General features: G+C 72.6%; 195 protein-coding genes and 1 pseudogene (1 of these 196 running past the window's edge). 71 read left to right on the top strand and 125 right to left on the bottom strand.

Translation table 11 applies throughout. The features are described from left to right. Positions 1 to 115: 115 nt before the first annotated feature. Positions 116 to 1,150, bottom strand: coding sequence for a LacI family DNA-binding transcriptional regulator (locus tag ETU37_RS10860; protein WP_129987317.1), 1,035 nt, complete (start codon positions 1,148 to 1,150; stop codon positions 116 to 118). Between the two features lie 136 nt (positions 1,151 to 1,286). Between ETU37_RS10860 and ETU37_RS10855 the strand changes: the two genes are divergently transcribed. The 10 genes from ETU37_RS10855 to ETU37_RS10810 all read left to right on the top strand — a co-directional run bounded on the left by ETU37_RS10855 (position 1,287) and on the right by ETU37_RS10810 (position 12,308). Further along, positions 1,287 to 2,519: an amino acid ABC transporter substrate-binding protein gene (locus ETU37_RS10855; RefSeq protein ID WP_129987316.1), complete on the top strand. Its 1,233-nt coding sequence runs from the start codon at positions 1,287 to 1,289 to the stop codon at positions 2,517 to 2,519. Between the two features lie 10 nt (positions 2,520 to 2,529). Further along, positions 2,530 to 3,408: a branched-chain amino acid ABC transporter permease gene (locus ETU37_RS10850; RefSeq protein ID WP_129987315.1), complete on the top strand. Its 879-nt coding sequence runs from the start codon at positions 2,530 to 2,532 to the stop codon at positions 3,406 to 3,408. Further along, a complete protein-coding gene (locus ETU37_RS10845; RefSeq protein WP_240755668.1) occupies positions 3,392 to 4,450 on the top strand; it encodes a branched-chain amino acid ABC transporter permease in 1,059 nt (352 codons plus the stop codon). Before ETU37_RS10850 ends, ETU37_RS10845 begins: the two co-directional genes overlap by 17 nt. Next, positions 4,447 to 5,202 carry an ABC transporter ATP-binding protein gene (locus ETU37_RS10840; RefSeq protein ID WP_129987314.1) on the top strand — a complete coding sequence of 252 codons (756 nt, stop codon included), beginning with the start codon at positions 4,447 to 4,449 and terminating at the stop codon, positions 5,200 to 5,202. Before ETU37_RS10845 ends, ETU37_RS10840 begins: the two co-directional genes overlap by 4 nt. Continuing rightward, positions 5,192 to 5,983 carry an ABC transporter ATP-binding protein gene (locus tag ETU37_RS10835; protein WP_129987313.1) on the top strand — a complete coding sequence of 264 codons (792 nt, stop codon included), beginning with the start codon at positions 5,192 to 5,194 and terminating at the stop codon, positions 5,981 to 5,983. The genes ETU37_RS10840 and ETU37_RS10835 overlap by 11 nt, the downstream gene beginning before the upstream one ends. Beyond that, a complete protein-coding gene (locus ETU37_RS10830) occupies positions 5,976 to 7,115 on the top strand; it encodes a Gfo/Idh/MocA family protein (protein WP_206053855.1) in 1,140 nt (379 codons plus the stop codon). Before ETU37_RS10835 ends, ETU37_RS10830 begins: the two co-directional genes overlap by 8 nt. Next, positions 7,112 to 8,287, top strand: a complete 1,176-nt coding sequence (locus ETU37_RS10825) for a dihydrodipicolinate synthase family protein (protein WP_129987312.1) — start codon at positions 7,112 to 7,114, stop codon at positions 8,285 to 8,287. The genes ETU37_RS10830 and ETU37_RS10825 overlap by 4 nt, the downstream gene beginning before the upstream one ends. Continuing rightward, on the top strand, positions 8,284 to 9,183 hold the full coding sequence (locus ETU37_RS10820; RefSeq protein WP_129987311.1) for a sugar phosphate isomerase/epimerase family protein: 900 nt from the start codon (positions 8,284 to 8,286) through the stop codon (positions 9,181 to 9,183). Before ETU37_RS10825 ends, ETU37_RS10820 begins: the two co-directional genes overlap by 4 nt. A 44-nt stretch (positions 9,184 to 9,227) precedes the next feature. Continuing rightward, positions 9,228 to 9,935 (top strand): hypothetical protein, encoded by a 708-nt coding sequence (locus tag ETU37_RS10815; RefSeq protein WP_129987310.1) that lies wholly within the window; start codon positions 9,228 to 9,230, stop codon positions 9,933 to 9,935. Between the two features lie 81 nt (positions 9,936 to 10,016). Next, positions 10,017 to 12,308 carry a PQQ-dependent sugar dehydrogenase gene (locus ETU37_RS10810; protein WP_129987309.1) on the top strand — a complete coding sequence of 764 codons (2,292 nt, stop codon included), beginning with the start codon at positions 10,017 to 10,019 and terminating at the stop codon, positions 12,306 to 12,308. 15 nt (positions 12,309 to 12,323) lie between these two features. On the opposite strand, the gene ETU37_RS23470 is transcribed toward ETU37_RS10810, so the two are convergent. After that, complete coding sequence (locus ETU37_RS23470) at positions 12,324 to 12,917, bottom strand: hypothetical protein (RefSeq protein WP_206053854.1); 594 nt, start codon at positions 12,915 to 12,917, stop codon at positions 12,324 to 12,326. A 158-nt stretch (positions 12,918 to 13,075) separates the two neighbouring features. Between ETU37_RS23470 and ETU37_RS10800 the strand changes: the two genes are divergently transcribed. From ETU37_RS10800 to ETU37_RS10785, 4 genes are all read left to right on the top strand, one after another. After that, positions 13,076 to 13,816: an amino acid ABC transporter ATP-binding protein gene (locus tag ETU37_RS10800; protein ID WP_420819105.1), complete on the top strand. Its 741-nt coding sequence runs from the start codon at positions 13,076 to 13,078 to the stop codon at positions 13,814 to 13,816. 91 nt (positions 13,817 to 13,907) lie between these two features. Beyond that, a complete protein-coding gene (locus ETU37_RS10795) occupies positions 13,908 to 14,795 on the top strand; it encodes a glutamate ABC transporter substrate-binding protein (RefSeq protein ID WP_165372488.1) in 888 nt (295 codons plus the stop codon). Between the two features lie 112 nt (positions 14,796 to 14,907). Beyond that, positions 14,908 to 15,561, top strand: a complete 654-nt coding sequence (locus ETU37_RS10790) for an amino acid ABC transporter permease (protein WP_129987306.1) — start codon at positions 14,908 to 14,910, stop codon at positions 15,559 to 15,561. Beyond that, the gene (locus tag ETU37_RS10785) at positions 15,558 to 16,409 is read left to right on the top strand and encodes an amino acid ABC transporter permease (RefSeq protein ID WP_129987305.1); all 852 of its coding nucleotides are present in this window, start codon (positions 15,558 to 15,560) and stop codon (positions 16,407 to 16,409) included. The genes ETU37_RS10790 and ETU37_RS10785 overlap by 4 nt, the downstream gene beginning before the upstream one ends. 7 nt (positions 16,410 to 16,416) lie before the next feature. Here the strand turns inward: ETU37_RS10785 and ETU37_RS10780 are convergent, their stop codons facing one another. The 8 genes from ETU37_RS10780 to ETU37_RS10745 all read right to left on the bottom strand — a co-directional run bounded on the left by ETU37_RS10780 (position 16,417) and on the right by ETU37_RS10745 (position 23,428). Further along, entirely contained in the window at positions 16,417 to 16,893 is a 477-nt protein-coding gene (locus ETU37_RS10780) for a hotdog fold domain-containing protein (protein WP_129987304.1), read from the bottom strand. Between the two features lie 63 nt (positions 16,894 to 16,956). Continuing rightward, positions 16,957 to 17,787, bottom strand: a complete 831-nt coding sequence (locus ETU37_RS10775; protein WP_129987303.1) for a GNAT family N-acetyltransferase — start codon at positions 17,785 to 17,787, stop codon at positions 16,957 to 16,959. Beyond that, on the bottom strand, positions 17,787 to 19,193 hold the full coding sequence (gene rny / locus ETU37_RS10770; protein ID WP_129987302.1) for a ribonuclease Y: 1,407 nt from the start codon (positions 19,191 to 19,193) through the stop codon (positions 17,787 to 17,789). The genes ETU37_RS10775 and rny overlap by 1 nt, the downstream gene beginning before the upstream one ends. Before the next feature lie 266 nt (positions 19,194 to 19,459). Further along, positions 19,460 to 20,017 carry a regulatory protein RecX gene (locus tag ETU37_RS10765; RefSeq protein ID WP_240755667.1) on the bottom strand — a complete coding sequence of 186 codons (558 nt, stop codon included), beginning with the start codon at positions 20,015 to 20,017 and terminating at the stop codon, positions 19,460 to 19,462. Between the two features lie 91 nt (positions 20,018 to 20,108). Further along, positions 20,109 to 21,155 (bottom strand): recombinase RecA, encoded by a 1,047-nt coding sequence (gene recA / locus ETU37_RS10760; protein WP_129987300.1) that lies wholly within the window; start codon positions 21,153 to 21,155, stop codon positions 20,109 to 20,111. 209 nt (positions 21,156 to 21,364) lie between these two features. Next, positions 21,365 to 22,684 (bottom strand): MFS transporter, encoded by a 1,320-nt coding sequence (locus ETU37_RS10755; RefSeq protein ID WP_129987299.1) that lies wholly within the window; start codon positions 22,682 to 22,684, stop codon positions 21,365 to 21,367. Then, a complete protein-coding gene (locus ETU37_RS10750) occupies positions 22,681 to 22,878 on the bottom strand; it encodes a DUF3046 domain-containing protein (protein WP_129987298.1) in 198 nt (65 codons plus the stop codon). The genes ETU37_RS10755 and ETU37_RS10750 overlap by 4 nt, the downstream gene beginning before the upstream one ends. A 25-nt stretch (positions 22,879 to 22,903) precedes the next feature. After that, complete coding sequence (locus ETU37_RS10745) at positions 22,904 to 23,428, bottom strand: DinB family protein (protein ID WP_129987297.1); 525 nt, start codon at positions 23,426 to 23,428, stop codon at positions 22,904 to 22,906. A gap of 35 nt (positions 23,429 to 23,463) precedes the next feature. On the opposite strand from ETU37_RS10745, the gene ETU37_RS10740 reads away from it, so the two are divergent. Together ETU37_RS10740 and ETU37_RS10735 are read left to right on the top strand one after the other, a co-directional pair. Further along, positions 23,464 to 23,973: a GNAT family N-acetyltransferase gene (locus ETU37_RS10740; protein WP_129987296.1), complete on the top strand. Its 510-nt coding sequence runs from the start codon at positions 23,464 to 23,466 to the stop codon at positions 23,971 to 23,973. Positions 23,974 to 24,009: 36 nt separating this feature from the next. Next, the gene (locus ETU37_RS10735) at positions 24,010 to 24,915 is read left to right on the top strand and encodes a hypothetical protein (protein WP_129987295.1); all 906 of its coding nucleotides are present in this window, start codon (positions 24,010 to 24,012) and stop codon (positions 24,913 to 24,915) included. Positions 24,916 to 25,050: 135 nt separating this feature from the next. Here the strand turns inward: ETU37_RS10735 and ETU37_RS10730 are convergent, their stop codons facing one another. Genes ETU37_RS10730 through ETU37_RS10710 form a run of 5 tightly spaced genes read right to left on the bottom strand, consistent with a single transcriptional unit; the run spans position 25,051 to position 28,887 of the window. Beyond that, positions 25,051 to 25,857 carry an ABC transporter permease gene (locus ETU37_RS10730; RefSeq protein WP_129987294.1) on the bottom strand — a complete coding sequence of 269 codons (807 nt, stop codon included), beginning with the start codon at positions 25,855 to 25,857 and terminating at the stop codon, positions 25,051 to 25,053. Beyond that, positions 25,857 to 26,666 (bottom strand): ABC transporter permease, encoded by an 810-nt coding sequence (locus ETU37_RS10725; protein ID WP_129987293.1) that lies wholly within the window; start codon positions 26,664 to 26,666, stop codon positions 25,857 to 25,859. The genes ETU37_RS10730 and ETU37_RS10725 overlap by 1 nt, the downstream gene beginning before the upstream one ends. Beyond that, positions 26,666 to 27,649: an ABC transporter ATP-binding protein gene (locus tag ETU37_RS10720; RefSeq protein WP_420819104.1), complete on the bottom strand. Its 984-nt coding sequence runs from the start codon at positions 27,647 to 27,649 to the stop codon at positions 26,666 to 26,668. The genes ETU37_RS10725 and ETU37_RS10720 overlap by 1 nt, the downstream gene beginning before the upstream one ends. 33 nt (positions 27,650 to 27,682) lie before the next feature. Next, positions 27,683 to 28,300, bottom strand: coding sequence for a phosphatase PAP2 family protein (locus ETU37_RS10715; RefSeq protein WP_165372487.1), 618 nt, complete (start codon positions 28,298 to 28,300; stop codon positions 27,683 to 27,685). Further along, the gene (locus ETU37_RS10710; RefSeq protein ID WP_129987291.1) at positions 28,297 to 28,887 is read right to left on the bottom strand and encodes a helix-turn-helix domain-containing protein; all 591 of its coding nucleotides are present in this window, start codon (positions 28,885 to 28,887) and stop codon (positions 28,297 to 28,299) included. Before ETU37_RS10710 ends, ETU37_RS10715 begins: the two co-directional genes overlap by 4 nt. Positions 28,888 to 28,968: 81 nt before the next feature. Here ETU37_RS10710 and ETU37_RS10705 point away from each other — a divergent pair, with 81 nt between their 5' ends. Genes ETU37_RS10705 through ETU37_RS10695 form a run of 3 tightly spaced genes read left to right on the top strand, consistent with a single transcriptional unit; the run spans position 28,969 to position 35,889 of the window. After that, entirely contained in the window at positions 28,969 to 29,943 is a 975-nt protein-coding gene (locus ETU37_RS10705; protein ID WP_129987290.1) for an NAD(P)/FAD-dependent oxidoreductase, read from the top strand. Between the two features lie 46 nt (positions 29,944 to 29,989). Continuing rightward, a complete protein-coding gene (locus ETU37_RS10700; RefSeq protein WP_129987289.1) occupies positions 29,990 to 34,678 on the top strand; it encodes an ATP-dependent helicase in 4,689 nt (1,562 codons plus the stop codon). After that, entirely contained in the window at positions 34,675 to 35,889 is a 1,215-nt protein-coding gene (locus tag ETU37_RS10695) for an RNA polymerase sigma factor (RefSeq protein WP_165372486.1), read from the top strand. The genes ETU37_RS10700 and ETU37_RS10695 overlap by 4 nt, the downstream gene beginning before the upstream one ends. Before the next feature lie 16 nt (positions 35,890 to 35,905). Here the strand turns inward: ETU37_RS10695 and ETU37_RS10690 are convergent, their stop codons facing one another. Next, positions 35,906 to 36,277 (bottom strand): YciI family protein, encoded by a 372-nt coding sequence (locus tag ETU37_RS10690; RefSeq protein ID WP_129987288.1) that lies wholly within the window; start codon positions 36,275 to 36,277, stop codon positions 35,906 to 35,908. A gap of 137 nt (positions 36,278 to 36,414) precedes the next feature. Here ETU37_RS10690 and ETU37_RS10685 point away from each other — a divergent pair, with 137 nt between their 5' ends. Together ETU37_RS10685 and ETU37_RS10680 are read left to right on the top strand one after the other, a co-directional pair. Then, positions 36,415 to 37,209 carry a DNA-formamidopyrimidine glycosylase family protein gene (locus ETU37_RS10685; RefSeq protein WP_129987287.1) on the top strand — a complete coding sequence of 265 codons (795 nt, stop codon included), beginning with the start codon at positions 36,415 to 36,417 and terminating at the stop codon, positions 37,207 to 37,209. Positions 37,210 to 37,218: 9 nt separating this feature from the next. Beyond that, positions 37,219 to 38,391, top strand: coding sequence for an MFS transporter (locus tag ETU37_RS10680; protein WP_129987286.1), 1,173 nt, complete (start codon positions 37,219 to 37,221; stop codon positions 38,389 to 38,391). Here the strand turns inward: ETU37_RS10680 and ETU37_RS10675 are convergent. The 3 genes from ETU37_RS10675 to ETU37_RS10665 form a co-directional block, all read right to left on the bottom strand. Beyond that, positions 38,375 to 39,157, bottom strand: coding sequence for a hypothetical protein (locus ETU37_RS10675; protein WP_129987285.1), 783 nt, complete (start codon positions 39,155 to 39,157; stop codon positions 38,375 to 38,377). The genes ETU37_RS10680 and ETU37_RS10675 overlap by 17 nt on opposite strands. An 11-nt stretch (positions 39,158 to 39,168) precedes the next feature. Continuing rightward, the gene (locus ETU37_RS10670; protein WP_129987284.1) at positions 39,169 to 39,513 is read right to left on the bottom strand and encodes a helix-turn-helix domain-containing protein; all 345 of its coding nucleotides are present in this window, start codon (positions 39,511 to 39,513) and stop codon (positions 39,169 to 39,171) included. 100 nt (positions 39,514 to 39,613) lie between these two features. After that, the gene (locus ETU37_RS10665; protein ID WP_240755666.1) at positions 39,614 to 40,120 is read right to left on the bottom strand and encodes a CinA family protein; all 507 of its coding nucleotides are present in this window, start codon (positions 40,118 to 40,120) and stop codon (positions 39,614 to 39,616) included. Between the two features lie 68 nt (positions 40,121 to 40,188). Here ETU37_RS10665 and ETU37_RS10660 point away from each other — a divergent pair, with 68 nt between their 5' ends. Then, positions 40,189 to 41,964 (top strand): glycoside hydrolase family 15 protein, encoded by a 1,776-nt coding sequence (locus ETU37_RS10660; protein ID WP_129987283.1) that lies wholly within the window; start codon positions 40,189 to 40,191, stop codon positions 41,962 to 41,964. Between the two features lie 35 nt (positions 41,965 to 41,999). On the opposite strand, the gene ETU37_RS10655 is transcribed toward ETU37_RS10660, so the two are convergent. The 5 genes from ETU37_RS10655 to ETU37_RS10635 all read right to left on the bottom strand — a co-directional run bounded on the left by ETU37_RS10655 (position 42,000) and on the right by ETU37_RS10635 (position 51,299). Further along, complete coding sequence (locus ETU37_RS10655; RefSeq protein ID WP_165372485.1) at positions 42,000 to 44,636, bottom strand: ExeM/NucH family extracellular endonuclease; 2,637 nt, start codon at positions 44,634 to 44,636, stop codon at positions 42,000 to 42,002. 152 nt (positions 44,637 to 44,788) lie between these two features. Then, entirely contained in the window at positions 44,789 to 45,409 is a 621-nt protein-coding gene (gene pgsA, locus ETU37_RS10650) for a CDP-diacylglycerol--glycerol-3-phosphate 3-phosphatidyltransferase (RefSeq protein WP_129987281.1), read from the bottom strand. Between the two features lie 6 nt (positions 45,410 to 45,415). Further along, positions 45,416 to 46,867 carry a 30S ribosomal protein S12 methylthiotransferase RimO gene (gene rimO / locus ETU37_RS10645; RefSeq protein ID WP_129987280.1) on the bottom strand — a complete coding sequence of 484 codons (1,452 nt, stop codon included), beginning with the start codon at positions 46,865 to 46,867 and terminating at the stop codon, positions 45,416 to 45,418. Positions 46,868 to 46,974: 107 nt separating this feature from the next. Continuing rightward, positions 46,975 to 48,939 carry a helix-turn-helix domain-containing protein gene (locus ETU37_RS10640; RefSeq protein WP_129987279.1) on the bottom strand — a complete coding sequence of 655 codons (1,965 nt, stop codon included), beginning with the start codon at positions 48,937 to 48,939 and terminating at the stop codon, positions 46,975 to 46,977. Positions 48,940 to 48,950: 11 nt separating this feature from the next. Further along, positions 48,951 to 51,299: an FtsK/SpoIIIE family DNA translocase gene (locus ETU37_RS10635; RefSeq protein ID WP_476703572.1), complete on the bottom strand. Its 2,349-nt coding sequence runs from the start codon at positions 51,297 to 51,299 to the stop codon at positions 48,951 to 48,953. A 315-nt stretch (positions 51,300 to 51,614) separates the two neighbouring features. Between ETU37_RS10635 and ETU37_RS10630 the strand changes: the two genes are divergently transcribed. Beyond that, on the top strand, positions 51,615 to 52,397 hold the full coding sequence (locus tag ETU37_RS10630) for a PASTA domain-containing protein (protein ID WP_165372484.1): 783 nt from the start codon (positions 51,615 to 51,617) through the stop codon (positions 52,395 to 52,397). On the opposite strand, the gene ETU37_RS10625 is transcribed toward ETU37_RS10630, so the two are convergent. Next, positions 52,384 to 53,238, bottom strand: coding sequence for a M56 family metallopeptidase (locus ETU37_RS10625; protein ID WP_129987276.1), 855 nt, complete (start codon positions 53,236 to 53,238; stop codon positions 52,384 to 52,386). The two genes, ETU37_RS10630 and ETU37_RS10625, sit on opposite strands and share 14 nt — an antisense overlap. A 4-nt stretch (positions 53,239 to 53,242) precedes the next feature. Then, positions 53,243 to 53,650: a BlaI/MecI/CopY family transcriptional regulator gene (locus tag ETU37_RS10620; protein ID WP_129987275.1), complete on the bottom strand. Its 408-nt coding sequence runs from the start codon at positions 53,648 to 53,650 to the stop codon at positions 53,243 to 53,245. Positions 53,651 to 53,754: 104 nt separating this feature from the next. Between ETU37_RS10620 and ETU37_RS10615 the strand changes: the two genes are divergently transcribed. The 5 genes from ETU37_RS10615 to ETU37_RS10595 all read left to right on the top strand — a co-directional run bounded on the left by ETU37_RS10615 (position 53,755) and on the right by ETU37_RS10595 (position 62,465). Next, entirely contained in the window at positions 53,755 to 55,203 is a 1,449-nt protein-coding gene (locus ETU37_RS10615) for a cytochrome ubiquinol oxidase subunit I (protein WP_129987274.1), read from the top strand. A 30-nt stretch (positions 55,204 to 55,233) separates the two neighbouring features. Next, positions 55,234 to 56,229, top strand: a complete 996-nt coding sequence (cydB, locus tag ETU37_RS10610) for a cytochrome d ubiquinol oxidase subunit II (protein WP_129987273.1) — start codon at positions 55,234 to 55,236, stop codon at positions 56,227 to 56,229. Continuing rightward, positions 56,229 to 59,588 (top strand): thiol reductant ABC exporter subunit CydD, encoded by a 3,360-nt coding sequence (gene cydD, locus ETU37_RS10605; protein ID WP_129987272.1) that lies wholly within the window; start codon positions 56,229 to 56,231, stop codon positions 59,586 to 59,588. The genes cydB and cydD overlap by 1 nt, the downstream gene beginning before the upstream one ends. Continuing rightward, the gene (locus tag ETU37_RS10600; RefSeq protein ID WP_129987271.1) at positions 59,561 to 61,105 is read left to right on the top strand and encodes a GGDEF domain-containing protein; all 1,545 of its coding nucleotides are present in this window, start codon (positions 59,561 to 59,563) and stop codon (positions 61,103 to 61,105) included. The genes cydD and ETU37_RS10600 overlap by 28 nt, the downstream gene beginning before the upstream one ends. Before the next feature lie 181 nt (positions 61,106 to 61,286). Beyond that, positions 61,287 to 62,465 (top strand): EAL domain-containing protein, encoded by a 1,179-nt coding sequence (locus ETU37_RS10595; RefSeq protein ID WP_165372483.1) that lies wholly within the window; start codon positions 61,287 to 61,289, stop codon positions 62,463 to 62,465. Between the two features lie 45 nt (positions 62,466 to 62,510). Here ETU37_RS10595 and ETU37_RS10590 read toward each other — a convergent pair whose 3' ends face one another. The 6 genes from ETU37_RS10590 to ETU37_RS10565 all read right to left on the bottom strand — a co-directional run bounded on the left by ETU37_RS10590 (position 62,511) and on the right by ETU37_RS10565 (position 68,013). After that, positions 62,511 to 64,205, bottom strand: coding sequence for a ribonuclease J (locus ETU37_RS10590; protein ID WP_129987269.1), 1,695 nt, complete (start codon positions 64,203 to 64,205; stop codon positions 62,511 to 62,513). A gap of 34 nt (positions 64,206 to 64,239) precedes the next feature. Then, the gene (gene dapA / locus ETU37_RS10585) at positions 64,240 to 65,136 is read right to left on the bottom strand and encodes a 4-hydroxy-tetrahydrodipicolinate synthase (protein WP_129987268.1); all 897 of its coding nucleotides are present in this window, start codon (positions 65,134 to 65,136) and stop codon (positions 64,240 to 64,242) included. Positions 65,137 to 65,141: 5 nt separating this feature from the next. Continuing rightward, positions 65,142 to 65,666, bottom strand: coding sequence for a dihydrofolate reductase (locus tag ETU37_RS10580; protein WP_129987267.1), 525 nt, complete (start codon positions 65,664 to 65,666; stop codon positions 65,142 to 65,144). Next, positions 65,663 to 66,472, bottom strand: coding sequence for a thymidylate synthase (locus tag ETU37_RS10575; protein WP_129987266.1), 810 nt, complete (start codon positions 66,470 to 66,472; stop codon positions 65,663 to 65,665). The genes ETU37_RS10580 and ETU37_RS10575 overlap by 4 nt, the downstream gene beginning before the upstream one ends. Before the next feature lie 74 nt (positions 66,473 to 66,546). Next, a complete protein-coding gene (locus ETU37_RS10570; RefSeq protein ID WP_129987265.1) occupies positions 66,547 to 66,969 on the bottom strand; it encodes a hypothetical protein in 423 nt (140 codons plus the stop codon). Positions 66,970 to 67,173: 204 nt separating this feature from the next. Further along, on the bottom strand, positions 67,174 to 68,013 hold the full coding sequence (locus ETU37_RS10565; protein WP_129987264.1) for a S1 family peptidase: 840 nt from the start codon (positions 68,011 to 68,013) through the stop codon (positions 67,174 to 67,176). A gap of 58 nt (positions 68,014 to 68,071) precedes the next feature. On the opposite strand from ETU37_RS10565, the gene ETU37_RS10560 reads away from it, so the two are divergent. The 4 genes from ETU37_RS10560 to ETU37_RS10545 all read left to right on the top strand — a co-directional run bounded on the left by ETU37_RS10560 (position 68,072) and on the right by ETU37_RS10545 (position 70,062). Beyond that, positions 68,072 to 68,635 (top strand): GNAT family N-acetyltransferase, encoded by a 564-nt coding sequence (locus tag ETU37_RS10560; protein ID WP_129987263.1) that lies wholly within the window; start codon positions 68,072 to 68,074, stop codon positions 68,633 to 68,635. A gap of 80 nt (positions 68,636 to 68,715) precedes the next feature. Then, positions 68,716 to 68,970, top strand: a complete 255-nt coding sequence (locus ETU37_RS10555) for a hypothetical protein (RefSeq protein WP_129987262.1) — start codon at positions 68,716 to 68,718, stop codon at positions 68,968 to 68,970. Positions 68,971 to 68,992: 22 nt separating this feature from the next. Beyond that, positions 68,993 to 69,760, top strand: a complete 768-nt coding sequence (locus ETU37_RS10550; RefSeq protein ID WP_129987261.1) for an AzlC family ABC transporter permease — start codon at positions 68,993 to 68,995, stop codon at positions 69,758 to 69,760. Then, on the top strand, positions 69,757 to 70,062 hold the full coding sequence (locus ETU37_RS10545; protein WP_129987260.1) for an AzlD domain-containing protein: 306 nt from the start codon (positions 69,757 to 69,759) through the stop codon (positions 70,060 to 70,062). Before ETU37_RS10550 ends, ETU37_RS10545 begins: the two co-directional genes overlap by 4 nt. A 29-nt stretch (positions 70,063 to 70,091) precedes the next feature. Here ETU37_RS10545 and ETU37_RS10540 read toward each other — a convergent pair whose 3' ends face one another. Then, entirely contained in the window at positions 70,092 to 71,867 is a 1,776-nt protein-coding gene (locus tag ETU37_RS10540; protein WP_129987259.1) for a PP2C family protein-serine/threonine phosphatase, read from the bottom strand. A 241-nt stretch (positions 71,868 to 72,108) separates the two neighbouring features. Then, positions 72,109 to 74,079, bottom strand: coding sequence for a PTS mannitol transporter subunit IICBA (locus ETU37_RS10535; RefSeq protein WP_129987258.1), 1,971 nt, complete (start codon positions 74,077 to 74,079; stop codon positions 72,109 to 72,111). Between the two features lie 184 nt (positions 74,080 to 74,263). Between ETU37_RS10535 and ETU37_RS10530 the strand changes: the two genes are divergently transcribed. Both ETU37_RS10530 and ETU37_RS10525 read left to right on the top strand, forming a co-directional pair. Further along, the gene (locus tag ETU37_RS10530; RefSeq protein ID WP_129987257.1) at positions 74,264 to 75,322 is read left to right on the top strand and encodes a zinc-dependent dehydrogenase; all 1,059 of its coding nucleotides are present in this window, start codon (positions 74,264 to 74,266) and stop codon (positions 75,320 to 75,322) included. A gap of 110 nt (positions 75,323 to 75,432) precedes the next feature. Beyond that, positions 75,433 to 76,389: a formylglycine-generating enzyme family protein gene (locus ETU37_RS10525; RefSeq protein ID WP_129987256.1), complete on the top strand. Its 957-nt coding sequence runs from the start codon at positions 75,433 to 75,435 to the stop codon at positions 76,387 to 76,389. 30 nt (positions 76,390 to 76,419) lie between these two features. Here ETU37_RS10525 and ETU37_RS10520 read toward each other — a convergent pair whose 3' ends face one another. After that, a complete protein-coding gene (locus ETU37_RS10520) occupies positions 76,420 to 77,169 on the bottom strand; it encodes an IclR family transcriptional regulator (RefSeq protein WP_129987255.1) in 750 nt (249 codons plus the stop codon). A gap of 141 nt (positions 77,170 to 77,310) precedes the next feature. Here ETU37_RS10520 and ETU37_RS10515 point away from each other — a divergent pair, with 141 nt between their 5' ends. Both ETU37_RS10515 and ETU37_RS10510 read left to right on the top strand, forming a co-directional pair. Further along, positions 77,311 to 78,672: an MFS transporter gene (locus tag ETU37_RS10515; RefSeq protein WP_129987254.1), complete on the top strand. Its 1,362-nt coding sequence runs from the start codon at positions 77,311 to 77,313 to the stop codon at positions 78,670 to 78,672. After that, entirely contained in the window at positions 78,669 to 80,300 is a 1,632-nt protein-coding gene (locus ETU37_RS10510) for an arylsulfatase (protein ID WP_129987253.1), read from the top strand. The genes ETU37_RS10515 and ETU37_RS10510 overlap by 4 nt, the downstream gene beginning before the upstream one ends. Before the next feature lie 24 nt (positions 80,301 to 80,324). Here ETU37_RS10510 and ETU37_RS10505 read toward each other — a convergent pair whose 3' ends face one another. The 4 genes from ETU37_RS10505 to dapB form a co-directional block, all read right to left on the bottom strand. Continuing rightward, a complete protein-coding gene (locus ETU37_RS10505; protein WP_165372482.1) occupies positions 80,325 to 81,434 on the bottom strand; it encodes a serine hydrolase domain-containing protein in 1,110 nt (369 codons plus the stop codon). Positions 81,435 to 81,574: 140 nt separating this feature from the next. Then, complete coding sequence (locus tag ETU37_RS10500; protein ID WP_206053853.1) at positions 81,575 to 82,024, bottom strand: VOC family protein; 450 nt, start codon at positions 82,022 to 82,024, stop codon at positions 81,575 to 81,577. Positions 82,025 to 82,287: 263 nt separating this feature from the next. Further along, entirely contained in the window at positions 82,288 to 82,746 is a 459-nt protein-coding gene (locus ETU37_RS10495) for a hypothetical protein (protein ID WP_240755665.1), read from the bottom strand. After that, positions 82,746 to 83,498, bottom strand: coding sequence for a 4-hydroxy-tetrahydrodipicolinate reductase (gene dapB / locus ETU37_RS10490; RefSeq protein ID WP_129987348.1), 753 nt, complete (start codon positions 83,496 to 83,498; stop codon positions 82,746 to 82,748). The genes ETU37_RS10495 and dapB overlap by 1 nt, the downstream gene beginning before the upstream one ends. A 163-nt stretch (positions 83,499 to 83,661) precedes the next feature. Here dapB and ETU37_RS10485 point away from each other — a divergent pair, with 163 nt between their 5' ends. Together ETU37_RS10485 and ETU37_RS10480 are read left to right on the top strand one after the other, a co-directional pair. Continuing rightward, complete coding sequence (locus ETU37_RS10485) at positions 83,662 to 84,270, top strand: transposase (RefSeq protein WP_129987251.1); 609 nt, start codon at positions 83,662 to 83,664, stop codon at positions 84,268 to 84,270. Further along, complete coding sequence (locus ETU37_RS10480) at positions 84,267 to 84,839, top strand: hypothetical protein (RefSeq protein WP_240755664.1); 573 nt, start codon at positions 84,267 to 84,269, stop codon at positions 84,837 to 84,839. The genes ETU37_RS10485 and ETU37_RS10480 overlap by 4 nt, the downstream gene beginning before the upstream one ends. Positions 84,840 to 84,876: 37 nt before the next feature. Here the strand turns inward: ETU37_RS10480 and ETU37_RS10475 are convergent, their stop codons facing one another. From ETU37_RS10475 to rpsO, 4 genes are all read right to left on the bottom strand, one after another. Next, positions 84,877 to 85,350 carry an allene oxide cyclase barrel-like domain-containing protein gene (locus tag ETU37_RS10475; RefSeq protein ID WP_129987250.1) on the bottom strand — a complete coding sequence of 158 codons (474 nt, stop codon included), beginning with the start codon at positions 85,348 to 85,350 and terminating at the stop codon, positions 84,877 to 84,879. A gap of 148 nt (positions 85,351 to 85,498) precedes the next feature. Continuing rightward, on the bottom strand, positions 85,499 to 86,824 hold the full coding sequence (locus ETU37_RS10470; RefSeq protein WP_129987249.1) for a M16 family metallopeptidase: 1,326 nt from the start codon (positions 86,822 to 86,824) through the stop codon (positions 85,499 to 85,501). 3 nt (positions 86,825 to 86,827) lie between these two features. Continuing rightward, the gene (locus ETU37_RS10465) at positions 86,828 to 89,071 is read right to left on the bottom strand and encodes a polyribonucleotide nucleotidyltransferase (protein ID WP_129987248.1); all 2,244 of its coding nucleotides are present in this window, start codon (positions 89,069 to 89,071) and stop codon (positions 86,828 to 86,830) included. A gap of 296 nt (positions 89,072 to 89,367) precedes the next feature. Further along, the gene (rpsO, locus tag ETU37_RS10460) at positions 89,368 to 89,643 is read right to left on the bottom strand and encodes a 30S ribosomal protein S15 (protein WP_240755663.1); all 276 of its coding nucleotides are present in this window, start codon (positions 89,641 to 89,643) and stop codon (positions 89,368 to 89,370) included. Positions 89,644 to 90,116: 473 nt separating this feature from the next. Between rpsO and ETU37_RS10455 the strand changes: the two genes are divergently transcribed. Continuing rightward, positions 90,117 to 92,213: a molybdopterin-dependent oxidoreductase gene (locus ETU37_RS10455; RefSeq protein ID WP_129987246.1), complete on the top strand. Its 2,097-nt coding sequence runs from the start codon at positions 90,117 to 90,119 to the stop codon at positions 92,211 to 92,213. Between the two features lie 34 nt (positions 92,214 to 92,247). Here ETU37_RS10455 and ptsP read toward each other — a convergent pair whose 3' ends face one another. Then, entirely contained in the window at positions 92,248 to 93,924 is a 1,677-nt protein-coding gene (gene ptsP, locus ETU37_RS10450) for a phosphoenolpyruvate--protein phosphotransferase (protein WP_129987245.1), read from the bottom strand. A 100-nt stretch (positions 93,925 to 94,024) separates the two neighbouring features. Here ptsP and ETU37_RS10445 point away from each other — a divergent pair, with 100 nt between their 5' ends. From ETU37_RS10445 to ETU37_RS10430, 4 genes are read left to right on the top strand one after another with little or no spacing between them, the layout of a single operon-like run. Then, on the top strand, positions 94,025 to 94,792 hold the full coding sequence (locus tag ETU37_RS10445; RefSeq protein WP_129987244.1) for a DeoR/GlpR family DNA-binding transcription regulator: 768 nt from the start codon (positions 94,025 to 94,027) through the stop codon (positions 94,790 to 94,792). Continuing rightward, on the top strand, positions 94,789 to 95,766 hold the full coding sequence (locus ETU37_RS10440; RefSeq protein ID WP_129987243.1) for a 1-phosphofructokinase family hexose kinase: 978 nt from the start codon (positions 94,789 to 94,791) through the stop codon (positions 95,764 to 95,766). The genes ETU37_RS10445 and ETU37_RS10440 overlap by 4 nt, the downstream gene beginning before the upstream one ends. After that, positions 95,766 to 97,811: a PTS fructose transporter subunit IIABC gene (locus ETU37_RS10435; protein ID WP_129987242.1), complete on the top strand. Its 2,046-nt coding sequence runs from the start codon at positions 95,766 to 95,768 to the stop codon at positions 97,809 to 97,811. The genes ETU37_RS10440 and ETU37_RS10435 overlap by 1 nt, the downstream gene beginning before the upstream one ends. 49 nt (positions 97,812 to 97,860) lie before the next feature. Further along, positions 97,861 to 98,118 carry an HPr family phosphocarrier protein gene (locus tag ETU37_RS10430; RefSeq protein ID WP_129987241.1) on the top strand — a complete coding sequence of 86 codons (258 nt, stop codon included), beginning with the start codon at positions 97,861 to 97,863 and terminating at the stop codon, positions 98,116 to 98,118. Positions 98,119 to 98,211: 93 nt separating this feature from the next. Here the strand turns inward: ETU37_RS10430 and ETU37_RS10425 are convergent, their stop codons facing one another. The 8 genes from ETU37_RS10425 to rimP form a co-directional block, all read right to left on the bottom strand. Next, on the bottom strand, positions 98,212 to 99,186 hold the full coding sequence (locus ETU37_RS10425; protein WP_129987240.1) for a hypothetical protein: 975 nt from the start codon (positions 99,184 to 99,186) through the stop codon (positions 98,212 to 98,214). Next, a complete protein-coding gene (locus tag ETU37_RS10420; protein WP_129987239.1) occupies positions 99,179 to 100,129 on the bottom strand; it encodes a bifunctional riboflavin kinase/FAD synthetase in 951 nt (316 codons plus the stop codon). Before ETU37_RS10420 ends, ETU37_RS10425 begins: the two co-directional genes overlap by 8 nt. A gap of 30 nt (positions 100,130 to 100,159) precedes the next feature. Next, positions 100,160 to 101,047, bottom strand: a complete 888-nt coding sequence (gene truB, locus ETU37_RS10415; protein WP_129987238.1) for a tRNA pseudouridine(55) synthase TruB — start codon at positions 101,045 to 101,047, stop codon at positions 100,160 to 100,162. Then, on the bottom strand, positions 101,044 to 101,499 hold the full coding sequence (gene rbfA / locus ETU37_RS10410) for a 30S ribosome-binding factor RbfA (RefSeq protein WP_129987237.1): 456 nt from the start codon (positions 101,497 to 101,499) through the stop codon (positions 101,044 to 101,046). The genes truB and rbfA overlap by 4 nt, the downstream gene beginning before the upstream one ends. Positions 101,500 to 101,629: 130 nt before the next feature. Continuing rightward, entirely contained in the window at positions 101,630 to 104,479 is a 2,850-nt protein-coding gene (infB, locus tag ETU37_RS10405; protein WP_129987236.1) for a translation initiation factor IF-2, read from the bottom strand. Between the two features lie 145 nt (positions 104,480 to 104,624). Further along, positions 104,625 to 104,882, bottom strand: a complete 258-nt coding sequence (locus ETU37_RS10400; RefSeq protein WP_240755662.1) for a YlxR family protein — start codon at positions 104,880 to 104,882, stop codon at positions 104,625 to 104,627. A 139-nt stretch (positions 104,883 to 105,021) separates the two neighbouring features. Continuing rightward, complete coding sequence (nusA, locus tag ETU37_RS10395) at positions 105,022 to 106,002, bottom strand: transcription termination factor NusA (protein ID WP_129987235.1); 981 nt, start codon at positions 106,000 to 106,002, stop codon at positions 105,022 to 105,024. A gap of 3 nt (positions 106,003 to 106,005) precedes the next feature. Further along, positions 106,006 to 106,476 carry a ribosome maturation factor RimP gene (gene rimP, locus ETU37_RS10390; RefSeq protein ID WP_129987234.1) on the bottom strand — a complete coding sequence of 157 codons (471 nt, stop codon included), beginning with the start codon at positions 106,474 to 106,476 and terminating at the stop codon, positions 106,006 to 106,008. A gap of 84 nt (positions 106,477 to 106,560) precedes the next feature. On the opposite strand from rimP, the gene ETU37_RS10385 reads away from it, so the two are divergent. Then, positions 106,561 to 107,127, top strand: coding sequence for a hypothetical protein (locus tag ETU37_RS10385; protein ID WP_129987233.1), 567 nt, complete (start codon positions 106,561 to 106,563; stop codon positions 107,125 to 107,127). After that, a complete protein-coding gene (locus tag ETU37_RS10380) occupies positions 107,124 to 107,549 on the top strand; it encodes a ferritin-like domain-containing protein (RefSeq protein ID WP_129987232.1) in 426 nt (141 codons plus the stop codon). The genes ETU37_RS10385 and ETU37_RS10380 overlap by 4 nt, the downstream gene beginning before the upstream one ends. Before the next feature lie 87 nt (positions 107,550 to 107,636). Here the strand turns inward: ETU37_RS10380 and ETU37_RS10375 are convergent, their stop codons facing one another. The 4 genes from ETU37_RS10375 to ETU37_RS10360 all read right to left on the bottom strand — a co-directional run bounded on the left by ETU37_RS10375 (position 107,637) and on the right by ETU37_RS10360 (position 112,439). Then, a complete protein-coding gene (locus ETU37_RS10375; protein WP_129987231.1) occupies positions 107,637 to 108,596 on the bottom strand; it encodes a zinc metalloprotease in 960 nt (319 codons plus the stop codon). Between the two features lie 232 nt (positions 108,597 to 108,828). Continuing rightward, a complete protein-coding gene (locus ETU37_RS10370) occupies positions 108,829 to 109,803 on the bottom strand; it encodes a zinc metalloprotease (protein WP_129987230.1) in 975 nt (324 codons plus the stop codon). 142 nt (positions 109,804 to 109,945) lie between these two features. After that, entirely contained in the window at positions 109,946 to 110,671 is a 726-nt protein-coding gene (locus ETU37_RS10365; protein ID WP_129987229.1) for an HAD family hydrolase, read from the bottom strand. After that, positions 110,664 to 112,439, bottom strand: coding sequence for a proline--tRNA ligase (locus ETU37_RS10360; RefSeq protein ID WP_129987228.1), 1,776 nt, complete (start codon positions 112,437 to 112,439; stop codon positions 110,664 to 110,666). The genes ETU37_RS10365 and ETU37_RS10360 overlap by 8 nt, the downstream gene beginning before the upstream one ends. A gap of 180 nt (positions 112,440 to 112,619) precedes the next feature. Here ETU37_RS10360 and ETU37_RS10355 point away from each other — a divergent pair, with 180 nt between their 5' ends. Further along, complete coding sequence (locus tag ETU37_RS10355) at positions 112,620 to 113,858, top strand: HNH endonuclease signature motif containing protein (protein ID WP_165372481.1); 1,239 nt, start codon at positions 112,620 to 112,622, stop codon at positions 113,856 to 113,858. Between the two features lie 232 nt (positions 113,859 to 114,090). On the opposite strand, the gene ETU37_RS10350 is transcribed toward ETU37_RS10355, so the two are convergent. Genes ETU37_RS10350 through ETU37_RS10340 form a run of 3 tightly spaced genes read right to left on the bottom strand, consistent with a single transcriptional unit; the run spans position 114,091 to position 116,025 of the window. Then, complete coding sequence (locus ETU37_RS10350) at positions 114,091 to 114,936, bottom strand: GNAT family N-acetyltransferase (protein WP_240755661.1); 846 nt, start codon at positions 114,934 to 114,936, stop codon at positions 114,091 to 114,093. Positions 114,937 to 114,946: 10 nt separating this feature from the next. After that, positions 114,947 to 115,471 carry a hypothetical protein gene (locus ETU37_RS10345; RefSeq protein WP_129987226.1) on the bottom strand — a complete coding sequence of 175 codons (525 nt, stop codon included), beginning with the start codon at positions 115,469 to 115,471 and terminating at the stop codon, positions 114,947 to 114,949. After that, positions 115,468 to 116,025: a hypothetical protein gene (locus ETU37_RS10340; protein ID WP_129987224.1), complete on the bottom strand. Its 558-nt coding sequence runs from the start codon at positions 116,023 to 116,025 to the stop codon at positions 115,468 to 115,470. Before ETU37_RS10340 ends, ETU37_RS10345 begins: the two co-directional genes overlap by 4 nt. Positions 116,026 to 116,167: 142 nt before the next feature. Between ETU37_RS10340 and ETU37_RS10335 the strand changes: the two genes are divergently transcribed. Together ETU37_RS10335 and ETU37_RS10330 are read left to right on the top strand one after the other, a co-directional pair. Next, the gene (locus ETU37_RS10335) at positions 116,168 to 116,728 is read left to right on the top strand and encodes an RNA polymerase sigma factor (protein WP_240755660.1); all 561 of its coding nucleotides are present in this window, start codon (positions 116,168 to 116,170) and stop codon (positions 116,726 to 116,728) included. After that, positions 116,725 to 117,327, top strand: a complete 603-nt coding sequence (locus ETU37_RS10330) for a hypothetical protein (RefSeq protein ID WP_129987222.1) — start codon at positions 116,725 to 116,727, stop codon at positions 117,325 to 117,327. The genes ETU37_RS10335 and ETU37_RS10330 overlap by 4 nt, the downstream gene beginning before the upstream one ends. Here ETU37_RS10330 and ETU37_RS10325 read toward each other — a convergent pair. The 4 genes from ETU37_RS10325 to dxr form a co-directional block, all read right to left on the bottom strand. Next, positions 117,289 to 118,554 carry an MFS transporter gene (locus tag ETU37_RS10325; RefSeq protein WP_165372480.1) on the bottom strand — a complete coding sequence of 422 codons (1,266 nt, stop codon included), beginning with the start codon at positions 118,552 to 118,554 and terminating at the stop codon, positions 117,289 to 117,291. The two genes, ETU37_RS10330 and ETU37_RS10325, sit on opposite strands and share 39 nt — an antisense overlap. Then, positions 118,532 to 119,671, bottom strand: coding sequence for a flavodoxin-dependent (E)-4-hydroxy-3-methylbut-2-enyl-diphosphate synthase (gene ispG / locus ETU37_RS10320; RefSeq protein ID WP_129987343.1), 1,140 nt, complete (start codon positions 119,669 to 119,671; stop codon positions 118,532 to 118,534). Before ispG ends, ETU37_RS10325 begins: the two co-directional genes overlap by 23 nt. 65 nt (positions 119,672 to 119,736) lie before the next feature. Then, positions 119,737 to 121,059, bottom strand: coding sequence for a site-2 protease family protein (locus tag ETU37_RS10315; RefSeq protein WP_206053851.1), 1,323 nt, complete (start codon positions 121,057 to 121,059; stop codon positions 119,737 to 119,739). A gap of 23 nt (positions 121,060 to 121,082) precedes the next feature. Continuing rightward, on the bottom strand, positions 121,083 to 122,183 hold the full coding sequence (gene dxr / locus ETU37_RS10310) for a 1-deoxy-D-xylulose-5-phosphate reductoisomerase (RefSeq protein WP_206053850.1): 1,101 nt from the start codon (positions 122,181 to 122,183) through the stop codon (positions 121,083 to 121,085). A 141-nt stretch (positions 122,184 to 122,324) separates the two neighbouring features. On the opposite strand from dxr, the gene gabT reads away from it, so the two are divergent. Together gabT and ETU37_RS10300 are read left to right on the top strand one after the other, a co-directional pair. Continuing rightward, positions 122,325 to 123,683, top strand: a complete 1,359-nt coding sequence (gene gabT, locus ETU37_RS10305) for a 4-aminobutyrate--2-oxoglutarate transaminase (protein ID WP_129987216.1) — start codon at positions 122,325 to 122,327, stop codon at positions 123,681 to 123,683. Between the two features lie 72 nt (positions 123,684 to 123,755). Further along, the gene (locus ETU37_RS10300) at positions 123,756 to 124,052 is read left to right on the top strand and encodes a hypothetical protein (protein WP_129987214.1); all 297 of its coding nucleotides are present in this window, start codon (positions 123,756 to 123,758) and stop codon (positions 124,050 to 124,052) included. Here ETU37_RS10300 and ETU37_RS10295 read toward each other — a convergent pair. The 4 genes from ETU37_RS10295 to ETU37_RS10280 all read right to left on the bottom strand — a co-directional run bounded on the left by ETU37_RS10295 (position 124,045) and on the right by ETU37_RS10280 (position 128,834). After that, complete coding sequence (locus ETU37_RS10295; RefSeq protein WP_206053849.1) at positions 124,045 to 124,416, bottom strand: bleomycin resistance protein; 372 nt, start codon at positions 124,414 to 124,416, stop codon at positions 124,045 to 124,047. The two genes, ETU37_RS10300 and ETU37_RS10295, sit on opposite strands and share 8 nt — an antisense overlap. After that, on the bottom strand, positions 124,413 to 125,624 hold the full coding sequence (locus ETU37_RS10290) for a saccharopine dehydrogenase family protein (RefSeq protein WP_129987212.1): 1,212 nt from the start codon (positions 125,622 to 125,624) through the stop codon (positions 124,413 to 124,415). Before ETU37_RS10290 ends, ETU37_RS10295 begins: the two co-directional genes overlap by 4 nt. 3 nt (positions 125,625 to 125,627) lie before the next feature. Beyond that, positions 125,628 to 127,061 (bottom strand): gamma-aminobutyraldehyde dehydrogenase, encoded by a 1,434-nt coding sequence (locus ETU37_RS10285; protein ID WP_129987210.1) that lies wholly within the window; start codon positions 127,059 to 127,061, stop codon positions 125,628 to 125,630. Between the two features lie 123 nt (positions 127,062 to 127,184). After that, a complete protein-coding gene (locus ETU37_RS10280) occupies positions 127,185 to 128,834 on the bottom strand; it encodes an amidohydrolase (RefSeq protein WP_129987208.1) in 1,650 nt (549 codons plus the stop codon). Between the two features lie 155 nt (positions 128,835 to 128,989). Between ETU37_RS10280 and ETU37_RS10275 the strand changes: the two genes are divergently transcribed. Both ETU37_RS10275 and ETU37_RS10270 read left to right on the top strand, forming a co-directional pair. Further along, positions 128,990 to 130,381 (top strand): aspartate aminotransferase family protein, encoded by a 1,392-nt coding sequence (locus ETU37_RS10275; protein ID WP_240755659.1) that lies wholly within the window; start codon positions 128,990 to 128,992, stop codon positions 130,379 to 130,381. Between the two features lie 29 nt (positions 130,382 to 130,410). Then, positions 130,411 to 131,370 (top strand): prenyltransferase/squalene oxidase repeat-containing protein, encoded by a 960-nt coding sequence (locus tag ETU37_RS10270; protein ID WP_206053848.1) that lies wholly within the window; start codon positions 130,411 to 130,413, stop codon positions 131,368 to 131,370. 209 nt (positions 131,371 to 131,579) lie between these two features. Here ETU37_RS10270 and ETU37_RS10265 read toward each other — a convergent pair whose 3' ends face one another. Beyond that, positions 131,580 to 132,860 carry an HNH endonuclease signature motif containing protein gene (locus tag ETU37_RS10265; RefSeq protein ID WP_129987205.1) on the bottom strand — a complete coding sequence of 427 codons (1,281 nt, stop codon included), beginning with the start codon at positions 132,858 to 132,860 and terminating at the stop codon, positions 131,580 to 131,582. A 51-nt stretch (positions 132,861 to 132,911) separates the two neighbouring features. Here ETU37_RS10265 and ETU37_RS10260 point away from each other — a divergent pair, with 51 nt between their 5' ends. Then, positions 132,912 to 133,754 (top strand): aldo/keto reductase, encoded by an 843-nt coding sequence (locus tag ETU37_RS10260; protein WP_129987203.1) that lies wholly within the window; start codon positions 132,912 to 132,914, stop codon positions 133,752 to 133,754. Between the two features lies 1 nt (position 133,755). Here ETU37_RS10260 and ETU37_RS10255 read toward each other — a convergent pair whose 3' ends face one another. From ETU37_RS10255 to ETU37_RS10235, 5 genes are read right to left on the bottom strand one after another with little or no spacing between them, the layout of a single operon-like run. Beyond that, on the bottom strand, positions 133,756 to 135,156 hold the full coding sequence (locus tag ETU37_RS10255; protein ID WP_129987201.1) for an NAD(P)/FAD-dependent oxidoreductase: 1,401 nt from the start codon (positions 135,154 to 135,156) through the stop codon (positions 133,756 to 133,758). Next, positions 135,153 to 135,953, bottom strand: a complete 801-nt coding sequence (locus tag ETU37_RS10250; protein ID WP_129987199.1) for an ABC transporter permease — start codon at positions 135,951 to 135,953, stop codon at positions 135,153 to 135,155. The genes ETU37_RS10255 and ETU37_RS10250 overlap by 4 nt, the downstream gene beginning before the upstream one ends. Further along, positions 135,953 to 136,873 (bottom strand): ABC transporter permease, encoded by a 921-nt coding sequence (locus ETU37_RS10245; protein ID WP_129987197.1) that lies wholly within the window; start codon positions 136,871 to 136,873, stop codon positions 135,953 to 135,955. Before ETU37_RS10245 ends, ETU37_RS10250 begins: the two co-directional genes overlap by 1 nt. Beyond that, entirely contained in the window at positions 136,870 to 138,030 is a 1,161-nt protein-coding gene (locus ETU37_RS10240; RefSeq protein WP_129987339.1) for an ABC transporter ATP-binding protein, read from the bottom strand. Before ETU37_RS10240 ends, ETU37_RS10245 begins: the two co-directional genes overlap by 4 nt. A 2-nt stretch (positions 138,031 to 138,032) precedes the next feature. Continuing rightward, positions 138,033 to 139,262 carry a polyamine ABC transporter substrate-binding protein gene (locus ETU37_RS10235; protein WP_129987195.1) on the bottom strand — a complete coding sequence of 410 codons (1,230 nt, stop codon included), beginning with the start codon at positions 139,260 to 139,262 and terminating at the stop codon, positions 138,033 to 138,035. Positions 139,263 to 139,468: 206 nt separating this feature from the next. Between ETU37_RS10235 and ETU37_RS10230 the strand changes: the two genes are divergently transcribed. The 7 genes from ETU37_RS10230 to ETU37_RS10200 all read left to right on the top strand — a co-directional run bounded on the left by ETU37_RS10230 (position 139,469) and on the right by ETU37_RS10200 (position 149,886). Further along, entirely contained in the window at positions 139,469 to 139,951 is a 483-nt protein-coding gene (locus ETU37_RS10230; protein WP_129987193.1) for an Lrp/AsnC family transcriptional regulator, read from the top strand. Further along, a complete protein-coding gene (locus ETU37_RS10225; RefSeq protein WP_129987191.1) occupies positions 139,936 to 141,357 on the top strand; it encodes an NAD(P)/FAD-dependent oxidoreductase in 1,422 nt (473 codons plus the stop codon). Before ETU37_RS10230 ends, ETU37_RS10225 begins: the two co-directional genes overlap by 16 nt. Positions 141,358 to 141,443: 86 nt before the next feature. Continuing rightward, complete coding sequence (locus ETU37_RS10220) at positions 141,444 to 142,808, top strand: MBL fold metallo-hydrolase (RefSeq protein WP_206053846.1); 1,365 nt, start codon at positions 141,444 to 141,446, stop codon at positions 142,806 to 142,808. 86 nt (positions 142,809 to 142,894) lie between these two features. Beyond that, positions 142,895 to 144,808, top strand: a complete 1,914-nt coding sequence (locus ETU37_RS10215) for a hypothetical protein (protein WP_206053845.1) — start codon at positions 142,895 to 142,897, stop codon at positions 144,806 to 144,808. A gap of 73 nt (positions 144,809 to 144,881) precedes the next feature. Beyond that, a complete protein-coding gene (locus ETU37_RS10210; RefSeq protein WP_129987189.1) occupies positions 144,882 to 146,189 on the top strand; it encodes a hypothetical protein in 1,308 nt (435 codons plus the stop codon). 14 nt (positions 146,190 to 146,203) lie between these two features. Beyond that, the gene (locus tag ETU37_RS10205) at positions 146,204 to 147,481 is read left to right on the top strand and encodes a YeeE/YedE family protein (RefSeq protein WP_129987187.1); all 1,278 of its coding nucleotides are present in this window, start codon (positions 146,204 to 146,206) and stop codon (positions 147,479 to 147,481) included. A 239-nt stretch (positions 147,482 to 147,720) separates the two neighbouring features. Continuing rightward, a complete protein-coding gene (locus ETU37_RS10200; protein WP_165372479.1) occupies positions 147,721 to 149,886 on the top strand; it encodes a putative bifunctional diguanylate cyclase/phosphodiesterase in 2,166 nt (721 codons plus the stop codon). On the opposite strand, the gene ETU37_RS10195 is transcribed toward ETU37_RS10200, so the two are convergent. Next, positions 149,887 to 151,773, bottom strand: coding sequence for a propionyl-CoA synthetase (locus ETU37_RS10195; RefSeq protein WP_129987184.1), 1,887 nt, complete (start codon positions 151,771 to 151,773; stop codon positions 149,887 to 149,889). A gap of 39 nt (positions 151,774 to 151,812) precedes the next feature. Further along, positions 151,813 to 153,240, bottom strand: coding sequence for a M1 family metallopeptidase (locus ETU37_RS10190; protein ID WP_129987182.1), 1,428 nt, complete (start codon positions 153,238 to 153,240; stop codon positions 151,813 to 151,815). 241 nt (positions 153,241 to 153,481) lie between these two features. Between ETU37_RS10190 and ETU37_RS10185 the strand changes: the two genes are divergently transcribed. Then, a complete protein-coding gene (locus tag ETU37_RS10185; RefSeq protein WP_129987180.1) occupies positions 153,482 to 154,429 on the top strand; it encodes a serine protein kinase RIO in 948 nt (315 codons plus the stop codon). Positions 154,430 to 154,451: 22 nt separating this feature from the next. Then, positions 154,452 to 154,865 carry a MaoC family dehydratase gene (locus tag ETU37_RS10180; RefSeq protein WP_129987178.1) on the top strand — a complete coding sequence of 138 codons (414 nt, stop codon included), beginning with the start codon at positions 154,452 to 154,454 and terminating at the stop codon, positions 154,863 to 154,865. A gap of 3 nt (positions 154,866 to 154,868) precedes the next feature. On the opposite strand, the gene ETU37_RS10175 is transcribed toward ETU37_RS10180, so the two are convergent. Next, positions 154,869 to 155,540, bottom strand: coding sequence for a class I SAM-dependent methyltransferase (locus ETU37_RS10175; RefSeq protein ID WP_129987176.1), 672 nt, complete (start codon positions 155,538 to 155,540; stop codon positions 154,869 to 154,871). An 86-nt stretch (positions 155,541 to 155,626) separates the two neighbouring features. On the opposite strand from ETU37_RS10175, the gene ETU37_RS10170 reads away from it, so the two are divergent. After that, on the top strand, positions 155,627 to 156,718 hold the full coding sequence (locus ETU37_RS10170; protein ID WP_240755658.1) for an LOG family protein: 1,092 nt from the start codon (positions 155,627 to 155,629) through the stop codon (positions 156,716 to 156,718). Between the two features lie 6 nt (positions 156,719 to 156,724). Here ETU37_RS10170 and ETU37_RS10165 read toward each other — a convergent pair whose 3' ends face one another. From ETU37_RS10165 to ETU37_RS23645, 3 genes are all read right to left on the bottom strand, one after another. Next, complete coding sequence (locus tag ETU37_RS10165) at positions 156,725 to 156,994, bottom strand: DUF1876 domain-containing protein (protein WP_129987174.1); 270 nt, start codon at positions 156,992 to 156,994, stop codon at positions 156,725 to 156,727. Positions 156,995 to 157,083: 89 nt separating this feature from the next. Beyond that, positions 157,084 to 158,217, bottom strand: a complete 1,134-nt coding sequence (gene rlmN, locus ETU37_RS10160; RefSeq protein ID WP_129987172.1) for a dual-specificity RNA methyltransferase RlmN — start codon at positions 158,215 to 158,217, stop codon at positions 157,084 to 157,086. Between the two features lie 108 nt (positions 158,218 to 158,325). Next, the gene (locus ETU37_RS23645; protein WP_129987170.1) at positions 158,326 to 159,054 is read right to left on the bottom strand and encodes a hypothetical protein; all 729 of its coding nucleotides are present in this window, start codon (positions 159,052 to 159,054) and stop codon (positions 158,326 to 158,328) included. Positions 159,055 to 159,125: 71 nt separating this feature from the next. Here ETU37_RS23645 and ETU37_RS10150 point away from each other — a divergent pair, with 71 nt between their 5' ends. Next, positions 159,126 to 159,674: an RNA polymerase sigma factor gene (locus tag ETU37_RS10150; RefSeq protein WP_165372478.1), complete on the top strand. Its 549-nt coding sequence runs from the start codon at positions 159,126 to 159,128 to the stop codon at positions 159,672 to 159,674. Positions 159,675 to 159,677: 3 nt separating this feature from the next. On the opposite strand, the gene ETU37_RS10145 is transcribed toward ETU37_RS10150, so the two are convergent. The 13 genes from ETU37_RS10145 to rpsB all read right to left on the bottom strand — a co-directional run bounded on the left by ETU37_RS10145 (position 159,678) and on the right by rpsB (position 173,131). Next, the gene (locus tag ETU37_RS10145) at positions 159,678 to 160,928 is read right to left on the bottom strand and encodes an AGE family epimerase/isomerase (protein ID WP_129987166.1); all 1,251 of its coding nucleotides are present in this window, start codon (positions 160,926 to 160,928) and stop codon (positions 159,678 to 159,680) included. Further along, positions 160,925 to 161,899, bottom strand: a complete 975-nt coding sequence (locus ETU37_RS10140) for a glycoside hydrolase family 130 protein (protein WP_129987164.1) — start codon at positions 161,897 to 161,899, stop codon at positions 160,925 to 160,927. The genes ETU37_RS10145 and ETU37_RS10140 overlap by 4 nt, the downstream gene beginning before the upstream one ends. A gap of 31 nt (positions 161,900 to 161,930) precedes the next feature. Further along, positions 161,931 to 163,961 (bottom strand): hypothetical protein, encoded by a 2,031-nt coding sequence (locus ETU37_RS10135; protein ID WP_129987162.1) that lies wholly within the window; start codon positions 163,959 to 163,961, stop codon positions 161,931 to 161,933. Positions 163,962 to 163,995: 34 nt separating this feature from the next. Beyond that, a complete protein-coding gene (locus tag ETU37_RS10130; RefSeq protein ID WP_129987160.1) occupies positions 163,996 to 164,820 on the bottom strand; it encodes a carbohydrate ABC transporter permease in 825 nt (274 codons plus the stop codon). A gap of 1 nt (position 164,821) precedes the next feature. Further along, positions 164,822 to 165,778 carry a carbohydrate ABC transporter permease gene (locus ETU37_RS10125; RefSeq protein ID WP_129987158.1) on the bottom strand — a complete coding sequence of 319 codons (957 nt, stop codon included), beginning with the start codon at positions 165,776 to 165,778 and terminating at the stop codon, positions 164,822 to 164,824. A 10-nt stretch (positions 165,779 to 165,788) separates the two neighbouring features. Next, positions 165,789 to 167,075 (bottom strand): extracellular solute-binding protein, encoded by a 1,287-nt coding sequence (locus ETU37_RS10120; RefSeq protein ID WP_129987156.1) that lies wholly within the window; start codon positions 167,073 to 167,075, stop codon positions 165,789 to 165,791. A gap of 83 nt (positions 167,076 to 167,158) precedes the next feature. Next, positions 167,159 to 168,175, bottom strand: coding sequence for a LacI family DNA-binding transcriptional regulator (locus tag ETU37_RS10115; protein ID WP_240755657.1), 1,017 nt, complete (start codon positions 168,173 to 168,175; stop codon positions 167,159 to 167,161). Positions 168,176 to 168,254: 79 nt separating this feature from the next. Continuing rightward, a complete protein-coding gene (locus ETU37_RS10110; RefSeq protein ID WP_165372477.1) occupies positions 168,255 to 168,782 on the bottom strand; it encodes a histidine phosphatase family protein in 528 nt (175 codons plus the stop codon). Positions 168,783 to 168,793: 11 nt separating this feature from the next. Next, positions 168,794 to 169,684 (bottom strand): phosphatidate cytidylyltransferase, encoded by an 891-nt coding sequence (locus ETU37_RS10105; RefSeq protein WP_129987152.1) that lies wholly within the window; start codon positions 169,682 to 169,684, stop codon positions 168,794 to 168,796. Positions 169,685 to 169,718: 34 nt separating this feature from the next. After that, on the bottom strand, positions 169,719 to 170,273 hold the full coding sequence (gene frr / locus ETU37_RS10100) for a ribosome recycling factor (protein WP_240755670.1): 555 nt from the start codon (positions 170,271 to 170,273) through the stop codon (positions 169,719 to 169,721). Between the two features lie 60 nt (positions 170,274 to 170,333). Beyond that, positions 170,334 to 171,056 (bottom strand): UMP kinase, encoded by a 723-nt coding sequence (gene pyrH / locus ETU37_RS10095; RefSeq protein ID WP_129987334.1) that lies wholly within the window; start codon positions 171,054 to 171,056, stop codon positions 170,334 to 170,336. 120 nt (positions 171,057 to 171,176) lie between these two features. Further along, the gene (gene tsf, locus ETU37_RS10090) at positions 171,177 to 171,989 is read right to left on the bottom strand and encodes a translation elongation factor Ts (RefSeq protein ID WP_129987148.1); all 813 of its coding nucleotides are present in this window, start codon (positions 171,987 to 171,989) and stop codon (positions 171,177 to 171,179) included. Between the two features lie 131 nt (positions 171,990 to 172,120). Beyond that, positions 172,121 to 173,131, bottom strand: a complete 1,011-nt coding sequence (gene rpsB, locus ETU37_RS10085) for a 30S ribosomal protein S2 (RefSeq protein ID WP_129987146.1) — start codon at positions 173,129 to 173,131, stop codon at positions 172,121 to 172,123. A 427-nt stretch (positions 173,132 to 173,558) separates the two neighbouring features. Here rpsB and ETU37_RS10080 point away from each other — a divergent pair, with 427 nt between their 5' ends. Continuing rightward, the gene (locus tag ETU37_RS10080) at positions 173,559 to 174,224 is read left to right on the top strand and encodes a murein hydrolase activator EnvC family protein (RefSeq protein WP_129987144.1); all 666 of its coding nucleotides are present in this window, start codon (positions 173,559 to 173,561) and stop codon (positions 174,222 to 174,224) included. Positions 174,225 to 174,233: 9 nt separating this feature from the next. Here ETU37_RS10080 and ETU37_RS10075 read toward each other — a convergent pair whose 3' ends face one another. From ETU37_RS10075 to rpsP, 14 genes are all read right to left on the bottom strand, one after another. After that, the gene (locus ETU37_RS10075; protein WP_129987142.1) at positions 174,234 to 175,160 is read right to left on the bottom strand and encodes a tyrosine recombinase XerC; all 927 of its coding nucleotides are present in this window, start codon (positions 175,158 to 175,160) and stop codon (positions 174,234 to 174,236) included. Between the two features lie 9 nt (positions 175,161 to 175,169). Next, the gene (gene dprA, locus ETU37_RS10070; RefSeq protein WP_129987140.1) at positions 175,170 to 176,402 is read right to left on the bottom strand and encodes a DNA-processing protein DprA; all 1,233 of its coding nucleotides are present in this window, start codon (positions 176,400 to 176,402) and stop codon (positions 175,170 to 175,172) included. Then, a complete protein-coding gene (locus ETU37_RS10065; protein WP_129987139.1) occupies positions 176,399 to 178,105 on the bottom strand; it encodes a YifB family Mg chelatase-like AAA ATPase in 1,707 nt (568 codons plus the stop codon). Before ETU37_RS10065 ends, dprA begins: the two co-directional genes overlap by 4 nt. Further along, entirely contained in the window at positions 178,105 to 178,473 is a 369-nt protein-coding gene (locus ETU37_RS10060) for a YraN family protein (protein WP_129987137.1), read from the bottom strand. Before ETU37_RS10060 ends, ETU37_RS10065 begins: the two co-directional genes overlap by 1 nt. Before the next feature lie 229 nt (positions 178,474 to 178,702). Next, entirely contained in the window at positions 178,703 to 180,553 is a 1,851-nt protein-coding gene (locus ETU37_RS10055) for a pilus assembly protein TadG-related protein (RefSeq protein WP_165372476.1), read from the bottom strand. A 38-nt stretch (positions 180,554 to 180,591) separates the two neighbouring features. Then, positions 180,592 to 181,080: a TadE/TadG family type IV pilus assembly protein gene (locus ETU37_RS10050; RefSeq protein WP_206053843.1), complete on the bottom strand. Its 489-nt coding sequence runs from the start codon at positions 181,078 to 181,080 to the stop codon at positions 180,592 to 180,594. A gap of 130 nt (positions 181,081 to 181,210) precedes the next feature. Continuing rightward, on the bottom strand, positions 181,211 to 181,519 hold the full coding sequence (locus tag ETU37_RS10045; RefSeq protein WP_129987132.1) for a DUF2469 domain-containing protein: 309 nt from the start codon (positions 181,517 to 181,519) through the stop codon (positions 181,211 to 181,213). Next, positions 181,516 to 182,265: a ribonuclease HII gene (locus ETU37_RS10040; protein WP_129987130.1), complete on the bottom strand. Its 750-nt coding sequence runs from the start codon at positions 182,263 to 182,265 to the stop codon at positions 181,516 to 181,518. Before ETU37_RS10040 ends, ETU37_RS10045 begins: the two co-directional genes overlap by 4 nt. Positions 182,266 to 182,301: 36 nt before the next feature. After that, a complete protein-coding gene (lepB, locus tag ETU37_RS10035; protein ID WP_129987128.1) occupies positions 182,302 to 183,078 on the bottom strand; it encodes a signal peptidase I in 777 nt (258 codons plus the stop codon). Positions 183,079 to 183,101: 23 nt separating this feature from the next. Next, entirely contained in the window at positions 183,102 to 183,464 is a 363-nt protein-coding gene (gene rplS / locus ETU37_RS10030; protein WP_129987127.1) for a 50S ribosomal protein L19, read from the bottom strand. Between the two features lie 175 nt (positions 183,465 to 183,639). Further along, positions 183,640 to 184,809, bottom strand: a complete 1,170-nt coding sequence (trmD, locus tag ETU37_RS10025; protein ID WP_129987125.1) for a tRNA (guanosine(37)-N1)-methyltransferase TrmD — start codon at positions 184,807 to 184,809, stop codon at positions 183,640 to 183,642. Between the two features lie 3 nt (positions 184,810 to 184,812). Then, entirely contained in the window at positions 184,813 to 185,370 is a 558-nt protein-coding gene (rimM, locus tag ETU37_RS10020; RefSeq protein WP_129987123.1) for a ribosome maturation factor RimM, read from the bottom strand. A gap of 119 nt (positions 185,371 to 185,489) precedes the next feature. After that, positions 185,490 to 185,735, bottom strand: a complete 246-nt coding sequence (locus ETU37_RS10015; protein ID WP_129987122.1) for an RNA-binding protein — start codon at positions 185,733 to 185,735, stop codon at positions 185,490 to 185,492. Between the two features lie 5 nt (positions 185,736 to 185,740). Continuing rightward, positions 185,741 to 186,280 carry a 30S ribosomal protein S16 gene (gene rpsP / locus ETU37_RS10010; RefSeq protein WP_129987121.1) on the bottom strand — a complete coding sequence of 180 codons (540 nt, stop codon included), beginning with the start codon at positions 186,278 to 186,280 and terminating at the stop codon, positions 185,741 to 185,743. A gap of 193 nt (positions 186,281 to 186,473) precedes the next feature. On the opposite strand from rpsP, the gene ETU37_RS10005 reads away from it, so the two are divergent. The 4 genes from ETU37_RS10005 to ETU37_RS09990 all read left to right on the top strand — a co-directional run bounded on the left by ETU37_RS10005 (position 186,474) and on the right by ETU37_RS09990 (position 188,944). Next, entirely contained in the window at positions 186,474 to 187,331 is an 858-nt protein-coding gene (locus ETU37_RS10005) for a VanW family protein (protein WP_129987119.1), read from the top strand. Positions 187,332 to 187,432: 101 nt separating this feature from the next. Next, positions 187,433 to 187,864, top strand: a complete 432-nt coding sequence (locus ETU37_RS10000) for a hypothetical protein (RefSeq protein ID WP_129987117.1) — start codon at positions 187,433 to 187,435, stop codon at positions 187,862 to 187,864. Beyond that, positions 187,861 to 188,304 carry a thiol-disulfide oxidoreductase DCC family protein gene (locus ETU37_RS09995; protein ID WP_129987115.1) on the top strand — a complete coding sequence of 148 codons (444 nt, stop codon included), beginning with the start codon at positions 187,861 to 187,863 and terminating at the stop codon, positions 188,302 to 188,304. Before ETU37_RS10000 ends, ETU37_RS09995 begins: the two co-directional genes overlap by 4 nt. Next, positions 188,270 to 188,944, top strand: coding sequence for a TetR/AcrR family transcriptional regulator (locus ETU37_RS09990; RefSeq protein WP_240755656.1), 675 nt, complete (start codon positions 188,270 to 188,272; stop codon positions 188,942 to 188,944). Before ETU37_RS09995 ends, ETU37_RS09990 begins: the two co-directional genes overlap by 35 nt. 4 nt (positions 188,945 to 188,948) lie before the next feature. Here ETU37_RS09990 and ETU37_RS09985 read toward each other — a convergent pair whose 3' ends face one another. Then, positions 188,949 to 190,022: an amidohydrolase family protein gene (locus ETU37_RS09985; protein ID WP_129987111.1), complete on the bottom strand. Its 1,074-nt coding sequence runs from the start codon at positions 190,020 to 190,022 to the stop codon at positions 188,949 to 188,951. A gap of 23 nt (positions 190,023 to 190,045) precedes the next feature. Here ETU37_RS09985 and ETU37_RS09980 point away from each other — a divergent pair, with 23 nt between their 5' ends. Beyond that, the gene (locus ETU37_RS09980) at positions 190,046 to 190,849 is read left to right on the top strand and encodes a class I SAM-dependent methyltransferase (RefSeq protein WP_129987110.1); all 804 of its coding nucleotides are present in this window, start codon (positions 190,046 to 190,048) and stop codon (positions 190,847 to 190,849) included. Between the two features lie 62 nt (positions 190,850 to 190,911). Here ETU37_RS09980 and ffh read toward each other — a convergent pair whose 3' ends face one another. The 4 genes and pseudogenes from ffh to ETU37_RS09960 form a co-directional block, all read right to left on the bottom strand. Continuing rightward, complete coding sequence (gene ffh, locus ETU37_RS09975) at positions 190,912 to 192,483, bottom strand: signal recognition particle protein (protein ID WP_129987108.1); 1,572 nt, start codon at positions 192,481 to 192,483, stop codon at positions 190,912 to 190,914. 58 nt (positions 192,484 to 192,541) lie between these two features. Then, positions 192,542 to 194,818, bottom strand: a pseudogene (locus tag ETU37_RS09970) ([protein-PII] uridylyltransferase); the annotation flags it as partial. An 87-nt stretch (positions 194,819 to 194,905) separates the two neighbouring features. After that, positions 194,906 to 195,244 carry a P-II family nitrogen regulator gene (locus ETU37_RS09965; protein ID WP_129987104.1) on the bottom strand — a complete coding sequence of 113 codons (339 nt, stop codon included), beginning with the start codon at positions 195,242 to 195,244 and terminating at the stop codon, positions 194,906 to 194,908. Further along, a complete protein-coding gene (locus tag ETU37_RS09960; RefSeq protein ID WP_129987333.1) occupies positions 195,241 to 196,551 on the bottom strand; it encodes an ammonium transporter in 1,311 nt (436 codons plus the stop codon). The genes ETU37_RS09965 and ETU37_RS09960 overlap by 4 nt, the downstream gene beginning before the upstream one ends. A 248-nt stretch (positions 196,552 to 196,799) precedes the next feature. Here ETU37_RS09960 and ETU37_RS09955 point away from each other — a divergent pair, with 248 nt between their 5' ends. Then, complete coding sequence (locus ETU37_RS09955; protein ID WP_129987103.1) at positions 196,800 to 197,396, top strand: TetR/AcrR family transcriptional regulator; 597 nt, start codon at positions 196,800 to 196,802, stop codon at positions 197,394 to 197,396. Positions 197,397 to 197,432: 36 nt separating this feature from the next. Here ETU37_RS09955 and ftsY read toward each other — a convergent pair whose 3' ends face one another. The 14 genes from ftsY to recG all read right to left on the bottom strand — a co-directional run. After that, positions 197,433 to 198,575, bottom strand: coding sequence for a signal recognition particle-docking protein FtsY (gene ftsY / locus ETU37_RS09950; protein ID WP_420819106.1), 1,143 nt, complete (start codon positions 198,573 to 198,575; stop codon positions 197,433 to 197,435). Between the two features lie 118 nt (positions 198,576 to 198,693). Continuing rightward, positions 198,694 to 198,963 carry a hypothetical protein gene (locus tag ETU37_RS09945; protein WP_129987100.1) on the bottom strand — a complete coding sequence of 90 codons (270 nt, stop codon included), beginning with the start codon at positions 198,961 to 198,963 and terminating at the stop codon, positions 198,694 to 198,696. Between the two features lie 96 nt (positions 198,964 to 199,059). Then, on the bottom strand, positions 199,060 to 199,524 hold the full coding sequence (locus tag ETU37_RS09940) for an acyl-CoA thioesterase (protein ID WP_129987099.1): 465 nt from the start codon (positions 199,522 to 199,524) through the stop codon (positions 199,060 to 199,062). Continuing rightward, a complete protein-coding gene (gene smc, locus ETU37_RS09935) occupies positions 199,524 to 203,099 on the bottom strand; it encodes a chromosome segregation protein SMC (protein ID WP_129987098.1) in 3,576 nt (1,191 codons plus the stop codon). Before smc ends, ETU37_RS09940 begins: the two co-directional genes overlap by 1 nt. A 128-nt stretch (positions 203,100 to 203,227) precedes the next feature. Further along, entirely contained in the window at positions 203,228 to 204,751 is a 1,524-nt protein-coding gene (locus ETU37_RS09930; protein WP_129987097.1) for an LVIVD repeat-containing protein, read from the bottom strand. A 112-nt stretch (positions 204,752 to 204,863) separates the two neighbouring features. Continuing rightward, positions 204,864 to 205,055: a hypothetical protein gene (locus tag ETU37_RS09925; RefSeq protein WP_129987096.1), complete on the bottom strand. Its 192-nt coding sequence runs from the start codon at positions 205,053 to 205,055 to the stop codon at positions 204,864 to 204,866. 356 nt (positions 205,056 to 205,411) lie between these two features. After that, a complete protein-coding gene (mutM, locus tag ETU37_RS09915) occupies positions 205,412 to 206,266 on the bottom strand; it encodes a bifunctional DNA-formamidopyrimidine glycosylase/DNA-(apurinic or apyrimidinic site) lyase (protein ID WP_129987095.1) in 855 nt (284 codons plus the stop codon). 23 nt (positions 206,267 to 206,289) lie between these two features. Continuing rightward, positions 206,290 to 207,030 carry a ribonuclease III gene (rnc, locus tag ETU37_RS09910; protein WP_165372475.1) on the bottom strand — a complete coding sequence of 247 codons (741 nt, stop codon included), beginning with the start codon at positions 207,028 to 207,030 and terminating at the stop codon, positions 206,290 to 206,292. Positions 207,031 to 207,043: 13 nt separating this feature from the next. Continuing rightward, complete coding sequence (gene rpmF / locus ETU37_RS09905) at positions 207,044 to 207,229, bottom strand: 50S ribosomal protein L32 (protein ID WP_129987093.1); 186 nt, start codon at positions 207,227 to 207,229, stop codon at positions 207,044 to 207,046. 1 nt (position 207,230) lies between these two features. Then, entirely contained in the window at positions 207,231 to 207,782 is a 552-nt protein-coding gene (locus ETU37_RS09900) for a YceD family protein (RefSeq protein WP_129987092.1), read from the bottom strand. 167 nt (positions 207,783 to 207,949) lie between these two features. Further along, positions 207,950 to 208,453 (bottom strand): ATPase, encoded by a 504-nt coding sequence (locus tag ETU37_RS09895; protein WP_206053840.1) that lies wholly within the window; start codon positions 208,451 to 208,453, stop codon positions 207,950 to 207,952. A 127-nt stretch (positions 208,454 to 208,580) separates the two neighbouring features. After that, positions 208,581 to 209,060: a pantetheine-phosphate adenylyltransferase gene (gene coaD, locus ETU37_RS09890; RefSeq protein WP_129987090.1), complete on the bottom strand. Its 480-nt coding sequence runs from the start codon at positions 209,058 to 209,060 to the stop codon at positions 208,581 to 208,583. 11 nt (positions 209,061 to 209,071) lie between these two features. Next, entirely contained in the window at positions 209,072 to 209,656 is a 585-nt protein-coding gene (gene rsmD, locus ETU37_RS09885; protein WP_129987089.1) for a 16S rRNA (guanine(966)-N(2))-methyltransferase RsmD, read from the bottom strand. 5 nt (positions 209,657 to 209,661) lie between these two features. After that, a protein-coding gene (recG, locus tag ETU37_RS09880; RefSeq protein ID WP_129987088.1) for an ATP-dependent DNA helicase RecG crosses the window boundary here: on the bottom strand, positions 209,662 to 211,069 show its 3' portion. Its footprint extends 812 nt past the window's final position; 1,408 of the gene's 2,220 nt are visible here — the last part of the coding sequence; its start codon lies off the right edge, out of view; its stop codon occupies positions 209,662 to 209,664.

Here is a 211,069-nt window from a genome sequence, read left to right as displayed (position 1 = left end):
GCGGCGTTGCCGTCACTCGACGGGCCGCCGGCCCGCCTTCGCTCCGGCGCCTTGCCATCGCACGCACCGGACGACGCTCGCGACGGCCAGAATTGAGAGCCACACCCTAGACCCGTCAGCGGCGCGGCGGCGCCGTCGAGTCGCGGGCGACGACCTCGTGGCCGGCGTGCCGGCGGCGGGGCCGGGACGACGGCTCCTTGAGCGCCAGCAGCAGCGCTTGCTCCCCCATCTCCGCCATCGGCAGCCGCACCGTCGTGAGGGACGGCGCCAGGTCCTGCGCGACGGCCACGTCGTCGAACCCGGCGACCGAGACGTCCTCCGGCACCGACACGCCCCGCGCCCGGAGCGCGGAGAGCACGCCGATCGCCATGTCGTCGTTGAGCGCGAGGATCGCGGTGGTCTCCGGGTGCTCGTCGAGGATCCGCTCGGCTGCCTGACGGCCGCCGGCCCGGGTGAACTCCGCCTCGACCACCGGCACCGACGCCGGGTCGATCCCCTCGGCGGTCAGCGCCTCCTCGACGCCCGTCATCCGGTCGGCGATCGTCGTCAGCTCGCGCGCCCCCGAGGCCACGGCGATCCGCCGGTGCCCGAGGCCGAGCAGGTGCTCGGTGATCGCGCGCCCGCCCTTCTGGTTGTCCGGCAGCACCGCGTCGGCGCCGAGGTGGTGCCGGCCGATCACCGCAACCCGCCCGCCGGCGCGCTGGAACGCCTGCAGGTCCGCCTTGGCCGCCGCCTGCTTCGAGGCGTCGACGAAGCCCGAGCCGGCGACGATGATCGCGCCTACCCGGTTGGCCACCAGCAGCCGGATCTGGTCGAGCTCGCGCTCCGGGTCGCGACCGGTGTGGCAGATCTGCACGGTGAGGCCCTCGCGGGCGCCGACGCGGAGCACGCCGCTGGCGATCTCGGCGAAGTACGGGTCGCCGATCTCGTGGACGACCAGGCCGACCGACCGCGACACGCCGCCGGCCAGGCTGCGCGCGTGCACGTTGGCGACGTACCCCAGGCGCCGCGCGACCTCGCGCACGCGCTCGGCCACCGCCTCGCTCACCCCGGGCGCGCCCGACAGGCTGCGCGACGCCGTGGCCAGCGAGACGCCGGCCTGCTCGGCCACGTCCTGCAGCCGCAGCGTCGCCGTCCGTTCCTTCGGCACGCGCCCTCCTCGATCCCCCGCGGTCTGGTCCGATCCGAATTCTTGCCCTTGTGACGCTTGCCACGCCGGACATCGTCAGACTAGATTACCGAAAGCGCTTACGAAAGCGCTTACGTAATCACTCTCGAGGAGCGACATGAAGGTCTCGACCAGTCTCCGGCTCAGCGCACTCGCGGCGACGTCCAGCCTCGCCCTCACCGGCTGCATCAGCTCGGGCTCGGCCGGCGGCGACGGTGGCGACGGCGAGGACGCCCCGATCAAGATCGGCATCTCGCTGCCGCTGACCGGCGACTTCTCCGAGCCCGGCAAGGGCGTCCAGCGCGGCTACGAGGCCTGGGCCGACCACGTCAACGAGAACGGCGGCCTCCTGGGCCGCCAGGTCGAGCTGACCATCCTCGACGACCAGTCCAACGCCGACCGGGTGGCCGCCGACTACGAGAAGCTGATCAACCAGGACGGCGTCGACCTCGTCTTCGGACCGTTCTCGACCCGCCTCGTGGTGCCGGCCGCCCAGGTCGCGCAGGACTACGGCTTCCTCTTCGTGGAGCCGGCCGGCGCCGCCGAGGAGGTGTTCACGCAGGGCTTCGACAACCTCTTCTACGCCGCCCCGGCCGTCGCCGACGACCACTACGACCACCTCGCCGACGCGATCGAGGCGCTGCCCGAGGACGAGCGGCCGAAGACCGCCGCGTACGCCGCGATGGACGACCCGTTCGCGATGGGCACCGCCTACGGACTGAAGACCCGGCTCGAGGAGATGGGCGTCAAGACCGTCGTCGACGAGGTCTACCCGCCCAACACCACCGACTTCGGGTCGATCGCGGCCAAGATCGCCGACAGCGACGCCGACGTCGTCGTCGGGGGCACGCAGTACCAGGACGCGGTGAACCTGATCGTGGCCCTGCGCCAGCTCGACTACCAGCCGGAGATGGCGGCGTTCTCCACCGCGCCCACCAACCCGGAGTTCCCCGAGGCGATCGGCACCGAGACCGAGGGCATCCTCTCCCCCACCGGCTACACGCCCGAGGCGCCGTACGAGTCCAACCAGGAGTTCGTCGACTACTACACCGAGACGCACGGCACGCCGCCCGCCGAGGACGAGGCCAACGCGTGGACCACCGGCCAGGTCGTCGCCGCGGCCGTCGAGGCCGTCGGCTGCGCCGACCCCGACGCCGAGTGCCAGCAGCAGCTCATCGACTGGCTCCGCGAGAACGAGGTCGAGACCGTCGTCGGACCGCTCACCTGGGACGAGGCCGGACGGCCGCAGGGCGCCCACCTCATCCAGCAGTACGTCGACGGCAAGATCCGCATCGTGCTGCCCGAGGACGCCGCCGAGGCCGACCTGATCCTCGACAAGCCGGAGTGGTGAGGAAGCCCCGATGTCACTCCTCCTCCAGAGCCTCGTGCTCGGCGTGCTGCTCGGCGGGCTCTACGCCCTCCTCGCCGCCGGCCTGACCCTCTACTTCGGCGTGATGCGCGTGGTGATGATCGCCCACTCGGCGTTCCTGATCCTCGCGGCCTACCTCGCCTGGTTCTTCACCCGGACCACCGGGCTGGACCCGATGATCAGCCTGCTGCTGACCGTCCCGCTGTTCTTCGGGATCGGCGTGGTCATGCAGCGGCTGCTCATCTCCCGGCTCCGCCCGGCCACGCTGACGATGATGTCGGTGCTGCTCACCTTCTCGATCGCCCTGACCATCGAGGGCCTGCTCGGCTTCGCCTTCACCGGCACGCAACGCCGGATCCGGCTGCCGTACGGCGGAGCGAACTTCGAGATCCTCGGCGCCAACGTCGCGGTCGTGAAGCTCATCGCCTTCCTGCTGGCCGCGGTGTCGCTCGGCGCGCTGTTCCTGCTGCTGAAGAAGACGCAGTTCGGCCAGGCGCTCCGGGCCACGATCCAGCACCCCGAGGCCGCCCGCCTCGTCGGCATCAACACCGACCGGGTGGCCGGCTACGGCTTCGGGCTCGGCCTGGCCACGGCGGCGATCGGCGGGACGGCGCTCGCGCTCGACTCGACGATCTACCCGTCCCTGCACTGGCACTGGATCGGCCCACTGATGGCGATCATCGTCGTCGGCGGACTCGGCAGCATCCCGGGCGCCGCGATCGCCGCGATGGTGCTCGGCCTGGGGCAGTCGCTGCTGCAGATCCCGCTGGGCACCACCTGGGCCCAGACGTTCTTCTACATCGCCCTCTTCGCGACGCTGATGCTGCGTCCGCAGGGATTCTTCGGAGGTCGTCTTGCGCAGCGCTTCTAAGGCCCTCGGCCTCCTCGCGGCCGTCGCGTTCGTCGTCGCCTTCCCGCGCATGGCGCCCGACGCGTTCATCCTCTCGGTCGGCGTCGTGATCATGAGCTACGCCGTGCTCGCCACGTCGTGGAACTTCGTCGGCGGCTTCACCGGCTACATCTCGCTGGGCCACGCGGCGTACTCCGGTCTCGGGGCGTACGCCACCGGCCTGCTCGTCATCGAGACGGGCATGAACCCGTGGCTGGCGATGCTCGCCGGCGGCCTCCTCGTCGCGGCGTTCGCCGTGCCGGTCGGCATCGCCAGCCTCCGGGTCCGCGGCGCGTCCTTCGTGATCGTCTCGATCGCGCTGGTGCTGATCCTGCTGCTGGTCTTCCAGTCCTGGGGCTCGTTCACCGGCGGCTCCAACGGACTGCGCGTCCCGCGGCCGTTCGGCACCGACGTCCTCCGCCCCGAGCAGCACGAGCGGTTCTTCTACCTGCACGCCGTCCTGCTCGCGGTCGCGCTGCTGACCTGGTGGCTGATCGATCGCTCGCGGTTCGGCACCGGCCTCAAGGCGATCCGCGAGGACGAGGACAAGGCGCAGTCGCTCGGCGTTCCGACGTTCCAGTACAAGCTCGTCGCGTTCGTCGTCTCGGCGTTCTTCACCGCCCTCGGCGGCGGGATGTACGCCCTCTGGTTCGGCTTCCTCGACCCGATCTTCCAGTTCTCGATCCTGGTCGGCTCCTACATGGTGCTGATGAGCCTGCTCGGCGGCATCCGCAGCCTGTTCGGCCCGGTGCTGGGCGCGGTGATCGTCGGCTACGCGGTGGAGTACTTCAAGGCGCAGTACGGCGACACGCAGTTCCACCTCGTCGCGATGGGCCTGCTGCTCGCGCTGGTCGTGCTGTTCATGCCCGACGGGATCATCCCGGCCGCCTCCTCGCTGCTCAACCGGTTCCGCCCCCAGGCGGCGTCGATCCGCGAGGTCACCGCCGCCGAGCTGGCCGAGCAGCGCAGGTCCGCGGCCGACGCCGAGGAACGCGAGCCCGTCACGGAAGGAGCCCGCCGATGACCGTCACCGCCGCCGCGGTCCAGCCCAACCTGGCCACCGTCGGCCTGACCAAGTCGTTCGGCGGCGTCACCGCCGTCGACGGCGCGACCGTCACCTTCCAGCACGGCAAGGTCAACGCGCTGATCGGGCCCAACGGCTCGGGCAAGACGACGTTCTTCAACTGCGTCACCGGGATGATCAAGCCCGACGCCGGCACGGCGACGTACCGCGGGCGGGACATCACCGGCAAGGCGTCCCACCGGGTGGCCCGCACCGGGATCGGCCGCAGCTTCCAGCTGTGCCGGGTCTTCCCGCGGATGACGGTCATGGAGAACATGCTCGTCGCCGTCCGCTCCACCAGCCTGCGCCGCCAGCTCGCCTCGGCGCGCGACCCGCAGGAGCTCGACCGGGCGCGTGGCCTGCTCGCGCGGGTCGGCATCGACCACCTCGAGCACAGCGAGGCGCGCGACCTCTCCTACGGGCAGCAGAAGCTGCTCGAGCTGGCCGGCGTCCTGATGGCCGACCCGGAGACGATCATGCTCGACGAGCCCGCCGGGGGCGTGAACCCGGCGCTCATCGACCGGATCGCCAACCTCGTCCGCGACCTCAACGCCGAGGGCAAGACGTTCATCGTCGTCGAGCACAACATGGACCTCGTCATGAGCCTGTCCGACCACGTCGTCGTCTTCGACCGCGGCCGGCAGATCTGCGAGGGGCCGCCGTCGGTCGTGCAGAACGACCCCCGAGTCCTGGAGGCCTACCTTGGCATCTGACAGCGCAGCTCCGAGCGAGTACCTGCTCGAGCTCGACGACATCGAGGCCGGCTACGGCCGCGCCGCCCTCGTCCTGCGCGGGCTCACCGTCAAGGTCCCGCCGGCGACGGTGGTCTGCCTGGTCGGCCCCAACGGCGCCGGCAAGTCGACGGTCCTCAAGGTCGCCAGCGGCATGCTCACCCCGCGCTCGGGCACGATCCGGGTCGCGGGCCACGACGTCACCCGCAACAACCCGCAGCAGATGCTCGCCGCCGGGCTGTCGCACGTGCTCCAGGGGCACAGCGTCTTCAAGGAGATGACCGTCTCCGAGAACGTCATGCTCGGCGCCTACTCCGTGAAGGACAAGGCCGAGGTCGCCGGGCGCGTCGACTTCGTCAAGACGCTGTTCCCGGTCGTCGCCGACCGCTGGTCCGCGCTCGCGGGCGCGCTGTCGGGAGGCCAGCAGAAGCAGGTCGAGTTCGCCCGCTCGCTCATGGTGAGCCCGCGGGTCGTGCTCCTCGACGAGCCCTCGATGGGCCTCGACCCCAAGGCCACCGCCACCGTCTTCGAGCAGGTCGTGCGCATGCGCGACGCCGGCACCGCCGTCCTGCTCGTCGAGCAGAACGCCCGGCGCGCCCTCGAGACCGCCGACCTCGGCTGCGTCCTCGACCTCGGCCGGGTGCACATCTCCGGCCCGGCGCAGGACCTCCTCGCCGACCCGCAGCTCGCCGAGCTCTACCTCGGCGGCCGACCGGCCGCCACGACCGCCTCCCGCAGCAGCAAGGACACCACTCATGTCTGAGACCACCTACCGGATCCTGATGAACGGCGTCACCGGCCGGATGGGCTACCGCCAGCACCTGCTGCGCTCGGTCCTCGCCATCCGCGACGACGGCGGCATCCCTCTCCCGGACGGGAGCCGGCTGCAGGTCGAGCCGGTCCTGGTCGGCCGCAACGCCGAGAAGCTCGGCCGGCTCGCCGACGAGCACGGCATCGCCGACTGGACGACCGACCTCGACACCGCGCTCGCCGAGGACCCGGCGACGATCTACTTCGACGCGCAGGTCACCACCGAGCGGAAGAAGGCGATCCTCAAGGCGGTCGCCGCGGGCAAGCACGTCTACACCGAGAAGCCGATCGCCGAGTCGGTCGCCGAGGGGCAGGAGCTCGTCGACGCCGCCGAGAAGGCCGGGATCATCAACGGCGTCGTGCACGACAAGCTCTACCTGCCCGGCCTGATGAAGCTGAAGCGGCTCATCGACGGCGGCTTCTTCGGCCGGATCCTGTCGGTGCGCGGCGAGTTCGGCTACTGGGTCTTCGAGGGCGACTACCTCCCGTCGCAGCGGCCGAGCTGGAACTACCGGTCCCAGGACGGCGGCGGCATGGTCCTCGACATGTTCTGCCACTGGAACTACGTGCTGGAGAACCTGTTCGGCGGCGTCGAGGCGGTCACCGCCAGGGCCGTCACGCACATCCCGGAGCGCTGGGACGAGCACGGCGAGCGGTACGACGCCACGGCCGACGACGCGGCGTACGCGATCTTCGAGCTCGAGGGCGGTGTCATCGCCCAGGTGAACTCCTCGTGGGCGGTCCGCGTGGACCGCAAGGAGCTCGTGGAGTTCCAGGTCGACGGCACCCACGGCTCGGCCGTCGCCGGCCTGTTCGGCTGCCGGGTGCAGTCGCGGGTGCGCACGCCGAAGCCGGTGTGGAACCCCGACCTGCCCACCACCGAGGACTTCCGCGCGCAGTGGGACGAGGTGCCCGACAACCAGGAGTTCCGCAACGGCTTCCGGGCGCAGTGGGAGCAGTACCTCCTCGACGTGCACCACGGCCGTCCGCACCCCTACGACTTCGCCGCGGGGGTGCGCGGCCTCCAGCTCGTCGACGCGGGCCTGCAGTCCTCGGCCGAGGGTCGCCGGGTGGCAATGCGATGAGCCCCTCCCCCGGGTTCGTCGAGATCCCGCTCGCCGACGGCGGGTGGGAGCGGGTCGACCTGCGCGAGACACGGCAGTGGAAGGACCACCCGCAGCCGTTCGCCTCGCGGGTCGCGTTCGCCGCCGCCCACGTCGTCGCCGACCCGCGCGGGGAGAACGTGCCCGGTGCGCCGGCGGTCGTCGACTGGGAGTCGACGCTGGCGTTCCGTCGCGAGCTGTTCCGGTTCGGCTTCGGCGTCGCCGAGGCGATGGACACCGCCCAGCGCAACATGGGCCTCGACTGGCCGGCGGTGCAGGAGCTGGTCCGGCGCAGCGCCGAGCAGGCGCGGGAGTACGACGCCCGCATCGCGTCCGGCGCCGGCACGGACCAGGCCGCGCCCGGCTCACTCGCGACCGTCGCCGCCGTGCGGGACGCCTACGCCGAGCAGGTGGCCTTCGTCGAGTCCACCGGGTCGCAGGTGATCCTGATGGCCTCGCGGCAGCTCGCCGCGATCGCGCAGGGACCCGACGACTACGTCACCGTCTACGCCGACCTGCTCCGGCAGGCGCGCGAGCCGGTGATCCTGCACTGGCTCGGCGAGGCGTTCGACCCGCAGCTCGCGGGCTACTGGGGCTCGCGCGACGTGGACGCCGCGACCGCGACCTTCCTCGACCTCGTGCGCGAGCACGCCGCGAAGGTCGACGGGGTCAAGGTCTCGCTGCTCTCGGCCGACCACGAGGTGGCCCTGCGCGCCGCGCTGCCCGACGGCGTGCGGCTCTACACCGGTGACGACTTCCACTACCCCGAGCTGATCCGCGGCGACGGCACGCACCACTCCGACGCGCTGCTGGGCGCGTTCGCCGCCGTGGCGCCCGCCGCGTCGGCGGCGCTGACCGCGCTCGACGACGGCGACCTCGCGCTCTACGACGACGAGATGGCGCCGACGCTCGCGCTGTCCCGGCACGTGTTCGAAGCCCCGACGTACCACTACAAGACCGGCATCGCCTTCCTGTCCTGGCTGTCCGGGCACCAGCCCGGCTTCACGATGGTCGCCGGGCTCCAGTCCGCGCGCAGCAGCGTGCACCTGGGCCGGCTGTTCGCGCTCGCCAACGACGCACAGCTGCTGCCCGACCCGGAGCTCGCGGCGCACCGGCTCCGGCTCTGGCTCGAGTCCGCGGGGGTGGCGCGGTGACCGGGCCGCAGCTCGACGTCCCGAGCGGGCTGGCCGCCCGGGTGCCGACCCCCGAGCCCGGCGACCCCCGGCTTGGCCGGCTGTCGCTCAACCAGAAGACCGTCAACGGCTGGGACCTCCGCGCGGCCGTCGACGGCTGCGTGCGACACGGGCTGCCCTCGATCGGGGTCTGGCGCGAGCCGGTCGCCGAGGTCGGCCTCGCCGCCGCCACCGCGACGGTCCGCGACGCCGGCCTGCGGGTGTCGTCGGTCTGCCGCGGCGGGTTCTTCACCACCGCCGACGACGTCGAGCGCAAGGAGCGGCACGAGGACAACCTGCGCGCGCTCGACGAGTGCGCCGCGCTCGGCGCGCCCGCCCTCGTGCTCGTGCCCGGCGGGCTGCCCGCGGGCGACCGCGACCTCGCCGCCGCCCGGGACCGCGCCGCCTCCGCGATCGAGGCCCTGGTGCCGCACGCCCTCGACGTCGGCGTCCGGCTGGCGATCGAGCCGATGCACCCGATCTTCGCCGCCGACCGCGGCGTCGTCTCCACGCTCGCTCAGGCGCTCGACATCGCCGAGCCGCTGCCCGTCGAGGCCGTCGGCGTCGTCGTCGACGCCTTCCACGTGTGGTGGGAGCCCGGCGTGCTCGACCAGGTCGCCCGCGCCGGCGACCGGATCGCGTCGTACCAGGTGTGCGAGTGGATCACGCCGCTCCCGCCGGACGCCCTGCTCTCGCGCGGGATGATGGGCGACGGGCACGTCGACTTCGCCGCCCTCACCGCCGCGGTCGCCGCGGCCGGCTACCGGGGCGACGTCGAGGTCGAGATCTTCAACGCCGACGTCTGGGCGGCCGACGGCGACGCGGTCGTCGCCACGCTCGCCCGCCGCTACGTCGAGCTCGTGGAGCCGCACCTCTAGCAGCTCCGGCAGTCACGCCACACCTCACTCGGAAAGGTTCGGCCATGCCCCACCGCAGCACCCCCCGCGCCAGACGCACCGCCCTCGCCACGACGGGGGCCGCCGCGGCCGCCCTGGTCGCCGCGCTCGCTCCCGCGCCGCCCGGCGCCGCCGCGCCCGCGCAGGTCCGGGTCGTCGCGCCGGCCGAGCCGGAGCACTGGGACCCGCTCACCGACAGCAAGTGGGCGTTCGCCGACGGCCAGGTCGTGATGACCGAGCGGGGCACCGCTCCCCCGGGCCCTCGCCGGCCGTTCGAGTACGCCGTGGTCACCAAGGGCCCCGAGCTCGGCTCGCTCAGCTACCGCGCCGAGGTCCGCATCGACGAACCGGTCACGCGCAACGACCGCGACGTGATCCTGGTCTGGAACTTCCAGTCGCCCACGCGCTTCTACTACGCGCACCTCTCGCAGGACAACACGATCTACCCGCACAACGGGATCTTCGTGGTCGACGACGCCGACCGGCGCCGCATCGACGACCAGTGGACCGGCACCGTCGGCGCCACCCCCGCGATCGACGACACCGACTGGCACGACGTCCGGCTCGACTACGACGCCTCGACCGGCGCTGTCGCGGTGTACGTCGACGCGGCTGACGAGCCGCTGATGACCGCCACCGACACGACGTACGCCGGCGGCCGCGTCGGCTTCGGCTCCTTCGACAACTACGGACGCGCCAGGCACGTCAAGGTCGTCGGCACCCCCGCCGGCTGACCCGCACCACCACCTCACCACCTCACCACCACCCACACCCATCCATCCCATCCACCCGTCCTCAGGGAGGGCTGCTCCGCCATGCGCAGAAACCGCTGGTGGGCCGTAGCGTCGACGCTCGCCGTCGCCGCCGCGACCCTGACCCCGCTCACCGCCACGACCACCGCCACCGCCGCCGGACCCGGCGCCCCGCCGATCCCACCCGCCCCGACGCCCTCCACGCTCGGGCTCGTCCTCGAGGAGTACGCCCAGCTCCCGAAGTCCGACCCGACACCGGCACCCACCGACGCCCGGCTGATGCGGCACAACCGGATCAACTACATCGGCGAGGTGCCCGACGGCTCCGGCCGCCTGTACGTCCCCGACCTGAACGGGCCGCTCTACCTGCTGCGGGACGGCGAGGAGACCCGCTACCTCGACGTCAAGGCGCAGTTCCCGGACTTCTTCTCCGGCCGCGGCATGGGATCGGGCTTCGGCTTCGTCACCTTCCACCCGGAGTTCGCGAAGAACGGCAAGTTCTACACCGTCCACACCGAGGACCGGGACGCGATCGCGACCAAGCCCCCGACGTACCCCAACCAGCCCAACGCCTTCGTGCAGAGCGTCGTGACCGAGTGGACGGCGACCGACCCGTCGGCCGAGACGTTCAGCGGCACCTCCCGGGAGCTGTTCCGGTTCGGCTTCACCGAGCAGATCCACGCGATCCAGCAGATCGACTTCAACCCGACCGCGAAGCCCGGTGACGACGACTACGGCCTGCTCTACCTCGCCGTCGGCGACGGCGGCAACGGCGTCCGCAGCGACGTCCCGCAGGACCTCTCCACGCCCGCCGGCAAGATCCTGCGGATCGACCCGCTCGGCACGAACGGTCCCAACGGCCAGTACGGCATCCCCGCGACCAACCCCTGGGCCGGTCAGGACGGCGCGATCGGCGAGATCTGGGCCATCGGGATGCGCGACCCGCACCGGTTCAGCTGGGACGCCGGCGGCAAGCACGAGATGTACCTCGGCCACATCGGCCAGCGCGCCATCGAGGCGGTCTACGAGGTCGACCGAGGTGACGACTTCGGCTGGCCCGACGTCGAGTCGCGGCTCGACTACCAGAACGAGACCCAGTGCCGGCTCGACCCGATGACCCCGGAGCAGGCCGCCAAGGGCTACGACTTCCCGGTCGCGTCGTACGCCCACGACACCCCGGCCAACTGGAGCTGCAACGCCGACTCGGGCCACGCGATCTCCGGCGGGCTCGTGCACCGCGGTGACCTGCCCGGCCTCTACGGCAAGTACGTCTTCGGCGACCTCGTCGAGGGCAAGGTGTTCTACACCGACGCCGCCCAGATGCGCGACGACCTCGACCGCGAGGCGACCGTGCGCGAGATGCAGCTGTTCACCACCGACGGGAAGCGCGTGCGGATGCCCGACCTCGTCGGCGACGGCCGCATCGACCTGCGCTTCGGCACCGACGCCCACCGGAACCTCTACCTGCTGGCCAAGGCCAACGGGACGATCTGGAAGGTCGTGGGCACCAGGAACGCGCCGGTCCCGCAGGAGGTCGAGCCGTCGATGCGCGGCGACGTGGTCGCGCAGTACGACTTCGAGCACCCGTTCGCGGCCGACGACAGCAACGAGGAGGACCGCGGCGCCTCGCGCACCCTGCTCAAGCTGGTCAACGGCGGTGACCAGATGCGTGTCGACGACGGCGCCTACCCCGGTTCCCGCAACGCCCTGCAGCTCCGCAGCGCGGACGCCGCGACCGGTGCCCTGCCGTGGAAGGCCGGCTTCTGGGACGCCGACGCGAACGGTGCCGAGTCCCTGTCGCGGTTCAACGGAGCCGACGGGATCACCGTCATGGGCTGGTTCAAGATGACCGGCAACAACCCGACACCCGGCTACAACGCCGTCGGGCTCGCCGGCGTGCTCAGCGGCAACTCCGACGGGCACGGCGTGCGGGCGCTGCTGGAGCTCATCCAGGTGAACGGCGAGCTCAAGCTGGTCGCGCTCGGCAGGCGGATCGACACGGGGTCGTCGCAGACGTTCGCCGCCTCGCAGCCCTGGCAGGACCTGCTGCCGAACGGTGAGTGGGTGCACCTCGCGGCGACGTTCGACTACACCACGGGAGAGATGGCGCTCTACCGCAACGGCCTGCCGCTCGACGGGTTCTACACCGCGAGCAACGACCCGTGGAAGATCGACGGCACCGGCACCTCGGCCACGAACCCGCGCGGGCTCAAGGTCGGCGGGTCGTTCCCGCAGAACGCGTCGGAGCGCAACCCGTGCAACTGCCGCATGGACACGCTGATGTTCCTCGACCGGGAGGTCACGGCCGACGAGGTCGCGGCGCAGTACGCCCGGTTCCTCCGGCAGAAGGACTGAGCGAGGGCGGCCTCGTCAGCCCTCGCCGCGCGGCGGGTCGGCCTCCGGGTTCGGCTCGACCTCGCGCGGCGGGGGCGGCGGGGTCGGCTCCGTGGTGGCGCGCGGCGGCAGCTTGTCGCCGGGCGCCGAGGCCGCCTTCGCAGCCGGAGCCGAGGTGTCCGCGGCCTTCTTCGCCGGCTTCTTCTTGGCGGCGGCCTTCGTGGCCGGCGTCTTCCTCGCCGGGGCCTTCTTCGCCACGTCGGCCGGGCTCGGGGTCTTCTTCGCCGCCTTCTTCGCCGCCGTCTTGGCCGGGGCCTTCTTCGCGGCCTTCTTCGCGGCCTTCTTCGCGGCCGGCTCCGGCTTCTCCGGCTCGGGGGCGCGCGGAGGGGTCTCCACACGCGGGGCCTCGGCGGCGGGGCGGCTCCCACCGCGCCGCCTGTCGACCTGCCCGCGGACCTGGCCGGCCACCCCCTCGACGAGGTGACGGCCGAGCGTGACCGCGCCGCGGGTCTGCTCGACCACCTTCTCCGTCGTCCCGCGCGGGTCCTTGGCGGACGCCAGCGCGAGGTCGCGGGCCTTCCTCAGCTCCAGGAAGGCTCGCTTCGGGTCGATCGGGAGCTTGGGGGCCACGGGTGCCTCCTCGTGCGTCGGGATCGGGTGCCGTGATTCAAGCACAGCGCCACCGCGGCGACGCTGGTCACACCGCTGGTCACGGTATGGCAACGCTGCGCCGCCCCGGCCCTGGCCGGATGGTCAGACGGGACCGAGCCAGGCTAGGTTCCTGTGGCATGACGGAGCCTCTGGTGGTGCTCGACCACGTCGACAAGTGGTTCGGCGAGCTGCACGTCCTGCAGGACATCAACATGTCGATCGCCCGGGGCGAGGTCGTCGTGGTGATCGGCCCCTCGGGCTCCGGCAAGTCGACGCTGTGCCGGACGATCAACCGGCTCGAGACGATCGACAAGGGCACCATCACCCTCGACGGCAAGCCCCTCCCGGCGGAGGGCAAGGCCCTGGCGGCGCACCGCGCCGAGGTCGGCATGGTGTTCCAGTCCTTCAACCTCTTCGCCCACAAGACGATCCTCGAGAACGTCACCCTCGGCCCGATCAAGGTGCGCGGCACCGACAAGGCCGCCGCCGAGAAGCAGGCACGGCAGCTGCTCGACCGGGTCGGCGTCGGCAACCAGGCCGACAAGTACCCCGCCCAGCTCTCCGGCGGCCAGCAGCAGCGCGTGGCGATCGCGCGGGCGCTGGCGATGGAGCCGAAGGTGATGCTCTTCGACGAGCCCACCTCCGCGCTCGACCCGGAGATGATCAAGGAGGTCCTCGACGTCATGGTCGACCTCGCCCAGGGCGGCATGACGATGGTCGTGGTCACCCACGAGATGGGGTTCGCGCGGACGGCCGCCGACCGGGTCGTGTTCATGGCCGATGGGCAGGTCGTCGAGGAGAACACCCCCGACGAGTTCTTCAGCAACGCTCAGTCCGGCCGCGCCCAGGACTTCCTCAGCAAGATCCTCAAGCACTGAGGGTCCCTCGACCTGTCCCCGCAGAGCGCACCACCACCTGGCCCCGGGGGACCTCGGGCCACAACCAAGGGAGAAACCAGAGATGCGAATCATGAGGACCCGTGCCGCTGCCGCGGCCGCGGGTGTCGGCCTCGCGCTGAGCCTGGCCGCGTGCGGTGAGGCCGGCACTGACACCGCCACCGAGGGTGGCGACTACGAGGTCGCCGAGAACGCCGCCGACAACTTCGACGACGGCACCAAGATGAAGGAGCTCGCCGAGAGCGGCGAGGTCACCATCGGCGTGAAGTACGACCAGCCCGGCATCGGCTTCAAGGGCGCGACCGACGACATCCCGGTCGGTTTCGACCCCGAGATCGGCAAGATCCTGGCCGCCTCGCTCGGCATCCCGGTGGACGACATCACCTGGAAGGAGACGATCTCCGACAACCGCGAGCCGTTCCTCCAGGAGGGCGAGGTCGACCTCGTCATCGCGTCGTACTCCATCACCGACGAGCGCCGCGCGATCGTCGGGCAGGCCGGTCCGTACTACGTCACCGGCCAGCAGCTGATGGTGCCCGCCGACAGCGACATCGACAGCCTCGACGACGTCAAGGGCACCGAGGTCTGCTCGGTCACCGGCTCCACCTCGCTGGACAACATCGAGGCGGAGGGCGCCACGCCGCGCGGGTTCGACACCTACTCCGAGTGCGTGGACCAGGTCCTCAACGGCACCGTCGACGCGATGACGACCGACGGCGCGATCCTGCTCGGCTACGTCGCCGAGCACCCCGACGACCTCAAGGTCGTGGTGGACCCGTTCTCCGAGGAGCGCTACGGCGTGGGCTACAGCAAGGACAGCCCGGAGATGTGCCAGTGGATCAGCGACACGATCAACGAGGCCTACGACAACGGCGACTGGGAGTCGGCGTTCAAGGCCACGCTCGGTGAGTCCGGTGTGGACACGCCGGAGCCGCCGGAGTTCGACGCCTGCGAGGCCTGAGCCCCGCTCGCACGACCTCGCGGTCCGTCGTACGGCGTCACGCCGGCGCCGTACGACGGGCCGCAGCACGACAGCACGACCTGACGACGAGTTGTAGAGGAGGTGGCACGGCGTGGACGACATCGCGAACGACCCGGGACTGGTCCTGAACGCCTTCTGGGTCACGATCCAGCTGGCGGTGCTCTCCGGCCTCGCCTCGCTGGTGCTCGGCACCCTGCTGGCCGCCATGCGGGTCGGCCCCGTGGCCGTGCTGGCGAGGTTCGGCACGGTCTACGTCTCGATCGTGCGCAACACGCCGTTGCTGGTGATCTTCGTGCTCGTCTTCATCGCCGCGCCGACGTTGGACCTGCTGGTCAAGACGCCGTTCCTGGTCAAGGGCGTGATCGCGCTGACGATCTACACCTCCGCCTTCGTCTGCGAGGCGATCCGCGCCGGGATCAACTCGGTGTCCCTCGGTCAGGCCGAGGCCGCGCGCGCGATCGGCCTCACCTTCGGCGCCACGATGACCCAGGTGGTTTTGCCGCAGGCGTTCCGCGCGACCGTCCCGCCGCTGGCCTCGGTGCTGATCGCGCTGGCGAAGAACACCTCGGTGGCCGCCGCCTTCGGCCTCGCCGAGGCGACCGCCCGGATGCGCGGTCTCACCAACAACAACGCCGACGACCGCTGGCTGATCTTCATCACCTTCGCCATCGGCTACATCATCATCGTCGAGATCATGTCGGCGGGAGCGATCAGTCTCGAGCGCCGCTGGAGGGTGACCCGATGAGCAGCAGCGTCCTGTTCGACACCCCGGGCCCGCGCACCCGCGCCCGGCACCGCCTGTACGGCGTCATCGGCGCGGTGGTGCTCCTCGCCCTCCTCGGGCTCATCGTCTGGCGGATGTGGGAGACCGGCCAGTTCGCCTACGAGCTGTGGGAGCCGTTCGTCACCCCGGCCTACATCCAGGTGCTGCTGGTCGACGGTCTGCTCAAGACGCTGCAGATGGCGTTCCTGTCGATCATCTTCGCCGTCGTGTTCGGCCTCGTCTTCGGTGCCGGCAAGCTCTCCGACCACAGCTTCGTGCGGTGGCCGTGCTGGCTGGTGGTGGAGTTCTTCCGCGCCGTCCCGCTGCTGCTGCTGATCATCTTCATCTTCTACGCGTTCGGCGTCGGCGACGGCTTCGGCGCCTACTGGTCCGTCGTCTTCGGGCTCACGCTCTACAACGGGTCGGTGCTTGCCGAGGTGTTCCGGGCGGGCATCCAGGCGGTGCCGCACGGCCAGGGCGAGGCGGCGTACGCCATCGGCATGCGCAAGACGCAGGTGATGACCATCGTGCTGCTCCCCCAGGGCGTGAAGATCATGCTCCCGGCGATCATCAGCCAGTGCGTGGTCGCGCTGAAGGACACCAGCCTCGGCTACTACATCACCGCGCCCGGCCTGACCTTCGTCGGCAAGCAGATCTACACCGAGTTCGGCAACCAGCTCCAGACCGTGCTGGTCGTCGCCTCGCTGTACATCGCCTCGAACCTGGTCCTCACCTGGGTGGCCACCTGGGTGCAGCACCGCCTCGTCGGCGAGAAGAAGCAGCTCGAGGTCTCCGTCGTCGGTGCGCCCAGCACCGGCGGGGAGGCGTGAGCGGGGCTCAGCGAGCCGGCTTCTCCGTCACCCACAACCGGATGACGCCCTCGACGACGACCGTCCCGTCGTCGCGCACGCCCCGGACGCGCACCGGGACGTCGGGATCGTCGCCGGTCCACTGCGCGCGGTCGGTCTCCGCGACGCAGGTGATGTCGCTGGTGGCCTTGGCGGTGTAGGACACCTCCATCCCCTTGGGGATCCAGCGCTTGTGCGGCGGGACGCTGACCTCGGCCAGCGCGCCCATCGCGGCCTCGAGGCCGTTGCAGATCGCGATCACGTGCACCGTGCCGATGTGGTTCTGCACGCCGCGGCGCTTGCGCACGACGAGCTCGGCGTAGTCGGGCCGCAGCTCGACGAACCGCGGCCGCACGCTCGCGAAGTACGGCGCCTTCAGGCTGAACAGCAGCGAGAACACCCGCCGGCCCTGCGGCAGCCGGGTCGTGCGTTGGTAGAGGCTCATCACCGGGGACGTCGTGGCCATGCCGGGAGCCTAGATTACCCACGGGTAACAAGTCGACCCGGGCCACGTCGCGGACAGCGGTCCCTAGCGACCCAGGTACCGCCGCACGTCGAGCTCGCAGCCCACCACCGTGTCGACACGGCCGCCCGGCTGCGGCTCGTCGAACCACAGTCCCCGCGTGAAGCCGAGCTTGTCGAGGACGCGGAGCGAGCGGGCGTTGCGGTGGTCGGGCGCCGCGAAGTACTGCGGCGCGTCGGGGTGGTGCGGGCGGACCACCTCGGTGAGGAACTGCCACAGCATCCGGGTGCCGGTGCCGCGACCGGCCCAGGCCGGCTCGCCGATCGCGTAGTCGAAGCCGACCGCGTCGGGCCGAGCGGTGAGCGCGGCGTACTCCGGGTGATCGCCGATCCGGTAGTCCTGCACGAACCCGACGGAGCGGCCGTTGACCTCGACCACCCAGAGCCGGGTCGGGTCCTCACCGTCGATGGCCGGGCCGTAGTGCTTCTCCGCCGCGTCGAGGTCGGCGGCCTCGTCGGTCCACCACTGCGCGACGTGCGGCTCCGCCGTCCAGCGGACCACGTCGGGCAGGTCGCCGCGGCCGAGCGGACGGAAGCCGATCCGCACGTCGGGCACCGCCACCGCCCGCGCGACCTGCTCGTCGCCCCGGTCGGTGCGCAGGTGGTCGGTGCGGGTTGCGTCGGGCACGTCGACGGCGAAGACCGCGACCTTGCCGGACAGGTCCACCGCCCAGGGATCGGGTCCGGACAGACCGGCCTCCCGCAGCGCCCGGCGGGCGGCGCCCTGGACGGACTCCCCCGCGTGCCGGACGCCGTCGACGACGTGCGTGACCGTCGGCGGCTGCGCCGAGTCGTGCGTGCGGCGGACGACGATTCGGCAGCCCCGGGGTGTGCCCATCAGCGAGCCGTTTCGGTCGCCCGCGACTCGCGGATCACGGTGACCTTGATCTGACCCGGGTAGGTCAGCTCCTCCTCGAACTGCTTGGCCAGGTCGCGCGCCAGCATCTGCGCGGCGATGTCGTCGACCTCGTCGGGCTTCACCATGACGCGCACGTCCCGGCCGGCCTGCATCGCGAACACCCGCTCGACCCCCGGCTTCGACGACGCGATCTCCTCGAGGTTGTGCAGCCGCTGGACGTACGCCTCCAGCGACTCGCGGCGCGCGCCCGGCCGGGCTCCGCTGATCGCGTCGGCGGCCTGGGTGATCACCGCCTCGACCGTGCGAGGCTCGATCTCGTTGTGGTGCGCCTCGATCGCGTGCACGACGTCCTCCGGCTCGCCGTACCGGCGGGCGAGCTCGGCACCCACCAGCGCGTGCGACCCCTCGGACTCGTGGGTGAGCGCCTTGCCGATGTCGTGCAGGAACGCGCCGCGCACGCACAACGCCCGGTCCAGCCCGATCTCATCGGCGAGCAGGCCCGCGGCGTGCCCGGACTCCACGAGGTGCTTGAGGACGTTCTGCCCGTACGACGTGCGGTAGCGCAGCCGGCCCATCGTCGCCACCAGCTCGGGGTGCAGGTCGCTGATCCCCACCTCGAGCGCGGCGTCCTCCCCCGCCCGGACGCACAGCTCCTCGACGGCTTCGGCCTGGCGTCCGTGCACCTCCTCGATGCGCGCGGGGTGGATCCGGCCGTCGGCGAGCAGCTCCTCCAGCGTCAGCCGTGCCACCTCGCGCCGCACCGGGTCGAAGCAGGACAGCAGCACCGTCTCCGGGGTGTCGTCGATGACCACGTTGACGCCGGTCACCTGCTCGAACGACCGGATGTTGCGGCCCTCCCGGCCGATCACCCGGCCCTTCATGTCGTCGGAGGGCAGGTGCACCGCCGCGACCACCGACTCGGTGGTCTGCTCCGACGCGAGCCGCTGGATCGTCGTCGCGAGCACCTTGCGGGCCTTCATCTCGGCCTCGGTGGTGGCGGCCTTCTCGATGTCCCGGGCGAGGATCGCCGCCGAACGCCGGGCCTCGGCCTCGACCCCGCTCATCAGCTCCGCCCGCGCGTCCTCGGTGGTCAGGCAGGCGACGTCCTCGAGCACGCGCCGCCGCTCGGCCTCGACGTCGAGCAGCTCGGCCTCGCGCTCCTCGAGCCGGCGCCACTCGCCGTCGAGGCGTTGCTCGCGCTCGGCGAGGCGCTGCTCGCGGCGCTCGAGGTCCTGGCGCTGCTCGTGGAGGTCCTGGTGGAGCTGGTGCTCGCGGGTCGCCGAGCGCTGCCGGTGCCAGACCAGGAACCCCACCGTGGCCAAGGCCAGCAGCACCACCACCCCGAGGACCCCCACGAGAAGCTCGGTCAGCGTCGTGGTGCCCATGACGGCGGCTCCTGTTCCACCTGCGGGGCGCCGGGCACGGGCTACGAGGTACGGCTGGCCGCCGCGCCGGGTCGGAGGACCAGGAACGACAACAGGCAGGGTGTGCTTCGGGTCGCGCAGGGCCGGCCTGGGGCCGGATCGTTGTGTCTGATGTGGGTGAAGCCTCGTCCGCCGTTCACCGGGCGTCGGACGCTCGCAGCCCGGCGGAGAGGTGGTGCGTCTTCGAGGCTAGGTCGCGCCCCAGGGCCGGTCAAGAAAGCGCCGGTTCAGCCCTCGTCGAGGCTGTCGGGCAGGTCGTCGACCTCCGCGCCGGCGGCCTCGAGCTCCTCGCGCACCACCCGGAACGCGACCCCGGCGGGGTACCCCTTGCGAGCCAGCATCCCCGACAGCCGGCGCACCTGGACCTGGTGGTCGAAGCGGGCGACCGAGCGGAGCTTGCGACGTACCAGGGTGCGCGCGGCCTCCACCTCGTCGTCGGGGTCGACCTCGTCGAGGACGTCGCGGGCGACCTCGTCGTCGACGCCCTTGCGGCGCAGCTCCTGCGCGAGCGCGCGCCGGGCCAGGCCCTTGCCGGCCTGCCGGGACTCCACCCAGGCACGGGCGAACGCCTCGTCGTCGACCAGCCCGACCTCCTCGAACCGGTGGAGCAGCCGGCCGGCGACGTCGTCGGGCACGCCCTTGGCGCGGAGCTTGTCGGCCAGCTCGGAGCGGCTGCGCGCACGCCCCGTGAGCTGGTCGAGCAGGATCGCCCGGGCCACCGACTCCGGATCCGCCTCGGGACCCTGCGAGACCGGGTCGTCCGGCCGCGCTGAGTCACCGGGCAATGCCGGATCGTCCGGTCGGGGTGCGCCGCCCAGCCAGGCGTCGACCCCGAGCCGAACGTCACCGGTCGTCGGTCGGGTCACGGGCGAGCCGTCAGAAGTCGATGCCGGTCGGCTCGACGTTCACCGGCGCCTCGGTGTCGACCTGCGGGCCGACACCGAGCTTCTCGAGGATGCGCTTCTCGATCTCGTTGGCGAGGTCGGGGTTGTCGCGCAGGAAGGTGCGGGCGTTCTCCTTGCCCTGGCCGAGCTGGTCGCCTTCGTAGGTGTACCAGGCACCGGCCTTGCGGATCAGGCCTGCCTCGACGCCGACGTCGATGAGGCCACCCTCGCGGCTGATGCCCTGGCCGTACATGATGTCGAACTCGGCCTGCTTGAACGGCGGGGCGACCTTGTTCTTGACGACCTTGATGCGGGTGCGGTTGCCGACCATCTCCTGGCCGTCCTTGAGCGTCTCGATGCGGCGCACGTCGAGGCGGACCGAGGAGTAGAACTTCAGCGCGCGGCCACCGGTGGTGGTCTCGGGCGAGCCGAACATGACGCCGATCTTCTCGCGGAGCTGGTTGATGAAGATCATCGTCGTGCCGGCGCCGTTGAGGGCACCGGTCATCTTGCGCAGCGCCTGGCTCATCAGCCGGGCCTGGAGACCGACGTGGCTGTCGCCCATCTCGCCCTCGATCTCGGCGCGGGGCACCAGCGCCGCGACAGAGTCGATGACGATCAGGTCGAGAGCGCCGGAGCGGATCAGCATGTCGGCGATCTCGAGCGCCTGCTCACCGGAGTCGGGCTGGGAGACCAGGAGCGCGTCGGTGTCGACACCGAGCGCCTTGGCGTAGTCGGGGTCGAGCGCGTGCTCCGCGTCGATGAAGGCGACGATGCCGCCGGCCGCCTGTGCGTTGGCCACCGCGTGGAGGGCGACCGTCGTCTTGCCGGAGGACTCCGGGCCGTAGATCTCCACCACGCGACCGCGCGGGAGCCCGCCGATCCCGAGGGCCACGTCGAGCGCGATCGCCCCGGTGGGGATCACCTCGAGCGGTGCACGCGTCTCGTCGCCGAGGCGCATCACCGAACCCTTGCCGAACTGTCGCTCGATGTTCGCGAGCGCCGCGTCGAGCGCCTTGTCGCGGTCTGCACCGGCCATGGCCGTCACCTGTCCCGTCTGTGCGGTCGTCCGCTTGGGCGCGGACCGTGTCGTCTTCTTCATCGTGTCGGGAACCTTAGGGAGGCCCGCCGACAGTTCTCGACCCCGGCCTGTGGACCTGGGGAAGACGATCCCGCGGCCCGGCGTCGTCCCCAGGCTAGCCGAACAGGTGTTCGATCACGGGAAGGCGTCGCGGGCGTGTCGCGGGGCTACAGGAGCGGGCCGCCGACGGAGCCCACGGACCGGCCGGCGGTACGGCGCGCGAGCTCGGCCGCCGTCGCCACACCGGTGACGAGCAGGGCCGCGAAGACGTTGAGCGCGACGTACCCGAGGCCGTCCATCACCAGCCCGGCGACGACGCCGGCGAGCGCCGCGGTGACGCCCATGACGAGGTCGGCGGCGCCCTGCACGTCGGTGCGCGCGTCGAGCGGAGAGGACTCGGTGACCAGCGTCGACGCCGCCACCGTGCAGAACGACCAACCCAGTCCGAGGAGGAAGAGCCCCACCCCGATCGTCCACGACGCGCCCGGCGGGGACATCCCCGAGAGCAGCAGCGCCAGGAACAGCACGCCCGCGCCCACGGTGAGCATCGGCGGCCGGCCGAAGCGGTCTGCGGCCCAGCCCACGAGCGGCGCGAGCGCGAACATCCCGAGCACGTGCACCGAGATCACCAGACCGATCAGCTGGAGGTGCGCTCCCCCGTGGTGCATGTGCAGCGGCGTCATCACCATCACGGCGATCATCACGCCGTGGGCGAGGGACAGCGCCGCCACACCCGCGCGTACGGCGGGTCGCTCCCGGAGCACCTGGCGGACCCGGCCCCACGACGTCCCGGCGAGCACGGGGGCGGCGCCGCGGGCCATCGCGGCCTGGCGGGCGACGAGCAGCGGGTCGGGGCGCAGGAACACCGCGACGACCACGCCGGCGGCGAGGATGCCGACGAAGCCGAACACGAACGGGCCGGTGAGCCCCGGGATGCCGAGCTGGCGCGCGGTCCGGCCGGCGACGCCGGTGAGGTTCGGCCCGGCGACCGCCCCGATCGTGGTCGCCCACACCACGAGGGACAGGGCGCGGGCGCGGCGCTCGGGCCGGGCCAGGTCGGTGGCGGTGTAGCGGGACTGGTTGTTGGCCGCCGTCGTCGCACCGAGCAGGGTGGCGCCCACGATCAGCAGCACGAACGACTCGACGACCCCGGCGACGACGGCCAGTGCCGCCCCGACGGCGCCGATGGCGTAGCCCAGGACCAGCCCGGGCCGCCGGCCCCGCCGCCCCATCAGGTGGGCGAGGAGGAAGGACGCGACCGCCGCGCCCAGCACCTGGCCGGTCTGCGCGAGCCCCGCGAGGCTCTCGGAGCCGGAGAGGTCCTCGGCGAGGATCGAGGCGACCGCGATCCCGATGGTGATGCCGACCCCACCGAGCGACTGCGCGACGACGAGCACCGAGAGCGTGCGGCGCTGGACGCGCGCGACCTCGTGGTCGGGCCAGCGCAGCCCACCCACGCCGCGGGTCACCCAACCGGGCAGCGTCATCGCTGGCTCGCAGGCAGCTCGAGGGTCTCCCAGACCGCGCGCCACACCGCCTTGGGCGGCATGCCGGCGTCGAGCGCCTCGGAGACGGTGCGCCCGCCGAGCGAGGCGATCACGTGCTGGTCGGACCAGTGCCGGGCGTAGCCGCCGGACCCGAGGGCCTGCTCCATCCGCTCCCAGAACTCCGTGTGCCGCACGGGTCGAGCGTACGACCCGCCGTCGTCAGCCGTCGGCCCCCACGTCGTACAGGTGGTGGACGACGTCGTGCAGGTGGTAGCGGCCGATCGAGTCGACCGTGAACACCGCCCCGTCGCTGCGCCGGCCGGTGCGCCGCCAGAGGTCGCCCTCGACGCCGGCGTACCGGACGGCCACGGCCTCGGCGGCGGCAACGAGCTCGCCGGCGACGGTCGCGGGGTCCTGCTCGTCGTAGCGCCCCTCGAGGGCGGTCGCGTCCTGGTCCCAGCTGTCGAAGGCGGGGTCGTCCTCGGTGAGCATCCGCTCGACCCGGCCGTCGAAGACGCGGTGCACGTCACGGACGTGGCAGGCGTACTCCAGCGGCGACCAGATGTTGTCCGCCGGCCGGACGGCGGCGTCCTCGCGGGCGAGCACGTCACGCCACGGCGCCGACGCCTCCCGCAGCCGCGCGGGCAGCTCGGCGGCCTCGACGGTGCGGGCGTCGTAGCCGCACTCGGGGCAGGGCCGCTCCAGCACCCACGTCCAGTCCTTGGTGTCCGGCTCGATGCTCATGCGCAGAGTCTGACGCAGCCTGGAAGGATGAGGCCATGGGATCCGAGGTCACCATCCGTCCCGCCGTCGAGTCCGACCTGGTCGGCATCGCGACGATCTACAACCACGAGGTCGCCAACAGCACCGCCACCTTCGACCTCGAGCCGCCGACCCTGGCCTACTGGCACGAGAAGCTCGAGGGCAACCACGAGGGTGACCACCTGCTCGTCGCTGTGGACGACGACCAGGACGTCGTCGGCTACGCCTACTCGTGGTCGTACCGGCCACGTCCCGCCTACGAGCTGACCCGCGAGACGTCGATCTACCTCGACCCGTCGGTCCGCGGCCGCGGCATCGGGCGGCTGCTGTACCCGGCCCTGCTCGACACGATGGCGCAGTCCGGCGTGCACACCGCCGTCGCCCTCGTCGCGCTGCCCAACCCCGGCAGCGTCGCGCTGCACAAGGCGGTCGGGTTCGAGCACGTCGGGACGATGCGCGAGGTCGGCTACAAGTTCGACCAGTGGATCGACGTCGAGTGGTACCAGAAGCTGCTCGGCCCGAGCTGACCGGAACCGACCCCGCCGCGGCGACGTCCAACCGCCGTGACCCGACGACCGCCCGCCCTCCGCCGGGCGATCCTGCCCCTGCTGCCCTTCCTGACCTTGGCCGCGCTCGCGGCCGGCTGCGGCTCCGCCACCGTGGTCCGCGGCACCGGCCCCGACGAGGCGGGCGGCCCCGACCGGTTCGACGCACCCCCGCCGGTCGAGATCGCGTACGACGGAGGCACGGCGTCGCTGGACCCCTGGACCTACTGCTACGTCAACGTCTGCGCCGACGGCGCACCGCCCGAGGAGCCGCACTTCGTGGGCAGCCCGGCCGAGGTGCGCGTCTCGTACCCGCTGGAGGGCTGGACGTTCTCGGCGGACTTCAGCCCGGCCGGGGACCGGTGCGGCCGGCACCAGCAGGTCGAGCTGCGGCCCGGCCCGGACGGCGTCACCGTGGTGCGGCCGGTCGGGCTCGCCGGCCGGTACGACGTCACCCTCGCGGGTGCGCAGGAGGGCGGCGGCGACCTGTACACGACGTTCCGGTGGGAGACACCGACCAGTGGCGAGCTGCCCGAGCCGACCGCGCGGGCGGCGGTGCTGGCCGATCACGACGGGACCCTCGACAGCTACGGGGTCGAGCTGGCCCTCACCAACCTCGCGGCGACGCCGGGCACGGCCGACGCGACGATCGAGGTGCGGGACGCGTCCGGCGGCACCGTCACGCTGGTGCCGCGCCGGCAGCCGGGGTGCCAGCCGGAGGGGTCGGTCTCCTGGCTGCTCGGCGACCGGGCCGCGCACGAGGCCACGACCCTGACCGGCGACACCTTCACCTACCGGGTCGTGGTGACCCTCGACGGCACCGAGCACGTCGCCACCGCCACCTGGCCGGACGACGTCATCCCGGACAACGAGCCGTCGGTCGCGCTGGAGTTCGCACCGCCCCTGCCCGCGCTGTCTCGCTAGGCCGGGCGACCGTCACGGGCAGCCGGGGCAGTCGGGCAGGAAACGGGTCACGAACGACACGACACGCCGGTCGCGGCTCGTCGTTCGTGACCCGTTGAACCTCGCCGAGGCACGGTTCTGGGCACTGCGTGCCGGTCAGCGCAGCAGCAGCGCGCCGAGCCGGCGGGACACGACGGCGAGCCCGATCAGGCCCATCGCGACGAGGTAGACGACCGAGACAGCGGAGGCCCAGGTGACCGCGCCGGTGGTGAGCTCGCGGCAGAGCACGACGCCGCGGTAGAGCGGGGTGAGCTCCACGACCCAGCGGAGCACGCCGGGGTACTGGGTGATCGGGAAGAACGTCGCCGAGAACAGGAACAGCGGCATCACGCCGAGCGTGACCAGGTCGAAGTCCTGCCAGGACCGCATGAACGTCGTCAGCGCCATGCACACCGCCGAGAACGCGAACCCGACCAGCAGCGTGGCCGGCACCGCCAGCACCGCCCACCACGAGTCGACCAGCCCCATCAGCAGCATGACGACGAGGAAGCCGACGGAGTAGACGCCGCCGCGCAGCAGAGCCCAAGTGATCTCGCCGCGGGCGACGTCGACGGTGCGCATCGGCGTGGCGAGGACGGCGTCGTAGAGCTTCTCGAACTTCAGCTTGAAGTAGATCGAGAACGTCGAGTCGAGCACGGCGCCGTTCATCGCCGACGCGGCCAGCATGCCGGGCGCGACGAACGCGGCGTACCCCACCAGCTGGCCGTTGAACTCGAAGGGCTCGACGAGCTGCCCGACCCCGATGCCGATCGAGAAGAGGTAGAGCACAGGCTCGAGGAACCCGGTGAGGAAGAAGACCTTGCTGCGCCGGTGCACCAGGTAGTTGCGCAGCACCATGCGCCACGAGGGCGACCAGCGCGAGCGGGCGGCGCTGGCGGCGAGGCCGGAGGTGACGACGGCCATCAGTGCATCAGCCTCCTCGTCAGCCGGCGGATCGACCACCAGTAACCGACACCGGCGAGGGTGCCGAGCACGACGACGTGGAGCAGCGCCAGCGGGCCGTCGACGGTGCCGAGGGTGAGCATGCGGGTCAGGTCGACGCCGTGCCACAGCGGCGACAGCCAGGCCAGCCACTCGATGGCGTCGGGCAGGTTGGACACCGGGAAGAACGCGCCGCTGAACAGGAACAGCGGCATGATCAGGACGCGGAAGATCACCGCGAACGGCGTCGGGTCCTTGAGCCCCGCGCTGTAGGCGTAGAGCGGCGTGCCGAACGCGAGGCCGATGAGGATCTGCACGAAGAACGCCAGCACCGTGCCGAGCACCGACGTGAACAGCCCGAACACGCCGAGCACCAGCAGGAAGGCGCCGCACGCGGTGGCCACGCGGAAGACCACGAAGCCCAGGTGGGCGGTGACGATGTCGGCCGGGGTCAGCGGCGTGGCGACCATGCCGAGGTAGGTCTTGTTCCACTTCACGGCGCCGAGCACCGGGTACATCGTCTCGCCGGCCGCGGTCTGCATCGCGTGGGCGGCGACCAGGCCGGGCGCGATGTAGGCGAGGTACGACGGGGCGCCGTCGAGCGACGCTCCCCCGCTGTCGACGAGGCCGCCGAGCAGCACGCCCATCGCGACGACGTACAGGAACGGCATCAGGAACGAGCTGATCACCGAGCCGCGCCAGGTGCGCTTGTAGACCGTGACCCAGTAGTCGACCTGCCGGTTGAGCCGCTCGATCCGCCCCGGGGCCGGGTCGACGTGGACGCTGGTCATCAGTCCACCAGGGTCCGGCCGGTCAGGTGCAGGAAGACGTCCTCGAGCGTGGAGCGGCGGACCAGCACCGCGGCGGGCTCGAGGCCGCGCTCGTGGACCCGGGCCAGCGTCTCCTCGCCGTCGTCGGTGTAGAGCAGCAGCCGGTCGGGCAGCACCTCGACGCGCTCGGCGAGGTCGTCGATGCGCTCGGCGAGCGACTCGTGCTGGCCGACCCCGAAACGGAGCTCGGTGACCTCGCGGGTGGAGTGCTCGCGGATCAGCGCGAGCGGCGAGCCCTCGGCGACGATCTCGCCCTTGTCCATCACGACCAGCCGGTCGCAGAGCTGCTCGGCCTCGTCCATGTAGTGGGTGGTGAGCACGAGCGTGACGCCCTGCTGCTTGAGCCGGAACAGCTTGTCCCACAGCACGTGGCGGGCCTGCGGGTCGAGGCCGGTGGTCGGCTCGTCGAGCAGCAGCAGGTCGGGCTGGTTGATCAGGGACCGGGCGATGGTGAGCCGCCGCTTCATGCCGCCGGAGAGGCTCTCGACCTTCTGGCGGGCCTTCTCCTGGAGCTGGAAGAACCGGAGCAGCTCGTCGGCGCGGCTGGCGCACTCGCTGCGCGGGAGGCCGAAGTAGCGGCCGTAGACGACGAGGTTGTCGCGGATGCTCAGCTCGGTGTCGAGGGTGTCCTCCTGGGGGCAGACGCCGAGCCGCGCGCGGATCTGCGGGCCGTGGGTGGCCGGGTCGAGCCCCAGGATGCGCAGCTCCCCCGCGGACGGCGGGGAGACGGCCGCGATCATCCGCATCGTCGAGGACTTGCCGGCGCCGTTGGGGCCGAGGAAGCCGAACGCCTCCCCCGCGGGCACGTCGAGGTCGATGCCGCGGACCGCCTCGAAGTCACCGAAGGACTTGCGCAGGCCGGTCGCGCGGATCAGCGACGGCGGCCCCTCCGAGGACGTGCGTGGGGCCGCGGTCGGGTCGGGGTGCGACACGGGCTGGGACACGACACCGACCCTAGGCCAGTCCGCGGACAGGAATCATCCCCGTTTCGGCTCCGTCCCCACCGCCAGCGCGACGAGGAACAGCCCGATCGCCGTGCCGGCGACGATGTCGCTGAACCAGTGCACGCCGAGCGCGAGCCGCGACCAGGCGACGGTCAGCGCGACGAGGGTCGCCACCACCACGGCGGTACGGCGGGCGGCGGAGCGAGGCCGGGTGTAGACGAGGAGCAGCAGCCCGGCCGCGGCCACGACCTGCACCATGTGCCCGGACGGGAAGCTGCCGCCAGGCCCGTCGCTCAGCACCGTGTCGGTCGGCGGCCTCTCGCGCCCGACCAGCGGCTGCAGCACGATCCGCGACAGGACGGCCAGCCCGAACACCACCAGGAACCACGTCACCCGCGGCCACGGCGACAGCCGGGTCCAGGGCAGCACGGCGACCAGCAGCACGAGCAGCGGGACCAGCAGGTAGACCGACCCCAGCCAGGTGACGACGTCGGCGACCTCGGCGTCGAGCCCGCCGGACCGGCCGGCGAACAGCGCGTCACCGACCGTCCGGTCGACGCCGAGCGGCGCGTCGGCGGTCACGACGCCCAGCACGACGACGACCAGCAGGCACAGCGCGGCCACCACGGCCGCCGTACCGCGGTGGGTCAACGCGTCGCTCCCTTCGGCCGCGCCCGCAGGTGGGCACGCTCGCCCTGCTTCCCGAAGAGGCTGAGGATCTCGACCGGCTCGGCGCCCACGGCTCCGAACCAGTGGGGCACCCGGGTGTCGAACTCCGCGGCCTCGCCGGGCTTCATCACCACGTCGTGCTCCCCCAGCACGAGCCGCAGCCGGCCGTCGAGCACGTAGATCCACTCGTAGCCCTCGTGCGTCTGCGGGTCCGGTTGCTGCGTCCGGCGCGTACCCGGGATGACCAGCTTGTAGGCCTGGATGCCTCCGGCGCGCCGGGTCAGCGGGAGCATCGTCATGCCGCCCCGCGTGACCGCGCGCAGGTTCACCCGGGGGTCGCCGGTGGGCGGGGCGTCGACGAGCTCGTCGAGGCTCACGCCGTGCGCCCGGGCCAGCGGGAGGAGCAGCTCGAGGGTGGGCTTGCGGCTGCCGGACTCCAGCCGCGACAGCGTGCTGACGGAGATGCCGGTCTCGACGGAGAGGTCTTTCAGCGTCGTCTCGCGCTGCTGCCGGAGCGCGCGGAGGCGGGGGCCGACGGCGTCGAGGGCGGTGTCCAGGTCGTCGCTCATGGTCCCGACTTTGCCACAACGGCAACGATGTTTGCCATTCCCGGCGAAGAGTCCGCACCCTGGTCGCAGGAGGTGGTCGACATGACCGACAAGCTGTTGGACGGCTACGACGTGGTGGTGGTCGGCGGAGGAGCCGCCGGCCTCAACGGAGCCCTGATGCTCGCCCGGGCCCGCCGGTCCGTGGTGGTCGTCGACGCGGGCGAGCCGCGCAACGCACCGGCCGAGGGGGTGCACGGCCTGCTCGGCCACGACGGCCGGCCGCCGCGGGAGCTGCTGGCGACCGGCCGTGAGGAGGTCCGCCGGTACGGCGGGCACGTGGTCGACGGCCGCGTGGAGGCGGCGACGCCGGCGCCGGGCGAGGACGGCGGGCTCGGCTTCGCGGTCACGCTCGACGACGGCCGGTCCGTGCGCGCCCGGCGGCTGCTGGTGACGACCGGCCTGGTCGACGAGCTGCCCGCCGTACCGGGGCTGCGGGAGCGGTGGGGCCGCGACGTCATCCACTGTCCCTACTGCCACGGCTGGGAGGTGCGCGAGCGGGCGATCGGCGTGGTCGCGAGCGGGCCGATGTCGGTGCACCAGGCGCTGCTGTTCACGCAGTGGAGCGACGACGTCACGCTGTTCACCCACCTCGCCCCGGTGCCGGACGGCGAGGAGGCGGCGCAGCTGGCCGTCCGCGGCGTGCGGATCGTCGAGGGCCCGCTCGCCGAGGTCGTCGTCGAGGACGACGTGCTGACCGGCGTGCGGCTCGGGGACGGGACCGTCGTCGCCCTCGAGGCGCTGGTGGTGGCCCCGCGGATGGTCGCGCGCACCGACTTCCTGGCGGGGCTCGGGCTGAAGGCCGTCGAGCACCCGACGGGCGTGGGCGAGCACGTCCCGACCGCCGACCCGGTCGGCCGCACCGGGGTGCCGGGCGTCTGGGTGGCCGGCAACGTCACCGACCTGAGCGCCCAGGTGGGTGCGTCGGCGGCGGCCGGGGCGACGGCCGGCGCGCAGCTGAACATGGAGCTGCTGGTGGAGGAGACGCAGCTCGCGCTGGCCGCCCGTGCGCGGCCCTGAGCCCGCTCCCCTCCGTCCTGTCGGTGCGCTCCGGCAGGATGGAGGGATGGCGGACGAGACCCGACCCGACGACGTGCTGGACGTGTTCAGCGCGCCGACGCGCACGTGGTTCCGCGCCGCCTTCGCCGCCCCCACCGCCGCGCAGGACGGCGCCTGGCGCGCGGTGTCCGCCGGCCGCAACGCGCTGGTCGTGGCGCCGACCGGGTCCGGCAAGACGCTGTCGGCGTTCCTGTGGTCGCTCGACACCATCAGCCGGGAGGTCCGGGAGCAGGCCAAGCGTGACAAGAAGTCCCGGTGCCGGGTCCTCTACGTCTCCCCGCTCAAGGCGCTCGCCGTCGACGTCGAGCGCAACCTGCGGGCGCCGCTGACCGGCATCCGGCACACGGCCGAGCGGCTCGGCGACCCGGTCCCCGACATCACCGTCGGTGTGCGGTCGGGCGACACGTCGCCGGCCGACCGCCGCCGGCTGGCGAGCACGCCGCCCGACATCCTCATCACCACGCCCGAGTCGCTGTTCCTCATGCTGACCAGCCAGGCCCGCGAGACGTTGCGCGGCGTCGAGACGGTGATCGTCGACGAGGTGCACGCCGTCGCCGGCACCAAGCGCGGCGCCCACCTCGCGCTGTCCCTGGAGCGGCTCGACGAGCTGCTCGAGCGGCCGGCCCAGCGCATCGGCCTGTCCGCGACCGTGCGGCCGGTCGAGGAGGTCGCCCGCTTCCTCGGCGGCCCGCGCCCGGTCGAGGTGGTCGCGCCCGCGTCCACCAAGGAGTGGGACCTCAAGGTCGTGGTGCCGGTCGAGGACATGACCGAGCTCGGCGCCGTCGCCGAGGAGCCCGGCGAGGGCTCCGCCGCGGCCGCCGACCGGCACGGCTCGATCTGGCCGCACGTCGAGGAGCGGGTCGTCGACCTGGTCGAGCAGCACCGCTCGACGATCGTGTTCGCCAACTCCCGGCGGCTCGCCGAGCGGCTGACCGCGCGGCTCAACGAGATCGCCACCGAGCGCGCCGAGGTCGCGCTGGAGCACGACCCGCGGCCACCGGCGGAGATCATGGCGCAGTCCGGCGCCAGCCGCGGCGCGGAGACCGTCATCGCCCGGGCCCACCACGGCTCGGTGTCCAAGGAGCAGCGCGCCCTGATCGAGGACGACCTCAAGCGTGGCCGGCTGCCCTGCGTCGTGGCGACCTCCAGCCTGGAGCTCGGCATCGACATGGGCGCGGTCGACCTGGTCGTGCAGATCGAGAGCCCGCCGTCGGTGGCCTCGGCGCTCCAGCGCGTCGGTCGCGCCGGCCACCAGGTCGGTGAGGTGTCCCGCGGCGTGCTGCTGCCCAAGCACCGCAGCGACCTGGTCCACACGGCCGTCTCCGTCGAGCGGATGCGAGTCGGCGCGATCGAGTCGCTGCACGTCCCGGCCAACCCGCTCGACGTCCTCGCCCAGCAGGTCGTCGCCGCCACCGCGGTCGACGACTGGGACGCCGACGAGCTCTACACCGTCTTCCGCCGGGCCGCCCCGTTCACGACGCTGCCGCGCTCGGCCTTCGACGCGACGCTCGACCTGCTCAGCGGCCGCTACCCCTCCGACGAGTTCGCCGAGCTCCGCCCGCGCGTCGTCTGGGACCGGGTCACCGGCACCCTCAGCGGCCGGCCGGGCGCGCAACGCCTCGCCGTCACCAGCGGCGGCACCATCCCCGACCGCGGCCTGTTCGGCGTCTTCCTGGTGGGCGAGAAGGCCTCCCGGGTCGGCGAGCTCGACGAGGAGATGGTCTACGAGTCCCGCGTCGGCGACGTCTTCGCGCTCGGCGCCACCTCGTGGCGGATCGAGGACATCACCCACGACCGGGTGCTGGTCTCCCCCGCGCCCGGCCAGCCGGGCCGGCTGCCGTTCTGGAAGGGCGACCAGCTCGGCCGTCCCGCCGAGCTCGGCGCCGCGATCGGCGCGTTCACCCGCGAGCTCTCCGCGCTGCCCGCCGCCGAGGCCGCGGCCCGGTGCCGCGAGGCGGGGCTCGACGACTGGGCCGCCGACAACCTCGTGGCGTTCCTCGCCGAGCAGCGCGAGGCGACCACCACGCTCCCGACCGACCGCACCGTGCTCGTCGAGCGGTTCCGCGACGAGCTGGGCGACTGGCGCCTCGTCGTGCACTCGCCGTACGGCGCCCAGGTGCACGCGCCGTGGGCGCTGGCGATCGGCGTCCGGCTGCGCGAGCGCTACGGCATCGACGCCCAGGCGCTGCCCGGCGACGACGGCATCGTGCTGCGCATCCCCGAGACCGACCAGGAGCCGCCGGGCGCCGACGTCGTGGTGTTCGAGCCCGACGAGATCGAGGACATCGTGACCACCGAGGTGGGCGGCTCGGCGCTGTTCGCCTCCCGGTTCCGCGAGTGCGCCGCGCGGGCGCTGCTGCTCCCCCGCCGCGACCCCGGCCGGCGCTCCCCGCTGTGGCAGCAGCGGCAGCGCAGCGCCCAGCTGCTCGAGGTCGCCTCGAAGTACCCGTCCTTCCCGATCGTCCTCGAGGCCGTGCGGGAGTGCCTGCAGGACGTCTACGACGTGCCGGCGCTGACCGGCCTGATGCGCGACCTCGCCGCGCGGCGCATCCGCACCGTCGAGGTGGCCACCACCCAGCCGTCGCCGTTCGCCCGCAGCCTGCTGTTCGGCTACGTCGCGGCGTTCATGTACGAAGGCGACAACCCGGTCGCCGAGCGGCGGGCCGCCGCGCTCAGCCTCGACCAGGGCCTGCTCGCCGAGCTGCTCGGCCGGGCCGAGCTGCGCGAGCTGCTCGACCCCGACTCCCTCGACGAGCTCGAGCGCGAGCTGCAGCGGCTCACCGACGACCGCAAGGCGCGTGACGCCGAGGGCGTCGCCGACCTGCTCCGGCTGCTCGGTCCGCTGACGACGGCCGAGGTCGCCGCCCGGTCGACCGACGACCCGGCCGGCTGGCTCGAGCTGCTCCGCGACGCGCGCCGGGTCGTCGAGGTGCGGATCGGCGGCGACGAGCGCTGGGCCGCGGTCGAGGACGTCGGCCGGCTCCGCGACGGGCTCGGCGTCCCGGTGCCGCCCGGCACCCCGGAGGTCTTCGGCGAGCCGGTCGAGGACCCGCTCGCCGACCTGGTCGGCCGCTACGCCCGCACCCACGGCCCGTTCACCGTCTCCGACGTCGCCACCCGTCTGGGTCTCGGGGTCGCGGTCGTGACCCAGACCCTCAACCGGCTGGCGTCGCAGGGCCGGGTCCTCGAGGGCGAGTTCCGGCCGGCCGGCTCCGGAGCCGAGTGGTGCGACGCCGACGTGCTGCGCCGGCTCCGCCGCCGCTCGCTCGCGGCGCTCCGCAAGGAGGTCGAGCCCGTCGAGCCGGCGACGCTGGGCCGGTTCCTGCCCGTCTGGCAGAACGTCGTCCCCTCCGGAGGCTCGCAGCGCGGACGGCTGCGCGGCGTCGACGGCGTGCTCACCGTGGTCGAGCAGCTCGCCGGCTGCGCCGTACCCGCCTCCGCGCTCGAGCCGCTCGTCCTCGGCAGCCGGGTCGTCGACTACCACCCCTCGATGCTCGACGAGCTGACCGCGACCGGCGAGGTCGTGTGGGCCGGTCACGGGAGCCTGCCCGGCACGGACGGCTGGGTGTCGCTGCACCTCGCCGACTCCGCCCACCTCACGCTCCCCGACCCCGAGGAGCTGGCCGCCGACCTGGAGTCGACTCCGCTGCACGAGGCGGTGCAGCTCGCGCTGACCGGCGGCGGCGCCTACTTCTTCCGGCAGCTGTCCACCTCGGTCGGCACCGTGCTCGGCGAGGCGGTCGACGACCGGTCGATGGAGGCCGCGCTCTGGGACCTGGTCTGGTCCGGGCGGCTCAGCAACGACACCCTGGCTCCCGTGCGGGCGCTGGTGTCCGGCGGCCGCACCGCCCACCGGTCGCGCCGGCCACCGCCGCGGGCGCGCACGTCGTCGCGGCCGCGGCGGCCCGACCTGCCCTCGCGCACCGGCCCGGCCACGGCGGCCGGGCGCTGGTCGCTGCTGCCCGAGATCGAGGCCGACGCGACGCGGCGTGCGCACGCGGCCGCCGAGGGGCTGCTCGAGCGGCACGGCGTGGTGACGCGCGGCGCGGTGATGAGCGAGCGGGTGCCGGGCGGGTTCGCGGGTGTCTACAAGGTGCTGTCGGCGTTCGAGGAGTCCGGCCGGTGCCGGCGTGGGTACTTCGTCGGCTCCCTGGGCGCCGCGCAGTTCGGCGTCCCCGGCGCCGTCGACCGGCTCCGGTCGTTCTCCCGCGAGCTGTCCGGCACCGAGTCGGGCGCCGACCCGGGTGCCGAGTCGGGCGACGCCAAGCACACCGCGGTCGCGCTGGCCGCCACCGATCCCGCCAACCCCTACGGTGCGGCCCTCCCCTGGCCCGAGCGGGCGTCGACGCCCTCGGCGGACGCCGGGACCGGCGAGGTCGCCGCCGGCAGCGGCCACCGGCCGGGGCGCAAGGCCGGCGCGCTGGTCGTGCTGGTCGACGGCGAGCTCGCCGTCTACGTCGAGCGCGGCGGCAAGACCCTGCTGACGTTCACCGAGGAGCCCGAGCTGCTCGGCTCCGGACTCGGGGCGCTGGCCGCCGCGGTGCGCGAGGGCGCACTGGGCCGCCTGACCGTGGAGCGGGCCGACGGCGCCAGCATCCTGGCCGGCAGCGACCGCGCGGGCGTTCTGCGACGGGCGCTGGAGGACGCCGGGTTCGTGGTCACCCCGCGGGGGCTGCGCCTGCGCGGTGGGCCGTGACCGGCGGGTCGGACGAGGCGCTGGCCGGCATCTACCGCACGGAGCTGCCCCGGCTGCGCGCCGCACTCGCGCGCCGCACCGGATCGGTCGACCTGGCCGACGACCTGGTGCAGGACGCCTGGGTCGAGGCGCTCGACCACTGGCCGCGCGAGGGCGTGCCGCCCAACCCGGGCGGCTGGCTGATGACCACGGCCTCGCGCAAGGCGGTCGACCGCGCGCGCCGTGACGCGGCCGGCGCGGAGAAGCTCCGGCTGCTTGCTTCCGGAGGTCCGCCGTCCGCGCACGCGGACGACGACGAGGACCGGCTCGCGCTGGTGTTCGGCTGCTGCGACCCGCGGCTGCCACGCGACTCGCAGGTCGCGCTCACGCTGCGGGCGGTGTGCGGCCTGACGACGGCCGAGATCGCGGCGGCGTTCCTCACCCCCGAGGCGACGATGGCCCAGCGGATCACCCGGGCCAAGCGGCTGCTGCGCGAGTCGGGCGCCCCGGTCGCCGTGCCCGAGCCGGACGAGCTGGGGCCGCGCCTGTCCGCGGTGCTGACCGTCGTCTACCTGGTCTACAACGAGGGCTACCTGTCCAGCTCGGCCCACGTGCCCCAGCGCCGCGAGCTGCGCATCGAGTCGCTCGAGCTGGCGCGGCTGGTCGACCGGCTGATGCCGGGCGAGCCCGAGGCGGCCGCCCTGCACGCGCTGATCGACCTGCACGAGGCTCGGGCGGCCACCCGCTTCGACGGGTGGGGCCGGCTCGTGCTGCTCGCCGACCAGGACCGAAGCCGGTGGGACACCGTCCGCATCGACGCGGCCACCGAGCGGCTCGACGCGGCGCTCGCGAAGCGGCGACCCGGGCCGTTCCAGGCGCAGGCGGCGATCGCCGCGCTGCACGCCACGGCGGCGTCGTACGACGAGACCGACTGGCCGCAGATCGGGATGCTCTACGACCGGCTGGCCGGCTGGGACGACAACCCCGTGATCAGGCTCAACGGCGCGATCGCGCTCTGGAAGGTGCGCGGCGCCGCGGTGGCGCTCGCCGAGGTCGACGGGCTGGCCGCGGAGCTCGACGGGTACCGCCTGTTCCACGCCACCCGTGCCGCCCTCCTCCGCGACCTCGACCGCGACGACGAGGCCCGGGCGGCCGACCGGCGCGCGCTCGACCTGGCGACCAACACCGCCGAGCGCGCGCTGCTCAGGAGCCGGGTCGACCCGGTGTCCTGAGCGGGCGGGCCGGGCGTCAGCCCATGTCGCCCGAGTGGTCGACGGTCGGACGCACCTCGACGGCGACGGACGGGTAGCTCAGGCCGGGCCAGGTCGAGGCCACCTCGAGCGCCTCGTCGAGCGACTCCGCCTCGAGGATCACGAACCCGGCGACGGCCTCCTTGGTCTCGATGAACGGTCCGTCGGTGACGCTGCGGTCCGCGCCCGCCCCACGCACCGTGCGGGCGGTGCTGACGCTCTGCAGCTCGGCCCCGCCGTCGGCGATCTTGCCGGCACCGGCCCACTTCTCGAACCAGGCGTAGATCTCCTGCATCCCGTTGTCATCGGAGCTCTCGGTGGTCGTGCCCGCCTCCGACTCGTCGACGCAGATCATCATGGCGTAGCGCATGGTGCACTCCTTCGGTTCCGGCCCGGAGGCCTGGGGTCGCCCCGCTGGCGACCCTCTCACCCCTGACCACGAACGGCGAGCGTCACTTCTCGACACCGCGGTGAACTTTTTCCTGCCGGGGTCCTACGCTCGGCCCCATGCCCGAGGGAGACACCGTCTGGCGCACCGCCAAGCACCTCGACCAGGCGCTGTCCGGGGAGGTGCTGACCCGCACGGACTTCCGGGTGCCGGCGCACGCGACGCTCGACCTGGCGGGGCAGCGCGTCATCGAGACCGTGTCACGCGGCAAGCACCTGCTGACCCGGATCGGCGACGCCCACACCCTGCACACCCACCTGAAGATGGAGGGCTCCTGGCACCTGTACAAGCCGGGCACCCGCTGGAAGCGCCCCGCCCACGAGGCGCGCGTCGTGCTGGAGACCGAGCCGTGGACCGGGGTCGGGTTCGCGCTCGGGATCGTCGAGGTGCTCCCCCGGGAGGCGGAGCACGACGCGGTCGGGCACCTCGGGCCGGACCTGCTCGGCCCCGACTGGGACCCCGACGAGGCGGTACGCCGCATCGAGGCGGCGCCCGAGCGGGCACTGGCCGACGCCTTGCTCGACCAGCGCAACCTGGCCGGCGTCGGCAACCTCTACAAGTCCGAGCTGTGCTTCCTCGCCGGCGTGCACCCGGGGCGACCGGTCGGCGAGGCCCGGGAACTCACGTCGCTGGACCGGCTGGTCCGGCGCGCCCACGCCGTGCTCGAGGCCAACAAGGAGCGCGTCGAGCAGACCACGACCGGTGACACCCGGCGGGGCCGGCAGACCTGGGTGTACCGCCGCGACAAGCAGCCCTGCCGCCGGTGCGGCACGAAGATCCTGGTGACGATGCAGGGCCGCGAGGGCCAGGAGCGCGCGACGTACTGGTGCCCGCGCTGCCAGCCGGAGGCGTAGCGTCGCACCATGACCGGGCCGCGGGAGCCGCGGGAGCCGCTGTTCACGCGGTCGTTCGTGCTCCTCTCCGCCTCCGACCTGGCGTACTTCCTGGGCGCCGGGGTGCTGGTGTTCGCCACGCCGCTGTTCGTCACCGGGCCGCTGGGGGCGGGTCCGGCGCAGGTCGGGCTCGCGATGGGCGCGTTCAGCCTGACGACGCTGGTGCTGCGGCCGTGGTTGGGCCGGTGGACCGACCGGCACGGCCGGAGGGTGCTGCTGGTCGGCGGCGCCGCCGGGTTCGCGGTGGTCGTGCTGGGACACCTGGTGGTCGACTCGCTGGCGGGACTGGTCGTGGTGCGGCTGGCGCTCGGCGCGGCGGAGGCGTGCTACTTCGTGGCCGGCTTCGCGGCCCTGGCCGACCTGGCTCCGCCGGCGCGCGCCGGCGAGGCGCTGAGCCTGAACTCGCTGGCGCTGTACGCCGGGATCGCGCTGGGTCCGGTCGCGGGACAGGGGCTGGTGGAGCTGGGCGGCTACCCGGCCGCCTGGGTCGGCGCCGCGTGCTCCGTGGCGGTCGCCGCGATGCTGGTCGCGCTGGTGCCCGAGACGCAGGGTCAGGTCGAGCCGGCCGCCGAGCCGCCGCCGCTGCTGCACCCGGCCGTGCGAGGTCCCGGCGCGGCGCTGGGGCTGGGCCTGCTCGCGATGTCGGCGTTCATGCCGTTCTCGGTGCTGCTCGCGCGCGAGGCCGGCGTCGCGCTGGTGTCGGTGGGTCTGCTGGTGTTCGGCGCGACCGTGGTGACGTGCCGGCTGGTGTTCGCGACGCTGCCCGACCGGGTGCCGGCCGCGCCGCTCGCGACCACCGCGCTGGTGGCGTCGGGACTCGGCATGCTGCTGCTCGGCACCTGGCCCACGTCCGCGGGGCTCGTGGCCGGGGCGCTGGTCTGCGGGCTCGGCTCGGCATTCCTGACCCCGGCGGTGTTCGCCCTGGTGTTCCGGTCGGTGCCGCCGGCGGAGCGCGGGGCGGCGGCGGGCGGGCTGAGCATGTTCGTCGACCTCGGGCTGACCGGCGGGCCGCTGGTCCTGGGGTCGCTGGCGGCCGCGACGGGGTTGGCGCCGGCGTTCGCGCTGACCGCCGCGCTCCCCCTGGCCGGTGCGTGGGTGCTCCGACCGCGCACGGCCCGGCCGCGGGTCAGGCCGGCCGGCTGATCGCGAGGTGCTCCGCGAGCGTCGCCCAGCAGGCGTCCTCGAGCGCGACCGGGTGGTCCGCGCCGAGCAGGCCGCGTGCGACCGGCAGGAACATCGCCGCCACCGAGACGTGCGCCCGGACGACGGCCTCGCGGTCGGCGTACACCGGCGGCAGCGCCGCCAGCGCGGCCATCTCGTCGGCGGGCAGGACCCGGCTCAGGTGCAGGGCGCCGGACATGCGCGGGCCCTCGACGCGGTAGCGCAGCAGGGTGGTGAGCATCTGCCGCAGCATCAGCGCGCCGCCGGCCGCGGTCACGAGCTCGCCGCGGCCCACGACCACGGGCAGCAGCCCGAGCACACGGAGGAACTCCTCGGTCATCGCGAGCACGGTGCCGCTCTCCGGAGCGACCCCGACCAGGGAGGTGAGCGTGACGTGGTCGCGGTTGACCAGCTCGGTCACCGCGTCGCCGTCGAGGTCGCCGAGCTGGGCGGGGCCGCCGACGACCACGTCCCAGCGCAACCAGCCCGGCAGGACGTGGGAGAACACCGGCGCCGGGCCGAGCCGCCGCGCGAGGAGCGGGTCGAACGCGGGGGCGACGTCGGCCAGCCAGCTCTCGACGTACGTCGGGAGGGCGGCCTCGTGGACGAGGACGAACATGTCGACGTCGCTGAGGTCGTCGCCCGCGCCGGCGCCGAGGCTGCCGGTCAGCCAGAGGCCGCGGACGCGCGCGTCGTCGGCCAGGTGTCGCGTGACACGGTCGACGAGGGCGTGCTGGGCGTCGGGCAACGCTCAGCGGGTCAGGCGGCGGAGGCGACCACGTTGCCGGAGCGCGGACCGGCGTCGGTCGTGCGGGTCTCGAGGGCGGTCGTGTCGAGCGAGACGTCCTCGAGCTGCATGGCGAGTGCGGCCTCCTCGAGCGCGACGGCGTCGCTGACCTCGGACAGGATCTCGGAGAGGGGCACGTCGAGCGCGGAGCACAGCGAGGCGAGCAGCTCGGACGAGGCTTCCTTCTGGCCGCGCTCGATCTCGGAGATGTAGCCCAGGCTGACGCGCGCCTCGGCGGAGACCTCACGGAGGGTGCGGCCCTGGCGCATCCGCTGCGAGCGGAGCACCTCACCGAGCAGGCGTCGGAAGAGGACCATGGGCTTCTCCTTCGGCGGCGGGGTGGGGTGGGGGGTGCGCTACGTGTAGGGCAACGCTACCGGTTCGGCAAAACTTCCCGGGCGGCAACACCGACAAACATCAGGCCGGTCCTGCGCCGTCCGCCGGGGGCGCGCCGCGCTGCAGCTGGAGCAGGACGGCCTCGACCGCCTGGCGGACGGCGGCCTCCCGGATCGCGGCCCGGTCGCCCTCCAGCTGCAGCTCGTGGGTGGTGGTCCCCGAGGGTCCGTCGACGCCGACGTACACCCGGCCCACCGGCTGCCCCTCCTGGGAGTCCGGGCCGGCGACGCCGGTCGTGGACACCCCCCAGTCGGTGCCGAGCAGGGCTCGCACGCCGCGGGCCATCGCGGCCGCGCACGGGGCGGACACCACGCCGTGCTCCGCGACCAGCGTGGCCGGCACGCCCAGGAGGTCGGTCTTGACCCGGGTGGCGTAGGACACGACGCCGCCCACGTAGCTCTCGCTGGCCCCGGGCGCGGCCGTGAGCGCGTCGGCGACCGCACCGCCGGTGAGCGACTCCGCCGACGCGATCGTCTGGCCGCGCCGGACCAGCTCGGCGTGGACGTGTGCTCCCAGCTCCGTCGTCACGGCGCGGAGAGTACCCCGCGTCTCCCTGCTCAGTCAGCGTCACTGGCCCGTCTCGGTAGGTTCTGGTCATGCCGTTGCCGATCGAGGACTATGCCGTCGTCGGGGACACGGGCACCGCTGCCCTGATCGGTCGGGACGGTTCGGTCGACTGGATGTGCCTGCCCCGCTTCGACTCCCCCGCCTGCTTCGCCGCGCTGCTCGGCGACGAGTCGCACGGCCGCTGGCTGCTCGGGCCGGCCGGGGAGTTCCGCTGCGAGCGCCGGTACGTCGGGCACTCGTCGGTGCTGGAGACGACGTACACCACCGACACCGGCAGGGTGCTGGTCGTCGACGCGATGCCCATCAACGACGGCCGCGCCGACCTGGTCCGCCAGGTGCAGGGCGTCGAGGGCACCGTCACGATGCGCCACGAGTGGCGGGTCCGGTTCGACTACGGCCGGATCCGTCCCTGGGTGCACCGCTCCGAGCTCTTCGGCGCCGAGGTGATCAACGCCGTGGCCGGGCCGGACCGGCTGATCCTGCGCGGAAGCCGGCTGCCGCACGCCACCGACCACGTGCACACCGACGAGTTCGAGGTGTCGGCCGGGGACGAGCTGTTCTTCAGCACCACCTGGGTCGCCTCGCACCACGACCTGCCCCGGCCGCTGGAGATCAGCGGCCGGCTCACGCACACCCAGGAGGCCACCGAGGAGTGGGCCGACCGGTGCGAGTACCACGGCCCCTACCGCGAGGCGGTCCTGCGCTCGCTGCTCACGCTGCGGCTGCTCACCCACGGCGGCACCGGCGGCATCGTGGCGGCGCCGACGACGTCGCTGCCCGAAGACTTCGGCGGCGAGCGCAACTGGGACTACCGCTTCTGCTGGCTGCGCGACGCGGCGCTGACGCTGGAGGCGTTCCTCGCCTGCGGCTACCGCGAGGAGGCGCGGCTGTGGCGGGACTGGTTGCTGCGGGCGGTGGCGGGAGACCCGGCCGACCTGCAGGTGATGTACCAGGTCGACGGCGCCCGCGACCTGACCGAGCGCGAGCTCGACCACCTGCCCGGCTACGAGGGCTCCCGGCCCGTGCGTATCGGCAACGGCGCGGTCCGCCAGCGGCAGACCGACGTGCTCGGCGAGGTGATGGCGGCGCTGCACCATGCTCGGATGCTCGGCCTCGAGGAGAGCGACGACTCGTGGGCGCTGCAACGGGCGCTCGTCGACGAGCTGGCCGAGCACTGGGACGAGCCGGACCACGGTCTGTGGGAGGTGCGTGGCCCGACCCGGCACTTCACGCACTCACGGGTGATGGTGTGGGTCGCGTTCGACCGGGCGGTCCGCGCGGTCGAGGAGAACGGCCTGCCCGGCGAGGTCGACCGGTGGCGCGACCTGCGCGACAAGGTGCACGCCGAGGTCCTCGCGCAGGGGTACGACGGGGAGCGCGGCACGTTCACGCAGGCCTACGACACCGCGGCGCTCGACGCCGCGCTGCTGGTGATCCCGGCCGTCGGGTTCCTCGACGGCGACGACCCGCGGGTGCTCGGCACGATCCGGGCCGTCGAGGAGGACCTGGTCGAGCACGGCCTGCTGCTGCGCTACCGCACCGAGACCGGCGTCGACGGGCTGGGCGGCGACGAGCACCCGTTCCTCGCGTGCTCGTTCTGGCTGGTGTCGGCGTACGCCCTGGCCGGGCGGGTGGACGACGCGCGGGCGCTGATGGACCGGCTGCTCGAGATCCCGAACGACGTGGGCCTGCTGCCCGAGGAGTACGACCCGGTGTCCGGCCGCTTCGCCGGCAACTTCCCGCAGGCGTTCTCGCACCTGGCGCTGGTGAGCGCCGCGATCAAGCTGGAGCGGGCCGCCGGCTGACCGGCGACCCGCTCCTGCGCTGCTGCTGGCTGCCGCTACGGCTTGCCGACGGCGTTCACGACCAGCGTCGTGCTCGCGTCCTGCGAGCTGCCGTCGGTGTAGCCGACGACCAGCTCGTAGAAGCCCTTCCGCGGGAATGCCTCGACCGGGACGCGCACCCGGCCGCCGGTCACGGCGGCGGTGCCGACGACCTCGCCCTCGCGCGTGACGGTGAGCGTGCCGTCGGTCGGCGTCGCCCCGTCGGTGCGGGTGACGTCGACGACCACGGTGGCCGGCACGCCGACCTTCGGCTTCACGGGCTCGATCCTCGCCGTCAGGTCGGTGCTGACGAGTTCGAGGCCGACGAGCACGGGGTCGTGGTCGGAGGCACGGAACTGGTCCGGGGCGTAGATGGCGTCGACCGCCGCCGGCTTGAACGTCGTCTCGTAGTCGAGGACGTCGGGCTCGTCGGCGTTGATGTGCCACTCCTGCGCGCCCGTGACCTGGCCGGCGAGCGACGAGCTGGCGAGACCGTGGTCGAGGTAGCCGACCATGCCGTCGAAGACGTAGCTGTAGGCGTCCTCGCCGCCGAACCGCTTGACCTGGTCCTGGTAGCCCGCGGCCTCGAACGCCCGGATCGGGTCCTCGTGGTCGTAGGAGTTCATGTCACCGATGAGCAGGTGGTCGGGGTCGCCGCTGCCGGTCGGGTCCGACGCGAGGTGGTCGGCGATCGCCTCCGCGGCGGCGGTGCGGGTCTGGTTGCAGTTGCCCTGGCCGTCGCCGGTGTCGGGGTCGCCCGCGCAGGCCGAGCCCTTGGACTTCAGGTGGTTGACCGAGACGGTGAACCGCTCCGCCTTCGCACCCGCCGCGACGACCGTGTCGAAGGTCTGGGTCAGCATCGGCCGGTTGCGGGTGTCGTCGAAGCGCGGGTCGTCGCCCGAGTCGAAGACGTCGTACGCCCCGGCCGGCGTCACCGCACCGGGCTTGTAGAGGAAGCCGAGGCGGATCGCGTCGCCACCGATGACGCCGGTGTCGATGTAGTCGTAGGTGCCCGCACCCAGCTTGTCGTTGAGCCCGGCGGCCAGGTCGGCGGCCGGCTCCACCCCGGGCGTGTTCTCCATCTCCATGAGGCCGACCACGTCGGCGTCGAGGCCGGCGATCGCCGCGACGATCTTGTCGCGCTGGCGCTTCCGCTCGTTCTCGTCGTCGGCGCCGCGACACTCCTGGTCCTGGTCGGGGCCGCAGACGAAGTTGGCGCTGCCGCCCCGGTCGATGGTCAGGAAGTAGTTGAGCACGTTGAAGCTCGCCACCTGCACGTCGCCGCCGACGTTCGGCCGCGCCTCGGGACGCTGGTTGACCGATGCGTACCCGCCGTACACCGTGGGCTGCACGCGGTAGGCCCCGAACGCGTCGTCGACGATGCCCTCCAGGCCGGTGATGGTGTCACCGCCGCGGAACCGGTTGTCGAGCGCGAACGGCCGGCCGTTGCCCGGGTGCGGGATGACCGACGGGTTCTGCGAGCGGTTGAGGTCGTCGACGATGATCTGGCGCCGCTCGTTGTCGGCGAGCAGAGCCTGCGCCGCAGGGCCGGGGTCGGCCACGGCGGTCGGGGTCATCAGCCGGTCCTCGCCGGGGCGCGGCTCGGCCAGGACGACCTCGCCGAAGCGGTCGTAGTTGAAGTACTCGCTGATCACGAGCTTCTCGGGCAGCGCGACGCGCATGCCCTCGAGGTGCTCGAGGTTGGTGCTCGCCAGCGGGAAGGTGACGGCGACCGGCGTGACCGTGGCGGTCGACGCACCGCAGTCGAGCCGCGCGGAGACGCTGCCCAGCTGGGTCTTGCCGTCGAACTCGGTCACCGTGCCGGTGACCCGGACGACGTTGCCGACCGCGGGGGCCGCGCCGGACTGGAAGACGAAGATCCCCTCGGAGGTCTGCGGGTCGGCGTCGACGTCGGACGGCTCCTCCTGGACGAAGTAGCCACCCAGCATCGCGGCCGTCACGACGCCCTCGACGGTGCGCGTGCCGCCGAAGGCGGGGTCGAACGCCGCGCCGGCGCCCTGGATGTCGTGGATCGCGGTCGCCGGGTCGGCACACACGCCGGTCGGGTCCGGCTCGGGCTCCTCCTCGACGCAGGCCGCACCACAGGCGGTCGGCGTGGGCGCGCCGGCGACGAAGTCGACGTTGTTGCGGTCGGTGTCCGTGCCCGGGGTGGGCGTCCGGCTCGCGGAGGTGGTGTTGCTCAGGCCGGGCGCGGCAGCCGTGCCCTCGAAGAGGTTGGCGGTGCCGTAACCGACGCGGTCGACCAGGGCGCCGCCCTTGGTGAGGTCGATGCGGCCGTTGGTCCCGCTCATCGCGAGGGTCCCGGTGGCGTCCGGCTTCGGCAGCGCCGGGGCACTGCCCGTGCCCGCCGCCATCTGCACCAGGTAGGTGCCGCCGGCGGGGATCTGACCGCTCAGCGCGACAGGTGCGCCGCCCGAGGTGCCGCCGGAGCTGAAGTAGCCCACCGCGTAGCCGGTCAGCGGGACCGTGGCGGTCGTCGGGTTGTGCACCTCGACGAAGTCGTTCTGGTACGGCGCTCCGGAGTTGCCACCGCCGCCGAAGACCTCGCTGACGACGAGGTCCGAGCCGTCGGGCCTGGCCTGCGCGGCCGGCATCCCGGCGAGCGTGGCGAGCGAGGTGACGGTGAGCGTCACGGCGGCGAAAGGTGCAAGGGCGCGCGTCATTGCGCGCTGCGGTCGAGCCACAGGGGTTCCCTCCCGAGATAGGCGAATGGCGTCACCTTAGGCGGACGCGCGGGTCTCGGGGAGGCCTGGAATGTAACGACTTGGCGAACGGGTCCGGTCGGTCAGGCGTCGCGGGTCGCGGTGGCCTCGCGGTGCTGGTGGCGGGCGTCGCGGAAGAACTCGTAGCCCGACCAGAGCGTCATCGCGACCGCCGCGGCCATGAGGACGGCGGCGACGTACCAGAGCACCTCACCGGGCACCTCGAGCGGACCCTCGAGCAGGCGCAGCGGCAGGATGAAGCCGCACAGCGCGATCGTCTGCAGCACCGTCTTGACCTTGCCGGAGCGGTTGGCGGCGAGCACGACGTGCTTCATGATCGACAGCCGCAGCAGGGTCACGCTCCACTCGCGAAGCAGCACGATGACCGTCACCCACCACCACAGCTCGCCGATGATCGACAGCCCGACGAAGGCCATGCCGGTGAGCGCCTTGTCGGCGATCGGGTCGGCGATCTTGCCGAAGTTCGTGATCAGGTTGTGCCGCCGGGCGATGTCGCCGTCGACCTTGTCGGTGATCATCGCGGCCAGGAAGATGGCGAACGCGATGAGGCGCCAGGTGATCGAGTCACCGCCGTCGTGCAGCAGCGCCCACGCGAAGAACGGCACCATCACGATGCGCAGGGTGGTCAGCGCGTTGGGGACGTTCCAGTTGCTGACCTTGGTCTCGGGCTCGGTGGTGGACATCGTCTCTCACGCCTCCCGCGCGACCAGGTCGACGCCTTCGGTGTCGACGACCACGGCGGTGACCAGGTCACCGACGCGCGCGTCGCTGCCGACCAGCGTGGTGCAGCCGTCGACCTCGGGGCCCTGCAGCGCGGCACGGCCGACGACCTCGCCGTCCTCGACGGACTCCACCAGCACCTCGACGGTCTCGCCGACGCGCTCGGCGGCGCGCTGCGCGGTGAGCTCCTCGACCAGCCGGGTCAGGTGCTCGGTGCGCTCGCGGATCTCGTCCTCGTCGTGCTTGCCGTCGTACGTCTCGGCCTCGGTGCCGTCCTCGTCGGAGTAGCCGAAGACGCCGACGACGTCCATGCGGGCGGCCTCGACGAAGTCGCACAGGGTCTGGAAGTCGTCCTCGGTCTCGCCCGGGAACCCGACGATCACGTTGGAGCGGACGCCCGCGGTGGGCGCCTGCTGCCGGACCTGGTCGAGCAGCGCGAGGAAGCTGTCCGGGTCGCCGAAGCGCCGCATCCGGCGCAGCACGGCGGCGGAGGCGTGCTGGAAGGAGAGGTCGTAGTACGGCGCGACGCCGGGCGTGCCCGCGATGGCGGACACCAGCCCGGGCCGGGTCTCGGCCGGCTGGAGGTACGACACCCGGACCCGCTCGATGCCGTCGACGGCGGCGAGCTCCGGGAGCAGCGTCTCGAGCAGCCGGAGGTCGCCGAGGTCCTTGCCGTAGGACGTGGAGTTCTCGCTGACCAGGAACAGCTCCTTGACGCCCTGCCCACCGAGCCAGCGGGCCTCGCCCAGCACGTCGCTGGGCCGGCGCGACACGAACGAGCCGCGGAACGTCGGGATCGCGCAGAACGAGCAGCGCCGGTCGCAGCCGGAGGCCAGCTTGAGCGGCGCCATGGGGCCGCCGTCCAGGCGGCGGCGCACGGCGCGGGGACCGGACTCCGGCGTGGCGTCGGCCGGCAGGTCGGGCGCGGCGATCGTGTGGCCCGGGACGACGACCGTGCCGGCGTCGCGCGCCGACGGCGAGATCGGCAGCAGCCGGCGGCGGTCCTGCGGCGTGTGCGGGTGGTGCTGCTCGCCGTCGAGGATCGAGCGCAGCCGGTCGGCGATGTCGGGGTAGTCGTCGAAGCCGAGCACCGCGTCGGCCTCGGGCAGCGACGTCGCGAGGTCCTTGCCGTAGCGCTCCGCGAGGCAGCCGACCGCCACGACGGCCTGGGTGCTGCCCGACGTCTTGAGGTCCGCCGCCTCCAGCAGGGTGTCGACGGAGTCCTTCTTGGCGGCCTCCACGAAGCCGCAGGTGTTGACCACGACCGTGTCGGCGTCGGCGGCGTCGTCGACGAGCCTGAACCCGCCGAGCTCGAGCCGGCCGGCCAGCTCCTCGGAGTCGACCTCGTTGCGCGCGCACCCGAGGGTGACGAGCGCGACGGTGCTGAGGGGAAGGCTGGCGGCAGCAGGAGACGTAGTCATGACCGTGTTCGAGTATGACGGTCCGGCCCGCCCGGACGCGAACCGAGCGGCCCGGGACCGGGTGTGGACCAGGTGACGACCGGGCTGAGGACCGCGTGCGGGGTTGGTCAGCGAGCGCGGTGGAACGTGCGCGCCCCGGTCTGGCCCAGCTCGCCCACGAAGCCACGCTGCTTGCCCTGCACCCGGACCTCGACCGCGCCGGCGTTGCGCGCCATGACCCGGACCGGCGGGGAGACGCGCAGGGTCTTGCGCTCCCCCATCACCAGCGGGCCGGCGAACACCACCGTGCGGTCGCCGTCGCGGACCACGACCCGTGTCGGAGCCTGGGCGGCGACGAGCGTGACCGGGATCGGCTTGGGACCCGCGGCGGCCTTGTCCTGCTTCATCGAGTCGTAGCCGTTGTCGACGCCGGCCGAGCCGTTGAGCACCGGGGTGGCGCCCGGCAGCAGCGCGTCGTCGACGTCGGGCGCCTCGGTGGAGAACAGCCGCACCACGCCCCACACCATCACCAGGCTTAGGACGCAGCCCACGAGCAGCGCCCAGTTGGGCCCGCCGACGGTGCTGCGCATGCTGCCGGTGTTGCCGGTCGCCAGCTCGGCCTCGAACACCTTCTTGGCGTTGATCGGGGCGGTGGCGTAGCGGTTGTCGAACTTCTCCAGCAGCGGCGCCGGGTCCTGCCCGAGCACCCGGGCGAGGGTGCGCAGGTGGCCGCGGGCGTAGAAGTCGCCGCCGCACGGCACGAAGTCGTCGACCTCGATGGACTCGATCACGTGCGGGCGGATCCGGGTGCGGTCGGCCAGCTCGTCGACCGTGAGCCCGACGCGGGTGCGTGCGGCGGCCAGCTGCGGGCCGATCACCGGGTCGGCGGCGGGCTCGGCCCGGAACTCGTCGATGACCAGCGGCTCGACGGCATCGCCGAGCCGGGCGATCGGGTGGACCGACGCGCCGCGGGTGCCGGGGCCGTCGAGCAGGTTGACCGCGGGACCCTGGTTGCTCTCCAGGTCGATGCTGCCCGCGCGGCGCAGCACGGGCTCCTCCGGCAGGACGTTGCGGGCGAGGTCGGCGGAGACCGCGTCGCGGTGCAGCGCGGTCGCGCCGAGCGTCGTGGCGGGGGCGTCGCGGGTGACCATGGCGCGCAGGCCGCGCTTCGCGTCCCGCAGGGGTACGGCGAACGCGGCGGGCGCCAGCGGCCGGCGGGAAGGCTCCGGCTCCGGGTCCAGGTCGGGCACGCCGTCGGGCTCGGGCCCGGCAGCCACGAGGGGCTCGTCGGCCTCGGCCGCGTGCTCCTCGTCGAGGTCGTGGCCGCGGCCGTGGGCGAACCGCGAGACCAGCGTGCCGAGCCCACCGAGCGGGCTGCGCCGCGGAGCACGCACCGCAGCCGGCTCGGTGAGGTCGTCCTGGGCGGCAACGGGGTCGACAGCCTCGACAGCCTCGACAGCCACGACCGGCTCGCCCGGGTCGGTCGCGTCGCCGGCGTGGGCCGTCTCCTCGGGCTCGACGCGCACCACCGGGGCGCTCGCGCCGAGCCGGCCCAGCACCGCCGGCAGCTCGTCGGCCGGGACGGACGTGCGCGTGGTGAGGCCGAGCGGCACGACCAGCGGGGCGCCGTACAGCTTCTCGTTGAGGCGGGCGGTGCGCCGGCCGGGCGCGTCCAGCCCGTCGAGCGCGCGCTCGACGTGGTGCGGGTGGAACGCCAGCCGGCCGTCGTGGAGCGGGCCGCGGCGCGGCAGCATCTCGACCCGGGCGACCGCGTCCCAGGGCAGGCCGCGCCACTGCGCGCCGAGCCGGATCCGGACGCCGAGCCCGTCTGCCACGACCAGCGGTGTCCGCGCGTCGAGCAGCGCGGCCAGGTGGAAGCCCGCGACCCCTGCGATCACCAGGCACAGAACCCAGTCGAGCGGCGCGCCGTACTGGACCGCCCGCCAGAGGTAGGCGATCGCGAGCGCGGACGCGGCCACCCCGACGACGGCGGACAGCGCGGCGTTGCGCCGCACGGTCACGGCGTCGGGTGCCGCCTCGAGTGCGGGCGTGTCCTCGGTGTCGGTCATGTGCTCTCCGGGCAGTGCGCTCATCTGCTCCCCCTTCACTGCTCGCCCTGCAAGGTCGCGATCACGGCGTCGAGGTCGTCGGGCTTGATCAGCACGTCGCGTGCCTTCGAGCCCTCACTGGGGCCGACGACGCCGCGGCTCTCCAGGATGTCCATCAGTCGGCCGGCCTTGGCGAAGCCGACCCGCAGCTTGCGCTGGAGCATCGACGTCGACCCGAACTGCGTCGACACCACGAGCTCCACGGCCTGGACCACCAGCTCGAGGTCGTCGCCGATGTCGTCGTCGAGCTCCCGCTTGGACGCGGCCGGCGCGGTGACGTCCTCGACGTACGTCGGCGACAGCTGCTCCTTGGTGTGCTTGACGACGTGGGCGATCTCGGCCTCAGTGACCCAGGAACCCTGCACACGCACGGGTTTGGAGGCACCCATCGGCAGGAACAGCCCGTCACCCTGGCCGACCAGCTTCTCCGCACCGGGCTGGTCGAGGATGACCCGGCTGTCGGCGAGCGACGAGGTCGCGAACGCCAGCCGCGAGGGCACGTTGGCCTTGATCAGCCCGGTCACCACGTCGACCGACGGGCGCTGGGTCGCGAGCACCAGGTGGATGCCGGCGGCGCGCGCCAGCTGGGTGATGCGCACGACCGCGTCCTCGACGTCGCGCGGGGCGACCATCATCAGGTCGGCGAGCTCGTCGACGACCACCAGCAGGTACGGGTACGGCGCGAGCACGCGCTCGCTGCCCGGCGGCACCTGCACCTTGCCGGCCCGGACGGCCTTGTTGAAGTCGTCGACGTGCCGGAAGCCGAACGCCGCGAGGTCGTCGTACCGCATGTCCATCTCGCGCACCACCCACTGGAGGGCCTCGGCGGCCTTCTTGGGGCTGGTGATGATCGGCGTGATGAGGTGCGGGACGCCCTCGTAGACGTTGAGCTCCACGCGCTTGGGGTCGACGAGGATCATCCGCACCTCGTCGGGCGTCGAGCGCATCAGCAGCGACGTGATCATCGAGTTGACGAACGACGACTTGCCGGAGCCGGTGGCGCCGGCGACGAGCAGGTGCGGCATCTTCGCGAGGTTCGCGACGACGAAGCCGCCCTCCACGTCCTTGCCGAGGCCGACGACCATCGGGTGGTGGTCGTTGCGCGCGGTGTTGCTGCGCAGCACGTCACCGAGGGAGACGATCTCCTTGTCGGTGTTGGGGATCTCGATGCCGATCGCGGACTTCCCGGGGATCGGCGACAGGATCCGCACGTCGGCCGAGGCGACGGCGTACGCGATGTTCTTGCCGAGCGCGGTGACCTTCTCGACCTTCACCGCCGGGCCGAGCTCGACCTCGTAGCGGGTGACGGTCGGGCCGCGCATGTAGCCGGTGACCTGGGCGTCGATGTCGAACTGCTCGAGCACCTCGGTCAGCCGGGCGACCACGTCGTCGGAGGCCTTGGAGCGCGCCTTGTGCACCGAGCCGGGCTTGAGCAGGTCGTTGCCCGGCAGCGCGTAGGTGATGTCGCCGGACAGCGACAGCTGCTCGACGCGCGCCGGCAGCGGGGTGTGCGGCGGCGCCTCGGTCTTCTCCTCGCCCGGCGCGGGGACCGCGGCGCCTGCGGCGGCTTCCTCGGCGGCTTCCGCGGCGGCAGCGGCGTCCTTCTTCCGCTTGCGGCCGAGCAGCGCCCGGTCCTCGAGGACCGGACTGTCGTAGGCCGGGTCGCCCAGCTCCGGGTCGATGTCGTCGTCGACGGTGGCGCGCTTGCGCGAGCGGCGCTTGATCGGGGCCGTGTCGTCGGTGGCGCTGACCTCGGCCTCCCCCGTGTCATGGTCGGGGACGCGTCCGAGCACCCGGTCGCGCAGCTCGGCGAGCCGCTCGGGCACCTGGTACAGCGGCGTGGCGGTGATGACGAGGACGCCGAACATCGCCAGCAGGGTCAGCAGCGGGATCACGACGAGCGAGCTGCGCAGCAGGTCCACGAGCAGGGAGGCGACCACGAAGCCGATCGCGCCACCGGAGTGCTGCAGGGCGGTGATGTCGCCCTGGGACGGCTCGGGCGAGCCGTTGCCGATGTGGATCAGGCCGAGGACGCCGAACAGCAGCGCGGCCCAGCCGATCACCTGGCGGCCGAGCGGGCCGTTGGTCTCGGGGTCGCGCAGGTTGCGCCAGGCGACAAAGCAGAGCAGGAACGGCACGAACCAGCCGACCAGGCCGACCGAGCCGTTGACCACCGTGCGGACGGTCTCGGCGACCGAACCGGGCAGCTGCCACCAGACCGCGGCGGCGACCACCACGGCCAGCCCGATGAGGAACAGCCCGGCGCCGTCGCGCCGGTGCTCCGGCTCGAGCTCGCGGGCGGTGTGCCCGACCTTCCTCACGCCGGCGCCGATGGCGTGGGCCATGCCCAGCCAGACGGCCGCGAGCCCGCGCCCGAGGGCGCCGAAGGACGCGGCAATGGGGCCGGTGCCGTTGCGGACGGCCCGGGGCGCAGGACGGGTCGAGCTCGACCGTCCTTTCGCCGCGGACGTGCTGCGGGACCGGCTACCGGACGACCGGGTCTTCGAAGAGCTCGACTTGGTCTTGCTCTTCGACGACGCCGGTGGGGAAGACGTACGGGTCGCCATGGTCACAAATCTAGGCGACCGTCACACCCGTCACATGCTTCACACGCCGGGCGGTCGCCCCGAATGCCCGGCCGGCGGGGCTACAGTCCGGGCGTGAGCGACGCGGGCGAGGTGCTCTCCTCCGGGTCGGACCGCCCGGGGCGCGGCGGCCGGGCGCTGCTCGTCCTGGCGGTGCTCGCGGTCGCGGCGGCCTGGTTCGCCGACGACGTGGCCGGGCTGCTGCAGGACCGGACGACGGTGCCGCGGGCCGGCGACCGGCCGGTCGGGGAGGCGGTGACGCTGCTGCGCGAGGCCGGGCTCGACGTCGCCACCCATCGAGAGCTCGAGCCCTGCTGGCCGGGGCGCTGGGTCATCGACCAGGCGCCGAAGCCGGGCGCCGAGGTCGAACCGGGCAGCACCGTCAGGCTCACCGTGACGGACCCGGCGTCGAGCCGGTCCGTGTGCCCCGCGGGGGTCGCCACCGACAACGACCGCGCGCTCTCGGCGCGGTTCATCGCGTTCGCGCAGACACCGGGGCCCGGCCACGACCTGCCCTGGGCCGGCCGCGTGCGGGTGATCGCCCCGGGCACCGACGAGGTGGTGACCGGCGAGCGGGCCGACGACGCGGCGACCTGGACGACCGCCGACAGGTACCTGCTCGCCCCCGCGACCACCATCGGCAGCTCGTGGATCGTGCAGGCCGCCGAGGAGCGCCGCTGCCCGGATCCCCCGGCCCTCGCGGCGTACCGCCGCATCGCGGTCTCCGACACCGACCCGACCGGCGCGCCCGACCGGCGGTTCGACGACTGCCGGCCGGGGTCGGCCGTGAGCCTGTACGTCGACCGCGACTACCGCATCCACGGCGTGCAGGTGATCGGGCCGCTCACACCACCGTGAGCAGCCACGGCACCGCGACGAACACCGTCGGCAGCACCAGCACGCCCGCCGCCGCGGCGTAGAGCCCGGCCGCCAGCACCCGGTGCGGCCGCTCGTCGCGCAGCAGTGCCATCCGGGCGGCCACCTCGCCCGGGTGGTCCCCTCCCCCGGCCGCCATCGCGGCCGGCGGCACCGACGCGCCGACCAGGGCGGCCAGCGCCCGGACCAGCGGCGCGGGACCGAGCCGGCGCCTCGCGGCCCGGTCGGCCAGAACCTCGACGAGCAGCCGCACCTCCGCGAGCGCGGCGCGGCTGGTGACGAAGCGCGGGAACGCGTCGTGCAGCACCGTGAACGCCTCGACCACCAGGTCGTGACGCGCCCGCAGGTGCGCTCGCTCGTGCGCCAGCACCGCGGCCAGCTCACTCGCCTCGAGCCGCTCGCGGGCCCCGGCGGTCACCACGACGCGCGACCCGGTCACGGCGGGCACGCAGTAGACCATCGGCGCGGCGTGCTCGAGCACCCGCACGCCCGCGTCCTCGGAGGCCAGCAGGTCCACCATCTCCCGGTGCCGCCGCCTCAGCGCCCGCACCCGGGTGCCGACCAGGTGCCCGCTGAGCAGCAGCCGGCCCAGCACGGTCAGCGTGACCACGAGGGCGAGCCCGACCAGGACCGGCGGCAGCGCAGGCACGGTCGCCAGCGAGAGCCCGGCGCCCAGCGCCGCGAGCACGGCGGCCAGCGCCACAGCCTGCCACAGCACGAGGGCCGCCCGCGGCGCCCGTCGTACGGCGGTCGCCCGGGCCAGCACGGCCGGGGCCGGACCGGCCAGGACGGCCGCCAGCAGCACCAGCGCGGCCGTCGTCACGTGGTCATGCGCGCGGTCGCTCCGCGGCCTCCAGCGCCGCCAGCGCCTCGCGCAGCGCGTCCCGGTCGGCTGCGCTGGCCTCCCCCACGAACGCCACCAGGGCGGTGCGCCGGTCGTCGCTGGCGAACTCGTCGAGGGCGTCGCGCATCAGGCCCGCGGTCATCTCCTCGCGCGAGCCGCCGGCGCGGTAGCGGTAGGCGCGGCCGTCGCGCTGCTGCTCGACCAGCCCCTTGCCGGCCATCCGCTGCAGCACGGTCATCACCGTGGTGTAGGCGCTGTCGCGGCGACCCGGCCGCGCGGCGAGCGCGGCGTGCACGTCCCGGACCGTCCACCAGCCGCCGTCGGGCGCCGGAGACCACAGCACCTCCATGACGGCGCGTTCGAGCTCTCCCATCCGGGACTTCGGGGCCATGCGGACGAGTCTAAAGACCCTGTCCCCGGATCTACTACTCCCCGTAGTATCTACTACGCTGCGTAGTAGTTCGTCCCGTCGACCCGACGCACCCAGGAGCCCGCGTGGACCCGCTCGACATCGCCCGGTGGCAGTTCGGCATCGTCACCGTCTACCACTTCCTCTTCGTCCCGATCACCATCGGACTCTCCGCGCTGGTGGCCGGCCTGGAGACGGCCTGGGTGCGCACCCGCAAGGAGGAGTACCTCCGGCTGACGAAGTTCTTCGGCAAGCTGTTCCTGATCAACTTCGCGATCGGTGTCGTGACCGGCATCGTCCAGGAGTTCCAGTTCGGGATGAACTGGAGCGACTACTCCCGCTTCGTCGGCGACGTCTTCGGCGCGCCGCTCGCGGTCGAGGGCCTGCTCGCGTTCTTCCTCGAGTCCACGTTCCTGGGCCTGTGGATCTTCGGCTGGGACCGCCTCCCGCGTGGTCTGCACGCCGCCTGCATGTGGCTGGTGCACATCGGCACGCTGCTGTCGGCGTACTTCATCCTGGCCGCCAACTCCTGGATGCAGCACCCGGTCGGCTACCGCTACAACCCCGACACCGGCCGCGCCGAGCTGACCGACTTCTGGGCGGTGCTGACCAACAAGGTCCAGCTGGTGACGTTCCCGCACACCGTCACGGCCTGCTACCTCACCGGCGGCGCGTTCATGCTCGGCGTCGCGCTCTACCTGGTGCGGCGCCGCTCGACGCCCGACGCGGACCGGCCGATGTACCGCACCGCCGTCCGGCTCGGCGCGGTGGTCACGCTGATCGGCGGCCTCGGCGTCGCGGTCAGCGGCGACCTCCAGGGCAAGATCATGACCGAGGTCCAGCCGATGAAGATGGCGGCGGCCGAGGGGCTCTACGAGACGGAGGCGCCCGCGTCCTTCTCGGTCTTCACCATCGGGTCGCTCGACGGCTCCGAGGAGCGCTTCGCGATCAAGATCCCCGGCCTGCTGTCCTTCCTCGGCACCGGCACCTGGGACGGCGAGGTGCAGGGCATCAACCAGCTCCGCGAGAAGTACCAGCAGACGTACGGCGAGGACCCGGGTGCGACGTACTACTCCGCCGGCGGCTACACCCCGGTCATCCCGGTCACCTACTGGACCTTCCGGCTGATGATCGGCGCCGGCATCGCGGCCCTGGCCGGTGCGGCCCTCGTCCTCTGGGGCACCCGCCGCGGCCGGGCCCCGACGAGCCGGTGGTGGCTGTGGCTCGCGGTGGCGCTCCCGCTGCTGCCCCTCGCCGCGAACTCGTTCGGTTGGATCTTCACCGAGATGGGCCGTCAGCCCTGGGCGGTGTTCGGCCTGATGACCACGGCCAACGCGGTCTCCCCCGGCGTCAGCGCCGGCGAGATGCTCACCGCCCTGATCACCTTCACGCTGCTGTACGGCGTGCTCGCGGTGGTCGAGGTGAAGCTCATGCTGCACCACATCGGCAAGGGCGCCGCGCCGTTCGAGGAGCCGCCGTCCCCCACGCTGCGCGGACCCGGCGACGCCGACCGCCCGCTCGCCCACGCGTACTGACCCCGCACCCGAACGCGACAGGACATCACCATGGAGCTCACGACCGTCTGGTTCGGCCTCATCGCCGTGCTCTGGATCGGCTACTTCTGCCTGGAGGGGTTCGACTTCGGCGTCGGCATGCTGCTGCCCGTGCTCGCCCGTGACGACCGGGAACGGCGGGTGCTGATCAACACGATCGGCCCGGTGTGGGACGGCAACGAGGTGTGGGTGCTGGTCGCGGGCGGCGCGACGTTCGCCGCGTTCCCCGAGTGGTACGCCACCCTGTTCAGCGGCTTCTACCTGCCGCTGCTGCTGATCCTCGTCGCGCTGATCGTGCGCGGTCTCGCCTTCGAGTACCGCGCGAAGCGCGACGACCACACCTGGCGGGCCCGCTGGGACCTCGCCATCATCGTGGGCTCGTTCCTGCCGGCGCTGCTGTGGGGCGTGGCGTTCGCCAACATCGTTCGGGGCGTCCCGATCGACGAGAACGCCGAGTACGTCGGCGGGTTCTTCAACCTGCTCTCGCCGTACGCCCTCCTCGGCGGCGTCACCACCCTCCTCCTGTTCCTGACCCACGGCGCGCTGTTCGTCGCGCTGAAGACCGACGGCGACATCCGGCACCGGGCCCGGGCGCTCGCACTGAAGGTGGGCGTCGCGGCCGCCGTCGCCGCGGTCGCGTTCCTGGCCTGGACGCAGGCGTCCACCGGGTCGGCCGGGTCGCTGGTGCTGTTCGCCGCGGCCGCCCTCGCCCTCGTCGGCGGGCTCGTCGCGGCGCTCCGGGCGCGCGAGGGCTGGGCGTTCACCGGCAACTTCCTGGCGATCGGCCTGGCGGTGGCCGGGCTGTTCGCGGCGCTCTTCCCCGACGTGATGCCGTCGTCGCTGGACCCGGCGTGGTCGCTGACCACGACCAACGCCTCGGCCACCGAGTACACCCTGACCGTGATGACCTGGGTGGCGGTGTTCTTCACCCCGATCGTGCTGCTCTACCAGGGCTGGACCTACTGGGTGTTCCGGCGCCGCATCGGCACCCAGCACATCCCGGCCTGATGCGCCCCGTCGACCCGCGGGTCCTGACCCACCTCCGGCCGGCGCGGTGGGCGCTGGCCGGCGTGGTGGCCGGCAGCACCGCGGGCGGGCTGCTGCTCGTCGCGCAGGCGTTCGTGCTCGCGCGCCTGGTCACGGCGGCGGTCGGCGGCGAGGACCTCGCCGGTCCGGGCGCCTGGGCGCTGGGGATGTTCGCCGCCCGGGCGACCACGGGCTGGCTCACCGACCGTTGCGCGGCGCGGGCCGCCGGGCAGGTGGGTACGGCGCTGCGCGGCCGCCTCGTCGAGGCCGCGCTCGCCCTCGCGGGCGCCGGCCTGTCGCGGTACCGCACCGGCGAGCTCACCGTGCTGCTGACAAGGGGCGTGGCGGCCGTCGAGCCGTACCTCACCCGCTACCTGCCCGCCCTCGTCGTGGCCGTGGTGCTGCCCCCCGCCACGCTGCTGGCGATGGCCGCCGTGGACTGGCCGGCGGCGCTGACCGCCGCGGTCACGCTGCCGCTGGTGCCGGTGTTCGCCGTGCTCGTCGGGCTGGCCACGCGCGACCGGGCGGACCGACAGTGGCGGCTGCTGTCCTCGCTGTCCGGCCACTTCGTCGACCTGGTGCGCGGCCTGCCGACCCTCGTCGCCTACGACCGCGCCGCCGTGCAGGGCGGCCGGATCCGCGCGGTCACCGCGCGCTACCGCGACGCCACCCTCGGCACCCTCCGGATCGCGTTCGCCTCGTCGGCGGTGCTCGAGCTGGTCGCCACCCTCTCGGTCGCTCTCGTCGCCGTGCTCGTCGGCCTGCGGCTCGCCACCGGCGGCCTCGACCTCGAGACCGCGCTGGTCGTGCTGCTGCTCGCCCCCGAGGCCTACTGGCCGCTGCGCCGGGTCGGCGCCGAGTTCCACGCCGCCGCGGAGGGCACCGCGACCTTCGAGGCGGCCGACGCGCTCCTGCGCGAGCAGCCGCTCGCCGTACCGCGGGGCGGGCAGGCGATGGCGGTCGACGGCCTGGTCGTCCACTACCCCGGCCGCGACGTCGCCGCCCTCGACGGGCTCTCGGCGACCTTCGCCCCGCGTGGGTTGACCGCGATCACCGGCCCCAGCGGGTGCGGCAAGTCCACGCTGCTCGCCGTCCTGCTCGGCCGCCTCGCCCCCACCTCGGGCACCGTGGCGACGCCCGCCGCCGACCAGGTCGCCTGGGTGCCGCAGCGGCCCTGGCTGCTCCCCGCCTCCGTGCGCGACAACGTGCGGCTGGGCCGCCCGGACGCGACCGACGCCGAGGTGTGGGCGGCCCTGGAACAGGTCCGCCTGGCCCACCACGTCGCGACCCTGCCCGACGGCCTCGACGCCGTGCTCGCCGAGGACGGCGCGTCGTTCTCCGCCGGCGAACGGGCCCGGCTCGCGCTGGCCCGCGCCGTCGTCAGCGGTCGCCCGTGGGTGCTGCTCGACGAGCCCACCGCCCACCTCGACGAGGAGACCGAGCGGGTCGTCGCCGAGACCCTCGTCAGGCTCGCGGCCGACCGAGCCGTCGTGGTGGTCGCCCACCGCCCGTCCCTCGTCGCCCTCGCCGACCAGGTGGTCACGCTCCGCGCCCCGGCTCCCGCCGCCGAGCCCGACCCGGTCCCCGCACGCCCCGAGACCGCCCCCGCGGCCGCGGCGCCCGCCGCACCCGAGCAGCCCACCCCGGCCGACGGCACCCGCGGCCGGCTGGCGCTGGCCACCCTCCTGGGCGCGCTCGCGGGCGCCTCCGGCGTGGCCCTCACCGCCACGGCCGGGTGGCTGATCGTCCGCTCGGCCGAGCACCCCCCGGTGCTGATGCTGATCCTGGCGATCGTCGGGGTGCGGACGTTCGGCATCGCCCGCCCCGTGCTCCGGTACGCCGAGCGCCTGGTCGGCCACGGCGCGGCGCTGCGGCTGCTCGCGGACGAGCGCGCCGACGTCTACGACGCCCTCGTGCCGCTGGTGCCGGGCCGGCTCGGCCCGCACCGCGGCGACCTGCTGACCCGCGTCGTCGACGACGTCGACGCCGTGCTCGACGAGCGGCTGCGGGTGCGGGCGCCCGTGCAGACCGGCGCACTGGTCGTCGCCGGCGCGGGCGTCTTCACCGTCCTGGTCTCCCCCGCGGCCCTCGCGCCGGTCCTCGGCTCTGCGCTGGCCGCCGGCGCCGCCGCCCTCGGGCTGTCCTGGTGGTCGGCGCGGCGCGCGGAGGCGGCGTTCGTCCGCGAGCGCGGCGCGCTGTCCGCGCGCGTCGGCTCCGTGCTCGAGGGCGCCGCCGACCTGCGGGCCTGGCAGGCCGACCGCCGAGTTGCCGCGGCCGTCCGGGCCGCCGGGGACCGGCTCGCCCGGGCCTCCGGCCGTGCCGCGGCCGGCGCGGCGCTCGGGCGCGCGGTCGCGACGGTCGCCGCCGGGGTCGGCGTCGTCGCCGTCCTGCAGGCCGCAGCCGGCACGGTCTCCGGGCCGATGCTGGCCCTGCTCGGGCTGCTGCCACTGGCGCTGCTCGACGTCCTCCTCCCCCTCGCCGACGCGGGCCAGCTCGCGGTACGGACCCGGGCCGCGCGCGAGCGGCTGGCCGCGCTCACCGCCACCGAACCCGCCGTCACCGACCCGGACGACCCGGTCGCCGCGGGGCCCGGCACCGACCTGGTCGTCGACGCCGTGCACGCCGGATGGGGCGACGAGGCCGTGCTGCGCAATGTCGACCTCGACCTGCCCGCCGGCGCGCGCGTCGCCGTCGTCGGCCCCTCCGGCTCCGGCAAGTCGACCCTGGTGGCGCTGCTGCTGCGGTTCCTCGACCCGCAGCGCGGCAGCGTGACGCTCGACGGGCGCCGGCTCGACCACCTCGCGCTGTCCGACGTACGCACGCGGGTGGGGCTCGTCGACGACGACCCGCACGTCTTCGCCTCGACGCTGCGCGAGAACCTGCGTCTCGCCCGCCCCGGTGCCGACGACGCCGAGCTGCTCGCCGCCCTCGACCGGGCCCGGCTCACGCCGTGGGTGGCGGGGCTGGCCGACGGGCTCGACACGTTCCTCGGCGAGGGCCACGCCGAGGTCTCCGGCGGCGAGCGCGCCCGGCTCGCGGTCGCCCGGGCCGTGCTCGGCGACCGCCGCGTCCTCGTGCTCGACGAGCCCACCGCGCACCTCGACTCGGGCACCGCCGAGGCGCTGGCCGCCGACGTGCTCGGCACGGGCGACGATCCGGGCGGCCGGTCGGTGGTCTGGGTGACGCACGGCCGGGCGGGGCTGGACCGGGTCGACGCCGTCCTGCGTCTCGGTGACCGGGACGGAGACCCGACGAACGGTCGGGAACCGCGCGTTCTGCCCCATCGGGACCAGGGCGTCGGCACAATCGCCCCGTGGTCTCCGCAGCAGCAGCACGGGTGATGAGCCTGGCGCAGGACCAGGACGTCGCGTCCGCGCTCACCCTGGCCCACGCCACGCTGCGCGACGCCGCGACCGCTCCGCCGCGCGACCTCGCGGCACTCTGGTACGCCGTCGCCGTCGCCCACCACGTCGAGGCCGACCTGGACGCGCTGGCGGTGGCCGCGGACCGCTGCCTCGACCTGGCCCGTCAGGCCGACGACGAGGGCTGGGCCTCCAACGCGCTCTCGATGCGGGGCATGGCGCACCTGCGCTCGGACCGGATCGAGGCCGCGCTGCTCGACCTGGCCCGCGCCGAGGTCGCCCTCGCCGCCTGCGACGACGAGGCGCTCGCCTGCTGGGCGCACACCGGGCTCGGCTACGCCTACCTCGAGCTGCGTCTCTACGAGCTCGCCCGGCCGCACTTCGAGGCGGCCTGCGCGATCGACGCCAGCCCGATCCCGCTCGACGAGGCGACCGCGATCGACCTGCTCAACCTCGCCGAGCTGCACCAGCGCTGGGCCGACGAGCTCGAGCGCGCCGAGCCGCACGAGCGGGCCGGTGACGAGGCCGACGCGATGCGGGAGCTCGCGCACGAGCACGCCGCGCGCGGGGTCGCCGAGGCCGCCCGTGTCGGGGCGACCGGCCTCGCCGAGGCCTGCCGGGCGATCGAGCTCGTGTGCCGGCCCCGCGGCAGCGCCGCCGCCTCCCTCGACGAGCTGCGGGCGGCGTACGACAGCAGCCACCACAACGAGCGCCAGGGCGGCCGCGCCGTCGTCGGCAGCGCGCTCGCCCGCGCACTGTGGCGGGTGGACCGCCGCGACGAGGCGCTGGCCGTCGCGCGCGAGGCCGCGGCCGAGTCCGCCGCCGCGACGGACTGGCACGTCGGCGCGAGCGTGCAGTGGCTGCTGGTCGAGATGGAGTACCAGGCCGGCCTGCCGGGCGCCGCCTCCGGCCACGACTACGCCCGGCTGCTCTCCCGGGTGCTCTGGCAGCAGCGGCTCAGCACCCTGCAGGGCGCCCAGGCCGCCCTCGACGTCGAGCGGCTGCGCCGCGACACCGCCCGGGCCGAGCGGCAGGCGCTGGAGGACCCGCTCACCGGGGTCGGCAACCGCCGCGCCCTCGACGCCGCGCTCGCCGCCGGCCGCCTCGACGACGAGCCGTGCAGCCTGCTGGTCGTCGACCTCGACGCGTTCAAGGGCGTCAACGACCAGCACGGGCACGCGGTCGGCGACGAGGTGCTGCGCGGGGTCGCGGACGCGCTGCGGTCGGTCGCCCGCGCGGACGACCTCGTGGTGCGGCTCGGCGGTGACGAGTTCGTCGTGCTCGCCCGGGCCACCGACGTCGCCGGCGCGGCCCACCTCGCGGCCCGGCTGCGCGACGCGATCGCCGGCATCGCCGTCGACGTTCCCGACGGCCTGGTCAGCCTGACCGCCAGCGTCGGCGTGAGCACGACCGGCGCCACGACCGGCGTGCGGGAGCTGCTGGAGAGCGCCGATCTCGACATGTACCGGGGCAAACGCGGCCGTTCCGGCCGCTGATCGGACGCCCAAGGGCGTGCGGTCCGTGATATCGGACGCACTCGTCCGGAACGTTCCCGCGCGGCGGGTCCGGTGCCACACTGGGAGCACTGGGAGACCTGACGCGTGCTGCGACCTGTGGGGCGTGTCGCCACATCTGTGATCTGGGAGGAACGAGCGTGACGTGTTCTCGAGGCGAGCCGTGACGCCCCCCGGCTCCTCCCGCGCCACCGAGACCGCCTCCGCGGCGCTGACCCCGCTCGAGGCGGCCCTGGCTCTCGCCCGCTCGCCGGAGGACCTGCGCCTGGTCGCCCAGCCGCTGGTCGACACGGCGTCCGGCGAGATCGCCGGGTTCGAGCTGCTGGCGCGGTTCCCGCGGCCCTGGGACGTGCTGCCCCAGGACGTCTTCGAGGCCGCCGAGGCGCACGGCCTCTCCCCCGCCCTCACCTGCCACGTGCTGGAGAGGGCGGCCCGGCTGCGCGACGACCTGCCGCCCCGCACCTTCCTCACCGTCAACTGCTCGCCGTCCGACCTGGTCGACCCCTCGGTCCGGCTGCTGGTCCAGCGGCTCGACCTGAGCCGGATGTTCGTCGAGCTGACCGAGTCGGCGTGGCCGACCGACGAGCAGACCGTCCTCGAGGCGGCCGACGAGGTGCGCGCCCGCGGCGGCCGGATCGCGGCCGACGACGTGGGCGCCGGCTACTCCGGCCTGCTGCAGCTGATCCGGCTGCGCCCCGACATGGTCAAGATCGACCGCGACATCGTCCGCCGCATCGACGTCGACTCCGCCGCGGCCTCCCTCGTCGCGATGCTCGGCGAGCTCGCCGGCCGGCTCGACGCGTGGATCGTCGTCGAGGGCGTCGAGACCGAGGCGCAGCTCGCGGCCGCCGTACGCCTCGGGGTGCCGCTGGTCCAGGGCTACTACTTCTCGCTGCCCGAGGAGCCGTGGACCGGGGTCAGCGGCGTCGCCAAGGTCCGCCAGCTCACCGGGGAGTACGGCGAGGTCGAGGGCGAGCAGGTCGCCACGCTGCAGCGGCCGGTCCGGCCCGACGAGCTGGTGCTCGACGACACCGGCCACCCCGTCGGCATCCGCGTCGAGGGCCTCGGCGTCGTCCGGCCGCTGACCATGGCGCTGACCACCCCCGTCGCCGACGCTAGCCCGGCGGGTCATGCTGCGCACCCGGCCGGCCGAGCGGATCGCCCCGGTCGTGGTCACCGACGACGCGGGCACGCCGGTCGGCGTCGTGCCCGTGGAGCTGCTCGTCGAGCGGCTCCTCGCCGCGCAGCTGCCGGTGTAGCTGGGTGTGTCCCTATGCCGAGAAAGCCGGTGACGGTTCTGCTCCCGGCCCCGCGTGACAACCGCGCACGTGCGTGGTTGTGACACGCAGGTGCGGCGTCCGGGTGTCACAACGGCGCACCTGCGCCGTCAGGCCTCGACGACCACCGGGATGATCATCGGCCGGCGCCGGTGCGCGTTGGACACCCAGCGCCCGATGACCCGGCGGATCGTCTGCTGCAGCTGGTAGGTGTCGTCGACACCGTCCTGCAGCGCGGCGTTGATCGCGTCGATGACCGGCTGCTTGATGTCCTCGAAGACGCTGTCGTCCTCGGCGAAGCCGCGGGCGTGGATCTCCGGTCCTCCGGACACCTTCCCGCTGACCGAGTCGACGACGACGATCACCGAGATGAAGCCCTCCTCGCCCAGGATCCGGCGGTCCTTCAGCAGCGACTCCCCGATGTCGCCGACCGACGATCCGTCGACGAAGACGTAGCCGCAGTCCACCTTGCCGGCGATGCGCGCCGTGCCGTCGACGAGGTCGACCACGACGCCGTCCTCGGCGATCACGACGTTCTTGCGGTCGACGCCGGTCGCCACGGCGAGGTCGGCGTTGGCGCGCAGGTGCCGGATCTCGCCGTGCACCGGCATGACGTTGCGCGGCTTGACGATGTTGTAGCAGTAGAGCAGCTCGCCGGCCGATGCGTGGCCGGAGACGTGCACGAGCGCGTTGCCCTTGTGCACGACGTTGGCACCCCACCGCGAGAGGCCGTTGATCACCCGGTAGACGGCGTTCTCGTTGCCGGGGATCAGCGACGACGCAAGGACGACGGTGTCGCCCTCCTCGATGTGCACGAAGTTGTGGTTGCGCTGCGCGATCCGCGACAGCGCGGACAGCGGCTCGCCCTGGGAGCCCGTCGAGATCAGGACGGTGCGCTCCGGCGGGTAGTCCGCCAGCTCCTTGGTGTCGACCAGCGTGTTCGGCGGGACGTGCAGGTAGCCGAGGTCGCGCGCGACGCCCATGTTGCGCACCATCGAGCGGCCGACGTACGCCACCTTGCGACCGTGGGCGACCGCGGTGTCCATCACCTGCTGCACGCGGTGCACGTGGGAGGCGAAGCAGGCGACGATGATGCGCTGCTCACGGCTCTGGTGGAACACCCGGTCGAGCACCGGGGTGATGTCCTTCTCCGACGTGGTGAAGCCGGGCACCTCGGCGTTGGTCGAGTCGACCATGAACAGGTCGACGCCCTGCTCGCCCAGCCTGCCGAACGCGCGCAGGTCGGTGATCCGGCCGTCGAGCGGCAGCTGGTCCATCTTGAAGTCGCCGGTGTGCAGGACGGTGCCGGCGCCGGTGCGGATGGCGACGGCGAGCGCGTCGGGGATGGAGTGGTTGACCGCGACGAACTCGAGCTCGAACGGCCCGAACGTGATCGTGTCGCCCTCGGCGACGACGTGCTGCGCGGTCTCCTTGAGCCGGTGCTCGCGCAGCTTGGACATGAGCAGCGCGAGGGTCAGCTGCGAGCCCACCACGGGGATGTCCTGGCGCTCGCGCAGCAGGTACGGCGTCGCGCCGATGTGGTCCTCGTGGCCGTGCGTGAGCACCAGCGCCTCGACCGCGTCGAGCCGGTCCCGGATCGACTCGAAGTCGGGGAGGATCAGGTCGACGCCCGGGTGGTGGTCTTCAGGGAACAGCACGCCGCAGTCGACGAGCAGCAGGCGGCCGTCGTACTCGAAGACGGTCATGTTGCGGCCGACGTCGCCGAGACCCCCGAGCGGGGTGACCCGGAGGGCACCCTTCTTCAGGGGTGCGGGCGTCGACAGCTCCGGGTGCGGGCGGCTCATGCAGTCATCTCCGAAGGGTCTCTGCGGCAGGGGGTCAGTCGAGCAGCCCGGCGCGCTGGAGCACCGAGCGGATCTCGTCGACCAGCGCGTCGGACGCCGGGACGAGGGGCAGCCGGACGTGCCGCCCGGGCAGCACGCCCAGCAGCTCGAGCCCGGCCTTGGCGGTCATCGCGCCCTGGGCGCGGTTCATGATCACGTCGACCACCGGCACCAGCCGGCGGTACAGGCCGAGCGCGGCCGGCAGGTCACCCTGCTCGACGGCCTCGACCATGCGGGCGTACTCGCGGCCGGCCACGTGTGCGACCACGGACACCAGCCCGGCGGCGCCGTGCGTCATCCAGGCGAGGTTGAGCACGTCGTCGCCGGAGTAGAACGCCAGCCCGGTGGCGTCCATGATCCGCACGCCGCGGTAGAGGTCGCCGACGGCGTCCTTCACGGCCACGACCCGCTCGTGCGCGGCCACGCGCTCGTAGGTCTCCGGCGCGATCGCGATCGACGAGCGGCCCGGGATGTCGTAGAGCATCACCGGCAGGCCCGCCGCGTCGGCGACGGCCTCGAAGTGCGCGGCGAGCCCCTCCTGGGTCGGCTTGTTGTAGTACGGCGTCACCACGAGGGTGCCGTCGGCGCCGATCTTCTCGGCCTGGACGGCCAGCTCGACGGAGTGCGCGGTGTTGTTGGTGCCGACTCCGGCGATCACGGTCGCGCGGTCGCCGACGGCCTCGACGACGGCGCGCAGCAGGCGGCCGTCCTCCTCGGTCGTGGTGGTCGGCGACTCCCCCGTCGTGCCCGAGACGACCAGGCCGTCGGAGCCGTTGTCGACGAGGTGCTCGGCGACCCGGGCGGCGGCCTCGAGGTCGAGCGAGCCGTCGGCGTGGAACGGCGTCACCATGGCCGTCAGCACACGTCCGAACGGAGCGGGGGCCAGGGTCATGGGGGTCAGGCTATCGGGTCGGGTGCGGTCGTCCGCTCCCACCAGACCCAGCTGAAGCCGTCGCGGTCCTCGCGCCGCGTCTCCCGCCACTCGGCGGGGTCGAACGCCGGGTAGTGGGCGTCGCCCTCCGGGCTCCGGTGCACCTCGGTCAGCACCTGGTGGGTGGCGTAGCGCATCGCGGCCTCGTAGACCTGGGTGCCGCCGCCGATCACGATGTCGGCACCGGTCTCGGCGTACACCTCGGCGCCGATCCGCAGCGCCGCCTCGAGCGAGTCGGCCACCAGCACGCCCTCGGCGCTCCAGCCGGGCCTGCGGGTGACCACGACGTTGGTGCGGTAGGGCAGCGGGTGCCCGATCCCCTCGTAGGTGACCCGGCCCATCACCACGGTGTGCCCGCGCGTGGTCTCGCGGAAGTGCTTGAGGTCCTCGGGCAGGTGCCACGGCATGTCGCCGTCGCGGCCGATCACCCGGTTGTCGGCGTACGCCGCCACCATGACGACCTTGGGGCCGTCTCCCTCGGGGCCGGTCATACCGCGATCGGCGCCTTGATGCCGGGGTGCGGGTCGTAGCCGTCGACCCGGACGTGCTCGAGGTCGAACGCGTCGATCTCGGTCACCGCCGGGTCCAGCCACAGCGTCGGCAGCGGGCGCGGCTCGCGGGTGAGCTGCAGCCGGGCCTGCTCGAGGTGGTTGGAGTACAGGTGCGCGTCGCCGAGCGTGTGCACGAAGTCGCCGACCTCGAGGCCGGTCACCTGCGCGACCATGTGGGTCAGCAGGGCGTACGACGCGATGTTGAACGGCACGCCGAGGAACACGTCGGCGGAGCGCTGGTAGAGCTGGCACGACAGCCGGCCGGGGCCGTCCTCCTGGGGAGCGACGTAGAACTGGAACAGCGCGTGGCAGGGCGCGAGCGCCATCTGCGGGATGTCGGCGACGTTCCAGGCCGACACGATGTGCCGCCGCGAGTCGGGGTCGCGGCGGAGGTTCTCGAGCAGCTGCGCCACCTGGTCCACGTGGCCGCCCGACGGCGTCGGCCACGACCGCCACTGGTAGCCGTAGACCGGGCCCAGGTCACCGTCGGCGTCGGCCCACTCGTCCCAGATCGTCACGCCGCGGTCCTGCAGCCACTTGACGTTGGTGTCGCCGCGCAGGAACCACAGCAGCTCGGCGAACACCGAGCGGGTGTGGATCTTCTTGGTGGTGACCAGCGGGAAGCCCTCCCGCAGGTCGAACCGCATCTGGTGGCCGAACACGCTCAGCGTGCCGGTGCCGGTGCGGTCGCCCTTCTCGACGCCGTCGTCGAGGATCCGCTGCACGAGGTCCAGGTACTGCTGCACGGCGCCACCCTAGCCGCGCCGACCGACCCTCGGGCGGACCGACCAGCGTGGCGCGCGGTCCCGCCGGGTCGTCCCTAGGGCCGCACGACGGTCGTGACGTCGTTGGTGATGTCGCTGACCCGGATGTCCCGGAAGTCGACCGTCATCGGCGGGGCGCACCGGGGCTGGAACGACGCCATCAGGGTCACGGAGAACTGCGCCTTGCCGTTGCGGACCGGGACGTCCTCGGCCGCGCCGGCGCTGGTCCTGTTCTCGGTCTCCGGCCGGTCCCCGCCGCCGTCGACGCACAGTGCCAGCGCGGTGACCACGATGCGCACCTCGGCCTGGTCACCCAGGCCGGCCTCCCTGCCGTCGACCGTCAGCGTGGGGCCGGACGCCCTGACCGAGAACGCGCTGTCGACGAAACGCGGGCTGTCCGCGTGCGCGTGTGCCGGCGCAGCCACCAGGGCGACCAGAGCGGTGAGCACGACGACGACCACCAGGCGGGACGAGCGCACGGTGCCTCCTCGTTTGTCGGACTCCGGTGCGCATCAGGCTGCACGGGGATGCGTACCCGTCGCCAGACCCGTCCGGGCTCGTTCGGCTGGGCCATCGGGCCATGGATGTCGGGGCCATCGGGCCATGGATGTCCGGCATTCACGACTCGGCGGGGTTCGTCCCGATGACGAACCCCGCCGGACGACCGCCGTACGGCGGGAGCGTCAGTGGCGCTTCCCGGCGCCCGCCTTGCGGGCAGCCTTCGCCGCGCCGAGGCCGGCCGTCGAGGTGACGAAGTCGTGGATCGACGGGTTGTTCACCTCGCCGTACACGCCCGGGAAGAGCGGCGTCGCGCAGCCCAGGCCGTAGGACACGACCCCGACCTGGACGCGCCGGCCGTCGGCCAGCGTGCCGAACAGCGGGCCGCCGGAGTCGCCCTGGCAGGAGTCGCCGCCGATCGTCTCGGCGCAGATCTCAGAGTCGGCCTGGAATCCCATGGCGCTGTTGGTCGTGCAGTCCTCGTCGGCGACGGCCTGCACGTCGACGGACTTCAGCTGCGACGGGATGACCGGCGACCCGAAGAACTCGGTGCCCCAGCCGGCCACGGTCAGCGCCGCCCCGCTCTGCTCGAGCTCGTCGTTCCCGACCGGTGCCAGCGCGATCGTGGGCGCGTCCATCGCGGCGGTGGTGTGCACGAGTGCGGCGTCGAAGGTGCCGGTCTCCTCGTAGTCCGGGTGCACGACCACGCGGTCGACGGTCAGGGTCTGCCCGCGGGAGGAGTCCTCGAGGTCGCGCCGGCCGACGGCGATCTGCAGGTCCCCAGGCTTCTCGTCGACCATGCAGTGCGCCGCGGTGAGGACCCACTGCGGTGCGATGACGGAGCCGCCGCAGAAGTGCCCGTCGCTCCCGGACGACCCCTTGGTCTGGACCGATGCCATGAAGGCGTAGCGGTCGTCGGGCACGGTCGATCCGCCGACGATGGCGGAGGCCGGGGCGAGGGCGGTGCCGACGAGGGCGAGGACCCCGGCGGCGAGGAAGGAGAGGGAGAGGCGGGTTCGGCGCATGACCGGACCAACGAGCCGGCTGCGGTCCCGTTACGGCGGCCTGGGAGGATCGGTGGCCATGAGCACCCCCTCGCGCCCCACGGCGGACGTCTCCGTCCGCGTCGGCTGGGCCGACGACGCCGAGGCGATCGCCGCCGTCCAGGTGAAGGCCTGGCGGCGGGAGTACGTCGGGCTGCTACCCGACGAGGTGCTCGCCTCGCTCGACCCGGCCGACTTCGCCGAGGCCTGGCGCGCGTCGATCGGCTCACCAAAGGACGCGCGCAACCGGGTGCTCGTGGCGCTGGAGCGCAACACCGTCCGCGGCTTCGCGGTCACCGGCCCCGCCCAGGACCCCGACTGCGACCCGGTCTCCGACGGCGAGGTCGTGGAGCTGACCGTCGACCCCGACCACACCCGTGCCGGGCACGGCTCGCGGTTGCTGCAGGCCGCCGCCGAGACGCTGAAGGCCGACCGGTTCGCGCGCGCCGTGTTCTGGCTGGCCAGCACCGACGACGCCCGCCGTGCCTTCGTCACCGGCGCCGGCTGGGACACCGACGGCGCCCACCGCGAGCTCGACCTGCACGGCGACGGCTCCGTCCGCGTCAAGCAGGTCCGGCTGCACACCGACCTCTCCGACGTCTGAGGCGGCACCGGCTGGCCTCGGCGACGTTTGCCCGTCGGGTGGGCGGGGCAACCGAACGGCGTCGCCGTGCGTCTGAAGAGATGTACGACCAGGGCGGCGGCGCCGACGCCGTCGCGGTCCCACCGAAGGAGCCGTCGATGCTCGGTCCGCTGCCGGTCCTCTACCGGGTCACCGTGGTGGTCGTCGCTCTCCTCGCCTCACTGGCCGCCGGGGCCTGGCTGGCAGTGTTCACACCGGTGCCCACCCCCACCGGCACCGGCCTGCTGGTCGGCCTCGGTCTCGGCGTCCTCTCGGCGACGGTTCTCGTGCACCAGACACCACAACGGGTGCGCTGAGCAAGGCTCGTAGTCTCGGCGGGTGACCCCACCCGCACTGCCCGCCTCCGAGCGCACGGCCATCGTGCGGGACGGGATCGCCGTCGGCGTCGCGACGGGCGCGTACGGCGTGTCCTTCGGGGCCATCTCGGTCGCCTCGGGGCTGGACGTGTGGCAGACCTGCCTGCTGTCGCTGCTGGTGTTCACCGGCGCCTCGCAGTTCGCGCTCATCGGGGTGATCGGCGCCGGCGGCGCGCCCCTGTCCGGCGCGGTGACCGCACTGCTGCTGGGCACCCGCAACACGCTCTACGGCCTCCGGCTCGCGCCGCTGCTCGCCTGGAAGGGCTGGCGGCGCCTCGTCGGGGCGCAGCTGGTCATCGACGAGTCCACCGCGATGTCGGTCAACCGGGACTCGACGGCGGCCGCCCGGGTCGGGTTCCTGAGCACCGGGATCTCGGTGTTCGCGCTGTGGAACCTGGCCACGGCGATCGGCGCGGTGGCCGGCAACGCGATCGGCGACCCGCGCACCTACGGCCTCGACGCGGCCGTCGGGGCGGCGTTCCTGGCGCTGCTGTGGCCCCGGCTGGCCGACCGCCGCAACCAGGTCGTCGCCGCGCTCGGCGCGGCCGTCGCGCTCGCGCTGGTGCCGGTCACCGCCGCCGGTGTGCCGGTGCTCGCGGCGGGTGGCGTGGCGCTGCTGGTGGGCGTGACGAGCCGCCGGCCGGACCCGACGGAGTTTCCCGACCCGCCTCGGGGGCACGGCGGGCCCGAGCACCCGGCGGACCGGACCGACCGGGAGGACGAGCGATGAGCGCGCTCTGGGTGGCGGTGCTGGTCACCGCCGTCGGCTGCTACCTGCTGAAGCTGGCCGGGCTGTCCGTGCCGCAGGCCGTTCTCGACCACCCGGTCGTCGAGCGCGTGGCGGACCTGCTGCCGGTCGCGCTGCTCGCCGCGCTGGTCGGCGTCCAGGTCTTCGCCGACGGGTCCTCGCTCGTGCTGGACGCGCGCATCGTCGGTCTCGCGGTGGCGGTCGTGGCGCTGCTGCTCCGAGCTCCTTTCCTCGTGGTCGTGCTCCTGGCCGCGGCCGCCGCCGCCCTGGTGCGGCTGCTCTGACGAGCGCTGGGCACCGGCACGGAGCACCCCTAACGACGGTGCAGCGCGAGGATGGCCACGTCGTCGTCGCGGTTCGGGTCGCGCACCTGGTCCACGACCCGCGGCAGCCCAGCGGCGAGATCGTCGGCGACCAGGCCGGCGGCTGCCGCAGCAAGCCGTCCCTCGCCGTCGTCGAGAGCCTCGTCGCGACGCTCGATGAGCCCGTCGGTGAACATCAGCACGATGTCACCGTGCCCGACGTCCACCTCGGTGACCTGGCGCTGCCCACCGCCGACGCCCAGGAGCAGCGGGTCAGACGGGGCCAGGACGCGGCTCGTGCCGTCGGCCCGCCGCAGCAAGGGTGAGGGATGCCCGGCGCTCACGAGCCGGAGCCGTGCCGTGCCGTCGGGCGCGGTCTCGACGAGGCCGTATACGACGGTGACGAGCTGCTCGGGGTCGAACATGGTGAACATGCGGTCCAGCCCGTCCATGACCTCCTCCGGAGCGGGGTCCTGGGCGATCAGGGTCCGGATGGCGGCCCGCATCTGAGCCATCGTGGAGGCGGCCTCGACGCCGCGGCCCATCACGTCGCCGACGAAGACGGCGATCCGGCCGTCCGGCAGCACGACGACGTCGTAGAAGTCGCCGCCGGCGTCGGTGCGTCCGGCTGCCGCGTAGTGCGCGGCCACCGTCCAGCCGTCCGGCTGCGGCAGCCGAGCCGGGAGCACCGCTCGCTGCAACCGTGAGGCGAGGTCGCGCAGCTGGGAGTGCAGCTCGGCGTTGTCGATCGCGACCGCGGCCCGGCGGGCCAGGTCCTCCAGGAACTCCACGTCGGCGGAGGTGTACCGGTAGGCCGACGTCCCGGTGACCCAAGAGATCACGCCCAGGACGCGATCGCGTACCCGGAGGGGCGCGGAGACGGCGCTCCGGAAGTGCAGGTCGCGCAGGATCTGCAGGTGCTCCGCGTCCGTCGCAGCCGCGGCGAGCATGTCGTCGGTGATGTCGCCGATGAGCTCGGGTTCCCCGCTCCTGATCACCTGGTAGGCGCCACGAGGCGCGTCCGGGTCGGGCGGGTACCGCTCCTGGAGCTCGAGGATCCGTTCGGAGGTGAAGGCGTCCGGGTGGGCGAGCGCCAAGGGACGCAGCTGCCCGTCGACGAGCAGCTGGATCACGCACCAGTCCGCGAAGTCGGGGACGGCCAGCCGTGCGACCGCGTTCAAGGTCGCCTCGTAGTCCAGGCTGCTGGCCAGCTCCGCGCTGGCGTCGGCCAGGAACTGCAGGCGCTCCTCACGCAGCTGCACCTCCCGCTGCGCCGCGATGCGGGTGATGGCCTGGGCGCAGGCGTCGGCGCAGACCGCGAAGAACTCCAGCCCGGCCGCGTCGACGTCCCTGTTCCCGTCCCAGGACAAGGTGACGGCCCCCAACGCATCGGCGTTCCCCTGCAGCGGGAGGCACACCAGGGTGCGGTCGCCGTCACTGGCCAGCTCCATCGACGGGTACGCGGCGAGAAGCTCCGCCCGCCCGCTGAACACCAAGGGTCGCCCGGCCCGCACGGAGTCCGCGGCCGGCGTCGTGCCCGCCAACGGGTACCGCGCCCACCGCTCGGCCACCCCGTCCCGGGCACCCCGCACCGCGACCAGGCACAGGTCCGTCCCGTCGACCACGGACAACGACCCCACCGTCGCCTCGGCCGCGTCGACCAGGTGCCCGACGACGACCTCGCCGACCTCGGCCACCGTCGTGGCGGCGAGCAGCTCGCCGGTCACCGCCGCCAACCGCCGGAACCGGACCGCCAGGTCCAGCGGCTCACCGATTCGCTCAGCCATCGCGGCCCGTCACGCCGAGGGGCTGTCCGCGGCTCGGGCCCTGCCGGCCGGACGTCGAGCCGGTGAGGGCAGCGAAGCACGTCACGGCGCGGACTCGCCGCGACTCGGCCAGGGCGGGGAACACGGCACCATGGTGCCACCTCCGCACCGGTTCGAGCGGGCGTCCTCCGAACGACCACGTGAGGACGAGACCGGCCCCGCACCCGGAGGTGCGGGGCCGGTCCGGCCGTGCGGGGGTCGGCTACGCGGTCGCCGTCGGCGAGGCGACCTGGCCGAGGATCCGCTTCACGTCGGCCACGGACTGAGCGGACTCCAGCTGGGCCACCCGATCCTGGTCGGTGAAGACCTGGCCGAGCTGGCTGAGCACGGTGAGGTGGTCGTCGCCCGCGCCGGCGATGCCGACCACGAACTTGACCTGGTTGCCGTTCCAGTCGATCCCGTCGGGGTACCGCACGAACGACAGCGCCGTCCGCCGGATCAGCGGCTTCGCCTCGTTGGTGCCGTGCGGGATGGCGAGCCCGTTGCCCATGTGGGTCGAGACGGACTGCTCGCGCTCGTGCATCGAGTCGACGTACGACGCGTCCACCGCTCCGGTCGCGACCAGCAGCTGCCCGGCCTCGGTGATCGCGTCGTCGCGGGTCGTGGCACGACCGAGCAGGACCACCGAGTCGTCCGGGAGCAGGTCGGCCGAGCCCGTGGCCGCCGCCTCCGGCGCGGCCACGCCGCCGGCTCCGCCCGGGCCGTTGCTGGTGCGCAGCACCTCGACGACCTCGTCGTACCGGGGGCTGTTCATGAAGTTGTCGACGGTGACGTGCGCAGCCGAGGGTGTCCGGATCCGCGCACGGTCGGCGAGGTCGCGGTGCACCACCACGAGGTCCCACTCGTCGTCGAGGTTCTGGATCGCGCGGTTGACCACCGTCACGTCGCCGAAGCCCGCGTCCTGGACCTTGCGGCGCAGGACCGACGCGCCCATCGCCGAGGAGCCCATGCCCGCGTCGCAGGCGAAGACGATCTTGTTGATGGGACCGCTGTGCGGCGCACCGCTGCCCACCAGCATCGACGACGCCACCGACGTCTTGCCCTTCATCTCCTCCATCTCGGCCGTGGCGGCGGCGAGGTCACCCTCGTCGTCGGACCGGTCCATCTTGAGCAGGAACGACGCCACCAGGAACGAGACGGTCGCGGCACCGAAGACCGACAGGATGACGCCGAAGTAGTTGCCGGGCGGGATCTGCGCCAGCACGGCGAGGAACGAGCCCGGCGCGGCCGGCGCCCGGAGGCCGGTGTCGAAGATCATGTTGATCGCGATGCCGGTCATGCCGCCGAGGATCGTGGCGGCGATCAGGCGGGGCTTCGCCAGCACGTACGGGAAGTAGATCTCGTGGATGCCGCCGAAGAACTGGATGATGATGGCGCCGGGCGCCGAGGCACGGGCGATGCCCTTGCCGAAGAAGCAGTAGGCCAGCAGCAGGCCGAAGCCGGGGCCGGGGTTCGCCTCGAGCAGGAACAGGATGGAGTAGCCCTGCTCCGCCGACTGCTGGATGCCGAGCGGGGTCAGCACGCCGTGGTTGATCGCGTTGTTGAGGAACAGCACCTTGGCCGGCTCGATGAAGATCGAGGAGAGCGGCAGCAGGCTGTTGTCGACCAGGAACTGCACCGCGGACCCGAGCCACTCGATCACCTTCAGGAGGATCGGCGCGAGCGCGAACATCCCGATGACCGCCATGACGGCCGCCCAGATGCCGGCGGAGAAGTTGTCGACGAGCATCTCGAAGCCGGGCTTGATCTTGCCGTCCCAGATCGAGTCGATCTTCTTCATCGTCCAGGCCGTCGCCGGGCCCATGATCATCGCGCCGAGGAACATCGGCGCTGCGTTGCCGTCGGGCCCGATGAACAGCGGGTCGCTGGTGGCCATGATCACGCCCATGACCCCGACCGCGCCGACCACGCCTCCGCGGACGCCGTACACGAGCTTGCCGCCGGTGTAGGCGATCAGGATCGGCAGCAGGTAGAAGATCGACGGACCCACGACGGTGGCGACCTTCTCGTTGGGCGTCCACCCGTCAGGGATGACGAACGCGGTGAGCAAGCCCCAGGCGATGATCGCGCCGATGTTGGGCATGATCATGTTCGACAGGAACGTCCCGAACTTCTGGACGTGCACGCGCGCGCTCGTGCGCGGTGCCGACTCGGTGGTGGTTGCTGTGGCCATCTGAACCCTTCCAGAGACGCTCTGGCGTGACCCTCATCACCAGAATGACGGCAGTCTTACGCATGAACGGGCACATTGCCAAGCATTCGGGCAGAAAATCTGTGTCCGTTTGTGTGGTAATCGCTGTGGGACACGGCTAGGGTCGGGTCAAGATCCACGCCTCGACGACCCGAAAGGACCCCCGATGAAGGCTCTGCGCTTCTACGCTCCCGAGGACGTGCGGCTCGAGGACGTCCCGGAGCCCGAGTGCGGACCCGACGAGGTCAAGCTCAAGGTGAAGAACTGCTCGACGTGCGGCACCGACGTCAAGATCTTCTACAACGGCCACCAGAACCTCACGCCGCCGCGGATCACCGGCCACGAGATCGCGGGCGAGGTGGTCGAGGTCGGCGCCGACGTCAACACGACCTACGGCTCCGACTGGCAGGTCGGCGACCGCGCCCAGGTCATCGCCGCGGTCCCGTGCGGCGAGTGCTACGAGTGCAACAAGGGCTGGATGGCGGTGTGCCAGAACCAGACCTCGGTCGGCTACCAGTACGACGGCGGCTTCGCCGAGTACATGATCGTGCCGAAGCAGGTGCTCAAGGTCGACGGCCTCAACAAGATCCCCGACAACGTGGGGTACGACGAGGCGTCGGCCGCCGAGCCGTTCGCCTGTGCGATCAACGCCCAGGAGCTGCTCGGCATCGAGGAGGGCGACTCCGTCGTCGTCTTCGGCGCCGGCCCGATCGGCTGCATGCACATCCGGATCGCCCGCGGCGTGCACAAGGCGGGCCCGGTCTACCTCGTCGACGTCAACGCCGAGCGGCTGAAGATGTCCGCCGACGCGGTGCAGCCCGACGAGACCATCAACGGCTCCGAGGTCGACGTCGTCAAGCGGGTCATGGAGCTCACCGACGGCCGCGGCGCCGACGTGATCATCACGGCCACCGCCGCCAACATCACCCAGGAGCAGGCCATCTCGATGGCCGCGCGCAACGGCCGGATCTCGTTCTTCGGCGGCCTGCCGAAGACCGACCCGTTCATCAAGTGCGACTCCAACCTGGTGCACTACCGGCAGCTGCACATCCACGGCGCCAACGGCTCGGCCCCCGAGCACAACAAGCGCGCGCTGGAGTACATCTCGACCGGCCAGGTCCCGGTCAAGGACCTGATCACGCGGCACATCCCGCTGGACGACGTCCTCGACGCGTTCTCGATCGTCAAGAACGGCGAGGCGATCAAGGTCACCGTCGAGCCGTGACCGACGGAGTCGGGCACGGCGTGCGACGGGGAGGTTGAGCAAGCCCCACGGCCGAGCCCGCGAGGCCGTGACGGGCGCGTCGAAACCCGGCCGTTGCTAGCGTGCCCGGCATGAACGACCCGGCACCGGTGGAGCACACCTGCTGCGCCCCGTCGCTCCCGCGGTCCTCCGACCGGGAGGCGTCGGGGCACGCTCCGCCGGTGCCGGGTCCTCCTGCGTCCGGGGTGCAGCTCGACCTCGTCGCGCTCGAGGGAGGGACGTTCGCGATGGGCGATCCGTTCGGCGAGGGCTACCCCGCCGACGGCGAGACGCCGGTGCACGACGTCACGCTGGCGCCGTACGACCTCGGCGCGACGACCGTGACCAACGCCGAGTTCGCGGCGTTCGTGGAGGCGACCGGGCACGTCACCGACGCCGAGCGGTACGGCGTCTCCGCGGTGTTCCACCTCGCCGTCGCGGCCGCCGACGACGAGGTCCTCGGCCGCGTGGGCGCCGCCCCCTGGTGGCTGGCCGTGCGCGGCGCCGACTGGCGCCACCCCGAGGGCAGCCGCTCGGTCCTCGCCGACAAGGCCGACCACCCCGTGGTGCACGTGTCCTGGCGCGACGCCGCGGCCTACTGCGCGTGGAGCGGCACCCGGCTGCCGACCGAGGCCGAGTGGGAGCACGGCGCGCGGGGTGGGCTGGCGCGGGCGCGGTTCGCGTGGGGCGACGAGCTCACACCCGACGGCGCCTGGCGCTGCAACATCTGGCAGGGCACCTTCCCCACCGACAACACGCGCGAGGACGGCTTCCTCACCACCGCGCCGGTGCGGTCGTTCCCGGCCAACGGGTTCGGGCTCTTCGAGACCGCGGGCAACGTGTGGGAGTGGTGCGCGGACTGGTTCTCCCCCATGGCGTACCGCGACCACCCCGACGGCAGCGCGCCCGAGCGCGGCACCGAGCGGGTCATGCGCGGCGGTTCGTTCCTGTGCCACGCCAGCTACTGCCACCGCTACCGGGTGGCCGCGCGCTCGTCCAACACCCCGGACTCGACGGCCGCCAACATCGGCTTCCGCGTCGCCCGGTGACCCGGCCGGCTCCCCGGCCGGGCCCGGAGGTCAGCCGTGCCCCAGCAGCCGGCTGACCTCCGCGGTAACCCGCAGCAGGTCGGGGACGAGCTCCTCGACCCGCTCCTGCTCGAGCCGGCTGGTCGGCCCGGTGATCGAGATGGTCGCCGCGATCGAGGCGTCCTGGCGGCGCACCGGCGCGGCCATCGTGTTGACGCCCGGGATGGTCTCCTCGAACGCGCTGGCCCAGCCGTTCTCGCGGCAGGACCGGACCGAGGCGATGAAGTCCTCGGCCGGCGGCGGCGCCACCGGCACGACCTGCGACGGCCGGTGCGCGCGGATGATCCGCTCGACCTCCTCGTCGGGCAGGTCCGACAGCAGCACCCGGCTCGGCGCGCCGGCCCACAGCGGCAGCGCCTTGCCGATCTCGAACGTCCGGCGCAGCTCCGAGCGGCTCTCCACCTGGTCGATGTGCAGCAGCTCGTCGCCCACGCGCACCGACAGCCCGACGGTCTCGCCGGTCAGGTCGCGCAGCGTGGTCATCGGGCCGGAGGCGATCGCGCGCAAGTCGATCCGGCGCTGGTACGCCGTCCCCAGGACCAGCGTCAGCGGGCCGAGGCCGTAGCGCCGGCTCGAGCGGTCCTGCACCGCAAGCCCGGTCTCCACCAGGGCGGCGAGCATCCGCTGCGCGGCGCTCTTCGACACGTCGACCTGCGCGGCGAGCTCCCGCACGGTGAGGTCCTCGTCGGCGCGGGCGAGGGTGTCCAGCAGCCCCACGACCCGACGTACGCTCTCGCTCATCACACCATCCCTGGTCCCCGGCACGACACGAAACTAAAGTATTTCAGTCGTGTTTGACATGGACAGTCCCGGCCTTCATGCTGTGTCCCGATGGTCGAAGGACTGTCCCCATTAGCGGGACGATAGCAGAGTGGAGTGCACATGCGCAGGAAAGTCGTGATCGACAGTGGCGAGGTCTCGGACGCCTCGATCCGGCAGGTCGCCTCGGCGAGCCTGATCGGGTCGGTGGTCGAGTGGTACGACTTCTTCCTCTACGGCACCATGGCCGCCCTGGTCTTCAACGCGGAGTTCTTCCCCTCGGTCGACCCGGTGACCGGCACCATCGCGGCGTTCGCGACGTTCGCCGCCGGCTTCGTCCTCCGCCCCCTCGGCGGGGTGATCTTCGGTCACCTCGGCGACCGGCTCGGCCGCAAGCCGATGCTGGTCGTGACGATGATGATCATGGGCCTCGCGACCTTCGCGATGGGGCTGCTGCCGACCTACGACGCGATCGGCGTCGCCGCACCGGTGCTGCTGGTCGCGCTCCGCATGCTCCAGGGCATCGGCCTCGGCGGCGAGTGGGGCGGCGCGGTGCTGCTGTGCGTCGAGCACGCCCCGCAGAAGCACCGGGGCTGGTACTCCTCCTGGCCGCAGCTCGGCGTGCCGATCGGCCTGCTGCTCTCCACCGGCTCGGTCAAGGCGCTCGGCCTGCTCGGCGAGGAGGCGCTCGTCGAGTACGCCTGGCGGATCCCGTTCCTGGCCAGCATCGTGCTCGTCGCGATCGGCCTGTTCATCCGGCTCAAGATCGACGAGCCGCCGGCGTTCCGCGAGCTGGTGCAGGACGACGCCCGCGTGCGGATGCCGCTGCTCGAGGTGGTCCGCCGCCACCCCAAGGTCACCCTGCTGGCGATGGGCGCCCGGATCAGCGAGAGCGTCACGTTCAACGTCTACAACGCCTTCCTGGTCACCTACGTCGTCACCGTGCTCGGGCTGCCGAACACCCTCGCCCTCAACGCCCTGCTCGTCGCCGCTGTGGTCGGCTTCGGCGTGATCCTGTTCTCCGCCTCGGTGTCGGACCGGATCGGCCGCCGCCCGGTGTTCGCCGCCGGCGCCGCGCTCGCGTTCGTCTCGGCGTTCCCGATCTTCGCCGGCATCAACACCGGTTCCCAGCTCTGGATCACCGTCGCCGTCGTCGTCGGCTGGGGCGTCGCCGCCTGCACGATGTTCGGCCCCGAGGGTGTGCTCTTCGCCGAGCTGTACCCGACCCGGGTCCGCTACAGCGGCATGTCGACCGTCTACCAGCTCGGCGTGCTGCCTTCCGGCGCGGTCGCCCCGCTGATCTGCACCTCGCTCGTCGCGTGGGCCGGCTCGTCGTGGCCGGCCGCCGTCTACGTCATGGCGATGGCGGCGATCACGCTCGTCTCGCTCGCCTTCCTGCCCGAGACGTACCGCCGCGCGCTGCACGGCCAGGACCACGCGGGCGAGGCCGCCATCGACGACTCCCTGACGGAGGTCTCTGCATGAGCAGCCCCCGGAGCGAGCGCCGGGACGCCCGACCCGATGTCGTGGTGATCCTCGCGGACGACATGGGCTACTCCGACATCGGCTGCTTCGGCGGTGAGATCGAGACGCCGCACATCGACCGGATCGGGCGGGAGGGCGTGCGGCTCACGCAGTTCTACAACACGGCGCGGTGCAGCCCGTCGCGCGCGTCGTTGATGACCGGCCTGCACCCGCACCAGGTGGGCGTCGGGATCCTCAACTTCGACGACAGCCCCGACGGGTACCCCGGCGACCTCGCCGAGGAGTCCGTGACGATCGCCGAGGCGCTCAAGGGCGCCGGCTACGCGACGTACCTGTCCGGCAAGTGGCACCTGTCCAGCGACATGGACAACCCCAACGCGAGCTGGCCGACGCGGCGCGGGTTCGACCGCTTCTTCGGCACGCTCGAGGGCGCCGGCAGCTTCTACCAGCCGCGCACGCTGACCCGGCAGGAGACGAACGTCGAGGAGGAGGGCGAGCAGCCGGGCTGGTTCTACACCGACGCCACCAGCGAGCACGCGGTCCAGTTCATCGAGGAGCACGACCGCGACCGGCACGACGACCCGTTCTTCCTCTACCTCGGGTACACCGCGCCGCACTGGCCGCTGCACGCGCACGAGGAGGACATCGCCCGCTACGACGGTCGCTTCGACGCCGGCTGGGACCGGCTGCGCGAGGAGCGGCTGGAACGGCTCGTCAAGGAGGGCCTCTTCGAGGGCGACACCGAGCTGGCCACCCGCGACCCGCGCGTGCCCGCGTGGGACGGCGTCCCCGACAAGGACTGGGAGGCGCGCCGGATGGAGGTGTACGCCGCCCAGGTCGACCGGATGGACCAGGGCGTCGGCCAGGTCCTCGCGACGCTGGAGCGGCTCGGTCGGCTCGACAACACCCTGGTGGTGTTCCTCTCCGACAACGGCGGCTGCGCCGAGGAGATGCCGCCGGACTCCGTCAAGGACTTCGTCACCGCGTTCGTGCCGTTGAAGGAGCAGACCCGCGAGGGCGAGACGGTCGTCCCCGGCAACGTGCCCGGGCTGATGCCGGGCAGCGAGGCGACCTACCAGAGCTACGGACGCTCGTGGGCGCACCTGTCCAACACCCCGTTCCGGGAGTACAAGCACTGGGTGCACGAGGGCGGCATCGCCACTCCCCTGCTGGTGCGCTGGCCCGATGGCATCGACTCCTCCGTGCGGCCCGTGCTCGACCGGCCGTTCCAGCTCGTCGACGTGCTGCCGACCGTGCTCGACGCGGCCGGGGCGCCGTACCCGGCCACGCGGGGTGAGGTCGCCGTGCCGCCTGCCGAGGGCCGGTCGATGCTCGAGGCGCTGCGCGGCGAGGAGGTCCCCGACAAGGACCTCTTCTGGGAGCACGAGGGCAACTCCGCGGTCCGCTCCGGCCGGTGGAAGCTGGTGCGCAAGCACGGCCAGGACTGGGAGCTGTTCGACATCGCGGCCGACCGCACCGAGCAGCACGACCTGGCCGCCGAGCAGCCGGAGATCGTGCAGGTGCTGGCGCAGCGGTACGACGCCTGGGCGGAGCGCTGCGGCGTGATCCCCCGCCAGGTGGTGCTCGACCTGTACGCGCGGCGCGGCAAGGGGCTGCCGCCGGAGTAGCCGGGCCGGTCGTGCTCGGCGCGCTCAACCGCAGAGCGCGGCCTCGCGGACGACGTCGATCGTCCCCCCGGCCAGGCGGCCGTCCCCGTTGACGAGCACCACGACGGAGCGGCCGCGCTCGGGCATCGACCACGCCTCGGTGGCCAGGCCGGGGAGCCGGCCGCTGTGCCCGAGCGCCGTCCCGCAGTCGGTCTCGACGGCGGCGAGGCCGAGCCCATAGCCGTTCCAGCCGGCCACGTCGTCGTCGCGGATGTCGGTCATCTCCGCGAGCCGCTCGTCGTCGAGGAGCTCGCCGGAGAACAGCGCGCGGTAGAACGTCGCCAGGTCGTCGGCCGTGCTCGTCACGCCCCCGGCCGCGCCCGCCCAGTAGACGTCGAGCCAGGTCAGGTCCTCCAGGCCGTCGTACACGCGCACCAGGCGTGGGCCCGGGTGGCCCTCCGTGGCGAGCCGGGTGTCGCGCAGGCCGAGGGGCTCGAACAGCCGCTCCCGCATCACCGCGCCGATGTCCTGGCCGGTGACCGCCTCGACGACCATGCCGAGCAGGACGAAGTTGATGTTGCGGTAGACGAACAGCTCGCCAGGCTCTGCCTCCAGGGGAGCCTGGGCCACCAGCCGGACGTACTCCTGGTCCGTGACCCCGTGCCGGACGCGGTGCCCGCGGACGTACCTGCTGTCGTCGGCCTCCGGCAACCCGGACACGTGCCCCAGCAGGTCGCGCAGGGTGATCCGGTCGCCCGCGTCGAGGACGCCGGGCAGCCAGGTCTCCACGGTGTCGTCGAGCCCGAGCTTCCCCTCCTCGACCAGCTGCAGCACGATCGTCGCCGTCATCGACTTGGTGATGCTCGCGATCCGGAACCGGTCGTCGGGACGCATCGGCGTGCCGGCCCCCAGGTCGGAGACGCCGAACGCGAGCGTGGCCGTCTCGTCGTGGTCGGCGAGCGCCACGGTCAGCCCCGGCACTATGCCGGCGTCCGCGTTGGCCTTGGCCGCCTCGGTGATCGCGTCGACCCGGTCCTCGAACGTGTCGCCCGCGGCCGCCGCCGACGCCGCCGGGCTCGGCGCGGAGTCGGACACGTCCTCGGTGGGCGAGGCCCCGCCGTCGCACCCCGCCAGGCAGGTCGCGGCGGCGAGCACGCCTGCGACGGCTGCTCGCCGCCGACGCACGTGTCAGCGGCTCCCCACATCGCGCGCCTCCCCCCGTCACGTCAGTGGACGCGGGTGCGACCACGTCCATGGTGGTGGTCGATGTCCGGGCTGCCCATCACCCGATCGGGTCAGGTCGCGCCGATGTCGACGCGGCCGTCGACGACGGTCCAGTAGGGGTTGTGCGCGATCTCCCACAGGTGCCCGTCGGGGTCGGCGAAGTAGCCGGAGTAGCCGCCCCAGTCGGTGCGTGCGGCCGGCTTGACGATGGTGCCGCCGACCTCTTGCACGCGGGCGAATGCCAGGTCGACGGCCGCCTCGGACGCGAGGTTGAGCGCCAGGGTGACGCCGCGGTAGGTGGGCAGCTCGTCGGCCGGGACCGGCTCGGTCGCGGCGTCCTCGGCCAGGGCGTCGTAGCCGTAGAGACCGACCCACGACCCGGACGTCCGGAACCAGGTGATCCCCTCGGCCTGGTCGCCGCGCTGCTCCCAGCCGAGGTCGCGGTAGAAGCGCGCGGACCGGTCGAGGTCGGCGACCCCGAGCGTGACGATGGTGAAGTTGGCGGGCACGTCGCTGGGCATGACCGCATCCTGCCGTGCGGCGCCGACATCCGGACCGATCGGGAGCACCGGGACACAGACGAGGGGCCGTCACAGCGCGGGTGACGGCCCCTCTTCCCCTGGGTGGGAACTGGGAGCCCGCCTGGGAGGACCGGGCTCACCATCCAGGGTGACGGGCGGCCGAGGCGCACGGAACCACCAGCCGAGTGCACGTTCATGCGTTGCACAAGCCTGCAAGATGGGACGGGTGTCCACATGCTGAACCCGGCCGTCCCGGGGGGTGGTCAGAGCGCGGCGTGCCGGTGCAGCTCGATGGCGTGCCGGGCGGCCGCCCGGGCGCGGCTGCGGTCGCCGGCGGCGTCGTAGGCGAGCGAGAGCCGGTACCAGGCCTGCCAGCGGTCGGGGTCGGCCTCGGTCTCCTCGCGCACCTTGGCGAAGTGCTCGTCGGCGGCGCTGCGGTCGATCCGCCCGGACGGGCGGCGCGGGAGGTCGTCCAGACCGGCGTCGAGACCACCCTCGTCGTCGAGCTCCTCGGCCAGGCGCGCGCACTGCCGGCCGAACCACAGCTCCCGGGCGACGAGCGCGAGCCCGAGCAGCGGCGCGACCAGGACGGCCAGTCCGAGGAGCACGCCGACCGCGCCGCCGGACTGGACCATCGCGGCGCCCTTGAGCATCGTGAGGACGGCGTAGAACACCACGAGCACGACCATCAGCGCGATCGTCGCCTTCAGCATCGGGCGCATCAGGACAGACCCAGGTAGCTCTCGAGCCCGACGGTGAGGCCGGGGTGCGCGGCGACCTGGCGGAGGCCGAGCAGCACGCCGGGGGTGAACGACACCCGGTCGAGCGAGTCGTGCCGGATGGTGAGGGTCTCCCCCGGCCCGCCCAGGATGACCTCCTGGTGGGCGACCAGGCCGCGCACGCGCAGCCCGTGCACCCGGATCCCGTCGACGTCCGCACCCCGGGCGCCGTCGAGCGAGGTGGACGTCGCGTCCGGCACCGGACCCGACCCGGCCTCGGCACGCGCGGCCGCGATCAGCCGGGCCGTGCGGGTCGCCGTACCCGAGGGGGCGTCGGCCTTGTCCGGGTGGTGCAGCTCGACGACCTCGACGGACTCGAAGTACGGCGCCGCCTCCGCGGCGAACCGCATCATCAGGATCGCGCCGACGGAGAAGTTGGGGGCGACCAGCACGCCCGTCGCGGGGCTCGCGTCGAGCCAGCCGCGCAGGGTGTCGAGCCGGGCGTCGTCGAAGCCGGTGGTGCCGACGACGGCGTGGATGCCGTGCTCGACGCAGTGGCGCAGGTTGTCCATGACGACGTCGGGGTGGGTGAAGTCGACGACCGCCTGGACGCCGCGCTCGGTGAGCGCGCCCAGGTCGTCACTGTCGTCGCCGGTGTCGACCTGGGCGACGAGCTCGAGGTCCTCGGCCGCCTCGACCGCCCGGCACACCTCCGCGCCGACCTTGCCCCGGGCGCCCAGGACGCCGACCCGCATGCTCGCTGCCACGCGTCCAGGGTAGGGCGCGGGCCCTCCGGTCGGTCCGGCGGCCTTCGCCCTGGACATTCGACTCAGACCTTATAGCCATTGAATGAAGGCTGTGGTCTAATGGCAACGGAGATCAGCCCTGCGCCTGATGGCGGAGAGGGAGGTGGGGACCATGGCCGCGACACCTCGCGTCACCGTGCTCACCCTCGACCAGCGGCGCAGCCGTGCCGGCGACGACGCGGTCCCCGGCCTGCTCGCCGACCTGGCCGACCTCGGGGACCGGCTGCTGCGCCCGTTCCAGCGCACGGCCGGCGACGAGGCCCAGGCGGTGACGGACGACCGGGACACGGCCGTCGAGGTGGTCGCCCGGGCGCTGCGGTCCGGACGCTGGAACCTCGGCATCGGGGTCGGGGCGGTGCGCACCCCCCTGCCCGCCGAGACCCGGGCCGGGTCGGGCGACGCCTTCGTCGCGGCCCGGGAGGCGGTCACGCGGGCGAAGAGCGACCTGCACCGGCTGGCCGTCGTCGCCCGCCCCGAGCGGCCCGAGGCGGTCGAGCTCGAGACCGTCCTGGGTCTGTGGGCCGCCGTCGTCGAGCGTCGTACCGAACGCGGCTGGGAGGTGCACGACCTGCTGGCGTCCGGGCTGTCGTACGGCGAGGCCGGCGAACGACTCGGGATCAGCCAGTCGGCCGTCTCCCAGCGCGCGCGGGCCGCCGGGCTCGTCGACGAGCGACGCGCCCGGGTGCTCGCGTCGGTGCTGTGGGGCAGGCTGCTCTCATGACGACCCTCCTCGTGCTGTCCGGCCTGGCCGCCGCGCTCGCGGCGTCGGGCTGCGCCGCGGCCTGGCTGCTGCCGGCCGGGCCCGGGCGCGACGCCGGCGTCGTCGCGCTGCTCGTGGGCACGGCGGTGCTCTGCCTCGTGGCGGCGGTCCCCGGCCCGGTCGCGTCCGAGGGGGACGACCTGGCCTGGCTGCTGCCCGTGGTGCTGGCGCCGGTGGGCGTGCTGGGCGGCGGGCCGGTCACGGCGCTGGTGCTGCGGCTGGCCGACCGCGAGGAGCCGGGCTCGTCGGGCCCTGGCCAGTTCGAGCAGGCGGCCGCGGTGCTGCGGGGCGGCGCCTGGATCGGCGTGTTCGAGCGCGCCGGCATCGTCGCGTCGCTGCTGGGCGGTTGGCCCGAGGGCATCGCGGTCGTGCTGGGACTCAAGGGCCTGGGCCGCTACTCCGAGCTCAAGGGCGGCGACCAGCCCGGCGGGGCGGGCGGCGGGGTGGCCGAGCGCTTCATCATCGGCACGTTCAGCAGCGTGCTGTGGGCGGCCGCCTCGGCCGGCGCGCTCGTCGGGCTCGTCGGCTGACGAGCCCGCGACGCCCGACCTCACCGAGCCGCGGTCGTCACGGCAGCAGCGTGATGAGGTACCGCGACGCCCGCCCGGTGCCCTCGTCGAGTGTCATCGTCCCCGACGCGCCGGCGTAGTCCCCGGTGCCCCCGGTGACCGCGAGCTCCGGCAGGGCGGTGGCGCCCTCCCGGAACAGCACCTTGCCGTGCACGGTCAGGTCGCCCCGGCCGAACAGCGTCAGGGTCCCCCAGCACAGCAGGCGGAACGCCGACGGCCGCGCAGTGATGATCGTGCACGTGACCGCGTCGCGTCCGACCCGCTCACCGCCGTGGAAGAGCTTCTCGGTGAACGTGAAGGTGTCTCCGAGGCTCTCGTTCTTCTTGCCGATGTCGTTGTACTGCTCGTGGACCGTGATCGCCTTCAGCCGGAACTCGCTCGCCCCGAGATCACCCATCGCGCTCGGTGATCCGACCACGAAGCTGCTGATCGCGACGATGCCGGTCCCGAGGACCGCTGCTGGTCTCCTCATGCTGCCCCCGCCCTTCGTGACGTGACCGCACGGCGGTCGCCGGTCAGTTCCGAGACTGCAGGGCTCCGAGCGTCTCTGTACATGGCACGAAGGCGTCATCCGCCACACGGGTCGCGCCGGGGCCGCCGGCGCCGATCGCGCCCCGGCTTCAGGCCGGCAGCGCGTCGAACGGCCCGACCACGGCCAGCGTCTGGTCCTGGCCGAACAGGTTGCGCGCCAGCGTCGCCACGTCGTCGAGCGTGACGTCGTCGACCCGGCGGATCACCTCGTCGAGGCTGGGCAGCTCGTCGTAGAGCAGCTCGGCCTTGGCGATCCGGGCCATCCGCGACGCGGAGTCCTCCAGCCCGAGCACGAGGCCGCCGCGCAGCTGGCCCTTGCCGCGCTCGAGCTCCTCGGCGCTGATGCCGTCGGCGGCGAGGCTGCCGAGCTCGCCGCGGACGACCGCGAGCACCTCGGTCACCTTCGACGGCAGGCAGCCGACCGCGACGGCGAACGCGCCGGCGTCGGCGTAGTGGGCGGCGTAGGAGTACACGGAGTAGGCCAGCCCGCGGTGCTCGCGGACCTCCTGGAAGAGCCGTGACGAGGTGCCGCCACCGAGTGCGGCGTTGAGCACGCCGAGCGCGTAGCGGCGGTCGTCGGTGCGGACCAGGCCGTTGACGCCGAGCACGAGGTTGACCTGCTCGAACGGCCGGCTGACCACGACCTCGCCGGTCGTGCTGCGCCGGGCGCGCTCGCCGCGGCGTACCGGGACGGGCTTCACACTGGTGTCGGCCAGGAAGTTGGCGCGCGAGAACGCCTTGCGGACCAGGCGTACGACGGTGGCGTGGTCGACGTTGCCGGCGACCGCGACGACGGTGTTCTCCGGCACGTAGCGGGAGCGGTAGTAGCGCGCGATCTGCGCCCGCGACAACGCCTTGATCGACTCGACCGTGCCCGCGATCGGGCGGCCGAGCGGAGAGGAGCCCCACGCCTTCTCGGCGTAGAGGTTGTTCACGACGTCGTCGGGGTCGTCGTCGTGCATGGCGATCTCGTCGAGGATCACCTCGCGCTCGGCCTCGACGTCGTCACTCGCGAGCGTCGACGAGGTGACCATGTCGCCGAGCACGTCGACCGCGAGCGGCAGGTCCTGGTCGAGGACGCGCGCGTGGAAGCAGGTGTACTCCTTCGCGGTAAACGCGTTGAACTCGCCGCCGACCTCGTCGAGGGCGACGGAGATGTCGAGCGCGGACCGCGAGGGCGTGCCCTTGAACAGCAGGTGCTCGAGGAAGTGCGACGCTCCGGACAGGGTCGGGGACTCGTCGCGGGACCCGACGCCGACCCACACGCCGATGGCGGCGGACCGGACGCCGGGCATCGCCTCGGTCACGACCCGCAGCCCTCCCGGGAGGACGGTACGGCGTACCAGTCCCCCGTCCTGCTCGGACAGGAGGGTGCGGGTCGTGCCGGGCTTCTGCTGGGCTGCCGAGACGGCCAAGACCTACTCGGCGGACTCGGCGGTGTCGGCGGACTCGGTCGACTCGTCGCCGGCCGTGTCGTCGTCCTCGACGACCGGGATCAGCGAGAGCTTGCCGCGGTCGTCGATCTCGGCGATCTGGACCTGGACCTTCTGGCCCACGGAGACGACGTCCTCGACGGCCTCGACGCGCTTGCCGCCGGCCAGGGAGCGCAGCTTGCTGATGTGCAGCAGGCCGTCCTTGCCCGGGAGCAGCGAGACGAAGGCACCGAAGTTCGTCGTCTTGACGACCGTGCCGAGGTAGCGCTCGCCGACCTCCGGCATCGTCGGGTTCGCGATGCCGTTGATGATCGAGCGGGCGGCCTCGGCCGACTCGCCGTTGGTCGCGCCGACGTAGATCGTGCCGTCGTCCTCGATGGTGATCTGCGCGCCGGTGTCGTCCTGGATCTGGTTGATCACCTTGCCCTTGGGGCCGATGACCTCGCCGATCTTGTCGACCGGGACCTTCATGGTGATGATCCGCGGGGCGTGCACGGACATCTCGCCCGGAACGTCGATGGCCTCGTTCATGACCTCGAGGATCGAGTGGCGGGCGTCGCGCGCCTGGGTCAGCGCGGCGGCCAGCACGTCGGCGGGGATCCCGTCGAGCTTGGTGTCGAGCTGGAGGGCGGTCACGAAGTCCTTGGTGCCGGCGACCTTGAAGTCCATGTCACCGAACGCGTCCTCGGCGCCGAGGATGTCGGTCAGCGCGACGTACTCGGTCTTGCCGTCGACCTCGTCGGAGATGAGGCCCATCGCGATGCCCGCGACGGCCGCGCGCAGCGGCACGCCGGCCTGCAGCAGCGACAGCGTCGAGGCGCAGACCGAGCCCATCGAGGTGGAGCCGTTGGAGCCCATGGCCTCGGAGAGCTGGCGGATCGCGTAGGGGAACTCCTCGCGGGTGGGCAGCACGGGGAGCAGCGCGCGGCGCGCGAGCGCCCCGTGGCCGACCTCGCGACGCTTGGGCGAGCCCACGCGGCCGGTCTCACCCGTGGAGAACGGCGGGAAGACGTACTTGTGCATGTAGCGACGCGTCTTCTCCGGGGAGAGCGTGTCGAGCTTCTGCTCCAGGGTCAGCATGTTCAGCGTGGTGACACCCAGGATCTGGGTCTCGCCGCGCTCGAACAGCGCCGAGCCGTGCACCCGCGGGATCACGCCGACCTCGGCGTACAGGTCGCGGATGTCGGTGAGGCCACGGCCGTCGATGCGGACCTTGTCGCGCAGCACCCGCTCGCGGACGAGCTTCTTGGTCAGCGAGCGGAACGCCGCGCCGAGCTCCTTCTCGCGACCCTCGAAGTCGGCACCGAGGCGCTCGAGGACGGCGTCCTTGACCTCGTCCATCCTGGCCTCGCGCTCCTGCTTGCCCGCGATGGTGAGCGCGGGGGCCAGGTCGGCGGCGGCAGCGGCCTCGACGGCGGCGTAGGCGTCGTCCTCGTAGTCGAGGAAGATCGGGAAGTCCTGCACCGGCTTCGCGGCCTGCTTGGCCAGCTCGGCCTGCGCCTCGCAGAGCTGCTTGATGAACGGCTTGGCGGCCTCGAGACCGGTCGCGACGACCTCCTCGGTCGGCGCCTTCTTGCCGGCGCGGACCAGGTCCCAGGTCTGCTCGGTGGCCTCGGCCTCGACCATCATGATCGCGACGTCGCCGGTCTCGGTGACGCGGCCCGCGACGACCATGTCGAACACGGCCTCCTCGAGCTGGCTGTGGTTCGGGAACGCGACCCAGTCACCGTCGATGAGCGCCACGCGGGTGCCGCCGACCGGGCCGGAGAACGGCAGGCCGGAGAGCTGGGTGGACAGCGACGCGGCGTTGATCGCCAGCACGTCGTACGGGTGGTCGGGGTCGAGCGCCATCACCGTGATGACGACCTGGACCTCGTTGCGCAGGCCCTTCTTGAACGTCGGGCGCAGCGGGCGGTCGATCAGGCGGCAGGTGAGAATGGCGTCCTCGCCCGGGCGGCCCTCGCTGCGGAAGAACGAGCCAGGGATCTGGCCCGCGGCGTACATCCGCTCCTCGACGTCGATCGTCAGGGGGAAGAAGTCGAAGTGGTCCTTCGGGTGCTTGCCGGCAGTGGTGGCCGACAGCAGCATCGTCTCGTCGTCGAGGTAGGCCGTCACCGAACCGGCGGCCTGCCGGGCCAGCAGCCCGGTCTCGAACTTCACGGTGCGCTGACCGTGCTTACCGTTGTCGAGAACCGTCTCGACGGCGTAGATCTCGGGTCCCTCAGTCATGGGTGTCCCTTCTTCTCTCGCGGAGCGATCACGCGAGGGGCGCCTCAAGCTGGGTGCCGGTCTTCGATCGAGGCCCGCAGAGCGCGTCTCGGGTGGTCGAGCCTGTCGAGACCAGAGGTGTTCTGAGGGCCACTACCGAGGACCGGGGCCAGGCGCCCGTGGTCGCTCCTGATGGTGGTGTGTGTTCAGTTGTGTGCGGCCGTCGTACGGCGCCAGGGAGACCCTAGCCACCAGCGGCCGGATGTGGCAGGAGCGGCACCCCTGGACGGGATGCCGCTCCCGTCAGCAGGTGCAGCTCAACGGCGCAGGCCGAGACGCTCGACGATCGAGCGGTAGCGGTTGATGTCTTCCTTCTGCATGTAGTTGAGAAGGCGACGGCGCTGGCCCACGAGCAGGAGCAGGCCACGACGGCTGTGGTGGTCGTGCTTGTGCTCCTTGAGGTGCTCGGTGAGGTGAGCGATCCGGTGGCTGAGCAGCGCGACCTGGACCTCGGGCGAGCCGGTGTCGCCGTCCTTGGTTGCGTACTCGGCGATGATCTTCTTCTTGGTCTCCGCGTCGGTACCAGTAGCCACGCGCAGCTCCCTTCGGTTCTCTCGTTGCGCGGCGCGCCGGGGCCTGTTCACCCGGGCACTCTCTGTCCGCGGCCGTTCTGACGGCATGGATCGCCCCGGAACCCTCCGGGGCAACCGCACAAGGCTATCTCAGGGGCCGCGCGAACCCTAAATCGAGCGAGCGGCCGACCCGGCTCGAACATCCCGCGCTGGACCGCCGACCCGGCTCGAACCTCCCGCCGGGAGACGTCGAGTCGGCGCGTCTTGCCCCCGCGGACCGGCCGAGTCGGCGCGTCTTGCCCCCGCAGACCGGCCGAGTCGGCGCGTCCTGCCCCTCGTTGCCCGGGCCGCCGGCCGCCGTACCGCGGCACTTCCCCAGGCGTGTGGACGCTTCCCCAGCGTCATGCGCCTTGTGAAGCGTCCACAACCCCGCGTTACAGCTGCCGACGGCGCCCGCGTCCCGGGCGGGGCGTCCCGGTGGCAGACTGCCTCGGGTGGAACGTGTTCTCGGCGTGTGCAACCTGTGCGAGGCGATCTGCGGGCTGGTCGTGACGCTCGACGACGGCCGGGTGACCGACGTCCGCGGCAACCCGGACGACCCGCTGTCGCGGGGGCACGTGTGCCCGAAGGCGATCGCGCTGCAGGACGTGCACGCCGACCCCGACCGGCTCCGGCGCCCGGTGCGGCGGGTGGGTGACACGTGGCAGGAGGTCTCCTGGGACGAGGCGCTCGACCTGGTCGCCGACAACCTGGCCCGGGCGCAGCGCGAGCACGGCCGCGACGCGCTGGCGATCTACCTCGGCAACCCCAACGTGCACAGCATCGGCTCGATGACGCACGGGACCGCGATGGTGAAGTCGCTGCGGACCCGCAACAAGTTCAGCGCCACGTCGGTGGACCAGCTGCCGCACCAGCTCCTCGCCTACCTCCTCTACGGGCACCAGCTGCTGCTGCCCATCCCCGACATCGACCGCACGCAGTACTTCCTGGTCCTCGGCGGCAACCCGATGGCGTCTAACGGCAGCCTGATGACCGTGCCCGACTTCCCCGGCCGGCTGCGTGAGCTCAAGGCGCGCGGCGGCCGGATGGTCGTGCTCGACCCGCGCCGCACCGAGACGGCCAAGGCCGCCGACGAGCACCACTTCGTGCGGCCCGGCTCCGACGCGTTCGTGCTCCTCGCGCTGGTGCACGTGATCCTCGACGAGGGCCTCGAGAGGATTCCCTCGTACGTCGACGGGGTGAGCGCCGTGCGCGACGCGGTCGCGGCGTTCACGCCCGAGCGCGCCGAGGCCGCGAGCGGTGTGCCCGCCGACGTCGTACGGCGGATCGCGCGGGACGTCGCGACGGCGGAGTCGGCGGCGGTCTACGGGCGGATCGGCGTGTCCGTGCAGGAGTTCGGGCTCGTCGCGCAGTGGGCGGTTCAGGTGCTGAACGCGATCACCGGCAACCTCGACCGGCCCGGCGGCGTGATGTTCACCCGTCCCGCGGTCGACGTGGTGCGCCGCGGCTTCGTCGGGCGCGGCCACCACGACGTGTGGCGCAGCCGGGTGCGCGGGCTGCCGGAGTTCGCCGGCGAGCTGCCGGTCGCGACGATGGCCGACGAGATGCTCACGCCCGGCGACGGGCAGGTGAAGGCCCTGCTGCTGCTCTCGGGCAACCCGGTCTCCTCGACGCCGGACGGCGCGCGGCTCGACCGGGCGATCGCCGGGCTCGACTTCGTGGCGGCCGTGGACTTCTACGTCAACGAGACCACCCGGCACGCCGACGTGATCCTGCCGCCGACGGGCGCGCTGGAGCGCGACCACTACGACCTGGTGTTCCACGCGCTGGCGGTGCGCGACACGGCGCGGTTCACGCCGGCGGTGCTGCCGAAGCCCGACGGCGCGATGCACGACTGGGAGATCTACCGCGAGATCGCGCTGCGCACCGCGCGCCTGGTCGGGCGGAAGCGGCCGCTCCGCGCGCGGCTCGTGCAGGAGGCCCGGCTGCGGCTGTCCCCCACCCGCGTCGTCGACCTGCTGCTGCGCACCGACGAGCGCCGGCTGTCGGTTCGGAGGCTGCGCGCCTCCGGAGCCGGCCTCGACCTGGGGCCGCTCCGGCCGCAGCTCCCGGGACGCCTGCAGACACCCGGTCACCGGATCGACCTGGCGCAGCCGCTCGTGCTCGACGACCTCGCCCGACTGGACGCCGTACCCCCGCCGGAGGAGGACGGCCTGGTGCTCATCGGGCGCCGCCACCAGCGCGACTGCAACTCGTGGATGCACAACAGCGAGCGGCTCACCAAGGGTCGGCCCCGGCACCAGCTCCTGATGCACCCCGACGACCTCGCCACCCGCGGCATCGACGACGGCGCCGAGGTGACGGTCACCAGCCGGGTCGGCAGCGTGCGGGTCGAGGTCGCCGCCAGCGACACGATGATGCGCGGCGTGGTGAGCCTCCCGCACGGCTACGGCCACGCGCGCGAAGGTGTGCGGATGCGCAACGCCACCGGCGTGCCCGGCGTGTCGATCAACGACCTGACCGATCCCGAGCGGCTCGACGTCTCCGGCAACGCGGTCCTCAACGGCACCCCCGTCACCGTCACCGCCTGATCCGGGCAGCCAGCGAGCGCGCGGGAGGGTCTGGTCAGCGGCTGAGCGCCTCGCGCACCGCCGCGCGGGCGGCGGCTGGGTCGCGCGCGGCGAGGGCGGCCTCGGCGGCGTGCTCGCAGGTGTCCATCGAGACCTGGCCGAGCTGCGCGCCGACCGGCTTCACGGCGGCGACCGCCATCGACAGCGACGTGATGCCCATGCCGACGAGCGCGGTGGCGAGCAGCGGGTCGGCCGCGGCCTCGCCGCAGACGCCGACCGGCTTGCCGGCCTGCTTGCCCGCCTCGGCGGTGATCGCGACGAGCGCGAGGACGGCCGGCTGCCAGGGGTCGGTGAGGTGCGCGAGGTCGCTGGCCATCCGGTCGGCGGCCATCGTGTACTGGGTGAGGTCGTTGGTGCCGATCGACAGGAAGTCGACCTCCTCGAGGAACCGGTGCGCGAGCAGGGCCGTGCTCGGCACCTCGACCATCACGCCGGCCTTGAGCCCGCGGTCGCGGACCTGCTCGGCGAAGGTGCGGGCCTCGTCGACCGTCGCGACCATCGGCGCCATCACCCACGGCTGGGTGCCGGTGTTCTTCGCGGCCAGCGCGATGGCGTCGAGCTGCCGCTCGAGCAGGCCAGGGTTGCCGAAGGACAGGCGCAGGCCGCGTACGCCGAGCGCAGGGTTCTCCTCGCCCTCGAGGGTCGCGAACGCCACCGGCTTGTCCGAGCCCGCGTCGAGCGTGCGGATGACGACGTACCGGTCGGTGCCGAAGGCGGTGAGCACCGCGCCGTACAGATCGGCCTGCTCCTCGACGGACGGCTCGTCCTTGCGGTTGAGGAAGCACAGCTCGGTGCGGAACAGGCCGCTGCCCTCGACCGGCCCCTCGGCGGCCTTGGCCGCGGAGGCGCCGTCGGCGACGTTGGCGAGCACCTTGACCGGGGTGCCGTCGGCGGTGCGGGCCGGTCCGGTCCAGGCCTCGATGACGGCACGGCTCTCGCGGGCCTCGACGACCCGACGCTCGGCGTCGGCCTCGTCGGGGCCGACCTCGATGTCGCCGGTGGTGCCGTCGACGAGGACCTTGGCGCCGCTCGTCAGGGCCATCACGCCGTGCGCGGCGACGATGCAGGGGATGCCGAGCTGGCGGGCGATGATCGCGGTGTGGCTGGTCGGGCCGCCGCGCTCGGTGACCAGCGCCAGCACCTGGTCCGCGTCGAGCAGTGCGGTGTCGGCGGGCGCGAGGTCCTCGGCCACGAGCACGCTGGGTACGTCGGGGGTGGGCACGCCGGGCTCGGGAGCGCCGACGATCTCGGCGGTGAGCCGCTTCTCCAGGTCGCGCAGGTCGGTGACCCGCTCGGCCATCAGCCCGCCCATCGACGAGAAGAGCTCGGCGAACTGGTCGACGCTGCCACGCAGGGCGCCCAGCAGCTTGTCGCCGCCGTCGACGCGGCCGGACACGGCACCACGCAGGCCCTTGTCGCGGGCGAGCCCGGCGGTCGCGGTGAGCACCTCGGCGGCCGAGCCGTGCGCGGCCGAGGCTCGGTCCGCGAGCCGGCCCGACACCTTCTCGACGGCGGCGTCGTAGGCCGTCATGGCCTCCTCGGCCGACGGCGACGTCGCCTCGAACGCCGCGACCTGGTCGGCCGGGATGTCGGTGCGGGCGAGCAGCACGGGTCCGTACGCGACGCCCGGGACGACGGGTGTGCCGGTCAGCGGGGATGTGAACTGCGTCATGGCCAAAGTAAACATGCGGCGCGCTTGACAGTCAACACATTCGGGCGTAAAACAACAGACACGCAGATGACCTTGTGCCCTGTGTCACGAAGGAGGCCCGTTGTACGCCGAGGAACGCCAGCAAGCGATCGCCGACCTGCTCACGCAGCGCGGTCGTCTCTCGGTCACCGAGCTGGCGGACCGGTTCACGGTGACCACGGAGACCGTGCGCCGGGACCTCTCGACCCTGGAGCGTGCCGGAATCGTACGACGCGTGCACGGCGGCGCCATCCCGGCGGCGTCGCTGTCCGTGCTCGAGGTCGCGGTCAACGAGCGCGACCAGGCGCAGAGCGACCAGAAGGACCGGGTCGCCGAGGCCGCGCTCGCCTACCTGCCGACCAACGGCGGCAGCGTGCTGCTCGACGCGGGCACGACCACCGCCCGGCTGGCCGGCCTGCTCCCCCTCGACCTGCCGTACACGATCTTCACCAACGCCGTCCCGATCGCCGGGCGGCTGGCCGGACGCGCCAACGTGGACCTCCACCTGCTCCCCGGCCGGGTCCGCCGCACCACGCAGGCCGCGGTCGGCGAGGACACCGTCGCGGCGATCTCGCGGCTGCGCACCGACGTCGCGTTCGTCGGCACCAACGGGCTCAGCATCGCGCACGGCCTGAGCACCCCCGACCAGAGCGAGGCGGCCGCCAAGAGCGCCATGATCCGCAGCGCGCAGCGCGTCGTCGTGCTCGCCGACTCCTCGAAGATCGGCCACGAGAGCACGGTCCGCTTCGGCGACCTCGAGCAGGTCGACGTGCTCATCACGGACGACGGCCTCAGCTCCGACGACCAGGCCACGCTGAAGGCCCACGACATCGAGGTGGTGGTGGCATGAGCGGCCTCATCGTGACGTTGACGCCGAACCCCAGCATCGACCGGACCATCGAGCTCACCTCGATGCTCGAGCGCGGCGCCGTCCTCCGGGCCGCCACCGTCACGTCGCAGTCGGCCGGCAAGGGCGTCAACATCTCGCGGGCCGCGGTCGCCGCCGGCGTCCCCACGATCGCCGTGCTGCCGGCCGCGTCCGACGACCCCTACGTGCTCGAGCTGCTGCGCGACGGCATCGACTGCCGCCCCGAGCCTCCGGCTGGCGACGTCCGGATGAACGTCACGATCACCGAGCCCGACGGCACCACCACCAAGATCAACTCCCCCGGCGCCACTGCCGACGCCGCCACCCTCGACCGGCTGAGCCACGCGCTCGTGCAGCGGTCCGCGCAGGCGCGCTGGGTGGTGCTGGCGGGCTCGCTGCCGCCGGGCGCCCCCGCCGACTGGTACGCCGCCGTGGTGCGCGACCTGCGCGAGCTGGACGTCGCGGTCGCGGTGGACACCTCCGGGCCGCCCCTCGACGAGGTGTTCGCGCACCTCGACAGCGGCGCCCCCGACCTGCTCAAGCCCAACGCCGAGGAGCTGGCGTCGATCGCCGGAGGCGACCCCGACAAGATCGAGGCCGACCCGCTCCTGGCCGCGAGCGCCGCCGCCGTGCTCGTCGAGCGCGGGGTGGCGGCCGTCCTCGCCACGCTCGGTGCCTCGGGCGCCGTCCTGGTCACGCCCTCGGGGGCGTGGCACGCCACACCACCGCCGACCACCGTGGTGAGCACGGTCGGTGCCGGCGACTCCAGCCTCTTCGGATACCTGCTCGGATCGCTCCGCGACGCCGAGCCCGCCGATCGTCTGCGTCTGGCCGTGGCCTACGGCAGCGCAGCCGCGGGCCTGCCGGGAACCACCATCCCCACTCCCGACACGGTCCACCCCGAGCTCGTCGACGTGGCCGAGCTGTCCATCCCTCAACCCCAACGAGGATCTTGATGACCGCCTCCACCCCGATGATCACCGAGGAGCTCGTCCGCCTGGACGTCTCCCTCGGTGCCGACAAGACCGAGACCATCCGCGGCCTCGCCCGACTGGCCGCGGACGCCGGCCGGACCGGCAACGCCGACGGTCTCGCCGCGGACGCCCTGGCCCGTGAGGCCACCTCGTCCACCGGCCTGCCCGGCGGAATCGCCATCCCGCACTGCCGCACCGAGCACGTCGACGTACCCACCCTGGTCTTCGCCCGGCTCGAGCCCGGCACCGACTTCGGCGCCAAGGACGGACCGGCCGACCTGGCGTTCCTCATCGCCGCGCCGGCGGGCGGGGACGCCACCCACCTCGAGGTGCTGACCCAGCTCGCCCGCGCCCTGGTCCGCCCGGAGTTCACCGACGGGCTGCGCCAGGCCGAGACGCCGGCCGACGTGGTCAGCCTGGTCGACTCCGTGGTCAAGCTGCCGGCGCCCGCGGCGGCCCCGGCGGGTGCCGCACCCGCCGCCGCGGCGGCAGCCGAGCCCGCCCCGGCCGCGCGCCGGAGCATCGTCGCGGTGACCGCGTGCCCGACCGGCATCGCCCACACCTACATGGCCGCCGAGGCGCTCGAGGCCGCCGCGGCCCGCGCCGGCGTCGACATCCACGTCGAGACCCAGGGCTCGGCGGGCTCGACGCCGCTGTCCCGCGACACCATCCACGCCGCGTCCGCCGCGATCTTCGCCGCCGACGTCGGCGTCCGCGAGCGCGGCCGCTTCGCCGGCCTCCCGGTCGTCGCCTCCGGCGTCAAGCGCGCCATCGACGACGGCGACGCGATGATCGCCGAGGCGCTTCGCTTCGCCGACGACCCGAACGCCCCCCGCGTCGAGGGCACGGCGACCGCCGGCGACTCCTCCTCGACCGGCGAGGAGTCCTGGGGCCTGCGGATCCGCCGCGTGCTCATGACCGGCGTCTCCTACATGATCCCGTTCGTCGCGGCGGGCGGTCTGCTGATCGCGCTGTCGTTCCTGCTGGGCGGCTACACGATCGTCGGGCCCGGCCAGGAGATCGCGACCACCAACTCGCTGTTCAACCTGCCCGACCTCCAGGCCGCCGGGCTCGAGGACGCGCTGTTCGACAGCCCGCTGATGGCCTACCTCGGTGCGGTGCTGTTCACCCTCGGCGGTACGGCGTTCAGCTTCCTCGTCCCGGCCCTGGCGGGCTACATCGCCTACGCCATCGCCGACCGGCCCGGCATCGCCCCCGGCTTCGTGATGGGCGCGATCGCGGTGATCGTGAACTCCGGCTTCCTGGGCGGCATCGTGGGCGGCGTGCTCGGCGGCCTCGTGGCGCACTGGATCGCGTCGTGGAAGGTGCCGGTCTGGATGCGCGGGCTGATGCCGGTGGTCGTCATCCCGCTGCTCGCCACGATGATCTCCGGTGCCGTGATGCTGATCGTCCTCGCCAAGCCGCTGGGTGCCCTGATGAGCGCCCTGCGCGACGGCCTCAACAGCCTCTCCGGCGGTTCGGCGATCATCCTGGGGGTCGTGCTCGGCCTGATGATGGCCTTCGACATGGGCGGCCCGCTGAACAAGACGGCCTACACGTTCGCGACGGGTGGTCTCACGGCCGCCGCGGTCGCGTCCGGCGACGCCCCCGAGCTGACGATCATGGCCTCGGTCATGCTGGCCGGCATGGTCCCGCCGCTCGCCCTCGCCCTGGCGACCGTCGTACGACCGAAGCTGTTCAACGTCGCCGAGCGCGAGAACGGCAAGGCCGCCTGGCTGCTCGGAGCGTCCTTCATCACCGAGGGCGCGATCCCGTTCGCGGCCGCCGACCCGGCCCGCGTCATCCCGTCGATCATGGCCGGCTCGGCCGTGACGGGCGCGCTGTCGATGGCGTTCGGCGTCACCCTGTCGGCCCCGCACGGCGGCATCTTCGTGTTCTTCGCCGTCGGCCACGTCTTCTACTTCTTCCTGTCACTGCTGATCGGCGTGCTCGTCGCGGCCGGCCTCGTGATCCTGCTCAAGTCCCTGTCCCACACCGACGCCGAGGAAGTCACGGCGACCGCCTGACCCGCACCACCCCACCGGTTCCACACACCACCCCCGCAAGGAGATGTGAATGCCCACCAAGACCGTGTCCGTCGGCTCCGCCGTCGGCCTGCACGCCCGTCCGGCCGCCCTGATCGCGGAGAAGGCCGGCTCGCTCGGCAGCACCGTCACGCTGTCCGTGCCCGGCGGCTCCCCCGTCGACGCGAGCTCGGCGCTGCTGATCATGACCCTCGGCGCCAAGAAGGGCGACCAGGTCGAGGTCAGCGGCGACGCCGACGGCGACGTCGACACGATCGCGGCGATGGTCGAGCAGGACCTGGACGCCTGAGGACCCGCCCTGTCGGAGAAACACCTGATGCTGGGATTCCGTCACGTCCGGGGCGATGCCTCGCCCCGGACGTGACGGGACCGGCCCGGAACCTCAGGCGTCGGCGCGCAGCGCGAGGTACACCGCGCGCATCCCGACGGCCCGCTCGAGCTCGGCCAGCACGCTGCCGAAGAACTGCACGCGGTAGGTCTCGTCGGTGACCGTCGACACGGTCAGGTAGAGCGCGCTGAACGACGCCAGGAAGATCGACACCTGGATCAGCGTGGGGCCGACGACGTTGGCGTACCCGTCGGTCCAGGTCTCCACGACGGCGCCGTTCATGATGAGCGACCCGAACACCATGAAGAACAGGAACACCGTCACCGCGAGCAGCAGCACCTGGGCGGCCTGGATGACGAGCAGCACCAGCACGAGGTTCCAGCGCTCGAAGCCGGTGACCTCCGCGTGCCGGGCCACGTCGACACCCTCGTCGAGCAGCCGGTCGCAGTCGGCCTCGAGGGGCGTGCCACGGCAGGCCTTGCGCAGCAGCCTCTCGTCGACGTCGTCGTCGGCGCGGTCGACCTCTTCCGGCAGCCGCACCAGCAGGAACCCGACCGCGAGCACGCCGAACAGCAGGGCGACCAGCCAGAGCGTGGACACCGCGAGGTGAGACGAGACCTGCCACACCTCGGCGTTGATGAACAGGAACGTCACGAACAGCAGCAGCAGTGGCAGCGCGCGGCTCATCATCGGCAGCAGCGTGCGCAGGCTGCCGAACGTGCGGCTCAGCGCCCAGCCCACGATCGGCCGCGCCTTGAGCGCGGTCAGCGCGTAGAAGGCCGCGGCCAGCAGGCCGAGGCTGACCAGGGTGGCCGGGGCGGCGACGAACTGGTCGGTGACCCAGGCGAGGGCGACGCCCGCGGCCGCGGCCGCCAGGCCGATCAGCACCAGCAGCGGGACCGTGCGGCGCAGCCGCAGCGCGGCCTTGGCCTCGCGGCGCTGCTCGGGCACGAAGTAGGGCAGGCCGTGCCGCACGAACCACAGGTCGGTGGCCGCCCGGACGTCGGCACTGCTCGCGGCGTCAGGCACCGAGCAGGTCCCGGGTACGGCGGACGTCGTCGTGCATCGTCTCGACGAGCTCCTCGACGCTGTCGAAGCGCAGCATGCCGCGGATCCGGCCGAGGAAGGACACCTCGACCTCGACGCCGTACAGCTCGAGGTCGTCGCGGTCCAGCACGTAGGACTCCACGCGCCGCTCCCGCTCCCCCGCGAACGTCGGGTTGGTGCCGACGCTGATCGCGGCGGGGAACTCCTCGCCCGTGTCGAGCCGTCGCAGCCGCCCGGCGTACACGCCGTCGGCGGGGGCCGCGGCGACGCCGCGGGTGGGCACGTTGGCGGTCGGGAAGCCGAGCTCGCGGCCGCGCTTGTCGCCCTCGACGACGACCCCGCGGACGGTGAACGGGCGACCGAGCGCCTCGGCGGCGCCCTCGACGTCGCCGGTGGCCAGGCAGTTGCGGACGTACGTCGACGACCAGACCTGCGGTCCGCCGTCGAGGGCGATGCCCTCGGCGGTGAAGTCGAGCTCGGCGCCGAGCTCGTGCAGCGTGGCGACGTCACCCGCGGCCCGGTTGCCGAACCGGAAGTTGGCACCGACCACGACGGCCCCGGCGTGCAGCGCGTCGACGAGCACGGTGCGGACGAACTGCTCGGGGGTCCAGGCGGCGACGTCGCGCGAGAACGGCAGCACGAGCACCGCGTCGACGCCCGCGTCGGTGAGCAGCCGCACCCGGGTCTCGATCGTGGTCAGCGTCGGCGGCGCGTGCTCCGGGCGCAGCACAGCGATCGGGTGCGGGTCGAAGGTCACGGCCACGACCCGGTCGAGCCCGCACTCGCGGGCGACGTCGACGGCCCTGCGGATCACGTGCTGGTGGCCCAGGTGCACGCCGTCGAAGTTGCCGATCGTGACGACGGAGCGGCCCAGGTCGGCCGGGACGTCGTCGAGCGAGCGCCACGTGTCAGTCGCCGAAGTCACGCCGGAAAGCCTCCCACACGCACGGCGCGCTCAACCGGTGAGGACGGCCACAGGCGTGGCCCGGTCCCCCTGCTGCCGGTAGAGCGCGAGGAACGCCCCGCCGGGCGCGAACACCGCCACCGGCTCGTCGCCGGCGACCCCGAGGTCGACGCCGAGCGGGCGACCGTAGGTGACGTCGCGGGCGCCGTCGACGTCGAGGTCGTACGTCGGGAAGCAGCGCCGGGCCACCTCGCCGATGTCGAGCATCGTGAACGTGTCGCCGAGCTGCTCGAGCGTGTGCGCGTCGGCGAGGGTGAACGGCCCCACGGCGGTACGGCGGAGCGCGGTGAGGTGTCCGCCGACCCCGAGCTCCGCGCCGAGGTCACGCGCCAGGGCGCGGACGTAGGTGCCGCTGCTGCACCGGACGGAGAGGTCGACGTCGACCCACGGGCCGTCGTGCCGCACGCCGGTCACGACGAGCTCGTGGACGGTCACCTCCCGCGCGGGCAGGTCGACGGCCTCACCGGCACGCACCCGGGCGTAGGCCCGCCGCCCGTCGACCTTGATCGCCGAGACGGCGGAGGGCACCTGCTTCAGGACGCCGACGAAGCCGCCCGCGGCGGACCGCACGTCGTCCTCGGTGAGGTGCTCGGTGGCGGCGTGCGCCCCGAGCTCGCCCTCGGCGTCGTCGGTCGTGGACCCGGCGCCGAGACGGACCGTGGCGTCGTACGCCTTCTCGGTCAGCATCAGGTGGCCGAGCAGGCGGGTGGCGCGGTTGACCCCGACCAGCAGGACGCCGGTCGCCATCGGGTCGAGGGTGCCGGCGTGCCCGACCTTGCGGGTGCCGGCGAGCCGGCGGAGCCGGGCCACGACGTCGTGCGAGGTGAGGCCCCCGGCCTTGTCGACGACCACGAGCCCCGCGTCCACCGGGGCGGTCACTCCCCGGCGTCGACTTCCGTGTCGTCCTCGTCGTCGACCCGAGGCTTCTTGTAGGGGTCGGCCTCACCGGCGTGCACGGCGCCCGCCGCGGACGCGGCGACCGCCGCGTCGGACTCGCGCGCCTTGGCGAGCAGGTCGTCGAGGTGACGGGCCGACTCGGGCAGCGCGTCGTGGATGAACTCCAGCGACGGCACGTGCCGCATCCCGAGCTGCTTGCCGACCTCGCTGCGGATCAGCCCCTTCGCCGACTCGAGGGCGGCGGCGGTGCTGGCGAGCTGGTCGTCCTCACCCATGACGGTGTAGAAGACCGAGGCGTTCTGGGTGTCCCCGGTGACCCGGACGTCGGTGACGGTGATGAACCCGAGCCGCGGGTCCTTGACCCGTCGCTCGAGCATCTCGGCCACGACGACCTGGATCCGGTCCGCGACCCTGCGCACCCGTGGGCTGACCATGCTGCTTCTACTCCTGGTTGGGGCCCGGATCCTGCCCGGGCACGGCTCCCTGCGTGGACGGTGAGGGGTCAGCTGCGGATTCGCTTCGCTCTCCGCAACGAACCCCTCACCGGCACTGCCACGTCCTGGATCAGGACCTGGGGATCTCTCGCATCTCGAAGGCCTCGACGACGTCGCCCTGCTTGATGTCGTTGAAGCCCCGGATGACCAGACCGCACTCGAAGCCCTCGCGGACCTCGGACGCGTCGTCCTTCTCGCGGCGCAGCGAGGCCAGGTCGGCGCTCTCCACGATGACGGCGCCGTCGCGGATCAGGCGCACCTTGGCGTTGCGTCGGATGACGCCGCTGGTGACCATGCAGCCCGCGATGTTGCCGATCTTGGAGGACCGGAAGATCTCGCGGATCTCGGCCTGGCCGAGCGAGACCTCCTCGAACTCCGGCTTGAGCATGCCCTTGAGGGCCGCCTCGATCTCCTCGATCGCCTGGTAGATGACCGAGTAGTAGCGGATCTCGACGCCTTCCTTGTCGGCCATCTCCGTCGCCTTGCCCTGCGGGCGGACGTTGAAGCCGATGATGATCGCGTCGGACGCGGCCGCCAGGTCGACGTTGGTCTCGGTGATCGCACCGACACCGCGGTCGATGACCCGCAGGCTGACCTCGTCGCCGACGTCGATCTTGGCCAGCGAGTCCTCGAGGGCCTCGACCGAACCGGAGACGTCACCCTTCAGGATGAGGTTCAGCTCCTGCGTCTCGCCGGTCTCCATGGACTTCATGAAGTCCTCGAGGGTACGGCGGACGCGACGCTTGGCCTGCATGGCCGCACGCTCGCGCGCCTCGCGCTTCTCGGCGATCTGGCGGGCCATCCGGTCGTCCTCGACCACGATGAAGTTCTGGCCGGCGCCGGGGACGGCGGTCAGACCGAGCACCATGGCCGGACGCGACGGGTCGGCCTCCTCGATGTTCTCGCCGTACTCGTCGAGCATGGCGCGGACACGGCCGTAGGCCGGACCCGCGACGAGGGAGTCGCCGACGCGGAGCGTTCCGCGCTGCACGAGCACCGTCGCCACCGGACCGCGACCGCGGTCGAGGTGCGCCTCGACCACGAGGCCCTGGGCGTCCTGGTCGGGGTTGGCCCGCAGGTCGAGCGAGGCGTCGGCGGTCAGCACGATCGCCTCGAGCAGACCTTCGAGGTTGAGCTCGGACTTGGCCGACACGTCGACGAACATCGTGTCGCCGCCGTACTCCTCGGGGACCAGGCCGTACTCGGTCAGCTGACCGCGCACCTTGGCCGGGTCGGCCTCGGGCTTGTCGATCTTGTTGACCGCGACCACGATCGGCACGTCGGCCGCCTTGGCGTGGTTGAGCGCCTCGACCGTCTGCGGCATGACGCCGTCGTCGGCCGCGACGACCAGCACCGCGATGTCGGTCGCCTGCGCACCACGTGCACGCATGGCGGTGAACGCCTCGTGACCCGGGGTGTCGATGAAGGTGATCCGGCGCTCGCTGCCGTCGACCTCGGTCGCGACCTGGTAGGCACCGATGTGCTGGGTGATGCCACCGGCCTCCTTGGCGACGACGTTGGCACTGCGCAGCGCGTCGAGGAGCTTGGTCTTTCCGTGGTCGACGTGACCCATGACGGTGACGACCGGCGGGCGGGCCGCGAGGTCCTCCTCGTCGCCCTCGTCCTCACCGAACTCGAGGTCGAACGACTCGAGCAGCTCGCGGTCCTCGTCCTCCGGGGACACGATCTGCACGACGTAGTTGAGCTCGTCGCCGAGCAGCTCGAACGTCTCGTCGTTGACGGACTCGGTCGCGGTCACCATCTCGCCGAGCGAGAACAGCATCTGCACCAGCGACGCCGCGTCGACGTTGATCTTCTCCGCGAAGTCGGTCAGCGACGCACCGCGCGGCAGCCGCACGGTCTCGCCGTCGCCCTTGCGGACGCGCACGCCACCGATGGTCGGGGCCTGCATGGCCTCGAACTCTTGACGACGCGCGCGCTTCGACTTGCGTCCGCGGCGCGACGGACCGCCGGGACGCCCGAAGGCACCCTGGGTCTGACCGCGCTGGCCGGGACGACCGCCACCGGGGCGGCCACCGCCACCGGGACCGAAGCCGCCACGACCCGGAGCGCCGGCGCCCGCGGGGGCACCGCCACGACCCGGAGCACCACCGCGGCCCGGAGCACCGCCACGGCCCGGTGCGCCACCACGGCCGCCACCGGGGCCGCCCGGGCGACCGCCCGGACCGGAGCCGAACGCGGCCGGAGACTTCGGCATCATCGCGGGGTTCGGCCGCGGCATGCCCGGACGGCCTCCGCGGTCACCGCTCGGCAGGCCACCGGTGCGACCGGGGCCGCCGTCCCGACCGGCCGGCGGACGCGGCGGGCGGTCGCCCGCCGGGCCGGCGTCGCGACGGGGCGACGGGCGGCTGCCCATGCCCTGGGTCGACGAGAACGGGTTGTTGCCCGGGCGCGGAGCACCCGGTCGCGCGGCCGGCTTCGGCGCGGCCGGCTTCGGCGCGGACGGGGTGGCCGGTGCGGCCGAGCCACCGTCCGACGCGGCGGGTGCCTCGGGTGCCTCGGCGGCCGGGGTCTCGGCACGCGCGGCCGGAACCTCGGGCGCCGGGGCCTCGGGCGCAGGAGCGGCCGGCTTGGGGCCGGGCTTCGGCCCGGCGGCCTTGGCGGCCGGCGCCCGCTCCTCCACCGGGGCGGCGGGCGCCTCGGCGGCGGGCGCGGGGGCCGGTGCGGCCGGCTTGGCCGCGGCCTTCTTGGCCGGAGCAGGCTTCTCCGCCGGCGCCGCGGGCGCGGGTGTCTTGGCGAGCTCCTCGCCGTAGGTCTTCTTGAACTTCATCTCGACGGGGAGCTCGATCGTCGACGACGCCGACTTGACGAACTCGCCCATCTCCTTGAGCTTCTCGAGAACAACCTTGCTCTCGACGCCGAGCTCTTTGGCGAGCTCGTGGACTCGGGTCTTAGCCACGCTTCTCCTTCTGGCCCGAGCCACAGACGGAGTGGTCGGACCGTTAGCTGGTGTGCAAGCTCATCGGAAAGTACTCATCGAGTGCTCATGAGCTGATGCTCCAATTTCTGTTCGGTCAGGTCCTGACGGTTGGTCGTGCTGCGTGCTACTGCTGCTCACCGGCGAGCCCGGCGACGTACTCCTCCACCCGCCCGCTGGCAAGCCGACCCGAGACCCTGAGGGCCCGTGGGAAGGCTCGTCGGCGCAACGCGAGAGCGAGACACGCGGGTGTGGGGTGCAGGTGCGCCCCGCGGCCCGGCCGACGTCGGTCGGGATCCGGGACGACCTCGGTGAGGCCCTCGCCGGAGTCGATCGCGACGACTCTCAGCAGCTCTTGCCTGGTGGCCCTCGTCCGACATCCCACGCACGTCCGGAGTGACACATCGTGCGGACGCACGTGATCATCGGCTTGTCGCACCACCGTGGTCCAGTCTAGCGGTTCGCCCGCGTTGCGCCGAAACGAGTAACCCCCGGCGCGTTCGCCCCAGGGGTCACACGTGTCATCAGCCCGTCGGTGCGGGTGCCTCGTCGGAGCGGATGTCGATCCGCCAGCCGGTGAGGCGGGCGGCGAGGCGGGCGTTCTGGCCCTCCTTGCCGATCGCCAGCGACAGCTGGAAGTCGGGCACGACGACACGGGCGGAGCGGGCCTCGAGGTCGACGACCTCGACGCTGGTCACCCGGGCCGGGGACAGGGCGTGCGCCACCATCTCGGCGGGGTCCTCGGACCAGTCGACGATGTCGATCTTCTCGCCGTGCAGCTCGTTCATCACCGCCCGGACGCGCTGGCCCATCGGCCCGATGCAGGAGCCCTTGGCGTTGACGCCCGGCACCGTGGACTTGACCGCGATCTTGGTGCGGTGGCCGGCCTCGCGGGCGATGCCGCAGATCTCGACCGTGCCGTCGGCGATCTCGGGCACCTCGAGGGCGAACAGCTTCTTGACCAGGTTGGGGTGGGACCGGGACAGCATCACCTGCGGCCCGCGCATGCCCTTGCGGACGCTGACGACGAGGCACTTGATCCGGGCGCCGTGCTCGTAGGTCTCCCCCGGCACCCGCTCGGCGGCCGGCAGCAGCGCCTCGAGCCGGCCGAGGTCGACCATCACGTCCTGCGGGTCGCGACCCTGCTGGATCACGCCGGAGATAATGTCGCCCTCCTTGCCGGAGAACTCACCGAACTTGATGTCGTCCTCGGCGTCGCGCAGCCGCTGCAGGATGACCTGCTTGGCGGTCGTCGCGGCGATCCGGCCGAAGCCGTCGGGGGTGTCGTCGTACTCGCCGACCACGTTGCCCTCGTCGTCGGTCTCGGCGGCGTACACCGTGACGTGCCCGGACCTGCGGTCGAGCTCGACCCGCGCCTTCTCCACCGCACCGGGCGTCTTGTGGTACGCCGTCAGCAGCGCCTGCTCCAGCGCCTCGACGACGATGTCGAAGGAGATCTCCTTCTCGCGCTCGAGGGCGCGCAGCACGGTCATGTCGATGTCCATGCGTCAGCTCTCCTTCCGGTTGAACTCGACCTGCACCTTGGCCTTCGCCACGTCGGCCAGCGCGACCTGCTCGGTGCCGCCGCCCTCGACGTCGAGCGCGACGGAGGTGTCGTCGCTGCTCGTGACCCGGCCGGTGACCGTGCGGCCGTCGCGCAGCGCGACCTTCACGAGCCGGCCGGCGTTGCGCCGCCAGTGCCGCGGCAGGGTGAGGGGCCGGTCGACACCGGGCGAGGTGACCTCGAGGGTGTAGGGCTGCTCGCCCATCACGTCGGACTCGTCGAGGAGCCGGGAGACCTCCTTGGTCGCGTCGGCGATGTCGTCGAGCGTGACGCCGCCGTCCTTGTCGACGGCCACGCGCAGCAGCCGGCGCTTGCCCGCGGGAGTGAGGTCCACCGCCTCGAGGTCGAGGCCCACAGCGCTCAGCGGGTCGGTGAGGACCCCTGCAAGTCGGTCCCGGGTCTGGTCGGTGCTCACGGGCGTCCTTCCTGCGTCTGCTGTTGTGGTGCCTCAACCCTAGGGCATGACGCCACAGCCCGGACGGCTGGATAGAGTCGCCCGGTGAACGCCCCGCCGACGACGCCGGTCACCCGGAGGACCGCCCTCGTGGCGGCCGCCGGATCCCTCGTCGGCGTCGCGGCGTGCAGCCCCAACGCGTCGCAGGCACCGGCCCGCCGACAGGCTCGACGCAGCCAGGCGGCCGAGCCTCAGGTCGACCCCGACGTGCTGCTCGCGGCGACCGTGCTGGCCGACGAGCAGCGGCTGCTCGACCTCGTCGACGCGACGCTCGCCCGCTTCCCCGGGCTCACCGACGTGCTGACCGCGGCGCGGGACGCCCACGCTGCGCACGTGGCTCTGCTCGAGGAGGCGGCGCCCGACGAGCCGCTGCCGAGCGCCGGCCCGTCGGCGTCCTCGGCTCCGGAGCCGGAGGCCGAGGCGGCGGTTCCGCACGACCGGCGCCGTGCCCTGATGCGGCTGGCCCGCCGCGAGGACGACCTGGCCCTGGTCGACAAGCGCAGCGCGTTCGCCGCCGAGTCAGGGGCGTTCGCCCGGGTGCTGGCGAGCATGGCCGCGTCGGCCGCGCAGCAGGCCACGCTCGTCCGTCAGGTCGCGGAGGGCGCTGGATGACTCCCGAGGAGGCGCTGCAGGCGACGCTGGCCGGCGAGCACGCCGCCGTCTACGTGTACGGCGTGCTCGGCGGACGCGTCTCGTCGTCGGCCGAGCCCGGGCTGGCCGCCTCGTTGCGGGCGGCGTACACCGTGCACCGGGGGCGGCGCGACCAGGTCACCGCGATCCTGCTGCACGCGGACGCCGAGCCGGTGGCCGCCGAGGTCAGCTACGAGCTGCCCAACGCCGCGACGACCGCGGCCGACTGCCGGGCGGCCGCCGCGGAGATCGAGGAGCGTTGCGCGGAGGTCTACGCCGCCGCCGTCGGCAGCACGGCCCGGGCCAACCGGCAGTGGGCGATCGACGCGCTGACCGACTCGGCGGTGCGGGCGCTCGGCTTCGGCGCGCAGTCGATGCCGTTCCCCGGCGTGCCCGAGCTCTGACTCCTCGGGCGGCCGGCCCCCGGCACAGGGCGCGCCCCGCCCCTCGGAGGAGGGACGGGGCGCGAGGACCCGGGAGGGAGCTGGTCGTCAGGCCCGGTAGGCGTTCCACATGTCCGCGGCGCGGGCGGCCTGGCCCGGCGTGAACTGGTCGTAGCAGGAGTCGTAGGAGTAGTCCATGTAGTTGTGGATGGAGTCCAGACCCCCGCCGGCGCAGGAGTCCTGGCCCTCGGGACAGCCGTTGGTGGCGGTGCTCTGCGCCGGGGTGTCGGCGACCTGGTCGCCACCCGACGGCTCCTTGCAGCCGCCCTCGAACACGTGGAACAGCCCGAACCAGTGGCCGGCCTCGTGCGTGGCGGTCTCGCCGAGGTTGTAGTTGCGCTCGGTGCCGCCGGGCAGGCTGCTCCACAGCACCCGGATCCCGTCGATCGCGCCCTGGTTGCGGTAGTCCCAGGGGAAGGTCGCGATGCCGAGGTAGTTGAACTCGACCAGCCAGATGTTCAGCGCGTTCGCGCCGCCCTGGCGGGTGAGCTTGCGGTACTGGTTGGAGTTCTTGTCGTTGTGCCAGGTGTCGTTGTAGTAACGGTCGGTGCCGGCCAGCGTGAACGTGATGCCCAGGTCGGCGGCCGCCGGCGACTCGTCACCGGCGTAGGTCGTGTTCAGCACCGCGATCTGGTCGCTGATCTGCTGGTCGGTCACGTCTCCGGTGCCGTCGGCCGCGGCCATCACGTGCACGTAGACGGGCACGGTCACGGCGAGCAGCGGCTTGCCGGCCTGGTTCGGCTTGGCCGGGGCGACGCCCCGGGCGGCGAGCCGGTCCCTGGTCGTGGCCTGGATCGCCTTGGCCTCCTGGGAGGAGACGTGGCGGTGGTCGGTACCGCGCCCGCCCTTGGCGGCCGAGCCCGCGCCGATGCTGGCCGGGTCGAAGCACCCGGTGCCGCGATCGCCCCGCGGGAGCGCGGCCTGCGCGGGCGTGATCGCGCCGGCGACCAGGAGGAACGCGGCACCGGCGACCGCCGCCCCGCGTCGGAGGGTCCTGCTTCGGGTCATCAGAGGGTCCTTCAGAGGTGGGAGTGGGCCGGCGCCGTTGCACCGGCCGAGACGATCGTGGCGGGGGCGCTCCGGGAACTCACGTACCACCGGCCCCACCCGTTTCGGCGTGTTCCACCGCAAACTGATGAAAACCGGACAAAGGCGCACGGCCGGGACCTGTGGTTCCCGGCCGTGCGCCGTACCTCGCGTCGTGCCCCGACGGAGGGACTGGGACTGCTACCCGCAGGCGTCAGACGCGGTAGGCGCCGAACATCTGCTGCATCCGCGTGGTCTGCCCCGCGGTGAACTCGTAGTAGCAGGAGTCGTAGGAGTAGTCCATGTAGTTGTGGATCGGGTCGAGGCCCGGCAGCGAGCACGAGTCGCGACCGGTCGGGCAGCCGCTGGTCGCGGAGCTCTGCGCCGGGGTGTCGGACACCTCGTCGTTGGTGCTCGTGCAGCCGCCCTGGAAGGTGTGGTACAGCCCGAGCCAGTGGCCGGCCTCGTGGGTCGCGGTCTCGCCGAGGTTGTAGTTGGCGATGCTGCCGCCGGGCAGCGAGGCGTAGTGCACCCGGATGCCGTCGACGGCCCCGTTGCGGCTGTAGTCCCAGGGGAACGTCGCGATGCCGAGGTAGGCGAAGTCGACGAGCCAGATGTTCAGCGCGTTCGCGCCGCCCAGGCGGGTCTGGCTCCGGTACGTCGAGCTCGACTTGTCCTGGTGCCACTGGGTGTTGTAGTACCGGTCGGTCCCGGCCAGCGTGAACGTGAAGCCGGTGTTGGACGCGCTGCCCGACTCCTGGCCGCCGTAGGTCTTGTTGAGCACCTGGATCTGCTGGGCGATCTGGGTGTCGGTCACGTCGCCGTTGCCGTTGGCGTCGGCCATGACGTGCACGTAGACGGGGATGTTGCCCGCCTGCGGGACGCCCGAGGCGCCCCCGCCGCCGCCCGGCTTGCCCTTGCCGTGGGCGAGGATCTTCGCGGTGCGCTCCTCGATGGCCCGCTGCTGGGCCGGGGTGATGTCGCGGTGGTCGCGCTCGCCGAAGCCGTGGCCGCCGCGGGCCGCGGCCCCGGTGGTCACAGCGGCTCCGGCCGCGGCCGGGTCGAAGCACGCCGGGCCACGCTCGCCGGTGGGCAGCGCGGCCTGGGCGGGGGCGGAGAGTCCGCTGAGGGCCAGCAGGGTGGCGCCGGCCAGGGCGGTCGCACGGGACAGTGTGCGGAGACGGGTCATGTCCAGGTTCCTTCCCGAGAACGTCGCCCGGGCACCCGCCCGGGGACCCGCCGATCCTGCCCAGTCCGGACAGGTCAGCGGAAGGGGCGACTCGTGCAGGTTTGCGCAGGTGCCGAATCGTGCAGCGGGTCGACGGACCGCCTCAGCGCCAGCCGGCCACCACGGTGAGGACCTCCGCGAGGCGCTGGACGACGGCGTCGGGCCGGCCCTCGCTGTGCCCGACCTGCGTGCGGGGGATGTCGCTGTGCGGCACGTGGATCGTGCGCATGCCGACGTTGCCGGCGCCCCAGATGTCGTCGAAGAGGCGGTCACCGACGAAGGCGCAGCGCGCCGGGTCGTCCACGCCGACCGCGTCCATCGCCGCGCGGAACGCCTGCGGCGCGGGCTTCGTCCACGGGATCTCGCTGGTGTAGACGTCGCCGTCGATCAGGTGCAGCACGCCGTCGCGCTCGAAGAACTCCTCGTGCCAGGCGCGCGGCCACACCGTGTTGGACAGGACGCCGACCTTGACGCCCTCCTCGCGCAGCGCCTCGAACAGCGGCCCGACGTCGGGGTCGGTCGTCGTGTGCGGGGACCAGAAGTCGCGGTACGCCGTCAGCAGCGACTCGTCGTGCTCGAGCCCGGCCTCCCGGAAGAGGTCGGCCACCGTCGCGCTGGTGTGGTGATCGCGGCTGCGGGACCACACCGCGTCGCCGGCACGGCGCAGCAGGTCGGCCGCGTCGTCGGGCGGGTCGACCACGGCCGCCAGCAGCGCCTCGGCCTCCTCGCCGAAGTCGACCGTGTGCCAGGGCGTGAGGGTGCCGCCCCAGTCGAACAGGACGGCCTCGACCTCGTGGACGTCGTCGCGGGCCCGGACGGGTTCAGCCACGGACGACCCGGACGACGTGGTCGGGCACCTCGTCGAGCGCGACGTCGGTGCGCTCAGCCGTCGCCCGGTCCTTGACCTCGACGACCCCGTCGGCGAGGCCCTTGCCCACCACGACGATCGTCGGCACGCCCAGCAGCTCGGCGTCCTTGAACTTCACGCCGGGCGAGACCTTCTGGCGGTCGTCGTACAGGACGGTGAGGCCCTGGCCGTGGAGGTTCTCGGCGAGCGCCGCGGCGGCCTCGAAGACCGCCTGGTCCTTGCCGGTCGCGACCAGGTGGACGTCGGCCGGCGCGACCTCGCGGGGCCAGACCAGGCCGAGCTCGTCGTGGGTGTTCTCGGCGATGGCGGCGACGGCGCGCGAGACGCCGATGCCGTAGGAGCCCATCGTCACCGTGACGAGCTTGCCGTTCTCGTCGAGCACCCGCAGGTCGAGCGCGTCGGCGTACTTGCGGCCGAGCTGGAAGATGTGGCCCATCTCGATGCCGCGCGCGGTCTCGAGCGTGCCGCCGTCGGTGTCGAAGCAGCGGGGACAGGGGTCGCCCGCGCGCACCTCGGCCGCCTCGATGGTGCCGTCGGGGGTGAAGTCCCGGCCGGCGACCAGGTCGATGACGTGGCTGCCGTCGACGTCGGCGCCGGTCACCCAGCGGGTGCCCTCGACGACCCGGGGGTCGACGACGTAGCGGATGCCTGAGGCGTTCTTCTCGCCGAGCGCGCCGGGGCCGATGTAGCCCTTGACGAGCGCGGGGTTCGCGGCGAAGTCCTTCTCCTCGAAGGCCACCACCTCGGTGGGCTCGAGCTGGCCGCCGAGCCGCTTCTCGTCGACCTCGCGGTCGCCGGGCAGGCCGATGGCGAGCGGCTCGCGGGTGCCGTCGGGGTGCTTGAGCACGACGAGGACGTTCTTCAGCGTGTCACCGGCGTGCCAGGGCCGGTCGTCGCGCGGGAACTTCTCGTTGAGGTGGTCGACGAGCGTCTCGATGGTCGGGGTGTCGGGCGTCTGCTCGGCGTGCGCCGCGGGGACGCCGTCGTACGCCACGGGCTGGGGCGCGGCGACCTCGACGGCCTCGACGTTGGCGGCGTAGTCGCAGTGCGTGCAGCGGACGTAGGTGTCCTCGCCGTTGTCGGCGCGCGCCAGGAACTCCTCGGACTTCGAGCCGCCCATCGCACCGGCGGTGGCCTTGACGATGACGTACTCGAAGCCGAGCCGGTCGAAGGTCCTGATGTAGGCCTCGCGGTGCGCGGCGTACGACGCGTCGAGCCCCTCGTCGGTGGTGTCGAACGAGTAGGAGTCCTTCATGATGAACTCGCGGCCACGCAGCAGCCCGGCGCGGGGACGCGCCTCGTCGCGGTACTTGGTCTGGATCTGGTAGAGCCAGACGGGCAGGTCCTTGTAGGAGGAGTAGAGGTCCTTCACGGCCAGCGTGAACATCTCCTCGTGCGTTGGGCCGAGCAGGTAGTCGCCCTGCTTGCGATCCTTGAGCCGGAAGATGCCGTCGCCGTACTCCGTCCAGCGGCCGCTCGCCTCGTAGGGCTCGCGGGGCAGCAGAGCGGGGAACTGGAGCTCCTGCGCGCCCATCCCGTCCATCTCCTCGCGGACGATGCGCTCGATGTTGCGCAGCACGCGCAGACCCAGCGGCAGCCAGGAGTAGAGGCCCGGCCCCGCACGCCGGATGTACCCCGCGCGCACGAGGAGCCGGTGGCTCGGCACCTCGGCGTCGGCGGGGTCCTCGCGCAGCGTGCGTACGAACAGGGTGGACATCCGCAGGATCATGCGGAGAAGGCTATGCGACCACCTTCGGGCCTCGCGAACCAGTTAGTCACGGCGGTGGCGGAGGCCGCGCCGCGGTGGTCGAAGACCGGTCGCGAGCGAGCGAACGCATCTCGACAACCCCCTGTGGAGAAGGGATCTGGACGCGGCCGGACTGTCGGTGGTCCCTGGTCTGATGGACACATGGCAGCGACGACGGCACTCGAGCAGGCGGACTCCTCCGCCGGCATCCTGGGTGCCGTCCGCGCCTCGCGCGTGACGGCCGACCGCGAGGAGGCGCGGATCCTCGCGCTGGCCGTGGACTGGGCTGAGCTGCACCCCGACGACGAGCTCGCGGTCGCGGAGCTGGCCGCGGCGCTCCGCATCTCCACCGACGCCGGCCGGTCCCTGCTCGACGAGGCCGTCGAGCTCGCGCACCGACTGCGCCGCACCTGGGCCCGCGTGCAGGCAGGCGACCTCCCCGCCTGGCGGGCGCGCCGGGTCGCCAGGTCCACGCTGCACCTCTCGCGTGACGGTGCGGTCTACGTCGACCGGCACGTCGCCCCGTTCGCGCACCGCATCGGCCCCGCCCAGCTCGACCGGCTCATCGAGGAAGCACTCGTCAGGTTCGAGCCCGACGTCGCAGACCAGCGACGGCTCGCCGCAGCGGACGCGCGGCACGTCGCCATCCACACCGAGCAGGTCGGCTACGACGGCACCGTCCACGTCCAGGGCGACCTCGACCTGGCCGACGCGCTCGACCTCGACGCAGCGCTGAGCGCGGGCGCGGCGCGGCTGGCCGATCTCGGCTGCACCGACTCGCTGGACGTGCGGCGTGCCCACGCACTCGGCGAGCTGGCCCGCGGCACCGACCCCTCGTTGGACCTTCCCGGGTCAGGCCGGAACGTGGTGCTCCACGTGCATGTCACGCCCGACGCAATCACCGACCAGCCCGGGACCCACCTGGCGCGGGTGGACAACACCCGGTCGTTCGTCGACGCCGACCAGGTCCGCACCTGGTGCGGCACACCCGGCACCACCATCACCGTCCGGCCGGTGCTCGACCTCGCCGAGCACCTGTCCTCCTCCGCGTACGAGACGCCGGACCGGCTGGCCGAGCAGGCCACCCACCTCGACGGCACGTGCGTCTTCCCCTGGTGCACCCGGTCCGCCCGTCGGGCGGACTGCGACCACGTCCGGCCTCATGCCGAGGGTGGAAGCACCTGCTCGTGCAACATCGCCCGGCTCTGCCGACGCCACCACCGGCTCAAGACCCACACGGGCTGGACCTACACCGTCCTCGAGCTCGGCTCCTACCTGTGGACCAGCCCGCACGGGCTTCAGCTCCTGCGTGATCGCGAGGGCACTCTCGACGTCACCCCGTCGTCGGGTGCTCGAACGGCAGAGCCCGGCCGGCACCTGCTCCTCGTCCCCGAGACCTGACCACCCCGCTCCACACCCCGCCACCCAGCGGGGCTCGTGGCATGCCCGCCGCCGTCAGGGTGCGTCGAACCAGACCAATGTCATCTCCACGTCAGGGTGGCTGTGCGCGCGACGCACCTCGCGCACGTCCGGCCACCCCCAGGCACGCAGGTCCTCGGCGATGCCGGGCACGCCCCGGTCCTCGTTGGTCTTGCCGACGACGAGCCGCCCGCCGGGGCCACGAGGTGGTCCCTCAGAACATCACGGTCGTGAACTCGGCGGTCTGCGTGAAGCCGACCCGCTCGTAGACCCGCCGCGCGGGCGTGTTGTGCTCGTTGACGTAGAGCGACACGACCGGCGCGACGTCGGCGAGCGCGAGGTCGACGACGGCGGCCATGCCGGCGGTCGCGAGACCCTCCCCCCGGCGCTCGGGCGCGACCCAGACGCCCTGCACCTGGCAGGCGTACGGCGACGCGGCGGCGACCTCGGCCTTGAACACGACCCGCCCGTCCTCGATGCGGGCGTACGACCAGCCCTTGGCGATCAGCTGGGCGATCCGCGCGCGGTAGAGCGTCGCTCCCCCGCCGGCCTCGGGCGAGACGCCGACCTCCTCGGTGTACATCGCGACGCAGGCCGGGTAGAGCGCCTCCAGGTCCTCCGCCGTCGTACGGCGGACGAGCGGGTCGGCCGCGACCGCGGAGCGCGTGCGCATCTCGAGGTGCGGCTGGTGGCGCCGGACCTCCCGGCCGGGCCCCCACGACTGGCTGAGCAGGTCCCACATCGGGTCCACCTGGTCCGCCGGACCGACGAGGGTGGCGCACCGGCGCGGCGCCGACGCGGCGCGCTCCGCGAAGGCGCGCACCGCGTCGAGGTCGGCGTTGACCGGGACGAGGTTGGCCGCGGCGTGGCACGCCGCGACCAGCTGCCCGTCCACGCGGTAGCCCCACACCTCACCGCCGAGCCACCGCGGGTCGAGCCGGGTCAGCCGCGCACGGTAGTCCGCGAACACGTTGACGACGGGGTCGCGCGCCGTGAGCTCCTCCATGTCGGGGAGGTCGGCGGGCCCCAGCAGGTGGAGGCCGTGGTGCGTGCGGAGCACGCCACGGAGCCTAGGCCATGGCGGGCCTCACCCGTGAGGGCGCACGGACCCGGTCTGGCCAGCGTCGCCAGACGAGCGAGGCACCGAGCGCGAGCAGTGCGCCGAGGAACCAGAAGCCGCCCAGCGCGACGACCAGCGAGATGTCCGGACCGATCTCGGATCCGGTCGCCAGCAGCAACGCGACGGGTGCCCCCGCAGCCACGACGCCGGCCAGCACGCGCAGGACGACCGGCCCCCGATCCGAGGCGGCGAACCCGCCCAGGACGACGAGCGGCAGGAACAGCATCCCCGGCCCGGCGAACAGCAGCAGCGTCGGCAGGACGGCGAGGCGCCACCAGCCGCTGCCGTGTCTCTGCCGTGCCGCCGCCACCACCCCGAGGCCGACGCCGAACCAGCCCGCGAGGCCGAGGATGAACAATGTCCCCTCCCACGAGAACGACGGGTCCTCGGACACCAGCCGCATCCACCCGCGCGCCAGCACACCCCAGCCGACGCCGAGCAGCAGCCCGGTGCCGATCGTGCGCGCGGCCCTCATCGGACGACCACCGGCAGGCAGGCGAGCCGGTCGCCGGCGGTCCCGTTGGGCGCCGTCGGCAGAGCGTGCACGACGACGGACCGCTGGCCGGGCTGGATCTCGAAGGGGACGGTCGCGAACGCGTGCCCCGACCCGCCGGCGTTGACCTGGAAGTCGAGCCAGACCTCGGTGTCCCGGCTGATCTCCGGCGTGGTGTCACCGGCCAGGGAGTCGGTGTTGTAGTGCGCCTTCGCCGCACCGCCGTCGCCGGCGACGCAAGGTCCGACGTGCAGGTGCGCGCCGAAGACGCGCTCGCTCGCGGTCTTCTGCACGTGCTGCAGCCGGAACGTGAAGCTCGTCGAGCCGTCGTGCCGGACCACGGTCAGGCCCGCAGTCGCCCCGTCCAGCGGGTCGACCCGCCCCGGCTGCAGGTCGCGCAGGTCGTCGACCGCGACCACCGCTCCCCCGCCGTCCCCGTTACCGGCCTGCGCCGGCTGCAGCGCGAGCGCCACGGCCGGCACCGCCACGCCGAGCGCCACCGCCCCCCGCAGCACGGTCCTCCCCTGTCGTCCCATGTCCCCTCCTGTGTGCGTTCAGCTTTCGTTGCGATCACCGGGACAGACGGCCGTGCCGGCCCGCCGGGTGACAGTCGGAAAAAGAAAAGAAATCTCGCCACGCCTGTCACCCGCTGGCGGATCTCGGCCGTCAGGCTCTTTGATGACCACCATGGAGGGGGCGGAGACGCGGATGGCCGGGGGGACCGTCGAGGCCGCGACGCGACCGGTCGACAACGTCGACGCGCTGGTCGTGCTCCTGTACCAGTCCGAGGCCCCGCGCCTGGTGCAGATGGCCCGGTGGTTCGTCGACGACACCACCGCCGCCGAGGACCTGGTCCAGGAGGCGTTCATCCGGCTGACCCGGCACGGCCACCGGATCCGCGACGAGGACCGGGCGGCGGCGTACCTGCGCTCGATCGTGATCAACCTGGCCCGCGACCACAACCGGCGCGGCCTGGTGTCCCTCCGGCACCGCCCGCCCGCGGAGATCGACCCCCACTCCGTCGAGGACCACGTGACCCGCAACGAGGACGTCTCCGAGGTGGTCGTCGCGCTGCGCGCGCTGCCGAGGCGGCAACGCGACTGCGTGGTGCTGCGCTACTACCTGGACCTGTCGGTCGACGAGATCGCCGAGACGCTGGGCGTCTCGCGCAACTCCGTCAAGACCCACCTGACCCGGGGGCTGAAGAACCTGTCCGACGACCTGGGAGGACTCCGATGAGCCAGCTCGAGGACCGGCTGCGCGAGACCCTGACGAGCGACACGAGCGGCGCCCCGTCGCCGGACCTGTTCGCCCGGGTGCGCGACAGCATCGACGGCGACCGGGTACGGCGGCGTACCCGCAACCGTGCCCTGGCGCTCGGCGCCGCGGTGGTGGCCGCCCTGGCCGCCGCCGTCCTGATCCTGACCCCCTACGAGAACGGACGGCCTGCCATGCCCTGGTGGTTCCTGGAGCTCTTCACGACCGGTGTGCTGGTCGCCATGGCGCTGTGGCTCGGCCCCTTCATCAAGCGGTTCGGCCGGGCGTACGCCGCCGACGTCTTCCACGACAACCCGCTGACCGGCAAGAGCTACATCGTGCTGACCGACATCGTGTACTACCTGATCTTCGCGGCATACATCCTGTTCACGGTCAACTTCGAGCGCGCGATCGACTGGAACCCGACCGTCGACGCCGACCAGCTCAAGGTCGAGACGGCACGCATCGCCGGCATCCTGCTGATCATCGGCGTGCTGCACGGCGTGAACATCGTGCTGATGCCGGTGCTCGGCCGGCTGTTCTCACTCAACCGCCAGCTGTCGGGCACGCGCGAGCGGTGAGGTCCAGGCGACGAGCACCCCGACGAACGACGCGGCGGTGCAGGCGAACATCGTGGCCTGCACCCCGAGCGTGCTCGCCAGCGCACCCGCGAGGAACGCCCCACCGGTCCACCCGACGCCCCACGACAGCATCCGGCCCGCGGTGTTGACCCGGCCGAGCAGGTGCTCGGGCGTGACCTCCTGGCGGTAGGAGATCGAGTTGATGACGACGGTCGTGTAGAAGACGCTCCACACCAGCAGGGAGAGCGCGCCGAGCCGCCAGTCCGTCCAGATCGGGGTGAGCACGCCGAGCGCCGCCGAGAACGGCAGCGCGACGAGCGTGACCCGGGCGGGCGTCGTACCCCGCAGGAGGCGCGGCAGCGACAGCGAGGCGACGATGCTGCCGATCGCCCACGACCCGTAGACGATGCCGAAGCGCAGCCCCTCGGTGCCGATGTCGAGCTGCCGGTCGGACCAAACGACCATCAGCGACACGAAGCCGCCCCCGGCCACGCACTGGGTGAACCCGACGATCGTCATCGTGCGGATGCCGGGGTGCCGCCAGAGGTAGCCGAGGCCCTCGCCGATGTCCTCGCCGATCCCGCGCAGCGACAGCGGCTTGCGCACCCGGGTGTCGTCCTGGAGCGGCCGGGCGATGCCGGCGAGCAGCAGCGCCGACGCCGCGAAGCTGAGCGCGTCCAGGGTGAGCAGCGTCGCCGGGTGCGCGAACGCCAGCGCGAGGCCCACGAGGGAGGGCACCACGATCTCGGCGAGGTTCTGCACCGTCCACACGTAGGAGTTCGCCTGCGCGACGCGGCCGCGCCCGACCAGCGTCGGCAGCGCCCCGAAGGCGGCGCCGTCGAAGAACACGGCGAGGGTCGGGCCGAGGAACGCGACGGCGAGGATGTGCGGCACGGTGAGCACGTCGAGCCAGTGCGCGACGGGCACGCTGGCGAGCAGCGCCGCGCCGAGCAGGTCCGCGCGCACCATCGTGACGCGGCGGTTCCAGCGGTCGCCGAAGGCGCCCGCGAGCAGACCGAACAGCAGGTACGGCGCCGCCTCCAGCGCGGTGACGAGCGCGGTGAGCGACGCCGAGCCGCTGAGCCGGTAGACCAGCACCGGCAGCGCGATCAGGGTCGTGATGGTGCCGACGAGCGAGAGCCCGCGTGCGGCGACGTACCTGAGGAAGTCGTGGTCCCGCAGCAGCGGCAGCGGGACCGCGGCGTCAGCCGACGGAGACGGTGGCACCGCCACCCTCGCCGTCGACAGGCTCGCCCATCTCCTCGGCGATCCGCATGGCCTCCTCGATCAGGGTCTCCACGATCTTCGACTCGGGAACGGTCTTGATGACCTCGCCCTTGACGAAGATCTGGCCCTTGCCGTTGCCGGACGCCACGCCGAGGTCGGCCTCGCGGGCCTCGCCCGGCCCGTTGACGACGCAGCCCATGACGGCGACGCGCAGCGGCACCTCGAGCCCCTCGAGACCGGCGGTCACCTCGTCGGCGAGCTTGTAGACGTCGACCTGGGCGCGGCCGCACGACGGGCAGGAGACGATCTCGAGCCGGCGCGGGCGGAGGTTCAGCGACTCCAGGATCTGCAGGCCGACCTTGACCTCCTCGACCGGCGGCGCGGACAGCGACACCCGGATCGTGTCTCCGATGCCCTTGGCCAACAGCGCGCCGAAGGCGACGGACGACTTGATCGTGCCCTGGAACGCCGGCCCGGCCTCGGTGACGCCGAGGTGCAGCGGCCAGTCGCCGCGCTCGGCGAGCATCTCGTAGGCCTGCACCATCACGACCGGGTCGTTGTGCTTGACCGAGATCTTGAAGTCGTGGAAGCCGTGCTCCTCGAACAGCGACGCCTCCCAGACGGCCGACTCGACGAGGGCCTCGGGGGTCGCCTTGCCGTACTTCTCCAGCAGCCGCTTGTCGAGCGAGCCGGCGTTGACGCCGATCCGGATCGAGGTGCCGCGGTCCTTCGCGGCGGCCGCGATCTCCTTGACCTGGTCGTCGAACTTGCGGATGTTGCCGGGGTTCACGCGGACGGCGGCGCAGCCGGCGTCGATCGCGGCGAAGACGTACTTCGGCTGGAAGTGGATGTCGGCGATGACCGGGATCTGCGAGTGCTGCGCGATCTGCGGCAGCGCGTCGGCGTCGTCCTGCGAGGGGCAGGCCACGCGCACGATGTCGCAGCCGGACGCGGTGAGCTCGGCGATCTGCTGCAGCGTGGTGTTGACGTCGGCGGTGAGCGTCGTGGTCATCGACTGCACCGACACGGGCGCGTCGCCCCCGACGAGGACCTTGCCCACCTTGATCTGGCGAGACTTCCGGCGCGGCGCGAGCACCGGCGGCGGCGCGGCGGGCATGCCCAGGTCGATCGAGGTCACGGGGTTCCTTTCGAAAGGTCGGTCGGGACGGTCGAGGTACGGGGTCAGCCGACCTGCACGGGGACGACGATGTCTGCGTAGATGAGCACCACGCTCATCACCGCGATGGCGCCGGCCATGACGTAGGCGACCGGCAGCAGCTTGGCGGTGTCGAAGTAGCCGGGGTCGGGCCGGCGGAAGACCCGCGCCACGCCGCGGCGCGCGGCTTCGTAGAGCGCGCCGGCGATGTGCCCGCCGTCGAGCGGGAGCAGCGGCACGAAGTTGAACATGCCGAGGAACAGGTTGAGCGCGCCCAGCATCCCGACGATCCAGAACAGCCGGTCGACCAGCGGGACCTGGTGGGCGGAGGTGACCTGGCCGGCCGCCCGGCTCGCGCCGACCACGCTCATCGGGCTGTCGTCGGCGCGCTCCTCGAGGCCGACCGCGGCACGGCCGACGTGGTAGAGCTTCACCGGGAGCGAGCCGATCGCCTGGATGGTGTCCCGGGTGTTCGCGGCCATCGTGGTGACGACGTACCCGGGGCCCTGGCGGACCAGGTTGCTGGTCGGGACGACGCCGAGGAACCCGACCTTCTCCACCTCGTCGCGGTCGGTGAGCGAGGGCCGGTCGGACACGCGGGTGTTGGTCACCGCCGTCATCGGCTCGCCGTCGCGCACGAACGAGATCTCCATGCGGCCGCCGGCGTTGGCGCGGATCAGCGTGGTGACCTGGTCCCAGGCGGTGACCTCCTCGCCGTTCAGCGCGGTGATCCTGTCGCCCGGCTGCAGCCCGGCCTCCTTGGCCGGTGCGACCGGGTCGGTGTCCCTGCAGGCCCGGACCTTGGTCACGCCGGGCTTGGCGGCGACGACACAGTCGGACACCTCGTCGACGGTCGTGCCGAGGGTGCCGTGGCCCATGAACAGGATGCTGAAGCAGATGAAGGCGAGGACGAGGTTCACCGTCGGCCCGCCGGCCATGACGATGACCTTCTTCCACCACGGCAGCTTGTAGAAGAGGCGGTCCTCGTCGCCCGGCTCGACCAGCTCGTACTCCGCCGCGCGGGCGTCGCTGATCACCTGGGTGAACATGCCGGTGTTGGACTTGCGGACCTTGAGACGTCCCTCGGCGTCGACCTTGTCCTCGCGCCCGGGCGGGAGCATGCCGACGAGCTTGACGTAGCCGCCGAGCGGGACCGCCTTGACGCCGTACTCCGTCTCGCCGCGGCGGGTCGACCACAGCGTGCGGCCGAAGCCGACGAAGTACTGGGTGACCTTCACGCCGAACTTCTTGGCGGGGTACAGGTGGCCGACCTCGTGCAGCCCGATGGACACGGCGATGCCGACCACGAACAGCAGCACGCCCAGCGTGTACATGAGCACGGTCAGCATCGGGACAGGTCCTTCTCGGGCGGTCAGGCAGCGGCGGCGCGGTCGCGCGCCCAGGCGTCCGCGGCGAGTACGTCGTCGACGGTCAGGTCCGTCATGTTCGAGGGTACGTCGTGGGCGGCGAGCACGCGCTCGATGGTGGGGACGATGTCGGTGAACCTGATCTCACCGTCGAGGAACGCCTGGACGCACACCTCGTTGGCGGCGTTGTAGACGGCCGGGGCGGTGCCGCCCAGGCTGCCCGCGCGGCGCGCCAGCGCCACGGCCGGGAAGGCCTCGTCGTCGAGCGGGAAGAACTGCCAGGTCTCCGGCCGGGTCCAGTCCATGCCGGGCGCGGCGTGCGGCACGCGGTCGGGCCAGGCCAGCCCGAGCGCGATCGGGATCAGCATCGACGGCGGGCTGGCCTGGGCCAGCGTCGAGCCGTCGTCGAACTCGACCATCGAGTGCACGACCGACGTCGGGTGCACGACCACGTCGATCCGCTCGAAGGGCAGGTTGAACAGCAGGTGCGCCTCGATCACCTCGAGACCCTTGTTGACCAGCGTCGCCGAGTTGATCGTGACCAGCGGGCCCATCGACCAGGTCGGGTGCGCCAGTGCCTGCGCCGGCGTCACGTCGTGCAGCTCGTCGCGGCTCCGCCCGCGGAACGGCCCACCGCTGGCGGTGAGGACGAGCCGTCGTACCTCGTCGAAGCGGCCGCCGCGCAGGCACTGGGCCAGCGCGCTGTGCTCGCTGTCGACGGGCACGATCTGGTCGGGCTTGGCGAGCGTGGTGACCACGGGACCGCCGATGATCAGCGACTCCTTGTTGGCCAGGGCGAGCGTGTTGCCGGCCTCGAGCGCCGCGACCGTCGGGCGCAGGCCGACCGCGCCGGAGATCCCGTTGAGCACGACGTCGCACTCCATCGCGGCCGCCGCGATAGACGCCTCCTCCCCGAGGTCGGCGAACGCCGGGGAGAGCTCGCGGACCTGCTCCGCGAACAGGTCCTTGTTGCCGCCGCCGGCGGTCAGGCCGACGACCCGGAACCGGTCGGGGTGGCGGCGCACCAGCTCCAGCGCCTGGGTGCCCACGGACCCGGTGGAGCCCAGGATCACGACGTCACGGGGGCGAGCGGCTGCGGAAGTCACCGCACCATCCTGCCCGAGTCGTGGCAACCGACACGGATTCGCTCGCCGACGGTGGTCTACACCGCGGTTTTCGTCCGAGGCCGGCAGAAATCCGTCCGGGATCCGTAGCGGCTCGCCGCGGCCCTGGCCTACGCTGCCCCCATGACCGACGCCGCAGACCACGCCGCCGGAGGGCCCGGGCTCCCGCAGGAGCGGCGGCTCGTCACCGAGATCCCCGGTCCCGTGTCGCGGGCCAAGTTCGCCCGCCGTCAGGAGCACGTCGCCGCGGGGGTCGGCACCACGCTGCCGGTGTTCGTCGAGGCCGCCGGGGGCGGCGTCCTGGTCGACGCCGACGGCAACTCGCTGATCGACCTCGCCTCCGGCATCGCCGTGACCAGCGTCGGCAACAGCGCCCCGGCCGTCGTCGAGCGGGTCAGCGAGCAGGTCGCGGCGTTCACGCACACCTGCTTCATGGTCACGCCGTACGACGGCTACGTCGACGTCGCGGAGAAGCTCGGCGAGCTGACGCCGGGCACGCACGCGAAGAAGTCCGCGCTGCTCAACTCCGGCGCCGAGGCCGTCGAGAACGCCGTCAAGATCGCCCGTGCCTTCACCGGCCGGCAGGCGGTCGCGGTGGTCGACCACGCCTACCACGGGCGCACCAACCTGACGATGGCGATGACCGCGAAGAACATGCCCTACAAGCACTCGTTCGGCCCGTTCGCCGGTGAGGTCTACCGCGCGCCGATGTCCTACCCGTTCCGCGAGCCGGCGCCGATCACCGGCGAGCAGGCCGCGGAGCGCACGATCGACGTGCTGGAGAAGCAGGTCGGCGCCGCGAACCTCTCCTGCCTGGTGATCGAGCCGATCCTCGGCGAGGGTGGCTTCGTCGTACCCGCCGACGGGTTCCTGCCGCGGCTGCGGGAGTGGACCGAGCAGTCGGGGATCGTCCTGGTCGCCGACGAGATCCAGACCGGCTTCTGCCGCACCGGCGACTGGTTCGCCTGCGACCACGAGGGCGTCGTGCCCGACCTGGTGACCACCGCCAAGGGCATCGCCGGCGGCTTCCCGCTGGCCGCCGTGACCGGCCGCGCCGAGATCATGGACGCCGTGCACGTCGGTGGCCTGGGCGGCACCTACGGCGGCAACCCGGTCGCGTGCGCGGCGGCGCTCGGTGCCATCGAGACGATGCAGAAGAACGACCTCGCCGCGGCCGCACGCCGGCTCGGCGAGGTGATGACGCGCAGGCTGGGCGAGATCCGCGAGGAGCACGCCTGCGTCGGAGACGTCCGCGGCCGGGGGGCCATGGTCGCGGTCGAGATCGTCGGCACGGACGGGCACTCCCCCGAGCCCGTCCGTGCCGGCCGGATCTCCGCGCACTGCCACCAGCAGGGTGTCGTGACACTCACCTGCGGCACCTACGGCAACGTGCTGCGGTTCCTGCCGCCGCTGGTGATGCCCGAGCCGCTGCTCGAGGAGGCGTTCGACGTGGTCGCGGAGGCGTTCGCCGCCACCGCCTGACCTGCCGACCGATTGCGCGTTTCCCGGCGAATCGGGCGTGCAGTCCCTACCCTTCTGCCAGGAGGTAGGAGCGTGGGCGTTTCCGCTGTGGGTCAGTCCGGCCTGTCGACCCGGTCCGTCCGGTCGATGCTGGTCGTGATCTTCGTGCTGCTCGCGGCGGCCATCTACTTCTACGGCCCGATGGTGGCGCCGGGCATGGAGCGGGCCGCGGCTGACGAGTGCAACGAGTACGCCGGGGGCAACTTCCGGTCCTACCGCCTCGACTGGGTCAGCTGGCCCGACGCCGACCCGCACTGGAGCTGCTGGGACGCGCGCAACCCCGAGGTGAGGGCCGTCGACCTCGGCTGGTGGACCAACCCGTTCAGCTGACGAACGACCCGACGCGCAGCAGGTTGCCGCTGCGGTCGACGACCGCGAACTCCCGGATGCCGTAGTCGGTGTCCACCGGCGGCATGATCCGGCTGCCCGTCGGCGGGTCGGGGTCGACCAGCCGCGCCCACTCGTCGTGCAGCGCCTGGGCGTCGTCGACGTACGCGTAGCAGCTGAACGCCGTGGTCAGGGGGTCCACGCCCGGGTCGGCGTAGAAGTGCAGGTGCAGGTCGCCGCGGCGCAGGATGCAGTAGCCGTAGGTCTCCGGCGGCTCCCCGACGCTCTCGAACCCGAGCCGCCCCCAGAACTCCAGCGTCTCCGCGAGGTCGCGGCTCGGCAGGATCGGGACGGTCCGCTCGGTCACGCGAGCTCCTTGATCCCCCAGGGCGACCCGTAGGCCGTGAGCAGGTCGAGGAACGGTTGCGCGTCGAACGCCTCCGGCCCGAGGACTCCGGCGCCGGACCAGGTGCCGTTGGCCAGCAGCTCGAGCGCGACCACGGGGTTGACCGCGGTCTGCCAGACCACGCACTGGTGGCCGTACTCGCGCATCGACCACTCGTTGTCGACCACGTGGTACAGGTACGTCGAGCGCGGGGCGCCGTCCTTGCCCGTGCCGGTGACCCAGAGGCCGGCGCAGGTCTTGCCCTTCATCCGCGGACCGACGGTCGCCGGGTCGGGCAGCACGGCCGCCACGACGTCGCGCGGGCTGACCTCGACGCCCTTGACGCGCACCTTGTCGGTGCGGTCGAGGCCCAGCGTGTGCAGCACCTTGAGGATGTTGATGAACTCGTCGCCGAGGCCGTACTTGAACGTCGCCCTCCGGCAGTCCACCCAGCGCGGCATGAGGAGCACCTCCTCGTGCTCCACGTTGACGCACTCGACCGGCCCGATCCCCTCGGGGAAGTCGAAGACCTCCGGCTCGCTGAACGGCGGGGTCGTGTGCCACTCGCCCTTCTCCCACACCACCGGCGGGTTGAGGCACTCCTCGATCGTGGTCCACATCGAGAACGACGGCGCGAAGATCTCGTTGCCGTCGTCGTCGGTGACGACGAGGTTGGCGCCGTCGCGGGTGCCGAGCTCGTCGATGTCGCTGAACAGGTGGTCTGCGGCGTACCGCGCGAAGACGTCGGACAGCCCGGGCTCGACGCCGATGCCGACGAGGGCCAGGCGGCCGGCGGCCTCCCACTCCCCCGCCTTGGCGAACTGCTCGTCGCCGAGCTTCACCCCCGGCGTCTCGTACGGCGTCTCGGGGTGCGGCTTGCTCAGCGACATCGCCATGTCGAGGTAGTCGGCCCCGGCGGCGAAGGCGCCGTCGAAGATCGGCATGTCGAAGACCGGGTCGACGGCGTTCATCACGTGCGTGACGCCGTGCTTCCGCACGAGCCGCTCGACCGACTCTGCCGACGAGGCGTCGACCTGGGCGGCCACGAACCGGGGGTCGGCCTCGGCGGCACGCTCGGCACGGCCCTGGTCGTAGTCGGCGACGACGATCTGCTCGAAGAAGTCACGCCTGGACGCGATGGCGGCGAAGGCCGAGCCGACGCCGCCGGCGCCGACGAGGAGGATGCGCACCTCTCACTCCCCGACGTAGTGCATGACGTGCTTGATGCGGGTGTAGTCCTCCAGCCCGTACATCGACAGGTCCTTGCCGTACCCGCTGTGCTTGAACCCTCCGTGCGGCATCTCGGAGATGAACGGGATGTGGGTGTTGACCCAGACGCAGCCGAAGTCGAGCTTGTTGGACATCCGCATCGCGCGCCCGTGGTCCTTGGTCCACACGCTGGAGGCGAGGCCGTACTGCACGCCGTTGGCCCAGGCCAGCGCCTCGGCCTCGTCGGAGAACTTCTGCACGGTGATGACCGGGCCGAAGATCTCGGTCTGGATCTGCTCGTCGTCCTGCTTGAGGCCGGACAGCACGGTCGGCTCGTAGAAGTAGCCCTTGTCGCCCTGCCGCGCGCCGCCGGTCTCGAGGCTCGCGTGGTCGGGCAGCCGGTCGACCATCCCGGCGACCCGCTCGAGCTGGTTGGTGTTGTTGAGCGGGCCGTAGAGCACGTCCTCGTCGTCGGGCATGCCGGTGCGGATGCCCTTGGCCGCCTCGGTGAGCGCGGCCACGAAGTCGGCGTGGGCACCGGGGCCGGCGAGCACGCGCGTCGCGGCGGTGCAGTCCTGGCCGGCGTTGAAGTAGCCGGCCTCGGCGATCGACTGCGCGGCCGAGGCGATGTCGGCGTCGTCGAACACGATCACCGGCGCCTTGCCGCCGAGCTCGAGGTGCACCTTCTTGAGGTCGGTGGCCGCGGACTTCGCGACCTCCATGCCGGCGCGCACAGAGCCGGTGATGGCGACCATCTGCGGCGTCGGGTGCTCGACCAGCGCGCGGCCGGTGTCGCGGTCGCCGCACACGACGTTGAGGACACCCGGCGGCAGGAACTCCGCGGCGATCTCGGCGAGCAGCGTCGAGGAGGCCGGGGTGGTGTCGGACGGCTTCAGCACGACGGTGTTGCCGGCGGCGAGGGCCGGCGCGACCTTCCAGATCATCATCAGCAGCGGGTAGTTCCACGGCGTCACCTGGCCGACGACGCCGATCGGCTCGCGTCGTACGTACGACGTGTGGTCGGCCATGTACTCGCCGGCCGACCGGCCCTCGAGCACGCGCGCCGCGCCGGCGAAGAAGCGGAAGTGGTCGGAGGCGTAGGGCATCTCCTCCGACATCGTCAGGCCGAGCGGCTTGCCGGTGTCCTTGCACTCGACGGCGTTGATCTCCTCGACGCGGGACTCGATGGCGTCGGCCAGCTTGAGCAGCGCGTTGGAGCGGTCCTGCGGGGTGCTGCCGCCCCAGCCCGGGAACGCCTTGTCGGCGGCGGCGTAGGCGCGGTCGAGGTCCTCCTTGCCGGACATCGGGGCGGTCGCGTAGACCTCGCCGGTGGTCGGGTCGAGGACGTCGTAGGTCTCGCCGGAGGCGGCGTCGACCAGCTCGCCGTTGATCACGTTGCGGAACGCCTTGTCAGCCATGCCCATCCCATCTCGTGCCGTGTCGGTCTTGGTCGAAACCCTAACGAGGCGACAACGGAATCGGTAGGGCTGACCCGGGCAGGCAACGAAATCTTCATGAATGGCCCGATCTGACCGCCGGTGTCAGTCGCCGAAGACGCGCACCCCGTCCACGTACGTCGCGCGCACCCGGGTCGCCCCGATCTCCGCCGGGTCGCCCGCGAACGGGTCCCGGTCGAGCACCGCGAGGTCCGCGAGCCGGCCCGGCGCCAGCGTGCCGGTGTCGTCGTGGTGGTTGGTGCGCGCCGACCCGCTCGTGTACGCCGCGAACGCCTGCGCGAGGGTCAGCGCCTGCTCCGGCAGGAACGGCTCCGTGCCCGCGCGGCCGCTCTCGCCGTAGGCCCACCGGTTGACCGCGACGTGGATCGCGGCGAGCGGGTCGGGCGTGGTCACCGGCCAGTCGCTGCCGGCCGCGAGGGAGGCGCCGGCGCGGGCGAGGTCGCCGAACGGGTACTGCCAGCCGCTGCGCTCGTCGCCGAGGAACGGGATCGTCATCTCGACCATCTGGTCGTCGAGGTGCGCCCACAGCGGCTGCAGGTTGGCGGTGACCTCGAGCGCGGCGAAGCGCGGCACGTCGTCGGGGTGCACGACCTGCAGGTGCGCGACGTGGTGCCGGTTGCCGCGCGGCCCGTTGGCGGCGCGGGCGGCCTCGAACGCGTCGAGCGCCTCCCGCGCGGCGCGGTCGCCGATCGCGTGGACGTGCACCTGGAAACCCTCGGCGTCCAGGCGCGTCACGTGGGCGCGCAGGGCGACGGGGTCGACGAAGGAGAGCCCGAAGTTGGCGGTGTCGTGCCCGCATCCGTCGAGGTACGGCGTGGTCATGCCGGCCGTGAAGTTCTCGGCGATGCCGTCCTGCATCACCTTGACCGAGCCGGCGACCAGACGGCCGCGCGTGTAGCGCTCGCGCCGCGCGAGGAGGTCCTCGACCTGCTCCTCGCCCCGGTCGCGCCGCCACCACAGCGCGCCGCGGACGCGCGCGGTCAGGGTGCCCGCCTCGACGGCCCGCAGGTAGGCCGGCGAGGCGTCGGCCCCGCCGGCGTAGTCGCCGAGGATGGCGTCCTGCCAGGCGGTGATCCCGCACGCATGGAGGTAGGCCTGCGCCTCCAGCAGCCCGGCGTAGTAGTCGTCCTCGGAGGTCGGCGGCACGAGGTGGTCGACGAGGTGCATCGCGCCCTCGTGCAGCATCCCGGTCGGCTCGCCGCCCGCGTCGCGCTCGATCCGGCCGTCGGCCGGGTCCGGCGTGTGCCGGTCGATGCCGGCCAGCTCCAGGACGCGGCGGTTGACCCAGGTGCCGTGGTGGTCGCGGTTGACCAGCACGACCGGCCGGTCCGGCACGACCGCCGACAGGTCGTCGGCCCGCGGCCCCGCCGTACCGAAGACGGACATGGTCCAGCCGCCCCCGACCACCCAGGCCAGGTCGGGGTGCGCCGCGGCGTAGGCACCGACCGCGTCGAGGTAGTCCTCGCGCGTGTCCAGGTCGGCGAGGTCGCAGCGCAGCCGGAGCAGGCCGCCCTGCACCGGGTGCACGTGGGCGTCCTGGAACCCCGGCAGCACGAGACCGCCGGCGAGGTCGACCTCCTCGGCCCGCTCGCCGGCACCGACGTACGACCCGAGCTCACCCTCGGACGCGAGCGCGCGCACGCGCCCGTCGGCGACGACGACCCCGTGGCCGGGGCGGTACGCGTGGCCGTCGAAGGCCGCTCCCCCGCGCAGCACCAGCACCTCTCGACCCATCGGCCCCTCCTGTTCACGCTCATCCGGCCGTCGCGACGGAATCCGCACCTGCAACGGCCAGAAGATCACGACTTGGACAATCTAGCCGCTCCTGCGCCACGGAATCCCTTGCAGTTCACTTGCATTCGACACAGGCGCTCGGCACGATGGTCCCCATGGACGACGAGACCTACGGCGACCTCCAGCGCTCCGCGCGCGAGCACCTCTGGATGCACTTCACCCGGCACTCGAGCTACGAGAAGGCCGACGTGCCGATCATCGTCCGGGGCGAGGGCGCCTACATCTGGGACGCGAAGGGCACCAAGTACCTCGACGCGCTCGCCGGCCTCTTCGTCAGCCAGCTCGGCCACGGCCGCGAGGACCTCGCCGAGGCCGCGGCCCGCCAGGCCAAGGAGCTGGCGTTCTTCCCGCTCTGGTCCTACGCCCACCCCAACGCGATCGAGCTCGCCGAGCGGATCGCCGGCTACGCCCCGGGGGACCTCAACAAGGTCTTCTTCACCACCGGCGGCGGCGAGGCCGTCGAGACCGCGTGGAAGCTCGCGAAGCAGTACTTCAAGCTCACCGGGCGGCCCACCAAGCACAAGGTCATCTCCCGCGCGATCGCCTACCACGGCACGCCGCAGGGCGCCCTGTCGATCACCGGCCTGCCGCCGATGAAGGCGCCGTTCGAGCCGCTCGTGCCGTCGACGTTCCGGGTGCCCAACACCAACATCTACCGCGCTCCCGAGTTCCTGCCGCACACCGACGGCAACGCCGACCCCGAGGCGTTCGGGCGCTGGGCGGCCGACCAGATCGCGGTCGCGATCGAGAACGAAGGCCCCGACACCGTGGCCGCGGTGTTCCTCGAGCCGGTGCAGAACTCCGGCGGCTGCTTCCCGCCGCCGCCGGGCTACTTCCAGCGGGTCCGTGAGATCTGCGACGAGTACGACGTACTCCTCGTCTCCGACGAGGTGATCTGCGCGTTCGGCCGGCTCGGCCACTACTTCGGCGCCGAGCGCTACGACTACCAGCCCGACATGATCACGTTCGCCAAGGGCGTCACCTCCGGCTACGCGCCGCTGGGCGGCATGATCGCCACCGATGAGCTGATGGAGCCCTTCCGCCACGGCACGACGACGTTCCTGCACGGCTACACGTTCGGCGGCCACCCGGTCTCGACCGCCGTCGCACTGGCCAACCTCGACGCGTTCGAGAACGAAGGCATCAACAAGCGGGTCCGCGAGAACGAAGGCGCCTTCCGCGCCACCCTCGAGAAGCTCTACGACCTGCCGATCGTCGGCGACGTCCGCGGCGACGGGTTCTTCTACGGCATCGAGCTCGTGAAGGACAAGGCCACCCGGGAGACGTTCAACGAGGCGGAGTCCGAGAAGCTGCTGCGCGGCTTCCTCTCGAAGGCGCTCTACGACGCCGGTCTCTACTGCCGGGCCGACGACCGCGGCGACCCGGTCGTGCAGCTCGCCCCGCCGCTGATCTGCGACCAGGCGCACTTCGACGAGATGGAGCAGAAGCTGCGCGACGTGCTCTCCCGCGCCGTCGACCTCCTCTGAGCTGCCGGCCGGGGTGAGATCCTCCGCAGGTGGATGAGCGAACCACGAGCGCGGTGAGCTGGCTGCTGGCGGCGGACGAACCGGCGGTGGCTCACCTCACGCGGCGAGACCTGCTCCGCGAGAACGCCCTGCCCGACCCGGCCGCGGTGCTGGCCGGACCGTGGGTCACGGCGTTGCTGGCCGGGCAGCTGGCCGACGGCGGGTTCGGTGCCGACCCCTACCGCAAGTGGACCGGCGTGCACTGGCGGTCGGTGTCGCTGGCGGAGCTGTCCGTGCCGGAGGACGAGCCCCGCGTGGCTGCCGCCGCCGAGCATGTCCTGGCGTGGATCGTCGACAGCCTGAGGCATCCCCCGCGCGAGGTGGACGGCCTGCCTCGCTCGCACGCGAGCATCCACGGCAACGCGCTCGGCGCGTGCACGCGGCTGGGACTCGCCTCGGACCACCGCACGGAGCGGCTGGCCGAGGCGATCATCTCCTGGCAGTGGCCGGACGGCGGCTGGAACTGCGACCACCGGGCCGACGGACACCGCTCGTCGTTCCACGAGTCGCTGCGCACCGCCTGGGGCCTGCAGGAGTACGCCGCGGCGACCGGGCATACGGGGGCCCGGGAAGCCGCGGCGCGCGCCGTCGAGCTGTTCCTCCAGCATCGGGTGTTCCGCCGCGGTGGGACGGGCGAGCCGATCAACGCGCGCTGGCTGTCGACGCCGTACCCGTCGTACTGGCACTACGACGTGCTCACGGCCTTGCTCGTCATCACCCGGGGCGATCGCTGCACCGACCCTCGGGCCGCCGATGCACTGGACGTTCTCGAGCGCAAACGCCGACCCGACGGCAGGTGGAACGCGCAGGCACAGTGGTGGCGCGCCGCCGACAGCAGGACCACACCCGAGGTGGTCGACTGGGGAAGCGCCGGCCAACCCAACCTGATGGTCACGCTCAACGCACTGCGTGTGCTCACTGCCGCCGGCCGGCTGACCGTCGGTCGGTGACCGTCGCTGCATTCGCCCGGGTTCGGATCGCCGCTGGGGCTGGGCCCGGCCACTTGTATGCCGTCACGGTGGGAACCGCCGGCGCACCTCGCGCGCGTTGGACGACGGTCATCACTGGGTCCCGGCTCTGAAACCCGGCTCAGTCACCCGGCGACGTCGACCACGCATGCCGACGGCCCCGCCCGTGGCGGGGTGCGGGGGCGTGGTGGCTACGGGTCGGGGACGAGTAGGAGGTGTCCGCTGCCGAATCCGCGGTCGAGGCGATCCGGGCGGGTGACGTCGGTGGTGCCGGTGCGGTCGCGGAGCAACCTGAGTCCGTGCGGGCTGGTCCACAGGTAGCTGCCGCGTTCGAGCACCGTGTAGTGCCAGGCGGTGTGGGTCTTGAGGCGGTGGTGGCGCCGGCAAAGACGGGCGATGTTGCACGAGCAGGTGGTCCCGCCCTCGGCATGCGGGTGGACGTGGTCGCAGTCGGCCGACCGCGCCGGCCGCGAGCACCACGGGAACACGCAGGTGCCGTCGACGTGGGTGGCCTGTTCGGCGAGCCGGTCCGGGGTCTCGTAGGCCGTGCCGGACAGGTGCTCGTCGAGGTCGAGCACCGGCCGGACGGTGACGGTGGTGCCAGGGGTGCCGCACCAGGTGCGGACCTGCTCGGCGTCGACGAAGGAACGGGTGTTCTCGACCCGGGCCAGGTGAGGTCCTGAAGCGTCGCAGTCGGTGAGCGCTCCGTCGGTCACGTGGACGTGCAGTACGACCTCACGGCCGGGCAGCGGCAGCGTCGGGTCGGTGCCGCGGGCGAGCTCTCCGAGCGCGTGCGCGCGACGCGCGTCGAGCGAGTCCGTGCAGCCCAGGTCGGCCAACCGAGCCGCGCCGGTGATCAGGGCGGCGTCGAGGTCGAGCGCGTCGGCGAGGTCGAGGTCGCCCTCGACGTGGACGGTGCCGTCGTAGCCGACCTGGTCGGTGTGCACCGTGACGTGCCGGCCGTCGGCGGCCGCGCGGCGGCGGGCGTCGGCGAGGTCGGGCTCGAACCGGACCAGCGCCTCCTCGACCAACCGGTCCAGCTGCGCGAGCCCGACCCTGTGCGCGAACGGCGCGACCTGCCGGTCCACAAAGGCGGCACCCTCACGGGGCAGGACGATCGTGGAACGGGCGACCCGCCGGGCACGCCACGCGGGCAGCTCACCGGCCCGGACCCGCCGCCAGGTCTGCGGTAGCCGATGCGCGAGCTCGACCGCCTCGGCCAGCAACGACCGGCCGGCGTCGGTGCTGATCCGCAAGGCCGAGGCGAGCTCCGCGACACAGAACTCGTCCACCTCAGGTGTCCCGGCTCCGGCCAGGAGAACCGGCCGGTCGGTCGAGTGCATCGCAGCCCAGTCCACGGCGAGGGCCAGGATCCGGGCTTCCTCACGGTCAGCAACCTCACGCGCCGACCGGACGGCAGCCAGCACCGCGGCGGGAGAGTCCGCCTGCTCGGGTGCCGGGTGCGCTGCCATGACTCATTCGATCATCGAGGACCGACAGTTTCGGTGTCGTAGCCTCGCCGGGTGACTCTCGGGACGTGGCGGCTGGGCGAACACGACGTACGACGGATCGGCTTCGGGGCCAAGAGGCTGTACGGCGACCGCGGCGAGGTCCTGGCGCTGCTGCGACGCGTCGTCGAGCTGGGCGTCAACCACATCGACACCGCGACGTTCTACCCGTCGCAGCCCGCGCCGGAGCTCGGCTTCAACGGCATGCGCACGCTGGGCTGGGCCAACGCGATGCTGCGCGAGGCGCTGTCGCCATACCCCGAGGACCTGCTGATCGCCACCAAGGTCGGCCCCGTCGCCGACGGCATGGCGCGGCCGGACCAGCTCCGCGACCTGGTCCTGGAGAACCTGCGCGACCTGGGCCGCGACCACCTCGATCTCGTCTACCTGCGCCAGCACGGGCTGCCTTCGATCGCCGAGCACCTCGGCGTGCTGGTCGAGCTGCGTGACGAGGGCCTGCTGCGGCACATCGGCCTGTCCAACGTGCGTGCACCCCTCGTCGACGAGGCGGTGACGCTGACACCGGTCGCCGCCGTGTCGAACCGCTACGGCGTCGACTTCGGCCGGGCCAACGACGACCTGCTGCGATCGTGCGGCGAGCGTGGCATCGCGTTCGTGCCGTTCTTCGCGCTGGCCGGGGAGGGCCGCGAGGCCGGCGGGGTCGCGACCACCGACGCGGTCCGAGCAGTCGCCGCGCGCCACGGCGCCACCGAGGCCCAGGTACGGCTGGCGTGGACGCTGGCGCAAGGCGCGCACGTGCTCGCCATCCCCGGCACGGGCAACCCGGACCACCTGGTCGAGAACCTCGCCGCCGGCGACCTCGCGCTCGGTGAGGAGGACCTGGCCCTCCTGGGCTGACTCAGCTGTCGAAGCCCAGGCCCACCTTGTCCATGGCCTTCAACCAGAGGTTCTGCCGCCCGGCGTTCTGGTCGGCCTTCGCCATCGACCACCGGGTGAGCTGGACGCCGGTGAAGCGGATCGGCTCGGGCGGGAACGGCAGCGGCTTCTCGCGGACCATCCGGAGGCGGGTGCGCTCGGTGTCGGCTCCGCCGAGGAGGTCGAGCATGACGTCGGCGGCGAAGCGCGTCGCCGCGACACCGAGGCCGGTGAAGCCGAGGGCGTAGGCGAGGCGGCCGTCGTACGCCGTCCCGTAGAACGCCGAGAAGCGCGTGCACGTGTCGATCACGCCGGCCCAGCGGTGCGTGAAGCGGAGCCCCTCGAGCTGCGGGAACACCTCGAAGAACTGCGACGCCAGCAGCGCGTGGGTGCGGCCGGACTGCTCGAGACGCGGGTCGATCCGGCTGGCGTAGTGGTAGACCGCGTCGTAGCCGCCCCACAGGATCCGGTCGTCGCGGGTGAGGCGGTAGTAGTGGAACATGTTCGACGCGTCGCCGACCCCCTCGCGGCCGGACCAGCCGACCGCGGCGCGCTGCTCGGGCGAGAGCGGCTCGGTCATCAGCGCGTAGTCGTAGACCGGAACGGTGTAGAGCCGCAGCCGGCGCAGCAGCGACGGGAACGCGTTGGTCGCGAGCACCACCTTCGCCGCGCGGAGCTCTCCGTAGTCGGTGTGCACACGCAGACCGGCGCCGTCCCGGTCGACCGCGCGGACCGAGGTGCGCTCGTGCACGCGCACGCCGAGCTGCACGCACGCGTCGCGCAGTCCCCAGGCCAGCCGGGCCGGTTCGACCATCGCGGTGGCGTGCGGCTCCAGCAGCCCGCCGAGGTACGTCGGGCTCGCGACACGCGCCTGCGTCTGCGCGGCGTCGAGCAGCGAGACGTCGTGACCCGCTGCCCGGAGCGACGCGGCCAGCTCGGCCAGGTCGTCCACCTCGTGAGCGGCGGCGGCGGTCGTGAGCTCGCCGGTGCGCTCCCAGTGGCAGTCGATGCCGAAACGGTCGACCGTCGCGCCGATGCCGTCGAGGTTCTCCGCGCCGAGCCGGTCGAGCGCGGTCAGCTCCTCGGGCCAGCGGGCGAGCCCGTTGCCGTGCCCGTGGGTCAGGCTGGCGGACGCGAAGCCGCCGTTGCGGCCGCTGGCCTGGTCGCCGCAGCGGTCCTGCTCCAGCACGACGACGTCGAGCCCGGGGTCGCGTTCCTTGGCCCGCAGCGCGGTCCAGAGCCCGGCGTACCCGCCGCCGACCACGACCAGGTCGGCCGTGCCGTCACGGTCGAGCGCGGGGAGCGCCGCGGGGCGGGCCGGGTCGTCGAGCCAGTACACCTCCGGCGCCGCGTCGACGAGCGCCGGGTGGGTGTGCCGGGTCATCGCTCGCGGCGCCGCTGCAGGACTCCCCCACTGAGCACGAGCAGGAGGGCGATCGCGAACATCACGGTGCCGATCACGTTGACCTGCGGCGGGATGCCGCGCTGGTTGGCGCCCCACACGAACATCGGGAAGGTGATCGTGTTGCCGTGGTTGAAGTTCGTGACGATGAAGTCGTCGAACGACAGCGAGAACGCCAGCAGCGCCGCGGCCAGGATGCCGGGGAACACCAGCGGGAAGGTCACCCGCCAGAACGTCTGCCACTCGTTGGCGTAGAGGTCCATCGCTGCCTGCTCGAAGCGCGAGTCGAGGCCGGCGAGCCGGGCCTTCACCGTCACGACCACGAACGACAGGCAGAACATGATGTGCGCGACGAGGATCGACCAGAAGCCCAGCGTGCCGGCCAGCCCGGCCGTGGTGAACAGGGCCAGCAGCGACGAGCCCATCACCACCTCGGGCGTCGCCATCGGCAGGAAGATCAGCAGGCTCGTCCCGGCACGCCCGCGGAACCGGTGCCGCACGAGGGCGAACGCCACCAGGGTGCCGAGGATCGTCGCGAACACCGTGGCGAGGAAGCCGATCTCGATGCTCTTCACCACGGACTCGCACATCCCGGCCGGCGCGCACGGGTTGAGCCAGTTGTCCCAGGTGAAGGCCTGGAACTCGTAGTTGAGCCGGCTCGTCGGGGCGTTGAACGACATCAGCACCACGAAGAAGATCGGCAGGAACATGTAGCAGAGCACCAGCAGCGCGATCACCATGACCACGTGCTCGCTGACCCAGCGTCCGACGCGCGACATCAGAGCAGGTCCTCCGTCCCGGCCCGGCGGACGTAGAAAACGACGAGGCAGACGATCGCCACCATCAGCAGCACCGAGCTCGCCGCGGCGGCCGGGTAGTCGAGCTGCACGAGGAACAGGTTGTCGATGACGTTGCCGATCATCCGCTGCTGCGGCGTACCGAGCAGCTCGGAGTTGATGTAGTCACCAGCGGCCGGGATGAACGTCAGCAGCGTCCCGGCGACCAGGCCGGGCGCCGACAGCGGCAGCGTCACCTTGCGGAACGACGTCACGCCGCTGGCATAGAGGTCCTTGCTGGCCTCGATCAGGCGTGGGTCGATCTTCTCCAGGCTCGCGTAGAGCGGCAGCACCATGAACGGCAGGAAGTTGTAGGTCAGGCCGGTGACGACCGCGACGGGCGTCGCGAGCAGCCGGCCGTCCTCGGGAATCAGCTGGAGGGTCTTGAGCGTCTCCACGATCAAGCCGTTGTCGGAGAGGATCGACTTCCACGCCAGCGTGCGCACGAGGAAGCTGGTGAAGAACGGCGCGATCACCAGCACCAGCATGAGGTTCTTCCAGCGGCCGGCCTTGAACGCGATCGCGTAGGACAGCGGGTAGCCGAGGAAGATGCAGGCGATCGTGGCGATCAGCGCGTAGCCGAAGGAGCGGAGGAACTGCTCCTGGTACTGGACCAGGACGTCCCAGTAGTTGGAGAACGACCACGTCATGGCGTAGCCGGTGTCGAGCGAGCCGTTGGGGTCGTAGAGACCGGTCGCGACCAGCTGGACGGTCGGAACGAGGAAGAAGATCACCAGCCACAGCAGGCCGGGAAGCAGCAGGAGGTAGCCGACGCGGCCGCGACGGCGCTCCTGCTCGACCTCGCCGGCACCCGGCCCGCCCGCCTCGGCCGCGACCTGTCCGCCGAACTGGGCGACACTCATGCTGTGGGCGCTCCGCTCAGCGCGGCGTAGGTCTCGTCACCGGCGTGGGCGTCCTGGTCGGCGTCGAGGAGGAACGTGTGGGCGGCGACCCAGTGCAGGTCGACCTTGTCGCCGACCCGGAACTGCTCCCGGGCGCCGGTGTTCTGCTCGAAGACGGTGAGCTCCTGGCCCCAGGGCATCTTCACGAGGTACTGCGTGCTGACGCCGATGAAGCTGACGTCCGTGACGGTCCCGGAGGGCAGCACGTTGTCGTCGTAGCTGCCCTCCTCGACGCCGGCAGCGCCGAGGAAGACCTTCTCCGGCCGCACGCCGACCCACACCTGTCCGTCGGTACGGCGGGCGCGGGCGACCGGTGCCGCGATCCGGGTCCCCTGGACGTCCACGACGAGGGCGTCGCCGTGGGTGTCGAGGATCGAGGCCTTCACCAGGTTGGACTGACCGAGGAAGTTCGACACGAACGTCGTGGCGGGGTTGTCGTAGAGGTCGGCCGGCGCGCCCATCTGCTCGATGACGCCCTTGTTCATCACGGCCACGGTGTCGGCCATCGTCATGGCCTCCTCCTGGTCGTGGGTGACGTGGATGAACGTGATGCCGACCTCGGTCTGGATCCGCTTGAGCTCGATCTGCATCTGCCGGCGCAGCTTGAGGTCGAGCGCGCCGAGTGGCTCGTCGAGCAGCAGCACCTGGGGCCGGTTGATCAGCGCCCGGGCGAGGGCCACCCGCTGCTGCTGGCCGCCGGAGAGCTGCGCGGGCCGGCGCTTGGCGTAGCCGCCGAGCTCGACCAGCTCGAGCATGTCGTCGACCTGGCTCTTGACGTCCTTGACGCCCCGCCGGCGCAGCCCGAAGGCGACGTTCTCGAAGATGTTGAGGTGCGGGAACAGCGCGTAGTTCTGGAAGACGGTGTTGACCGGGCGCTTGTAGGGCTTGAGCCGGCCGATGTCGTCGCCGCCGATGGTGATCGTGCCCGCCGTCGGCTCCTCGAGCCCGGCCACCATCCGCAGCGTCGTGGTCTTGCCGCAGCCCGACGGACCGAGGAGGGCGAAGAACTGGCCCGAGGCGACCTCGAGGTCGAGGTCGTCGACGGCGGCGAAGCCGCCGAACCGCTTGGTGACCCCCGTCAGGGTGAGGTCGGCACCCGCACTGCGCCCGTCGGCCATCGTCACGCTCCGATCACGTCAGCGAACATCTGCTGGTACTTCTGCTCGGTCTTGGTGTCCAGCGCCATGAAGTCGTAGCCGTTGGCCAGCGTCTCGGAGGTGGGGAAGATGAGCTGGTTCTCGGCGAGGTCCGGGTCGATCTTCGTCATCGCGTCCTGGGCGCCCTGGACCGGGCAGATGTAGTTGACCCACGCGGCCAGCTCGGCGGCGACCTCCGGCTGGTAGTAGAAGTCCATCCAGGCCTCGGCGTTGGCCTTGTGGAAGCCCTGGTTGGGCACCATCATGTTGTCGCTCCAGAGCGAGAGGCCCTCTTCCGGCGCGACGAACTTGATGTTCGGGTTGTCGAACTGCAGCTGGATGACGTCGCCGGACCAGGCCTCGCAGGCGACGACGTTGCCCTTGACCAGGTCCTGGGCGTAGTCGTTGCCGGTGAACGCGCGGATCTGGCCGGCGTCGACGGCCTCGCCGAGCCGGTCGATCGCCGTACCGAACTCGTCCTCGGTGAAGTCCTCGGGGTCGGCGCCGGTCATCAGCAGCAGGAACACCATCGTGTCGTGCATCTCCGACAGCAGGGTCACCTTGCCCTTGAGGTCGGAGCGGGTGAGCAGGTCCTCGAAGCTGCCGACCTCGTCGACGAGGTCGGCGTTGTAGGCGATGCCGGTCAGACCGCTCTGCCACGGGACGGAGTGCTTGCGCTCGGGGTCCCAGCTCGGGCTGCGCAGGCTCTCGGCGAGGTTGGCCTGGACGTTCGGCAGCTTGGACTTGTCGAGCTCCTGGATCCAGCCGAGGTCGATCATCCGCGCGGCCATCCAGTCGGTCGGCACGATGATGTCGCGGCCGGTGGGCTGGCAGTCGGCGAGCTGGTTGCGGACGATGCCGAAGAACTCGTTGTTGTCGTTGTAGTCGGTCGTGTAGTCGACCTTGATCCCGCTCTCCTTCTCGAACTTCTGGAGGGTCGGGTAGACGGTCTGGCCGTTCTTCTTGGCCTCGTCGATGTAGAGCGGCCAGTTGGAGATGGCCAGCGTCTTCTCCGTGGCGGACTTGTCCTCGGTCTGGCAGCTGGCCTCGGTCTGCTGGGCGGCCGGCGTGCCGCAGGCGGACAGCAGCGAGGGCGCGCCGACGGCGAGGCCGGCGAGGCTCGCGCCGCGCAGGAAGCCTCGGCGGCTCAGGCCTCGGCCGGAGCGCAGCTGGGCCCGGACGAGGGCTTCGAGAGCGAGTCGGTCGTGGGACATCGAGGAACGGTCCTCCCTCAGCACGGGGGCAGCTGACAGACCGGCACGGTGCAGCGCTGCGACCGAGGCGGCTGGTGTGGATACTGTCAGAGGCAGGGGGTGCCCACAAGGGATTCGGTGGACACGTAACCTCCCCGCAACGAATTCCTATGGTTTGTGAGGGCAGATTCTTTGACGGCTCTCAGTTCCCCTGCCACTATCCCCCCATGAACGCACGAAGCGGGAAGAACGGCGGGAACGCTGTCGTGCTCGACGACGTCTCCAAGGCGATCATCGAGGAGCTCCAGCAGGACGGGCGGCGCTCGTACGCCGCCATCGGCAAGGTCGTCGGCCTGAGCGAGGCTGCCGTGCGCCAGCGCGTCCAGCGGCTCATCGAGGGCGGCGTCATGCAGGTCGTGGCCGTGACCGACCCGCTGGAGCTCGGCTTCGCCTGCCAGGCGATGATCGGGATCCGGGTCCGGGGCGAGCTCGAGCCGATCGCGGACAAGATCGCCGCGCTCGAGGAGGTCGACTACGTCGTCATCACCGCCGGCTCCTACGACCTGCTGGTCGAGGTGGTCTGCGAGAGCGACGAGGCGCTGCTCGAGGTGCTGTCGACCAAGATCCGCGCGATCGAGAGCGTCGTGTCCACCGAGACGTTCATGTACCTCAAGCTGAAGAAGCAGACCTACTCCTGGGGTGTGCGCTGAGCACTCGCACGACCCGCCTGACCCCGTCGTACGACGGGCTCTCGCTGTGGCATGCCACCGCCGGCGAGGACTGGACGCCGCGGGCGCCACTGCCCGGTGACCGGGAGGCCGACGTCGCGATCGTCGGTGCCGGCTTCACGGGCCTGTGGACCGCCTACTACCTGCTGCGGGCCGACCCGACCCTGCGGGTGGTCGTGCTGGAGGCGGAGGTCGCCGGGTTCGGCGCCTCCGGCCGCAACGGCGGCTGGTGCTCCGCGCTGTTCCCGAAGAGCCTCGCGGCCCTGGCCCGGCTACCCGGGTCGAGCCGCGAGGCAGCACTCGCGCAGCACCGGGAGATGCGCGCGACCGTCGACGAGGTGCTGCGGGTCGCCGACGCCGAGGGCATCGACGCGCAGGCCCGTAAGGGCGGCACGGTCGTGGTGGCGCGCAACCTCGCCCAGCTCCGCTCCGCCCGGGCCGAGGTCGAGCACGCCCGGTCCTGGGGCCGCGACGAGCGCGACGTGCGGCTGCTCGACGCGCGGGAGGCCCGCACCCGGCTGGCCGCGGCCGGCACCGTCGGCGGGACCTACACCGAGGACTGCGCGGCAGTCCACCCGGCCCGGCTCGTGCGCGGGCTGGCCCGGGCCGTGGAGCGGCTCGGCGGCACCGTCCACGAGCAGACCCGCGCGCTCGGCATCGAGCGGCACCTGGTCCGCACCGACCGAGGCACCGTGCGGGCCGACGTGGTCGTCCGCGCGACCGAGGGCTACACCCCGGGGCTCGACGGCGAGCGCCGCACGGTCGTCCCCGTCTACTCGCTCGTCGTCGCCACCGAGCCGCTGCCCGACGACGTCTGGGCCCGGATCGGGCTGGCGGCCCGCGAGACGTTCAGCGACCACCGCAACCTGATCGTCTACGGGCAGCGCACCGCCGACGGCCGGCTGGTGTTCGGCGGCCGCGGCGCGCCGTACCACTTCCGCTCGCGCACCCACCCCGCGTTCGACCAGGAGCCCGCGGTGTTCGCGCGGCTGCGCGCGAGCGCGACCGCGATGCTCCCCGCCCTGGAGGGCGTCTCGTGGACGGACGCCTGGGGCGGCGCGCTCGGCATCACCCGTGACTGGTGCGCGTCGGTCGGTCTCGACCGGGTCACCGGGCTGGCCTGGGCCGGCGGGTACGTCGGCGACGGCGTCGGCACCACCAACCTGGCCGGCCGCACCCTGCGCGACCTCGTGCTCGGCCACGACACCGAGCTGACCCGGCTCCCCTGGGTCGGCCACCGGTCGCGCCGCTGGGAGCCGGAGCCGCTGCGCTGGCTCGGCGTCAACGCCGGCCTGCGGGTGATGACGATCGCCGACGCCGAGGAGCGGCTGACCGGCAGGCCGAGCGTGCTCGCCCGCGCGATGGCACCCTTCGTCGGCGGCCACTGACCCTCGCGTCCACCGCGCCTGCTGCGCACGACGGCTGAATATGAGTAACTTGGTCGTCTAACACTCGTCAGCGCTCAGGAGGAGCCGTGCCCCAGGTCGTCACCGTGCCGGTCAGCCAGCTCGGCAACCGCAGCTACCTCGCCCACGACGGCCGCCACGCGCTGGCGATCGACCCACCCCGCGACGTCGAGGCGCTCGAGGCCGCCGCAGAGGAGGCCGGGGTCCGGATCGTCGCCGTCGCCGAGACCCACGTGCACAACGACTTCGTGTCCGGCGCGCGACGGCTCTCCGACCGGCACCGGGCCCGGCACCTCGTGGCGGCCGCAGCGCCGCTCCGCTTCCTCCGCTCCCCCGTGTTCGACGGCGACAAGGTGCAGGTGGGCGACCTGCAGGTCGAGGTGATCGCGACGCCAGGGCACACCGCGGAGCACCTCGCCTTCCTCGTGACGACGGACGCCGGCGAGGCGCCCGCGCTGTTCACCGGCGGCAGCCTCCTGTTCGGCACCGTCGGGCGCACGGACCTGCTCGGAGAGGAGCTCGCCGAGCCGCTGGCGCGTGCCCAGCACCGCTCGGTGCGCCGGCTCCACGACACGCTGCCCGGCGAGACCCGGCTGCTGCCCACGCACGGCTTCGGCAGCTTCTGCGCCTCCACGACGGCGGACACCCCGGAGGGATCCACGCTCGCCGACCAGGCCGCCACGAACCCGGCCCTCACCACCGAGGACGAGGACACGTTCGTCCGGGGCCTGCTCGCGGGGTTCGGCGCCTACCCGCGCTACTACGAGCACATGGCCGAGCTCAACCGGCACCAGCTTCCGCCGCCTCCGGCGCCCGCGCCGCTCGACCCCGCCGGCGTCCGGTCGGCCGTCGCGGGCGGTGCCCGTCTCGTCGACCTCCGGGACCGGGAGGCCTACGCCCGCGCGCACCACGAGGGCTCGTGGGGCGTGGAGTACGGCGACCAGGCGGCGACGTACCTCGGCTGGCTCGCACCCTGGGGCCAGCGCCTCGTCCTCGTCGCCGACGACACCGAGCCGCTCGAGCGCGCCGTCGTGGACCTGCAACGGATCGGCGTCGACGACGTGGCGGTCGGCGAGGTCGAGCCGCACCCCGGACCCGAGCCGGCGACCGGATGTCCCGGCTACCGGCGCCTGCGCTGGGAGGACCTGGCGGACGCGCGGACCGACGGCGAACCCTTCGTCCTGGACGTGCGCGGCCGGGACGAGTTCGACGACGGCCACGTGCCGGGTGCGGTCAACGTGCCGCTGCACGAGCTCGTCCCGGACCACGAGGCACTCCCGGACGGGGAGGTGTGGGTGCACTGCAGGAGCGGCTACCGGGCGTCGATCGGCGCCTCCCTCCTGCACGCCGCGGGCCGTCCCGTCGTGCACGTGGACGACGACGTGGAGCGGTCCGCCGCGGCGGGCGTCTCACTCACGACGACGGACGGTTGACGTTCCCCCGTCAAACTGCACTAAGTTACTTGTGTTTGTTGACATGAACCTGTGGGCTCCGGCCCGCTCTCTCTCGGAGGTTCTGCATGCACAGAAGAAGACTGTCCCCGCGACGGCTCGTCGCCGGGACCGCACTCGCCCTGGCCGTCCCCCTGGCCCTGGGCGTGACCCCGGTGGCGGCGACGTCGTTCACCAGCCCGCTCGAGGACCTCGGGGGCCTCGGCGACCCGACGGGCGACACGACCGGTGACCTGACCGGCACCGTGACGGGCACGATCGGCAGCACCGTCGGCGCCGTCGGCGACGTGCTCCAGAAGAAGTCGACCATCACCGGCAGCGACGGCAAGAGCTACTGGGTCCAGAACAACCTGGACACCCAGAAGGTCGAGGCGACCGCCGAGGACGGCACCGCCCAGGAGTACCTGATCGTCTGGGCCGGCGACGTCAACGTCGCCGACAAGAGCGGCAAGGAGCTGACCACGCTCCCCGGCACCGTCGGGCCGGACACCGTCGGCCAGAAGGACCTGCCGGGACCCGACTTCCTCGCCGTCGTGGACGCCACCAAGGGCTCGCCGACGTACGGCGAGGTCGTCAACACCGCCACGGTGGGGCCGCTCGTCGAGAACGAGCCGCACCACATGCAGTACGTCTGGCACAAGGGCGACAACATCTTCGCCGGCGGGCTGTTCACCGACGTGACCTACGTGTTCGACGTGTCGCAGCTGCCGGAGCTGTCGATCAAGGGCGTCAACCTGCCCACCGACACGCTCTGCGGCTCGGTGCCGGACGCCTACTGGGTCACCGAGGACGGCGGGGCCTACGGCACCTACATGGGCGGCCCGGACCTGCCCGGTCCGTGCACCTACACCGACGGCTCCACGCGCGTCGGCAACGGCTTCGGCGGCAGCCCCGGCGAGGTGGTCCGGCTCGACCCGGACGGCAAGACCATCAGCGAGGCTCCGGCGACCCCGGAGACCGCCGAGACGACGGAGCGGTGCGACAACATCCCGCTGCTGCCGCAGTCGACGTGCGCCAACCCGCACGGCATCCAGGCTCGTGAGGACCTCGACATCCTCGTCACCAGCGACTACAACGAGCCGCGCAACATCATCCTCAACCCGGTGCAGGCGCCGTCGTCGTACCTGCGACGCCCGACCGTCCGCACCTGGGACATCTCCGACAAGGACCACCCGAAGCTGAAGGCGGTGTCGTTCCTCCCGGACGGCCCGCGCAAGGGACTGGTGGCCCACCACGAGGAGAACCGGGCCGTCATGGAGACCACCGTGACGAACCTGCCGGAGCACAAGGGCGCCTTCGCCCAGACGATGCAGGGCGGCGCGATCTACTACGCCCCCGACATCACCGCCGACAAGCCGGAGTGGCGCGAGGTGTTCGACCTGACCGCCTCCAACAAGCACGCCGGCAGCGCGAACCCGTACGGCGGCGGCTCCAACGGCGGCTGGGTGCAGACCAGCCCGGACGACAGGTACCTGTACCACGCGGTGATGGGCCGTCCCGCCAGCGGCGACGACCCCGGCTCCGCGCCGTACATCCTCGTGCTCGACATCCAGCAGCTGCTCGCGTCCGGGGACTCCCCGCAGTGCTCGATCGACACGCTCGACGAGGTCACCGCGGGTGGGGACGAGAGCGACTGCCCCGCCATCGTGGACACGTTGCCCGCTCCCGGGCAGCCGCACTGGGGCGCGCTGGACAACCTCGAGCTCGGAGCGGACGGGAAGTACCGCGAGACGACCAGCCCGGACCGGCTGGCCTACGCCAACTACTTCGTCGCCCGCACCGGCCTGAACGGCGACCACCGCGTGTGCGTCGCCGACCAGGCCGAGGACGGCACGCTCAGCCTGGACGAGGAGTTCCGGGACGAGCGGACCGGGACGCCGTGCATCGACTTCGACCGGGCGGCCTGGCCGCACGGCGAGTACGGGCCGGCGAAGCCGCACTCGATGCTGTTCGTCACCGCCGACGATGACATCGTCGACTGACCAGCCGAGTGACACCACCCGTGCGGGGGGCCGGCCGACGCCGGCCCCCCGCCCGGGGGCACTCCCCCGCATCGTGGTCGCGACGGTCGCCGTCGCGGCCGTGGTGACCGCCGCCCTGGTCCTGCCCCGGACCGACCGCACGGCGGTGGCTCCCGCCGCCGCGCCCACCCCGGATGCGCTGCCCGCCTATGCGCCGCTCGCGCCCGACGGGTCGGGCGACACCCTCGACCAGGTCGGGTCGCAACGGCAGGCCGCGGTCGAGGTGCTCGGCGGCGAGCTCGTCCCCGGACAGCCGCTCGTGGCGCGCCAGGTGCACGACGACGTGCTGTTCACCGTCACCGTCACGCCGGCGCGACCCGGCCCGAACCTGGTCCGGGTCGACACCCGGTCGATGAACGGGACCGGACGGCACACCGTCACGGCGCGCGGCGGCTCGCACGACGGCGCACCCGTCACCGTCGGGCTCGCCGACGGGCCGTCGGTGCGCGCCTCCCCCCGCCCGGGAGTGGGCGGGCTGTGGGCACGCGTGCGGCTGCCCGAGGGCGCCGGCCAGGTGCTGGTCAGCCACGGGCGGGACCACCGCGTGCCGTTCCCGGTCGACACCGGCTCGGGCACCCCGGCCTCCCCCGCGACGACCACGCGCGCCGACGGCGCCGAGTGCGCCGTCGCCCAGGCTTCCGCCCGGATGGCCGGCGGCACCGACGCGGCGCCCTGCCCCAGCGACGCGCTCGGGACGGCCGACGCCGACGCCCTGCGCCAGGTGGTCCGGCTGCTCGCCGACCGCGGCGCCCGGGTGCTCACCCTCAGCAGCGACGACTCGGCCCGCGGACGGGCGGCCGGGGACGTCGTACGCCGGACCGCGACCGCGGCCGGCCTCCCGGTGCGCGGCACCGACGAGGTCGACCCGTCGAGGCCCCGGCCCGGCAGCGCCCTCCTGGTCACGTCCGGCTGGACGGCCGGCGCGGAGGTCCTCGCCACCACGGCCCGCGCGCAACGACGCGGCGCGGTCCACGACCAGGGCGTGTGGCTCGCGCCCTGGCTGCTCACCCCGCAGCTCGTCGACGCCGTCCCCGGCGTCGTGCTGCCGCTCCGCTTCGACGTCCGAGGCGAGGAGGCGGTCCGGTTCACCGGCGCGCTGCAGCGGCTGCTCCCCGGGAGCACGCCGACCGGGTCCGGCTTCCTGGCGTGGGCGCAGGCCCGCGGCGTCGTCGGACCCGAGCCGGCCAGCCTGTACGCCGCCTCCCGGGCGGCGTACCTGCCGGCGAGCTCCGGCCACGCGACCCACCAGTCCGACGTCGCGTGGTTCCCCGGCGGCACGGTCACCCGCGTCAGCGGCCCGCTCGCCGCCCCGGAGCAGCCCGTCCCTCGCAGTGACAAGTGACAAGGAGAAACGTCATGTCCGTCGCCGATCGCGTCGGCGCCACGGGCCGCAGCCGGTCCGTCGCGCCCTCCCGACCCGCCCCGCCCGCCGCCGAGCAGCCACCGCCCCAGGTCGGCGTGGTGCTCGCCGCGCTGCTCGCCTCGCTCGTGCTCGCCGGTCTCACGTTCGTCACCGCCGGCTGGGTGATGTTCACGCTGTTCCTGATCGGCCTGGCCCTCGGCCTGGTGCTGTTCCACAGCCGGTTCGGCTTCACCTCCGCCTGGCGGCAGCTGGTCTCCGTCGGCCAGGGCAAGGCGCTGCGCGCGCACATGCTGATGCTCGCGGTGGCCTGCACGCTGTTCGCTCCGCTGCTCGCCGGCGGCGTGAGCCTTTCCGGCGAGCCCACGATGGGCTTCGTCTCACCGCTGGGGTCCGGCGTCGTCATCGGCGCGTTCCTGTTCGGCGTCGGCATGCAGCTCGGAGGCTCCTGCGCGTCCGGCACGCTGTTCGCGATCGGCAGCGGCCAGACCTCGATCCTGATCACGCTCGGCGGCTTCATCGCCGGGTCGGTGCTCGGCGCGTACCACTTCCAGTTCTGGGCCGAGTCGATGCCGACCGGCCCCGCCGTCTCGCTGGCGACGAGCACGCCGCTCGGGTACGCCGGCGCCTGGGCGGTCTCGCTGGCCGTCATGGCCGCGATCGCCGGGATCACCGTGGTGGTCGGCCGGCGCCGCAACCCGCCCCCGGTCGAGCACCCGCCGTCGGCGCGCGGCGTCGCCCGCGCCCTGCGCGGCTCGTGGCCGCTGTGGGCGGGCGGGGTGCTGCTCGCCGGGCTCAACGCGCTCACCCTCGCCGTCTCCGGCCAGGGCTGGGGCGTGACGTCGGCGTTCGCGCTGTGGGGCTCGAAGTGGCTGTCCTGGTTCGGCGTCGACGTGGCGTCGTGGCCCTACTGGCAGCAGGAGCTCAACGCCCCGAAGCTCGAGGCGTCCGTGCTGCTCGACAAGACGTCGGTCATGGACTTCGGCGTCATCCTCGGCGCCATGGTCGCCTCGGCGGCGGCCGGCGCGTTCATCGTGCACCGTCGGATCCCGGGCCGCCTCGCCCTCGGGGCGGTGATCGGCGGCGTGCTCATGGGGTACGGCGCCCGGATCGCCTTCGGCTGCAACATCGGCGCCTACTTCGGCGGCATCTCGTCGTTCAGCCTGCACGGGTGGCTGTGGGGCGCGATGGCCCTGCTGGGCACGTTCGCCGGCCTGCGGCTGCGGCCGCTGTTCGGGCTCACCAACCCGAAGCCCGTCGACAGCGTCTGCTGACCGACCGCCCCGCCGTACCACCGTCACCGGACGCCGGTGGCCCCGACGTCAAAGACTGTCGAGGCCACCGGCGTTTCGGCGTCGCATATGCGCGGTTTCGGCCGGACCAGCGGTTACCTTCATCGCGACACGCGAGTGTGCAGGTGGGGGCCTGCGGGGTGACAGGGGTGGTGATGGACCAGGGCCGGGTCGTGCGGCTAGGCGTCGGCGGGGCCGCTGTGGGGGCTGTCCTTCTCGCCGTGGCCGCGTTCGGTGCGCTGCGCGCCGTCGACGCGCTCGACGACCGCGTCGACGCCCAGTACTCCGCCTATGCACGGCTGAGCGGCAGCCTCGACGGCATGGGCCGCCGGCCCGGCACCGAGGCGGCCTCGGCCACCAGCCGCGCGGTGCAGAAGGTCGTCGACTCCGGCATCGCCGCCGGGGACAGCGAGGCGCTGGAGACGCGTCTGGCCCTGTGGATCGAGGACACCTCCGACCCCGTCGCCTTCGCCGCCCTCGAGGAGCAGACCGCGGCCATCGGGGAGGACCTCTCCCGCCGGCAGGCACGGGCCGACCTGTACGCCCTCGGCCTGACGGGCGCCCTGCTCGCGCTGCTCGCCCTCGGCACGCTGCTCGGGCTGCGCCGGTTGTCCGGCCGCCAGCGCGCCCTCGCCCGCGAGCTCGTCCACCACGAGCGCGCCGGCGCCGACGCCCGCCGGATGTCGGCGCTCGTGGAGACCAGCCCGGACCTGGTCGCCGTGCTCGACCACGACTCCACGCTCAGCTACGTCAGCCCGTCGGCGTCCGCGATCCTCGGGATCCTGCCCGAGCACCTGGTCGGCCGGCGGCTCGTCGACCTGCTCTCCGCCCACGACTCCGCCACCGTCGCCCGGCACCTGGTCACCGCGCGCGGCGGCGACCACGACGTCACGCTCCGTCTCGACGCCGGCGAGGGCCGGCTCCAGGTGCTCACCGGCACGCTCGCCGACCGGTCCGACGACCCGTCGATCGAGGGCTGGGTGCTCACCGTCCGCGACGTGACCGAGCGCCACGACCAGGAGGACCGGGCCAACGAGCACACCCTGCGCGACCCGTTGACCGGCCTGGCCAACCGTCAGCTGTTCCGCGACCGGCTGGAGCACGCCACCGACCGGCTCGCCGTACGCCAGGAGCCCCTGGCCGTCCTCATGTGCGACATCGACGACTTCAAGCACGTCAACGAGAGCCGCGGGCACGGCGTGGGCGACCAGGTCCTCGCGGAGTTCGGCACCCGCCTGCAGGCCGAGCTCAGCCCGGCCGACACGGTGGCGCGGATGAGCGGTGACGAGTTCGCGGTGCTGCTCGAGGGCCGCGACGCCGACGGTGCCGAGAAGATCGCTCGGCGCATCCTCACCCGGCTCAACGAGCCGTTCCGCTTCGAGGACACCGCTGTGTCGGCCCACGCCAGCATCGGCATCGCCGTCGCCCCTGACGCCGACGTCACCGGCTCCGACCTGCTGCGCAACGCCGACGTCGCGATGGCCTGGGCCAAGGACCGCGGCAAGGCGACGTTCGCCCACTACGAGCCCGGCCTGCACGCGCTCGCGCTCGAGCGGCTCGCGATCCGCGGCGAGCTGCAGCACGCGATCCGCGACAACGAGTTCGTGCTGCACTTCCAACCGACCGTCGACCTGCGCACCGAGACGATCACCGGCTTCGAGGCGCTGGTCCGCTGGCAGCACCCCACGCGCGGTCTGCTCGCCCCGCAGGCGTTCATCTCGATCGCGGAGCAGAGCGGCCTGATCGTCGAGCTCGGCCACTGGGTGCTGCGCGAGGCCTGCTTCGCGGCCGTCGGCCTGCAGACCGCGCTGCACCAGCCGACGATGTCGGTCAACGTGGCCGCGCAGCAGATCGTGCAGGCCGACTTCGTCGACTGGGTGGTCGCCGCGCTCGAGGACTCCGGCCTCGCCCCGCGCCACCTCGTCCTGGAGATCACCGAGTCGGTGCTCCTCGACGACATGGCCGGCGCGGTCGAGCGGCTGGCCGTGCTGCGCGACCTCGGCGTGCACGTGGCGATCGACGACTTCGGCACCGGCTACAGCTCGCTGGCCTACCTCTCCCGCCTGCCGGTCGACATCCTCAAGGTCGACAAGACCTTCGTCGACAACGTGTGCGACGGCCGCGAGGGCGCATCGGTCACCGAGGCGATCATCGCGATGAGCCGCACGATGCAGCTCACCACCGTCGCCGAGGGCGTGGAGCTCCCCGAGCAGGCCGCGTGGCTGAAGGAGGCCGCCTGCACGATGGGCCAGGGCTACCTCTGGTCGCGCCCGGTCGACCTGGCCCGCGCGCACCACCTCATGCGGGCCGGCGTCCCCCGCCAGCGGGTGCGCGCCGAGGCGCAGCCCCGCCACGCCGCCCCCTGGGCCGACGACTCGCTCGGCTGATCACTCCCGGCGCAGCGCCGGCCGGATCGTGTCGAGCACGCCGGCGTCCTCGATCGTGGACGGCACGGCCGGGTCGGCTCCGTCGGCGATCTCGCGCATCGTCTTGCGCAGGATCTTGCCGGACCGGGTCTTCGGCAGGCCGCCCACGACGGTCACCTCCCGGAACGCCGCCACCGCGCCGATCTCGTCGCGCACCCGCGCCACCAGCTCGCGCGCGACGTCGTCGGGGTCGTTGGTCACGCCGGCCTTGAGCACCACGAACGCGCGCGGCAGCTGGCCCTTGAGCTGGTCGGCGACGCCGATGACGGCGCACTCGGCGACCGCCGGGTGCGCGGCGATGACCGCCTCCATCGACCCGGTGCTCAGCCGGTGCCCCGCGACGTTGATGACGTCGTCGGTGCGGCCCATCACGAACAGGTAGCCGTCGTCGTCGACGTAGCCGCCGTCACCCGAGAGGTAGTAGCCGTCGAAGGCCGACAGGTACGACGCGACGTACCGGTCGTCGTCGCCCCACAGCGTCGGAAGGGTGCCGGGCGGCAGCGGCAGCCGCAGGCAGATCGCGCCCTCGGTGCCGACCGGGGCCGGCTTGCCGTGCTCGTCGAGGATCTCGACGGCGTAGCCGGGGACGGGCACGCTCGGCGACCCGGGCTTGAGCGGCATCGGGTCGAGACCCCTCAGGTTGGCCGCGATCGGCCACCCGGTCTCGGTCTGCCACCAGTTGTCGACGACCGGGACGCCGAGCGCGTCGGTCGCCCACTGCCAGGTGTCCGGGTCGAGCCGCTCCCCCGCCAGGAACAGCGTGCGGAACCGGGACAGGTCGTGGTCGGCGAGCAGTGCCGCCGACGGGTCCTCCTTCTTGATCGCGCGTACGGCGGTCGGCGCGGTGAACAGCGCCTCGACGCCGTGCTCGGCGACCACGCGCCAGAACGCGCCGGCGTCCGGCGTCCCGACGGGCTTGCCCTCATAGAGCACCGTCGTCGCGCCGCAGATCAGGGGCGCGTAGACGATGTAGGAGTGCCCGACGACCCAGCCGACGTCGGAGGCGGCCCACCAGACCTGGCCGGGATGCACGTCGTACACGTGCGGCAGCGACCACGCCATCGCGACGGCGTGGCCGCCGTTGTCGCGGACGATGCCCTTGGGCTTGCCGGTGGTCCCCGACGTGTAGAGCACGTACAGCGGGTCGGTGGCCCGCACCTCGACGCACTCCGCGGGCGAGGTGAGGCCGGCCTTCATCACGAGGTTCCAGTCGTGGTCGCGGCCCTCGACCATGGTCGCCTCGAGCTGGGGCCGCTGCTTGACCACGACGGCGTCGGGCGCGTGCTCGGCGAGCTCGAGGGCGCGGTCGACCATCGGCTTGTACTCCACGACGCGGGTGGGCTCGATGCCGCACGACGCGGTGACGAGCACCTTCGGCTTCGCGTCGTCGATGCGCACCGCCAGCTCGTGCGGCGCGAACCCACCGAACACGACGGAGTGCACGGCGCCGATCCGCGCGCAGGCCAGCATCGCGATCACGGCCTCGGGGATCATCGGCAGGTAGATGACGACCCGGTCGCCCTTCCCGACGCCGAAGTGCCGCAGCGCGCCCGCGAAGGTCGCCACCTTCTCGACGAGCTCGGCGTAGCTGAACGACTGCGTCGTGCCGGTGACCGGGCTGTCGTAGACCAGCGCGGTGCGGTCGCCGTGGCCGGCGACCACGTGCCGGTCGAGGGCGTTATAGCAGGTGTTCAGGGTGCCGTCGGGGTACCACCGGTAGAACGGCGGCCGGTCGTCGTCCAGCACGCGCGTCGGCTTGTGGATCCAGTCGACCAGCCCGGCCTGCTCGGCCCAGAACCCCTCGGGGTCCTCGATGCTGCGCCGGTGCACCTCCGCGTATCGCTCCATGCCCCGACCTTAGGCCGTGCCCCGGCGCCGCGGCACGGGTCAGCGCAGGCCGTTGGCGGCCGTCCGCGCGGGCTTCCTCCCCGAGCGCAGCCAGGCGTCGAAGAACCGGCCGAGCCGCTCCCCCGACACCTCCTCGGCGAGCCGCTCCAGGCCGCCGACCCGGGCGGTGCCGTCGCCGTTGCGCTGCACCCAGGTGCGCAGCAGCCGGGCGAAGTCGTCGTCACCGATCCGGTGCCGCAGCGCCTGCACCGCCATGCCGCCGCGCTCGTAGACCGCGAACCCGAACAGGTGGTCCTTGCCGGGGTCGGCGAGGTCGGGGTCCCAGACCGGGTCGTCGGCGGCGTACCCCCGGTAGCGGCCGAGCAGCGCCTTCTGCGCGGACTGCCCGCCGTGCGCCTCGGCGTAGCGCCACTCGAACCAGGTCGCGAAGCCCTCGTTGAGCCAGATGTCGCGCCACCGGTCGACCGAGACGTAGTCGCCGACCCACTGGTGGGCGAGCTCGTGCACGACCGTGTCGCGGCCGTAGCGGCCGTTGCCGAGGAAGGGGTACGTCGGGCGGCCCTGGTTCTCCAGCGCGAACCCGGCGAACAGCGACGTCGTGACGCCGCCGGTGGAGCTGAACGGGTAGGGGCCGAGCTGGGTCTCCAGCCAGCGCACGATGCCCGGCGACCGGCGCATCAGCTTCATCGCCTTGGCGCGGTTGGTCTCCTCGAGGCCCGTCGACACGGCGTTGAAGTAGGGCAGCCCCTGGGCGACGCCGCTCTCGATCTGGAACCGTCCGGCGGCGAAGAACGCGAGGTAGGTCGCCATCGGGTCGGGCACGTGCCAGCGCCAGGTGTCCCAGCCGCCGGCCGAGGTGGTGCCGCCGAAGTCGCCGTTGCTGATCGCCTGCTGGCCGGCCGGGACGGTGACGGCGATGTCGAAGGTCGCCTTGTCGCGGGGGTGGTCGTTGGACGGGAACCACCACGCGGCGATGTGCGGCTCGTTGGTCGCCATCACCTCGGTCGGGCTGCTGATCCACGGGTTCACGCCGCCGCGGTAGACGTCGTCGGGCACGCCGGCGTAGGTGACGGTGGTCGTGAACGTGCCGCCCTGCGGGATCGGCCGGCTCGGCGTGACGACGAGCTCGTGGCCCTTCTGCGAGAAGCGCACCGGGGTGCCGTCCACGGTGACGGTGGCGGCCGGGAGGGCGAGGTCGAGGTTGAACCGCGACAGCCCCTGGGTCGCCCGGCTGGTCACCGTCGTCGTCCCGTCGAGGCGACCCGACGACAGGGTGTACCGCACGCCGATGTCGTAGTGGTGCACGTCGTAGCCGCCGTTGCCGGCCTTGGCGAAGTACGGGTCGCCGATGCCCGGTGCGCCCGGTGCCGTGCGGGCCTCGGCCGCGCCGACGACGCTCGGGACGGCGAGCAGGCCGGCGGCCGCGACGAGCGCGGTCAGCCGGCGGCCGCGGGCGGCGAGGGACACGGAACCTCCGAGACGGTGGGACTGCTTGGCCGGCCCAGCCTAGGGCGCGTGGAGGACCCCCGTGGCCGGTCGCAATAAACGGTTGCGAAGCGTGACCTGCGTCCTCCACCCTGGTCCGACGAGACCGGTGGGCCCGCCGCGAGGCGACGGCCCGGAGTGAGAGGGGTGACCATGCGCGTCCTTGTCGTTCGCGTGCCCGCGACCCCCTCGATCAACTCTCACTCCAGGAGCCACCACCGCGATGTCCTCGCGTCACACCTCGCGCGCCTCTGAGCGCGCCCTCGCCGAGCTCACCGGCACTCGTGAGCAACGACCCACCGACCTGCCCTGGCCGGACCTCGAGCCGGTCGACCTCGCCGAGGTCGACGAGCGCTTCGTCTTCGACTTCCGGTCGTACGACGACCCGGGCGACGACCAGCGCTGGTCCACGTGGCACAGCGTCGAGCCGCTGTGCCGGGGACCCGAGCCACGCCCCGACTGGCTCGTCACGTCCCAGGCCGCGGTCGACACCGAGCTCGGCGTCCTCAAGACCGGCAAGGAGGCCGACGTGTTCCTCGTCGAGCGCGCCGTGCCCGACGACCCGTCGCAGGCGGTCGTGATGGCCGCGAAGCGCTACCGCGACGAGGACCACCGGTCCTTCCACCGCAGCAGCACCTACACCGAGGGCCGCCGGACCCGGAACTCCCGCGACGCCCGCGCGCTCGCGAAGCGCACCGCCCACGGCCGCGCCGTCGCCGCCGGGCAGTGGGCGTGGGCGGAGTGGGAGGCGCTCAAGCGGTTCTGGGAGGCCGGGGTGCCGGTGCCCTACCCGGTGCAGATCGACGGGACCGAGATCCTCATGGAGCTCGTCCAGGTCGACGGCCAGGCCGCGCCCCGGCTCGCGCAGACCCGTCCCGGCCCCGAGCTGCTCCGGTCGTACTTCGAGCAGCTGCGCGACGCCATGGCGGCGTTGGCGCGGCACGGGGTCGCGCACGGCGACCTCTCGCCGTACAACGTGCTCGCGGCGGGTGAGCGGCTGGTCGTCATCGACCTGCCGCAGGCCGTCGACATCGTCGCCAACCCGCAGGGCATGGACTTCCTGCTGCGCGACTGCGCCAACGTCTGCAGCTGGTTCCGCTCCCGCGGGCTCGACCCGGAGGTCGCCGACGAGCACACGTTGTACGGCGAGCTGCTGGCGTCGGCGTTCTAGGGCCGGGCTCTAGTCTGCGGAGATGAGCCGGACACCACCACGCGTCGGGGACACCGCCGAGATGTCGCGGACGATCACCGACGACGACATCGCCCTGTTCAGCCGGATCAGCGGGGACTTCAACCCGCTGCACTACGACGAGGAGGCGGCCCGGGCGTCGCGCTTCGGCGAGATCGTCGTGCAGGGCGGGATCACCAGCGCGATCCTCAACGCGGTCGTCGCGGAGAAGCTGCCCGGGCCCGGCACGGTGTTCCTCAACGTCACGTGGGACTTCAAGGCGCCCGGCCGGCCCGGCGACACGATCACCGGCCGGGTCGAGGTCACGGCCGCACGCGAGGACAAGCCCATCACCGAGCTGCGCACGACGGTGCACCGCGACGACGGCACGCTGCTGCTGGAGGGCACCGCGGTCTGCTGGACGATGGACCTGGCCTGACGATCAGGCCCGGCGACGGGCCAGCAGCGTCGCGTCCTCGATCTCCATCGTGACTCCGTCGCGGGTCGCGGTGCGCGGGCGCTCCTCCGCGACGACCACCTCGAAGTCGTCGGGCAGTCCGGGCAGCAGCTCCGCGGCGACCCACATCGCCCGGCGGTGGCTCTCCGACAGCTGGGTGAAGACCTCCGACGGCGCGTGCCCGACGAGCAGCAGGTGCCCGCCCGGCGCGACGGCCGCGGCGAGCCGGCGCCCCACGTCGACCATGCCGGCGTCCGGCGGGTGCAGGAAGTGCGAGGTCACCAGGTCGAACTGGCGCCCGTCGGGCGCGAAGCTGCGCGCGTCCACCTGCCACCAGTCGCACCGGTCGCCCACCCCCGCGGCCTCGGCGTGCCCGGCCGCGCGGGCGAGCCCGTTGGCCGAGAAGTCCGCGCCGGTCACGGTCCAGCCCTGCTGGGCCAGCCAGATCACGTCGCCGCCCTCGCCGCAGCCGACGTCGAGGGCGGTGCCCGGCGTCAGCGCCGCCGCCTCCGCGACGAGCTGCGGGTTGGGACGGCCGCTCCAGACCGTCTCGGCGCCGGAGTAGCGCTCGTCCCAGGCGTCGGGCTCGAACATCTCGGTGTGCCCGGACTGCTGCGGCTGGTGCTCGTGCCGGGGCTGGTGGTCGTGCTCGCTCATGTCACCAGGGTGCGGCACCCGCGACCGACGTGACAAACCGTGTTGCTGCTTCGGCAAACCGGCACGCACACCCTAGGCTGGCCGTCGTGCCCGACCGCCGTCCCGCCACCCGCGAGATCGAGACGCTGGAGGAGCTGGACCGGCTGGTCGCCGCCGGCGCCACCTCGATGCGGCACTGGCGGCTGCAGTCGCTGGACCTGCGCGGCCGGAGCGACACGCTGCGCCGGCTCGACGCGCGGGGCGCGCTGCTGCTGGGGTGCCGGCTGCTGCCCGACGACGAGGAGCACCTGCGCCGGCAGGGCGCGCTGCTCTTCCCCCGGGTCCCGCACGTGCCCGTCGACCCCTACCGCGCCGCGCTGTACTCCCCCACCGACCTGTACCGCGACCTCGAGCAGGGGTACGACGCGACGCTCGACGCACGCGCCTACGCGTGGTCGCGCGCCTCCGACGACATCGCCGACCACCTCGCCCAGTCGCTGCACGACCATGCGATCGACGACGCCCTCGCCGAGTACGTCCGGGGGCGGCGCATCGTCGGCGTGATGGGTGGTCACGCTGTCGAGCGCGACTCGGCCGGCTACGCGGAGGCCGCCCGCCTCGGGCGCGACCTGGCGCGGTCGGGACTGACCGTCGCGACGGGCGGCGGTCCCGGCGCGATGGAGGCGGCGAACCTGGGCGCCTACCTCGGCGGCCCCGAGGACGGTGCGCTCGACGAGGCGCTGACCATGCTGGCGGACGCGCCTTCCTACCGCGCGGCGACGACGGCGTGGGCGCGGGCGGCGTTCGCCGTACGCGAGCGGTGGTCGGGAACCGAGTCGCTCGGCGTGCCGACGTGGTTCTACGGCCACGAGCCGCCGAACGCGATGGCGACGCACGTGGCGAAGTACTTCAAGAACGCCATCCGCGAGGACGTCCTGCTGCACCTGTGCGACGCCGGGATCGTCTTCCTGCCGGGGAGCGCGGGCACCGTGCAGGAGGTGTTCCAGGATGCGTGCGAGAACTACTACGCCCCCGACGCCGACGTCGCCCCGATGGTGCTGGTCGGCGTCGACCACTGGACCCGCGAGCTGCCGGCGTGGCCGTTGCTGGAGGCGCTGGCGGCCGACCGGACGATGGCCGCACGCGTGCACCTCGTCGACGACGTCTCCGACGTGGTCGGGCTGCTCGGTCCCGGCTGACCGGGCTCAGAGGGCCAGCGACTTCGCGGGCACGTGCGTCTTGGCCTCGATGTCCCAGGCCGCCCGGCTGAGCAGCTGGTGGGCCAGGTCCGAGAGCGCGCGGGCCGCGGCGAGCTCGTCGCCGATCAGCGGCTCCGAGTCGTCCCGCGGGTTGCGCCGGCTCATGCCCCGGCCGCGGACCTCCAGCTTGTTGTCGAGCTCGAGCACGGCGTCGACGTGCGTGTCGTCACCGTCCTCGTGGATCGCGATGGTGACGTTCCAGGTCTTGTCCTTCATGCGCCGGCTCCTCCGGTGAGGGTGGGTGCGACGCAGCCTCCGGGGGTGTCCTCAGTCTGCTCCCGGGACGCCGCGACCGGAACCCCGGATCACTCGTGGGCGGCCAGCTGCCCGCAGGCGCCGTCGATCTCGCTGCCGCGGGTGTCGCGCACGGTGGTCGGGACGCCCTTGGCCTCCAGCCGGCGCACGAACTCCCGCTCGTCCTCGCGGCGCGACGCGGTCCACTTCGAGCCGGGGGTGGGGTTGAGCGGGATCAGGTTGACGTGCACCCAGCCCCAGTCGCCGTACGACGTGAGCACGTCGCCGAGCAGGTCGGCCCGCCAGGCCTGGTCGTTGATGTCGCGCATCATGGCGTACTCGATCGACACGCGGCGCTTGGTCGTGCGGGCGTACTCCCAGGCCGCCTCGACAGCCTCGTGCACCGACCAGCGGGTGTTGATCGGGACCAGCTCGTTGCGCAGCTCGTCGTCGGGCGCGTGCAGCGACAGCGCCAGCGTGACCGGGATGCCCTCCTGCGCGAGCTGGTTGATCCGCGGCACCAGCCCGACGGTGGAGACGGTGATGCCGCGCGCGGACATGCCGAGCCCGTCGGGTGCCTTGTCGGTGAGCCGGCGGACCGCACCGATCACGGCCTTGTAGTTGGCCATCGGCTCGCCCATGCCCATGAACACCACGTTGTTGACGCGGCCCGGGCCGCCGGGCACCTCGCCCCGCGCGAGCGAGCGGGCGCCCGCGACGACCTGCTCGACGATCTCGGCGGTCGACATGTTGCGCTGGAGGCCGCCCTGGCCGGTGGCGCAGAACGGGCAGGCCATCCCGCAGCCGGCCTGTGACGAGACGCACATCGTGGTGCGGTCGGGGTAGCGCATCAGCACCGACTCGACGAGCGCCCCGTCGAAGAGCTTCCAGAGCGTCTTGCGCGTCGTGCCCTTGTCGGCCTCGAGCGTGCGCAGCGGGGTCATCAGGTGCGGCAGCAGCCCGGCGACGAGCTGCTCGCGGTCCGCGGCCGGCAGGTCGGTCATCTGGTCCGGGTCGTCGACCAGGCGGGAGAAGTAGTGCGTGGCGAGCTGCCGCGCCCGGAACCCGGGCAGCCCGAGACCGGCCACCAGCTCCTTGCGCTCGGCGGCGGAGAGGTCGGCGAGGTGGCGCGGGGGCTTCTTGCGGCCGCGCGGCTCGTCGAAGACGAGGGGAAGGGTCTTCACAGGCTCCGATGACTCCGTCATACGGTGCCCAGTCTCCCATCCGCGGGGCCCACCGGCCGAATCGAGCGCCTCCACGAGGACCGCGACGCGACGTGACGGGACCCACGTTCGCCTCCGGGGCGGGTCGGCTCAGTCCTCGTCGTCGCCCCGGTCGCCCTGGTCGCCCTGGTCGCCCTGGTCGCCCTCGTCGCCCTGGTCGCCCTCGTCGCCCTCGTCGCCCTGGTCGCCCTCGTCGCCCTCGTCGCCCTGGTCGCCCTCGTCGCCCTCGTCGCCCTCGTCGCCCTGGTCGCCCTGGTCGGCGTGGCCCTCGTGGTCGTCGTCGGCGTGGTCCTCGTCCTCGCCCTGGTCGTCGGCGTCCTCGCCCTGGTCGTCGGCGTCCTCGCCCTGGTCGTCGGCGTCCTCGCCCTGGTCGTCGGCGTCCTCGTGCTCCGGCGCGTCGGCCTCGTCGGCCTCGTCCTCCGCGTCGGCCTCGTCGACGTCCGGCTCCTCGACCTCGTCCACCTCACCCTGGTCGTCGGCGTCCTCACCCTGGTCGTCGGCGTCCTCGACCGCGGGCTCCTCGACGTCGTCCTGCTCGTCGTCCTGCTCGTCGAACGACGTCGCGGGCGCCACCGGAGCGGGCTGGTCGGCGGTCAGGGCGCCCGCGGCGTAGGCGCCACCCGTCGTGACGAGGGCGACGGCCGCCGCGGCCGCGACGATCTTCGGAACCGAGAGCTTGCGCACGAGCACACCTTCCATCGGGGAGTGGGCAGCTGCCGCACCGGCCAGCAGCTGGAGGAACGCCGGGTCGGGCGCCGGGGTCGGCACCTCGGCGCGCAGCGCGTCGGAGACGTCGCGGCGGCTCGGCTGGTTCCTCACGCCTGCTTCATGTCGCGAGCGTCCGATCGCGTTACATTCGCCCCGTCCTGTCCCGGATCCGAGGGGCTGCCGTGGTTGCCCATCCCCCCGCAGGCGTCGTCGAGCGGGCACGTGCCGGCGACGCCGAGGCGTGGCGGCTGCTGTACGACGCCTACGCCGGCCGCCTCCTGGTGTGGTTGCACACGCTCGGCACCGGGGACGTCGCGGCCGCCGCCGAAGACGTCGCCGCGGAGGTCTGGCTGACCGCCGCGCGCCGGATCGGGTCGTTCCGGGGGGACGAGCAGGCGTTCGCCGGATGGCTCTTCGGCATCGGGCGCCACCACGTCGCCAACGTGCGCCGCCGGTCGAGGCGGCGGGCCACCACACCGAGCGACGCACCCAGCGTGGACGAGTCCTGGGGCGTGGTGGACGACGTCGCCCTCACCGTCGTGGCGCGCGACGACGTCGCCCGGCTGCTCGCACTGCTGCCACCGCGCGAAGCCGAGGTGGTGGCGGCGATCGACGTGGCCGGGCTGGACGCGGCGACGACCGCCGCCGCGCTCGGCATCAGCCCGACCGCCGTACGCGTCGCGCGGCATCGGGCGCTCGGCCGCCTGCGCACGCACCTCGCCGACGGCTGAGCGTCAGTCCAGGAGCCCGTCCCGCAGCGCGCCGGGGAGGTACGGCGCGAGCGGCAGCCGAGGGATGAGCGTGGCCTGGAACGCGTGGTACACGTCCGGCTTGCCGTTCCACGTCACGCCGCTCAGCCGGTTGTCGCGGTCCAGCTCGTGGCGCCACGAGCCGTGGCCCCGGTCGATGAAGTAGGTCGCGGCGTGGTCCCACCAGGTGGCGTACCACTGCGCGTACGACCGGTCGCCGGTGGCCTCGTGCAGCGCGGCGGCGGTCGCCGTGGCCTCCGCCACCACCCAGTGCATCCGCTCGTGCACGACCGGGTGGCCCTCCCAGTCGACGGTGTAGACGAAGCCGTCGCGGCCGTCGACGGCCCAGCCCTCGGCCACCGAGGCGTCGAACAGCGCCTTGGCGTCGTCGAGCAGCCACGCCGGCGCGTCCGCGCCGAGCTCGGCCCGCAGGTGGAGCGCGAGCCGGGCCCACTCGAGCCAGTGGCCGATCGTGGCGCCGTACGGCCGGAACGGGTGGGCCGGCTCCGCGATGTTGTAGTCGAGGATCGGCGTCCAGGACGGGTCGAAGTGCTCCGGCAGCCGCCAGTGGTGGGCGGGCCCGAGCGTGTGCACGACCCGCTCGACGACGCGCAGCGCCTTGTCCAGCAGGCTCCGTTCGCCGGTCGCCCCCGCCGCCGCGAGCAGCGCCTCGACGGTGTGCATGTTGGCGTTGACGCCGCGGTAGTCGTCGACCTTCTGGAACGGCTCGTCCCACTCCTCGACGACCATGCCGTGCTCGTCGTCCCAGAACCGGCCCAGGTGCACCTGGAGGGCCTCCTCGAGCAGGCCGCGCGCACCGGGCCGGCCGGCGCAGGTGGCCGAGGCGGTGGCCAGCACGACGAACGCGTGCTCGTACGCCGTCTTGGCCCGGGTGGCCGGGATGCCCTGCACGTCGACCGTGGCGTACCAGCCGCCGTGGTCGTGGTCGTGGAACCGTCCGGCCAGCGCGGCCAGACCGTGGTCGACCAGGGGCGCGCAGCCCGGCCGGCCGAGCATGTGGCCCAGCGCGAACACGTGGGTCATCCGGCACGAGATCCACAGCTCGACGGGACGGTCGAGGTCGGGTCGCCCGGCCCCGTCGAGCCACGCGAACCCGCCGGCCGGGTGCCGGGAGTAGCGCGCGAAGTCGAGCAGCCGGTCGCCCTCGGCCTCCAGCCAGCGGTGGTGCGGGCCCGGCCCGAACCAGGTCTCGGCGCCGGTGGTGGGCGTGCTCATCGGCCGGCCAGGTCGGAGTAGCGGTCGCCGACGCGGTACGTCGCGACGCCGAGCGTCGAGTCGGACTGGCCGTAGTAGGCGAACCACGTGTCCTTGAAGTGCACGAGGCCCTCGACGAAGGTCACGTTGGACACCAGGCCGTGGGTGTCCTCGTGGGTGGTGGGCTCGAGCCAGGGCCGGTTCATCTGCGCCAGGATCCGGGTGGGGTCGGCGGGGTCGAACAGCAGCTGGCCGCAGGTGTAGCGGACCGTGCCGTCGTCGTTCTTCACCGCGGCGTTGTGCAGCAGCAGGATCAGCCCGTTGTTCGTGACGATCGGCTGCGGCCCGACCTCGACGAGGAACTCCCCGAACGTGCCGGGTCCGGTGGGCACCATCAGCGGCTCGTCGTTGGAGCAGGGCTTCCAGTGGATGAGGTCGTCGGACCAGGCGTACCAGATCGAACCCTCGCCGAAGTACATCAGGTAGCGGCCGTCGATCGGCACCGGCAGGATGCCCCCGGCCTTGCTCCACGGGGCGTCCTGCCCGTTGCCCTGCGGCAGGAAGGTGTTGAAGTCCGGGAACATCGGCCCGTGCTTCTCCCACGTGACCAGGTCGGTGGAGGTGGCCAGGCAGAGCAGCGCACTGGTGCGGTCCCAGCCGGTGTAGGTCAGGTAGTAGGTGCCGTCGACCTCGGTGACCCGCGGGTCCTCGCAGCCGAACCGGTCGTAGTCCTCGCTCGGCGACAGCACCGGCTCCGGGCGTCGCTCGAAGTGGATGCCGTCGTCACTGGTGGCGTAGCCGACGTGCGACACGATGTCGTCGGCGTGCGCCCGGTAGAGCAGGACGACCTGGCCGTCCTTGACGATCGCGGCCGGGTTGTAGACGCTGCCGGACTCCCAGCCGTCCCCCTGCGGGGACATGATCGGGTTCTGCTCGTAGGGGCGGAACGGCCCCAGCGGGAACTCGGCGTGGGCGTGCTGGTGGGCGGACATGTGCTTCCTCGTTCTCGTCTCGGTGTTCAGGTCAGCGGCGCACGGTCGCGAAGCCGCCCGCGGGGACGGCGACCGCGACGGTGCGGGCGGTGGTGGTCGTGCCGGCGAGTCGGCGACCGGCGCCGTCGTACGTCGTGACGGTGGCACGTCCGTCGCCGGGCACGCTCACCGTCGTGCGGGCCGTCCGGTCGGACGACGTGCGCAGCAGCGCGGTGCCGTGCGCGTCCTGGTCGAGCACGAGCCGGGACACGGCGGGCTCGACGATGACGGCGTCGAGCGCGACGTGGCCGCCGCGCGCGGTCAGCGTGACGGACCCGGCGTCGCGCGGCAGTGCGTCGAGGCCGTCAAGCGGGAGCAGCAGGGCCGGGGCGGGCGAGTCGCCCCGCTCCCCCACGTCGCCGGCCTCGACGGAGCCGAGCGTGCGGTCTCCGGCGGTGACGACCAGCCGGCCGGAGCCGGGTCGCTGGTTGACGACAGGGAGGACGAGTCCGCCGTCGTGCCGAGGCAGGTCGACCCGGACGGAGCCGCCCGCGGGGACGTCGACGTAGCCGGTGCCGCCGTACTGCGACTCGCCGGTCCACAGCGAGTCGGGCGCGACGGCCGACGCGCCGCCGGCCAGGCGGCCGGTCTCGGCCTCGACCGCGGTGCTGCCGACCCGCTCGGCGAGCGTGCCGGCACGCACCTGCTGGGCCACGGCGGGGTGGTCGTCGAGCGCGAGCATCGAGAGCAGGCCGTGGATGGTCGACTCGGCGCCCGAGTTGTGGTTGACGGTGCCGTCGTTGTTGATGCCGTCGAACGTACGCCCGGTGGCGGGGTCGTACATCCGCACGCCGGCGGGGTTGGCCCCGAAGTACCAGCTGCCGACCACGCCGGCGAGGTCGGTCGCGGCGTCGCGGGTGCCCGGGCGGGCGGCAGCCGTGGCGAGCAGGGACTGCAGCCGCGAGTCGGCGCCGTAGGCGATCTGGGAGCGGTCGATCCGGCCGGGAAGCCGACCGTTGTCGTGGCCGCCAGAGGTCAGCAGCCACGGGTCGAAGGTGAACGAGTCACGCACGGCCGGTCCCGCGACGCCGGCCCGGGCGAGCGCGGCCGGCATCTGCGCGCCCCAGCCGTGCCAGAGCGACCGGGACAGCGCCCAGGGGCGCACGGCGCCGAACGGCCAGGCGGTCGCGCTGCCGCCCGCGAGGTCGGCGATGCCCTCGGCCAGCCGGTCCATGACGGTGCCGGCCCGGGCCGACCCACCCGCCTGCTGGTAGGCGGCGAGGCCGAGGACGGCCTCGGCGCTGGCGTCGCCGCCGTCGGCGACCAGCCACGCCGGCGCCTGCGCGCCGTCGATGTCGAGGTGCTCGCCGTACCGGTCGAGGACCTGGCGGTCGACGGCGTCGACCGCCAGCTCGAGCCGGTCGCGCAGGAACGCGGCGAACGCCGGGTCCTCGTCCGCGAAGGCGGCGTAGCCCTCGCCGAGCGCCCAGATGGTGCGGGCGAGCCAGTAGGACGCGTCGCTGTCGGACGGGTCGGGCAGCTCGACCGGCTCGGCGCTCGGGTTGAGCGTGCCGTCGGGCTGCATCCAGAGCAAAACGTTGCCGGCGTTCGGGCCGGTGGCGGTCTGGAGGTAGGTGACGCCGCGGAGCATCTGGTACGCCGCGTCGCGGCTCGTCGCGTCGCCGGTCTGCTGCCAGTGCCGGAGGTACACGACGGCGGCGCGGGTCATGTCGTCGGCGTTGAAGGCGCCCTGGCCCCAGGTGTCGGTCGCGGCGTCGTACCGGCCGCCGCCGACGTGCTTGTAGGTCCCGTCGGCGTTCGGCTCGGCGTAGGTCCACAGCGTGCCGACCGACGGCTCCTCGGCCAGCCGGTAGGTGGTGTGACCCTCCTGCGCGGGCGGGGTGACCTCGACCGACAGCCAGTCGAGGTGGTCGAGGTTCGTGAGCGGGGCCGCGGCCTGCTGCTGGTCGGCGACGGTGGCCGCGCCGGCGCCCACGGGCACGAGCGTGCCGGAGAGGCCGACGACGGCCGCCGCGGCCGCGGCCGCGCCGAGCCGCCGGAGATGGCGGGGTGGTGCGTGCATGGTGTTCTCCCGAGAGTGGTGACGGAGGCGCGGGTCAGCCCTTGACGCCGGATCCGAGGTCGGAGCTGGTGAAGTGCCTCTGGAAGGCGACGAACAGCACGACGGCGGGGGCGGCGAGCACCACCGCGCCGGCCAGGATCGCGCCGTACGGGTTGTCCGCCCGGCCGGCGATGTTGCTGATGTAGTTGGCCAGCGACACCGCGAGGGGCTGCATGTCGGCCTCCTTGGTCACCAGGAACGGCCAGAGGAACTCGTTCCACGGGCCGATGAAGGTGATCAGCGCCGCGGTCAGCACGGCCGGGCGCACCAGGGGCAGCGCGACCGACCAGAGGATCCGCAGCTCGCTCGCCCCGTCGAGCCGGGCCGCGGCGAACAGGTCCTCCGGCAGCTGCAGGAAGAACTGCCGGAACATGAACACCGCGGTCGAGTTGATCGCGAACGGCAGGATCATCCCGAGGTAGGAGTCGGCCAGGCCGTAGCCGCGCACGACCATCACGTACAGCGGGATCACGAGAAGCTGGAACGGGATGATCTGCACGAGCAGCATCACCGCGAACAGCATGCCCTGGCCGCGGAAGTGCAGCCGGGCCAGCGCGTAGCCGGCCAGCAGCCCGAACACCAGCGTGAACAGCAGCACGCCGGTCGTGAAGATGCCGGAGTTGGCCAGCGACTGCAGCAGGTGCACGCGGTCGTTGATCGCGGCGTAGTTGTCGAGGGTGTAGCCGCCGGTGGGCAGCACGCCCTTGAGCGACGTGTCCGGCTCGGGCTGCAGCGACCCGCGCAGCATGTAGTAGAAGGGGAAGACGAAGAGGAGCGCGCCCGCGTAGAGCAGGACGGTCCTGGGCCAGCTGCGGGTCATGTCAGTCCCTCTCCAGGATCTTCTTGTTGACCAGGGAGATCATCAGCACGCCGATCACCAGCACCACGCCGATCGCGGCGGCGAGGTCGGGGCTGCCCTGCTCGATGCCCTTCTGGTACATCACGAGCACAGGTGAGGCCGACGCCCCGTTGGGGCCACCGCCGTTGGTGAGCAGGTAGGGCTCGGTGAACAGGTTGGCGCCGGTGATCGTCGCGAGGATGACCACGAGCGTGGTCGCCGGGCGCACCCCTGGCACGGTCACGTGCCAGAACTGCCGGATCCGGCTCGCGCCGTCGGAGGACGCGGACTCGTAGAGCTCCCTGGGCACGTTCTGCAGCGCCGCGAGGTAGAGCAGCACCGAGAACCCGAGCTGCTTCCAGGTCACGAAGACCGCGATGAGCGGCATCGCCAGCCCCTTGTTCACCAGCCACGAGGGGTCGGGCGCGAGCCCGCCGAGCAGCTGGTTGACGAAGCCGCCCTGGCTGAACAGGAACAGCCAGACCGCGACCAGCGCGACGCTCGCGGTCACGTACGGCACGTAGTAGGCGACCCGCAGGAAGCTCCTGCCCCGCACCGCCGCGTTGAGCGCGGAGGCGAGCACGAGCGCCAGCACGACGGTCAGCGGCACGTTGATGAGCAGGAACTCCACGACGTTGCCGAACGCCTGCTGGACGTCGGGGTCGCCGAGGACGGTCTTGTAGTTGTCGAGACCGACGAACGGGCGCTCCACCTCGGCGCCGGGTGCGGCGAAGAAGTAGTCGTGGAAGCTGATCCACACCGCGAGCCCGAGCGGGTAGGCGAACACGACCGCGAGGAACGCGGCGTACGGCGCCGCGAACGCCAGGCCCAGCGGCTGGCGACCGAGGAGGGTCGCCAGCCGCCGGCGCGGCGCCGGGGGCGGTTCGTCCGGGGTGAGGGTCGCGGAGCCGCGTGGCTCGGCGACCGGGACGGTGGTCACGACCGCTCCGTCAGGACTGGCCGGCGAGCTCGGTGGCCTTCTCGGCGGCGCCGGACAGCGCGTCGTCGACGGAGGACTCACCGAAGATCACGGCCGAGGAGTACTGGTCGCGGAACGTCTGCCAGATCTCGATGGAGTTCGGCACGTTCGGCACCTCGACGGTGCGCGAGGCCTGGTCGGCGAACGTGGCGTACTCCGGCTTCTCCTTGAAGTAGTCGGGGTAGGCCTCCGCCAGGTCGGCGCGCAGCGGCATCTGGCCGGTCATCTCCAGCAGCTGGCCGTCCTGCTCCTCGCTGGTCGCGAACTTCAGTACCTCCCACGCCGTGCCGCGGTTCTCGCACGCGGAGTAGAGGCCGATGTTCTTGGCGTCGGAGAACGTGTAGGTCTCCTCGGCGCTGGTGCCCGACGAGGTCGGCACCGGCGCGGCGCCCCAGTCGACCGAGTCGCCGTAGACCGAGATCGCCCACGGGCCGACGATCGCCATCGCCGCCTTCTCGTCGGCGAAGGAGTCGCCGTTGTAGGCCTCCTTCTGCGCGAGGCCCTCGTCGTACATGGTCGCCCAGAAGTCGGCGACGGCCTTGCCCTGCTCGGAGTCGAACGTCGCCTGGCCGTCCTCGACGAGCTGGCTGCCTCCGGTCTCGGCGGCGTACAGCGGGTAGAAGTCGAACCAGGACTGGAAGAACTCGCTCGTCGGCGCGGGCCAGATCGCGGCCTGGGCAGCGCCGCTGTCGACGACCTTGCGGGAGGTGTCGAGGAACTCGTCGTACGTCGCGAGCGGCGGGTTCTCGGGGTCGACGCCCGCCTTCTTCATCAGGTCCTTGTTGTAGAAGATCATCACCGGGTTGGACTTCCAGGGGATCTGGTAGAACTTCCCGTCCTCGGACTTGTACTGCTCCGCGACGTCACCGCTGCGGGACTCGATGTAGTCGGTGCCGCCCTCGAAGTCGTCGAGCGCGACGAGCCCGCCCTGCTTCTGGAACTGCGGCACGGCCGCGGGCGAGGTGTTGAAGACCAGGCACGGGGCGTTGCCGGCGGTGATCGCGGCGGCGATGACCTCCTCGGAGGTCTTGCCGGCGGGGATCTCCTGGGCGGTGACCTCCTCGTCGGGATGGTCGGCGTTCCACTTCTTGACCATGGCCTTGCCCCAGGCGACCTCCTCGGGGTTGTTCGACAGCCAGATCTTGATGGGTCCGGTGGACTCGGTCGCCCCGGAGTCTCCCGAGTCACTGCCGCAGGCGGCGGCGGTCATCCCGAGAGAGAGGGCGACCAGGGAGGTGCAGATCTTCCTGGTCAACATGTGAGGTGCTCCGTTCTTGGACTGGTCTGAGATCGGTGCTGGTGGTGCGGGCCTTGCGTGGTAGTTCCCTGGGTTCGTTGTTGTCAGCGCGCCGGAGCTCCGGTGGACGCGCGGACCACGAGCCGCGGGGACTCGAGGTCGGGCTCGGTGGCCTCCCGGCCGTCGACGAGCTCGAGCAGGCGCCGGGCTGCGGCCCCTCCCCAGGCGACGACGTCGGTGGCGACGCTGGTGAGCGGTGGCTGGACGTGGGCGGCGAGCTCGGTGTCCTCGTAGCCGACGACCGACAGCTCGCCCGGCACGTCGACGCCGCGCGCGTGCGCGACGGCGAGGCCGGCCATGGCCATCACGTCGTTGGCGTAGACGACAGCCGTCGGCGGCTCCGCCAGGTCGAGCAGGGTGCGGGTCGCGGCGGCGCCGGACTCGGCGGAGAAGTCGGTCTCGACGCACGGGCCCTCCGGCAGCCCCGCGGCGGCGAGCGTCTCCGCCCAGGCCTGCTTGCGGGAGGTGCCGTGCACGTACGCCGCCGGGCCGGCCACGTGCGCGATCCGGGTGTGGCCGAGGTCGATCAGGTGCTGGACGGCCGCCGCGACGCCGGGCTTGTCGTCGACGCCGACCGCCGGGAAGAAGCCGCCGCCCAGCGCCGGCCCGACCACGACCGCCGGCACGCCGATCTCGGCGAGAAGGGCGATCCGGGGGTCGTCGACGAGCAGGTCGGTGACGAAGACGCCGTCGACCCGGCCGCCGTGCGCCAGCCGCCGGTAGCTGTCGTGCTCCCGCTGCTGGTCGGCGACGACCTGCAGGAGCAGGGCGTAGTCGTGCGCGGCGAGCTCCTGCTCCACCCCGGCGATGAACGACGGGAAGAACGGGTCCGCCCGCAGCGTCTCGGGCTTGCGGGCCAGCACCAGGCCGACAGCGAACGCCCGCGACACGGACAGCGCCCGGGCCCGCGAGCTCGGCGTCCAGCCCAGCTCGCGCGCGGCGGCGAGGATCCGCTCGCGGGTGTCCGCGGCGACGCCGGGCCGGTTGTTCAGCGCGAACGAGACCGCACCCTTCGACACGCCCGCGGCCCGGGCGACGTCGCTGATGGTGGGTCGGCTCACCTGCAGCACTAAACCGGTTTAGAGGGAGCGCGTCAAGGGATCGGTCCAGACCGGGGCCGCGGCGGGCCGCGGCGGCGGCTCAGCCGCGCGGGACCTCCCAGACGTCGGGCATCCGTAGCGCCGCCCACGCGTCGAGGTCCGCAGGCTCCCCCGTGAGCGCCGCGCGCAGCACCGTCCAGGCGGTGCCGTGGCCGACCAGGACCACGTCGTCGACGGGGTGCCGCGCCAGGATCTCCCGCACCGCCGGGACCAGCCGCGCCTCGAGGTCGGCGAGCGGCTCCCACTCCGGCATCGACCGCTCCCCCGGCCGCGCGAACGCTCGCCGCACGGCGTCGTGGAAGTCACCGCGGTCGTCGAACCAGCGCGCCTCCCGGCGGTGCTCGACGAGGTCGGGAGCCACCCGGACCGGAGTCGTCGTCAGCCGGCGTGCGGTGGCCAGGGCCTTGGGCTCCGGCGAGGAGTACCAGCGGGCCCGCCGCGGGAGCCGCTCGGACACGGCCAGGGCGGCAAGGTCGGGCAGGCCCGCCGGGTCGAGCTCCCAGCGGTCGGCCGGCAGCGCCGGGTCCACGCGCGGACGGGCGTGCCGCACGAGGTACAGGCGCGCCACGACCCGGCCCGTCAGAAGACGAGGTAGTGCAGCAGCAGGTAGGTCGGTGCGGCCGTCGCCAGGATGGAGTCGAGCCGGTCCATCAGGCCGCCGTGGCCCGGGATGATCTGGCTCATGTCCTTGATCCCGAGGTCGCGCTTGATCACCGACTCGCACAGGTCGCCCAGGGTGGCCGCGACGACGGCGACCAGGCCGAGCAGCACCCCGACCCACCAGGCTCCGTCGAGGAGGTGGTCGACGAGCAGCCAGCCGGCGACGACTGTGAAGAGCGTCGAGCCGGCGAAGCCCTCCCAGGACTTCTTGGGCGAGATGACCGGGGCCATCGGGTGCTTGCCGAACAGCACGCCGGCCGCGTAACCGCCGATGTCGGAGGCGATGGTGACCAGGATGAACGTGACGATGGCGAGGTCGCCGCGCGGCTCGGCCAGCATCAGCGCGACGAAGCCGCCGAGGAACGGGACGTAGAACGCCGTGAAGGCGGTGGCCGTGATGTCCCGGACGTAGCCGGGCACGCCGCCGCGCAGCCGCCACAGCATCGCCGTGAGCACGGTGACGGCGGTCGCCGTACCCATGGCGGGGGCGCCCCAGACGTACGCCGCGAGCACCATGACGATGCCGCCGACCATCAGTGGTTCGCGCACGAGGGTGATCTCGCGGGCGCTGAACGCCTGGCCCAGCTCCCAGATCGCGACCGCAACCGCGGCGACCACGATGAGCATGAAGCCGGGCTTCCAGAAGAACAGCGACGCACCGATCGCGACCAGCAGCACGATCGCGGACCCGACAGCCGCCGGCAGGTCGCGGCCGGCGCGGCTGGGCTTCTTCTCCGCCGCGGGAGGGGTCGCCGACGCCGCGGCAGGGCTGTCCGCCCCGGCCACGGGGGTGTCGTCGGGCGTGCTCATCGCCGTCGCTCGTGCGCTCGGGTCTACCTGCCGGTCAGACCTCGAGCAGCTCGGCTTCCTTGTGCTTGAGCATCTCGTCGATCGAGTCGACGTGCTTCTTGGTGAGCCCCTCGAGGCGCTTCTCGGCGCCGGTCACGTCGTCCTTGCCGATCTCGCCGTCCTTCTCGAGGCGCTCGAGCGCCTGCTTGGCGTGACGGCGGATGTTGCGCACCGAGATGCGGCCGTCCTCGGCCTTGGTCTTGGCGAGCTTGATGTACTCCTTGCGACGCTCCTCGGTGAGCTCGGGAAACACCACCCGGATCGTCTTGCCGTCGTCGGTGGGGTTCACGCCGAGGTCGGAGTCGCGGATGGACTTCTCGATCGCGGAGAGGGCGCCCATGTCGTAGGGGGCCACGATGATCACGCGCGGCTCGGGCGCGGTGAACGACGCGAGCTGCTGCAGCGGCGTCGGGGTGCCGTAGTAGTCGGCGGTGAGCTTGTGGAACATCGACGGGTTGGCGCGACCGGTGCGGATCGCCGCGAAGTCCTCTTGGGTCACGGCCACGGCCTTGTCCATCTTGGCGTCGGCCTCTTTGAGGGTCTCGTTGATCACGGCTGCTCCTTGGTCGTTGGTCGTGCGACGGCCGCCCGCTGCGGGGCGGTGCGGGACTCAGACGTCCCGGGACACCGTCGTACCGATCTTCTCACCCGACACGACGCGGGCGATGTTGCCCTCGACCGACAGGTTGAACACGATCATGTCGATGTCGTTGTCGCGGCACAGGCTGACCGACGTGGCGTCGGCGACCTTGAGGCCTCGGGTGAGGAACTCGTCGTACGTGAGCTGGTCAAACTTCACCGCGTCGGGGTTGCTCGCCGGGTCGGCGTCGTACACGCCGTCCACGCCCTGCTTGCCCATCAGGATGACCTGGGCGCCGATCTCGAGCGCGCGCTGGGCGGCGACGGTGTCGGTGGAGAAGTACGGCATGCCGGCGCCGGCGCCGAAGATGACCACGCGACCCTTGTCGAGGTGGCGCATCGCGCGGCGGGGGATGTACGGCTCCGCGACCTGGCCCATCGCGATCGCGCTCTGGACCCGGGTCTCGACGCCCTGCTTCTCGAGGAAGTCCTGGAGGGCGAGGCAGTTCATGACCGTGCCGAGCATGCCCATGTAGTCCGCGCGCGAGCGGTCCATGCCGCGCTGCTGCAGCTCCGCGCCGCGGAAGAAGTTGCCGCCCCCGACCACGACCGCCACCTGCACCCCGGAGCGGACGACCCCGGCGATCTCACGGGCGATGCCGTTGACGACGTCGGGGTCGACTCCCACCCGACCACCGCCGAACACCTCGCCGGAGAGCTTGAGCAGGACGCGTCGGTAAGCCGTCACGGGCAGTCCCTTCGATTGAGGTGCGGGCACAGAAGAAGGCCGGTCCCGAGCGCGTTGATGTGCTCCACGGAACCGGCCTCCCTGCGAGTTCGTCGACGTTCGTGGGTCGACCTGAACCCTATCTGGTCAGGCGCCGACCTCGAACCGGGCGAAGCGCTTGATGGTGACACCGGCCTCGTCGAGGACGGCCTTCACCGACTTCTTGCTCTCCTGCACCGACGGCTGGTCGAGGAGGGCGACCTCCTTGAAGAAGCCGTTGAGGCGACCCTCGACGATCTTGGGGAGCGCGCCCTCGGGCTTGCCCTCCTCGCGCGCGGTGGCCTCGGCGATCTCGCGCTCCTTCTCGACGATGTCCGCCGGGACCTCGTCGCGGGAGACGTACGTCGGGCGCATGGCGGCGACCTGCATGGCGGCGCCGCGGGCGGCGTCCTCGCTGGCGCCGTCGTACTCGACGAGCACGCCGACGGCCGGCGGCAGGTCGGCCGCGCGGCGGTGCATGTAGGTGACGACCGGGCCGTCGAAGTAGGCGACGCGGCCGAGCTCGATCTTCTCGCCGATCTTCACGGCGAGACCGTCGACTACCTCGCCGACGGTGCTGTCACCGAGCTTGACGGCCTTGAGCGCCTCGGCGTCGCCGGCCTTGGCCTCGTTGGCAGCCTCGGCGATCTGCTGGGCGGCGGCGATGAACTCGTCGTTCTTCGCGACGAAGTCGGTCTCGGAGTTGAGCTCCACCAGCGCGCCACCGGCGTTGGCCACGAGGCCCGCGGACGCGGTGCGCTCCTCGCCACGCTTCTTCATCTTGTCCTGGCCCTTGACGCGCAGGATCTCGACGGCCTTGTCGAAGTCGCCGTCGGCCTCCGTGAGCGCCTTCTTGGCGTCCATCATGCCCGCGCCGGTCTGGTCGCGGAGCTTCTTGACGTCGGCAGCGGTGATTGCCATGTCTGTGCACTCCCTCGTGCTTCGTAGTGGTGCTGCGATGACTGCGGTCGCTGCGGGGCAGCGGGGCGGGCGCGTCGACGCCCGGGCGCGGGTGCCGACCGGGAGTCCCGGCGGCACCCGCGCGTGGCGGGTCAGGCCTTGTCGCCCTCGGCGTCGGCGGGCGCCTCGGCAGCAACCTCGGCCGGAGCCTCGGCAGTGGCCTCGGCAGTGGCCTCGGTCGCGGTCTCGGCCGGAGCCTCGGTCGCGGTCTCCGCGGCGGCGTCGGCGGCGGGGGCCTCGGACGCGGCACCGGTCGCCTCGGCGGCCGGAGCGACCGGGACCTCGGCCGCGGTGTCGCCGCCGGTCGCGGCGGTGGCGGCCTGGTCGGCGTCGCCCTGCAGGAGCTCGCGCTCCCACTCGGCCAGCGGCTCCTCGGCGCCCGGGGCGCTCTCACCCTCGCCGGCCTTGGCGCCCGAACGGGCGATCAGGCCGTCGGCGACGGCGTCGGCGACCACGCGGGTCAGCAGCCCGACGGCGCGGATGGCGTCGTCGTTGCCCGGGATCGGGAAGTCGACCTCGTCGGGGTCGCAGTTGGTGTCGAGGATGCCGATGATCGGGATCCGGAGCTTGCGGGCCTCCTCGACGGCGAGGTGCTCCTTCTTCGTGTCGACGACCCACACCGCGGACGGCGTACGGGTCATCTCACGGATACCGCCGAGCGTCTTCTCCAGCTTGTCGCGCTCGCGCTTCATCTGGAGGAGCTCCTTCTTCGTGCGGCCGGAGCCGGCCACGTTGTCGAAGTCGATCTCGTCGAGCTCCTTGAGGCGGTTGATCCGCTGGTGCACGGTCTGGAAGTTGGTGAGCATGCCGCCCAGCCAGCGCTGGTTGACGAAGGGCATGCCGACGCGGGTCGCCTGCTCGGCGATCGCCTCCTGGGCCTGCTTCTTGGTGCCCACGAACATGATCGTGCCGCCCTTGGCGACCGTGTCCTTGATGAAGGCGTAGCTGCGGTCGATGTAGGCCAGCGACTGCTGCAGGTCGATGATGTAGATGCCGTTGCGCTCGGTCATGATGAAGCGCTTCATCTTCGGGTTCCAGCGGCGGGTCTGGTGCCCGAAGTGGACGCCGCTCTCGAGGAGCTGGCGCATGGTGACGACGGCCATGGCTGTCGGTCCCTCTTCCGTGTTCATGACCCGGGGGGCGTCCGGCAGCCGGCGCGAGCCCGCTGCCGACCCGCCGGGTCGGCTCTCAGTTGTCGCAGGTGACGGGTGTCCCCTGCCCTGGCGCCCGGCGCCGTCAGGACCCGCGCCGGATCGCTCCGGTGAGGGACTGAGTGACGGTCGCCCGCGGTGGCCCGTCGCCCGGCCTGTCAGGCTGGACGGCGACCCGGAGCGGAACGAGCGCGCGAAGTCAACCCGCATGCACGGGTTGCTCCGGCGAGTCTATCCCGCGGCGGCAGGTGGCCGCCAATCGGCGGATCCGGCCCCGGTTCCCGCCCGGTTCACTCCACAGCCGCCCCGTCCCGGCCCCTGTCCCCAGGCTCCGCCGTCCCCACCTCCCTGCGTCCCCACTGCCCGCGACGCTGCCTCCATGCACCCACGAACCCGCGCCCTGGCCGTCCTCGTGCCGGCCCTGATCCTCCTGCTCGCCCCGGGCGTGCCGGCGGCGGCCGACGACCTGGCACCCGTCCCGACCGGCGCCGCCGTCTGGCCGCTCTCCCCCGTCCCTGAGGTCGGCGAGCGCTTCGACCCGCCCGACACCCGCTGGGGCGCCGGCCACCGCGGCGTCGACCTCCGCGGCACGGTCGGGCAGCCCGTCCGTGCGGCGCTCCCGGGCCGGATCACGTTCGCCGGGTCGCTGGCCGGCCGCGGGGTCGTGGTGGTCGACCACGGCGCCACCCGCACCACCTACGAGCCCGTCGACCCCTCCGTCTCCGTCGGCGACGCCGTCCGCGCCGGCGACCGGATCGGCACCCTGCAGCTCGGCGGGTCGCATTGCTTCCCGGCCGCGTGCCTGCACTGGGGCCTCCGGGCCGGCGAGGCCTACCTCGACCCGCTCACGCTCGTCGGCGCCGGACCGGTCCGCCTGCTGCCGCTCGGCGCCGACGCGCACGGCGCCGCGACGCTCCGGCACGGGACGTCCCTGCCGGCCTGGGCTGTCGCGACAGGCGCGTCACCGGCTCCGTCGGCCGCCCCGCCCTCGGGCGCCGGGCCGGCCGGCACGGCCGCGCTGTGGCGCGGTGGGCCGGCCCCGTGACCGCCACGGTCAGGCGCGCGGGTGCGCCTGCCGGAACGCCTGCCGCAACCGGTCGGTCGTCACGTGCGTGTAGATCTGCGTCGTCGCGAGCGAGGCGTGCCCGAGCAGCTCCTGCACCGAGCGCAGGTCGGCTCCGCCCTCGAGCAGGTGCGTGGCGGCCGTGTGCCGGAGGCCGTGCGGACCCAGGTCCGGCGCGCCGGGCACGTCGGCCAGCCGCGCGTGCACCATCGACCGCACCGCGCGCTGGTCGAGCCTGCCGCCCCGGGCGCCCAGGAAGAGCGCCGGACCCGATCCCGACGCCGCCAGCTCCGGCCGGCCGCGGCGCAGCCAGGTGTCGAGGGCGCGCTCCGCCGGCCCGCCGTACGGGACCGTGCGCTCCTTGCGGCCCTTGCCGAGCACCCGCACCACCCGTCGTTCGTGGTCGAGGTCGTCGACGTCGAGCCCGCACAGCTCGCCGACCCGGATGCCGGTGGCGTACAGGAGCTCCAGCACCGCCACGTCCCGCAGGCCCACGGCACTGCCGTCGTCGGCCCGGGTCGCGGCCGCTTCGAGCAGCGCGCGGGCCTCGTCCGCCCGCAGCGCCGGCGGTAGGGTGCGCCGCGCCTTCGGGGAACCCAGCTGCGCGCCGGGATCGGTCTCCGTGCGGCCGGTCCGCAGCAGCCAGGCGCTGAACACCCTTGCGGCCGTCGCCCTCCGGGCCATCGTCGTGCGCGCCTTGCCGAGCGTCTGCTGCTGGGCCAGCCAGCTGCGCAACGTCCGGAGGTCGATCGTGGTCACGTCGACGTGCCCCAGCCGGGCGGCGTGCTCGAGCATCGCGGACAGGTCGCCGAGGTACGCGCGCACCGTGTGCGGGGTCAGGTCGCGCTCGGAGACCAGGTGGCGCTCGTAGTCGGCCAGCACGGCCGCCATCGCCTCCGGCAGCTCGGCCTCGTCCATGCCGCGAGTCTAGGAAGGCACGGCGGCCTCCCCCGGCATTGCCGCCGCGGCGTCGCCCGGGTCCTCGTCCGGGTCCTCGCCACGGTCCGGGCCCGCGCCCGTCGCCCGGTGCGCCCGCGCGAGCCGCCATTGGTCGCCCCGCCTCTCGACCGCGCCGGTCGCGAGCAGCGCCTCGAGGGCCTGGCGGGTGGCGCCGACAGAGAGCCCGGCGGTGCGGGCGATGGCGGTCGCCGGCGCTCCTCGGACGACCGGCGTCGCCTCGAGCACGCGCCGCTGGGTGGCTGGTAGCCGGTCGCGCGCGGTCTCGGGTCCGCGCGCGACCGGGGCCAGGTCGTCGCCGAGCGCACCGAGCAGCTCGACGACGTGGGCCGCCTCGGTGACGAGCTGGGCCTCGCGGGTGCGGAGCATCTCGTGCACGCCCTGGCTCGGTGCGCTGGTGACCGGGCCGGGCACGCCCATGAGCACCCGGCCCAGACGGCCGGCCCAGTTGGCGGTGTTGAGGGCACCGCTGCGCAGGGCCGCCTCGACGACGACGGTGCCGCCGGTGAGTGCGGCGATGACCCGGTTGCGAGTCAGGAACCTCAGCCGCGTCGGAGCGCAGCCGGGCGGCAGCTCGCTGACCACCAGGCCGGTGGCGGCGATGTGTCCGAGCAGGGCGGCGTGACCGGCGGGGTACGCGCGGTCGACGCCGCAGGCGAGCACCGCGACGGTCGGCCCGTCACCGGCGAGGGCGCCGCGGTGGGCGGCCCCGTCGATACCGAACGCGGCACCGGACACGACCGTGAAGCCGGCAGCGGCGAGGTCGTGGCCGAGGCTGCCGGCGATGTCGCCGCCGTAGGTCGTGGCGGAGCGCGAGCCGACCACGGCGGCGGACCGGGCGCAGGCCTCGGCGAGTCGCAGCGGGCCGCGCACCCAGAGCCCGAGGGGCGCGCCGCCCTGGCGTTCGACCGGTTCGCAGCGGTCGAGGTCGTCGAGCTGGGTCGGCCACTCGTCGTCGCCGGGGACGACGAAGCGGATGCCGGCGCGCGCCGCCTCGTCGAGCTCGCGGACCGGGTCATGGCCGCGCAGCCGTTGCGCGATGTCGGTGAGGACGCCGTCGAGGTCGCGTTCGTCGCGCAGGTGGTCGTGCACGCGGGTGGCGCCGAGCTCGCGGACGACGCGCTGGACGCGCAGGTCGCCGGGCTCGCTGAGCCGGCTCAGTGCGGCGCGCGCGACCCGCTCGTCGTCGGTCGGGCCGGTCACGACGCCGCCTCGACGGCTTCCACGGCCTCAGCTGCCTCGCCCGGCTCGACGGTCTCCGCGGGATCGACCGGGACGGGTGCGGGACGGACGAGCGTGCGCAGCTCGAGCGGGCGGCCGGTGCGGAGCCGGAGCGCGGTGTCGACCTCGACGGGCCCGGGGCGGCCGACGCCGGCGAGGTCGGCGACCGTCCAGGCGAGCCGGTGCACGCGGGTGGCGCCGCGGCGGGTGAGGACGCCGGCGTACAGCTCGGTGTCGAGGCGCTGCTGGGCGCGGGGGTCGAGCGGGAACCGTTCGGTGAGCACCGGGCCGGGTACGTCGGTGTTGAGCCGCCAGGGGGTGCCGGCGTAACGGAGCGCCTGGCGTTCGCGGGCGGCGACGACGCGGGCGCGGACCGCCTCGGAAGGCTCGGGTGCGCCGAGGGGGTCGTGCAGCTCGTGGGGGCGGACGGGTTCGACGTGGCGGGTGATGTCGATGCGGTCGGCGATCGGCCCGCTGATCTTCTTGCGGTAGTCGCGGCGGCGGACCTCGGTGCAGGTGCAGCGGTTGTCGCGGTGGTGGGGTGCGTACTCGCCGCAGGGGCAGGGGTTGCAGGCGAGGACGAACATCGTGTGGGCCGGGTACGTGGCGGTCTCCTCGCCCCGGGCGATGGTGATCTCGCCGCTCTCGAGGGGCTGGCGGAGCGCCTCGATGATGTCGGTGTGGAAGAGCGGGAACTCGTCGAGGAAGAGGCAGCCGGTGTGGGCGCGGCTGAGCTCGCCGGGCCGGACCCGACCGGTGCCGCCGCCGAGCAGGCTGGTGCGTGAGGCGGAGTGGTGCGGGGCGAAGAACGGCGGCCGGCTGATCATCGAGCTCCCGGGAGGTAGTACGCCGGCGAGCGAGTGGATCGCGGTCAGCTCGAGCGACTCCTCCAGCGAGAGGTCGGGCAGGATCCCGGGGATGCGCTCGGCCAGCGTGGTCTTGCCGGCGCCCTTCGGCCCGCTCAGCATCAGGTGGTGCCCACCGGCGGCGGCGACCTCGAGGGCGAACCGTGCGTCGGCCATGCCGAGCACCTCGGCGAGGTCGAGGTCGGCGATCCGCTCCTCGCCGCGCCAGGAGAGCAGCGGCCCGGAAGCCATCGGCTCGACCGGCTTGGCGTCGGGGATCTCGTCGCCGCGGAGCAGCGCGACGGCCTGGGCGAGCGAGCGGAGGCCGAAGACCTCGACACCGGGGACCATGGCGGCCTCGTCCACCTGCGGCTCGGGTACGGCGACCCGGGTGAGGCCCTGGGCCTTCGCCGCCATCACCATCGGCAGCACGCCCGGCACGCAGCGGAGGCGGCCGTCGAGGGACAGCTCGCCGACGAACACGTAGCCCTCGAGCATGCGCGGGGTCGGCGGCTTCGGGGCGTTGTCCTTCTCGTCGTCGCGCAGGGCGGGCCGGCCCGCGGCGGCGAGCACGGCCAGGGCGATCGCGAGGTCGAAGTGCGGCCCGCGCTTGGGCAGGTCGGCCGGGGAGAGCAGGATCGTCACGCGGCGGGTGACCGGCCAGGTGAACTTCGAGTTGGTGACGGCGGCGCGGCACCGGTCGCGGCCCTCGGAGATCGAGGTGTCGGGCCGGCCGACCAGCGCGGTCGCGACGAGGCCGGGCGAGACGTCGACCTGCACGTCGATGAGATGTCCGGTGGCACCGCTGAGGGCGATCGTCCGGGCGGTGGCGAACCCCATCAGGCCACGCCCCGCACGTGGTCGATGCGGGCCGCGCCCGCGGCGGGAGCCAGCACGGCGACGAGGTCGACGCGCACCTCGGGCGGCCGGACGCCGCGCTGCTCCATCCAGCGGGCGGCGAGCAGCTGCAGGCGCGCCGCCTTGGTCGCGTCGACGGCCTCGTGCGGCGAGCCGTGGGTCATGTCGCGCCGGGTCTTGACCTCGCAGACGACGAGGACCTGACCGTCGCGCAGGACCAGGTCGATCTCGCCGACGTCGCAGCGCCAGTTTCGGTCGAGCACGACCATCCCCTGCTCGACCAGGTGGCGCGCGGCGACCGTCTCGCCGTGCGCCCCGAGTGACTCTCGCTGTCGTGCCGTTGCTGTCATGAGGGTGACGATCGCGCACGTCGCGAGTCACTATTACCGCACGAAGCACGGCCTGTGGAGGGGCAACGACGATGAGACAGTTGTGGACGATTCCCGGCTAGTCGCTCAACCCTCGGTCACTCGAGCTTCGAGTGGCCCAGAGAACCAACTCCGTCACAACAGATGACGACGGCGTGCCGGACGGACCCGTTACCAGCGCCGATCCGGGGCACCCCGAGCCGACGTCCCGTTAGTCAACAAGCAACAGGGACTTCTTTCCGGCTCCCACGTACGGGATGTAGTTGCCGTTCGGGTCCAGTGGAGGATCCGGCAGCGCCTTGGGGTTGAGGAAGATCACTTTGACGGCCTGGAGGCTCGGGTTCCCATTGCTGCTGGTGAGAGTGAGGCCATTGTCCGGCGAGACATCATTCGTGAGTCGGGTTGTGGCATCGGGCTGCTCCCCGATGAATCCGGGACGAAAGTCGACAATCTGGTAATTCTCACACGATCCACAGTCGGGCTGCCGACCGAGTACAGGTATGAGCACGAAGCGCGAAGACTTGTATATCGTCTGACTAATCACGACATCCCCGGAGTATGTCCTTGCGCTTACGTCGCCTACCGTCACGTCATCATTTGTGAAGAAACAGCTCAACACGTCGTTGTTGATTTCCTTGCCCAAAAGCACCGTTGTCGCGGGCTTTCCGTCCTCTGCGCATCCAGTTCCGTCGTCGACATTGGTCAGCAAACCAGCGTATTCCCCACTGACCCCGGTAACGAAGCCCTTCTCTGCCGCCTCGCTGGGCAACCCTGGCTTCGTCCCCACACAGTTGGTGCCGTCGTACGGCCACTCGTGAGCGTCATTTACTCCATCACTGCATACATAGTCCGGCGGCGCCAACCTCGCGGTAGGGAACGGCGCCAGTCCGTGCTCCAACCCGAGCGCAATGTTGCGTGCAATTTCCCCCGGCTCACCGCCCGCGTTCGGAGAAGTTTCCCGGTCCAGACTCAGCGTCCCGAAGTTGCCTTCACTCGGGCCCTCTTCACATGAGAGCGTGGCATTGCCCACCGCGAGAGGCAGAGCCACCAAATTGTCCTGGTTGTCAACGATCGGGGTCCATGCCTTCTGGCTAGCGCCCGCTCCATTGGCACTTTTCTGCCCGAATACACGCACAAACCATGTCCCTTGCGTGCTTATTACGTTCGCTGGCACCGAGGCCAGATTGATTTTGGTCGTTCCCGTCACCGTCCATGCGGCTGGCGTGACACCGATATCCACGTACGTAGGAGCAGGGGGCGTTGACTCGCCAGACTGATAGAAGCCGATCTTGGTGACCGTGTTGAGGTTAGTGCCATTGATAACAAGCGGGACGTTCGTAGAAGGTGACGGATTGTGCGCAATGGCCGGAGGGTCGGACGCCGGACTGGTTTCCAAAGACGTGGCAGTGACGAACGACGTATAAGTGCTCGAGTTTCCCGCATCCGCGAGGTTCACGTTCGTGGCGGCATGCCCGGGCGCAGGCTGGGAGAAGGTTTGCTGACCATAGTCGCAAGGCGCGAAAGCGTAGAAGGGAAGCGTTTTCATCAACGGAGTCTTTATTTCGACAGTCGCCTGACCCCCTACGTTAACGCTGTCAAAACCCAGAACGGACGCGAAACCAAAGTCGACCTGCCGCGGCTGACTGATCACACTGAGCTGGTTAGGGTTTGCCGTAAACGATCGAAACCCGTTGCTGTCCGGCTCGTTCCAGACGCCGTAACCAGCTTCTCCATCCCCGAGCCGACAGTTGAGAAGCTCTCCGGCTGTGGTGACTTGCGTGGGCGATACATCAGGTCCAGTTGGCAAGTTGCGATTGAGATAGGCGACCGCGTCCACAATCGCGGGGTCGTCGACCTTGGGTTTGGTCCACGAGTACGGCCCCTGAACACATACGCTTCCGGCGGCCACTTTGGGGAGGTTTTCGCCGGCGCCACCGGCCAACGCCGAGAAGTCGGCGCGCCTTTGCATCCCGCTCTTTTCCACGAGTGCATGCCCGATGTCGACAGTCAAAGCGCATACTCCGAGCAGCACGAGAGCAGCGATCGCGACCACAATCGCCACGACCCCACCCTCGTCTCGGGAGCGACCCAAAGAACGATTCATGTGCAGCCGCCTCCGGTCGGCACGGTGTTTTCGATTCGCCCAAAGCTCGTGCGAACAACCTCGCCATCATTCGGCACCGGAATGAATGGGAAATGCAGGTTGATTGCCTGGAACTTGACCGTGAGTGCGACTCTCCCACCAACATTGCCGGGAGCCGACACCTCTGAGTTCGACGAGTTGTAGTACACGGGGCCGGTCGCCGTCGTCGAGCCGTCCTCCTTGAAGAAAGTCAACCCCGCGGCAGAGGTGGTTGAGGCGGGCCCCAGCCGCTTGTGGATGTACGCCCTCAGAGTCGAGTTGTCCTGGCAATCGCCGACCGTCAACTCCCGGACGGCGCCGCTGGCTGCACTGGTGCCTGACTGCATCGCGTAGAAGTACAGCCCGTACTGGATGATGCCGAACACGAGATAGATCAGCGGCAGCATGACGAGGGCGAACTCGACCGCTGTCGCTCCGCCGTCATCGCGCCGTCGCAGAACCGCCACGGGTCCCCTCACTCTCCGCATCCGCTCGGACCGAGACCGATTCGATGAATCTCCTCGCGAGAAGGCTAGCGACGGGATGCGGCCTTGTGTCCGTTTTTACCCAAACCGCTCGGACCAGCGAACGGCTTGCCTAGTTCTTCGGCAGCTCGATGTCCGCCGGGGACAGCTCCTCGACGTTGACGTCCTTGAAGGTCAGCACCTTGACGTTCTTGGCGAACCGGGCTGGCCGGTACATGTCCCACACCCAGGCGTCGGTCATCGACACCTCGAAGAACACGTCACCCGCCTCGGTGCGCGCCTTCACGTCGACCTGGTTGCAGAGGTAGAAGCGCCGGTCGGTCTCCACGACGTACTTGAAGATCGCCACCACGTCGCGGTACTCGCGGTAGAGGTGGAGCTCCATCTCGGTCTCGTACTTCTCGAGATCCTCCGCGCTCATCGGCCCACCTCCACGTGTTCGAGCTCCACAGCCGTGGACTCAGCGTCATTGTTACCGACCATGGCCAGATCGTCCGGCACCGGCTCTCCGGCGGCGATGTACGCGGCGCGCCGCACGTTGACGAACCGGCGGCGGTGGATGTCGCACGGCCCGTGCGTCTCCAGGGCGGCGGTGTGCGTGGCGGTGATGTAGCCCTTGTGCGTCTTGAAGTCGTACGCCGGGTAGCGCGCGTCCATGCCCGCCATGATCCGGTCGCGCGTGACCTTGGCGATGACCGAGGCGGCGGCGATGCAGGCGGCGACCCGGTCGCCCTTCCACACGGCCAGGCCGGGCACCTCCAGGCCGTCGACCGGGAACCCGTCGGTCAGCACGTACGACGGACGCACGTCGAGCCGGGCGAGGGAGCGTCGCAACGCCTCGACGTTCGCGACGTGCATCCCGAGCCGGTCGCACTCGTCGTGCTCGACGACCACCACCGACCAGGCGAGCGCCCGCGCGAGCACCTCGTCGTAGCAGCGCTCGCGTGCCTTGGCGGTGAGCAGCTTGGAGTCGGCGAGGCCCGGCACCTGGCCGCGCTTGCCGTCGGGCAGGATCGCGGCCGCCGCGACCAGCGGACCGGCGCACGCGCCGCGCCCGGCCTCGTCGACACCCGCGATCGGCTCGAGGCCGGCCCGGCGGAGCGCCCGCTCGTAGCCGTACAGGCCGGCGTCGCGGCGGATCGTCAGTCCTCGGGGCAGCGCACTCATCTCGTCACCATCGTGACACTCGGGCCGGGCAACGGGTCAGTCGACCGACTCGAAGGTCGCCGGTCGCTGCAGGAGCTTGGCGTGGCCCAGCGGCCAGACGACGGCGAACACCTTGCCGACCACGTCGTCGACCGGGACCTGACCCCCGCCCGGGTCGCCGAGGTGGACGCGGGAGTCCGCGGAGTTCGACCGGTTGTCGCCCTGCACCCAGAGGTAGCCCTCCTCGACCTTCACGTCGAAGTCGATCATCGAGGGCTGCTGGCCGGGCGCGAGGTAGGCGCCCTCGTTCAGCGGGACGCCGTTGACGGTGATCCGGCCGCGCTTGTCGCAGCACTTCACCCGGTCGCCGCCGACACCGATGACCCGCTTCACGAGGTGGCCGCCCGTCGGGTAGAGGCCGAACAGCTCCAGCGCCTTCGCGACCGGGTTGGACGACTCGCCCGCGGCCGCGTCGAGCCAGCCGCCCGGGTCGGCGAACACCACGATGTCACCGCGCTGCGGCTCGCCGTCGCCCCAGTAGGACACCTTCTGCACGAGGATCCGGTCGTTGAGGACGAGCGTGTCGTTCATCGAGCCCGACGGGATGTAGAAGGCCTGCATGAACAGGGCCTTGATGACGATCGCCAGGACCAGTGCGACCGCGAGCAGCAGCAGGGACTCCTGCCACAGCGGCAGGCTGGCGCGTGCCTGGGCGTGCCTCCGGGTGCGGTCCGTCGGGGAGGGAGACGCAGAAGACCGCGGCTCCTGCTCGGTGTCGTCGGTGTCCGACGTACCGGCGGGGCCGCGGTCCTCGTGTCGCTGCTGGTCCGTCACGCAGCGAGCCTAGGTCAGCAGGCTCAGCTGGCCGGGGTCGCCTCGCGCTTCTCCTTGATCTTGGCGGCCTTGCCGCGCAGGTTGCGGAGGTAGTACAGCTTGGCCCGGCGCACGTCACCGCGGGTCACGACCTCGATCTTGTCGAAGATCGGCGAGTGGAGCGGGAAGGTCCGCTCGACACCGACGCCGAAGGAGACCTTGCGGACGGTGAAGGTGCGGCCGACGCCGGAGCCCTGGACGCGGATGCAGACGCCCTGGAAGACCTGGACGCGGGAGCGGTTGCCCTCGACGACCTTGACGTGGACCTTGAGGGTGTCGCCGGCGCGGAACTCGGGGAGGTCCTCGCGCTTCACCGAGGCGGCGAGCGTGTCGATGACGTTGGTCATGATGTCTCCTCGTAGGCGCCACAGGTCACCCACGGAACGGGATCGTCAGTTCGTGTCGATCCGGTGGAGCGCCGCGCGGGACACCCCCTGTGGCAGGAGGCCCGCCGACTCCCGTTCCTCGTGGGCACGGACCGTCGGGACGCACGGATCGACGGATCAGTCTGCCACAGCCGCGTCAGCGACCGCTAATCGAGCGCGGCACCCGCTTGCTCATCCCGACGACCCCTGGGCGGACCTCCCCGTGGGAGCGGTAGCCGGCCTTCTTGTAGATCCGCTGGTTGCGGGTGCTGCCCGCTCCCGTGAACAGCTCGTACGTCGTCGCGTCCGGCGGCGCCAGCGCCTCGATCCGGGCCAGCAGCATCCGGCCGAGGCCCCTCCCCTGCAGGTCGGGGGCGACCATCAGCCGGCCGATGTCCCAGCCGGTCCCGTGCAGCCGGCCGCGCACCGCGCCGACCAGCCGGCCCTGCGCCCGCGCGACGAGCACGGTGCCCTCGGTGATCCAGGTCCGCACGTCGTCGTACGACTCGGTCAGCGCGTCGATCAGCACGCCCGGGTTGCTGTGCATCTCCTGCACCCAGCACGCCCGCTGCAGGGTGAGCAGCTCACCCGCGTCGGACGGCTGCACGGTGCGCACCTCGAGGTCGTCGACGACGGCGGACGGGTGCAGCAGGTCGGGCCGGCGCTCGGCGGTACGCCGGACGGCCTGGTCGTGCCGCCAGGCCGCGATGCGTGCGTGGTTGCCGCTGAACAGCACGTCCGGGACGTCGAGGTCCCGCCACGACGGCGGCTTGGTGTAGACGGGGTACTCCAGCAGCCCGGCCGCGCCGTGCGACTCCTCGGTGAGCGACTCCGGGTTGCCCATGAACCCGGGCAGCAGCCGCACCACCGCCTCGGTCACCACCAGGGCCGCGACCTCGCCGCCGTTGAGCACGTAGTCGCCGATCGACACCTCCCGCACGTCCCAGCGGGTGCGGGCGTGGTCGACGACACGCTGGTCGATGCCCTCGTAGCGGCCGCAGGCGAACAGCAGCCGCGGCTTGCTCGCCAGGTCCGCGGCCAACGCCTGGGAGAACGGCTCCCCCGAGGGCGTCGGCACGACCACGACCGGGGCGTCGCCTTCGGCGGTCAGCGCGTCGAGCGCCTCCCCCCACGGCTCGGGCTTCATCACCATGCCGGCGCCGCCGCCGTACGGCGTGTCGTCGACCGTGCGGTGCCGGTCGTGCGTCCAGTCGCGGAGGTCGTGCACCCGCAGGTCGAGCAGCCCGGCCTCGCGGGCCTTGCCGGGCAGCGAGAGACCCAGCGGCGCGAGGTACTCGGGGAAGATCGTGACGACGTCGACCCGCACTTCTCACTCCTCGTCGAGCGGCGTGAGGAGCCCGGGGCGGTCGGCGACGACCAGGCGGCCACCAGCGATGTCGACGGTGGGCACCAGTGCGGTCACGAACGGCACGAGCAGCTCCTGCCGGTCCGGTGTCCGCACGACGACGAGGTCCTGCCCGCCGCCGTGCCGGATCGCCGCGACCTCACCGACGGCCGTGCCCTCGGTGGTCTCGACGGCCAGCCCGACGAGCTGGTGGTCGTAGAACTCCTCGGGGTCCTCGGGCGCCTCGTCGAGCGGGACGTCGGCGGCGAGGACGAGACCGCGCGCGGCCTCGGCGGCGGTGCGGTCGGGGATCTCCTCGAACCGGACCAGGAGCCGGTCCTGGTGCCAGCGCACCGCCTCGACGGTGAGCGCGGCGGGGCGACCCGGTCCGTGCGGCGCACTGCCGCGGGGGGTCTCGGTGGCGAGGACCGCGCCGACGGCGAACCGGCGGTCCGGCTCGTCGGTGCGCGGCTCGACGGACAGCTCGCCGCGGATGCCGTGCGGCTTGCCGATCCGGCCGACCACGACCTGCGTGGTGCTCATCGGTGCTCCTCGGGACGGGCGCGGGAGGGGTGAGGCTGGGTGGGCAGACGCGGAGCGGGAGGCCGCCCGAGGGCAGCCTCCCGCTCCGTTGTCATTGCTCGGTGTCGCTCCGGTGCCGCTCAGCGGCGACGGCGGTCGACGTCGACGAAGTCGATCTTCGCGCCGCCCTTGCCGGCGAGCGCACCGATCACGGACCGCAGCGCCTCGGCGGTGCGGCCCCGGCGGCCGATGACCTTGCCCATGTCGTCGGGGTGCACGCGCACCTCGAGGATCGAGCCGCGACGCAGCTGCTTGTCGCGGACCGTCACGTCGTCCGGGTGCCGGACGATGCCACGGACCAGGTGCTCGAGCGCTTCGGCGAGCACGAGGCTCAGGCCTCGGTCTTCTCGGCGGCGGCGGCCTCGGCCGGCTGCGCCTCACCCTCGGCGTCGCCGCTGGCGGCGGCCGCCTCCGGCGTCTCACCGGCGCCCGCCTCGGCGGCGGGAGCCTCGGCCGGAGCCTCGTCGGCGGCCGGCTTCTCGGCCTTCTTGGACGCCTTCTTGGTGACGGCCTCGGTGGACGGCTCGCTGCCGGCCTCCTTGAGCGCCTCGTTGAAGATGTCGGCCTTGGTGCGCTTCGCCTCGGCGAGCTTGAGGGAGCCCTCGGCGCCTGGCAGGCCCTTGAACTTCTGCCAGTCGCCGGTGACCTTGAGCAGCGCCTCGACGGCCTCGGACGGCTGGGCACCCACGCCCAGCCAGTACTGCGCCCGCTCGGAGGTGACCTCGATCAGCGAGGGCTCCTCCTTGGGGTGGTACTTGCCGATCTCCTCGATGACGCGACCGTCCCGCTTCTTGCGGGAGTCGACGACGACGACGCGGTAGTACGGCGCACGGATCTTGCCCATGCGCTTCAGGCGAATCTTGACGGCCACGAGTGTGGTGTCTCCTTGAGGATCGTGATGGGGTGAGCACCCTCGCGCACCGGTGGGGCCGGGCGGAGCGTGCTGCGCGGTGCCGACGCGGCCGGGTGAGAGGGTCCGGGCGCGCACGACTCAGCCGGATATTCTGCCAGAGACACCGGGCGCAGCTCCAATCGCACGATCCGCGCGGGTCAGGGGGTAGCAGATGAGCACGTTCGTCCCACCCGCCCGGGTGACCGCGCCGCCGCGTCTCACCGAGCGGTACCCCTGGCTGTTCCCGGTCGCGGTGCTCGTGCACCGCGCCCGGCGGCGGCTGACCTGGACGTTCTCGCGCACGTCGTACGCCCACGACCGGAGCTCCGAGCCGCTCCCGCACCGGGTCCGCCGGCACCGGTCGCTGCTGCTCCGCCAGCTCGGCGACCTCGGCGGCACGGAGATGGACCTCCAGCACGGCAAGGTCACCAACCTCCGGCTCGCCGCGGCCCGCGTCGACGGGCTGGCCATCCGGCCGGGCGAGACGTTCTCGTTCAACCGCGTGGTCGGCAACTGCACCCGCCGCAAGGGGTACGTCGAGGGCATGCGGCTGTCCAACGGGTCCGCGCGGCCGGGGGTGGGCGGCGGGATCTGCCAGCTGGCCAACCTGCTGCACTGGATGTTCCTGCACGCCCCGCTGACCGTCGTCGAGCGGTCGGAGCACTCGTTCGACCCGTTCCCCGACAACGGCCGGGTGCTGCCGTGGGGCGTCGGCTGCTCGATCGTCTACAACTACGTCGACCTCGTCGTCCGCAACGACACCGACCGGACCTTCTCGCTGCACGTGACCGTCGGCGACCGCTACCTCGAGGGCGACCTGCGGGTCGACGCTCCCCTGCCGACGTCGTACCGCGTCGAGGCCCGGGACGAGCAGTTCCTCGAGCACGACGGGCGACACTTCCGCCGCAACGAGATCTGGCGCACCAGCATCGACAAGCGCACGGGCGTCCCCCTCGGCGACGAGCTCGTCAAACGCAACTGCGCCCTGGTGATGTACCTCCCCGACGGCGTCTCCGTCGCGCACGTCTGACCCTCCGTACGCCAGGCGACATTATTGAACATGTTCAAGAACTGCTGCTACCGTCATGGGTGAAGAGTTGAACATGTTCAAACCACCGCCCAGGAGCTCCGATGACCATGACCGTCCTGACCTACCTCACGTACCTGCTCGTCGCGGTCCCGCTCACCGTCTGGGTCGCCCAGACGCTCAGCAGCAACGGCCGGGTGTTCCTCGAGGACGTCTTCTCCGGCAACGACGACCTCGCCGACGCGGTGAACAAGCTGCTGGTCGTCGGCTTCTACCTGCTGAACATCGGCTTCGTGACGCTCTACCTCCGTGTTGGCACCGAGGTGGCCGACCTGCGCGGCCTGGTCGAGACGCTGAGCGTCAAGGTCGGCATCGTGATGCTGGTGCTCGGCCTGGTGCACTTCTGCAACGTCTACGTGTTCAACGCGATCCGCCGGCGCAGCCGGATGGAGGCGCTGCGCTCCGCCCCGGTCCCGCACCAGGGCTACGTGTTCCCGGCGCCCCCGACCGGCCCCACGCCGCAGCCGCAGGCATGAGCACGCCCATCACCGGCCTGACGGTGCTGTACGACGCCGGCTGCCCGCTGTGCTCGCGGTTCCGGGACTGGCTGGGCCGGCAGGCGCTGCTCGTGCGGCTGGACCTGGTGCCGGCCGGGTCGGCCGAGGCCCGGCACCGGTTCCCCGGCCTCGACCACGCCCGCACCCTCCAGGTCATCACGGTGGTCGCGGACGACGGCCGGGTGTTCACCGCCGAGCACGCCTGGGTGATGTGCCTGTGGGCCACCGCCCGGCACCGCGCCCTCTCCGAGCGGCTCTCCCGGCCGGAGTGGCTGCCGGCCGCCCGGGCGGTCGCGGCCTCGATGGCCGGCCTCCGCCACCTCGTGACACCCGCGACGGCCGGACCGGCCGGGAGCGCCGGAGGAGGTGACTACCCTGTCGACTGTGCCGGAACCTGCCAGCCGCTCCCCCAAGGGTGAGCAGACCCGACAGGCGATCGTGGCGGCCGCGCTGGACCTCTTCCGCGAGCGCGGCTACGACCGGACCACCATGCGCGGTGTCGCGGAGGCGGCCGGCGTCTCGCTCGGCAACGCCTACTACTACTTCTCCTCCAAGGAGCACCTGGTCCAGGCGTTCTACGACCGGGTGCAGGAGGAGCACCGGGCCGCCGCCGAGGACGTGCTCGCGCGCGAGACGACCTTCGCCGGCCGCCTGCAGGGCCTGCTCGACGCGTGGGTCCGGATCGCGCAGCCGTACCACGAGTTCGCCGGCAAGTTCTTCAAGAACGCCGCCGAGCCGACCAGCCCGCTCTCGCCGTTCAGCGAGGACTCGCGGCCCGCCCGCGACGCCAGCACCGCGCTGTTCCGCGAGGTGCTGGACGGCTCCGACCTCAAGCTCGCGCCGGCGCTGCGCGCCGAGATGCCCGAGCTGCTGTGGCTCATGCACATGGGCGTCGTTCTGTTCTGGGTGTACGACGGCTCCCCCGACCAGCGCCGCACCCGGGCCCTGGTCGCGCAGGCGGTGCCGCTCGTGGACAAGCTCGCCCGGATGACCCGGCTGCCGCTGGTGCGCGGCGTGGTCGACGACGTCGTCGGCCTGGTCCGCGCGGTACGCCCCTGACCCGTCAGGCGACCACGTTGCCCCGGAGCACGATCCGGGTCGGAGCCTTGAGCACCCCGAGGTCCTCGCGCGGGTCCCGGTCGTAGACGACGAAGTCCGCCTCGGACCCCTCGGCCAGGTTGCCGTCGAGGCCGAGCCAGGTCCTGGCCCGCCACGAGGCCGCGCCCAGCGCGTCGTGCGGGCTGAGCCCGTAGTCGACGAGGCCGCGCACCTCGTCGCCGACCAGCCCGTGCCCCAGGCCGCCGCCCGCGTCGGTGCCGGCGTAGATCTGCACGCCCGCCTCGTACGCGGCGCGGATCGTGTCCTTCCGCGACGCGTGCAGCCGCCGCATGTGGTCGGCGTACGCCGGGAACTTGTCCTCCCCCGCCGAGGCGAACTTCGGGAAGTTCTCGAGGTTGGTCACTGTCGGCACCAGCGCGACGCGGTTGGCCGCCATCGTGTCGATCAGGTCCGGCCCCAGCCCGGTGCCGTGCTCGATGCAGTCGATGCCGGCGTCGATGAGGTCGGGCAGCGCGTGCTCGCCGAACACGTGGGCGGTGACCCGCGCACCGCGGTCGTGGGCGGTCTTCATCGCCTCCTGGACCGCCTCGCGCGTCCAGGACGGGGTCAGGTCGCCGGCGTCGCGCTCGATCCAGTCACCCACCAGCTTGACCCAGCCGTCACCGGAGTCGGCCTCGCGCGCCACGTAGGTGGCGAGGTCCTCCGGCTCGATCTCGTGGGCGTAGTTGCGGATGTAGCGCTGCGTCCGCGCGATGTGCCGGCCGGCCCGGATCAGCCGCGGCAGGTCCTCACGCTCCTGGATCCAGCGGGTGTCGGCGGGCGAGCCGCAGTCGCGCAGCAGCAGCGCGCCGGCGTCGCGGTCGGTGAGCGCCTGGCGCTCCTGCACGTCCTCGGGTACGGCGCCGTGGGCGTCGAGCCCGACGTGGCAGTGCGCGTCGACGAGCCCGGGCACGATCCAGCCCTCGGCCACGAGCTCCGCCGACGCGACGGGCTCGTAGGTGACCCGGCCGTCGACGACGTACAGGTCCCGGCTCTCGCCGTCGGGCAGGACCGGGCCACGGAAGCGGAGGACGCTCATGAGCGCGACGCTAGCGTGTCGCCATGGACGACCACCGCACCGAGTTCAACGACCCCACGACCGTCGAGGCGCGGCGCACGTCGTTCGGCGCGGGCGCCGCGACCTACGACGCGGTCCGGCCGCGCTGGCCGGAGCCGACCGTGCACTGGCTGGTCGGCGAGCCGGACGGTCCGCTCCGGGTGCTCGACCTCGGCGCAGGCACCGGGCTCGGCACCCGCTCGATCGCCGCCCTGGGTCACGAGGTGACCGCGGTCGACCCGTCGGCGGAGATGCTGGCCGCGCTGGACCTCGCCTCCGCCGCGCTCCCCCGCGAGGTCGGCGCTCGCATCACGACGCTCCTCGGGCGCGGCGAGGAGCTCGACGTGCCGGACGCGTCGCACGACGCCGTCACCTGCTTCCAGGCCTGGCACTGGGTCGATCCCGACCTCGCCGGCCCCGAGTGCGCGCGCGTGGTGCGGCCCGGGGGCGTGCTGGCGCTGGCCTGGAACTCGTGGAGCGACCGCGAGCCCTGGCTGCGTGAGCTCGGCGAGGTCGTGGGCACCCCGGAGATGGTGTGGGACCCCGAGCGGCACGGCGCGACGGCGACCGACCAGACCGCGAGGATCGGCGGTTTCGAGGCGCCGGAGAACATCCAGTTCGGACTCGAGCAGACGCTGACCGTCGAGGAGCTCGTGCTGCTGGCGTCGTCGTGGTCGCCGGTGGCCGTGCGTGACGACCGCGACGCCGTGCTCGACCGCGTCCGCGCGCTGGGCACCGAGGTCGCTGGTGACGAGCCGACGCTCGTCTTCCCGTACGTCAGCGACTGCTGGCGCTACCGACGTCGGTAGCCCAAGGGTGACCCAGGGGTCACCCTGCGACTACCGATATCGGTAGTCCGGCAGGAGCGGGCTCACTTCAGGTACTTCGACAGGTCCTTCGGCAGCTCGATCGACGACGGGTCGAAGTCCTCGTCGGCCCCGGCCGGGAGCCCGAACGGGTTGCCGCCACCGGAGGCGCCGTTGCCCGAGGCCTTCTGCTGCGCGGCCTTCTCCTCGGCAGCGCGCTTGGCGGGGTTGCCAGAGCCGCGCTTGGCCTTGCCCTTCTTCGGCGCCTGCTTGGCCTTGGACCGCTTGCCGAGACCCATGCCGGGCATCCCTGGCATGCCCGGCATGCCACCGCCCTTGGCCATCGACATCATCATCTTGCGGGCCTCGAAGAACCGGTCGACGAGCTGGTTGACGTCGGAGACCTGACGGCCGGAGCCCTTGGCGATGCGGGCGCGGCGCGAGCCGTCGATGATCTTGGGGTTGGCCCGCTCGGCCGGCGTCATCGACTGGATGATCGCCTGGATCCGGTCGATCTCGCGCTCGTCGAAGTTGTCGATCTGGTCGCGGAACTGCGCCATCCCGGGCAGCATCCCCATGATCTTCGACAGCGAGCCGAGCTTGCGGATCTGCTGCATCTGCTCGAGGAAGTCGTCGAGCGTGAACTCGCCGCCCTGGCCGGTGAGCTTGGCCGCGGCCTTGGCCGCCTGGTCGGCGTCGAACGCCTTCTCGGCCTGCTCGATCAGGGTCATGACGTCGCCCATGTCGAGGATGCGCGAGGCCATCCGGTCGGGGTGGAAGACGTCGAAGTCGGTGAGCTTCTCGCCGGCCGACGCGAACATCACCGGCTTGCCGGTGACGGACCGGATCGACAGCGCGGCACCACCGCGCGCGTCGCCGTCGAGCTTGGTGAGGACGACGCCGTCGTACCCGACACCGTCGAGGAACGCCCGGGCGGTGTTGACGGCGTCCTGGCCGATCATCGCGTCGACGACGAACAGGGTCTCGTCGGGCTCGACCGCGTCGCGGATGTCGGAGGCCTGCTGCATCATCTCGGCGTCGACGCCGAGGCGGCCGGCGGTGTCGACGATGACGACGTCGTGGAGGGTACGGCGGGCCTCCGCGACACCGGCCTTCGCCACCGCGACCGGGTCGCCGACGCCGTTGCCGGGCTCGGGCGCGAACACCGTCACGCCGGCCCGCTCACCGTTGACCTGGAGCTGGTTGACGGCGTTGGGGCGCTGCAGGTCCGCGGCGACGAGCATCGGGCTGCTGCCCTGCTCCTTCAGCCACAGCGCGAGCTTGGCCGCCAGCGTGGTCTTGCCGGCACCCTGGAGGCCGGCCAGCATGATGACCGTCGGCGGGTTCTTCGCGAACCGCAGCCGCCGGGTCTCGCCGCCGAGGATCTCGACGAGCTCCTCGTTGACGATCTTGACGATCTGCTGCGCGGGGTTCAGCGCGCCGCTGACCTCCTCGCCGCGGGCCCGCTCCTTGACGGCGCCGACGAACTCCTTGACCACCGGCAGCGCGACGTCGGCCTCGAGCAGCGCGATCCGGATCTCCCGGGCGGTCGCGTCGATGTCAGCCTCCGAGAGCCGTCCCTTGCCGCGGAGGTTCTTGAAGGTGTCGGCAAGCCGGTCGGAGAGTGTGGCGAACAAGTCTGGTCAGTCCTTCGGCGCGCGGTGGCGGGCGGCGGCGTGCGGCCGGCCCGGTCAGTCAGACGTCAAGGGTAACCGTCGGCGCGAGCGCCTCCCGGACCGCGTGCACCGCCTCGGCGGACCGCTCGTCGGTCAGTGCGGCCGCGCCCGGCTCGACCACGTAGAACACGTCGACGGCCTGCGGCCCGAGCGTCGCGACGTGCGCGGACCGCACCGAGACGTCGCAGTCGGCCAACGCCCGGCACACCGACCAGACGACGCCGGGACGGTCGTCGACACGCACCTCGATCACGGTCGCGTCGCTGGAGGCGCCGTGCCGCACGAGGACCGTCGGCTCCAGCGCGTCGGGGTCGGCCCGCCGGATCCGCTCGCGCGGGTCGAGCCGTCCGCCGAGCACCGCGTCGAACCGCTGCCGCACCACCGCCGGGTCGAGGCCGTCCTCCGCCACCTCCCACACCGACACCGCGAAGTCTCCCTGGGTCCACGCCCGCGCCGCCCGCACCGTCAGCCGCTGTACGGCGAGCGCACCCGCGGCGTCCGCGATCAGCCCGAGGCGGTCCCCCGACACGACCGTGACGGTGGAGCCGTGCTCGCTCGGCTCGACCACGACGTGCACCGAGGACGGGTCGTCGCGCAGCCGGGACGGGACGTCCACCGGCTCGGTGGGGTCGAGGTCGTCGAGGCTCGGCGAGGCGCCGCGCAGCCGGGCCCGCACCCGGCGGGCGAGGTCGCGCACGAGCGTCGCGCGCCAGTCCGTCCACGCCTTCGGCGAGGTGGCACGGGCGTCGGCCTCGGTCAGCACCTCCAGCAGGTCCAGCGTCTCGACGTCGACGACCCGCTCGGCGACGAGCTCGACGGTGGCCGGGTCTTCCAGGTCGCGGGTGGTGGCGGTCTCGGCGAGCAGCAGGTGCCGGCGTACCAGCCGCCGGACCAGCGCCTGCTCGCGCTCGTCGAACCCGATCCGCTCCGCCACCGCCCCGGCGACCGGCTCGCCCGCGACGCTGTGGTCCTGGAGGCCGCCCTTGCCGATGTCGTGCAGCAGCGCCGCCACCATCAGCACGTCGGGGCGGCCGACGCGGCGGATCAGCCGGGACGCCTCGATGCAGGTCTCCACGACGTGCCGGTCGACGGTGAAGCGGTGCACGACGGAGGCGTGCGGCAGCAGCCGCATCCGGTCCCACTCGGGCAGCACGTGCTCCAGCGACCCGGTCTGGTCGAGGGTCTCCCACACCTCCAACAGCCCCGGGCCCGCGGCGAGCAGCCGGACCAGGAGGTTGCGCGCGTCCTCCTCCCACGGCGCGGCGATCGCGGTGGTGCCGCGGGCGAGCCGGGACGCGGTGGCGGGGGCGAGCACCAGGGACCGCTCGGCAGCCTCGGCGGCGGCACGCAGCAGCAGGGTCGGGTCGTCGTCGACGTCGGTGCCCTTCGTCAGCACCACCTCGCCCTTGCTGACCGCGACGCCCGGGCCGACGCGCACGAGCTCGGGAGCCCGCCGCCGGGCCGCGCTCGGGCGCTCGAGCACGGCGTCGACGCGGTGCCAGGTGACGCGGGACAGGTGCGCGAGGCGGCGCCCGATGCCGCGGACGTGCCGCTGCACCGCGTCCTCGTCGTCGTGCCCGAGGCGGGACGCGAGCTCGGCCCAGACCTCGGGGGCGACCCGGTCGGTCGCGCGGCCCACGACGGCGTGCAGCTCGTCGCGGACGTCGAGGAGCTGCTGGCGGCTGCGCTCGAGCTCGGTGTGCGGCACGTCGACGAGCCACGTGGCGACGAGCGCCTTGAGCAGCGTGGCGTCGCGGAGCCCGCCGAAGGACTCCTTGAGGTCGGGCACCGCGGCGTGCGCGAGCTCGCCGGCGCGCTCGGTGCGCGCGGTCAGCATGCGGTGCAGGTCGGGCAGCTGGCGCCGTGCGTCACGGCGCCAGTGCGCGAGCACCTCGGTGCGCAGCCGCAGCGTGACGTTCGGGTCGCCGGCCAGGTGCCGCGCGTCGAGCAGGCCGAGCGCGACCCGGGGGTCGTCCCGCGCCGCCCGGGTCACCTCTGGCAGCGCGCGGACGGAGTGGTCGACGTCGGCGCCGGCGTCCCACAGCGGGTACCAGACCGTGCTCGCCACCGTGGCCACGTCGACGGTCTCGAGCGGGTCGAGGTGCACCAGGACGACGTCGAGGTCGCTGCGCGGCGCCAGCTCCCCGCGGCCGTAGCCACCGACCGCCACCAGGGCGACCCCGCTGACCGCGCTGTCGACGGCCCCGTCCAGCGCCTTCTCCAGCGCCGTGCGGCACAGCTCGTCGGCGGTGCGGGTGCGCTCGGCGCGTTCCGCGGCGGTCATGGCCGGCCTCCTTCGTCCTCGAGCTGTCCCAGACGTGCGACGGGGCGCCGGCCCGTGGCTGCAGCCACGGACCGGCGCCCCGGTGCCATCAGCGGGCGCTCAGAGCGCCGCTTCGTCGCGGTCGCCGGTGCGGACCCGGACGACCGAGTCCACCGGCTGCACCCAGACCTTCCCGTCGCCGATCCGGCCGGTCTGCGCGGTCTTGACGATGATGTCGACGATGTCGGCGACGTCGGCGTCCTCGACCACGATCTCGAGCCGGATCTTGGGCACCAGCGCGATGTCGTACTCCGCGCCGCGGTAGACCTCCGTGTGGCCCTTCTGCCGGCCGTAGCCGCTGACCTCGGAGACCGTCATGCCGGCGACACCGAAGGTCTCCAGCGCCTCGCGGACGTCCTCCCACTTGTGCGGCTTGATCACCGCGGTGACGAGCTTCATGCGTTCGCTCCTTCCTGGACCGCCGTCTTCTCGGTGAGGACCGAGGGCCGGCGGCTGCCCGAGGCACTGCTGAGGTCGTACGCCGACTCGCCGTGGTCGGCGAAGTCGATGCCCTCGACCTCGTCCTCCTCCGGCAGGCGCAGGCCGATGATCGCCTTGACGGCGAGCCCGACGACGAGCGTCGCGACGGCCGACCAGGCGACCGCGAACAGCGCGACCAGCACCTGGACCACGAGCTGGCGGACACCGCCACCGTAGAAGAGGCCGGTGCTGGTGGCCAGGAAGCCGATGCCGACCGTGCCGACGAGGCCGCCGACCAGGTGGACGCCGACGACGTCGAGCGAGTCGTCGTACCCGAGCTTGTACTTGAGGCCGACCGCCAGCGCGCAGAGCGCACCGGCCACGGCACCGAGGATGATCGAGCCGACCGGCGACAGCGCACCGCACGCCGGGGTGATTGCGACGAGGCCGGCGACGACACCGGACGCGGCGCCGAGCGAGGTGGCCTTGCCGTCGCGGACCTTCTCGATGAGCAGCCAGCCGAGCATCGCGGCGCAGGTGGCGACGGTGGTGTTCAGCCAGACCAGGCTGGACTCGGCGAGCCAGTACTGTCCGGCCTCCTCGCCGGTGAGGTCACCGGGCACCCAGGAGCCGACGTTGAAGCCGAACCAGCCGAACCAGAGCAGGCCGGCGCCGATCATCGTCAGCGGCAGGCTGTGCGGGCGCATCGGCTCCTTGCCGAACCCGAGGCGCTTGCCGACGAGGATCGCCAGGACCAGGCCCGCGACACCGGCGTTGATGTGCACGACCGTGCCGCCGGCGTAGTCGATCGGCGCGACCGCGGCACCGCCGTCACCCGGGAACAGCAGGTCGGCGAGGCCGCCCTGGACACCGCTCAGGAAGCCGCCGCCCCAGACCATGTGGGCCAGCGGGAAGTACGACAGCGTCACCCACAGCGGCAGGAACAGCAGCCAGGCGGAGAACTTCAGGCGGTCGGCCACCGCGCCGCTGATCAGGGCGGCGGTGATCGCGGCGAACGTCAGCTGGAAGCCGACGCCGAGCAGCGAGGCGCCCTCGACCCCGTTGAGCCCGAACGTCTCGAACGGGTTGTTGAAGAGCATCGCGACGTCGGACTCGCCGTACGACATCGACCAGCCCCACAGCACGTAGACGATGCCGACGACGCCCAGCGCGGCGAACGACATCATCATCATGTTCAGCACGGACTTGGAGCGGCTCATCCCGCCGTAGAAGAGCGCCAGCCCGGGCGTGATCATCAACAGGACAAGAGACGCTGACGCCAGCATCCAGGCTTGCAAGCCGTAGTCCATGGAACCTCCATCGGAAGAGATCAGGGCGACGACGACCGGTCGACGGCGCTGTCCCCCCGGCCGACGCCTGATGCCCAGAACTCTCGGGCGTGGATGTTTCACCGCCCGTCGGTCCACGTTGCGCGGAGGTGACGCTTCCCGGCGCTGTGTTACAGCCAGGTGAACGAATTTTCCGGCGCGAGCCTCCCCTTGTCGGTTCCGGAACTAGCAGTATCGTTAGTGTCATGGCAGACCTGGACGTCCCTCGACGCCGCGGCCGCGGCCGTCCACGCGACCCCGAGACCGACTCGAAGATCACCCGCGCGGCGGCCGAGCTGCTCCTCCTGCGCGGGTTCGACAAGACCACCGTCGACGAGGTCGCTGCCCGGGCCGGAGTCGGCAAGGCGACGGTCTACCGGCGGTGGCCGTCCAAGGAGGACCTCGCCGTCGCCGCGATGGAGACGTTGTACTCCGCGGAGTTCCCCGAGCCGGACACCGGCACGATCGAGGGCGACCTGGCCGCCAACTACCGGTCCTTCATCGCGTTCGCCAACACCGACACCGGCCTGGCCTACCTGCGCATGTCGATCACCGAGTCGCTGCGCGACGAGCGGATCGCGGCGCTCTACCGCTCCTCCACCGAGCGCCGGGAGAACGACGCCCGCGCGTCGCTGCGGCGGGCGATCGAGCGGGGCGAGGTGCGCCGCGACGCCGACGTCGACACCGCGGTGCAGTACCTCGGCGGCATCGTCACCGCGCGGGTCATCCTCGGCCGGCCGCTACCGCAGCTCGAGGACGTCGACACGCTCGTGCAGTTCACGCTGCGCGGCATCCGCCGGTAGCCGACCCGACGCTTGCCGCCGTACGGCGGTGCGGGCTCAGGCGCTCTCGGCGCCGAGGAGCGCGTCGACGAACGCCTCGGGGTCGAACGGCGCGAGGTCGTCACCGCCCTCGCCGATGCCGACGAGCTTGACCGGGACGCCGAGCTCCCGCTGCACGGCGACCACGATGCCGCCCTTGGCCGAGCCGTCGAGCTTGGTCAGCACGATGCCGGTGACGTCGACGACCTCACCGAAGACCCGGGCTTGCGTCATGCCGTTCTGACCGGTGGTCGCGTCGAGCACGAGCAGCACCTCGGAGACGGGCGTCTGCTTCTCGACGACACGCTTGACCTTGCCGAGCTCGTCCATCAGGCCGGCCTTGTTCTGCAGCCGGCCGGCGGTGTCGACCAGGACGACGTCGGCCTCCTGCTCGATGCCGGCCTTGACCGCCTCGAACGCCACGCTCGCCGGGTCGCTCCCCTCGGGGCCGCGGACGGTCGGCACGCCGACCCGCTCGCCCCAGGTGGCCAGCTGCTCGGTGGCGGCGGCGCGGAACGTGTCGGCCGCGCCGAGCACGACGTCCTTGTCCTCGGCGACCAGGACCCGGGCGAGCTTGCCGACGGTGGTGGTCTTGCCGGTGCCGTTGACGCCGACCACGAGCACGACGCCGGGCTTGCCGTCGGCCCGGTCGACGTGCAGCGCGCGGTCGAGGGTCGGGTCGACGAGGGTGACGAGCTCCTCGCGCAGGATGTCGCGGACGGAGGCGCCGGTGCTGCCCTCGACCTTGACCCGGGTGCGCAGCCGGTCGACGAGCTCCTGCGTGGGCGCGACGCCCACGTCCGCGGTGAGCAGGATGTCCTCGATCTCCTCCCAGGTGTCCTCGTCGATGACGTCGCGGGACAGCAGGGCGAGCAGGCCGCGGCCGAGCGGGCTCTGCGAGCGGGCGAGCCGCTGGCGGAGCCGGACCAGGCGGGAGGCGGTCGACTCGGGCTTCTCGACCGGGGCGGGCGCCTCGATCGTGGGGAGGTCGGCGTCCTCGACGGTGCGGGTCGGGGTGTCCCGCGGGACCGCGGCGTCGTCACCGACACCCGGCTCGGCCTCCGTCTCGGTGTCGGCGGGGGCCACCACCTCGGGCGGTCCCTCGCGGTCGAGGGTCGGGGTGCTCCGTCCGCGACCACGCGTCGCGACCAGGCCGGCGATGCCGCCCACCAGGACGACGGCGACGGCGATGATCAACCAGAGGTACTCCACGCCCACCATCCAACCAGAGGCGGGGCGACGGTCCGAGGGCCCGGGTCAGCGCCCGGTCAGCCCCGGGTCAGCGCTGAGACGTCTCCCCGACGTGCTGGGCGTGCCGGCCCGGAGCGGCCGGCTGGGCCGGTACGACGGGCTGAGCCGGCTCGGGCTGCGCGGCGGCCTGCTCGCGCTGGTTGTCGAGCGTCGGCAGGGCCTCGACCCCCTTGCGCATCGCGTCACCGACCCAGGGGGCGTTGGGAACCTCCTCGCCGCGGTGCGGGTAGGCGACGTAGAGCACCACCAGCCCGGCCAGCGCAAGGATGACCAGCATGGCGACGAGGACGGAGATCACAGTCTTTACCTTCCCGGGGAACCGAGGACGGAAACCATCGTGCCAGGTGCTGGACAACGGTCCCAATCGCCGGGATCAGTCCGCTCCGGCCCGGACTCAGTCCGCGGGCGCCGTCGGGACCAACGCCTCGGCGACCGCCCGGATCGCGTCGGGCAGCGGGCGGACCGGCCGGTTCCCGGGCCCGGTGGTGTTGTCGACGTACACGTGCACGAACCGGCCCTCGGCCGCGGCCTCGTCGCCGTCGCCCTGGAACAGGCCGATCCGGTAGACGACCGACGACGTCCCGACCCGCTCGACGGCGAGGCCGGCCTCGACGGGGGCCGGGAACCCGATCTCGCGGAAGTAGCGGCACGAGGTCTCCGCGACCACGCCCACGGCGGGCAGGGTGCGGACGTTCACCCCGGTCGCCTCGATGAGGTGCGCGTTGACGGCGGTGTCGAACATCTCGTAGTAGACGGCGTTGTTCATGTGGCCGTAGACGTCGTCGTCGGCCCAGCGCGTCGTCATCGTGCGCCACACGACGTAGTCGCCGCGGGTCGGCCGCGGCGGTCGCTCCCCCATCAGGCGGGCTCCACCTCGCGCAGCCGCTGGCTGATCACGGCCGAGATGCCGTCGCCGCGCATCGTGACGCCGTAGATCGCGTCGCCGACCTCCATCGTGCGCTTCTGGTGGGTGATGACGAGCAGCTGGGAGTTCTCGCGCAGCTCTTCGTAGATCTCCAGCAGGCGGCCGAGGTTGGTGTCGTCGAGCGCCGCCTCGACCTCGTCGAGGATGTAGAACGGCGACGGGCGGGCCTTGAACAGCGCGACCAGGAACGCCACGGCCACGAGCGACCGCTCACCACCGGAGAGCAGCGAGAGGCGCTTGACCTTCTTGCCCGGCGGCCGGGCCTCGACCTCGATGCCGGTGGTCAGCATGTCGGACGGGTCGGTCAGCACCAGCTTGCCCTCACCGCCCGGGAACAGCCGGGCGAAGACCGAGTCGAACGCCGTGCGGACGTCCTCCCAGGCCTCGGTGAAGACCTGCTCCACCCGCTCGTCGACCTCGCGGACGATGTCGAGCAGGTCGCGCCGGGTCTTCTTGAGGTCCTCGAGCTGCTCGGTGAGGAACTTGTGCCGCTCCTCCAGCGCCGAGAACTCCTCGAGCGCCAGGGGGTTGACCTTGCCGAGCATCGACAGGGCGCGCTCGGCGGCGCGAAGCCGCTTCTGCTGCTCCTCGCGCACGAACGGCACGGGCTCGGCCGGGACGGTCTCCTGGGTGGTCCCGTCGGTCTCGGGCGGACCAGCCTGGACCGGCGGCACCAGCTGGTCGGGGCCGAACTCGGCGACCAGGGCCTCGACGTCGAGACCGAGCTCCTCGAGCGCGCGCTCCTCGAGCTGCTCGATGCGCATCCGCTGCTGGGTGCGGGCCATCTCGTCGCGGTGGACGGTGTTGACCAGCTCGTCGAGCTCGCGGCCGAGGTCGCGGAGCCGGGCGCGGACCGCCATCAGCTCCTCCTCGCGGCCGCGGCGGGACTGCTCGACGGCCGTGCGCTGGTCGGCGGCCGCGGCGATCGAGACCTCCAGCCGCTGCAGCACGACGGTGACGGCGCGGGCGACGGCCTGGGCGACCTGGCCCTCGCGGATCATCCGCTCGCGCCGGGCGGCCGCCTTGGCGCGGGCGTCGCGCTCGGCCTGGGCGGCGCGGACCAGCGAGTCGGCGCGGCCGGCCAGGGCGCGGGCGCGCTCCTCGGCGGTGCGCAGCGCGAGCCGGGCGTCCATCTCGTGGGCGCGGGCGGCCTTGGCGGCCTCGGCGAGCCGGTCGCGCTCGTCGGTCTCGGGCTCCTCGTCGGGCGCGGCCTCCGCCGCGGCGAGCCGCTCCTCGAGGTCGGCGAGGCCGGTGACCGCCTTGTCGCGGGCCTCCTCGGCCTGGGCGATCGCGGCGGCGATCCGCTCGGCCTCGCCCTTGGCGGACCGGGCGAGCGCCCCGAGCTGGCCGAGCTCCTCGGCCACGGCCGCGAGGTGGGCGTCGGACTCGTGCAGCTTGGCGAGCGCGACGTCGACCCGCTGCCGGGCCTGGCTGCGCTCCTCCTCCAGACGGGACAGGTCGAAGGTCAGCCGCTCGCACCGGTGCGTCGCCGCGGTGAGCTGCTCGGCGGCCTCGTCGACCGCGGCCTGCACCTCGATGAGGCTGGGCCGGCTCGAGGATCCACCCGACACGAAGTGCGCCCCGAGCACGTCGCCCTCGCGGGTGACGGCGGTGAGGTCGGGCATCTCGCGGACGAGCGCTCGGGCGTCGTCGAGGGTGTCGACGAGCGCGGTCTTGAACAGCACGCGGCGCAGCGCGGACCGCAGGGCGTCGGGACACTCGATGACGTCGAGGGCGTACGTCGCGCTCGACGGGAGGCCCGGCCAGGTGCTGTCGTCGGGGGCGGCACCGCCGAGGAGGATGCCGGCGCGGCCGAGGTCCTCGCTCTTGAGGTGGCCGAGGGCGACGAGTGCGGCGTCGACGTGCTCGACGGCGACCGCGTCGGCGGCGGAGCCGAGCGCGGCGGCGACGGCGGTCTCGTAGCCGGAGCGGACCGACAGCAGCGCGGCGACCGACCCGAGCAGCCCGCTCACGGAGTCGGAGGCGGCGAGCAGTGCGCCGGCGCCGTCCTTGCGGTCGAGGCCGAGCTCGAGGGCCTCCTTGCGGGCGGCCAGGGCGGTGCGCTCGCGCTCCGCGGTCTGGGCCTCCTCTCGGGTCTTGGCGAGCCGGTCCTCGAGGTCGCCCAGCAGCGAGGCGGCGGCCTCGTGCTCGGCGTCGAGGCCCTCCTCCCCCGCGTCGAGCCCGGCGACCCGGGTCTCCAGGGCGGTGAACTCGCGCTGGGCGCGCTCGCCGCGGGCGAGCACCTCCCCGCGCGACGTGGTCAGGCGGCCGAGCTCGTCCTCGGCGGCGGCGGACCGGCTGCGCAGCGCGTTGACCTGGCCGTGCAGCCGGGCGAGTCCCTCGCGGCGGTCGGCGGCGGCCCGGACCAGGCCGGCGACGCGGCGCTCCTCCTCCTGGTGGGCGGTCTCGGCCTCGCCGCGGCCGGCGACGGCCTGCTCGAGGCCGGCGCGGTTGCGCTCGACCTCGGCGGCGATCTCGCGCTCCTGGCCGCGGACCCGCTCCGCCTCGGCCTCGAGCTGCTCGGGGTCGCGGCCGGAGGACGACTGCTGCTCGTCGGCGGTCTCGGCGGCGTTGCGCACCCGCTCGGCGGCCAGGCCGGCGGTGCCCTTGAGCCGCTCGCGCAGCCCGGACAGCGCGAACCAGGTCTCCTGCGCCTTGGCCAGCGCCGGCAGGTCCTCGCGCAGCGCGGCCTCCAGCGACGACTCGGACTGGCGGGCCTTCTCGATCGCGGCCTCCACCTCGGCGCGCCGCTCGATCAGGACGGTCTCGTCGGCGAGCTCCTGCTCGAGCGCGGTGCGCGCGGTCACCAGGTCGTCGGCGAGCAGTCGCGCGCGGGCGTCGCGCACGTCGGCCTGGACGACGGCGGCCCGGCGGGCCACCTCGGCCTGGCGGCCGAGCGGCTTGAGCTGGCGCCGGATCTCGCTGAGCAGGTCGTTGAGCCGGGTGAGGTTGCCGTCGGTGGAGTCGAGCTTGCGGAGCGCCTTCTCCTTGCGCTTGCGGTGCTTGAGGACGCCGGCGGCCTCCTCGATGAAGCCGCGGCGGTCCTCGGGCGTCGCGTGCAGGATCGAGTCGAGCTGGCCCTGCCCGACGATCACGTGCATCTCGCGGCCGATGCCGGAGTCGGAGAGCAACTCCTGGACGTCGAGCAGGCGGCAAGACTGGCCGTTGATGGCGTACTCGGACCCGCCGTTGCGGAACATCGTCCGGCTGATCGTGACCTCGGAGTACTCGATCGGCAGGGCGCCGTCGGCGTTGTCGATGGTCAGCGCGACCTCGGCGCGGCCGAGTGGCGGGCGGCCCGCCGTACCGGCGAAGATGACGTCCTCCATCTTGCCGCCGCGCAGGGACTTGGCGCCCTGCTCGCCCATCACCCAGGCGAGGGCGTCCACGACGTTGGACTTGCCGGAGCCGTTGGGGCCGACGATGCAGGTGATCCCCGGCTCGAGCTGGAGGGTCGTCGCCGACGCGAACGACTTGAACCCGCGGAGCGTCAGGCTCTTCAGGTACAAGGTGGAGCTCCTCACGGGTCGCCGGTGGGTCAGCTGATGGACGACATCGTGCGTGTGCTGCCGTGGGGAAGATCAGCGGGCGACAGCCTACAAGGCGGCGACCCCGGTTTCGGGCAGGACGCCCTCCTTCAGGACCCGGGGCGGCGCGAGCCCCGCCGCAGGTAGGCCGCGGCGACCAGGGCGACCGCGACCAGGGCGACGGGGAGTCCCTGGGCCGGTCCGAGCGCGACCGGGCCGGCCAGCGGCGTGCTGGACGTCCCCGGCAGGTCGACCCGGTAGACGTCGAGGCCGCGGACCAGGTCGACGGCGTACACCAGGTTGGTGCTCCTGCCGGTCCGGACGCCGTTCTTGCCGTAGACCGGCACCCAGTAGGAGTCCCAGACCTCGGAGACGCCCCAGGTCGCGTGCCCGTAGGGCTTCAGGTCGCGCGGGTCGCGGACGTCGACGAGCTGCATCCCGCCGCCGTAGAAGCCGACGGAGACGATGCCCGAGGGGTGGTAGTCGAACCAGTGCGCCGAGCAGAACGCGTACGCCGGCACCGGGAAGCTGCCGAGGTCGGCGAGCTCGACCTTGTCGAGCGGCACGATCGCGTCGGGGGTGCCGTCGAGGCGCTTGACCCACCAGGTCTGGAACGACCCGGCCTGCGCGCAGTCGACCTGCTCGTAGTCCTCCTCGGTCACCAGCAGCACGTTGCCGTTGGCGAACGACGGCGCGGCGTCGGGCTTGAAGGCCTGGGCGTTGGGCCGGAAGGAGTTGTGGTGGATGAAGTCGTTCCAGCCCGGGTACGCCGGGTCCTCCCCGCGCCCGGCGGCGCCGGTCGTGGTGACGAGGCGGGGGCGCGTCGGCGTGGTCACGTCGAAGACGGCCGAGCCGTCCCAGCCGGTGTGCGTGCCGAAGCCGGCGCCGTCGAAGTTCCACTTGTGCCCGGCGGTCGGCGACGCGAACGCCTGGGTGCCCGGGGTCGCGGGGTCGGAGTCGACCTCGACCGGCGCGGTCAGGTCGGTGAGGTCGAAGATCGAGAAGGTTCCCGAGCCGCTGTCACCCGCGGAGTAGGCGTAGCGGCAGTCGGTCTCGTCGATGCACGCGACCGTGTGCGTCGAGGTCGTCCCCGGGGCCCGGCCGGCGATCCTGGGTGCGGTCGGGTCGGTCACGTCGACGACGACGAGCTCGTTGCCGCCGACGTTGACGTGCTGCGGGTCGGACGGCGAGGCCTGGACGGTGTCGACGCCGATGAGCGTGAACCGGCGGATGCCGTCCTTCTTCCTCCGCTCCCCGCAGTTCATCGCCTCGTTCTCGAACAGTGCGTTGGGCAGCACCCCGACCTGGGTCGGGTTCGCCGGGTCGGCGACGTCGAAGACCCGGACGGACTCCATCCCGGAGGTGACGAAGAGCGGCGCGGTGCGCAGGAAGCATCCGGAGATGCCGGTCGTCCCCGGCCGGTTGGCGACCAGGTCGACGTTGTCGCTGGTGACCAGCGGGATGCTCGCGTCGGGCGAGACGGTGCCGAGGATCTCCTGGATCCGGTCGTGGTCACCGTGCGCGTGAGCCGGGGCGGCGGTGAGTGCGACGAGCGCCACCGGGGCGACCAGGGACATGACGAGACCGGCCGCCGCGGCGACCGGTCGGGTGAGCTGGTGGTGGTGGCGTGTCATCCGGGAGCCTCTCGCCTCGTCGACCCGAGTGGGTCGTGGAGTTCAACGAGAGTGCCCCGCAGAGGTCACGTCATAACGAGACGTCGGATCTCCGGCGCCGGGAACGCCTGCGTCAGGCGTGCTCGAGGGTCAGCAGGGGCTCGTCGTGCACCGCGGCCGCGAGCGCGTCGTTCTCGGCCTGGAGGCGCAGGACGTGCGCTTCGAGGTCGGCGACGTGCTGGCGGAGGCGGCGGTTCTCTGCGGCGAGCTGGGTGGCGATCCGGGGATCGGTGCTGCTCATGTAGCCGAGGAGGGCCTTGGCCATGGACGGTTCCTCCGGTGGATGGGAGAGGGGGCAGGCACACCCGGCGTCCGGCTGGATCCCAGCCGGGTGCAGGAGGGGGTGCTCGTCTGCAAGCGTCCCACGCGGGCCGGGGACGGTCAATCCCGGGCTACCAGGGGGCTACGGTCGTCGGGTGAGCCGCGCTGACAGCCGATCGGGGAGCCACCCGGGGAGCCGCCCGCTGCAGATCGCCGCGTGCCGCTCCGAGTGCGCCTGGGCTGCCACCGGGGAGCGGCTCGCCGACGAGGACCTGTTCGCCTGTGGGGCTGCGGGAGCGAGTGGGTGACGTCGGAGGCGTGGACGCCGATCGACTGGACCGGGGTCGTGCCGGAGCCGGTTCAGCGGGCGCGGGAGCGGCGCGGACGAGGCTGACAGACCGGGCAGAAGTATGACGAACGGTTCATGAAGGACACGCGCACGATCGGCGTCCCGCAGCGCGCGCAGGGCTGCCCCTCCTGGCCGTACGCGTGCAAGGACCGGTCGAAGTAGCCGCTCTCGCCGTTGACGTTCACGTAGAGCGCGTCGAACGACGTGCCGCCCTGCTCGAGCGCGGCGCCCATCACCGCGCGCACGCCGGTCAGCACCTCGGTGACGTCGACCCGGCGCAGCCGCCGTCCCGGCCGCTCGCCGTGGAGCCGCGCCCGCCAGAGCGCCTCGTCGGCGTAGATGTTGCCGACGCCCGAGATCACCGTCTGGTCGAGCAGGATCCGCTTGATCCCGGAGACCTTGGCGCGCACGCGGGCGGAGAAGAGGTCGTCGTCGAACTCGGGGTCCATCGGGTCGCGGGCGATGTGCGCGATCTCCGACGGGAGGTCGGCGCCGCCCGGGGAGACCGCGAGGCCACCGAACATGCGCTGGTCGACGAAGCGCAGCTCGTACGGCGCGTCGAGGCGGAGCCGCACGCGCAGGTGCCGCTCGTCGGGGGCGTCGGCGGGCTGAACCAGCATCTGCCCGCTCATGCCGAGGTGCCCGAGCAGGGCGTCGCCGCTGTCGAGCGGCAGCCACAGGTACTTGCCGCGGCGCCGGGCGCCCTCGACGCGGTGCCCGGCGAGCCGGGCCGCGAAGTCGTCGGGACCGGCGAGGTGCCGCCGGACCGGACGGAGGTGGAGCACGTCGACGCCGGTGATCGTCCGGCCGACGACGTGGGCGTCGAGGCCGCGGCGGACCACCTCGACCTCGGGCAGCTCGGGCACGGCGGGATCGACCGGGTCCCGGCTCAGCCGGTGGCCGTGGCCGGCGGCGTCACCGGGGCGGTGCCGAGCTCGCCGTGCTCGTCGGCGAGAGCGCGGTAGGCGGTCTCGGCGGCCTGCTGCTCGGCCTCCTTCTTGGAGCGGCCGGTGCCGTGGCCGTAGAGCCGGTCGCCGACCTGGACCTGCGCGGTGAAGGTCTTCTCGTGGTCGGGGCCCTCGTCCTCGATGACGTACTCGGGCACGCCGAGCGAGTGTCCGGCGGAGAGCTCCTGCAGCGACGTCTTCCAGTCGAGGCCGGCGCCGAGGCGGGCGGCGCTCTCCATCAGCGGGTCGAACAGGAGGTGGACGACCTGGCTGGCGTTCTCGAATCCGCCGGAGAGGTAGACCGCGCCGATGACGGCCTCGACGGTGTCGGACAGGATCGAGGCCTTGTCGCGACCGCCCGTCGTCTCCTCGCCGCGGCCGAGCTTGATGTGCACGCCGAGCCCGATCGTGCGGGCGACCTCCGCGAGCGCGCGTGCGTTGACCACGGCGGCGCGGAGCTTGGCGAGCCGGCCCTCGGACAGGTCCGGGTGGGCACGGAACAGCGTGTCGGTGACGACCACGCCGAGCACCGAGTCACCCAGGAACTCGAGCCGCTCGTTGGTCGGCAGGCCACCGTTCTCGTAGGCGAACGAGCGGTGCGTGAGGGATCGCTCGAGGAGCTCGGGGTCCAGGACCGGACCGCCGAGCGCCTCGCGCAAGTCGTCGTACGACGGCTCGCTCACGTGGCCGAGCGCCTCAGAGGACCTGACGGCGGTCGGCGCGCGCGCCGTACTGGCCGCACTCGGGGCAGGCCCGGTGCGGGAGGTGCTTGGCACCGCAGGCGGGGTTGGCGCAGCTCACCAGGGAGGGCGCGGACGCCTTCCACTGCGAACGACGGTGACGCGTGTTGCTGCGCGACATCTTCCGCTTCGGAACCGCCACTTCACTCACTCCTCTTGTCGGCCGGGTCTCCGGCTGATTCGTCGTCTTGCGTCAGGCCGGCGAGCGCCGCCCATCGCGGGTCGATCGGCTCGTCGTGCCGGTGTCCCGGGTCGTCCGCGAGCCTCGCCCCGCACTCGGGGCACAGGCCCGGACAGTCGTCCTGGCACAGGGGCTGGAAGGGCAGTGACAGCACGACCGTGTCCCGCAGCACGGGCTCCAGGTCGAGCAGGTCACCTTCCATCCGGCTGACACCGGACTCCTCGTCGTCGGCGCCTGAGTCCTCGTCCTCGTAGACGAAGAGCTCCTGGAGATCGACCTCGACGTCGTCGTGGATCGGCTCCAGGCACCGCACGCACTCGCCCTCCAGCCTGGCCGCGGCCGTGCCGGTGACGAGGACGCCCTCCATGACCGCCTCGAGCCGGAGGTCCAGCTCGATGGGCGACCCTTCGGGGACGCGAAGCACTTCGATGCCCAGATCTGCCGGCGCCGGCGCCTCGAAGGTCTTCGTGCGTTGCGACCCCGGGCGGCGGCCGAGCTCGCGAGTGTCGAGCACGAGCGGCGCTCTCGGGTCGAGACGCACAGCAGGTCCTTCGTGGTGACGGTTGGGGCGGATCACGGATCCCACACTCCCGCCAAGGCGAGGGCGCAGAACCGCAGGTAAGCGTACCGAAGGGTGCCGCTCGCCACCAAAACGGCGACCGGCGCCCCGGACGGACCGGCTCAGCCCTCGAGGTGCTCCGGGAGGCGGATCTTGGAGACTTCGTCGTCGGTGAGGTCGTGCATGTCGGTGCGCCCGGCGAGCCGCTCACGACCGCGGCGTACGGCGTCCATGGTCTTCTCGAGGCTGATCTCGAAGTTGGCCAGCTTGCCGTCGACGTACTCGTCGGTCTCGGCGCGCAGCTCGGCGCACTCGACCTTCGTCGCCTCGAGCAGGGCGTCGGCCTGGTGCTTGGCGACCCGGTAGACCTCGGTGTCGGAGATGATCGCCTCGCGCTCGTTGCGGGCCGCGGCGATGATCTGGTCGGCCTCCTGGCGGCCGCCGTCGACCACGGACTCGCGGTCGGCCATCACCGCGTCGGCGTCGCTGAACGCGACGGTCAGGCCACCGCCGAGCTCGTCGATGAGCGCGAGCAGCTCCGCGCGGTTGACGACCGCCGAGGCCGACATCGGCATCGACCGCGCCTCCTCGACGAGGCGCCGGATCTCGGCGAGCTTCGCGTGCACGTCCACCTTGTTCTCACTGTCCTTACTGATCGTCGCCGAGCAGCGTCGGCGGCTCCCTCCCCAGGGAGAGTGTCGGATGGCGCCCTGGGGCGCGCCTTACGACGATACGGCGTCGCAGGTCAGAGTCCTACTTACCCGCCAGCCGCTCGTTCAGACGCGCGAGGACGTGGGCAGGGACGAGCTTGGAGACGTCGCCGCCGAACATGGCGACCTCCTTGACCAGGCTCGAGGCGAGGAAGGAGTACTCCGGGCTGGTCGGGACGAAGACCGTCTCGATGCCGGCGAGGCTGGAGTTCATCTGCGCCATCTGCAGCTCGTAGTCGAAGTCGCTGACCGCCCGGAGGCCCTTCACGATGGCGCGGACGTCGTGCTGCTTGCAGAAGTCGGTGAGCAGGCCGTCGAAGGAGTCGATGCGCACGTTGTCGAAGTCGGCGCAGGCCTCGGTCAGCATGGCCATCCGCTCCTCGGGGCTGAACAGCCGGTGCTTGGACTTGTTCACCCCGACCGCCACGACGACCTCGTCGAACAGCGTCGCCGCGCGGGCGATGATGTCGAGGTGACCGTTGGTGACGGGGTCGAACGACCCCGGGCACGCGGCTCGGCGCACGGATGGCTCCTTCAGGTCACGGGAGGCGTGGGCGTGGCTGCGGCGTGACCGTACCAAAGCACGGTCTCGCCGTACTTCTTCTCCCGGTCGCCGTCCAGCCCCTCCGGCCAGGTCGGCGGGCTGCCCCGGCGGCCGCGCTCGACGACGACCACGGCGCCCTCGGCGAGCCAGTCGTGGTCGCGCAGCGCGACCAGGTCGGCGTCGACGTCCTCGGCCGACAGGGGGTACGGCGGGTCGGCGAAGACGACGTCGTACGGCGCGCGTGGCGGGTGGACCAGCGTGCGCGCGACCGAGGCGGCCACGACCTCGACGCCGTCGAACCCGAGCGTGCGGACGTTGTCGCGGATCAGCGCCGCCGTGCGGCGGTCGTGCTCGACGCAGGTGACGACCCCGGCGCCGCGCGAACGCGCCTCGAGGCCGATCGCGCCCGAGCCGGCGTACAGGTCGAGGAAGCGCAGCCCGGTCAGGGAGCCGAGCGTCGCCTCGAGGGAGGAGAACAGGGCCTCGCGCACGCGGTCGGAGGTCGGTCGCGTCGCATCGCCCGTGGGCGCCTTGATCCGGCGGCCGCCGGCGGTACCGCCGATGATCCTCGTCACGGCCGTCAGGCCTTCTCGAGGTAGTCGGCCTGCTCGGTCTCGCGCAGGCGCTCGATCTGGGCGAGGAGCGCGGGGTGCTTCGCGAGGGACGGGTCGTCGGCGACGACCTGCTCGGCGACGGCACGGGCGTCGGCGATGACGTCCTCGTGGCGGATGACGGAGAGCAGCTTGAGCCCGGAGCGCTTCCCGGACTGGGAGGTGCCGAGCACGTCGCCCTCGCGGCGGTACTCCAGGTCGAGGCGGGAGAGCTCGAAGCCGTCGGTGGTGCCTGCGACCGCGGCGAGCCGCTCGCGGGCGGGGCTGCCGTCCTCGGCGTTGGTGACGAGCAGGCACAGCCCGGGGTGGCCGCCGCGGCCGACGCGGCCGCGCATCTGGTGGAGCTGGGAGACGCCGAACCGGTCGGCGTCGAGGATCACCATCGCCGTCGCGTTCCCGACGTCGACGCCGACCTCGATGACCGTCGTGGAGACGAGCACGTCGACCTCGCCCGCCGCGAAGGAGCGCATGATGCGGTCCTTGTCGTCGGGGGCGAGCCGACCGTGCATCTGCTCGATGCGGAGGCCGTGCAGCGGCCCGGCCTCCAGCATCGGCGCGACCTCGGCGACGGCCGCCAGGCTCGTGGCCGGCGCCTCGTCGGTGTCGGGCAGCTCCTCGTCGCCCTTCGCGGTGTCGTCGATGCGCGGGCAGACGACGTAGCACTGCCGGCCGCTGTCGACCTCCTCCCGCAGCCGCGCCCAGACCCGGTCGAACCAGGCGGGCTGGTCGCGCAGGGGCACGACGTTGGTCTGGATCGGCGCGCGGCCCTGGGGCAGCTCGGTGAGCGTCGAGGTCTCGAGGTCGCCGAACACCGTCATCGCCACGGTGCGCGGGATCGGCGTCGCGGTCATGACGAGGACGTGGGGCGGGGCGTCACCGGCCTTGTCGGTGAGCGCGGCGCGCTGCTCGACGCCGAAGCGGTGCTGCTCGTCGACGACCACGAGACCGAGGTCGAGGAACCTGACTTTGTCCTCCAGCAGCGCGTGGGTGCCGACGACGATGCCGGCGTTGCCGACCTGGATGTCGGAGAGCACCTCGCGCCGGGCCGTCGTGCCGGTCGAGCCGGTCAGCAGCGCGACCTGCGTGGCCTCGGCGTCGCCACCGAGCATCCCGCCCGCGGCGAGGTCGCCGAGCATCGCGGTGATCGAGCGGGCGTGCTGCTGGGCGAGCACCTCGGTGGGGGCGAGCAGGGCGGCCTGGCCGCCGGAGTCGACCACGCGCAGCATGGCACGCAGCGCGACGACGGTCTTGCCGGAGCCGACCTCGCCCTGCAGCAGCCGGTGCATCGGGTGGCCGGCGGCCAGGTCGTGCAGGACCTCCTCGGACACCGCCTGCTGGCCGGCGGTGAGCGTGAACGGCAGCCGCTCGTCGAACCGG

This window comes from Nocardioides iriomotensis (assembly GCF_004168035.1).
Taxonomy (GTDB): domain Bacteria; phylum Actinomycetota; class Actinomycetes; order Propionibacteriales; family Nocardioidaceae; genus Nocardioides_B; species Nocardioides_B iriomotensis.
Note: the sequence above shows the minus strand (reverse complement) of the source record. Positions and strands in the feature narration are given on the sequence as shown.

Coding starts and splice junctions, on each gene's coding strand:
- ETU37_RS10855 (WP_129987316.1), top strand. CDS start 1,287: ATGAAGGTCTCGACCAGTCTCCGGCTCAGCGCACTCGCGGCGACGTCC.
- ETU37_RS10850 (WP_129987315.1), top strand. CDS start 2,530: ATGTCACTCCTCCTCCAGAGCCTCGTGCTCGGCGTGCTGCTCGGCGGG.
- ETU37_RS10840 (WP_129987314.1), top strand. CDS start 4,447: ATGACCGTCACCGCCGCCGCGGTCCAGCCCAACCTGGCCACCGTCGGC.
- ETU37_RS10830 (WP_206053855.1), top strand. CDS start 5,976: ATGTCTGAGACCACCTACCGGATCCTGATGAACGGCGTCACCGGCCGG.
- ETU37_RS10825 (WP_129987312.1), top strand. CDS start 7,112: ATGAGCCCCTCCCCCGGGTTCGTCGAGATCCCGCTCGCCGACGGCGGG.
- ETU37_RS10815 (WP_129987310.1), top strand. CDS start 9,228: ATGCCCCACCGCAGCACCCCCCGCGCCAGACGCACCGCCCTCGCCACG.
- ETU37_RS10810 (WP_129987309.1), top strand. CDS start 10,017: ATGCGCAGAAACCGCTGGTGGGCCGTAGCGTCGACGCTCGCCGTCGCC.
- ETU37_RS10800 (WP_420819105.1), top strand. CDS start 13,076: ATGACGGAGCCTCTGGTGGTGCTCGACCACGTCGACAAGTGGTTCGGC.
- ETU37_RS10795 (WP_165372488.1), top strand. CDS start 13,908: ATGAGGACCCGTGCCGCTGCCGCGGCCGCGGGTGTCGGCCTCGCGCTG.
- ETU37_RS10785 (WP_129987305.1), top strand. CDS start 15,558: ATGAGCAGCAGCGTCCTGTTCGACACCCCGGGCCCGCGCACCCGCGCC.
- ETU37_RS10780 (WP_129987304.1), bottom strand. CDS start 16,893: ATGGCCACGACGTCCCCGGTGATGAGCCTCTACCAACGCACGACCCGG.
- ETU37_RS10775 (WP_129987303.1), bottom strand. CDS start 17,787: ATGGGCACACCCCGGGGCTGCCGAATCGTCGTCCGCCGCACGCACGAC.
- rny (WP_129987302.1), bottom strand. CDS start 19,193: ATGGGCACCACGACGCTGACCGAGCTTCTCGTGGGGGTCCTCGGGGTG.
- recA (WP_129987300.1), bottom strand. CDS start 21,155: ATGGCCGGTGCAGACCGCGACAAGGCGCTCGACGCGGCGCTCGCGAAC.
- ETU37_RS10755 (WP_129987299.1), bottom strand. CDS start 22,684: ATGACGCTGCCCGGTTGGGTGACCCGCGGCGTGGGTGGGCTGCGCTGG.
- ETU37_RS10745 (WP_129987297.1), bottom strand. CDS start 23,428: ATGAGCATCGAGCCGGACACCAAGGACTGGACGTGGGTGCTGGAGCGG.
- ETU37_RS10740 (WP_129987296.1), top strand. CDS start 23,464: ATGGGATCCGAGGTCACCATCCGTCCCGCCGTCGAGTCCGACCTGGTC.
- ETU37_RS10730 (WP_129987294.1), bottom strand. CDS start 25,857: ATGGCCGTCGTCACCTCCGGCCTCGCCGCCAGCGCCGCCCGCTCGCGC.
- ETU37_RS10725 (WP_129987293.1), bottom strand. CDS start 26,666: ATGACCAGCGTCCACGTCGACCCGGCCCCGGGGCGGATCGAGCGGCTC.
- ETU37_RS10710 (WP_129987291.1), bottom strand. CDS start 28,887: ATGAGCGACGACCTGGACACCGCCCTCGACGCCGTCGGCCCCCGCCTC.
- ETU37_RS10705 (WP_129987290.1), top strand. CDS start 28,969: ATGACCGACAAGCTGTTGGACGGCTACGACGTGGTGGTGGTCGGCGGA.
- ETU37_RS10700 (WP_129987289.1), top strand. CDS start 29,990: ATGGCGGACGAGACCCGACCCGACGACGTGCTGGACGTGTTCAGCGCG.
- ETU37_RS10690 (WP_129987288.1), bottom strand. CDS start 36,277: ATGCGCTACGCCATGATGATCTGCGTCGACGAGTCGGAGGCGGGCACG.
- ETU37_RS10685 (WP_129987287.1), top strand. CDS start 36,415: ATGCCCGAGGGAGACACCGTCTGGCGCACCGCCAAGCACCTCGACCAG.
- ETU37_RS10680 (WP_129987286.1), top strand. CDS start 37,219: ATGACCGGGCCGCGGGAGCCGCGGGAGCCGCTGTTCACGCGGTCGTTC.
- ETU37_RS10670 (WP_129987284.1), bottom strand. CDS start 39,513: ATGGTCCTCTTCCGACGCCTGCTCGGTGAGGTGCTCCGCTCGCAGCGG.
- ETU37_RS10660 (WP_129987283.1), top strand. CDS start 40,189: ATGCCGTTGCCGATCGAGGACTATGCCGTCGTCGGGGACACGGGCACC.
- pgsA (WP_129987281.1), bottom strand. CDS start 45,409: ATGTCCACCACCGAGCCCGAGACCAAGGTCAGCAACTGGAACGTCCCC.
- rimO (WP_129987280.1), bottom strand. CDS start 46,867: ATGACTACGTCTCCTGCTGCCGCCAGCCTTCCCCTCAGCACCGTCGCG.
- ETU37_RS10640 (WP_129987279.1), bottom strand. CDS start 48,939: ATGAGCGCACTGCCCGGAGAGCACATGACCGACACCGAGGACACGCCC.
- ETU37_RS10635 (WP_476703572.1), bottom strand. CDS start 51,299: ATGGCCCACGCCATCGGCGCCGGCGTGAGGAAGGTCGGGCACACCGCC.
- ETU37_RS10620 (WP_129987275.1), bottom strand. CDS start 53,650: ATGGCCCCGAAGTCCCGGATGGGAGAGCTCGAACGCGCCGTCATGGAG.
- cydB (WP_129987273.1), top strand. CDS start 55,234: ATGGAGCTCACGACCGTCTGGTTCGGCCTCATCGCCGTGCTCTGGATC.
- cydD (WP_129987272.1), top strand. CDS start 56,229: ATGCGCCCCGTCGACCCGCGGGTCCTGACCCACCTCCGGCCGGCGCGG.
- ETU37_RS10590 (WP_129987269.1), bottom strand. CDS start 64,205: ATGAGCCGCCCGCACCCGGAGCTGTCGACGCCCGCACCCCTGAAGAAG.
- dapA (WP_129987268.1), bottom strand. CDS start 65,136: ATGACCCTGGCCCCCGCTCCGTTCGGACGTGTGCTGACGGCCATGGTG.
- ETU37_RS10580 (WP_129987267.1), bottom strand. CDS start 65,666: ATGACCGGCCCCGAGGGAGACGGCCCCAAGGTCGTCATGGTGGCGGCG.
- ETU37_RS10565 (WP_129987264.1), bottom strand. CDS start 68,013: ATGCGCCGAACCCGCCTCTCCCTCTCCTTCCTCGCCGCCGGGGTCCTC.
- ETU37_RS10560 (WP_129987263.1), top strand. CDS start 68,072: ATGAGCACCCCCTCGCGCCCCACGGCGGACGTCTCCGTCCGCGTCGGC.
- ETU37_RS10555 (WP_129987262.1), top strand. CDS start 68,716: ATGTACGACCAGGGCGGCGGCGCCGACGCCGTCGCGGTCCCACCGAAG.
- ETU37_RS10545 (WP_129987260.1), top strand. CDS start 69,757: ATGAGCGCGCTCTGGGTGGCGGTGCTGGTCACCGCCGTCGGCTGCTAC.
- ETU37_RS10540 (WP_129987259.1), bottom strand. CDS start 71,867: ATGGCTGAGCGAATCGGTGAGCCGCTGGACCTGGCGGTCCGGTTCCGG.
- ETU37_RS10535 (WP_129987258.1), bottom strand. CDS start 74,079: ATGGCCACAGCAACCACCACCGAGTCGGCACCGCGCACGAGCGCGCGC.
- ETU37_RS10530 (WP_129987257.1), top strand. CDS start 74,264: ATGAAGGCTCTGCGCTTCTACGCTCCCGAGGACGTGCGGCTCGAGGAC.
- ETU37_RS10525 (WP_129987256.1), top strand. CDS start 75,433: ATGAACGACCCGGCACCGGTGGAGCACACCTGCTGCGCCCCGTCGCTC.
- ETU37_RS10520 (WP_129987255.1), bottom strand. CDS start 77,169: ATGAGCGAGAGCGTACGTCGGGTCGTGGGGCTGCTGGACACCCTCGCC.
- ETU37_RS10515 (WP_129987254.1), top strand. CDS start 77,311: ATGCGCAGGAAAGTCGTGATCGACAGTGGCGAGGTCTCGGACGCCTCG.
- ETU37_RS10510 (WP_129987253.1), top strand. CDS start 78,669: ATGAGCAGCCCCCGGAGCGAGCGCCGGGACGCCCGACCCGATGTCGTG.
- ETU37_RS10500 (WP_206053853.1), bottom strand. CDS start 82,024: ATGCCCAGCGACGTGCCCGCCAACTTCACCATCGTCACGCTCGGGGTC.
- ETU37_RS10495 (WP_240755665.1), bottom strand. CDS start 82,746: ATGCGCCCGATGCTGAAGGCGACGATCGCGCTGATGGTCGTGCTCGTG.
- dapB (WP_129987348.1), bottom strand. CDS start 83,498: ATGCGGGTCGGCGTCCTGGGCGCCCGGGGCAAGGTCGGCGCGGAGGTG.
- ETU37_RS10485 (WP_129987251.1), top strand. CDS start 83,662: ATGGCCGCGACACCTCGCGTCACCGTGCTCACCCTCGACCAGCGGCGC.
- ETU37_RS10480 (WP_240755664.1), top strand. CDS start 84,267: ATGACGACCCTCCTCGTGCTGTCCGGCCTGGCCGCCGCGCTCGCGGCG.
- ETU37_RS10475 (WP_129987250.1), bottom strand. CDS start 85,350: ATGAGGAGACCAGCAGCGGTCCTCGGGACCGGCATCGTCGCGATCAGC.
- ETU37_RS10465 (WP_129987248.1), bottom strand. CDS start 89,071: ATGACTGAGGGACCCGAGATCTACGCCGTCGAGACGGTTCTCGACAAC.
- ptsP (WP_129987245.1), bottom strand. CDS start 93,924: ATGACGCAGTTCACATCCCCGCTGACCGGCACACCCGTCGTCCCGGGC.
- ETU37_RS10440 (WP_129987243.1), top strand. CDS start 94,789: ATGAGCGGCCTCATCGTGACGTTGACGCCGAACCCCAGCATCGACCGG.
- ETU37_RS10435 (WP_129987242.1), top strand. CDS start 95,766: ATGACCGCCTCCACCCCGATGATCACCGAGGAGCTCGTCCGCCTGGAC.
- ETU37_RS10430 (WP_129987241.1), top strand. CDS start 97,861: ATGCCCACCAAGACCGTGTCCGTCGGCTCCGCCGTCGGCCTGCACGCC.
- rbfA (WP_129987237.1), bottom strand. CDS start 101,499: ATGGTCAGCCCACGGGTGCGCAGGGTCGCGGACCGGATCCAGGTCGTC.
- nusA (WP_129987235.1), bottom strand. CDS start 106,002: ATGGACATCGACATGACCGTGCTGCGCGCCCTCGAGCGCGAGAAGGAG.
- ETU37_RS10380 (WP_129987232.1), top strand. CDS start 107,124: ATGACTCCCGAGGAGGCGCTGCAGGCGACGCTGGCCGGCGAGCACGCC.
- ETU37_RS10375 (WP_129987231.1), bottom strand. CDS start 108,596: ATGACCCGAAGCAGGACCCTCCGACGCGGGGCGGCGGTCGCCGGTGCC.
- ETU37_RS10370 (WP_129987230.1), bottom strand. CDS start 109,803: ATGACCCGTCTCCGCACACTGTCCCGTGCGACCGCCCTGGCCGGCGCC.
- ETU37_RS10360 (WP_129987228.1), bottom strand. CDS start 112,439: ATGATCCTGCGGATGTCCACCCTGTTCGTACGCACGCTGCGCGAGGAC.
- ETU37_RS10355 (WP_165372481.1), top strand. CDS start 112,620: ATGGCAGCGACGACGGCACTCGAGCAGGCGGACTCCTCCGCCGGCATC.
- ETU37_RS10345 (WP_129987226.1), bottom strand. CDS start 115,471: ATGAGGGCCGCGCGCACGATCGGCACCGGGCTGCTGCTCGGCGTCGGC.
- ETU37_RS10340 (WP_129987224.1), bottom strand. CDS start 116,025: ATGGGACGACAGGGGAGGACCGTGCTGCGGGGGGCGGTGGCGCTCGGC.
- ETU37_RS10335 (WP_240755660.1), top strand. CDS start 116,168: ATGACCACCATGGAGGGGGCGGAGACGCGGATGGCCGGGGGGACCGTC.
- ETU37_RS10330 (WP_129987222.1), top strand. CDS start 116,725: ATGAGCCAGCTCGAGGACCGGCTGCGCGAGACCCTGACGAGCGACACG.
- ispG (WP_129987343.1), bottom strand. CDS start 119,671: ATGCCCGCCGCGCCGCCGCCGGTGCTCGCGCCGCGCCGGAAGTCTCGC.
- ETU37_RS10315 (WP_206053851.1), bottom strand. CDS start 121,059: ATGCTGACCGTGCTCATGTACACGCTGGGCGTGCTGCTGTTCGTGGTC.
- gabT (WP_129987216.1), top strand. CDS start 122,325: ATGACCGACGCCGCAGACCACGCCGCCGGAGGGCCCGGGCTCCCGCAG.
- ETU37_RS10285 (WP_129987210.1), bottom strand. CDS start 127,061: ATGGCTGACAAGGCGTTCCGCAACGTGATCAACGGCGAGCTGGTCGAC.
- ETU37_RS10280 (WP_129987208.1), bottom strand. CDS start 128,834: ATGGGTCGAGAGGTGCTGGTGCTGCGCGGGGGAGCGGCCTTCGACGGC.
- ETU37_RS10275 (WP_240755659.1), top strand. CDS start 128,990: ATGGACGACGAGACCTACGGCGACCTCCAGCGCTCCGCGCGCGAGCAC.
- ETU37_RS10265 (WP_129987205.1), bottom strand. CDS start 132,860: ATGGCAGCGCACCCGGCACCCGAGCAGGCGGACTCTCCCGCCGCGGTG.
- ETU37_RS10255 (WP_129987201.1), bottom strand. CDS start 135,156: ATGACCCGGCACACCCACCCGGCGCTCGTCGACGCGGCGCCGGAGGTG.
- ETU37_RS10250 (WP_129987199.1), bottom strand. CDS start 135,953: ATGTCGCGCGTCGGACGCTGGGTCAGCGAGCACGTGGTCATGGTGATC.
- ETU37_RS10245 (WP_129987197.1), bottom strand. CDS start 136,873: ATGAGTGTCGCCCAGTTCGGCGGACAGGTCGCGGCCGAGGCGGGCGGG.
- ETU37_RS10240 (WP_129987339.1), bottom strand. CDS start 138,030: ATGGCCGACGGGCGCAGTGCGGGTGCCGACCTCACCCTGACGGGGGTC.
- ETU37_RS10235 (WP_129987195.1), bottom strand. CDS start 139,262: ATGTCCCACGACCGACTCGCTCTCGAAGCCCTCGTCCGGGCCCAGCTG.
- ETU37_RS10230 (WP_129987193.1), top strand. CDS start 139,469: ATGAACGCACGAAGCGGGAAGAACGGCGGGAACGCTGTCGTGCTCGAC.
- ETU37_RS10215 (WP_206053845.1), top strand. CDS start 142,895: ATGCACAGAAGAAGACTGTCCCCGCGACGGCTCGTCGCCGGGACCGCA.
- ETU37_RS10205 (WP_129987187.1), top strand. CDS start 146,204: ATGTCCGTCGCCGATCGCGTCGGCGCCACGGGCCGCAGCCGGTCCGTC.
- ETU37_RS10195 (WP_129987184.1), bottom strand. CDS start 151,773: ATGGAGCGATACGCGGAGGTGCACCGGCGCAGCATCGAGGACCCCGAG.
- ETU37_RS10185 (WP_129987180.1), top strand. CDS start 153,482: ATGTCCTCGCGTCACACCTCGCGCGCCTCTGAGCGCGCCCTCGCCGAG.
- ETU37_RS10180 (WP_129987178.1), top strand. CDS start 154,452: ATGAGCCGGACACCACCACGCGTCGGGGACACCGCCGAGATGTCGCGG.
- ETU37_RS10175 (WP_129987176.1), bottom strand. CDS start 155,540: ATGAGCGAGCACGACCACCAGCCCCGGCACGAGCACCAGCCGCAGCAG.
- ETU37_RS10165 (WP_129987174.1), bottom strand. CDS start 156,994: ATGAAGGACAAGACCTGGAACGTCACCATCGCGATCCACGAGGACGGT.
- rlmN (WP_129987172.1), bottom strand. CDS start 158,217: ATGACGGAGTCATCGGAGCCTGTGAAGACCCTTCCCCTCGTCTTCGAC.
- ETU37_RS10145 (WP_129987166.1), bottom strand. CDS start 160,928: ATGAGCACGCCCACCACCGGCGCCGAGACCTGGTTCGGGCCGGGCCCG.
- ETU37_RS10140 (WP_129987164.1), bottom strand. CDS start 161,899: ATGTCCGCCCACCAGCACGCCCACGCCGAGTTCCCGCTGGGGCCGTTC.
- ETU37_RS10135 (WP_129987162.1), bottom strand. CDS start 163,961: ATGCACGCACCACCCCGCCATCTCCGGCGGCTCGGCGCGGCCGCGGCC.
- ETU37_RS10130 (WP_129987160.1), bottom strand. CDS start 164,820: ATGACCCGCAGCTGGCCCAGGACCGTCCTGCTCTACGCGGGCGCGCTC.
- ETU37_RS10120 (WP_129987156.1), bottom strand. CDS start 167,075: ATGTTGACCAGGAAGATCTGCACCTCCCTGGTCGCCCTCTCTCTCGGG.
- ETU37_RS10105 (WP_129987152.1), bottom strand. CDS start 169,684: ATGAGCACGCCCGACGACACCCCCGTGGCCGGGGCGGACAGCCCTGCC.
- tsf (WP_129987148.1), bottom strand. CDS start 171,989: ATGGCAATCACCGCTGCCGACGTCAAGAAGCTCCGCGACCAGACCGGC.
- rpsB (WP_129987146.1), bottom strand. CDS start 173,131: ATGGCCGTCGTCACCATGCGCCAGCTCCTCGAGAGCGGCGTCCACTTC.
- ETU37_RS10080 (WP_129987144.1), top strand. CDS start 173,559: ATGCACCCACGAACCCGCGCCCTGGCCGTCCTCGTGCCGGCCCTGATC.
- ETU37_RS10075 (WP_129987142.1), bottom strand. CDS start 175,160: ATGGACGAGGCCGAGCTGCCGGAGGCGATGGCGGCCGTGCTGGCCGAC.
- ETU37_RS10065 (WP_129987139.1), bottom strand. CDS start 178,105: ATGGGGTTCGCCACCGCCCGGACGATCGCCCTCAGCGGTGCCACCGGA.
- ETU37_RS10060 (WP_129987137.1), bottom strand. CDS start 178,473: ATGACAGCAACGGCACGACAGCGAGAGTCACTCGGGGCGCACGGCGAG.
- ETU37_RS10045 (WP_129987132.1), bottom strand. CDS start 181,519: ATGAGCGCGGAGGATCTCGAGAAGTACGAGACCGAGATGGAGCTCCAC.
- ETU37_RS10040 (WP_129987130.1), bottom strand. CDS start 182,265: ATGAGTGCGCTGCCCCGAGGACTGACGATCCGCCGCGACGCCGGCCTG.
- rplS (WP_129987127.1), bottom strand. CDS start 183,464: ATGACCAACGTCATCGACACGCTCGCCGCCTCGGTGAAGCGCGAGGAC.
- rimM (WP_129987123.1), bottom strand. CDS start 185,370: ATGAGCACCACGCAGGTCGTGGTCGGCCGGATCGGCAAGCCGCACGGC.
- ETU37_RS10005 (WP_129987119.1), top strand. CDS start 186,474: ATGAGCACGTTCGTCCCACCCGCCCGGGTGACCGCGCCGCCGCGTCTC.
- ETU37_RS10000 (WP_129987117.1), top strand. CDS start 187,433: ATGACCATGACCGTCCTGACCTACCTCACGTACCTGCTCGTCGCGGTC.
- ETU37_RS09995 (WP_129987115.1), top strand. CDS start 187,861: ATGAGCACGCCCATCACCGGCCTGACGGTGCTGTACGACGCCGGCTGC.
- ETU37_RS09985 (WP_129987111.1), bottom strand. CDS start 190,022: ATGAGCGTCCTCCGCTTCCGTGGCCCGGTCCTGCCCGACGGCGAGAGC.
- ETU37_RS09980 (WP_129987110.1), top strand. CDS start 190,046: ATGGACGACCACCGCACCGAGTTCAACGACCCCACGACCGTCGAGGCG.
- ETU37_RS09965 (WP_129987104.1), bottom strand. CDS start 195,244: ATGAAGCTCGTCACCGCGGTGATCAAGCCGCACAAGTGGGAGGACGTC.
- ETU37_RS09960 (WP_129987333.1), bottom strand. CDS start 196,551: ATGCTGGCGTCAGCGTCTCTTGTCCTGTTGATGATCACGCCCGGGCTG.
- ETU37_RS09955 (WP_129987103.1), top strand. CDS start 196,800: ATGGCAGACCTGGACGTCCCTCGACGCCGCGGCCGCGGCCGTCCACGC.
- ETU37_RS09940 (WP_129987099.1), bottom strand. CDS start 199,524: ATGGGGGAGCGACCGCCGCGGCCGACCCGCGGCGACTACGTCGTGTGG.
- ETU37_RS09930 (WP_129987097.1), bottom strand. CDS start 204,751: ATGACACGCCACCACCACCAGCTCACCCGACCGGTCGCCGCGGCGGCC.
- ETU37_RS09925 (WP_129987096.1), bottom strand. CDS start 205,055: ATGGCCAAGGCCCTCCTCGGCTACATGAGCAGCACCGATCCCCGGATC.